At 43.4% G+C, this 230,686-nt stretch carries 206 protein-coding genes, 2 tRNA genes and 1 pseudogene (2 of these 209 cut by a window edge); 114 read left to right on the forward strand and 95 right to left on the reverse strand.

The features are described 5' to 3' along the window. A protein-coding gene (locus LKX84_RS06900) for a PQQ-binding-like beta-propeller repeat protein (RefSeq protein WP_228236401.1) crosses the window boundary here: on the forward strand, positions 1-937 show its 3' end. Its footprint begins 1,217 nt before the window's first position; only the last 937 of its 2,154 coding nucleotides appear in the window; the start codon falls outside the window, past its left edge; its stop codon occupies positions 935-937. A 2-nt stretch (positions 938-939) separates the two neighbouring features. On the opposite strand, the gene LKX84_RS06905 is transcribed toward LKX84_RS06900, so the two are convergent. Continuing rightward, the gene (locus tag LKX84_RS06905; protein ID WP_228236402.1) at positions 940-1,980 is read right to left on the reverse strand and encodes an NADP(H)-dependent aldo-keto reductase; all 1,041 of its coding nucleotides are present in this window, start codon (positions 1,978-1,980) and stop codon (positions 940-942) included. Positions 1,981-2,041: 61 nt separating this feature from the next. Then, the gene (locus LKX84_RS06910) at positions 2,042-2,806 is read right to left on the reverse strand and encodes an exodeoxyribonuclease III (RefSeq protein WP_228236403.1); all 765 of its coding nucleotides are present in this window, start codon (positions 2,804-2,806) and stop codon (positions 2,042-2,044) included. Between the two features lie 132 nt (positions 2,807-2,938). Between LKX84_RS06910 and LKX84_RS06915 the strand changes: the two genes are divergently transcribed. The 8 genes from LKX84_RS06915 (at position 2,939) to LKX84_RS06950 (ending at position 12,354) form a co-directional block, all read left to right on the forward strand. Beyond that, positions 2,939-3,493 (forward strand): cysteine hydrolase family protein, encoded by a 555-nt coding sequence (locus tag LKX84_RS06915; protein WP_228236404.1) that lies wholly within the window; start codon positions 2,939-2,941, stop codon positions 3,491-3,493. 37 nt (positions 3,494-3,530) lie between these two features. Further along, on the forward strand, positions 3,531-4,637 hold the full coding sequence (locus LKX84_RS06920; RefSeq protein ID WP_228236405.1) for a Gfo/Idh/MocA family protein: 1,107 nt from the start codon (positions 3,531-3,533) through the stop codon (positions 4,635-4,637). A 6-nt stretch (positions 4,638-4,643) separates the two neighbouring features. Continuing rightward, a complete protein-coding gene (locus tag LKX84_RS06925; protein WP_228236406.1) occupies positions 4,644-6,725 on the forward strand; it encodes a TonB-dependent receptor family protein in 2,082 nt (693 codons plus the stop codon). A gap of 48 nt (positions 6,726-6,773) precedes the next feature. After that, positions 6,774-7,124, forward strand: coding sequence for an iron chaperone (locus tag LKX84_RS06930; RefSeq protein ID WP_228236407.1), 351 nt, complete (start codon positions 6,774-6,776; stop codon positions 7,122-7,124). Positions 7,125-7,301: 177 nt separating this feature from the next. Next, the gene (locus tag LKX84_RS06935; protein WP_228236408.1) at positions 7,302-8,729 is read left to right on the forward strand and encodes an amidohydrolase; all 1,428 of its coding nucleotides are present in this window, start codon (positions 7,302-7,304) and stop codon (positions 8,727-8,729) included. 5 nt (positions 8,730-8,734) lie between these two features. After that, positions 8,735-9,715: a metallophosphoesterase family protein gene (locus tag LKX84_RS06940; protein ID WP_228236409.1), complete on the forward strand. Its 981-nt coding sequence runs from the start codon at positions 8,735-8,737 to the stop codon at positions 9,713-9,715. Positions 9,716-9,767: 52 nt separating this feature from the next. Further along, a complete protein-coding gene (locus LKX84_RS06945; RefSeq protein WP_228236410.1) occupies positions 9,768-11,240 on the forward strand; it encodes a M28 family peptidase in 1,473 nt (490 codons plus the stop codon). 118 nt (positions 11,241-11,358) lie between these two features. Next, positions 11,359-12,354, forward strand: coding sequence for a LamG-like jellyroll fold domain-containing protein (locus tag LKX84_RS06950; protein WP_228236411.1), 996 nt, complete (start codon positions 11,359-11,361; stop codon positions 12,352-12,354). Between the two features lie 4 nt (positions 12,355-12,358). Here the strand turns inward: LKX84_RS06950 and LKX84_RS06955 are convergent, their stop codons facing one another. After that, positions 12,359-12,547 carry a hypothetical protein gene (locus tag LKX84_RS06955; RefSeq protein WP_228236412.1) on the reverse strand — a complete coding sequence of 63 codons (189 nt, stop codon included), beginning with the start codon at positions 12,545-12,547 and terminating at the stop codon, positions 12,359-12,361. 99 nt (positions 12,548-12,646) lie between these two features. Here LKX84_RS06955 and LKX84_RS06960 point away from each other — a divergent pair, with 99 nt between their 5' ends. The 6 genes from LKX84_RS06960 to LKX84_RS06985 all read left to right on the forward strand — a co-directional run bounded on the left by LKX84_RS06960 (position 12,647) and on the right by LKX84_RS06985 (position 16,875). After that, positions 12,647-12,871: a helix-turn-helix domain-containing protein gene (locus tag LKX84_RS06960; protein ID WP_228236413.1), complete on the forward strand. Its 225-nt coding sequence runs from the start codon at positions 12,647-12,649 to the stop codon at positions 12,869-12,871. 317 nt (positions 12,872-13,188) lie between these two features. Continuing rightward, entirely contained in the window at positions 13,189-13,449 is a 261-nt protein-coding gene (locus tag LKX84_RS06965) for an autorepressor SdpR family transcription factor (RefSeq protein ID WP_228236414.1), read from the forward strand. Continuing rightward, positions 13,446-14,093 carry an SdpI family protein gene (locus tag LKX84_RS06970; RefSeq protein WP_228236415.1) on the forward strand — a complete coding sequence of 216 codons (648 nt, stop codon included), beginning with the start codon at positions 13,446-13,448 and terminating at the stop codon, positions 14,091-14,093. The genes LKX84_RS06965 and LKX84_RS06970 overlap by 4 nt, the downstream gene beginning before the upstream one ends. Before the next feature lie 51 nt (positions 14,094-14,144). Then, a complete protein-coding gene (locus LKX84_RS06975) occupies positions 14,145-14,537 on the forward strand; it encodes a hypothetical protein (RefSeq protein WP_228236416.1) in 393 nt (130 codons plus the stop codon). Between the two features lie 54 nt (positions 14,538-14,591). After that, a complete protein-coding gene (locus LKX84_RS06980; RefSeq protein WP_228236417.1) occupies positions 14,592-15,104 on the forward strand; it encodes a DUF3124 domain-containing protein in 513 nt (170 codons plus the stop codon). A 103-nt stretch (positions 15,105-15,207) separates the two neighbouring features. Next, the gene (locus LKX84_RS06985; RefSeq protein ID WP_228236418.1) at positions 15,208-16,875 is read left to right on the forward strand and encodes a formate--tetrahydrofolate ligase; all 1,668 of its coding nucleotides are present in this window, start codon (positions 15,208-15,210) and stop codon (positions 16,873-16,875) included. Between the two features lie 112 nt (positions 16,876-16,987). On the opposite strand, the gene LKX84_RS06990 is transcribed toward LKX84_RS06985, so the two are convergent. Further along, positions 16,988-18,529, reverse strand: a complete 1,542-nt coding sequence (locus tag LKX84_RS06990; protein WP_228236419.1) for a glycine--tRNA ligase — start codon at positions 18,527-18,529, stop codon at positions 16,988-16,990. A 36-nt stretch (positions 18,530-18,565) separates the two neighbouring features. Further along, on the reverse strand, positions 18,566-19,462 hold the full coding sequence (locus LKX84_RS06995; protein WP_228236420.1) for a hypothetical protein: 897 nt from the start codon (positions 19,460-19,462) through the stop codon (positions 18,566-18,568). Positions 19,463-19,510: 48 nt separating this feature from the next. On the opposite strand from LKX84_RS06995, the gene LKX84_RS07000 reads away from it, so the two are divergent. Together LKX84_RS07000 and LKX84_RS07005 are read left to right on the forward strand one after the other, a co-directional pair. Further along, positions 19,511-20,200: a ComF family protein gene (locus LKX84_RS07000; protein WP_228236421.1), complete on the forward strand. Its 690-nt coding sequence runs from the start codon at positions 19,511-19,513 to the stop codon at positions 20,198-20,200. Between the two features lie 90 nt (positions 20,201-20,290). Beyond that, entirely contained in the window at positions 20,291-21,892 is a 1,602-nt protein-coding gene (locus LKX84_RS07005) for an Ig-like domain-containing protein (RefSeq protein ID WP_228236422.1), read from the forward strand. Here the strand turns inward: LKX84_RS07005 and LKX84_RS07010 are convergent. The 4 genes from LKX84_RS07010 to katG all read right to left on the reverse strand — a co-directional run bounded on the left by LKX84_RS07010 (position 21,876) and on the right by katG (position 26,080). After that, positions 21,876-22,652, reverse strand: a complete 777-nt coding sequence (locus tag LKX84_RS07010; RefSeq protein ID WP_228236423.1) for a nitrilase family protein — start codon at positions 22,650-22,652, stop codon at positions 21,876-21,878. The genes LKX84_RS07005 and LKX84_RS07010 overlap by 17 nt on opposite strands. A 4-nt stretch (positions 22,653-22,656) precedes the next feature. After that, the gene (locus tag LKX84_RS07015) at positions 22,657-23,280 is read right to left on the reverse strand and encodes an NUDIX hydrolase (protein WP_228236424.1); all 624 of its coding nucleotides are present in this window, start codon (positions 23,278-23,280) and stop codon (positions 22,657-22,659) included. 6 nt (positions 23,281-23,286) lie between these two features. Further along, positions 23,287-23,763, reverse strand: a complete 477-nt coding sequence (locus LKX84_RS07020) for an ankyrin repeat domain-containing protein (RefSeq protein ID WP_228236425.1) — start codon at positions 23,761-23,763, stop codon at positions 23,287-23,289. Between the two features lie 97 nt (positions 23,764-23,860). Then, positions 23,861-26,080 carry a catalase/peroxidase HPI gene (gene katG / locus LKX84_RS07025; protein WP_410548872.1) on the reverse strand — a complete coding sequence of 740 codons (2,220 nt, stop codon included), beginning with the start codon at positions 26,078-26,080 and terminating at the stop codon, positions 23,861-23,863. 233 nt (positions 26,081-26,313) lie between these two features. Between katG and LKX84_RS07030 the strand changes: the two genes are divergently transcribed. Beyond that, entirely contained in the window at positions 26,314-26,844 is a 531-nt protein-coding gene (locus tag LKX84_RS07030) for a hypothetical protein (protein WP_228236426.1), read from the forward strand. A gap of 43 nt (positions 26,845-26,887) precedes the next feature. Here the strand turns inward: LKX84_RS07030 and LKX84_RS07035 are convergent, their stop codons facing one another. From LKX84_RS07035 to LKX84_RS07055, 5 genes are all read right to left on the reverse strand, one after another. Then, entirely contained in the window at positions 26,888-27,343 is a 456-nt protein-coding gene (locus LKX84_RS07035) for a hypothetical protein (protein WP_228236427.1), read from the reverse strand. 68 nt (positions 27,344-27,411) lie between these two features. Further along, positions 27,412-27,924 (reverse strand): hypothetical protein, encoded by a 513-nt coding sequence (locus LKX84_RS07040; protein ID WP_228236428.1) that lies wholly within the window; start codon positions 27,922-27,924, stop codon positions 27,412-27,414. After that, positions 27,878-29,554, reverse strand: a complete 1,677-nt coding sequence (locus LKX84_RS07045) for a hypothetical protein (RefSeq protein ID WP_228236429.1) — start codon at positions 29,552-29,554, stop codon at positions 27,878-27,880. Before LKX84_RS07045 ends, LKX84_RS07040 begins: the two co-directional genes overlap by 47 nt. A gap of 186 nt (positions 29,555-29,740) precedes the next feature. Continuing rightward, positions 29,741-31,102: a DUF5689 domain-containing protein gene (locus tag LKX84_RS07050; RefSeq protein WP_228236430.1), complete on the reverse strand. Its 1,362-nt coding sequence runs from the start codon at positions 31,100-31,102 to the stop codon at positions 29,741-29,743. Positions 31,103-31,113: 11 nt separating this feature from the next. After that, entirely contained in the window at positions 31,114-33,849 is a 2,736-nt protein-coding gene (locus LKX84_RS07055; protein ID WP_228236431.1) for a TonB-dependent receptor, read from the reverse strand. Between the two features lie 99 nt (positions 33,850-33,948). Between LKX84_RS07055 and LKX84_RS07060 the strand changes: the two genes are divergently transcribed. Continuing rightward, on the forward strand, positions 33,949-34,986 hold the full coding sequence (locus LKX84_RS07060; protein ID WP_228236432.1) for an endonuclease/exonuclease/phosphatase family protein: 1,038 nt from the start codon (positions 33,949-33,951) through the stop codon (positions 34,984-34,986). Positions 34,987-35,081: 95 nt separating this feature from the next. Here LKX84_RS07060 and LKX84_RS07065 read toward each other — a convergent pair whose 3' ends face one another. From LKX84_RS07065 to uvrC, 8 genes are all read right to left on the reverse strand, one after another. Beyond that, positions 35,082-35,519, reverse strand: coding sequence for a hypothetical protein (locus LKX84_RS07065; protein WP_228236433.1), 438 nt, complete (start codon positions 35,517-35,519; stop codon positions 35,082-35,084). A 91-nt stretch (positions 35,520-35,610) separates the two neighbouring features. Then, entirely contained in the window at positions 35,611-38,292 is a 2,682-nt protein-coding gene (locus tag LKX84_RS07070) for a TonB-dependent receptor (RefSeq protein WP_228236434.1), read from the reverse strand. A 171-nt stretch (positions 38,293-38,463) separates the two neighbouring features. After that, positions 38,464-40,101, reverse strand: a complete 1,638-nt coding sequence (gene pgi / locus LKX84_RS07075; RefSeq protein ID WP_228236435.1) for a glucose-6-phosphate isomerase — start codon at positions 40,099-40,101, stop codon at positions 38,464-38,466. Further along, positions 40,101-41,378, reverse strand: a complete 1,278-nt coding sequence (locus LKX84_RS07080; protein ID WP_228236436.1) for a M23 family metallopeptidase — start codon at positions 41,376-41,378, stop codon at positions 40,101-40,103. Before LKX84_RS07080 ends, pgi begins: the two co-directional genes overlap by 1 nt. 3 nt (positions 41,379-41,381) lie before the next feature. After that, positions 41,382-42,356: a tryptophan 2,3-dioxygenase family protein gene (locus LKX84_RS07085; RefSeq protein ID WP_228236437.1), complete on the reverse strand. Its 975-nt coding sequence runs from the start codon at positions 42,354-42,356 to the stop codon at positions 41,382-41,384. 15 nt (positions 42,357-42,371) lie between these two features. Further along, positions 42,372-43,151, reverse strand: coding sequence for a DUF3108 domain-containing protein (locus LKX84_RS07090; RefSeq protein ID WP_228236438.1), 780 nt, complete (start codon positions 43,149-43,151; stop codon positions 42,372-42,374). Between the two features lie 336 nt (positions 43,152-43,487). Beyond that, positions 43,488-45,695, reverse strand: a complete 2,208-nt coding sequence (locus LKX84_RS07095) for a patatin-like phospholipase family protein (protein ID WP_228236439.1) — start codon at positions 45,693-45,695, stop codon at positions 43,488-43,490. 62 nt (positions 45,696-45,757) lie between these two features. Next, on the reverse strand, positions 45,758-47,548 hold the full coding sequence (gene uvrC / locus LKX84_RS07100) for an excinuclease ABC subunit UvrC (protein WP_228236440.1): 1,791 nt from the start codon (positions 47,546-47,548) through the stop codon (positions 45,758-45,760). A gap of 478 nt (positions 47,549-48,026) precedes the next feature. Between uvrC and LKX84_RS07105 the strand changes: the two genes are divergently transcribed. Further along, entirely contained in the window at positions 48,027-48,590 is a 564-nt protein-coding gene (locus tag LKX84_RS07105) for a 5-formyltetrahydrofolate cyclo-ligase (RefSeq protein ID WP_228236441.1), read from the forward strand. Here LKX84_RS07105 and LKX84_RS07110 read toward each other — a convergent pair. The 4 genes from LKX84_RS07110 to ileS are packed head-to-tail and all read right to left on the reverse strand — an operon-like array spanning position 48,578 to position 53,702. Beyond that, on the reverse strand, positions 48,578-49,234 hold the full coding sequence (locus LKX84_RS07110) for a lipoprotein signal peptidase (protein ID WP_228236442.1): 657 nt from the start codon (positions 49,232-49,234) through the stop codon (positions 48,578-48,580). The two genes, LKX84_RS07105 and LKX84_RS07110, sit on opposite strands and share 13 nt — an antisense overlap. Positions 49,235-49,267: 33 nt before the next feature. Beyond that, positions 49,268-49,888: a hypothetical protein gene (locus LKX84_RS07115; RefSeq protein WP_228236443.1), complete on the reverse strand. Its 621-nt coding sequence runs from the start codon at positions 49,886-49,888 to the stop codon at positions 49,268-49,270. A 29-nt stretch (positions 49,889-49,917) separates the two neighbouring features. Further along, positions 49,918-50,298, reverse strand: a complete 381-nt coding sequence (locus LKX84_RS07120) for a TraR/DksA family transcriptional regulator (protein WP_228236444.1) — start codon at positions 50,296-50,298, stop codon at positions 49,918-49,920. Between the two features lie 2 nt (positions 50,299-50,300). Beyond that, the gene (gene ileS, locus LKX84_RS07125; RefSeq protein WP_228236445.1) at positions 50,301-53,702 is read right to left on the reverse strand and encodes an isoleucine--tRNA ligase; all 3,402 of its coding nucleotides are present in this window, start codon (positions 53,700-53,702) and stop codon (positions 50,301-50,303) included. 178 nt (positions 53,703-53,880) lie between these two features. On the opposite strand from ileS, the gene LKX84_RS07130 reads away from it, so the two are divergent. Further along, a complete protein-coding gene (locus tag LKX84_RS07130) occupies positions 53,881-54,168 on the forward strand; it encodes a hypothetical protein (RefSeq protein ID WP_228236446.1) in 288 nt (95 codons plus the stop codon). 54 nt (positions 54,169-54,222) lie between these two features. Here the strand turns inward: LKX84_RS07130 and LKX84_RS07135 are convergent, their stop codons facing one another. The 4 genes from LKX84_RS07135 to LKX84_RS07150 form a co-directional block, all read right to left on the reverse strand. Beyond that, positions 54,223-56,643, reverse strand: a complete 2,421-nt coding sequence (locus tag LKX84_RS07135; protein ID WP_228236447.1) for a TonB-dependent receptor domain-containing protein — start codon at positions 56,641-56,643, stop codon at positions 54,223-54,225. A 2-nt stretch (positions 56,644-56,645) separates the two neighbouring features. Beyond that, a complete protein-coding gene (gene recO, locus LKX84_RS07140; protein WP_228236448.1) occupies positions 56,646-57,365 on the reverse strand; it encodes a DNA repair protein RecO in 720 nt (239 codons plus the stop codon). Between the two features lie 89 nt (positions 57,366-57,454). Then, positions 57,455-58,798, reverse strand: coding sequence for an NADP-specific glutamate dehydrogenase (gene gdhA / locus LKX84_RS07145; RefSeq protein ID WP_228236449.1), 1,344 nt, complete (start codon positions 58,796-58,798; stop codon positions 57,455-57,457). A 129-nt stretch (positions 58,799-58,927) separates the two neighbouring features. After that, positions 58,928-60,082 carry a cystathionine gamma-synthase gene (locus LKX84_RS07150; RefSeq protein WP_228236450.1) on the reverse strand — a complete coding sequence of 385 codons (1,155 nt, stop codon included), beginning with the start codon at positions 60,080-60,082 and terminating at the stop codon, positions 58,928-58,930. Between the two features lie 86 nt (positions 60,083-60,168). Here LKX84_RS07150 and LKX84_RS07155 point away from each other — a divergent pair, with 86 nt between their 5' ends. Continuing rightward, on the forward strand, positions 60,169-60,912 hold the full coding sequence (locus LKX84_RS07155) for a DUF3298 and DUF4163 domain-containing protein (RefSeq protein ID WP_228236451.1): 744 nt from the start codon (positions 60,169-60,171) through the stop codon (positions 60,910-60,912). Here LKX84_RS07155 and LKX84_RS07160 read toward each other — a convergent pair. Then, complete coding sequence (locus LKX84_RS07160; protein WP_228236452.1) at positions 60,909-61,376, reverse strand: DinB family protein; 468 nt, start codon at positions 61,374-61,376, stop codon at positions 60,909-60,911. The two genes, LKX84_RS07155 and LKX84_RS07160, sit on opposite strands and share 4 nt — an antisense overlap. A gap of 182 nt (positions 61,377-61,558) precedes the next feature. On the opposite strand from LKX84_RS07160, the gene LKX84_RS07165 reads away from it, so the two are divergent. Next, entirely contained in the window at positions 61,559-61,912 is a 354-nt protein-coding gene (locus tag LKX84_RS07165; RefSeq protein WP_228236453.1) for an arsenate reductase family protein, read from the forward strand. Continuing rightward, positions 61,909-62,805 (forward strand): DMT family transporter, encoded by an 897-nt coding sequence (locus tag LKX84_RS07170; protein WP_228236454.1) that lies wholly within the window; start codon positions 61,909-61,911, stop codon positions 62,803-62,805. The genes LKX84_RS07165 and LKX84_RS07170 overlap by 4 nt, the downstream gene beginning before the upstream one ends. Before the next feature lie 23 nt (positions 62,806-62,828). On the opposite strand, the gene LKX84_RS07175 is transcribed toward LKX84_RS07170, so the two are convergent. Further along, on the reverse strand, positions 62,829-63,302 hold the full coding sequence (locus tag LKX84_RS07175) for an acyl-CoA thioesterase (RefSeq protein ID WP_228236455.1): 474 nt from the start codon (positions 63,300-63,302) through the stop codon (positions 62,829-62,831). A gap of 116 nt (positions 63,303-63,418) precedes the next feature. Here LKX84_RS07175 and LKX84_RS07180 point away from each other — a divergent pair, with 116 nt between their 5' ends. The 10 genes from LKX84_RS07180 (at position 63,419) to LKX84_RS07225 (ending at position 70,285) form a co-directional block, all read left to right on the forward strand. Then, positions 63,419-64,396, forward strand: coding sequence for an NAD(P)H-dependent flavin oxidoreductase (locus LKX84_RS07180; protein ID WP_228236456.1), 978 nt, complete (start codon positions 63,419-63,421; stop codon positions 64,394-64,396). Positions 64,397-64,404: 8 nt separating this feature from the next. After that, the gene (locus LKX84_RS07185) at positions 64,405-65,364 is read left to right on the forward strand and encodes a YheT family hydrolase (protein ID WP_228236457.1); all 960 of its coding nucleotides are present in this window, start codon (positions 64,405-64,407) and stop codon (positions 65,362-65,364) included. Positions 65,365-65,470: 106 nt separating this feature from the next. Continuing rightward, on the forward strand, positions 65,471-65,950 hold the full coding sequence (locus LKX84_RS07190; RefSeq protein WP_228236458.1) for a c-type cytochrome: 480 nt from the start codon (positions 65,471-65,473) through the stop codon (positions 65,948-65,950). An 82-nt stretch (positions 65,951-66,032) separates the two neighbouring features. Continuing rightward, positions 66,033-66,740, forward strand: coding sequence for a membrane or secreted protein (locus tag LKX84_RS07195; protein ID WP_228236459.1), 708 nt, complete (start codon positions 66,033-66,035; stop codon positions 66,738-66,740). Between the two features lie 95 nt (positions 66,741-66,835). Beyond that, positions 66,836-67,255: an META domain-containing protein gene (locus LKX84_RS07200; protein WP_228236460.1), complete on the forward strand. Its 420-nt coding sequence runs from the start codon at positions 66,836-66,838 to the stop codon at positions 67,253-67,255. Beyond that, on the forward strand, positions 67,252-68,058 hold the full coding sequence (locus tag LKX84_RS07205; RefSeq protein WP_228236461.1) for an META domain-containing protein: 807 nt from the start codon (positions 67,252-67,254) through the stop codon (positions 68,056-68,058). The genes LKX84_RS07200 and LKX84_RS07205 overlap by 4 nt, the downstream gene beginning before the upstream one ends. Positions 68,059-68,060: 2 nt before the next feature. Continuing rightward, positions 68,061-68,531 (forward strand): hypothetical protein, encoded by a 471-nt coding sequence (locus LKX84_RS07210; protein WP_228236462.1) that lies wholly within the window; start codon positions 68,061-68,063, stop codon positions 68,529-68,531. Positions 68,532-68,677: 146 nt separating this feature from the next. Beyond that, positions 68,678-69,259, forward strand: a complete 582-nt coding sequence (locus tag LKX84_RS07215) for a hypothetical protein (protein ID WP_228236463.1) — start codon at positions 68,678-68,680, stop codon at positions 69,257-69,259. Between the two features lie 82 nt (positions 69,260-69,341). After that, the gene (locus LKX84_RS07220) at positions 69,342-69,947 is read left to right on the forward strand and encodes a DinB family protein (protein WP_228236464.1); all 606 of its coding nucleotides are present in this window, start codon (positions 69,342-69,344) and stop codon (positions 69,945-69,947) included. Between the two features lie 59 nt (positions 69,948-70,006). Continuing rightward, a complete protein-coding gene (locus tag LKX84_RS07225) occupies positions 70,007-70,285 on the forward strand; it encodes a hypothetical protein (protein WP_228236465.1) in 279 nt (92 codons plus the stop codon). Positions 70,286-70,292: 7 nt separating this feature from the next. On the opposite strand, the gene LKX84_RS07230 is transcribed toward LKX84_RS07225, so the two are convergent. Both LKX84_RS07230 and LKX84_RS07235 read right to left on the reverse strand, forming a co-directional pair. Next, positions 70,293-71,825 (reverse strand): SulP family inorganic anion transporter, encoded by a 1,533-nt coding sequence (locus LKX84_RS07230; RefSeq protein WP_228236466.1) that lies wholly within the window; start codon positions 71,823-71,825, stop codon positions 70,293-70,295. Positions 71,826-71,907: 82 nt separating this feature from the next. Next, positions 71,908-72,882, reverse strand: coding sequence for a phytanoyl-CoA dioxygenase family protein (locus tag LKX84_RS07235; protein ID WP_228236467.1), 975 nt, complete (start codon positions 72,880-72,882; stop codon positions 71,908-71,910). A 138-nt stretch (positions 72,883-73,020) separates the two neighbouring features. Between LKX84_RS07235 and LKX84_RS07240 the strand changes: the two genes are divergently transcribed. Further along, a complete protein-coding gene (locus LKX84_RS07240) occupies positions 73,021-73,863 on the forward strand; it encodes a helix-turn-helix domain-containing protein (protein WP_228236468.1) in 843 nt (280 codons plus the stop codon). Positions 73,864-73,957: 94 nt separating this feature from the next. Here LKX84_RS07240 and LKX84_RS07245 read toward each other — a convergent pair whose 3' ends face one another. Continuing rightward, positions 73,958-74,875: a nicotinic acid mononucleotide adenyltransferase gene (locus LKX84_RS07245; RefSeq protein WP_228236818.1), complete on the reverse strand. Its 918-nt coding sequence runs from the start codon at positions 74,873-74,875 to the stop codon at positions 73,958-73,960. A 124-nt stretch (positions 74,876-74,999) separates the two neighbouring features. On the opposite strand from LKX84_RS07245, the gene LKX84_RS07250 reads away from it, so the two are divergent. Continuing rightward, positions 75,000-76,001 carry an NAD(P)H-dependent glycerol-3-phosphate dehydrogenase gene (locus LKX84_RS07250; protein ID WP_228236469.1) on the forward strand — a complete coding sequence of 334 codons (1,002 nt, stop codon included), beginning with the start codon at positions 75,000-75,002 and terminating at the stop codon, positions 75,999-76,001. On the opposite strand, the gene LKX84_RS07255 is transcribed toward LKX84_RS07250, so the two are convergent. The 3 genes from LKX84_RS07255 to LKX84_RS07265 are packed head-to-tail and all read right to left on the reverse strand — an operon-like array spanning position 75,998 to position 78,333. After that, a complete protein-coding gene (locus LKX84_RS07255) occupies positions 75,998-77,665 on the reverse strand; it encodes a glycerol-3-phosphate dehydrogenase/oxidase (RefSeq protein ID WP_228236470.1) in 1,668 nt (555 codons plus the stop codon). The two genes, LKX84_RS07250 and LKX84_RS07255, sit on opposite strands and share 4 nt — an antisense overlap. Positions 77,666-77,668: 3 nt before the next feature. Beyond that, the gene (locus LKX84_RS07260) at positions 77,669-77,977 is read right to left on the reverse strand and encodes an antibiotic biosynthesis monooxygenase family protein (RefSeq protein WP_228236471.1); all 309 of its coding nucleotides are present in this window, start codon (positions 77,975-77,977) and stop codon (positions 77,669-77,671) included. Beyond that, entirely contained in the window at positions 77,977-78,333 is a 357-nt protein-coding gene (locus tag LKX84_RS07265) for a hypothetical protein (RefSeq protein WP_119647569.1), read from the reverse strand. The genes LKX84_RS07260 and LKX84_RS07265 overlap by 1 nt, the downstream gene beginning before the upstream one ends. A 60-nt stretch (positions 78,334-78,393) precedes the next feature. Here LKX84_RS07265 and LKX84_RS07270 point away from each other — a divergent pair, with 60 nt between their 5' ends. The 6 genes from LKX84_RS07270 (at position 78,394) to LKX84_RS07295 (ending at position 83,182) form a co-directional block, all read left to right on the forward strand. Next, positions 78,394-78,927, forward strand: a complete 534-nt coding sequence (locus tag LKX84_RS07270) for a CvpA family protein (protein WP_228236472.1) — start codon at positions 78,394-78,396, stop codon at positions 78,925-78,927. A 183-nt stretch (positions 78,928-79,110) separates the two neighbouring features. Next, positions 79,111-79,620, forward strand: a complete 510-nt coding sequence (locus LKX84_RS07275) for a CAP domain-containing protein (protein WP_228236473.1) — start codon at positions 79,111-79,113, stop codon at positions 79,618-79,620. A 108-nt stretch (positions 79,621-79,728) separates the two neighbouring features. Further along, positions 79,729-80,271 (forward strand): 3-hydroxyanthranilate 3,4-dioxygenase, encoded by a 543-nt coding sequence (locus tag LKX84_RS07280; protein ID WP_228236474.1) that lies wholly within the window; start codon positions 79,729-79,731, stop codon positions 80,269-80,271. Further along, a complete protein-coding gene (locus LKX84_RS07285; RefSeq protein ID WP_228236819.1) occupies positions 80,271-80,642 on the forward strand; it encodes a DUF1304 domain-containing protein in 372 nt (123 codons plus the stop codon). Before LKX84_RS07280 ends, LKX84_RS07285 begins: the two co-directional genes overlap by 1 nt. Before the next feature lie 74 nt (positions 80,643-80,716). Continuing rightward, positions 80,717-82,270 (forward strand): aldehyde dehydrogenase family protein, encoded by a 1,554-nt coding sequence (locus LKX84_RS07290; RefSeq protein ID WP_228236475.1) that lies wholly within the window; start codon positions 80,717-80,719, stop codon positions 82,268-82,270. 354 nt (positions 82,271-82,624) lie between these two features. Next, positions 82,625-83,182: a hypothetical protein gene (locus LKX84_RS07295; RefSeq protein ID WP_228236476.1), complete on the forward strand. Its 558-nt coding sequence runs from the start codon at positions 82,625-82,627 to the stop codon at positions 83,180-83,182. 7 nt (positions 83,183-83,189) lie between these two features. Here LKX84_RS07295 and LKX84_RS07300 read toward each other — a convergent pair whose 3' ends face one another. Both LKX84_RS07300 and LKX84_RS07305 read right to left on the reverse strand, forming a co-directional pair. Beyond that, positions 83,190-84,185, reverse strand: a complete 996-nt coding sequence (locus LKX84_RS07300) for an acyl-ACP desaturase (protein WP_228236477.1) — start codon at positions 84,183-84,185, stop codon at positions 83,190-83,192. A 54-nt stretch (positions 84,186-84,239) separates the two neighbouring features. Further along, complete coding sequence (locus LKX84_RS07305) at positions 84,240-84,965, reverse strand: metallophosphoesterase (RefSeq protein ID WP_228236478.1); 726 nt, start codon at positions 84,963-84,965, stop codon at positions 84,240-84,242. 154 nt (positions 84,966-85,119) lie between these two features. Here LKX84_RS07305 and LKX84_RS07310 point away from each other — a divergent pair, with 154 nt between their 5' ends. Both LKX84_RS07310 and LKX84_RS07315 read left to right on the forward strand, forming a co-directional pair. After that, the gene (locus LKX84_RS07310; RefSeq protein ID WP_228236479.1) at positions 85,120-86,064 is read left to right on the forward strand and encodes a carbohydrate kinase family protein; all 945 of its coding nucleotides are present in this window, start codon (positions 85,120-85,122) and stop codon (positions 86,062-86,064) included. Then, positions 86,065-87,993: an alpha-amylase family protein gene (locus tag LKX84_RS07315; protein WP_228236480.1), complete on the forward strand. Its 1,929-nt coding sequence runs from the start codon at positions 86,065-86,067 to the stop codon at positions 87,991-87,993. On the opposite strand, the gene LKX84_RS07320 is transcribed toward LKX84_RS07315, so the two are convergent. From LKX84_RS07320 to LKX84_RS07335, 4 genes are read right to left on the reverse strand one after another with little or no spacing between them, the layout of a single operon-like run. Then, positions 87,990-89,126, reverse strand: a complete 1,137-nt coding sequence (locus LKX84_RS07320; protein WP_228236481.1) for an ATP-binding protein — start codon at positions 89,124-89,126, stop codon at positions 87,990-87,992. The genes LKX84_RS07315 and LKX84_RS07320 overlap by 4 nt on opposite strands. Before the next feature lie 45 nt (positions 89,127-89,171). Further along, complete coding sequence (locus LKX84_RS07325; protein WP_228236482.1) at positions 89,172-89,552, reverse strand: four helix bundle protein; 381 nt, start codon at positions 89,550-89,552, stop codon at positions 89,172-89,174. A 41-nt stretch (positions 89,553-89,593) separates the two neighbouring features. After that, the gene (locus LKX84_RS07330; RefSeq protein WP_228236483.1) at positions 89,594-90,349 is read right to left on the reverse strand and encodes an SDR family oxidoreductase; all 756 of its coding nucleotides are present in this window, start codon (positions 90,347-90,349) and stop codon (positions 89,594-89,596) included. Between the two features lie 11 nt (positions 90,350-90,360). Next, complete coding sequence (locus tag LKX84_RS07335) at positions 90,361-91,227, reverse strand: aldo/keto reductase family oxidoreductase (protein ID WP_228236484.1); 867 nt, start codon at positions 91,225-91,227, stop codon at positions 90,361-90,363. A gap of 165 nt (positions 91,228-91,392) precedes the next feature. On the opposite strand from LKX84_RS07335, the gene LKX84_RS07340 reads away from it, so the two are divergent. From LKX84_RS07340 to LKX84_RS07450, 23 genes are all read left to right on the forward strand, one after another. Further along, positions 91,393-92,394, forward strand: coding sequence for an AAA family ATPase (locus LKX84_RS07340; RefSeq protein ID WP_228236485.1), 1,002 nt, complete (start codon positions 91,393-91,395; stop codon positions 92,392-92,394). 68 nt (positions 92,395-92,462) lie between these two features. Continuing rightward, positions 92,463-93,329, forward strand: a complete 867-nt coding sequence (locus LKX84_RS07345) for a DUF58 domain-containing protein (protein WP_228236486.1) — start codon at positions 92,463-92,465, stop codon at positions 93,327-93,329. Between the two features lie 50 nt (positions 93,330-93,379). Next, complete coding sequence (locus LKX84_RS07350; RefSeq protein ID WP_410548874.1) at positions 93,380-94,987, forward strand: hypothetical protein; 1,608 nt, start codon at positions 93,380-93,382, stop codon at positions 94,985-94,987. Beyond that, entirely contained in the window at positions 94,988-95,986 is a 999-nt protein-coding gene (locus LKX84_RS07355; protein ID WP_228236488.1) for a vWA domain-containing protein, read from the forward strand. Between the two features lie 3 nt (positions 95,987-95,989). Continuing rightward, positions 95,990-97,036 (forward strand): vWA domain-containing protein, encoded by a 1,047-nt coding sequence (locus LKX84_RS07360; RefSeq protein WP_228236489.1) that lies wholly within the window; start codon positions 95,990-95,992, stop codon positions 97,034-97,036. After that, on the forward strand, positions 97,029-97,934 hold the full coding sequence (locus LKX84_RS07365; RefSeq protein ID WP_228236820.1) for a tetratricopeptide repeat protein: 906 nt from the start codon (positions 97,029-97,031) through the stop codon (positions 97,932-97,934). The genes LKX84_RS07360 and LKX84_RS07365 overlap by 8 nt, the downstream gene beginning before the upstream one ends. After that, on the forward strand, positions 97,934-99,718 hold the full coding sequence (locus LKX84_RS07370; protein WP_228236490.1) for a BatD family protein: 1,785 nt from the start codon (positions 97,934-97,936) through the stop codon (positions 99,716-99,718). Before LKX84_RS07365 ends, LKX84_RS07370 begins: the two co-directional genes overlap by 1 nt. A 2-nt stretch (positions 99,719-99,720) precedes the next feature. After that, positions 99,721-100,479, forward strand: a complete 759-nt coding sequence (locus LKX84_RS07375) for a tetratricopeptide repeat protein (protein ID WP_228236491.1) — start codon at positions 99,721-99,723, stop codon at positions 100,477-100,479. Positions 100,480-100,569: 90 nt separating this feature from the next. Continuing rightward, the gene (locus tag LKX84_RS07380; protein WP_228236492.1) at positions 100,570-100,848 is read left to right on the forward strand and encodes a hypothetical protein; all 279 of its coding nucleotides are present in this window, start codon (positions 100,570-100,572) and stop codon (positions 100,846-100,848) included. 75 nt (positions 100,849-100,923) lie between these two features. Beyond that, the gene (locus LKX84_RS07385; protein ID WP_228236493.1) at positions 100,924-102,513 is read left to right on the forward strand and encodes a SulP family inorganic anion transporter; all 1,590 of its coding nucleotides are present in this window, start codon (positions 100,924-100,926) and stop codon (positions 102,511-102,513) included. Continuing rightward, positions 102,510-103,136 (forward strand): carbonic anhydrase family protein, encoded by a 627-nt coding sequence (locus tag LKX84_RS07390; RefSeq protein ID WP_228236494.1) that lies wholly within the window; start codon positions 102,510-102,512, stop codon positions 103,134-103,136. The genes LKX84_RS07385 and LKX84_RS07390 overlap by 4 nt, the downstream gene beginning before the upstream one ends. 81 nt (positions 103,137-103,217) lie before the next feature. Continuing rightward, positions 103,218-103,919 (forward strand): ceramidase, encoded by a 702-nt coding sequence (locus tag LKX84_RS07395; RefSeq protein WP_228236495.1) that lies wholly within the window; start codon positions 103,218-103,220, stop codon positions 103,917-103,919. Then, the gene (pheS, locus tag LKX84_RS07400; RefSeq protein ID WP_228236496.1) at positions 103,903-104,919 is read left to right on the forward strand and encodes a phenylalanine--tRNA ligase subunit alpha; all 1,017 of its coding nucleotides are present in this window, start codon (positions 103,903-103,905) and stop codon (positions 104,917-104,919) included. Before LKX84_RS07395 ends, pheS begins: the two co-directional genes overlap by 17 nt. Positions 104,920-104,928: 9 nt before the next feature. Then, on the forward strand, positions 104,929-105,327 hold the full coding sequence (locus tag LKX84_RS07405) for a hypothetical protein (protein WP_228236497.1): 399 nt from the start codon (positions 104,929-104,931) through the stop codon (positions 105,325-105,327). Between the two features lie 96 nt (positions 105,328-105,423). After that, positions 105,424-105,909, forward strand: a complete 486-nt coding sequence (locus tag LKX84_RS07410) for a GbsR/MarR family transcriptional regulator (RefSeq protein ID WP_228236498.1) — start codon at positions 105,424-105,426, stop codon at positions 105,907-105,909. A gap of 49 nt (positions 105,910-105,958) precedes the next feature. After that, positions 105,959-107,029 (forward strand): efflux RND transporter periplasmic adaptor subunit, encoded by a 1,071-nt coding sequence (locus LKX84_RS07415; RefSeq protein WP_228236499.1) that lies wholly within the window; start codon positions 105,959-105,961, stop codon positions 107,027-107,029. Positions 107,030-107,062: 33 nt separating this feature from the next. Beyond that, positions 107,063-110,206 carry an efflux RND transporter permease subunit gene (locus LKX84_RS07420; RefSeq protein ID WP_228236500.1) on the forward strand — a complete coding sequence of 1,048 codons (3,144 nt, stop codon included), beginning with the start codon at positions 107,063-107,065 and terminating at the stop codon, positions 110,204-110,206. 18 nt (positions 110,207-110,224) lie between these two features. After that, entirely contained in the window at positions 110,225-111,625 is a 1,401-nt protein-coding gene (locus tag LKX84_RS07425; RefSeq protein WP_228236501.1) for an efflux transporter outer membrane subunit, read from the forward strand. Positions 111,626-111,633: 8 nt separating this feature from the next. Further along, a complete protein-coding gene (locus LKX84_RS07430) occupies positions 111,634-112,242 on the forward strand; it encodes a TetR/AcrR family transcriptional regulator (RefSeq protein WP_228236502.1) in 609 nt (202 codons plus the stop codon). Between the two features lie 153 nt (positions 112,243-112,395). Next, complete coding sequence (locus tag LKX84_RS07435) at positions 112,396-113,589, forward strand: pyridoxal phosphate-dependent aminotransferase (protein ID WP_228236503.1); 1,194 nt, start codon at positions 112,396-112,398, stop codon at positions 113,587-113,589. A gap of 125 nt (positions 113,590-113,714) precedes the next feature. Further along, positions 113,715-114,722, forward strand: coding sequence for a permease (locus tag LKX84_RS07440; protein ID WP_228236504.1), 1,008 nt, complete (start codon positions 113,715-113,717; stop codon positions 114,720-114,722). A 51-nt stretch (positions 114,723-114,773) separates the two neighbouring features. Continuing rightward, complete coding sequence (locus LKX84_RS07445) at positions 114,774-116,069, forward strand: Zn-dependent hydrolase (protein WP_228236505.1); 1,296 nt, start codon at positions 114,774-114,776, stop codon at positions 116,067-116,069. Between the two features lie 30 nt (positions 116,070-116,099). Continuing rightward, the gene (locus tag LKX84_RS07450; protein WP_228236506.1) at positions 116,100-116,546 is read left to right on the forward strand and encodes a PepSY-like domain-containing protein; all 447 of its coding nucleotides are present in this window, start codon (positions 116,100-116,102) and stop codon (positions 116,544-116,546) included. A gap of 27 nt (positions 116,547-116,573) precedes the next feature. Here LKX84_RS07450 and LKX84_RS07455 read toward each other — a convergent pair whose 3' ends face one another. The 4 genes from LKX84_RS07455 to LKX84_RS07470 all read right to left on the reverse strand — a co-directional run bounded on the left by LKX84_RS07455 (position 116,574) and on the right by LKX84_RS07470 (position 118,791). Further along, positions 116,574-117,032, reverse strand: coding sequence for a GNAT family N-acetyltransferase (locus tag LKX84_RS07455; RefSeq protein ID WP_228236507.1), 459 nt, complete (start codon positions 117,030-117,032; stop codon positions 116,574-116,576). Between the two features lie 84 nt (positions 117,033-117,116). Then, positions 117,117-117,620, reverse strand: a complete 504-nt coding sequence (locus tag LKX84_RS07460; RefSeq protein ID WP_228236508.1) for a hypothetical protein — start codon at positions 117,618-117,620, stop codon at positions 117,117-117,119. Between the two features lie 23 nt (positions 117,621-117,643). Continuing rightward, the gene (locus LKX84_RS07465) at positions 117,644-118,324 is read right to left on the reverse strand and encodes a lysoplasmalogenase (protein ID WP_228236509.1); all 681 of its coding nucleotides are present in this window, start codon (positions 118,322-118,324) and stop codon (positions 117,644-117,646) included. Next, positions 118,318-118,791, reverse strand: coding sequence for a CYTH domain-containing protein (locus LKX84_RS07470; protein WP_228236510.1), 474 nt, complete (start codon positions 118,789-118,791; stop codon positions 118,318-118,320). Before LKX84_RS07470 ends, LKX84_RS07465 begins: the two co-directional genes overlap by 7 nt. Positions 118,792-118,818: 27 nt before the next feature. Between LKX84_RS07470 and dinB the strand changes: the two genes are divergently transcribed. Continuing rightward, complete coding sequence (gene dinB, locus LKX84_RS07475) at positions 118,819-119,919, forward strand: DNA polymerase IV (protein ID WP_228236511.1); 1,101 nt, start codon at positions 118,819-118,821, stop codon at positions 119,917-119,919. A gap of 40 nt (positions 119,920-119,959) precedes the next feature. Here dinB and LKX84_RS07480 read toward each other — a convergent pair whose 3' ends face one another. Next, complete coding sequence (locus LKX84_RS07480; RefSeq protein WP_228236512.1) at positions 119,960-122,740, reverse strand: M16 family metallopeptidase; 2,781 nt, start codon at positions 122,738-122,740, stop codon at positions 119,960-119,962. A gap of 196 nt (positions 122,741-122,936) precedes the next feature. On the opposite strand from LKX84_RS07480, the gene LKX84_RS07485 reads away from it, so the two are divergent. After that, the gene (locus LKX84_RS07485; RefSeq protein ID WP_228236513.1) at positions 122,937-123,515 is read left to right on the forward strand and encodes a TetR/AcrR family transcriptional regulator; all 579 of its coding nucleotides are present in this window, start codon (positions 122,937-122,939) and stop codon (positions 123,513-123,515) included. 54 nt (positions 123,516-123,569) lie between these two features. Here the strand turns inward: LKX84_RS07485 and LKX84_RS07490 are convergent, their stop codons facing one another. The 8 genes from LKX84_RS07490 to LKX84_RS07525 form a co-directional block, all read right to left on the reverse strand. After that, a complete protein-coding gene (locus LKX84_RS07490) occupies positions 123,570-124,118 on the reverse strand; it encodes a carboxymuconolactone decarboxylase family protein (protein ID WP_228236514.1) in 549 nt (182 codons plus the stop codon). A gap of 27 nt (positions 124,119-124,145) precedes the next feature. Next, positions 124,146-124,301 (reverse strand): hypothetical protein, encoded by a 156-nt coding sequence (locus LKX84_RS07495; RefSeq protein WP_228236515.1) that lies wholly within the window; start codon positions 124,299-124,301, stop codon positions 124,146-124,148. A 92-nt stretch (positions 124,302-124,393) separates the two neighbouring features. Further along, entirely contained in the window at positions 124,394-125,305 is a 912-nt protein-coding gene (locus tag LKX84_RS07500) for a helix-turn-helix domain-containing protein (RefSeq protein ID WP_228236516.1), read from the reverse strand. Between the two features lie 87 nt (positions 125,306-125,392). Then, entirely contained in the window at positions 125,393-126,835 is a 1,443-nt protein-coding gene (pyk, locus tag LKX84_RS07505) for a pyruvate kinase (RefSeq protein WP_228236517.1), read from the reverse strand. Positions 126,836-126,837: 2 nt separating this feature from the next. Then, positions 126,838-127,302, reverse strand: coding sequence for an IPExxxVDY family protein (locus LKX84_RS07510; protein WP_228236518.1), 465 nt, complete (start codon positions 127,300-127,302; stop codon positions 126,838-126,840). A gap of 111 nt (positions 127,303-127,413) precedes the next feature. Beyond that, positions 127,414-128,151 carry a ribonuclease III gene (gene rnc, locus LKX84_RS07515; RefSeq protein ID WP_228236519.1) on the reverse strand — a complete coding sequence of 246 codons (738 nt, stop codon included), beginning with the start codon at positions 128,149-128,151 and terminating at the stop codon, positions 127,414-127,416. A gap of 9 nt (positions 128,152-128,160) precedes the next feature. Then, positions 128,161-129,411, reverse strand: coding sequence for a beta-ketoacyl-ACP synthase II (gene fabF, locus LKX84_RS07520; RefSeq protein ID WP_228236520.1), 1,251 nt, complete (start codon positions 129,409-129,411; stop codon positions 128,161-128,163). Positions 129,412-129,512: 101 nt separating this feature from the next. Continuing rightward, positions 129,513-129,746, reverse strand: a complete 234-nt coding sequence (locus LKX84_RS07525) for an acyl carrier protein (RefSeq protein ID WP_009778413.1) — start codon at positions 129,744-129,746, stop codon at positions 129,513-129,515. A 161-nt stretch (positions 129,747-129,907) separates the two neighbouring features. Between LKX84_RS07525 and purN the strand changes: the two genes are divergently transcribed. The 4 genes from purN to LKX84_RS07545 all read left to right on the forward strand — a co-directional run bounded on the left by purN (position 129,908) and on the right by LKX84_RS07545 (position 134,129). Beyond that, positions 129,908-130,477, forward strand: coding sequence for a phosphoribosylglycinamide formyltransferase (gene purN / locus LKX84_RS07530; RefSeq protein ID WP_228236521.1), 570 nt, complete (start codon positions 129,908-129,910; stop codon positions 130,475-130,477). Further along, complete coding sequence (locus tag LKX84_RS07535) at positions 130,470-131,108, forward strand: viroplasmin family protein (protein WP_228236522.1); 639 nt, start codon at positions 130,470-130,472, stop codon at positions 131,106-131,108. Before purN ends, LKX84_RS07535 begins: the two co-directional genes overlap by 8 nt. Positions 131,109-131,261: 153 nt before the next feature. After that, the gene (locus LKX84_RS07540; RefSeq protein ID WP_228236523.1) at positions 131,262-132,188 is read left to right on the forward strand and encodes a PfkB family carbohydrate kinase; all 927 of its coding nucleotides are present in this window, start codon (positions 131,262-131,264) and stop codon (positions 132,186-132,188) included. Positions 132,189-132,230: 42 nt separating this feature from the next. Beyond that, positions 132,231-134,129, forward strand: a complete 1,899-nt coding sequence (locus LKX84_RS07545; RefSeq protein WP_228236524.1) for an amidophosphoribosyltransferase — start codon at positions 132,231-132,233, stop codon at positions 134,127-134,129. A 659-nt stretch (positions 134,130-134,788) separates the two neighbouring features. Here LKX84_RS07545 and LKX84_RS07550 read toward each other — a convergent pair. Beyond that, complete coding sequence (locus LKX84_RS07550) at positions 134,789-135,397, reverse strand: superoxide dismutase (RefSeq protein WP_228236525.1); 609 nt, start codon at positions 135,395-135,397, stop codon at positions 134,789-134,791. A gap of 114 nt (positions 135,398-135,511) precedes the next feature. Here LKX84_RS07550 and LKX84_RS07555 point away from each other — a divergent pair, with 114 nt between their 5' ends. From LKX84_RS07555 to LKX84_RS07570, 4 genes are all read left to right on the forward strand, one after another. Next, positions 135,512-138,631 (forward strand): UvrD-helicase domain-containing protein, encoded by a 3,120-nt coding sequence (locus LKX84_RS07555; RefSeq protein ID WP_228236526.1) that lies wholly within the window; start codon positions 135,512-135,514, stop codon positions 138,629-138,631. A gap of 11 nt (positions 138,632-138,642) precedes the next feature. Next, entirely contained in the window at positions 138,643-139,836 is a 1,194-nt protein-coding gene (kbl, locus tag LKX84_RS07560) for a glycine C-acetyltransferase (protein ID WP_228236527.1), read from the forward strand. Between the two features lie 123 nt (positions 139,837-139,959). Then, positions 139,960-141,318, forward strand: coding sequence for an OmpA family protein (locus LKX84_RS07565; protein ID WP_228236528.1), 1,359 nt, complete (start codon positions 139,960-139,962; stop codon positions 141,316-141,318). 65 nt (positions 141,319-141,383) lie between these two features. Beyond that, positions 141,384-144,113 carry a PD-(D/E)XK nuclease family protein gene (locus LKX84_RS07570; protein ID WP_228236529.1) on the forward strand — a complete coding sequence of 910 codons (2,730 nt, stop codon included), beginning with the start codon at positions 141,384-141,386 and terminating at the stop codon, positions 144,111-144,113. On the opposite strand, the gene LKX84_RS07575 is transcribed toward LKX84_RS07570, so the two are convergent. After that, positions 144,114-144,821, reverse strand: a complete 708-nt coding sequence (locus LKX84_RS07575; protein ID WP_228236530.1) for an SDR family oxidoreductase — start codon at positions 144,819-144,821, stop codon at positions 144,114-144,116. It lies immediately after the preceding gene. Positions 144,822-145,110: 289 nt separating this feature from the next. On the opposite strand from LKX84_RS07575, the gene LKX84_RS07580 reads away from it, so the two are divergent. Then, entirely contained in the window at positions 145,111-145,965 is an 855-nt protein-coding gene (locus LKX84_RS07580; protein ID WP_228236531.1) for a CPBP family intramembrane glutamic endopeptidase, read from the forward strand. 311 nt (positions 145,966-146,276) lie between these two features. On the opposite strand, the gene LKX84_RS07585 is transcribed toward LKX84_RS07580, so the two are convergent. Both LKX84_RS07585 and LKX84_RS07590 read right to left on the reverse strand, forming a co-directional pair. Next, positions 146,277-146,350: transfer RNA gene (locus LKX84_RS07585), tRNA-Ala, on the reverse strand. 57 nt (positions 146,351-146,407) lie between these two features. After that, the gene (locus LKX84_RS07590) at positions 146,408-147,205 is read right to left on the reverse strand and encodes a universal stress protein (protein ID WP_228236532.1); all 798 of its coding nucleotides are present in this window, start codon (positions 147,203-147,205) and stop codon (positions 146,408-146,410) included. Positions 147,206-147,258: 53 nt separating this feature from the next. Between LKX84_RS07590 and LKX84_RS07595 the strand changes: the two genes are divergently transcribed. From LKX84_RS07595 to LKX84_RS07620, 6 genes are all read left to right on the forward strand, one after another. Beyond that, positions 147,259-147,756 (forward strand): GNAT family N-acetyltransferase, encoded by a 498-nt coding sequence (locus tag LKX84_RS07595; protein ID WP_228236533.1) that lies wholly within the window; start codon positions 147,259-147,261, stop codon positions 147,754-147,756. Between the two features lie 12 nt (positions 147,757-147,768). Beyond that, a complete protein-coding gene (locus LKX84_RS07600; protein ID WP_228236534.1) occupies positions 147,769-149,103 on the forward strand; it encodes an MATE family efflux transporter in 1,335 nt (444 codons plus the stop codon). Between the two features lie 123 nt (positions 149,104-149,226). Then, positions 149,227-149,994, forward strand: coding sequence for an enoyl-CoA hydratase/isomerase family protein (locus LKX84_RS07605; protein ID WP_228236535.1), 768 nt, complete (start codon positions 149,227-149,229; stop codon positions 149,992-149,994). A 173-nt stretch (positions 149,995-150,167) separates the two neighbouring features. Then, the gene (locus LKX84_RS07610; RefSeq protein WP_228236536.1) at positions 150,168-150,428 is read left to right on the forward strand and encodes a hypothetical protein; all 261 of its coding nucleotides are present in this window, start codon (positions 150,168-150,170) and stop codon (positions 150,426-150,428) included. Further along, a complete protein-coding gene (locus tag LKX84_RS07615) occupies positions 150,425-150,691 on the forward strand; it encodes a type II toxin-antitoxin system RelE family toxin (protein ID WP_228236537.1) in 267 nt (88 codons plus the stop codon). The genes LKX84_RS07610 and LKX84_RS07615 overlap by 4 nt, the downstream gene beginning before the upstream one ends. A gap of 5 nt (positions 150,692-150,696) precedes the next feature. Continuing rightward, complete coding sequence (locus tag LKX84_RS07620) at positions 150,697-151,464, forward strand: UDP-2,3-diacylglucosamine diphosphatase (RefSeq protein ID WP_228236538.1); 768 nt, start codon at positions 150,697-150,699, stop codon at positions 151,462-151,464. Here LKX84_RS07620 and LKX84_RS07625 read toward each other — a convergent pair. From LKX84_RS07625 to LKX84_RS07685, 13 genes are all read right to left on the reverse strand, one after another. Continuing rightward, the gene (locus LKX84_RS07625) at positions 151,461-152,717 is read right to left on the reverse strand and encodes an MFS transporter (RefSeq protein ID WP_228236539.1); all 1,257 of its coding nucleotides are present in this window, start codon (positions 152,715-152,717) and stop codon (positions 151,461-151,463) included. The genes LKX84_RS07620 and LKX84_RS07625 overlap by 4 nt on opposite strands. 6 nt (positions 152,718-152,723) lie before the next feature. Continuing rightward, entirely contained in the window at positions 152,724-154,412 is a 1,689-nt protein-coding gene (recJ, locus tag LKX84_RS07630) for a single-stranded-DNA-specific exonuclease RecJ (protein ID WP_228236540.1), read from the reverse strand. An 11-nt stretch (positions 154,413-154,423) separates the two neighbouring features. Further along, positions 154,424-155,104 (reverse strand): lysoplasmalogenase, encoded by a 681-nt coding sequence (locus tag LKX84_RS07635; RefSeq protein ID WP_228236541.1) that lies wholly within the window; start codon positions 155,102-155,104, stop codon positions 154,424-154,426. A gap of 67 nt (positions 155,105-155,171) precedes the next feature. Continuing rightward, positions 155,172-155,594 (reverse strand): OsmC family protein, encoded by a 423-nt coding sequence (locus tag LKX84_RS07640; protein WP_228236542.1) that lies wholly within the window; start codon positions 155,592-155,594, stop codon positions 155,172-155,174. Between the two features lie 82 nt (positions 155,595-155,676). Next, positions 155,677-156,252, reverse strand: a complete 576-nt coding sequence (locus tag LKX84_RS07645; protein ID WP_228236543.1) for a uracil-DNA glycosylase family protein — start codon at positions 156,250-156,252, stop codon at positions 155,677-155,679. Positions 156,253-156,335: 83 nt separating this feature from the next. After that, entirely contained in the window at positions 156,336-156,809 is a 474-nt protein-coding gene (locus tag LKX84_RS07650) for a YHS domain-containing (seleno)protein (RefSeq protein ID WP_228236544.1), read from the reverse strand. 30 nt (positions 156,810-156,839) lie between these two features. Continuing rightward, on the reverse strand, positions 156,840-157,193 hold the full coding sequence (locus LKX84_RS07655) for a hypothetical protein (protein WP_228236545.1): 354 nt from the start codon (positions 157,191-157,193) through the stop codon (positions 156,840-156,842). A gap of 9 nt (positions 157,194-157,202) precedes the next feature. Then, a complete protein-coding gene (locus LKX84_RS07660; protein ID WP_228236546.1) occupies positions 157,203-157,553 on the reverse strand; it encodes a SnoaL-like domain-containing protein in 351 nt (116 codons plus the stop codon). 75 nt (positions 157,554-157,628) lie between these two features. Continuing rightward, on the reverse strand, positions 157,629-158,696 hold the full coding sequence (locus LKX84_RS07665) for a helix-turn-helix domain-containing protein (protein WP_228236547.1): 1,068 nt from the start codon (positions 158,694-158,696) through the stop codon (positions 157,629-157,631). 75 nt (positions 158,697-158,771) lie between these two features. Then, entirely contained in the window at positions 158,772-159,899 is a 1,128-nt protein-coding gene (locus LKX84_RS07670; protein ID WP_228236548.1) for a DUF819 family protein, read from the reverse strand. Between the two features lie 4 nt (positions 159,900-159,903). Beyond that, entirely contained in the window at positions 159,904-160,935 is a 1,032-nt protein-coding gene (locus LKX84_RS07675) for a succinylglutamate desuccinylase/aspartoacylase family protein (protein ID WP_228236549.1), read from the reverse strand. Between the two features lie 30 nt (positions 160,936-160,965). Further along, positions 160,966-161,637, reverse strand: a complete 672-nt coding sequence (rsmI, locus tag LKX84_RS07680) for a 16S rRNA (cytidine(1402)-2'-O)-methyltransferase (protein ID WP_228236550.1) — start codon at positions 161,635-161,637, stop codon at positions 160,966-160,968. A gap of 49 nt (positions 161,638-161,686) precedes the next feature. Further along, positions 161,687-162,364, reverse strand: coding sequence for a hypothetical protein (locus LKX84_RS07685; protein WP_228236551.1), 678 nt, complete (start codon positions 162,362-162,364; stop codon positions 161,687-161,689). Between the two features lie 156 nt (positions 162,365-162,520). Between LKX84_RS07685 and LKX84_RS07690 the strand changes: the two genes are divergently transcribed. The 7 genes from LKX84_RS07690 (at position 162,521) to arfB (ending at position 169,679) form a co-directional block, all read left to right on the forward strand. Continuing rightward, entirely contained in the window at positions 162,521-163,165 is a 645-nt protein-coding gene (locus LKX84_RS07690) for a thymidine kinase (RefSeq protein ID WP_228236552.1), read from the forward strand. Next, entirely contained in the window at positions 163,158-164,267 is a 1,110-nt protein-coding gene (gene alr / locus LKX84_RS07695; RefSeq protein WP_228236553.1) for an alanine racemase, read from the forward strand. Before LKX84_RS07690 ends, alr begins: the two co-directional genes overlap by 8 nt. Positions 164,268-164,341: 74 nt before the next feature. Then, positions 164,342-164,749, forward strand: a complete 408-nt coding sequence (gene mscL, locus LKX84_RS07700) for a large-conductance mechanosensitive channel protein MscL (protein ID WP_228236554.1) — start codon at positions 164,342-164,344, stop codon at positions 164,747-164,749. A 190-nt stretch (positions 164,750-164,939) separates the two neighbouring features. Beyond that, complete coding sequence (locus LKX84_RS07705; RefSeq protein WP_228236555.1) at positions 164,940-165,953, forward strand: aspartate-semialdehyde dehydrogenase; 1,014 nt, start codon at positions 164,940-164,942, stop codon at positions 165,951-165,953. A 77-nt stretch (positions 165,954-166,030) separates the two neighbouring features. Continuing rightward, positions 166,031-168,184 (forward strand): prolyl oligopeptidase family serine peptidase, encoded by a 2,154-nt coding sequence (locus tag LKX84_RS07710; RefSeq protein ID WP_228236556.1) that lies wholly within the window; start codon positions 166,031-166,033, stop codon positions 168,182-168,184. A gap of 117 nt (positions 168,185-168,301) precedes the next feature. After that, positions 168,302-169,297, forward strand: a complete 996-nt coding sequence (locus LKX84_RS07715; protein WP_228236557.1) for a sulfate/molybdate ABC transporter ATP-binding protein — start codon at positions 168,302-168,304, stop codon at positions 169,295-169,297. Beyond that, entirely contained in the window at positions 169,275-169,679 is a 405-nt protein-coding gene (arfB, locus tag LKX84_RS07720; protein ID WP_228236558.1) for an alternative ribosome rescue aminoacyl-tRNA hydrolase ArfB, read from the forward strand. Before LKX84_RS07715 ends, arfB begins: the two co-directional genes overlap by 23 nt. A 3-nt stretch (positions 169,680-169,682) precedes the next feature. Here arfB and LKX84_RS07725 read toward each other — a convergent pair whose 3' ends face one another. Genes LKX84_RS07725 through LKX84_RS07735 form a run of 3 tightly spaced genes read right to left on the reverse strand, consistent with a single transcriptional unit; the run spans position 169,683 to position 172,854 of the window. Beyond that, positions 169,683-170,126, reverse strand: coding sequence for a GreA/GreB family elongation factor (locus tag LKX84_RS07725; RefSeq protein ID WP_228236559.1), 444 nt, complete (start codon positions 170,124-170,126; stop codon positions 169,683-169,685). An 11-nt stretch (positions 170,127-170,137) separates the two neighbouring features. Then, on the reverse strand, positions 170,138-171,490 hold the full coding sequence (locus LKX84_RS07730) for a sensor histidine kinase (protein WP_228236560.1): 1,353 nt from the start codon (positions 171,488-171,490) through the stop codon (positions 170,138-170,140). Further along, on the reverse strand, positions 171,490-172,854 hold the full coding sequence (locus LKX84_RS07735) for a sigma-54-dependent transcriptional regulator (RefSeq protein WP_228236561.1): 1,365 nt from the start codon (positions 172,852-172,854) through the stop codon (positions 171,490-171,492). Before LKX84_RS07735 ends, LKX84_RS07730 begins: the two co-directional genes overlap by 1 nt. A 203-nt stretch (positions 172,855-173,057) precedes the next feature. Here LKX84_RS07735 and LKX84_RS07740 point away from each other — a divergent pair, with 203 nt between their 5' ends. The 15 genes from LKX84_RS07740 (at position 173,058) to LKX84_RS07810 (ending at position 201,999) form a co-directional block, all read left to right on the forward strand. Continuing rightward, positions 173,058-173,414: a hypothetical protein gene (locus LKX84_RS07740; protein WP_228236562.1), complete on the forward strand. Its 357-nt coding sequence runs from the start codon at positions 173,058-173,060 to the stop codon at positions 173,412-173,414. A gap of 216 nt (positions 173,415-173,630) precedes the next feature. Beyond that, positions 173,631-174,974, forward strand: coding sequence for a TolC family protein (locus tag LKX84_RS07745; protein ID WP_228236563.1), 1,344 nt, complete (start codon positions 173,631-173,633; stop codon positions 174,972-174,974). An 8-nt stretch (positions 174,975-174,982) separates the two neighbouring features. Beyond that, positions 174,983-176,233: an efflux RND transporter periplasmic adaptor subunit gene (locus LKX84_RS07750; protein ID WP_228236564.1), complete on the forward strand. Its 1,251-nt coding sequence runs from the start codon at positions 174,983-174,985 to the stop codon at positions 176,231-176,233. A 71-nt stretch (positions 176,234-176,304) separates the two neighbouring features. Next, positions 176,305-177,000: an ABC transporter ATP-binding protein gene (locus LKX84_RS07755; RefSeq protein ID WP_163632388.1), complete on the forward strand. Its 696-nt coding sequence runs from the start codon at positions 176,305-176,307 to the stop codon at positions 176,998-177,000. A 30-nt stretch (positions 177,001-177,030) separates the two neighbouring features. Continuing rightward, positions 177,031-179,412, forward strand: a complete 2,382-nt coding sequence (locus LKX84_RS07760; RefSeq protein ID WP_228236565.1) for an ABC transporter permease — start codon at positions 177,031-177,033, stop codon at positions 179,410-179,412. Positions 179,413-179,453: 41 nt separating this feature from the next. Beyond that, positions 179,454-181,835, forward strand: coding sequence for an ABC transporter permease (locus tag LKX84_RS07765; RefSeq protein WP_228236566.1), 2,382 nt, complete (start codon positions 179,454-179,456; stop codon positions 181,833-181,835). 40 nt (positions 181,836-181,875) lie between these two features. Then, the gene (locus LKX84_RS07770; RefSeq protein ID WP_228236567.1) at positions 181,876-184,290 is read left to right on the forward strand and encodes an ABC transporter permease; all 2,415 of its coding nucleotides are present in this window, start codon (positions 181,876-181,878) and stop codon (positions 184,288-184,290) included. Positions 184,291-184,314: 24 nt separating this feature from the next. Further along, positions 184,315-186,714 carry an ABC transporter permease gene (locus LKX84_RS07775; protein WP_228236568.1) on the forward strand — a complete coding sequence of 800 codons (2,400 nt, stop codon included), beginning with the start codon at positions 184,315-184,317 and terminating at the stop codon, positions 186,712-186,714. 9 nt (positions 186,715-186,723) lie between these two features. After that, complete coding sequence (locus LKX84_RS07780; RefSeq protein WP_228236569.1) at positions 186,724-189,093, forward strand: ABC transporter permease; 2,370 nt, start codon at positions 186,724-186,726, stop codon at positions 189,091-189,093. 20 nt (positions 189,094-189,113) lie between these two features. Next, positions 189,114-191,501 (forward strand): ABC transporter permease, encoded by a 2,388-nt coding sequence (locus tag LKX84_RS07785; protein WP_228236570.1) that lies wholly within the window; start codon positions 189,114-189,116, stop codon positions 191,499-191,501. 30 nt (positions 191,502-191,531) lie between these two features. Beyond that, positions 191,532-193,964 carry an ABC transporter permease gene (locus tag LKX84_RS07790; RefSeq protein ID WP_228236571.1) on the forward strand — a complete coding sequence of 811 codons (2,433 nt, stop codon included), beginning with the start codon at positions 191,532-191,534 and terminating at the stop codon, positions 193,962-193,964. A gap of 10 nt (positions 193,965-193,974) precedes the next feature. Then, positions 193,975-196,425 (forward strand): ABC transporter permease, encoded by a 2,451-nt coding sequence (locus tag LKX84_RS07795; RefSeq protein ID WP_228236572.1) that lies wholly within the window; start codon positions 193,975-193,977, stop codon positions 196,423-196,425. A 39-nt stretch (positions 196,426-196,464) separates the two neighbouring features. Continuing rightward, a complete protein-coding gene (locus LKX84_RS07800) occupies positions 196,465-198,882 on the forward strand; it encodes an ABC transporter permease (RefSeq protein ID WP_228236573.1) in 2,418 nt (805 codons plus the stop codon). 27 nt (positions 198,883-198,909) lie between these two features. After that, a complete protein-coding gene (locus LKX84_RS07805) occupies positions 198,910-201,327 on the forward strand; it encodes an ABC transporter permease (protein WP_228236574.1) in 2,418 nt (805 codons plus the stop codon). A gap of 9 nt (positions 201,328-201,336) precedes the next feature. After that, a complete protein-coding gene (locus LKX84_RS07810) occupies positions 201,337-201,999 on the forward strand; it encodes an ABC transporter ATP-binding protein (protein WP_228236575.1) in 663 nt (220 codons plus the stop codon). A 72-nt stretch (positions 202,000-202,071) separates the two neighbouring features. Here LKX84_RS07810 and LKX84_RS07815 read toward each other — a convergent pair whose 3' ends face one another. The 7 genes from LKX84_RS07815 to pdxA form a co-directional block, all read right to left on the reverse strand. Then, positions 202,072-203,193 carry an NAD(P)/FAD-dependent oxidoreductase gene (locus LKX84_RS07815; protein ID WP_228236576.1) on the reverse strand — a complete coding sequence of 374 codons (1,122 nt, stop codon included), beginning with the start codon at positions 203,191-203,193 and terminating at the stop codon, positions 202,072-202,074. A gap of 35 nt (positions 203,194-203,228) precedes the next feature. Continuing rightward, positions 203,229-204,587, reverse strand: coding sequence for an acetyl-CoA carboxylase biotin carboxylase subunit (accC, locus tag LKX84_RS07820; protein ID WP_228236577.1), 1,359 nt, complete (start codon positions 204,585-204,587; stop codon positions 203,229-203,231). An 89-nt stretch (positions 204,588-204,676) separates the two neighbouring features. Further along, a complete protein-coding gene (gene accB, locus LKX84_RS07825; RefSeq protein WP_228236578.1) occupies positions 204,677-205,162 on the reverse strand; it encodes an acetyl-CoA carboxylase biotin carboxyl carrier protein in 486 nt (161 codons plus the stop codon). 26 nt (positions 205,163-205,188) lie between these two features. Continuing rightward, complete coding sequence (locus tag LKX84_RS07830) at positions 205,189-206,184, reverse strand: beta-ketoacyl-ACP synthase III (protein WP_228236579.1); 996 nt, start codon at positions 206,182-206,184, stop codon at positions 205,189-205,191. Between the two features lie 173 nt (positions 206,185-206,357). After that, on the reverse strand, positions 206,358-206,558 hold the full coding sequence (gene rpmF / locus LKX84_RS07835) for a 50S ribosomal protein L32 (protein WP_119640925.1): 201 nt from the start codon (positions 206,556-206,558) through the stop codon (positions 206,358-206,360). 7 nt (positions 206,559-206,565) lie between these two features. Beyond that, a complete protein-coding gene (locus LKX84_RS07840) occupies positions 206,566-207,099 on the reverse strand; it encodes a YceD family protein (protein WP_228236580.1) in 534 nt (177 codons plus the stop codon). Between the two features lie 110 nt (positions 207,100-207,209). Further along, entirely contained in the window at positions 207,210-208,262 is a 1,053-nt protein-coding gene (gene pdxA, locus LKX84_RS07845; protein WP_228236581.1) for a 4-hydroxythreonine-4-phosphate dehydrogenase PdxA, read from the reverse strand. 58 nt (positions 208,263-208,320) lie between these two features. Between pdxA and LKX84_RS07850 the strand changes: the two genes are divergently transcribed. Continuing rightward, complete coding sequence (locus LKX84_RS07850) at positions 208,321-208,911, forward strand: riboflavin synthase (RefSeq protein WP_228236582.1); 591 nt, start codon at positions 208,321-208,323, stop codon at positions 208,909-208,911. On the opposite strand, the gene LKX84_RS07855 is transcribed toward LKX84_RS07850, so the two are convergent. Then, entirely contained in the window at positions 208,908-210,716 is a 1,809-nt protein-coding gene (locus LKX84_RS07855) for a sodium:solute symporter family protein (RefSeq protein ID WP_228236583.1), read from the reverse strand. The two genes, LKX84_RS07850 and LKX84_RS07855, sit on opposite strands and share 4 nt — an antisense overlap. A 68-nt stretch (positions 210,717-210,784) precedes the next feature. Between LKX84_RS07855 and LKX84_RS07860 the strand changes: the two genes are divergently transcribed. After that, complete coding sequence (locus tag LKX84_RS07860; RefSeq protein WP_228236584.1) at positions 210,785-211,540, forward strand: sulfite exporter TauE/SafE family protein; 756 nt, start codon at positions 210,785-210,787, stop codon at positions 211,538-211,540. Positions 211,541-211,608: 68 nt separating this feature from the next. On the opposite strand, the gene LKX84_RS07865 is transcribed toward LKX84_RS07860, so the two are convergent. From LKX84_RS07865 to LKX84_RS07885, 5 genes are all read right to left on the reverse strand, one after another. Beyond that, positions 211,609-214,221 carry a M14 metallopeptidase family protein gene (locus LKX84_RS07865; protein WP_228236585.1) on the reverse strand — a complete coding sequence of 871 codons (2,613 nt, stop codon included), beginning with the start codon at positions 214,219-214,221 and terminating at the stop codon, positions 211,609-211,611. A 201-nt stretch (positions 214,222-214,422) separates the two neighbouring features. Then, complete coding sequence (locus LKX84_RS07870; protein WP_228236586.1) at positions 214,423-215,076, reverse strand: gluconate 2-dehydrogenase subunit 3 family protein; 654 nt, start codon at positions 215,074-215,076, stop codon at positions 214,423-214,425. Continuing rightward, positions 215,076-216,794: a GMC oxidoreductase gene (locus LKX84_RS07875; RefSeq protein ID WP_228236587.1), complete on the reverse strand. Its 1,719-nt coding sequence runs from the start codon at positions 216,792-216,794 to the stop codon at positions 215,076-215,078. Before LKX84_RS07875 ends, LKX84_RS07870 begins: the two co-directional genes overlap by 1 nt. A 305-nt stretch (positions 216,795-217,099) precedes the next feature. Continuing rightward, positions 217,100-217,822, reverse strand: a complete 723-nt coding sequence (locus tag LKX84_RS07880; RefSeq protein WP_228236588.1) for a LytR/AlgR family response regulator transcription factor — start codon at positions 217,820-217,822, stop codon at positions 217,100-217,102. After that, the gene (locus LKX84_RS07885) at positions 217,819-218,841 is read right to left on the reverse strand and encodes a sensor histidine kinase (RefSeq protein WP_228236589.1); all 1,023 of its coding nucleotides are present in this window, start codon (positions 218,839-218,841) and stop codon (positions 217,819-217,821) included. Before LKX84_RS07885 ends, LKX84_RS07880 begins: the two co-directional genes overlap by 4 nt. A gap of 255 nt (positions 218,842-219,096) precedes the next feature. Here LKX84_RS07885 and LKX84_RS07890 point away from each other — a divergent pair. From LKX84_RS07890 to LKX84_RS07900, 3 genes and pseudogenes are all read left to right on the forward strand, one after another. After that, positions 219,097-221,469 (forward strand): annotated as a pseudogene (locus LKX84_RS07890) (TonB-dependent receptor). A 33-nt stretch (positions 221,470-221,502) separates the two neighbouring features. After that, positions 221,503-222,327: a DUF4249 family protein gene (locus LKX84_RS07895; RefSeq protein WP_228236590.1), complete on the forward strand. Its 825-nt coding sequence runs from the start codon at positions 221,503-221,505 to the stop codon at positions 222,325-222,327. A gap of 342 nt (positions 222,328-222,669) precedes the next feature. Then, on the forward strand, positions 222,670-222,897 hold the full coding sequence (locus LKX84_RS07900; RefSeq protein WP_228236591.1) for a hypothetical protein: 228 nt from the start codon (positions 222,670-222,672) through the stop codon (positions 222,895-222,897). 69 nt (positions 222,898-222,966) lie between these two features. Here the strand turns inward: LKX84_RS07900 and LKX84_RS07905 are convergent. Continuing rightward, positions 222,967-223,040, reverse strand: a tRNA-Ile gene (locus LKX84_RS07905). A 59-nt stretch (positions 223,041-223,099) separates the two neighbouring features. Beyond that, complete coding sequence (gene mce / locus LKX84_RS07910; RefSeq protein WP_228236592.1) at positions 223,100-223,507, reverse strand: methylmalonyl-CoA epimerase; 408 nt, start codon at positions 223,505-223,507, stop codon at positions 223,100-223,102. A 104-nt stretch (positions 223,508-223,611) separates the two neighbouring features. Here mce and rbfA point away from each other — a divergent pair, with 104 nt between their 5' ends. Then, positions 223,612-224,007, forward strand: a complete 396-nt coding sequence (rbfA, locus tag LKX84_RS07915) for a 30S ribosome-binding factor RbfA (RefSeq protein ID WP_163632519.1) — start codon at positions 223,612-223,614, stop codon at positions 224,005-224,007. Positions 224,008-224,009: 2 nt separating this feature from the next. Beyond that, complete coding sequence (locus LKX84_RS07920; protein WP_228236593.1) at positions 224,010-225,215, forward strand: ABC transporter permease; 1,206 nt, start codon at positions 224,010-224,012, stop codon at positions 225,213-225,215. On the opposite strand, the gene dusB is transcribed toward LKX84_RS07920, so the two are convergent. Continuing rightward, a complete protein-coding gene (gene dusB, locus LKX84_RS07925) occupies positions 225,212-226,204 on the reverse strand; it encodes a tRNA dihydrouridine synthase DusB (protein WP_228236594.1) in 993 nt (330 codons plus the stop codon). The two genes, LKX84_RS07920 and dusB, sit on opposite strands and share 4 nt — an antisense overlap. A 51-nt stretch (positions 226,205-226,255) precedes the next feature. Further along, entirely contained in the window at positions 226,256-228,676 is a 2,421-nt protein-coding gene (locus LKX84_RS07930) for a TonB-dependent receptor domain-containing protein (RefSeq protein WP_228236595.1), read from the reverse strand. Between the two features lie 151 nt (positions 228,677-228,827). Between LKX84_RS07930 and lepA the strand changes: the two genes are divergently transcribed. Continuing rightward, on the forward strand, positions 228,828-230,624 hold the full coding sequence (gene lepA, locus LKX84_RS07935) for a translation elongation factor 4 (protein ID WP_228236596.1): 1,797 nt from the start codon (positions 228,828-228,830) through the stop codon (positions 230,622-230,624). On the opposite strand, the gene LKX84_RS07940 is transcribed toward lepA, so the two are convergent. Continuing rightward, a protein-coding gene (locus tag LKX84_RS07940) for a cation:proton antiporter (RefSeq protein ID WP_228236597.1) crosses the window boundary here: on the reverse strand, positions 230,621-230,686 show its 3' end. 1,776 nt of this gene lie beyond the right edge of the window; 66 of the gene's 1,842 nt are visible here — the last part of the coding sequence; its start codon lies beyond the right edge, outside the window; it ends in the stop codon at positions 230,621-230,623. The genes lepA and LKX84_RS07940 overlap by 4 nt on opposite strands.

Raw genomic sequence — 230,686 nt, forward strand, 5'->3', positions numbered from 1 at the left:
TTTTGTGGATGATTTAGTGAAGGGCAACAAAAGTGATGATACCCCAACCGTTTTGGAAAAATTCAAATCCATTACCTCCAATGGGCAATTTATACCGATGGACACTACAGGTGTGATTCTATTTCCCGGTGCCGATGGTGGTGCCGAATGGGGAGGTGCGGCCGTTGATCCCCGAAACGGAATCATGTATGTGAACGGTAATGAGATGGCTTGGATCATTAAAATGAAGGCTGTAGGTGGAGATGGCAATGCCAATATGGGACAATCGTTGGCCCAAATCCATTGTGCACGTTGCCATGGTGGAGAATTGGAAGGACTTGCGGGAATCCCTGAACTTCAAAATGTGAAATTGCGTTTGCAGCCGGATTCTATTAAAACCATCGTACAAAAAGGAAGGGGCGCCATGCCCGGCATGCCCAATCTTTCCGAAGAAGAAATTGATGCTTTGGCCGAATTTCTAACCGGTACGGAAGAAGCCAAGGACCATCGTGTGGAAAAAATCAAAATTGATGTGCCTTATTCCGTAGCCAGTTTTGCACGGTTCAAGGATGACAGGGGTTATCCTGTGGTAAAACCACCATGGGGTACCTTGAACGCCATCGACCTGAACACTGGTGAATATCTTTGGAAAATTCCATTGGGTCATGAGGAAAGCCTGAATGACCCCAATGTTCCCGTTTCTGGATTGGAAAATTACGGTGGACCGGTAATCACCAAAGGTGGAGTGTTATTTATCGCAGCAACCAAGGATGAAAAAATACGGGCCTTCAACATGAAAACCGGAGCTAAAATGTGGGAAGACCAATTACCTGCAGGCGGGTATGCCACACCCATCACCTATCAAGTTGATGGCAAACAATACATCGTCATTGCCTGCGGAGGTGGCAAAATGGGAACCGCCTCAGGGGATGAATACCGGGCCTATGCTTTAGATTGATTTTAAGGAGCAGGATTCGGAATGGCTCTGTGGATGGCTTCAATGCCTTCCAACACCTCATCCGAAAGGTCCACATCAATGCTTTCAATGTTTTCTTTGAGTTGTTCCATAGTGGTGGCTCCTATGATATTGCTCGTTAAAAAAGGTCTGGTGTTCACAAAAGCCAAGGCCATTTGCGCCATGCTCAATCCATGCTCCTTGGCCAATTGGGCATATTGCTCAGTAGCCTGGGTGGCCGTTTCACTGCTGTATCTGCTGTAATTGGGAAAAAGGGTTATCCTTGCCTTTCTGGGTGGAATTTCCGTTAAATATTTTCCGCTGAGCACTCCAAAAGCCATGGGTGAATACGCCAACAACCCAATTTTTTCCCGCAAGGAAATTTCGGATAGTCCTACTTCAAACAACCGGTTCAATAGGCTATACGGGTTTTGTATCGTCAACATTCTGGGAAGTGACTGGTGTACTTTGCTTTCTTCCAAATAGCGCATGGTTCCCCAAGGGGTTTCGTTGGAAATCCCCACATGTCTGATCTTTCCTTCGGCAATCAAATCGCGCAGGGTTTCTAAAACTTGGTGGATGTTATCCTCCCAAACATCAATGGCGTGGGCATTGTATCCTCTTTGTCCAAAAAAGTTGGTATTGCGTTCGGGCCAGTGTAATTGGTACAAATCAATATAATCGGTTTGAAGTCGCTGCAAACTACCTTCCACAGCCCCAACAATGGATTCCTTGCTAAATCCTGTGCTACGGATGTGCTTGCCCCCATGTCCGGGTCCCGCAATCTTGGTGGCCAAGGCCACTTTATCTCGGTTTCCATTTTTTTTAAACCAGTTTCCAATGAATTCCTCCGTCACGGCATACAATTCCTTTTTCGGTGGAATGGGATATAATTCCGCAGTATCGAAAAAATTCACCCCTTGATCCAAGGCATAATCCATTTGTTCGTGGGCCTCATCCTCGGTGTTTTGACGCCCCCAGGTCATGGTTCCCAAGCAAATTTTGCTGATTCGGATATCGGTATGTGGAATGCGGGTGTATTTCATTGTTCTAAAGTTTAGGACGGTTAAAGTTAAATAATCCTACTGTTTCAAGTTTATGCCAAGGTTATCTTTCCACCTCCAGCAAAATGGGGCAATGATCGCTGTGCCTGGCTTCAGATAGAATCACAGAACGCTTCAATCTATCTTTTAACGGCTCGGACACCATTCCGTAATCCAATCGCCAACCTTTGTTATTGGCCCTTGCGTTGGCTCGGTAGGTCCACCAGGTATATTGGTGCGGGCTTTTGTTGAAGTGACGAAAACTATCAATAAACCCACTATTAATGAAATTTCCGATCCATTCACGCTCCACGGGCAAAAAACCGGATACATTTTTGTTCCGGATCGGATCATGAATGTCAATGGGTTCATGACAGATATTGTAATCTCCACAAACGATTAAGTTGGGTCTTTCTTTCCGAAGGTCATTGGCATAATCGTGAAAATCTGCCATGTACATCAACTTATGATCCAAACGGTCCATATTGGTGCCGGAAGGCAGGTACATACTCATAATGGAGAGATCACCATAATCTGCGCGGATGTTTCTTCCCTCAAAATCCATATAATCGATGCCGGTACCATATTCCACATGATCGGGCTCTTCCTTACAAAGTAAAGCCACACCACTATAACCCTTTTTTTGAGCACTATACCAGTAATGGAACGGATACCCGGCTTCTTCCAAAACAGAGGTATCCACCTGTTCTTTCATGGCCTTGGTTTCTTGTAGGCAGACTACATCGGGATCCACGGCTTTCAACCAATCCACAAATCCTTTGTTGAGTGCCGCCCGAATTCCGTTCACGTTATAGGAAACAATCTTCATGTTTTAAATTTCATCTAAAATAGCCATTGTAACTGGGTCTCGAAAATTGAATTTACCAATAGTCCCATCAACCAAAAGAATAATGGATGGTGAACAGTTTTGGATTATTTTTATGGACAAATCCCTCTTGGTATGATGGCGCTTCTCTTGATCGATATTCAATCTGGTTTACAGGAAACCACTTATTACGGCACCGAACGCAATAATCCACAAGCAGAGGAAAACTGTGCAAAGATCTTGAATGCTTTCCGGGATAAAAAGCTTCCCATATTTCATGTGATGCACAATTCCACCAACCCCTTTTCTCCACTTTACCCTGGAAAAGATGGAAACAGCATTCATCCTTTGGTGCAACCTATTGATGGGGAACCTATCTTCCAAAAAAAGGTGAACAGTGCCTTTATCGGAACCGACCTGGAGATTGCCATGATTGCCCAAAATATCACTGATTTGGTGATTGTCGGCCTTACCATCGAGCATTGTATCTCCACATCGGTGCGCATGGCCGCCAATTTAGGTTTCCATGTCACCTTGATTTCCGATGCCACCGCCGCATTCGATAAAATCGGTTTTGATGGAAAACGCTATCCTGCGGAATTGATCTATCAAACCGAACTGGCCAGCCTGAAGGATGAATTTGCCAAAATCATGGATACCTTCACTTTCTTGGCAGAACTTGACAATTAGTTCCTATTTTTATGGGGCACATAAATCAACTAAACCAATGGTACGTTTCATCTTGGTCTGTCTGACCTTTGCCCTAATGCCAAGTTCAAGTCTATTTTCACAATCAGAACCTTTAAAAATTGGGGTCGCCGGTCTTACCCATTCCCACGTCCATTGGATTTTGGGAAGAGAAGCTATCGGAGATGTTGAAATAGTTGGCATAGCCGAACCCAATCGCGAATTGGCCCAACAGTATGCCGACCAACATGGTTTTTCCATGGATTTGGTATACAACAGTTTGGAAGAGATGATAGCGGCCACCAAACCCGAAGCAGTGACTGCCTTCGGTTCTATTTTTGAACATTTGGAAGTGGTGGAAACCTGTGCCCCCAAGGGCATTCATGTGATGGTGGAAAAACCATTGGCAGTGAGTATGGACCACGCCAAAAAAATGAAGGCACTTGCGGAAAAATATCAAATCCATCTGCTGACCAATTATGAAACCACCTGGTACCCTACCAACCATAAGGCCCAACAATTATTGGAAGATGGCAAAATTGGTTCCCTCAGAAAAGTAATCGTCCGTGATGGGCACAGAGGACCAGTAAAAATCGGGGTGAACAAAGAATTTTTGGATTGGCTGCAAGATCCTGTCCTTAATGGCGGAGGTGCCATTACCGATTTTGGCTGTTACGGTGCCAATTTGATGACCTGGTTAAAAAAAGGTCAAAAACCAATTTCGGTGACTGCCGTTACCCAACAATTGCAATTAGAAAACAATCCCAAGGTGGATGATGATGCCACCATATTGCTTACCTATGATGATTCCATGGCCATTTTGGAGCCTTCTTGGAACTGGCCTATCGGCAGAAAGGATATGGAAATCTATGGGCTGACCGGAGCTATCTTTGCCGATAACCGAAATACCCTTCGGGTTAGAATGGCCGAAGGATACGATGGTTTTCAGGAAGAAAAGATGGTTTTGGAAGAACGAACCAGCCCCTACAATGATCCCTTTTCGCTATTGGCCGCAGTGGTGCGGGGAAAAATCTCATTAGATCCTAGTGACCTCACAGCATTGGAAAATAATATGACGGTTGTTGAAATCTTGGAAGCAGCCAAAGAAAGTGCCCAAAAAGGCAAAACCATAACCCTAAAAAAATAACTGCCCTTGTCCCCCAGCAATCAATTTAAAACCAGCTTTTCGCTTTTTGTTTTCCTTGTTTTATCGAACGTTCTTTTTGCCCAGGAAACGCAAAAGGACACCATAACCCAATTGGATGAAATTATTTTGATGGACGATGCCGTTCCAAAAAAAGCAGTAGGGATAACTGCGTCCTCCACCATTGGTACCCAAACATTTGAACGGTTCAATCCCATCGATTTTCCGTCCGCCATCAATCAAATTTCAGGGGTTTATATGCTCTCCGGGGCTTTGAACACTAACCGTATCACCATTCGCGGGGTTGGGGCCAGAACTCCCTATGGCACGGATAAACTCCGCCTTTATTTCAATGGAATTCCGGTGACCAATGGTACTGGATTTTCTGCCATTGAGGCTTATGATTTTGAAAATTTGGGTTCAATAGAAGTCATTAAAGGGCCCAAAGGCACAACTTATGGATCTAATTTGGGCGGGGCCATTCTTTTGCAGACCAAAACTTCTCCCATTGAAGAAACCCGCTTGACCAATACCACCACTTTTGGGTCATATGCCATGCTGAAGGACAACCTTTCCTTTGTGCATTCCGAAGAAAATTTTGCTCTCACCTTTGCCTACAATCATTTGGAAACAGATGGATATAGACAGAATAGCCAATTTGAACGAAACGGTTATTTGTTGAACACCGATTTTAAAATCAATCAAAAAAGTAGTCTTTCTTTCTTAACGAATTATATTGATTACTCGGCCCATATTGCCAGTTCCATCAACCAGACCGATTTTGATGAAGACCCCACCAGAGCAGCAAGCAATTGGTTGGCGGCACAAGGTTACGAGGCCAACAAATATCTCCTTACCGGGTTGTCCCATTCCTATCAATTTTCTGAAAAACTGAAAAACACTACTAGCCTATTTTACACCTATTTGGATCACTACGAACCCAGACCTTTTGACATCTTGGACGAGTTTACCAACGGATTTGGTTTCCGAAGTGTTTTTGAGGGAAACCTAGCCAAGGCCCAATATGTGGTGGGTGGCGAACTGTACAAGGACGAATACCATTGGGGTACTTTTGAAAACCTGTACGCGGACAATAATGGCAATGGAAGTCTTCAGGGTAATCGCTTGAGCAAGAATACAGAGTTTAGGAGACAGTTCAATCTTTTTGGGTCGCTCACCTATCCGTTTTCTGAAGCCTTTTCGGCACAGTTGGGTCTCAACCTCAACAAGACCCATTATACTTTTAACGACCTGTTCAATACAGGGGATGCCAATACTTCCGCAGAGCGAAATTTTGATGCCATTTTGATGCCCAATTTCGGCCTTAGGTATTCCTTCAAACTAGGACAACTGTATGCCAATATCAGTCGCGGTTTTTCCAACCCAAGTTTGGAGGAAACCTTGACCCCAGATGGCGTTATCAATCCAGATATTGCACAGGAAACTGGCACCAATTATGAACTGGGCAGCCAGTTACTTTTGTACCAGAGTCGTTTATCTGCCAACATTACCCTATACCGAATGGACATCAAAAATCTTTTGGTGGCCCAACGCGTCGGAGAAGATCAATATGTTGGCCGAAATGCAGGTCAAACACGTCACCAAGGTTTGGAACTGGATCTACGCTACAGAACCAACTTATCCAACACTTTTACCGCAACACCCTATATCAGTTACACTTTTAGCAACCATAGTTTTGTAGATTTTGTGGATGGCGATAATGACTATTCTGGCAATCCGTTGACGGGTGTCCCTAAACATCGCCTTAGTTCGGGGTTGGACCTTCAACACACGAATGGACTACAGTTGAACCTGACCCATCAATTTGTGGACAACATTCCCCTTACCGATACCAACACAACAAGTTCGGATGCCTACAATGTCTTCAATGCAAAACTGGGCTATCGTACCCAATTGTCCAACCATATGACACTGGGATTGCATGCGGGTATCAACAATATTTTTGACGAGAACTACGCACAATCCGTCCTGATTAACGCAGTGGGTTTTGGTAGTGCTCAACCCCGTTATTTTTATCCAGGCAATGGCCGTAATTTTTATGGTGGTGTACGACTATCCTATATTTTTTGATGCCATAATTTTCCCTACATTTATGCAACCATCTAATTATCAGGTCGCATGAACGCAATTGATGAGTACATTTTCAACTTTCCCAAAGAGGCTCAGGAAATCATGCAAAACCTCAGAAGTATCATAAAAGATGCCGCTCCCGAAGCTGTGGAACAAATGGCCTATGGTATGCCAGGTTATAAAACACACGGTAAGCCCTTGGTTTATTTTGCAGGATACAAAAACCATATCGGTCTTTACGCTACTCCTTCAGGACATGAAAAATTTGCCGAAGAATTGTCAAAGTACAAACAGGGAAAAGGTTCAGTACAGTTTCCGTTGGACCAACCCATGCCATACGACCTTATAAAAAGAATTGTGGCATTCAGGGTTCAGGAAAATGTTTCCAAAGCCAAATAAACCTCAAATATTTAATTGAATTGGTAATGTTTCAATAGATTTTCCTCTTCTTTCCAATCCATTTCCTTCGGAAATGACCTCCCATCCACTGGTTTTAAATGTTATCTTTGGAAGAAGCGCGATTTAGCAACGCTCAACCAACTAAATAACCAAACCCAACTACTAACGCTTTTTAGAATGAAAAACCAACTTTTACTCGCTTCCGCATTTGTGCTGATTTCATCCATTTCCATGGCACAAAAGGACAAGAAAAAAATGATTGCCGACCTCGATGCCAAAAAGGACCATTATACCTCCATTGCCAAATCGCTTTGGGAAAATCCTGAACTTGGTTATTTGGAGGAAAAAAGCTCGGCACTCTTACAAGAAGAACTTAAAAAAGAAGGTTTTACCATTGAGGCCGGTGTTGCCGGAATTCCAACGGCATTCACGGCCACTTATGGTTCCGGTAGTCCTGTCATCGGAGTGTTAGGGGAATTTGATGCCCTGCCCGGGATGTCGCAGGATGCCGTTCCCTTCCGTCAGGCAAGGGTGGTTGGCGCACCCGGACAAGCGTGTGGTCACCATTTGTTCGGTACCGGTTCCCTTGCTGCCGCCATTGCCGCCAAGGATTACCTAATAGCATCAGGGAAATCGGGAACCATCCGTTTTTATGGAACTCCAGCAGAAGAAGGCGGTTCTGGAAAAGTATATATGGTCCGTGCAGGACTTTTCAATGATGTGGATGCCATTGTTTCTTGGCATGCCGGAGATAAGAACACAGCCAACCCAAGTACCAATCTCGCTACTATTTCAGGTAAGTTCAGATTTACCGGAAAATCATCACACGCAGCCATGGCCCCTGAGTTAGGTCGCTCTGCCCTTGATGGCGTGGAAGGCATGAACGATTTGGTGAATATGCTTCGTGAACATACCACAGAACCTACCCGAATCCATTATGTGATCACCAAAGGTGGTGATGCCCCCAACATTGTTCCAAAAGAAGCCGAAGTGTACTACGTGGTTCGCCACTCCAACCGTCTTGAAGTAAAAGCCGTTTGGGATCGAGTGGTAAAAGCCGCCCAAGGTGCAGCGTTAGGTACCGAAACTGAAATGACCTATGAAATCATCGGAGGTACTTACGAAAGATTGCCCAATGAAGCTTTGGAAACCTTGTTGCATGCCAACATGACCCTTGTGGGCGGTGTGGATTATACCCCTGAGGATGTTGCTTTCGCCAAAGAAATCCAAAAGACCTTGGGAACACCAGGGCCGATTGAAAGTGCGGGACAAGTACAACCAATGGAATTCACCCATGGCAAGGCCTCTGCCGATACCGGTGATGTAAGCTGGAACACCCCAACAGGAGCCGTCACCTCCGCCACATGGGTGCCTGGAACCCCAGCCCACAGCTGGCAGGCCGTTGCCGCCGGTGGCACAGATATCGGTTACAAGGGAATGATGGTGGCCGCCAAAACCATGGCGCTCACCGCTATGGACCTCATTAAAAATCCAAAACTTTTGGAGCAGGTCAAAGCCGAATTCAACGAGCGTAGAGGCGCCGATTTTAAATACGAGGCCTTATTGGGTGATAGGGAACCTGCTTTGGATTATCGAAAAAACTAAACCTCATGAAAAGCCATTCCGCACTTCTTGTTGCCCTTTTGTGTTTGATAGGTTGTAAGCAACAACCCGAGCCGGTTGCCCCGATTTTTAATCACGATATTTCCGAAGGGCCAAAACCATGGACGAGTGAAACGTTTGAGCCAACGGAGGAAGATTTCACCTTTGCCATCATCTCGGATTTGAATGGTGGGGAACGCGAAGGGGTATATGCCACGGCCGTTCAACAACTGAACCAACTGGACCCCACCTTTGTGCTCAGTGTGGGGGATCTTATTGATGGCGGTACCGAAGTAGATTCCATATTGACCAAGGAGTGGGACTCCTTTGACTACCGCACAGCCAAACTCAATATGCCCTTTTTTCATTTGGGAGGAAACCACGACCTCACCAACCCAAAAATGCGGGAGTTCTGGGAAAATCGTTTTGGTCCCCGTTATTATCATTTTGTGTATGATGATGTCCTTTTTCTGATGATGGATTCGGAGGATTATGAGGAAAAACGGATGATGGAAATCTATGAAGCTCGTGCCAAAGCACTCAAGATCATCGCTGGGGAAATTGAGGGGAAATATGAGGAATCAGAATACTACAGCATGCCCGAACGCAGCATTGGTGGGATGAGCAGTGCCCAGTTGGGTTATTTTACCGAAGTGTTGAAAAAATATCCCAATGTAAAATGGACATTCGTACTCATGCACAAACCCCTATGGATGCGGGAAGACGAAAAGGGGCTCGGCCCTTTGGAAGATGTGTTGGCAAATCGGGATTACACTGTGATCAACGGACATTTTCATTCGTTCTCCAACCGAATCCGAAAAGGACACAGTTACACCATGCTTGGCACCACTGGAGGAAGTCAAAATCCGCAGGACTCGATGGCTTTTGACCATGTGACCTTGGTGCGAATGGCCAAACAACCCGTAATCACCCACTTAAAAATGGCGGGCATCCTGAATGAACAAGGTACTATCCCTTCGGGCCAATAAGGTTTTTGGCTATATTTAAAACCAAATGCACACCAAACTAACTCAAATACTGATGAAAAACTCCCTCCCCTTTTGTTTAGCATTTTTGCTGGTCGGAATCCTTTCGGCCCAAACCGATGAAGAAAAAGCAGCTTCCACGGTCAACGTTAACACCATTAAAAGTCACATTTACTTTTTGGCGGACGACCTTTTGGAAGGTCGCGAAGCAGGAACACGGGGCAATAAGATTGCTGCCAGTTACTTGTCCAACGAATTGCGAAGAAATGGGGCCGTACCGGTTCCCGGGACCGATTCCTACTATCAAAAATTTGATTTGGTACAGACCGGAACTCCCAATCAATTGGAGCTTGACCTAAATGGTGTTGCCTATCCTTTGCTTGCTTCTTTTACCATGCCCGCTATCGAGCAATCTGGCGAGGCTATGTTTTTGGGTTATGGCACCGAAGCGGATTTTAAGGGAAAAGAGGTGAAGGACAAAATTGTAGTGGTTCTTGGCGGAAGTGCTGCCGGACAAGATCCTGGTCAAATGTTCCGAAGCAGTAGGAAAAAGATTGAAATGGCCAAAACCATGGGTGCCAAGGGTCTTGTGGAATTGGTTCAGTTTGAGGAAGACCTCTGGACCCGCATACAACATTATATGGGGAGCCGTACCGAAGTAAAAGATCCCAATGATACTTCTGAAAGTGTTGAAATACCCCATGTATGGGTCAACACCAAGACTTCCGCTCCAGGATTTGAAAGCGGCAAAAAGCTATCCTATAACCTAAAATCGGACGGACAGACCAAGACCACCTTGCACACGCAAAATGTTGTAGCTATCATTGAAGGGTCCGACCCACAACTCAAAAATGAATATGTGATCTACTCCGCCCATTATGATCATGTGGGTATTGGCCAACCCAATGCCGAAGGGGATTCCATCTACAATGGGGCACGGGATAATGCCATTGGCGTTACCGCCGTACTTTCCATGGCAGAGAACTTAGGCAAGTACCCTACCAAGCGGTCAGCTTTGTTTATTTTGTTCACTGGGGAGGAAAAAGGCTTGTTGGGCAGCGAATACTATGCGGAACATCCCATGATTCCCTTGGACCAAGTATCCTATTGCTTCAATACCGATGGCGGTGGTTATAACGATACCTCTTTGGCCACCATTATTGGACTGGAACGCACTTCTGCCCAATCCTTGATTGAAAAAGGTGCTTCCACTTTTGGCCTAAAGGCCATTGGCGATCCTGCACCCGAGCAGGGACTTTTTGACCGAAGCGACAATGTGAGTTTTGCCAAAAAAGGAATTCCAGCCCCAACCTATTCCACCGGGTTCAGCAGTTTTAACGACGAAATTTTTAAGTACTACCACCAAGCCAGTGATGAGGCCGACTCTTTGGACTACGGCTATCTGTTGAAGTTTTACCAAGGGTATGTGCTCTCCGGGCGATTGATTGCCAATACTCCTGACAAATTGTTCTGGAATGCAGGTGACAAATACGAGGAAGCAGGAAAGGCGTTGTATGGGATGAAGTGAAAATTATCCAAAGCCCTTTTATCCCTCAAAACAATGAACTTGTTTATTAATAAACGTGGAAATTGTAACATCATCGATTACGACCAGGTTATTCTTGTAAAAGGATTATTTTTGGTGTATGGAAAGAAAGAAACATTGGTATCTTAAATTTTTAAGTCTTTTTTTAATAATAGGTTGTTCAAGTGACAATGGAGAGGGGGAAAAAGAAATTATACCGATAAAGGCAAATTTCACCATTAATTCTTCTGAAATATTGGTTAATGAATCCGTCTCTTTTAGTGATTCCTCCTCTGGAAATCCAACGAGTTGGACATGGACTTTTAATGGGGGGATCCCCTCTACTTCCAATCAACAAAATCCAGTGGTAACCTATAATAATGCTGGAACATATTCCGTAAAACTGGTTGCGAGCAACATAGAAACTTCTGATGAAATTGTTAAAGAAGGCATTATAACTGTAAACCATGATTTGACCAATGGTCTAATCATTCAAGTTTTACTAGATGGCAATGCCCAAGATACGAGTAGTAACAACTACCCAAGCGAGATTATAGGTACTGTGAATCCAACAACAAATAGAAATGGTGATGCCAATAAAGCAATGGAGTTCAATGAAAATGACGGTTTCATTGCATTTTATAGTATTGATGAGTTGGAAATAGAATATAGTTCAACAATTACAGTATCCGTGTGGATAAATCCCAATGGCAATCAAAATGAATGGGACACAATTCTTAATCAATATTTTGGTGGGCCACCACCTTCTGCAGTTGGACGTTTTTATCTAGGATTAAATCCATCAAACCAAAGAGTAAGATGGAATGTATTTGAAAACCATTTGGAATCTTCAAATCCAATTCCTATAAATGAATGGACACATATTTTGGTCTCTTATAATGAAAGAAATGCAAAAATGTATATAAACGGAAATTTGGACGGTGAATTAAATTTAGGACCAGAAACTTATTTATTGGGTTCAGGTGCGCCCTTCAGAATTGGCAAGCAAAGCTTAACTCCAAGTACCACCTCCGGATTTAGCGGTATAATTGATGATATAAACATATTTAATCGTATACTGGATGAAGAGGAGATACTTCTACTTTTTAACCAATAATGGATTATGTAAATTGGTGCTTTACCCCCCTCAACACCGTCACCACATCTTGCAACTCTTGTTGTTCAAAAGCACCCTGCTCCACATAAAACAACATTTCCACGGCCAAATCTAAATATTCGGCCAATACTGCTGGCGTACCAAAGGTATCGGTAATCCATTCGTTCAATTCGGTGATTTGGGATTCGGTCATTTTCGGAGCATTTTCACTTATATCTAAAGATATAAAACTATTTTAAAAAGCTACTAATTAGTGGTAATTAATTGATGGCTTCATTGATTTCTTTACCTAATGGATAAATCAAAAGAAATCAAGAAACTGGCCAATCGTATCAAAACATTACGAATCCAAAAAGGGTACTCTAGTTATGAGAATTTTGCTTTTGAAAAGGATATTCCTCGTGCACAATATGGTAGATATGAAACTGGTACAGATATTCAATTCACAAGCTTGTTAAAAATTGCCCAAGCATTTGATATGACCTTGGAAGAATTTTTCAGCGAAGGATTTGATTAAGAATGATTGGTTGCTTCGTCACCCTGAATTCAGTTCAGGGTCACACACCCATATCCAAAGATGGGATGCTGAAACCAGTTCAGCATGACGACAAATAACAATCGATCACTACGTCACCCTGAATTTAGTTCAGGGTCACATCCCCATAACCAAAAGATGAGATGCTGAAACAATCCCGATAGTTAGCGGGACAGCATGACCTTTTCACCTTTCATCCTTAACCCTTTTACCTCACAAACCCTTCACCCAAACCTTTTACCCAACTTATTTTGAAATTTCAATTAATATTTAGATATTTATCTAAATAACTAATCAAAATGAATTCGCTGTTCAAGGCCCTTAATGATGAAACCCGCAGGCAAATTATAGAGCTGCTCAAGGAAAAGGACATGAACGCAGGGGAGATCGCTGAACGGTTCAACATTTCAAAACCCAGTATTTCGCACCATCTGGACATTCTGCGACAAGCAGATCTGGTCACCAGCGAAAAAAAGGGCCAGTTTGTGGAATACTCCCTCAACACCACCATTTTGGAAGATTTACTCAATTGGATACTAACCTTAAAAAATAAACCATGAAGCTAAAAAAAGAACTTCCGTTGATCGGCATTGTATTGCTGCCTTTTCTGTATTTGGCTTACGTTTGGAACCAGCTTCCGGAGCAGGTGCCGTTGCATTACAACCTAAAAGGCGAAGTGGACCGTTATGGCGACAAATCGGAACTGATCATGATTCCCATCCTGTTACCGCTCTTGATCTATGTCATCTTTTTGGCCGTGCCCTACATCGACCCAAAAAAGCAGATCCAAAAAATGGGGAGCAAATACGACAACTTAAAACTGATTCTCACCGCATTCATGTCGGGCTTGGCATTGTTCATCATCTATTCCACCAAAAACGGCAGCATGGGCAACCCGAACATCATTTTCCTGATCTGCGGTGTTCTGTTTGTGGTTTTGGGCAATTACTTCAAGACGATCAAGGCCAATTATTTTATTGGCATCCGCACCCCATGGACCTTGGAAAGTGAATCCATTTGGAAAGAAACCCACAAACTGGGGGGCAAGGTATGGTTTGTTGGTGGACTTTTGATCATCATCTGTAGCCTTGTACTGGCAAATGAGGTGAACTTTAAGGTGTTTATGGGTATCACCATCATCATTGCCCTAATACCGGTGGTGTATTCCTATTTATTATATCGAAAAGAACAAAAAGCAGCTTAAAAGCCACTTTATTGCCCTAATTTTAAGGGAGTAATTCCTTAAACGAGGACCATGGTTGTAAAGAACAGTTTTTTGATCTTTAAAAATGATTTTAAACACCGAACCTGGTTGGATTGGATTCAATCCCACATCATGTATGCGCCGCCGCCTTTCCGTTTTAAAGGCTCCGTAACTTTTGATGTCAATGGCATTTCCTTTGTGGGTTTTGATATTTTTCATGATACCGAAGTGCAGTTCAACATCCCCAAAGCCGAAATTGAACAATTGTACCACGGTTACGACGAAACGTTTAGTACGTTTCAAACAAGAGGTTCCGGGACCACCTGGGCTCCCATCCGTTTCAAGTTTGCCCATGAAAACCCCTTGTATCTTATTTCAGAATTCAATGGTATTTATTCGGCAAACGAGGAGCTTTTTGAAGAACTGAAAATGTGGCTGTCCTAAAGTAGCGTTTCCCGAGTTATCCGTATCTTAGTTACCGCACCGTACCGAATTTATATGAGGCTCATCATTCCATTTATTCTGATAGTTTTACTTTCCGCTTGTGAAGAAAAGGCTCCTAAAGAAGTGAGTTCTGTAGACCCTGTCAATTGGAACAACCGCAAAGCGGATTTTTCAAAGGTTGATTCGTTGGTGATGGGCACTTCTTACCTTTCGGTGTATTCGGAAATTTATAGTGAAACGGAACATCGCACGCATCATCTCACCAGCACGATCAGCATGCGGAACACCAATCTAAAGGATACCATTTACATCAATAAAGCCGAATATTTTAATACCCAAGGCACATCCATCCGTACGTATTTTGATATCCCCATCTACATTAAACCCATGGAAACGGTTGAAATCGTAATCGATGAAAAAGACCGATCCGGGGGAACGGGTGCCAACTTTTTATTTCAGTGGGCCACTAAACCCACCTCCCACGAACCTTATTTTGAAGGGGTGATGATTTCCACTTCAGGGCAACAAGGCCTATCCTTTACCACCCAAGGCAGAAGGGTAGAGTAAGGTAACCAAGAACATTTATCATGGGATTACTCCCCCGATTTGAGTATCTTGTAAGATAATTTTTGGAGCATTTTTATTGCTCCCAGCACATAAAAACTTCACTATGACGGATCAGCAGATCGCCAAGGATGTTTCTTTGAAACATATCTCCTCCATTGCCGAAAAATTTGGAATAGACCCACAGGAAATAGAAATGTACGGGAAATTCAAGGCCAAACTCCCCTTGAAAGCCATAGATAGAACCAAAGCGGAAAAAAGCAACCTCATCTTGGTGTCCGCCATTTCCCCAACCCCGGCTGGGGAAGGTAAGACCACCATGTCCATTGGGCTATCGGAGGGGTTGAACCGACTGGGCAAAAAAACCACTGTAGTGCTTCGGGAACCATCGCTTGGTCCCGTATTCGGAATAAAAGGTGGTGCTACCGGTGGTGGGTATTCGCAGGTGTTGCCTATGGAGGATATCAACCTGCATTTTACAGGAGATTTTGCCGCCATTGAAAAAGCACACAACCTTTTGGCCGCCATCATCGATAATAATATTCAGTCCAAGACCAATTCTTTGCTTTTGGATCCAAGGACCATAGGTTGGAAACGGGTGATGGATATGAACGACCGTTCGCTTCGTCATGTCATCGTGGGGCTGGGTGGAACTACATCTGGGGTGCCCCGCGAAACCGGTTTTGATATTACAGCTGCCTCGGAGATTATGGCCATTCTTTGTTTGGCCAAGAACTTGACCGATCTGAAGGAACGTTTAGGGAACATTTTTGTTGGCTATACTTATGACAAAAAACCCATCTATGCCAAAGATCTTAAGGCCGAAGGCGCCATGGCCGCCTTATTGAAGGATGCTATTAAACCCAACTTGGTGCAAACCATTGAAGGGAATCCGGCTATCATCCACGGGGGTCCTTTCGCCAACATTGCACAAGGGACCAATTCCGTGATTGCCACTTTAATGGGCATGACGCATTCCGATTATACCGTAACGGAAGCAGGTTTTGGATTTGATCTAGGGGCCGAAAAGTTTTTCGACATTAAATGCCAGAGTGCGGGATTGAAACCGAAGGCCGTTGTACTTACAGCTACCATTCGCGCCCTAAAATATCATGGGGGAGCCGATTTGAAATCCTTGACCGAACCCAATGTAGAAGCCTTGAAAAAAGGGTTGCCCAATCTGGAAAAACATTTGGAGAATATTGCCAAATTCGGAATGGTTCCCGTCATTTCCATCAACCGGTTTGTATCGGATACTGATGAGGAGATCCAAGTAGTGAAAGAACTTGCCGATTCCAAAGGCATTCGGATCGCAGTGGCCGAAGTTTGGGCCAAAGGTGGCGCAGGAGCTTTGGAATTGGCTCAACACGTTATCGATGTAGTGGAATCCCAAAAATCAAAGTTTAAACCCCTTTACAATTGGGAAATGGGTGTACAAGAAAAAATTGCCACCATTGCCACGGAAATCTACGGAGCAGAATACGTGGATTATACCGCAAAAGCAAAGGCCGATCTTAGAAAAATTTCAGATTTAGGGCTGGAAGCTTTACCTGTCTGCATTGCAAAAACGCAAAAATCGTTATCTGACAATCCCAACTTGTTGGGTAGACCCAAAGATTTTATCATCACGGTACGCGAAATTGAAATTGCCGTTGGGGCTGGATTTCTTATTCCCATCACTGGCGACATCATGCGAATGCCCGGTCTGCCGGCCCATCCCTCTTCCGAAGGTATCGACATTAACGATGACGGGGAAATTACAGGCTTGTTTTAGCAACCTAGATTCCTAAAAATGGCATCTCGAGGGAAGTCGAGAAATCAATTATCTAGGTATGAAAACAGGTCTCGACTGCGCTCGACCTGACACCATTTATATAATTTAAAACTTAAATCTTCTGTAACCAGTAGCGCATATCCACTTCCTTGGCGATGATATCCTTCACCTCGGAAAGTTTTACACGACTTTGCTCCATGGTATCCCTGTGGCGAATGGTCACGGTTTCGTCTTCCAACGTTTGATGATCTACCGTAACACAGAATGGTGTTCCTGCGGCATCTTGACGACGGTAACGACGACCTACGGCATCCTTCTCATCGTAATCCACGTTGAAGTCCCATTTGAGTTCATCCACCAGTTTTTGGGCCACTTCTGGTAGGTCATCACGCTTGAGCAACGGCAGAACAGCCACTTTGTTCGGGGCCAAAACTGCGGGGATTTTCAATACGGTACGGGTAGTGCCATTCTCAAGTTCTTCTTCCTGCAACGAATTGGAGAACACGGCCAAGAACATACGATCCAAACCAATAGAGGTTTCCAGCACGTAGGGCACGTAACTCTCGTTCAACTCTGGGTCGAAGTACTGTAATTTTTTTCCGGAATATTTTTCGTGGTTACCCAAATCGAAATCGGTACGGGAGTGGATTCCTTCCAACTCCTTGAACCCGAACGGGAACTTGAATTCGATATCGGCAGCGGCATCGGCGTAGTGCGCCAACTTTTCATGATTGTGGAAACGATAATTGTCCGCCCCCATTCCCAAGGAAAGGTGCCATTTCATCCGTTTTTCTTTCCAAGCCTCGTACCACTCCTTTTGGGTGCCGGGTTTAATGAAGAATTGCATTTCCATCTGTTCAAATTCCCGCATACGGAAAATGAACTGACGGGCCACGATCTCGTTACGGAAAGCTTTACCGGTTTGAGCAATCCCGAAAGGAATCTTCATCCTTCCGGATTTCTGTACGTTCAAAAAGTTGACAAAGATACCTTGAGCGGTTTCAGGTCTTAGGTACAGGTCCATGGCATTTTCGGCAGAAGCTCCCAATTTGGTACCGAACATCAGGTTGAACTGTTTTACATCCGTCCAGTTCTTGGAACCGGAAATAGGACAAACGATTTCCAACTCCTCAATCAAGGCTTTTACATCGGCCAGATCCTCTTTTTCCAAGGATCTTGCCATGCGTTTTAGGATACCGTCCGCTTGGGCCTGATATTCCATGACCCTAGGATTGGTGGTCAAGAATTGCTCTTTATCAAAACTATCACCAAAACGTTTTTCGGCCTTGGCTACTTCCTTTTCGATTTTGGCTTCGATCTTGGCCACATGGTCCTCGATCAAAACATCGGCACGGTATCTTTTTTTGGAATCCTTATTATCAATCAGTGGATCGTTGAAGGCATCCACGTGGCCAGAAGCCTTCCAGGTGGTGGGATGCATAAAAATAGCGGCGTCGATACCCACAATGTTCTCATTGAGCTGCACCATGGCCTTCCACCAATATTCGCGTATGTTCTTCTTCAACTCGGCACCGTTTTGACCGTAATCATAAACTGCACTTAGTCCATCATATATCTCACTGGATTGGAACACGTACCCGTATTCCTTAGCGTGGGAGATAACCTTCTTAAAAATGTCTTCCTGATTTGCCATTGGGCAAAAATAGAATTTTACCCAAAAAGAAATGTGCTATTTCAATTGAAATTCTGAGGTGGCCAGCAATCTTTCGTCCTCAAAAACATTGAGGGTATAAATTCCTTCGACCAAAGATCCCTCGGGAACGGTTATGGCATCGCAAATGCTGATTTCCTTTCCAGTATAAACAATCTCCACCTTTTTGCTGTAGATGTTCCCACTAACAGAGATAGTATTGGCATTATCCTCGATTACGGCCATATTGGGATCAAGGAACTGTAAGTACAAAACTTTAATGTCTCCTTTGGAGTTGGGATCGCTCAGCACCGTAACACATCCTCTTAATTTTTCAATGGTGGAGGCTTTATTGGTCTTGATGGGCCTTCCAACTTTTAAGCGGAATCCACTTCCTTCTGCATCCTGGAGTTTCAGATAACTTTTAATACGAAGCTCACGGGCAAGTTCCTGGGTGGTTTCCCGAAGCAATGACTCCGTTCGTTCCATATTTTTAGTCCTACCACGAAGTTCCTCAATCTGCTTAACGGTCTCGTCATACTTACTGGCCAGCAAACTGTTATTGTACCTGAGGAAGTTGTTCTTTAGTTTGAGACTATCAAAACGAAGTTCCAATTTACGGAGTTCTTTGCGGGTCTCTTTCAATTTTGTAATATTGAAGTTCAACCTTCCCACGGAATCCAACAATTGCTGAACCTTAAACCTCGAGGTCTGCAGTTCAATCTCATTGACTTCGTTGAGTCCGGAAAGTCGGTCTACTTCCGCTCTCATCAAGGTCAGGTCTTTGACCAAAAGTGATTTTTCCTGCTCCAAGAAAACCATTTGGTTCTTGGATTGGGCATAACTGTAGTAGAAAGCAATGAGAATACCCACAATCACCGCGACAAGCGCAGCAAAGATAATCTTGTAGTTGAAGGTGTTATCTTGGGGGTTCATGGGTTAACTGACTACTCTTAACGCGTATAAGATTTGATACCAAAAAGGTTGGCTAAGATAATAAACGAGATTAACAACATACTATTGCCAAGGGTATGTTTTGGATGTAATGCCCAATTATTTAGGGGAGAAAGCACCTTGTGTGCCGTTTGTCGACATGATGTGCCACTCACCGATCATAACTACCTCGAAGAAAATGCGGTAGACCGTATATTTTATGGCAGAATTCCCATAAAAAAGGCTGCTTCCTTCACTATTTTTTCAAAAAATGGGTTGATCAAAAATCTATTGCATTGGTTAAAATACAAAAATCAGGAACAAATCGGGGGCTTTTTAGGGGATTGGTGCGGCGCACATTTGAAGCATGACCCTGGTCTTGATAAAATAGATGCGGTGATCCCCGTTCCCCTTCATCCCAAAAAACTAAAAAAGAGAGGGTATAATCAAGTCGCTTTATTTGCCCAAAAGATTGCCGAACATATCAATGCCGAATATCGAGATGATGTACTGTTGAAAGTGATCAATACCAAAACCCAGACCAAAAAGGACCGCCAGTTGCGTTGGGAAAGTTCCAAGGAAGCGTTTATTGTGAATCCAGAAGCCCTGATAAATTTTAAGCGAGTGCTTTTGGTGGATGATGTGATCACAACTGGGGCTACCATTGAAATCTGTGCCCGGACCCTATTGGAACTGCATGACCTAGAAATATCGGTACTGAGCATGGCCATGGTGCCATAGGGTTAAATTTTATTAATGGTTTGTTCCATTTTTCAAATTAGTTGTTTCTTTGTCCCACATTGATTTTTGGGCATGGTGTACTTAAAAAAAATGTTGGGACTTCTTTTTATCTCCTTTATGGTGCTGGCCCTTTGGCAATGTGCCAAAAGAGGTTCACCTACCGGAGGTCCCAAAGATGTGACCCCGCCCAAACTCCTTCGCACCGAACCGGAAAATTTCACCATCAATTTCAAGGAAACCAAAATCCGCCTCTATTTTGATGAGTTGATCAAATTGCAGGATGTACAGAACCAATTGGTGGTTTCCCCTCCTTTTAAACATGCGGCAGAAATAACACCACAAGGTACTCCGAGCAAATATATTGAATTGGTCATCAAGGATACCCTTCGGGAAAATACCACGTATACCATCAATTTTGGACAGAGCATTCAGGACAATAACGAAGGTAACCCCAATAGTTTCCTTACTTATGTGTTCTCTACAGGGGATTATATCGATTCCCTTTCGGTTTCAGGTGCCGTAAAGGATGCCTATAACCGTAAGGCAGATGAATTTATCAGTGTGATGTTGTACGAAATGGACAGCACCTACAACGATTCCACCATTTATAAAAGTCCACCGCTATATATTACCAACACCGGGGACAGCCTTCCCTTTTTTGAGCTGAAAAATCTAAAAGCGGGTCAGTATGCCCTCTTTGCCCTGAAGGATGCCAACAAAAACAACATGTACAATCAAGGGCAGGACAAGATTGGTTTTATACAGGATACCGTAACCATTCCCACGGATTCCATTTATTTGTTAAACCTGTTCAAGGAAATGGCCAATTACAAGGCTTCCGTACCCAGTTTTGTGGCCAAGAACAAAATCATTTTTGGCTATCAAGGAGATTATAGGGACATGGAAATCGAAACCTTGACCACCTTACCAGATTCGGTGAAAACCAAGGTCCTAAAAGAACGAGACAAGGACACCTTGAATTTTTGGTTGTCCCCCACCGAAATGGACTCCATCATTTTTACCGTTTCCAATGAAAAGCTGGAGAAAATAGACACCTTTACAGTGAAAACCCGAAAGTTGCCATTGGATTCATTAAAGATTTCATCAACCGCAAGGGGCAAATTCAACCCAGAGGATACTTTTAGTGTTTTGGCCAGTACGCCAATACAGCAAATCGATACCAGCAAAATTGCCCTGAAAATCAGTGATTCCATTCCTTTAACATATACCTATAGTCTGGATTCATTGACGAATAAAATCAATTTTGATTTTGAAACGGAGCCCAACCAAAAGTATACGATCTCTTTATTGCCAGGTGCCATTACCGATTTCTTTGGAATACAGAACGATTCGATTGACTACAAACTTTCCACAACCAGTTTGGCCGAATATGGCATTTTGAGAATACGCCTCGGTGGAAACGTTACCTATCCTGTAATTGTTCAAGCAACAAATGAAAAGGGGGAAGTTCAACGAGAATTGATGGCTACCGAATCAAAACTGTTCGAATTCAATAACCTAGAACCGGGCAATTATGTGATCCGCGTTATTTTTGATGAGAATGGAAATGGAATATGGGACACGGGAAATTATCTAAAAAAGACCCAGCCCGAACGAATCAGTTATTATCCCGGTGTTATCGAGATACGGGCAAATTGGGAAAAGGAAGAAAACTTTATCCTCTCAAACTAAATTCATCCCGATCTTCTAAAAATTTAAGTTTTTGTCTTGTAGAAATGATATGCTCCTTGTCCAATGTGGCATACAGGATTTCTTCACCATTTGAAAAAGTCAGCTGCTTGCCCAAAACATCATAAACCGCACTATGGCCGGGATAATCGTAACCCAGATCATCTTGGCCAATCCGATTTACTCCAACGCAATAGGCCATATTTTCAATGGCTCTGGCTTTTAAAAGGGTATCCCAAGCCTCTATCCTTGGTTTTGGCCAATTGGCCACGTAAATCAACACATCATAATCTTCTGTATTTCTGGCCCAAACCGGAAACCGAAGATCATAACAGATCAAAGGGCAAATTTTGAAACCTTTATATTCCAAAACCAATTTTTCAGTCCCAGACTTGTATACTTTGTCCTCACCTGCTAGAGTAAAAGTGTGTTTCTTATTGTAAGTCTTGGTTTCTCCGTTGGGATATACAAAGAACAAACGGTTGTGATAACTCTCTTCTTCCCAATAAACAATACTCCCCACTATGGCACTTTCTTTTTTTTGGGCCATGGACTGCATCCACTTTACTGCTTGTCCTCCTTCTACTTTATCAAGGTTTTGTGGACTCATGGTAAAGCCTGACGTGAACATTTCCGGTAGCATGATGATATCCACTTCTTGAGAAATGGCATCCATCTTCTCCTCGAACATGAGCAAGTTCTCCCTTGGATTTTCCCAATGTAAAGGAGATTGGATCAGTGCTATTGTAATACGTTGGGACATAGAATCAATCAAAATGTGTTTTGGGTTCCACTGATGTGGCCATTTGGAACAAATCCTTTAATTGGCTCTCCAAAATGCGTTCTTCTGAAAGTTCGGGAAGTTTATCCAAAGAAAAGAAGTTTGCATCGAGAATGTCGAAACCCGATTTCATTTCTCCCCCGACAATCCTGCAGTGGAAGATGATCTTATAAACATAGTTCGGGGCCGGCGGATGTGGATGCATTCGTTTATCATAAACTCCTAATAACCTGACCACCTTTACCTTAATGCCCGTTTCTTCCTCTATTTCCTTGACCACAATTTCTGAAGGGGTACTGCCAATGTCGGCCCAACCTCCGGGAATGCTCCATTTGCCATCCAAGCTTTCCCTTGCCATTAAAATTTCTTCTTTTTCATTGAGAACAAATCCCCTGATATCCACCTTAGGGGTTGGATAGTCTTCCTGTGGCATGAAAAAATTTTCAAGAACCCCAATCGGTGTATCACTGATTCTTTCCAAAAGTTTGAAACTTATTTGTTTTAATTCTTCATATCGCTCCCGATCGTAGGGATCTTGGGCATAAATCAATCCTGTTTCAGAGATGGCCTTGATGCGTTTTATAATATTGAGCTGCTCTGCTGCGTCCATTCCAAATTATCTTTTTTGCAATAGCTCCACCATGGTTTGGGCTCCTTGTTCCTTGGCGTGGTCCAAAGCCGTTTTTCCCTTCGCGTCCTTTATTGCTACATCAGCACCATGATCCAAAAGCAAGGCGGCCATATCTTCCCGATTAAAGGTTACGGCATAGATCAAACAAGTGGCACCCATGGCATTTTTGTGGTTCACATTGGCCCCTGCATTGATCAATTGTGAGGCAATTTCCACATACCCTTTAAAGCAGACACCCATCAAAGCGGTGTTGCCCGATCCATCCTTTGCATCTACGTGTGCTCCTTTTTCCAATAAAAGGCTCACCATTTCCAAATGGCCATAATACGCTGCCAACAAAAGTGGTGTGGAACCTCGTTGATCTTTGGATTCCAAGAGTTTGGGATTTTCATCCAAAAGCATTTTCAGGGCTTTTAGATTGCCACTTCGTATGTAATTGAAGAAGTCTTCTGTGGTGTCCATATCGATATTGAAAGTTATAAAAAAACTGCCATAACCCTAAGGGTCATGGCAGCCATATTTCATTAAAATACTATTGTTCTAATTTGAACTGACTTGACTAGGCCAAATCGAAGCGATCTAGGTTCATCACCTTAGTCCAAGCGGCAACAAAATCCTTCACAAACTTTGCTTTGCCATCTTTGGAAGCATACACTTCGGCAAGGGAACGCAAGATGGAGTTAGAACCAAATACCAAATCCACACGGGTGCCGGTCCATTTAAAATCACCTGTATTACGGTCACGCCCTTCATATAGTGATTTTTCTGCGTTGGCTGCCTTCCACTCAGTAGACATATCTAGCAAGTTCACGAAGAAATCGTTGCTCAATACCCCGATATTATCGGTAAGTACTCCGTGTCTAGAACCTCCAAAGTTGGCTCCCAATACACGCAAACCACCTACCAAAGCAGTCATCTCAGGCGCGGTAAGGGTCAACAGTTGGGCCTTGTCCAGCAACAAATGCTCGGCATGAACCTTAACTCCTTCCGCCACATAGTTTCTAAAACCGTCATATGGTGTGTTCAAATAGTTCACGGATTCAATCTCGGTTTGCTCTTGGCGCGCATCGTTACGCCCAGGAGTAAAAGGCACTTCTGTTGCAACACCGGCATCTTTCGCAGCTTTTTCAACAGCGGCACTACCGGCCAAAACGATCATATCGGCCAAGGAGATTTTTTTGCCTCCAGTTGCTTTACTGTTGAATCCATTTTTGATGCCTTCAAGAACTTTGATGGTTTTATCGGTTCCTTTGTTCACTTCCCAACTCTTCATGGGTTCCAAGTTGATACGGGCACCGTTGGCACCTCCACGTTTGTCACCGCCACGGAAAGTTGAGGCAGATGACCAAGCAGTGTATACCAAATCAGAAACTGAAAGACCGGATTCCAAAACTTTGGCTTTCAATGCCTTTATATCGCCAGCATCAACCAAAGTATAATCCACAGCTGGAATAGGATCTTGCCAGATCAATTCTTCTTTTGGTACTTCTGGACCCAAGTAACGGGAAAGAGGTCCCATATCACGGTGTGTCAATTTAAACCAAGCACGTGCGTAAGCATCGGCAAAAGCTGCAGGATCTTCATAGAATTTACGGGAAATTTTTTCATAGGCAGGATCAAAACGCAAGGACAAATCGGTCGTCAACATGGTTGGCTTCCTGTTTGGCCCTCCAAATGGATCAGGGATGATAGCCCCGGCATTGGAAGCCACCCATTGGTGTGCTCCTGCAGGAGATTTGGTCAATTCCCATTCAAATTCGAACAGGAACTTAAAGAAATCGTTGCTCCACTTTACCGGTGTGGATGTCCAGATCACTTCCAATCCAGAAGTGAAGGCATCAGCTCCTTTTCCTGAACCATTTTTATTCTCCCATCCAAAGCCTTGTGATGCTAAATCCGCTGCTTCAGGATCTGCATCCATCATAACTTTAGCGCCATCTCCATTACCGTGCGTTTTTCCGATAGTGTGACCTCCAGCAATCAATGCTACGGTTTCTTCATCGTTCATGGCCATACGTGCAAACGTCTCACGAATATCGTGTGCTGCAGCTACCGGGTCGGGGTTGCCGTCCGGTCCTTCTGGGTTCACGTAGATCAATCCCATTTGCACTGCTGCCAACGGATTCTCCAAATCACGTTCTTCCTTATTATGAGAGTAACGGCTGTTTGGCGTATTACTCAATGCCAACCATTCAGTTTCGTTACCCCAGTAAACGTCTTGGTCCGGTTCCCAAACATCTTCACGACCTCCAGCAAAACCGAAGGTTTTGAAACCTGCTGATTCCAAGGCAACATTACCTGCCAAGATCATAAGGTCTGCCCAAGAAATTTTCTGACCGTATTTTTGTTTGATGGGCCATAACAAACGACGGGCTTTATCCAAGCTTACGTTGTCCGGCCATGAGTTAAGGGGGGCAAAACGTTGTTGACCACGTCCACCGCCACCACGGCCATCTTGAACACGATAGGTACCGGCACTGTGCCAGGCCATACGGATGAACAACCCGGCATAGCTGCCAAAATCGGCAGGCCACCAATCCTGTGAATCGGTCATTACATCCAAAAGATCTTTCTTAAGCGCTGCGTAATCCAGCTTTTTAAATTCTTCGGCATAGTTGAATTGCTCCCCTAGCGGATTAGATTTTTCTGAGTGTTGGCTCAAAAGTTCCAATTTCAATCGGTTTGGCCACCAATCTGCATTTTGTGTACCCCCTCCGGCAACTTCGTTCAAAAACGGACATTGACTTGCATCTGCCCCGTTTGCCATTTCTTTACTCATGATAGTATGTTGTTTATAGATTTTTTCTCCATCTAAAAATACAAAATTGACTTCCAACAACATAGATAATTCATATTAAAATACTATTAAAACATAAATGTTTTCTATGATTTAAATCATTGCCCATTTGAATTTTCAATGTTTGGGGATTCCTTAACATTTATTGGGAAAGTCTTGCCACAATGAGGGTCAAGCATTTTCTACCTTTGGATAAACACTAAAAACAGAATACCATGAAAAGGATTAAAACTATTGCAATAGTAGCCCTTTTGTTAGTGGCAACCACTGGCATGGCCCAGAATAACAAAGACAAAAAAATAATGGCCGATGCCGTTACTGCCAAGGCCAAATTGTTGGAAACCGATTCTGGATTGGAGCGGTTTTTTGACAAATCTGCTGGATATGTCATCTTCCCCAATGTGGGTAAAGGTGGTTTTATCATCGGTGGAGCAGCCGGAAATGGCGTGGTCTACGAGAATGGAAATGCCATTGGGATGGCCGACCTTAAAAAATTGAATATTGGTCTTCAAGCGGGTGGACAAGCCATTATTGAGGTCATCTTTTTTGAGACCGATACGGACCTGCAACGGTTTACCGAAGGGAAATTTGAGTTTGCCGCGGAGACCTCTGCCGTGGCCCTAAAATCCGGAATTGCCTTTAATGCCAAATACAAGGATGGCGTGGCCGTGTTTGCCCTGCCCAAAGCCGGACTGATGGCTGATGCCTCAGTAGGTGGACAAAAGTTTGGGTATAAGGCGTTTTAATACATTTTATCAAGAAGAAAGCCCCATAGTTTGGGGCTTTTTATTACTGTTGTGGCATTAACAGGTATTGTGCTTGCAGTTCCCTGATTATTTTGTTCCGTTTTTTCTTTCGTTTTATTGAAGAAATGAACAAAGGCAATGAAACTCCTACTTCAAAAGTTCCCAGAATCATAAGTCCTCCGCCAACAACTATAGCACCGAGATCTTCACATAATTCGTCATCCGTACAAGTAGTCCGATTAAAAATAAGATTCCCGCCCGTAAACATTAGTAGACCCAACCCTGCAAAACTTGACCCCATGATAAGATTGTTTTTTCGCTTTCGATCCATATCCAAAATTTCCCATAGTTTTTGTTCATTGGCTTCACTTTGTTGGATAAGGTAGTTGTAATCAAGCCCCAAATAATCCAGCCGCTGTTGTTGTTTGGGGGAAAAGTCTTGGGCATTAAGTTGTATTGAACATACTATCCCCAATGTTAAAAAAATAATATTTTTCATAATATATTTTTAAAGTTGCATGGAAACAGCCCCTTTTAGGGGCTGGCGGCCACAAACTACAAACTGAATCAATTGCCAATGTCCTCATTTGAAACAGTAAACACAATTGCTCCATACATGAAATAATCACCATCCCTTATGGGTTTATCATATTTTAAAATACTCCAAGAGTCATAATTATAAGGGCTGTTCAATTCATTTCCCAAATAGCTGGGAGGTCCTATCCATTCTTTTTTCAGTTCATCCCCCACAAACAGTTCAAACTTGCCATAATTATTAATATGGTCATAATAGATGCCCACATTTCTTTCAATTATCACTTTGGAATTGCCTTCTTTTACGCCATCAGAAGAAACGGAAGATGTAAAGTTGGCAGCCATTTTGGTGTTTGCTTTTAATCTAAGTGTATCTGATTTTTCATCTGTCGAATCCAAGCTATGGTAAACAATAGTTACATCAACATTGGCGGCGTTTTCAAATACTCTTTGATAGAAATCAATATAAAAGGATTCTTCAGGGTCACAGTTCAGCATACTAAGGCCAATCAGAATAGCTGTAAAATGCATTGTCAACTTTTTCATCGTATGTTGTTTTAGTTTTTAATTCGGCAATCAAATCGGTAAAAGTATCCGTGGTGGATTTTAAACACTCAAATATCTCTTTGGTCGTAACATCCGGCAGATTGTCCACATCTTGTAAAAATCCAGGATTGTACCAATCTTCATCCTTATCAAAATAATTGTTGCTACTTGGAAATGCTTTATCGGTCAAAACAGCACTGAAATAATTCCCCCACATTTCGCCTATGCCACAATTTCCTGAATTTATTCCATGTCCATCCCCATAGGCTCCATAGGTTATAATGTAATTGATATACTTGATCCAATACCCGCTGCCTACCTTTTTAAAATGTGAGGCATGGCCCAATTCGTGGAAGGTAGTGGAGAAGACCCCATCGGTACCCTTACTACTCCCTGATCTAATGAGAATGTCCGGGAGTATGTACTTGTACATTATCCATATTAAATTTGCCGCTACTGTTATGCCATTTGCCTTGGAAAAAAAAGTAGAGACCTTTGAACGGCTGGTAAATCCGGCATACCCCCATACCCGTCTTAACATGGGCGCAGATGAATAACCTGTACCTCCTAGCGCCACTATCCTTAAATTGTTGTGCGGCTGTCCAACACCCATTTGTGAAGAATAATTGAAATACTTTACCGTGGCATTGTTCACCATGGCCCACCGCCAGCCCACCGAATTGGTGTAAAAATCAAAATTATGGCCATTTCTACTTTTTTTACCTGCCCTGTACCTTGCCGATGAAATACTTACTAACGAAGGCCAAACAATAAATCCCTTGGTGTTTTTGAATACCACTGTATAATGAACATCCCTTCGGTAACCCCGATTTACTTTGTAGTGGCCTGTAGAGTTTGTCCACCCCTTGGCCCATTTGAACCAACGTCTAGTTTTTACTTTCACACCGATCACAGGATCAAGTTTGTTTGTCACCGTATTGTGCACCTTTACATATCCCTCGGGCGTCTTTTTGCTCTTCTCCACCATAGATTCGACCGGTTCTTCATAATTTCCGGTCAGCCGGAGTGCCTCGTCCTCCAAATCGAACAAAAATTGTTTGGAAATTCCCGTCCTGCCAGCAATGGCCGTAGTCTTGAAACCATTTTCCGTCTCCTCTCCTTCAACGTTTGAAGGCTCAATCAAAAACAAATCCTCGACTTTCTCAAAAGTTATATCTTTTGGAAATTCGTAATCTTTGACCACAGAGGCATAAAGCCATTGACCTTCCTGGATCTGGGCATCCCCATCCACATAATAATCACCTTCCTGTTCAATATCAACATCCAATGGAATCTCTGATAAATTGAGTGAATCTGCTAACAGCAATTGTTTTTGTTCGTCATTTTCCACCCAAAACTTCACATAATAATCCGTAGTGGTAATCTCAGAAGAGTCCTTGAGGATTTGGGAATCATAACCCTTTTGACCCTTTTCCAACTTCTTAATGAGATTGGCGTAGGCCCTCCTCATATTCACCACCGAATATGGATTCTCTAGCTTTTTGCCAAGCTTGATTTGCTTTAAAATGTCAGGTTCTTCCATTGCCAATGGAGGGGGAGAATGATTGATATGCGTTTCCTCCTTTTCACAAGAGAATATAACACAGGCCACAATTGTTATTCTTGCCATAGCCCAATACATTTTTCTTTGTTTCATATTAAAAAGATTTTAAATGTCTTGGGGTATGCTGCCGAATCTTAGATAAGGTAATGAATTACAATTTGCAAATCGAGGCCCTATTGACGGGTAATCCCTTTTGATTTGATGGATGCACGTTTTTAATTGATGAATGAAAATTCTTATTTTAATTGTAAGCTAATACTTTGCGCCTGGCGTAAAATCCTGTGGTGCGTTTTGGGGCAGTTTTATGGTACCCGCATCCCCGGTATCGTTTAATAGGGTCCATTCTGAAAAAGTGTAAACTGGGTTGCCTTCTATAATGTTTGGGTTTCGAACAGCACGCCCGTCCTCAAATTCATGGTTGGTATTGGAACCATCTTCGCCAACTACTCCAAACACATCAATAATAGTTCCGAATGCGTCTACCAGTTCGAAGTTGTCATCTCCATTGGAATCGGCCGGACTATTGGTAGAAACTCCCAGATCGGGTGCAAACCCATACACCAGATGAAATTCCTCCGCATTGGGTGAAATGACCAAAGTGCTCTCCGCGCCGATGATCAAGCCTGACAAATCGATTGTAGAACTTACTTCTGTTCCATCATTGGTATAGCGGCGAAGGGTCCATTTGTTAAGATCCAAAGGCTCGGAAGCGGAGTTATAGAGTTCCAAAAACCGTGCCCCTGAGTTGTTGTCAGGGTCGGCCAGTTCCGAGATAAAAATCTGGTTCGAAGTGAATTCTGTAATGATTTCCGGACAGCGTTCATTGATGAAATCAACATCTTCCAAACTTCGAATGATCAGTTGCGGATTTTTACCATCCCTGACCAAAATTCCAGTTATGGAACCATTGCCCTCCGGAAGGATTTCTGCCTGAAAATCTGCATACCCACTATTGAGCAAAACCGTTTGATTTTCCTCGCAATCCTGAAGATGTCGCTCGGTTTCTTCTGCGGCAACAGCAAAGGGTTCTCCTAGTTCTTCATCTACAACTTCCAAACCATCCAGTTGCACCAAAATATTTAGAGGGAGAGTGTCCAAAGCTGAAATTGTGATCAAAAGAGGTTCTACATTTACCTTACCATCACAGGCTACCAAAACATGCTCAAACACTTTTTGGTTGGGCAATCTGCCGATGGAAAGATTTCCAAACGAAGAAAAAGCACTCCCTAACCTGATATTCCCTTCCTTGTTGACCATATAAAGATCCTTCAACTTAAGCAAAACCTTGCTCCCTTCAGGATATATGAGATGGGATTGCCGCATATCTACTTCCAATTGCAGACCATAAGTAGGTTTGGATGGTTTGTCTTGAATGAAAAGGGTGCTGAAAAAATTTCCAGCCTTATCCGAAGATATCACATAGCCCTCCAAAATTAGGCTGTCCTTGATTTGCGATACCTCTTCCGTGGAAAGGGAATCCAATTCCACAAAATTGATGTTGGCCTTCAAGTCGGTATTGCAATTTTCCTTCGGAACGTCAAAATTGGAACTTTCCACACAGGAAAACATCAACAGTAACAATATACCTACTATGGCAAAAACTAAATTTTTCATGTTCTCAAGATTTAAAAGCTTATTGCTAGATTTAAAAAATAGGTGCGTCCGTAGCTGTACCAATATTTTGGTCCAAAAGAGGGAACCCCGCTCAGGTTATCTTTTTGCCATTGGCCAAAATTGCCATTTCGACTTTGTTCATAACCTCCCGTCCTAAAAACTGAATCGAACAAATTGCTGACGCTGGCAAAAGCACTGATGTATTTTTTGCCCCAAAGCCAAGATTTTCCACCCACCAAATTCAACAGATAGATATCCTCCATCTTTTTCTGTTGGAGGAGTTTAGCCACGTTTTCATCGGTGGCGTCAGGGAATTGCTCCCCTGTTTCTGGATCCAACAAAAAGCTTTGGGTACGGGCAATAGTGGAAAGGCTTATATAATTTTCGGTGAGGTAATTGGCGGTCGCTCCAAGCCACCAGTATTTGGGTGAGCGGTATTCCACCCCCCCTGCCAAGGCCGTTTGCGGACCTTGCGCCAATCGTAAATCTTTCAATTTGGCAATTCCCAGATCTACAGTTCCTTCGGTGGCGATAAGGTCTTCTTCGGAACCAGATGTATCAAAATTAATCTGTACCGAAGGGTCGCTCGCATACACATAACTCCCCAAATTCCCTGCAAGATTCACCTTCACACTAGATGATGCCTCGTACTGGAATCCAAACTCGATGCCCTTGTGTAGCTTGTCCAATCCTGTGATCACCTCTTGTACAAAATCGGAACCCAGCCCAGAATCCACAAATAAGAAATTGATATCCGTCGTATTCATAAACCGAGTATAGAAGGCGGTCACACGACCTGTGAGGGTAGGTAAGCGAACAAAATATCCAAGATCAACCGTCGTAATGGTTTCCTTCAGTATATCAGGGACCACCTCGTTGTGTTCTCTCGGATTGATGAAAATGTTCTGGACCACCGGGGGCCGTTCCAATTTGGCGGCACTCGCTGTTAACCAATGTCTGCCAGTCATGAAATAGGAAAATCCACCTTTCAACCCTAGTCCGGACAAGGCCACTTTTTCACTTGGCCCGAATGAATTTTCCAAATAACGTTCGTTGGTGAAAAGTCCGTTTCGCTGTGCATTGAAACTAGTGAAGGAAGCCGATGCATAACCGTTCAATTTATTAGCCGAGTAAGCCAACTGACCAAATCCTTCTAATTGTGCAGCATTAAATACATAATTGTAGTTGATGATCTCTCCTTCAACTTTCTGAAGATTTCCATCCATATCATTCACGGTATTGGAGAAGGTGTCCATATCCTCATAATATTCAGAACCCAACATATCCGTAATCTCGGCGTAGTTTTCCGATGTTAGTTTTCGGAAATTAACTCCCCCTCCAAACTGAAAACGCTCTCCAAGGCGATATTCAAAACTGGTGGCGGCAGTAATTGTTTTGTCTTCCACCACATCATCATAAAGGAGGTAGGCTGCATTACCATTGTTGTTGGCGTTTGCTTCATACAATTGGTTCCAAGACCATTGCGGATGTTCCAAAAATGCTTCGCGGGCCAAGCTGGCGTTATAAAAATCGGCACCCAACGAACTGTTGATGTGATAACTTGGCAAATAGCGATAATATGTGGGATCTGGATTTGGAGCATTGTAATACCCCAATCTACTTCTGGAATATTTGCCAGTTTGATAGGACGCACCAACCGTCCAGTTCAGTTTTTCAGTTTCCAGAGTATAGTTCAAAAGGAAAAGGGGCTCAAAAATATCCCGCTCCCGTGAATTCCTGATTTTACCATCCTGTTTGCCCCAATATGGGTTGTATTGATTTCCCATCAATCCAAAAACCTCTTCCGTCAACGCTGCGGAACGGCCTCTTCGGTTTCGGGCCAAAATTGCAGAGAAGGAGATACTGTTCTGTGGATTTGGCTGAAATTCCATAGCACCAAAAAAGGAATAGGCATCATATAAAGTGCCCTCGACATAGCCTTCTTTGGCCCATCTTCGTGAACCGGAAACCGTATAGGCCAAACCATTGTTTTGCAACCCCGAGTTGTAGGTGGCCATACCCCTTCCCCTGTAAGTTCGGTTAGACATGGAAGAAGAAACACGCAATCCTGGCCGCATTCCAGATGGTCGGGTATCGATATTGGTGTTCCCCAAAATACCACCAAAGGTGTATGGATTTTTTTCAAGCGCATTGGTGTATTCCTGATTGCGAATCACATCATTGAGACCGCCCCAGTTGTTCCATTGGGGTCGACCATCAATAAACTTGTTCATGGGAATGCCATTGATCAACACCACCCCATTTTGCGAGTCGTACCCCCGGACTTTGAAAAACGCCTGACCAAAATCGAAGGCGGCCCGGTTCAAAAAAATGTCCCGTGTGGACTGCAACAGTCCTGACACTCCAGAAATGGAAGTATCCTCATCTGAAAGTTCAACATCGGTAAGAGTGATAAGGTTGTCCGTTTTTTCCAAAACAATGTCCCTATCCAAGTAGACGGAACCTAAATCAATCGGATTCCCATCCAGAAATAAGGAATACTTTTTTGGAACAAAATCCTGGGCAGTAAACACCAAGACCTGTTCCCCAGAAACCAAGGTTTTCATCTCAAATTTTCCTTCGGAATTGGTTGTAAATGTTTTTGAAGTGCCTTCAAAGGCCAAGGAAATGTTGGGAATAGGCACATTGATACCCCGTTCCAGAACATTCCCCTTGATCACTGTTCCCTGTTGGCCAAACAACGTATTGGCACCACAGAGTACAGCCAAGAGCATAGCTGTTCTCATAAATTAAGTAGGTTAATTAAATAAAAAGGGGTTGTAATTGCTGTACAAACTGCGAAAAGCGAACAATCTTACTTATTTTTGTAGGAAATTCAAAATAGAATGCGATTATTAATATGCCTACTTGTATTAATATCGACCTCACTACATGGACAAGAGTCCAAAACGTTTACCCTAAGAACCATTGCGTTCTACAATTGTGAAAATCTGTTCGACACGGAGAACGATTCGCTCACCTTTGATGACGACCGCACTCCGGATGGTAGTTACCACTGGACCCAGGAACGGTATCTAAAAAAGGTGGAAAACCTCTCGAAGGTGCTGGCACAAATCGGTGAAGATACTTCCAAAACCTCACCGGACGTTATCGGATTGTGTGAAGTGGAGAACCGAAAAGTGGTGGAAGACTTGGTGCATCATCCCAATTTGTTGGATAAGGGGTATGAAATCATCCATTTTGATTCGCCGGACGAGCGGGGCATTGATGTGTCACTGTTGTACAAAACCTCCTCGTTTTTGCCCACTTCCTTTAAAAGCCATCGGCTCCTACTTTTTGATGATATGGGGGAAAGGGAATATACACGAGACCAGTTGGTGGTGGGTGGCATCATGGATGATGAAGAACTCTATTTTATTGTAAACCATTGGCCATCCCGAAGAGGTGGTCCTGCTAAAAGTCAGCCCTTCCGGGTACGGGCCGCTTTGTTGAACAAACGCATCATCGACTCGGTCCGAACATTGAATCCGGATGCCAAAATTATTGCCATGGGAGACCTGAACGACGACCCCATTGATGACAGTCTTAAAAAAGTTTTGAAAACCAAGGCAAAAGCGAGTCAGCTAGATAGTATAAGTCTGTTCAATCCGATGGAAAGTTTATTCCGAAAAGGCATCGGCTCCTTAGCCTATGGCGACAAATGGAACCTTTTTGACCAAATTTTTATGACCCCGAACTTGGTGACCGAAAATAGGGAAGGATTATCTTTTTGGAAAGCAGGGATTTTTTCCGCTCCTTTCCTTAAAACAGAAAAGGGGAGGTATAAAGGTTATCCTTTGCGAACGTATTCGGGTGGTACGTATACCGCAGGGTATAGCGACCACTTTCCTGCTTATGTGTTTTTGATCAAGGAGATTGAATGAGATTCGGAATGTAGAAATTGTCGCATCGAGCGGAGTCGAGATGTTTTGTCTACCTTTCGACTGCGCTCAAGATGACAAAGGGATTACCCAAAGGTCTATCCCAACCACTGTCCCCAAGGAATACGGCTCAAGATCAACAAAAGGCCCAATCCGTAAAAAATGGAAATGGTCTTGAACTTTTTGTCGCTCTCCATAAACTTTTTATGTCTGGACCAACCAATGGTAATCAAGGCCAAAGCGATGATATTGATAAAAGGGTGTTCTACGGCCAAAAGTCGGGCAGGGGCATTTAAACCACTCATTCCCAATGCCTGGATGGCCTTTAGACCATTGGCAGAGACAAGATAGAGCACCAAACCTATCAACAACTGAATATGGCTCAATATCAACGCAAAAAGGCTGATGCGAAGATCTTTGTGCATGGTGAAGTCTTTTTTGCCCATCCAGCCCAAAAAAGCATTGATTACGGCAATTACCAAAACAGCCAAAACAATATAGGCCAAATAAGAGTGTAGGTTCCTGATGATTTCCATGTGGTATAGTTTGTGGTTTTAAAAGTACGGATTTTAAGCAATAAAAAACCCTGCCGATCGGCAGGGTTTTCATTATTTGTTCAAGTTCGGATTAGAAATCGTAACGCAAGGTAACGTTCCAAGTTCTGCCCAATCCAAAATATCCTTGGTTGGAAACATTGATTCCCTTGTAAGTCTCATCACCAGCCTCAACAAAGTTTGCAGTGGTAAGCTCAGAGATATAGATATGGTTCAGAACGTTGTTCATGTTTGCTCTGATCTTCAATTGTTTTGATTTATCGATACCCAATGGCACAGTAAAAGTTGCTCCAGCATCCAATAAAGAGAAAGAAGGTAATTCCAAGTTCTCTTTTATTGCTCCCACATCTGAATATAAATCGGTGTAGTATCTCCAATCTGAATCTACAGAGAAATTCTTATTGATTCTATAGGCAATACCCAACCCACCAGAAGTCTGAGCAGCTCCACCAACCTTTCCACCATCATAATCGATAGTTTCAGTGCTAATCACGTTTCTGTTCTCATCGGTAATTTGAGTTACAGCGTTCCCTTTATAAACCCAGTCTCCAACAGAAGCAAAACCATTGATGGACAATCCACTAACAGGTCTAAATTTGAAATCCAACTCAACACCTTGGTGCAATTGCTCGGTACCGAAGTTAGAGGTGTATGTAATCACATCGCTCTGAACAGTGGAACTTGAGGCTACCCTGTCTTTCCATGAGGTTCTGTACAAGTTCACATTTGCAGAGAACATAGCACTTGAGAATCCATAACCTGCTTCCAAACCAAAAATTTTCTCGTTTTCAGTCAATGGGTTCACTTGGTTAGTGAAGTTCAAGTAAATATTATCGTGGTATGGTTGACGGTTATAATAACCTACGTTTCCATAAAAACTATGCTGCGAAGTTGGGTTATAGCTGAAACCACCTTTTGCGTTGTATCCAAAATTGTTTACTTTTTCAGAATCAACACCAGGTTCAATACCTGCTGGCAATGGCTCCCCTGTCCATTGAGGAGAGGTTCCATCAATCAGAGATTGATCAGCATATTGGTAATGATCGAATCTTTGGTGATACTGATTTGACACAGATCCTTGGAAGAACGTAGAGAATGTATCGGTAGAATACTCCAATTGGGTGAACAAACCACCATAAGAAATACGCTCGTCATTGCTATATCCAATTTTTTGATCTTCAGGATAAGAGTTGAATGCGGCTTCCCAAGCAGATGGCTTAAAAGTTTCAGTAGCCGTTACAAACTTATAGGTACCAAATGTTCCATAGGTTTGATGGTTATCGTTCTGATCTCTTAGACGAATATTATCTGTCCAAGAATTCAAACCGTGGAAATCAGAAACTACCCTAAAGTGTTTACCATAATAGGTTCTTAAATCGAAACCAACATTCCAAGTCAAATTATCTCCAAGTTGTTTCTCAAGGTTAGAAATCAACCCGTACCAGTTATGAAGGTTCATGGATGAACGGGTAATGTAAGAAGGCTCAGAACCAAAGTTTACGGCATCACCATCTGTAACAGCGGCATTCTGGGCATAAATGGCATCATAATCAATACGTCCTTCAGCCGTTCTGATTCGGTTACCCAAGTTACCGGTTCCACCACCATTACCCCAAGAGGCATAAAGTACTGTGGATAAATTTGTGGTTTCGTTAACTTTCCAGTCCCAGTTCAAGTTGGCAACTGGCTTGTGATAAAAGTTCCTTCTTTCTGTCATGTATTGACCTTCGTAGGTACCCCAGTTATTGTTGTACCTTCTTCCATATTCCAAATATGAAGAAATGGATTTGGTGAAGTTTTGATCGTGGAACTGTGGTGCACCAGTAATCAAAAAGTTGAATCCATGGTTGTCATTTGGTCTGTAACCAACAGAGATAAAGTAAGTTTGTCCTTCACCGAAGTTACCTTCATTGTAACCATCACCTTGCCAGTGGGAAAGCATAACGCTCATACCCCATCCCTTGTCAGAGATACCAGTGTTGTAACCAGCAGATGTTTTGATGTAATTGTTGTTGGCCACAGTAGCATATCCGAATCCTCCTTCGTTCATTTCAGTGGCTTTGGTAACAAAGTTTACGGTACCACCCACAGAAGAGATGGCCAATTTGGAAGAACCAAGACCCCTTTGGATCTGGATACCAGATGCAATGTCATTGATTCCCGACCAGTTGGACCAGTACATTAAACCGTCTTCCATTCCGTTGATGGGCTGACCGTTCAATAGGAAAGCAGTGTTATCCTGCTCAAAACCCCTAACCCTCATATTGGTATCACCAAAACCACCTGCTTGTCCAGAAACATAAACAGAAGGTGTATTTACCAAGGTCATGGTAACGTCTTGGGTACCTATTTTTTCCTGAATGATTTTAACAGGAACCGAAGATACGGCTATCGGGGTCTTTCTGTCTGTAGCAAGGTCAATAATCCCTGTACCTACTACTACAACCTCACCCAATTCTTCCGCATCGGGCATTAAAGAAATGCTTCCCAAGTTCCCGGTAGTAGTGAACGGAATGCTTTTGGATATAAACCCAATGTAAGAAATAATCAAAGTTCCTGAACTTTGGCTAACTTCCAAAGTGAAATTCCCATCAAAATCAGTTGATGTACCTGTACTGGTTCCCTTAACCATTACAGTTGCTCCTGGTAGTGGGCCGCCTAGTTCCCCGTCCACGACCGTACCAGAAATGGTCCCTTGTGAAAATGCCATTACGGACATAAAAAGAGCCGCAAAAGCCAAGTAAATTCTTTTCATTTAATTCAGTGTTTAAGTGTTTAATTAGCGCTGCAAATGTGATCCATTTTTGACACACTGCGATTAAGCCAAAGTTAAATAAGGCTAAGATACTTAACACAAAATTAACAAACAATGTTACCTGACAAACAATTGTTTAGGGTTTTTGAGTATTAATAAAAACCCATCAAATTACTTTTTAAAATTTTGCAATAGATGCAACGTTGAAGTGTCGTGTTTGCCGATTTCTGAATTTTCGATATCAGCAAGAATATTTTTTGCCAATTGCTTCCCTAATTCTACACCCCATTGGTCATAGCTGAAAATGTTCCAAACAATGCCCTGAACAAAAATCTTATGCTCGTAAAGGGCAATCAAAGCACCCAAACTCTTTGGGGTCAGTTTTTGGATCAATAAAGTGTTGGTGGGTTTATTTCCCTCAAACACCTTAAATGGAAGCAAGGTTTCTATTTCGGAGGCTGAAAGTTTTTGTCCTTCCAATTCTAGTTTGACTTCCTCTGGAGTTTTTCCGTTCATCAATGCCTCGGTCTGGGCAAAGAAATTGGCCATTAATTTATTGTGATGGTCCACATCTCCATGAAGGGATTCCTTGTAACCGATAAAGTCGGTCGGGATGAGTTTGGTTCCTTGATGGATCAACTGAAAGAAAGCATGTTGGGAATTGGTTCCGGGTTCACCCCAAATGATGGTCCCGGTTTGATGGCCCACACGGTTACCTGCCCTGTCCACGCTTTTACCATTACTTTCCATGATACCCTGCTGCAAATAGGCAGAGAAACGGCTCAGATATTGGGTGTAGGGAATAATGGCCTCCGTTTCGGCACCATAAAAATTGTTGTACCACACACTGATCAAGGCCAGGATTACCGGAATGTTCTTATCAAACGGAGTTTCCTTGAAATGCATGTCCATTTCATGGGCACCTTCCAACAATTCCTCAAAATGTTGATGGCCAACGGCTATGGCTATGGTCAAGCCGACTGCACTCCAAAGTGAAAAACGACCGCCCACCCAATCCCACATGGGGAATACATTTTCATCGGCAATGCCAAATTCACTAATCTTTTCAAGGTTGGTGGAAACCGCTGCAAAATGATGGGCAATATCTTTTTCAGAAGCAGACTTTAAAAACCATTTTTTAATGGTTAGCGCGTTGCTCAAGGTTTCTTGGGTAGTGAAGGTTTTGGAAACAATTACAAAAAGTGTGGTTTCCGGATTGAGTTCCTTCAATACTTCATACACATGATCCCCATCCACGTTGCTTACAAAATGGGTCTTCAAGTGATTTTTGTAAAACTTCAAGGCCTCTACGACCATAACGGGGCCCAAATCTGACCCACCTATTCCAATGTTCACTACATCGGTAAAGGGTTTCCCTGTGTATCCTTTCTTTTCACCAGAAATGATGGCCTGCGAAAAAGTTTTGATCTTTTCCCTTACGGCATATACTTCGTCCACAATATTTTCCCCATCCACAAAGATTTTTTCATCCTTGGTAGCCCGCAAAGCGGTATGCAAAACGGCCCTGCCTTCGGTCTGGTTGATCGGTTCCCCTTCAAAATAGCTTTTAATGGAACTTTTTAGTCCAACTTCTTCTGCCAGTTCCAGCAAAAGGGAAAGGGTCTTGTCGGTTATTCTATTCTTTGAATAGTCCACCAAAAAATCCTTCCAAACCAATGAAAACTTCTCACCACGGTTTGCATCGGTTTCGAAAAGCTCCCTTAAATGTTTGTCCTTTGTTTCTTGATAATGCGCCTGAAGTTTTTTCCAAGCATTTGTGGTGGTAGGGTTGATTGTGGGTAGTGCCATTACTGGTTGTAAGTGATTAAGGTTTCTTCGGGTTCGGGGGTTGGATCCACATACTCTATACAGTCCAATTGCCATTTGAGCGGTTCAATATGGGTCATATAATCCGTTTTCAAGGAATCCGCAATGGGCTCTGCCGTTGGGAGTTTTTCTTGAAGGGGATCCACTTGCCTACCGTTTTTCCAAAAACGGTAGCATACGTGGGGACCACCCGTATTTCCGGTCATGCCAACCCATCCGATTACATCTCCTTGCCTGACAAAATCGCCCTTTTTCACATTTTGGGCCTTCATGTGTAGGTACTGGGTGCTATAGATGCTGTTATGTTTGATCTTTACAAATTTACCGTTACCGCCTCTTCGGGTAGACTCCTCAACGGTTCCATCTGCGGTAGCAATAATAGGGGTGCCAATGTCTGCGGCATAGTCAGTGCCTTTATGCGGTCTTACCTTATAGCCGTAATAGGCAATCCTGCGTTTTAGGTTATAACGTGACGAGAGCCTGTACCCAAATTTGATAGGGGCCCTTAAAAAAGTGCTCCTGAGGTTGTTGGCATCTTGATCAAAATAGTCCATAATATTGTTGATCGAATCCGCCATATAAGGAAAGGCGTATATTGGTCTTCCCTTATGCTCAAAGTAGGCTGCCTTAATGCGCCCACGACCTGCATAAATACTGTCGTTAATATAGCGCTCATCAAAGATGACCTTGAACTTGTCGCCTTTTTCCAGCTTAAAAAAGTCGATACTCCAGGCATATATTTCTGAAAGGCCAATGGTAACACTATAATCCACCCCTAAATCGTCCATGGTCACAGAAAGGCTGTTGTTGATAATTCCACCCACTTCCCTTTCCACAAGTTTTACCTTGCGCTTGCTCTTGTAGGCCACCACACTGTCACGTAAATCAAAAACGGTATAATTGATCTTGTCGTTCTGGTAGATAAATACTTTGGCAACTTCGGAGGTGTCCTTGGATTTTAGGATGATATAGGGTCTTCCCACATTGATCTTGCGCACATCAAAAGTATCCTTGAAATTTTCGGATATGGCAGCAATTTTGGGGTAGTCCACTTTATTTTTGAGCATCAGTTCCCCAAAACTGTCCCCATTTCTTACGGTGTCGTGCACTACGTTGTATTCATCCAGGTTGAACCCATAATGAAGAACTGGAGGTTTCTCAATGACCTCCACATTAGCTACATCTTCAACCGGTTCTTTAGTTTGATTGCATGACACCAATACGATCAGTGCCAAGATTGCCCCAATAAATTTTTGCATTTTTTATTCCTTGTATTCCTTGTTCTCGGGATTAAAAATATGATCTACCCATTCCTTTCCCCACGTATCCAGTTCATATTCTGAGTACAAAGTTGGGAAAAATATTATTTTCTGAAAACTCGGCGGCAAATACTGTTTCCAATTTGTGCCTCCGGTCGCCTCTACATCCTTGCCCTCCTTGGCCAAATATCTGTATGCGGAGCCCATATGCATCAACGGCCAATTTACGTTGGCATTCATATCCAATGTCTTTAACGCACTGATCAGTTCCTCATTATTTTTGGATTCATCGGGCAGTTGCAAATATTTTTGATATACGGTGCTGTCCTTCACCTGGTTGGCTATTCTCAACAGCCTTGGAGTGTACCTGATCTCGAACTGTTTCAAGGTCAACGTTTTTTCCCCGGTTTTTAGGTCGGTGGCACCTTTCTTCCAATACACGTGTTCAAAAAGTCCCTCGATCGTCTTCTCACCTGAAAAATTGCCGCGATCGGTATGGTGCAACATGTTTTCCAGTGGGGTTGCGTAGATTTCGATCATCCGATATTGGGCCGACTGAAATCCACTTGCCGGTAAAAGGGCCATCCGGTAACGGAGAAACTGTTCCCTTTCCATCCCATTGATCATTATGCTGAAGGAAGAGATCAACGCTTTAAAATAACTGTTGATCCTTCTTACCTTTTCAATGAAAAAAGTAAGATCTTGGGAGCGGTCCTCAACGATCTGCTTCTGTTCATGCAAGATGAGCTTAAAGTAAAGCTCGGTAATCTGATGGTACATGATGAAGATTTCCTCATCCGGAAAATGGGTCCTGGGCACTTGAAGGCTTAAAAGGGTGTCCAAGTGAATGTAATCCCAATAGGTGAGGTAGCGTTGGTAAAGCAGCCCGTCAAGATACGAACTCAGGTCTTGGCCGGAGTTTTTGTACTTTTCTTCAAGTTTGTTGATTTGGGACTGAATTTTGGAATCCTGCTTCATCAATGCCAATCTGCGCTAGTTCATGATAATTTTGAATTGGTTCCTTAATCCATTATAGGCCTCGAGGTCTGCTTTTAGGGATCCCACCGCTAAATCTGCCTTTACGCGGATGGGAATCTTGTTCAGATCGTTGGACACCCAAAGGGTCAAACTTTCCTTTTCCTTAAAAACACGGCCCGACTGAACCAACGGTCTAAATTTAAGACATTCCACTTTGCCAAACTTGGTCTTTAAGATTTCTTTTCCCAAATATTTCAACTGGAACTTGAACATACCGTCGTCATCAAAAAGCATATCCAAATCAATGGATTGGCCTTCCACAAATTCATCATGTTTGTAATTGCTCCTTAAAAAATAGGAAGCCGAAATAAGGTCCTGTACTCCGTTGTGGATCTGAAAATCTTGCTGGGTACCATTTTTATGATCTTTGAGCACGGCATTGCGGGTATCGTAATCAAAATTGATTTCCATATCCTTGGTATAGCCTCCTTCGTCTATTTTGCGGACAAACTTGTAGGGCCTTCCATTTCTGCGACCAAAATAGCTCTCGTAAGTGTCGTCCACTTTAAAAAAAATGCTGGCAAAACCCGTAGTCTTGCCCGTGCCCACCACGTGGTAAACCGGAACACTATCCAAGGTCTCGGAAGTAAGGTGCATGGTAGCATAGCTGGCATTTAAGATTCCATAATGGATCCTGAACTTGAGCCATTCCCCATTCTTGAATGCCGGTGTGGAATTTTGCCCCAAAAGGGGAATCACCGAAAGCACAAACAATATGGACAGTAGTTTTTTCATAGTCAATTTTATGCGTATAAAATTAGCAAAAACGATGTTGGGGCCATCTGGTTTACATATACTTAAACAAATCTTATTCCAAAATAGTATAAATAAAAAAAGCCCAGTCTTAAAACTGGGCTTTTCCTAAATAACCAACCAAACTTTAAATTATGAAAAACCAATACTTAAAGTTATAAGGGAACCACCCCTTATCTGAGACAAATATACGCCAGCACTTTGTAGGAAATTCAGTTTTTAACGGACTTTAACTTAACCCCCTAGAAATTGATGCTTTTTAAATACTTTTTTGGCAAATTATTAAGAAATCCGAGGGATTTGATACATCCTCCATAATCAAAACCAGAACCCTACACTAAAGAAAATACTGTCATTTTTTATCTCAGGCGACCAAGAATAGTAAATCTGTATCGGGCCGATAAATGATTCAAATCCGTACCCTACCCCATAACCCGAATAACTGGGTTCCGCAAACCAATCACCAGTTCGGAAGAGGTCATCGGCCACATTGGCGAAATTGGTGGTAAACATCAGGTGGTGTTTGGGTGCCAACCGATAATCCATACGGCCATATGCTTTGACAAAACTGTTCCCTGGAATGCTGAGAAAATCATATCCGAAGAAGGGTACAAAATTGTTCACAAAGTCATTACCAAACCCCCCCAGTACAAAATCAAAAGAGGTCACATCCGACGTCCCCAACTTTACTCCTCCTTCGGCCTCTAAATTAAAACTCAAATTGTGCAAAATGGGTATGGCTGTTCCCAGCCTAGCCTTGGCAATGGAAAACTCCCTAAAGTTTTTGTTGTAATCCGAAGAGAAAAGATAAACATGGAAATCGCTATCGAACAAAAGCCCCTTGGTCGGAAAATATTTGTCATCATAGGTGTCCAGTGTTATTTTGGAGAAGGCATTGAAATAATTGGATCTTTCAAAAGTGGTCCTTCCATCATCATCGGTCAATGTTGCCTCGGCTTCGGTCCCTTGACCCAATGTTCTGGTACTGTACCGTAAAAATTTATGCTCCGCGCCAATGGTAAAGGCAAATTCCTCCTGCAGCACCGTTTGGAGATAAATTTGGTTGGTGAGATCGGTCACATCCAAATTGATCCTTCTGATATTGGGATCGTTGGGGACGTTGAAATTGCCCTCGATCAATGAAAAATCGATTTCCGAATTAAAATCCGTGAACTTGGAATTGATCCCAAAGCTCCAGTAATACCCTTTATCCAGATAGTATTGCATGTTGTATCGGATATGATCGCCCAAAATAAAATCGAAAGAGGCCACATCGTCCTTCATCAAAAAATTCTTCTTGGTCAAGTTGAACAGGGCCGCACTCTTATAAAGGTCATCGTAATGGGCAGATACCTTGATGAACATTTTATTGGGGTTTTCCTTGATCTTCAAAATAAGGTCGGTTCCCAATCCATTGGAAACCAAATCATACCGAATAGCCTTGAAGTTTCCGGTGGCGGAAAGGTTATTGATCCCTTGTTTCAGGTCTTCAAATGCAATTTTTTCAGCAAGGTTGAACCTCAATTTACCTTTAATATATCCCCTGGTATAGCGATCATTACCTTCTATGAGCATTCGATTGATCGTTAAACTATCCATGACCGGAATCTGCTTTTTAGGCTTGGGGACATAGTTTTGGCTCGCTGCAATCTTTTCCAATTCACCTAACTTGGTTCTGGCCGCTTTTTCTCCACTCTCTACAATGGACTTGCCGCGATTAAAATCGATAACCGAAAACTCATCTATGTCAGGCCGAATGTAGACATCGGTCTGGGCCGACTTTTTCTTCATGTCGTTCACCGTACGATAATTGTTGATCTGCAACAAAATCTCCGTGGCCGAGGACAGGGATTCCCTTGTGGATAGATCGTGTTGCACATCGACCCCGATGACAATATCGGCCCCCATGGCCCTTACTTGATCTATCGGGTAATTGTTGACCACCCCGCCATCGATCAATACATTCCCATCAATTTCCGAAGGCTCAAAAAGGGATGGAAATGTGCCACTCGCCACAATGGCCTCGGGCAAATAGCCATGGTCCAACAATACCTGTTCGCCTGTCTCCACATTGGTGGCCACACATAAAAAAGGAATGGGCAATTTGGCAAAGTCCTGAACATCCTTTACGTGGAAAAGCAATTGCACCAACATATTGTAGATGTTCTGCCCTCCTGAGATGGCCTGGGGAAAACTCACTTTAAAATCGGTAAAGGGCAAGGTAAGGGCATAACGTTCAGAATCTTCCTTTTCATAAAAATTCTTGGCACTCCTGGGCACATGATCCTGAATGAGGTTGGTAAAGTTGGTACTCCTAAATATGGAATCCAGCTCTTTTGCCGAGTAACCAGAAGCATATAACGCCCCTACAATGGCTCCCATGCTGGTGCCACCAATGTAATCCACTTTGATCCCGGCCTCTTCGATCACCTTCAATGCACCAATATGTGCCAATCCTTTTGCCCCACCACCACTAAGTACCAATCCCACTTTTGGTGGGCGTTCCTGGGTTGTGGACTGGGCCATTCCAAATACTCCGACAATAGAGCATATGATCGTAAAAATGGTTTTCCTAATGCACATAGTCACTAATGAAATGATTTATAGATTTTCTTCGCTTTGGCCATACCCACAGATTCTGCGAGGCTTTCCAACGAAGCTTCCTTGATTCGTTTTACGGATTTAAAGTTCTTCAACAATTGCTCCGCGGTTTTTTCCCCAACGCCTTCAATCCCCTCCAATTCGGAATTTATGGCTCCCTTGCTCCGTTTGTTCCTATGATGGGTGATCCCAAAACGGTGGGCTTCGTTCCTTAACTGTTGAATGATCTTTAAGGTTTCCGATCTTTTATCCAGATAGAGGGGAACGGGATCTTCCGGGAAATAGATTTCTTCCAATCTTTTGGCAATTCCGATAATGGCAATTTTACCCCTTAACCCCAATAGTTCCAAACTTTTCAATGCAGAGGATAATTGTCCCTTTCCCCCATCGATCACAATCAGTTTCGGCAGGGATTCATCTTCTGCCAACAGTCTTTTGTATCTTCTATGGACCACTTCCTCCATGCTGGCAAAATCATCTGGTCCTTCTACGGTTTTTATGTTGAAATGCCTATAATCCTTTTTGGAGGGTTTGCCATCCTTGAAGACCACGCAGGCCGAAACAGGATTGCTCCCCTGTATGTTGGAGTTGTCAAAACATTCAATATGTATGGGTTCCACCGATAGTCGAAGGTCCGCTTTCATTTGCGACATGATTCGCTTGGTGTGGCGATCGGGATCGGTAATCTTGATCTGTTTCAATTTGTCCTGCCGATAGAACCTTGCATTTCTTTCGGAGAGTTCCAAAATTTTATGCTTATCACCCAATTTGGGCAGGGTCACCTTCACATTATCCTCCACGGTTACGGGCATCTGCAAATAAATTTCCTTGGATTTGGAATGGAATCGTTGCCTGATTTCCGTGATGGCCAACTGCAACAGGTCCTCATCCGTTTCTTCCAATTTCTTTTTGATCTCCAACGTGTGCGATCGTACTATGGAACCGTGGGAAAGTTGCAAGAAGTTGACATAGGCATGGGTCTCGTCCGAAATGATAGTGAACACATCCACATTGTTGATCTTGGGGTTTACCACGGTTGACTTGGCCTGGTAATTTTCCAAAATATCGATCTTATCCTTTACGCGTTGTGCCTTTTCAAACTCCATTTTATCGGCAAGCTCTTTCATCTGTTGTTTGAAAGATTGCAGCGAATCCTTCAGGTTTCCTTTGATGATTTGCCGGATATCCTCAATCTGGGCATGGTATTCCTGCTCGGATTGAAAACCTTCGCACGGCCCCAAGCAATTCCCCAGATGATATTCCAAACATACCTTGTATTTGCCTGCATCAATTTTTTCTTCGGAAAGATCGTAATTGCAGGTACGGAGGGGATAAAGGCTTTTAACGAGTTCCAAAAGCGTCCTGACCGTTTTCATACTCGTATAGGGGCCAAAATATTCCGATCCGTCCTTGATCAACTTTCGGGTAGGGAAAACTCTCGGGAACCTTTCTCTTTTAATGCAGATCCACGGATAGGACTTGTCATCCTTCAACATTACGTTATACCGAGGCTGCAGTTTTTTGATCAGATTGTTTTCCAACAGCAGGGCGTCCGACTCGGTAGGTACCACAATATGGTTGATGGTCTGGATTTTTTTGACCAAGACCCTTGTTTTACCATACTCCTGGGTTTTGTTGAAATAGGATGAAACTCGCTTTTTTAGGTTTTTGGCCTTGCCTACATATAAGATCTTACCATCCTTGTCATAAAACTGGTAAACCCCAGGGTTATCCGGAAGGGCACTAAGCTGTACAGGAATGGATGTAGGGTGGGACATATAGCCTTTTGAAAATGGTCCAAATCGATTTTACACAAAGTTATGGTTTAAAACTAGTGTTTCCTGTTAAACTTGATCTATTGGCTTTTTGTATTGATAAGTATCAAGTTTGGGCAAAAGTAATTTGGAATGTGCACTAGGTCAGATTTTTATACAATTACCTTAAACTGTGGCGAATTATGGTTTTCCCTCAAAAAAACTATGGAAAATCCCCAGTTGAACAACTAAGATTTAGTCTAAATTGTTAAACTCTTGCAAAAAATGATGTATTTCATCGATAAAATGTGCATTTCATAGTGAACATTTCAATTGTTTTACTTAGATTTAACGATATAAATACAATCCTATGGAAAACTATGTAATCGTTTTGGGAATGTACTTGATTTTGATGCTTTTCTTCAAAATCTTTTTCTCCGTGGCAACAAAAGGAGAATAAAAAAGTGTTTCCCCAAACCAACCCCTAAATCTTCAACAGTTAATGTTGAAACATGACCTAAGAAAAAAATATAAAGATCTGAGAGCGGAAATTACTCCTCCTAAAGCCTCGGATTTAAGTTTGATTTTAGCCAATCATGTACTCCAAATCCCAATATGGGATTTTTTTTATTTCCATACCTTTTTGAGCATTGAGGACAAAAACGAAGTGAATACCCTACCCTTGATCACTTTGCTACAGGGAAAGGACAAAAACGTCATTGTCCCTAAAATTTCCGGTAACTCGGCTATGGAGCATTATCTCCTTACCGATAGTACATCCCTGAAAATAAATAGCTGGGGCATTCCTGAGCCTGTTGATGGCTTCTTGGTACCCGAGGATAAAATCGATGTGGTTTTTGTGCCTTTATTGGCTTTTGACATCCAAGGAAACCGTGTAGGGTATGGAAAAGGTTTTTATGATACCTTCTTGGGCAAATGCAGAAAAGAGACCCTAAAAATTGGTCTTTCCTTTTTTCAGGCCGAAGAGGACCTGATCACAGATGTGCATGAAAACGATATAAAACTGGATTACTGCGTTACCCCGAACAAGGTCTACGCATTCTGATCAACAACTTCCTGCTGTCCTTTTTCCTCGGCATGCTTCGGAAATGCCTTTTTGTTGAAAACGATCAAAATACCTACCCCGGTACTGATGGCCGTATCCGCAATATTGAACACGGGTTCAAAAAACCGGAACCTTTGGCCTCCCAATGAGGGAACCCAATCGGGCCAAGTGGTATCGATCAAAGGAAAATAAAGCATGTCCACTACCTTACCATGAAACAGACTTCCGTAAGGCTCGCTGGAAAACAAAGTAGCCACCTGCCCGTTGCTATGATCAAAGATCAAACCGTAGAACACAGAGTCGATGATATTGCCCATGGCACCTGCAAAAATAAGCGATACCGCCAATATCAAGGTTCGGGTAGACTGTTTTTTGATGATATCCCACAACCAATACCCAATACCGAAAACGGCAAAAATCCTGAAAATGGTCAGGATCAATTTCCCTACAGGTTCTGAGATGGGCAAAAGATCGCTCAACTTGGTCCCCCAAGCAGCACCTTCATTTTCAATGAACAGGATCTTGAACCATCCGAACACATCATGGGATTCCCCCAAAATAAAATGGGTCTTGATGTAGATCTTGCTCAATTGGTCCACCAAAAGAAGCAAAACAATGATTAACAGGGATTTTTTTAAACTCATCTTGTTAGTAAAGCGGTTGCAAAAATATAGATATTATTTTGTTTTCCTGAGATGGATATTACCCTCAACGGTCTTTAACACAAATTGGTCGTTCCCAAAGGGAATGGTTTCCTGTTCCACGTGCCCATAGGAGCTTTCGGCCAAAATGTCACCACTGGGTGCCGTTAGCCAAATATCTCCCTTTTGGGTCACCACCTCCACGGTTTCCGTAACGTTCTCCAAGGTACATCTACCATCCGACAGGGTAACATTAAGATTTTCATAATTGCCCGAAACCTTAACATCGCAATTGGTACCGTAAACCGCAACACTTTTATATTGTGGCACAGTAATTTCCAAGGCTATGGAAACTACCTTATGGGCACTCAGTTTGTCGTTCGGATCAATGAACAGGGGTTGAAAGCCGGCGCTGATCAGGGCAGTGGTACCCGTTTCTTCTATGGAAATGAGCAAATCCTTGGCATACTCCCCTTCCATACTGGCCGATACTTGTACCTCATCGGTCTTTGAAGTCTTCAAATCGATGTGGTAGCAATATTCCGAATCTATCTGTATGAAATCGATATTGGGGTCTATAAATGCCTTCTTCACCAGTTTTTGCCCGTTCAAGGACAGCATGGCGAACATGAGCAATATGGTTATCGATTCCTTCATAAATAAAAAAACGCCCGAAGGCGTTTTAGTTATTGCATGTTTTTCGCCTCAATGCTCAGAGTGGCATGTGGAACCAATTTTAAACGCTCCTTGTTGATGAGCTTTCCGGTTACACGACAAATACCATACGTCTTGTTCTCGATGCGCATCAAGGCATTCTTGAGGTCCCTGATGAATTTTTCTTGACGGATGGCCAACTGTGTATTGGCTTCCTTGCTCATGGTCTCTGAACCTTCCTCAAAGGCTTTGAAGGTTGGGGAGGTGTCATCGGTTCCATTGTTCCCATCGTTCATATAGGAACTCTTCAAAAGTTCCAGATGACTCTTTGCCTTCTCCATTTTTTCTTCGATCAAGACCCTGAATTCCTCCAACTCTTTATCTGAGTATCTTACTTTTAGTTCTTCTTCCATGGTTAATGTTTTTGGATAAACAATTTTGTATTCACTTCATCAAAGGCGATGGCTACGCCTTCCTCTAATATTTCTTCGAAGTTGAGCTCTGCGGTCAAGGTTTCATTTTTGATGTATTCCTCGTTGCTCGTTATGGCACTTTCCACAAAGCCGTCCTTCAATATTTTGATATCGATTTTATCGGTCACTTCAAATCCGGATTCCTTGCGAAGGTTCTGGATCCTGTTCACAAGCTCCCTTGCAATCCCTTCGTTTTTCAGGGTCTCATCAATGGTCACATCCAAAGCAACCGTTAACGGACCGGAGCTTGCAACCAACCAACCTTCAATATCCTGGGAACTGATTTCTACATCGGCTAACTGTAAATTAACGGTTTTATTTTCCAATTGAAGTGTTAATTCTCCGTTACGCTCCATTTTTTGGATATCCTCCTGACCCATCTGGGAAACCACGGCGGCAATGGCCTTCATATCCTTACCAAATTTCGGGCCCAAGACCTTAAAATTGGGTTTTATTTGTTTCACCAATATTCCCGAAGCATCATCCAACAACTGGATTTCCTTCACGTTCACTTCGGATTTGATCAAATTGGAAACCGCTTGAATGTCCGATTTCTGATCTGCATCCAACACCGGAATCATGATCTTTTGCAAGGGCTGGCGCACCTTGATCTTTTCCTTCTGACGGATGGAAAGCACCAAGGAGGAAATCTTCTGTGCCAATTGCATCTTGCGTTCCAATTTTTGGTTGACCATGGCAGGGTCGTAAACTGGAAACTCTGCCAAGTGTACACTTTCAAAACCTTCCTTACCGGTCACGGCATCCAAATCTTTGTACAATCGATCCATAAAGAAAGGGGCAACGGGTGCCGATAGTTTGGCCACAGTCACCAAGCAAGTATAGAGGGTTTGATAGGCAGAGATCTTATCCAACTCATAATCTCCCTTCCAGAAACGCCTCCTACTCAATCGTACATACCAGTTGCTCAAGTTCTCCTGCACATAATCCGAAATCATTCTAGATGCCCTAGTGGCCTCATAATCGGCATAGGCCTCATCCACATTCTTGATCAATGTGTGGAGTTCGGACAAGATCCACTGGTCTATCTCCGGCCTTTCCTGCAATGGAATTTCAGCCTCGGAATAGTTGAACTCGTCAATATTGGCATATAGTGACATAAAGGAATAGGTATTGTAAAGGGTTCCGAAGAACTTACGCTTTACCTCAACAATTCCATCTATATCAAATTTGAGGTTGTCCCAAGGGTTGGCATTTGAAATCATGTACCAACGGGTAGCATCCGGACCATGTTCGGGCAATACCTCGAAAGGATCCACGGCGTTACCCAAACGTTTGGACATTTTCTTCCCTTCCTTATCGAGTACCAAACCGTTGGAAACCACATTTCGGTAGGCAATACTATCGAACACCATAGTGGCGATGGCATGCAGGGTATAAAACCAACCACGGGTCTGGTCCACTCCTTCGGCAATAAAATTGGCCGGGAAGGCAACACCATCATCAATCAATTCTTTGTTTTCAAAAGGATAGTGCCATTGCGCATAGGGCATGGAGCCACTGTCGAACCAAACATCGATAAGGTCCGATTCCCTTTTCATAGGCTGACCACTTGGCGAAACCAAGGTAATGCCATCCACTATATTTTTGTGCAGGTCAATTTTGTCGTAATTATCCTCACTCATATCGCCCACCGTAAAATCGGCGAACACATCCTTGTCCAAAACTCCAGCTTCAACAGCCTTGGCCATTTCGGTCTTCAACTCTTCCACAGAACCGATGATCATTTCCTCTTTGCCATCCTCCGTTCTCCAAATAGGCAATGGAATACCCCAATACCTAGACCGGGAAAGGTTCCAGTCGTTGGCATTGGCCAACCAGTTGCCAAATCGACCTTCTCCCGTTGCCTTTGGCTTCCAGTTGATGGTTTGGTTGAGTTCGAACATACGATCCTTTACATCGGTTACCTTGATGAACCATGAGTTCAACGGATAGTACAAAATGGGTTTATCAGTTCGCCAGCAGTTGGGATAACTGTGCACGTATTTCTCTACCTTGAAGGCTTTGTTCTCTTCCTTTAGTTTTATGGCAATCTCAACATCCACTGATTTTTCAGGAGCTTCACCATCTTCGTAATATTCGTTCTTTACGTACTTGCCGGCGTACTCCCGCAACTCCGGACGGAACTTTCCTTGAAGGTCTACCAACGGAACTGGGTTTCCATTCTCGTCCAAGACCAACATGGGAGGCACTTCAGGTTCTGCCTGTTTGGCGGCCATGGCATCATCCGCACCAAAGGTGGGTGCCGTGTGTACAATACCGGTACCATCTTCTGTGGTCACGAAATCCCCGGCAATGACCCTAAAGGCATTTTCGGGATTTTGATACGGCTGTACGTAGTCTATTAATTGTTCGTATCGGATTCCGACCAAATCCTTACCCAAAAAGCTTTCACCTACCAAAAATGGAATCTTTTTATCACTTTCTTTAAAACTGGCCAGTTCCTCTTCGGTTTCAACCTTTGTGAACTTTCCAGAGAAATTATAATTCACCAAGTTTTTCGCCAAAACAACCGTGATTGGCTCGAAAGTATATTGGTTATGGGACTTTACCAGAACGTATTCAATTTTAGGCCCAACCGTTAAAGCTGTGTTGGAAGGAAGGGTCCAAGGAGTGGTCGTCCATGCCAAAAAGAAGATATCACCTTCCACATGCTTCAAGAAATCGGGAAGGGAATCCTTTTTAGCTTTGAACTGCGCCGTAACCGTGGTGTCCGTTACATCTTGGTAGGTGCCGGGTTGGTTCAATTCGTGCGAGCTCAATCCCGTACCCGCCTTTGGCGAATACGGCTGGATGGTATATCCCTTGTATAAAAGTCCTTTGTCGTAAATCTGTTTCAGCAACCACCATACCGACTCCATGTACTTGGGTTTGTAGGTGATATACGGATCGTCCATATCTACCCAGTACCCAATTTTCTCTGTCATGTCGTTCCAGACATCAGTATAGCGCATGACCGCTTTTTTACAGGCGGCATTGTATTCTTCAACAGAAATCTTTTTGCCGATATCCTCCTTGGTGATACCGAGTTCCTTCTCCACACCAATCTCGATAGGAAGTCCGTGGGTATCCCATCCGGCCTTACGTTTTACCTGAAAACCTTTCATGGTCTTGTACCTTGGAAAGATATCTTTTATGGTACGGGCCATTACGTGGTGAATACCGGGCATACCATTTGCGGAAGGGGGGCCTTCATAAAACACATAACTTTCCTTGCCCTCCCTGGTGGAAACACTCTTTTCAAATATTTGTTTGTCCTTCCAAAAGTCCAGAACTTCTTCCGATACTTTAGGCAAATCCAATCCTTTATATTCCGCAAACTTCATAACCTGCTATTCCTTCTCAATTTCAAGTTTGCAAAATTATAAATTTAGATGGAATTATGGGCTACGCAATTGCCTAAGAATCCACATAACAGCCTTAACCTAAATATGATACCCTTTCTGGGGTGAAATAGGCCATAATTCTGTACCTTCATCCTCCTAAACACTAAACCATTTTGTAATGAAAAGAGTAATCATCGGGGCTCTTGCCCTAACGATGTCCCTATCGGTCCTGACTTCGTGTAAGGACGCCGCGGACAAGGCAAAAGAAGCCTCCGAGGAAGCGAGTGAAGCTTTGGAAGAAACAGGAAAAGACCTAAAAGAAGCCGCCAATGATGCAGCCGATGCGCTGAAAGAAGCTGGTGAAGATGCCAAGGAATTGGGTGAGCAAGCCATTGACAGTCTTAAAAAGGCAGGCAAAGAGGTGAAAGAAGAGGCCAAAAAGGTGATAGATAGCATCAAAATCTAAACACGAAAACAGGATAAAAGAAAAGGCTCGGAAGTTTCCGAGCCTTTATTTTTTCTAAAACACATACCCTACACCCAAAATTAAATTGGTGCCCGGGGCCACAATGCCCGAGGAATACATTCGGTACCGCTGGTTGGTGATGTTTTCCAAGCCCACACTTGCCTTTAGCGCATTGGTGATCTGGTATTGCGATTTGAAGTTCAATGTATACCATGATGGGGAATACGGATTGCCATTGGCATCACTGGCATAAATGTAATCCTTGCTCTGTTCGGAGAGTGTTAAATCCTCATTGCTCACTTCCCCATTAAAATTCAGGAATACATCAGCTTTTAACTTTTGGTCTTGCCAAACCAAATGGGCATCGCCAAAAAGTGGTGGGGCATGCCTAGCCGGACTGTCTGTACCATCATCATCTTCTTCGGTTCCTTCGGTGATGGTGAGGTTGGATGCCAATGAAAGATTCTTGTTAAAATACGTTTCGAGACCAAGTTCAAACCCATACACATAGGTTCTGGCTGCATTCTGTATGGCCTGAACATTGCTCAATTCGCCATTGTATTCAATTTCATTTTGCCCGTTGAAGGTGAAGTCCCTTCTCACCAAGGCATCTACCAAATAAGTGTAGTATGCTGCCCCTTTCAGTACCAAAACATCATTGAAGTTTTTCCTCAAACCCAGTTCGCCATTGTAGGCATATTCAGGTTCCAGATCAGGATTAGGCACTACAACCGACCCAGGTTCAGAATCGAAGATTTTGCCAATATCATCAATATTGGGTGCCCTAAAACCAGTGGAACCGTTCAAGGTTACCTGAAAATCGGACCATGGAAACCAACTGAATCCCAAACTACCGGTCAAAGCCCCGGTTACGATATCGGCTTCATCAAAAGGGAAGGGGTAAAAGGTGTTCTCAAATTTTGCATCTACCCAAACTTGACTATATCGAATACCGGACAAGAGACTGAAATTGGGTTTTATCTGATACTCACTGTTCACGTATCCTGCCAAGGTCTGCCAAGTGGCCCCATCAGGATAACGGGAAGCAGTGGGTTGCACTTCATCGGTTTCGATATCCTTTACACTGCCCGATGAATGTACCTTGTTGAACACATATTCGGCTCCGTAGTACAAGCGGAAATTGCCCATTTTTTTATTCTCAAAATCGAGGTTGACTGAAACCGCATCCACCTTTTCTTTTGTGGAATACAATTCCACATCCTGAAAACCCCTGTCGTGACGGCTTTCCTCAAAAAATTGATAGGCCGTGGTGAGTTTTACCCCATCATAAAATTTGTTCTTTCCTTTCTGTGTAATCTGAAAATTACCCATGAACCATTTCTGTGGACCATAGTACCATTCGGCGGAACGCAGGCCCAATCCGTTACTGGTGGGACGAATCAACCGATCGTATCGTGAATAATCCGAAGTCTCCGAATAATAGAGTCCCAAATCGTATTTCCAGGTGCTGCTTGGCCTGTAGGAAAACTTTTGAAGAAAATTCAATTGGTCATAACCCGTAACTACCTGTTTCCTTGGATCATCATTGGTTACAAGCACATCGGTCCCGTTCTCGGTGATGACGTAATTGTTTCTCAAATACGAATCCGGACCGTGTTTGCCCATTTTCAGATCATCAAAATTGTTGTAGGTGAAGCTGGTATACGATGCCCATTTTTTCTGCCCAAAATTAAAATCGATGTGGGCCGTATTCTCATTGTTGGCCGTGGAAAACCTATAATCGGCATTCCCAGTGATGGTCAGGCTATCGGTATAGGAAAAATGGGGTTGTTTCGTGTAGAAACTCATCACCCCTCCAATGGCATCGCTGCCATAGATAACAGAACCAGGACCGAAGGTAATCTCGGTCTTTTTAACGGTGAAGGGATCAATGGAAATCACGTTTTGAAGGTTACCTCCCCTAAAAATAGCGTTGTTCATCCGAACACCATCCACCGAAAGGAGCAACCGATTGGTGGAAAATCCCCTGATCATGGGGCTGCCTCCACCCAATTGACTTTTTTGAACGAATACCTTTCCACTGTTCTGTAAAAGATCGGCAGAAGTCTGAGGGGTGGTAAAAGCGATGCTTCGATCGTCAAGGGTTTCTACTTTTTGTGGAATCTGCTTTTTTTGCTGCTCCCATTTGGAAACGGACATGACCACTTCTTGAAGCTGTTCCGTTTTTTGATGAAGGTACACTCGGTTACCTCTTTTGGCAAGCTGCGATTTAGTGGTTACAAAGGTTTCATAACTGATGTGCTTGAACGTAATTTTTTCATCGTTTGAAAAAACATCCAAGTTGATTTTACCATTGGCATCCGAAACGGTGGACTTAGACTGATCCTTGTTGAAAACGGCAATATTGTCAATAGGAACTCCGGTATCGGCATCCAATACGGTGGTTTCTTGAGCAAAAAGGGCAATGGAAAAAAATAAAAGAATTAAGGTTGAGGTTGGTTTTAGGTTACGCATTATTAATTGAACACTGCATTTAATACGGCGAGGGACTTCGGTTCCCTGAATCCGTGCACATGCAATCGGTAGAACAGTATCACCATTTTTAAGAGTTCCCGCCTGTTAGACTTAGTTAGTTGTATCGCATTTAATGCATCAAAATTCGTGCCTAAAAATTTCTTAAAATCCAACAATATTTCGCTATGCATCAATGGGTTAAGTGATGGTGATGGGCAAAATTCCCCTTCCTGAAGATCAAAAAAAGGCAAATCTTGAAGAGATGTATCCGGATAGAACCCCAAATACTTGCTCAGGTTGAGCAAAAACAGGATATGGTAATCGGGCGGCAGGGGATGCGCATCCAGCCATTGCAAGCTATACTCCAAATAATTGAAAAGACTTTGATCCTGCTCTTGTTCATGGATGCTGTTGCCCAACATTTCGGCCAAAAAAAGCACCACGCTATTCTTTACAATATCGGTGTGGAGCGTTTTGTAGGGAACGGCCACCTTCACCTCACGGATACTTTCCAGAGTACCCTTGTTCTTATGGTAGGCTTCAATTTCCAATTGCATCAATGGAAGGAAATAGGCGGATTTCAACTTCCCTTTTTTGGAGGCCAAGACCCCCTTCAACAAATAGGACTTTAACCCATCCGATTCGGTAAAGGCGCGAACGATCAAACTGGTATCCCCATATTTCAGGGAGGAGAGAACAATGGCCTTGGTTGTTACTTGCATGGGCTAAAAAAAGAAGCAGTTACCGGAAGTGTAAAAATAAACACAACTTCCGGCAACTGCCAACCAAAAACCATTCTAGATGGTCTAAACTATATGACCCCTTGGGCCAACATGGCGTCTGCAACCTTTACGAAACCAGCAATATTGGCTCCTTTAACATAGTTGCAATAACCCCCTTCTTCTTGACCGTATTGGATACAGGCATCGTGGATTCCAGACATAATGCCTTTTAAACGTTCATCAACTTCCTCACGGGTCCAGCTGATACGAAGCGAGTTTTGGGACATTTCCAAACCTGAAGTGGCCACACCACCTGCGTTGGATGCTTTACCAGGAGCAAACAAGATCTTGGCATTATGGAATGCATGTACCGCTTCCGGGGTAGAAGGCATATTGGCTCCTTCCGCCACGGCAATACATCCATTTTTGATCAAGATGGCGGCATCATCACCGTTCAACTCGTTTTGTGTAGCACAAGGAAGTGCAATGTCACAACTTACTTTCCATGGGGTTTCACCCTTGTGAAAGGAAGCTGAAGCATATTTATCCGCATATTCGGAAATACGACCACGCTTGTTGTTCTTCAAGTCCATGACGAAGGCCAACTTGTCCGCATCAATACCATCCTTATCTAAAATATAACCGCTGGAATCGGACAACGTCAACACCTTTCCTCCCATTTGAAGTACTTTTTCGGCAGCATACTGGGCCACGTTTCCTGATCCGGAAATGACCACTTTCTTGCCTTTGAAAGATTCCCCTTTGGTTTTAAGCATACTATCGGCAAAGTAAACGGTTCCATAACCGGTAGCTTCCGGACGGATCAATGATCCACCCCAAGAAAGACCTTTTCCGGTCAATACACCTGTAAACTCATTTCGGATTTTCTTGTACATCCCAAAAAGGAACCCGATCTCACGGGCACCTACCCCAATATCCCCTGCAGGAACGTCGGTATTCGGACCTATATGACGGCAAAGCTCGGTCATGAAAGCATGGCAAAAACGCATGATCTCATCATCCGATTTTCCTTTTGGATCAAAATCGGAACCCCCTTTACCTCCACCCATTGGAAGGGTGGTCAAACTATTTTTGAAGACTTGCTCAAACGCCAAGAACTTCAATACGCTGGCATTCACGGTTGGGTGAAAACGAAGTCCCCCTTTGTATGGGCCGATTGCGGAGTTCATTTGGATACGGTATCCACGGTTTACATGGATCTCCCCTGCATCATCAACCCACGCCACTCGGAACGAAATCAATCGCTCTGGCTCCACCATGCGCAAAAGGATATTCTTCCCATGATAAATGTCGTGCTGAACAATGTACGGAATCACAGTTTCCGCTACTTCCTGCACGGCTTGAATGAATTCAGGTTCATGACCGTTTCTGGCCTTCACCTCATCCATAAATGCTTTGATTTTTTCTTCCATATTCGGATTAAAATTAGTTGTCCCCTCGCACTGGCTCTGGGGTGATTTTTAGTGAATTATGAATTTGACGGCAAAATTATATTATTTCCATAATTTGAACATTTATTTTTTATAAATTTTTCAAAATGTTTAGGTGAGGGCTTGCTCCAAATCGTCCATTAAATCCTCTACATCCTCAATGCCCACACTCAACCGGATCAAGGCATCTACCACTCCGCTTTTTTCCCGTTCTTCTTTTGGAATGCTCGCATGCGTCATACTGGCTGGGTGGCCGGCCAAACTTTCCACACCACCTAACGACTCAGCAAGGGTAAATATTTTCAGTTTCTCCACAATTTTTATGGCATCTTGATAGCTTCCGCCTTTGGGTATGAAGGAAATCATCCCACCAAATCCACTCATTTGATTCTTGGCCACTTTGTGATTGGGATGGTTCTCAAAACCAGGCCAATACACCTTTTCTATTTTTGGATGGTTGTTGAGAAAGTGAGCAATGGCCTCCCCATTTTCACAGTGCCGCTGCATTCGAACGTGCAGCGTTTTGATTCCGCGGAGGGTCAAAAAACTATCCATTGGGCCACAAACGGCTCCACTGGCATTCTGGATAAAATACAATCGGTCTGCCAATTCCTTGTCGCTAACCACCAAGGCTCCCACGACCACATCACTGTGCCCGCCCAAATATTTGGTGGCCGAATGCATTACAATATCGACACCAAGATCCAACGGTCTTTGTAGATACGGAGTGGCAAAGGTGTTGTCCACCGCCAGCAACAAACCGTGCTTTTTGGTGATTTCGGAAACAGCTTTTAGGTCGATAATATTCATCATCGGGTTGGTTGGCGTTTCTACCCAAACCAACTTGGTCTTCTCATTGATTTGTGACGAAATGTTGTTCACATCGCTCATATCCACAAACCGAAAAGTGATCCCAAATTTTTCATAGACCCTTTTAAAGAGTCGGTAACTGCCTCCATAAAGGTCACTTGTTGAAATGACCTCATCACCCGGTGACAGCAATTTTATGACCGCATCAATAGCCGCCAATCCACTACCGAAGGCCATACCGTATTCTCCATTTTCAATACTGGCCAATGCCTTTTCCAAAGCCGTTCGGGTGGGGTTGGCGCTTCTGGAATATTCATAACCCAAATGCCCTCCCGGAGTGGATTGGGCATAAGTAGAGGTTTGATAAATTGGAGGCATCACGGCGCCATAGGCTTTATCCGGATGTTGCCCACCGTGTATAGTCTTACTGTTGAATTTTAACTCTTTTTTGCTCATATGGGTCCTTTCTACCTACAAATGTATCGTTATCTTTCGGCGTTTTCAATGAAGTCTTATTTTTGAAAGCTTTAAAACCCCAGTCCATGAAAAAATGCCTTGGCGTAATCTTGATACTTTCTTTTGTTTTTGGTTGTGAAACGGAAAGCAAACTTACTTTTGACACCCTTCAACTTGCAGGTGAAAACTGCAAAAATTGCCCAAAAATTGACATTACCATCCCCAATGCCATGGAGGAATCTTCCGTGGCCACGGCCATCAACAGATCTTTGAGCGAGGAAATTATTTCGCTCCTTTCATTCACTGCGGATGGAGACATTGATAGCATTGACAAGGCCATTGCTTCCTTTAGTGATAGTTATAAAGAAATAAAGGAAAAATTTCCAGAGGAACCGGCTTGGGAAGCCCAAATCGATGGAGAAGTGGTGTATGAGGATGCGAACATTGTAACCATCAAATTGAACTCTTATTCTTTTACCGGGGGTGCCCATGGATATGCCTCCACCTCTTTTTTGAATTTTGATAAAGTGGAAGGAACGGAGTTGGAAAACTACGATCTATTTGAAGATTATGAGGGGTTTGCCCAATTCGCCGAAGCCCAATTTCGGAACCAGGAAAAAATTCCACAGGACAAAAACATCAATGCCACTGGATTTATGTTCGAAGGCGATGCGTTCCATTTAGCTCAAAATTTGGGCTACACCCCAAAAGGAATACAAATGGTGTACAACCAGTACGAAGTGGCTTCCTACGCAGATGGACCCATTGTATTGACACTTTCTTTTAAGGACATCAACAAATTCTTGAAATTCAAGACCATTAAACCCTAACAATCCCTTTCCAAAGCGTGCTTTAAGGCCAATATGGCACCGAGGTGCAAGCCTTCATGGAAAACATTGAAAGCTAGGGCATCTTCCGCACTGCTCAATCCAATTTTAACCGAGGTCATGTATTCTTGAAAGTTGTTGAACCTGCCGTGTTCGTAATCCAGTTGAATGTGTTTGATCGTGCTGAACAAGTAGGCATCTATTTTCTCCATTTCTGCTTTGGAAGGCTCACCGTTTGGGAAAGTTCCCTTTCGGTATTTATCAATCAATTCCTTTTCAATGGTAAAATCACGACCGCTTAACCCGTACATCAGTAATTGTGGAGTTACCACTACATGGGCAATGTTCCACCAAATGTTATTGTTGAATCCTTCGGGAATCCTGAAAAGGTCCTCATGTGGGGTATTATGCAGAAAATCATGAAGTATCTTTCTGTTTTTCAGCAAGATGTCGAATAATTTTTCCATGACATGGTTTTATTTGGTTCGATAAAACTAGTCTTAAAATTCGAAAAGCACCTATGACAAATCAACAAAAATGAACATTTCAAAGAAATAAAACACCTTGGTCAAAACCTGTTGAATTTACCTTTTCTTCATATGAAATGGAGTAAATTTGCCTTCCTTTGGCAATTCATCACCAAAATATCATGAAAAAAATTTACCACTTGGGCAGTTGCTCAACCTGTCAGCGCATTCTTAAAGATTTGGAACCTTTGGACGGGGTGCTACTTCAAGAAATCAAATCGGAACCCATGACAGCCGCACAAGTTGATGAAATGAAGGAATTAGCAGGAAGTTACGAAGCCCTCTTTAGCAAAAGGGCCATGCTGTTTCGGCAAAAAGGTCTTCATGAGAAAGCACTTTCCGAACAGGATTACAGGGAATTGATCTTGGAGCACTATACCTTTCTGAAAAGACCTGTCATTCTAGTTGATGGGAAGATTTTTGTGGGTAACGCCAAGAATACGGTCCAAGCGGCCAAGGAAGCGTTGCATCCATGAGTAAAAGAACCCTGGCCATATTGGCTGCCATTGGGGCCACAACCATCTATGGCATTAACCATACTGTGGCCAAAGGGGTTATGCCCACCTATGTTCAGCCCTTTGGCTTTATTTTATTGAGGGTCACCGGCGCCGCCATCCTTTTTTGGATCATCTCCATTTTTGGCCCCAAGGAAAAAATTGAACGTAAAGATTGGGGTCGGATTTTGGCATGCTCCGCCTTGGGCATGGTAATAAATATGCTTTCCTTTTTTAAAGGGCTACAACTTTCCACACCCATCAATAGTGCGGTGTTGGTAACCATCACTCCTATTATTGTTGTGATTTTGTCCGCTTTGTTTTTGAGTGAAAGAATCACTTTAAACAAGGGTCTTGGGGTATTCCTTGGTTTTGTAGGCGCACTAGGGCTTATTCTTTTTGGGGTCGAAATTAGACAGGATGCACCCAATATTCCATTCGGTAATTTTCTGTTGATCGTGAATGCCTCCTCTTATGGTGCCTACCTGATCGTTGTAAAAAAACTGATTGAAAAATATCACCCCTTCACCTTGATGAAATGGTTGTTCACCATTGCCATCGTCATTAATCTGCCCATTACCTTGCCTGAAGTTATGCAAATGGATTGGGCCAACATCCCATTGTGGGCCTATGGTTCCATTGCCTTTGTGGTCATCGGCACCACTTTTACCACTTACCTGTTCAATGTTTTTGCCCTGACCCAACTCAAGGCCTCTACCGTTGGGGCTTTTGTTTACCTTCAACCTTTGGTCGGAATCATATTTGCCCTAATCGCGGGAAAGGACCACCTCACTTTAATAAAAGTGGCCGCCACAGCACTAGTTTTTATAGGTGTGTATTTGGCCAGTAAAAAGCCAAAACCTAATCTGGGGTAGTTGTACAGTTTTCTTCCAGATAGCTATAGATCCTGAGGGACTTGTACAAACTTTCGGGTGTCCTCCTTGGTCAAAACCTTAAAATCATTAGATTGTTCCATGGCCTGGAACGCTTCCAAAAATTCTACGGGAAGACCTTTCAACTTTCGCTCCTTCAAATCGATCCAAGCACCCATCATCTCACAACGGGCAAAATTTTTGCCTTTGAAATCGTAAAAGTTGTGCCGGAACTCAAAGAACATTCCATCCTCGCTCATCCCTACAAATTCCAAGGAAACTTTTACCGGTCTGCCAGGGAAGGCCTCCTTAAAATAATAGACGTGTTCATAGAAAACCACAGGCCCAATATTGTGGATGGCCATGCTCACCTGGTTGAAGCCCAACTGGCCCAAATACGCCATACGGGTATGGCTCATAAAGTTGATATAGGCCGAATTGGCCATATGGCGATTGGCATCCAAATCGCTCCAACGAATCTCAAATTCTTTAAAAAACATAGCAGGTTATTTTGTTATGCATGCATAATAATTGTAAAAATAGCATAGTTTTGAAGAACTGTTCCCATACAGTTGTGGAATAGTTTTTATTTTTAATCATAGTTTAACATCACGCCATGAGCCAAAAAGCCGATTTCATCCAGAACCTTTCCTTACCCGTTGTTGCCGCCCCCATGTTTTTGATCTCGGGGCCTAAATTGGTGATCGAATGTTGCAAGAATGGTATCGTCGGTACTTTTCCGGCATTGAACCAACGCACCAGTGAAGGTTTTGAGGAATGGCTCATCGAAATCAAATCCGAACTCCAAAAATTTGAGGAACAAACGGGCAAAAAAGCGGCTCCCTTCGGGGTAAACTTGGTGGTGCATCCCACCAATCCACGGTTGGAGGCCGATGTTCGACTCTGTATGAAACACAAAGTGCCCTTGGTCATCACCTCCCTGGGTGCCGTAAGCATGGTGGTGGATGCCATTCACAGTTATGGTGGCTTGGTCTTTCATGACATCATCAAAAAAAGACATGCCGAAAAAGCGGCCGAAGCTGGTGTGGATGGATTGATCCTCGTATCAGCAGGTGCGGGTGGACATGGAGGCACCTTAAATCCCATGAGTTTAATCACCGAAGTGAAAAAATTCTTCCATAAGACCATTTTGCTTTCGGGATGCATCAGCACTGGACGGGACATTGCCTCTGCTATGCAAATGGGGGCCGATCTGGCCTATATGGGTACTCGTTTTATCAATACGGAAGAAAGTCAGGCTACGCCAGAATACCGACAAATGATCATTGACGCAGGAGCAAGTGACATTGTCTATACCGCTTCCATTTCCGGGGTGCATGCCAACTTTTTGGCCGCCAGCCTTAAGGCAGCAGGCATTACTGAAGAGGATTTGAAGAAAGATACCAAAATCGACTTTGGCAAGGAACTCAACACCGAGGCCAAAGCTTGGAAGACCATTTGGTCCGCTGGACAAGGAGCTACGGCTATTGATGATGTACTTCCTGTTTCCAAACTCGTTCAAAAGTTGAAGGGCGAGTTCAAATTGGCCATAGAAGAGCAGACCAAACTTCTTGAAACCTACGCCAAAGATTAAACAGCCCCATGCCACAAATCGCCTCCAATTATAAACCACCCTTGTTTTTCCGAAATGGTCATTTGGCCACCATTTATTCGGGAATCATCCGATCCGTGAACGGAGTGGTGCAAAAAAGGGAGCGGTTGATCCTTTCCGATGAGGATTTTTTAGATCTGGACTGGAGCGAGGCAACTCAACCAACAGAAAAATTGGTCATCCTGCTACACGGATTGGAAGGTGACGGACAACGGCCTTACATTACCGGAAGTGCCAAAATCCTGAATGAGAATGGTTACGATGCCTGTGCCGTGAATTACAGGGGCTGCAGTGGGGAAACCAACCGTTTGTATCGCTCCTATCACAGTGGTGCTACGGAAGATTTGATTGAAGTCATCGACCACATTCTCAACACAAGAAACTACAGTGAAATTTATTTAAAAGGCTTCAGTTTGGGTGGCAACCTTTTACTGAAATATTTGGGAGAGGGCAACCCAGTACCCAAAGAAATGAAGGGTGCCGTAGCGGTTTCCGTGCCCTGTAGCCTGCACAATTCCTGCACACAATTACTCAGCCCAAAAAATGTGTTGTATGCCAAGAGGTTCAAAAGGAATTTATTGGATAAGCTGAGGCAAAAGCAACAATTGTTCCCGGAGCGCATCACCAATGCCGACATTAGAATGATTAAGACGCTAAAGGATTTTGATGACATCTACACCAGTCGCGCCCATCAATTTAAGGATGCACTGGATTATTATGAGCAATGTAGTTCGCTTCAATTTTTACCCAATATCGCTGTACCAAGTTTGATCATCAACGCCAAGGACGATTCTTTCCTTGGTCCCGAATGCTATCCATTTAAAGAAGTAGAAAACAATGCCAATCTTTATTTAGAGACCCCAACTTATGGTGGTCACGTCGGTTTCTGGGGCAAAAACAATATTACCTACACGGAAAAACGGGCCTTGGATTTTTTCGATTCCCTTTGAATTGATCGCCCTGTGAGATTCAAAACAAAAAACTGCCCGATTATTACGGCCTAATGCCTATCTTAGTAGCTACATTTTACACAAACAAACATCAATTGAGCAAATAATGAAAAAAGTAGTTCTATTCTTGGCCTTGGGTGCCATGATTGCAAGTTGCGGCGGAAAAAAGGAAGAGAAGAAAGATGGTTTTGAAGTAAGTAGAACCAAAACCGAGGATGCCAAGGCTCCAACCAGTCAGGAAGTTCCAGTAGACTTGAGCAATAAGGGCGTTGGCCCCATCAAGAGCGTGGAATTTGGCGCTGAAATTGACCAAGCCATGGCCGATAGGGGTAAAGGGAAATTCGAGTCTATCTGCGTGGCTTGCCACATGATCGACCAAAGAATGATCGGTCCTGCCCTTAAAGGTGTTTATGACAGAAGAAGCCCAGAGTGGGTCATGAACATGATCTTGAACCCTGATGGTATGTTGAAAGAAGATCCTATCGCCAAAGCATTGCTAAAAGAATACAACAATGCCATCATGTTGAACCAAAATCTTTCCGAAGAGGATGCACGTGATGTAGCGGAGTACTTGAGGACGCTATAATAACCGACCTAAATTTTTTAAAATGCTGTTGTTTAATTGGTTAAGCAACAGCATTTTTTTATTTTAGGGTAAATCAAAAGCCATGAAAAAAATCCTTTTTACCCTAGTCTGCTCTCTTTCGCTACTTTTTGCACATGCCCAGGATATTCAAGGGGCATGGACCACTACCGAATCGGATGGCAAAGGAAGTGAAATGGAACACGTGCTCATTTTTGCCAACAATTATTTCTCCGAAGGGATTTTTGAAAAACAATCAGGGAAGTTTTTGGGAACCAAAGGGGGCAGTTTCCAACTTAGTGAAGGGGTATTGCAACTCCTTTTTGAATTCTCTACCATTGATTCTGCGATGGTTGGAAAAACCGATGCGGTTACCTTCAAAATAAACGGTGAAGAACTTGAACTTGGAAAATGGACGTGGAAGCGATTGGACAACGGAACCCCGGGAGATCTTCACGGCGCTTGGTTGATTTCTGGCAGAAAACAAGATGGCCAAATCGTGAAACGCGATACTTCAGGACCCAGAAAAACTATGAAAATCCTGTCCGGCACCCGATTTCAATGGATTGCCTACAACACCGAAACCAAACAATTTATGGGAACAGGTGGCGGAACCTACACCACCGTAGATGGAAAATATACCGAAAACATAGGTTTCTTCTCTAGGGACGACTCACGTGTGGGGGCTAGCCTTCAATTTGATTACGAACTAAAGGATGGGGATTGGCACCATTCCGGACTGAGCAGCAAAGGCGATCCCATTTACGAAGTGTGGAGCCTCAGAAATCCTTAATCACCAATCTTATCCATTTATTAACAGAGGAGAGTAAGGGTTGAAAATCAATTTTTTAGTATTTTTCTGAAACATTAACCATTAATTTCCGTACAATGAAAATCGCTGTTATCATTGCCTTTATGGCCATGGTACTGGCAGACTCCTGCAATAGGGCTGCATCCAGTGCCGATGGACTTTATGGCACTACTTGGGAACTGGAATACATTACTGGTCCCCGTATTGCCTTTGAAGGGCTCTTCCCAGAAAAAAAACCTCAGATTACCTTTGACCAAGAAACCCAAAAAGTTTCCGGCACCGATAGTTGCAATGGCTATTCTGCTGATTATGTGATCGAAGAGAACACTATTTCTTTTGGGGAACCTGGCCCTACCACCATGATGTTCTGTGGGGGCAGTGAGCGCCAATTCCTTCAAATGATGGAAAAAATAGATGGGTTTTCCTTTGAGGATGACAAGCTCAATCTTCTGATGGGAGATATTCCCATGATGCGTTTCAAAAAAGTGGCGCCATGAAAAAAATCCTTTTTGCAATCGTAGCATTGGTGTGCTTTTCCAGTTGTGTGGAAAAGAAAAAGGAAGTACCTGAAATGGAACCCGCCGAAGAACAACCGGATTCCACACCAGTGCGAAAAATAGAACCCATCGCCATGGAAATAGACGGCAGTTATTTTAAGGCCACGGGCACTGAACCTTTTTGGGGCCTAAAGATCTATGACAACAAGGTGGAACTCAAAACTATGGAAGACACCATCGTTACACCACCTTCCCCTCCCATTTTGGCACAGGATGCCAACATTAAAATGTTCCGTATCCAGACCGAGGCCACTAAAATGGATATCATCATCGCCCACAAGGAATGCACCAATGCCATGTCGGGCGAGGTGTCTCCCTACACAGTGACCATCTCCTATAAATCTACAGGATCGGATGAAAGTCAAGCGTTGGAAGGCTGCGGCACCTATGTTACCGATTATAGGCTGCACGATATTTGGGTATTGGAAGAAATGAAGGGGGCCAAGGTGTCCAAAGCTGATTTTAATGGACAAGATGTACCCAACATGGAAATCAACATAAACAACAACCGATTTTCTGGATTTTCAGGATGCAACCGCATGACCGGAAGCCTTTTTTATGAAAAGGACCTGCTGCGCTTTTCCCAAGTGGCCTCCACCCGAATGGCCTGCCCCAACATGGAGAAGGAGTCTGAATTTTTGACCGCCCTGCAAGCCAGTACCCAATTTAAAGTGGAAAACAACAGACTATATCTTTCCAATGGTTCCGAAACCCATTTGCTCACCTTCAAAAAAATAGACTGATCATGAAAAAAATAGTTTTTACATCCCTTGTCCTGCTTTTGGTATTTGCTTGCAAGTCCAAGGAAACCAAAGAAGTGGACAGCGAAGCACCGGAAACCGTGGCTCCTCCCCAACCAGTTCCCACTTTGGAAGAAGGTTGTTACACCTATGAAGGCAATGGCAACAAGGTGGTTTTGGAAATTACCCATATTAATGAAACAGTGCTGGGCAACCTCAGTTATGCCCTTTCTGAAAAAGATGCCAATGCCGGGACGTTTGCGGGTGAGCTGCTGGACAGCGTGCTTATTGGCAAATACACCTTTATGTCCGAAGGGACCCAAGGCAATACTCGAGAGGTGGCCTTTTTGTTTAAGGATGGGCAATTGATCGAGGGGTATGGCGAACTGGACGAGACCGGAACAGCTTTTAAGGACAAAAACGCGCTGAGTTTTAGTTCTTCCATGCCATTATCCAAAATGGATTGTGAACCTTGATCGAATTGTATTATAGGTTAGAAGAAGATCAAATACATTGATTGTATACCATATTGGGCGTATAGAGATGTATTTTACGTCTATATAAACAAGTTGTAACCAATTTGAAGAAAGTCATATTCTGAAAAATTTAAGTCTAATTTTTAATGATAAATAAGAGAAAAACAGATATAACTTTTAAGTTTTTGATTCAAGCACTTTATGGTCAAAACGATTATTATAAATTAAAACATTCTCAAACAGTTGCGAAAACAAAACGTTATTATTTGAAAATTCTTGAAACATTTTCAATAGCAATAAATGAAACGATTGTTATTTCTGACAAAACTCATATGGAATTGTTGAATTCTATAATTCTGGAAGGAAAGGAAAGATTGAAAACTTTAAGCACATTTGATTCAGTTGACAATTCTTTTATAACTACCCAAACTGAATTGATATTTCAATTAATTGGAAATAATCCAACAAGAAATTTCGAAAAAAATGTACCAAATCGAAAAAATAAATGGAAACTAAATGGACATAGACAAATTCAATACACTCAAACAAATGAGCAAAAACTGAATCAGATTTATAGCTTAGTTCAATCTAAATATCGTGATAGATTCCCAAACTTTATTGATGATTTCTTTCATAAAATTTATATGGATGAATGTCAAAGTGACTTTCGGAATTTAATGAATTGGATAAAAATGAATCATTCAGATATTTATTCTGAAATTATATAAAAACCGGTTACAACAATGGCTATAAGTAATTGCTTGTTCTCACCCACCTCTGAAAATCCTTTTTACAATACCTTTACTCGATATGAAAAAATCCCAATTCAATACCATTCGCCTAATTTTCCTATTGCTAATCATTTCGTCCATCAAAGCACAAAACATGGAACTTCCCTATAAAGAAATCCCTACCCCTCCTGCAACCTATGAACCTGGTAATTTGGTGGCCAGAATGATAGACGGCCTTGGCTATCGGTTTTATTGGGCCACGGAAGGATTAACGGAACAGGATCTGGCCTACAAACCCTCTACGGATGGCAGGACCATTTTGGAAACCATGGAACATATCTATACCATGTCCAACAACATTTTGCTGGCCCCAGATGCCCAACCTTTTGAAAAAGCCTTGTTTCCCACCAACCTTCCGTATGAAGAACTTAGGGCCAAAACCTTGCAAAACCTACAGGCTGCAAGTGGCAAAGTATTGGGAAAAAGTGCAGAGGATCTGGGAAAATTCAAGGTGATCTTTAAAAGAGGGGAGCAAGAATCGGAGTTTGCCTTTTGGAACCTCATCAACGGCATGATCTCCGATTGTATCTACCACACCGGACAAATTACGTTAATGCGAAGGGCCAGCGGCAACCCACAAAACCCCAAAGTAAACCCGTTTTTAGGACAGACCAAAGGCGATTAAGCCCCCTTCTTTGTAACATTTCTTGAAAATCCGTCACCAATAATAAAACGTTTTGGTCTATGGGTTCTGCAAGTCAACCAATGTTAGTGGTCAAGGCCAACCGCGCTTTATTGCGTAAACGGCGTAGTTTCAAAGAAATTCGAGAAGCTTACGAAGGCTATGTGAACGACACCGAACTGAAGTTCAGAGAACTAACCCCGTTTGAGCAAAAGAAAATACGGGACAAGATCATTCAACAGGCCAAAAGAGATCGATGGCTTGAAATTCAAAACTACTTTTTTGCCCTGCTGATTTTGGTCGCCCTTGGGTTCTTTTTTTATTTGCTGTTCATCGAGTAGGCAACAATCAGTCGATTTTATCGACCACAACCTTATAGGTTGGATCTTCCAAAACGTTTACCTCGATAATGTCATCGGCATTGGCCAAAAGGCGTTGACAGTCCTTACTCAAATGTTTCAGGTGGAGTTTTTTGCCCACTTTCCGGTAGCGCTCCGTAATCTTGTTTACGGCTTCAATAGCAGACATGTCCACCAAACGACTTTCCGCAAAATCGATGATGACCTCGTCGGGATCGTTCAGCACATCAAACTTTTCAGCAAAAAGGGTGGTGCTCCCAAAGAAGAGCGGCCCATAGATCTCGTAATGTTTGATGCCTTTTTCATCCACATACTTTCTCGCCCTGATCCGTTTTGCATTGTCCCAAGCGAACACCAAGGCAGAAATAATCACCCCCACCAACACGGCCAAGGCCAAATTGTGCAGGAACACGGTCACCAAGGTAACCAGTACCATCACCAATACATCCGATTTGGGCATACGGCGGAAGGTTTTTAAACTGGCCCACTCAAAGGTGCCCAATGCCACCATGATCATCAACCCGGTCAGGGCTGCCATGGGTACTTTTTCAATCAAACTGGAACCGAACATGATGAATACCAAGAGCATCAACGCTGCAAAAATTCCTGAAAGCCTGGCCCTAGCCCCGTTGGAAGTATTGATCAAACTTTGCCCGATCATGGCACAACCGCCCATCCCCGAGAAAAATCCGGATAAGATATTGGCCGTTCCCTGGGCCACAGCTTCCTTGTTGCCCCTGCCTCGGGTTTCGGTAATTTCATCCACAATGTTAAGCGTCAACAAACTCTCGATCAAGCCAACCCCAGCCACAATCGCCGCAAAGGGAAAAATGATTTTCAAGGTCTCCCAAGTAAAAGGAAGATCGGGAATATGAAATGGAGGAAACGTTCCCTGAATGGAGGCGATATCACCAATGGTACGGGTGTCCAATCCCAAGAAAAACACAATCCCGAACACCACCAAAATAGCGGCCAAGGATGCAGGAACCACTTTCGTTAATTTGGGCAATCCCCAAATAATCAACATCGTCAACAACACCAATCCCAAGAAAATGAAAAGCGTGCTACCTGTTAACCAATCTCCTTCCGGGGTTTTGAACTGAGCCATCTGCGACATAAAAATGATGATGGCAAGGCCGTTCACAAATCCGAAAATTACCGGATGGGGCACCAAACGCATCAACTTGCCCAACCGAAGGAATCCGGCCAAAAGCTGTAAAATTCCTGCAAGCACCACCGTGGCAAACACATATTCCACCCCATATTGCTGGGCCAAGGTTACGATTACCACCGCAACAGCACCTGTGGCCCCAGAGATCATTCCCGGTCTACCTCCCAAAATAGAGGTGACCAATCCCATCACAAAGGCGGCGTACAATCCGGTCAATGGGGACAGACCTGCAATGAAGGCAAATGCAATGGCTTCCGGCACGAGTGCCAAGGCCACGGTAAGGCCCGATAAGATCTCTGTTCGGTAGTTTACCTTTTGGGAAAAATCAAAAAGGTTGAGGTACTTTTTCATGGCTTCTTTCTTGAAGCCGGCAAAAATAGGGTTATTAAAGGGAAGACCCTAATGGCCTCCCCATTTTTAAGGATTTGACAATCTACCAGTTAGTCAAACCCAATAACTTTTCGCCAAGCGCACTTAATTTTGCGTTATCGTACCTCGTTTGCTCCCATTTTCTGGGATCCCCTGGAAAGGCGTAGCCCTCTGGAGCAATTCGGTTCTTCCAAGAATTGATGCGCCATTGCCGCATCTCGTCGTTATCCTCCTCGGCAGGCATCATGGAAATGTATTGGGCAATGCGCACTTTGTCCCCTGATTTATTCGGACGGATGCCGTGGGGTTGGGTACTGTTGAATATCATGAGGTCACCTGCTTCCAATTTCACTTTTACGATTTTATCCTCCAGTCCAGTGACATCTGGTTGAAAGTGATCTCGATCTTCGGGCTGGGTCAGTTTCCAGGTATCGTAATTTCGGTACAACCAGGGAATGCATTGAAAACCTCCCATATTTTCATCCGTTTGGTCGGCCAAGGCCAAAACTCCCTGAACGTTTTGGGGTCGGGTCTCTGGATCGTAATCCCAATGGATGAACCCTTTTCTATTTTCCCCAGGTCGCTGTGGAATGTTCAAATTGGCCCGATCGATGGTCACCCACAGTTTTTCGGTGCCCCAGATGTCCACAAAGGCATCGTACACCTTTTGGGTCTGACGGTTGTTCCACAAATGTTGATGGTTATAGACCTCTACCATCCCGGTTCCCGTCAATTCCTTCATCTTCATTTCGGCACGGGCAGGGGCGTACCAGGTTTCTGGGTCGTTGGGGTCTTTTTCATCGAACTCCCAAATAAAATCGGCCGTTGCCTGGGCCTGTTCCCGAGGCACCGCATTCTTGATCACAATGTATCCGTTCTCTATCCAAAAAGCCCAATCTTCTTCCGATAAAACCCTTAAGGGTTTTCCGTTGGATCGGTCGTTCAATCTGATCTTGCTACTGGTAGCGGTAGAAGGGTTGCCTGGAATATTTTCGTGGGCCTTGTTGGCCATTTCCACCTTCATTTGTTGTTGCATCATATCGTTTCTGTTTTTTAGGTTCAAAATTGAATTATTCAAAACTAGGGGGATGGTTTAAGGGTTTCCACCGTGACATTGACCAAATTTTGAACTTTATTGACTTTTATTTCCTAAATTGAAATTATAAAAGACAATAAATTGAAAATTCAACTCGAAAACATACAACCGAACGACAAGAGTTCCTTTCATTTATTGCACAATCCGAAGCTGAACGATCTGTTCTTCTGGCATTTTCATCCGGAGTTTGAACTGGTTTATATTGAAGGGGTCAACGGGAAACGGCATGTGGGCCATCATTTGTCCAACTTTACCGGAAGTGACCTAGTCCTGATCGGTTCCAACATTCCCCATTTGAATTTTGATCATGGCATCCGGACGGAATACCACAAGGAGGTGTTGCACATCAGTGCTTCCTTTAAAGAAAAGGTGTTCAGTGAAATCGAGGAACTGGAAGATGTTTATGAGCTTTTGGAAAAATCGCAACACGGCATTGCCTTTTATGGGGAGACGAAAAAAACCGTGGGACAGATTATGAAACAATTACAGCCCATGACCCGGTTTGGACAGTTTTTGGAGATTTTGAAACTGCTAAAAATCTTGGCGAAAAGCAATGAGTTTGAACTGTTGCATACCAACCCCATCATCAACGATAAGGCGAACAAACAGCAACAACGGTTGCAGCAAGTGTATTCCTATATTGATGAAAATTATTCCCAAAAAATTGAATTGGACGATATGGCCCAGCAAGTAAATTTGGGCAAGGAGGCTTTCTGCAGATATTTTAAGCAGAACACGGGCAGTACGTTCACCCAATTTTTGAACCAATACCGTATCACCCAGGCCAAGCGCCTTTTATTGGCCGGAAGAAACATCACCGAAACCTGCTACGAATGTGGTTTTGAGAGTCTTTCCTATTTTAATAGGACGTTTAAAAAAATCAGTGGGGAAAACCCATCGACCTACAAACAGAAACAGTCCTAAAAAGAACCGCCCCAAGTATTGCTACTTGGGGCGGCACTTAACTAAATAACCAACCAAAAAAACTATTAGTATAGTCGAACATTTCTGTTCTTCCTTACATATCTCGTTGTCGGGTTACGTTCATGGTCGGGTTAGTGATCTTAGAACGTTTTTTACCCGCATCTCCTGATTTCAAAAACTGCATGTATCCTCTTCCTGTAAACTCATAGACCGTTCCGCTGGACACATGGTACAACTCTATTGTACTGTCATTAATAACGTACAACTCAAAATAATCATTGCCCAGGAAGTCATAATCCAGTGTTAAAGTTTTCAGGGTGGCATCGTTGGCCACATCATACACTTCATAATCGCCTTCATAGTCCCATTGAATGTTGGAAATCGGGATTCCATTTCCATCAATGGAAGACCTGAAATACCCACCGCCATCGGAGAAGAACTGAAGGTAATTTTCCTCGTCAAAATCGTTCAAGGCGCCAACTTCACTGGTATAGGTTTTCTCCCAAACCTGATATTCCTGCAAAAAGTAATGGATGTTATCGTAGAACACTTGATCGTAATCAAAGTTGCTTCTTTGAAACCCACGAAGAATATAGGAGGTATTGCTACTGGCATCGTACAATTCTAAGGTGTTGCTGTTCACTGCATATACATCTAGGAGCCAAAGTCCATCCACATCGTGATCCACCTCCACTTGTCCAACAAAAGTTCCATAGGTCCCCACATCAATGCCTAATCCATTTCCGGTTTTGCCTATTCCCACCAAATTGTTATTGGCATAAACGACACCTCTGTCAAATGAAATGGTAAATGCGCGTTGCAAGAAAGGAACTTCGCCATTTCCCTTGGTGGCGTTGATATCGATATACCACAGGTCATAGTTTTCCAAAACCAAGGCGGTATTGATGGGCGATTCTTCAATAAATCCATCGTCCACAACGACCTCGGTGTAACAAGAACCGGCCAAAAGGCCTATCATTAAAATTCCTAAGAGTAGTTTTCCATTTTTCATAATCGAGGCTTTAAAGTTCAACCTGTATAGACCAATCACCGTGCCAAAATTTTTAACTATTTGATAATCAATTGATAATGAAGCCATGATTTTATTTTTTAGCTTTACAGCCTAATTTGGTTGCATGCAAGACAAACTACGATTCGGTGTTTTTGGCGGAGGGAGCTGGGGAACAGCCATTGTAAAAATGTTGACGGAAAACGGGGACCGTGTTGGGTGGTATATGCGGAGTGATTCGGCTATCCGACATATTGTAAAGGAAGGGCACAACCCCAACTATTTGAGTTCGGTGGAATTTGAAGTGGATCAACTTCATTTGAGCCACAACATCAATGAAATTGTGGAAGCCAGTGATGTATTGATCTTTGCCATCCCTTCTGCATTTTTGGAGGGCGAACTTCAAAAATTGACGGCTTCTTTAAAAGATAAGATCATTTTTTCGGCCATCAAAGGGATTGTTCCCGAAAGTGGTTTAATCGTGGGAGAACATTTTCATGAAAAATATAATATTCCCTTTGAAAATATCGGGGTGCTCACAGGACCCTGTCATGCCGAAGAAGTAGCACTGGAACGGCTATCGTATTTGACCATTGCCTGCGCCGATGCCAAGAAGGCCAAGATGGTAGCCGAACATTTAAAAAGCGAATACATCCGCACCAAAATTTCCGACGATATTATTGGCACTGAGTATGCCGCTATGCTAAAGAACATTTATGCGATTGCCGCAGGGATTGCCCACGGTTTAGGTTATGGCGACAATTTTCAAAGTGTGCTTATGAGCAATGCAATTCGGGAGATGAAACGTTTTATAGACAAAGTCTACAAAATGAAACGCAACATCAATGCCTCAGCCTACTTGGGCGACCTTTTGGTAACCGGGTATTCCGTTTTTAGTAGAAATCGCATGTTCGGGAATATGATCGGCAAGGGTTATACCGTAAAAAGCGCCATGATGGAGATGAATATGGTGGCCGAAGGGTATTATGCCACTAAAAGTGCCCATTTGTTGATGGAAAAATTGGAGAAGAAATCCAAGACACCCATCATCAATGCGGTGTACCAAATCCTGTACAAAAACAAGGATCCCAAAAAGGTTTTTGAGAAGCTTACGGAGAAGTTGGATTAGGCCCTATCCAACGAAAAATTGGAATGGCTTTCCAGTTCTGATTCCAGTTCCGTTTTGAACGCGTCCATTTCTTCAGACGAGTAACCATACGCCTTTTGGAATTCATCAAAAATGGGTTTCATAAAATTCCGGACACTGTCGATATCAAAATAAAGCCTTCCCGTTCTTCGAATAAAAAAGTCTAGAGGATTCAAGGCCATCTCATGTGCAATAGTGAATTGGGCTTCGGCACGGATCATTCTTTCCTGTAGATTTTCCACCTTTAATTGGGCGTACAGCTCCAAAATGGTCTCGGTCTGTTTGCCATAGGTGGTCACCAAATACCAGGCATCGTATTCCGTAAAGCCATTGTCATGCAATCGGTCAAAAACCGTGGCAATGTATTTTTTTACGTGTTTGTACTTTTTAAAATCACTTCCACAAAGTGGAATTTTATCTGTGGTGCAAGGCTCCAATTTTCGGTCATGGTTCTCTTCCATATGTTTGGCAATGCGGTTTACCGTGCGCTCCGCCATTTTTCGGTAGCCTGTCAGTTTTCCACCGGCAATACTGATCAAACCGGTATCCGAAGTGAAGATTTCGTCCTTACGTGAAAGTTCCGAAGCGGATTTGCCTTCTTCATGGATCAACGGGCGCAATCCGGCCCAAGAGGAAACAATATCGTCCAACTCCAAATGGATGTCGGGAAACATATGATTCACAGCAGTAATCAAGTAAATAGCGTCGGCAATATCGGTGGTTACATGGTCCTTATCGGCATTGTAATTGGTATCGGTTGTGCCAATGTAGGTGACCTTGCCACGGGGAATGGCGAACATCATCCGCCCATCGGGAATGTCAAAATAAACCGATTGCTGCACGGGTAGCTTTTCCTTTGGAAACACCAAATGCACCCCTTTGGTCAAATGCAATCGCTTTCCCTTTTTGGAATGGTTCACGCTTCGGAGTTCATCTACCCACGGCCCGGCGGCATTGATGACATAAGTGGAAGAAACGCTGTATTCCTCCCCAAAAACCTCATCCTTGAAGGTTACACCGGCAACCTGCTCATCTTTATAAACAAAATCGGTGACCTTGGTATAGTTAAGGGCCTGAGCACCAAATTGAAGACTTGTCTTGACGTTCTCCAACGTTAGCCTAGCATCATCAGTGCGATATTCGGCATAGTAGCCGGCACCGTTCAATATCTTTTTGGGCAAAAGAGGTTCCAGTTTCATGGCCTCCTTTTTTTCCAACATCTGTCTTTTATCATCCCCAGTAACTTGGGCTAAAATGTCGTACACCTTCAACCCGATGGAGGTAAGCCATTTGCCATAGGAACCCCCTTCGATCAAAGGGAGCAACATTTTTTCAGGAATGACCAAATGGGGAGCCAGTTTGTGTACAATCGCCCTTTCGGAACCGACTTCCTTCACCAACCAAAAATCGAATTGTTTCAAATACCGAAGTCCACCGTGGATCAACTTGGTAGATTTGCTACTGGTACCTGATGCAAAATCGTTCTTTTCCAACAAGAGGACTTTCAACCCTCGTGAAGAGGCGTCCAAAGCTATTCCCGCACCGGTTATTCCGCCTCCCACCACAATAAGATCATAGGTGTCGGCGGTTATTTTTTGAAGTTTTTCTTTTCGGCCAATGTTGGAAAAAGCAATGTCCTGGCTCATAGATTATGTATTGAATTCGTATTCCCGTTCCACAAGGCAAATTCTCACCTTGTACCAAGAATACCATTTTTTGATTCCATTTTTTTGGGCCTGCCTGTGGTCCATGTTCGCCTTCCAATTGGCTATGGCTTCCAAACTTTCCCAATAACTTACAGTGATTCCAAGTCCGTCACGAGCACTTTCAACATCCAAAAAACCGGGTTGTTGTCGGGCCAGTTCCTCCATTTCGGCACCCATTTGGGCGTAGCCTTGGTCTCCCTCGGTTCGTAAGCTAGTAAAAATTACGGCGTAATAGGGTTTTTGCAGTTCCATTATATGATGTATTCTTTTTCAAGGAAATAGTTGACAAGCGCCTCTTTCATTAGTACAGTCTGTTCCCCGGCCTTTAAAGGTGGCAATTGCTCCTTTACTTTGTAATGGGGCCAACCTTCGTCATCAAAAAATTCGAAATCATAGTAACCATAAGGTTCCAACAACCTACAAATGGCAATATGCATCAGGTTTACCTTTTCATCTTTTTTGAAACTGCGATGGTAATTTCCCAGTTCCTGCACACCCACTAGATAGATGATCCCGTCCAATTCTAAGGGATCCCCATCGGAAAACTGAGCGGACAGTTTTACCACTAAATCATCCCAGCGTTCCCTTAATTTTTCGTCTCTGGACATAAGTTTTTGTAAGAAATCCAAAGGTACAAATCAATATTCTATATTTGTTAAAACCTGCCTATGAGCTTTTTTGATATCGTCATCGGAATTTTGTTGGTCTGGGGCCTTTACAAGGGCCTTAAGAACGGACTTTTTGTGGAAGTGGCTTCCTTGGCGGCCCTTATTGCAGGGATTTATGGTGCTATTCATTTTTCGCACATCACTGGAACATATTTGGCCGAACGCTTTGATTGGAGCGAGCAATACCTGAAACTGGCCGCTTTTCTCATCACTTTTTTTGCCATAATCATTGTGGTGAACCTCGCCGGAAAATTCTTGACCAAGATTGCCGATTTTGCCATGTTGGGCCTATTGAACAAGGTTGCCGGTGGTCTTTTTGGCATGCTGAAAGTGGCTGTTATTTTAGGTGCGCTGCTTATTTTTCTGGAAAAACTTTCCGGTCCCATGAATATGATCAAGGAAGAAACCAGGGAGAATTCAATTTTCTATCAACCTGTCCGGGATATTGGCGCCTTTGTATTTTCATTGGTTTTGGATGATGATGAAGATTCCGATGAGGAGGAGAAAATTGAGGCAAGCCAAGAAGTCATCTAGCAATCAATCCCAAAAGACAAAAAGCAAGATTTTTCGACAACTTGCAAGGGTAGAATTCAGTTGGTGCACTTCAACGTGAGAAATTGCCTTTCTGCGGATATTTTATGGTAATGCCCACACAGTCCATTAGATTAGCAACCAGAACACTAGGGAGTTTAGAACACCCCCGAAAACACCCCGAAAATGAAAAAAGTATATGGCACACTATTGGTCATAGTGCTCTTGTTTACCCTAAGCAAATGTAGCACAACATCTACTCAAGAAGAGGAACAATACACCGAGGCAACCCTTGGCAATGACAAAGTAACCATTGATCCCGTGGCCATGGAAGCGGATTTGTTGGCTTTGGTGAACCAACATCGTTCTGCTGTGGGATTGAATCCGTTGGAAAACAGTTCCGTTTCTTACAAATATGCAGAGGAGCACAACGACTATATGATTTCCAAAAACTCTTTGAGTCACGATAATTTTGAAGCTAGGGCGACCAAAATCGCAGAGGAGACCAATGCGGTGAGCATTTCAGAAAATGTGGCGCGCTATTACACCACTGCCGAAAAAACTTTGGAGGGTTGGCTGAACAGTTCATCGCACAAAGCGGCCATGGAAGGTGATTTTACCCACACCACCCTTAGCATTGAACTGGACAAAAATGGAAGACCTTATTTTACACAGATCTTCATGAAAGTGGAATAATCAAATCAAAATATTTATATGGAAAAGGCCTGCCATGTTGCAGGTCTTTTTTTATGCTATGTTATGCTGTCACCTAGGTTTTTTTTACCTTTCGTAAAATCTTCAATTATGGCGATACAGGCTCCATTCAACCTGAACAAATGGATAGAGGAAAACCGGGACACCCTAAAACCTCCCGTGGGCAATAGAAATCTTTACAAAGAATCTGATGATTATATCGTGATGATCGTTGCAGGACCTAATGCACGAAAGGATTACCATTATAACGAAACCGAGGAGCTCTTTTATCAATTGGAAGGAACCATAGAAGTACATGTTCAGGATAACGGGCAAAAGAAAACCATGAAACTGGGGCCCGGTGATATGTACCTGCATCCTGCCAAGGTACCCCATTCACCTGTTCGGCATGAAGGTTCCATCGGATTGGTGGTGGAAAGAAAAAGGGTAGAACTCGATGCCAAAGATGGGTTGCTTTGGTTCTGCGATAACTGCAATCACAAATTGTACGAAGTTTATTTTCCCCTGAACGATATCGAAAAGGACTTTTTGGGTCATTTTAAACATTTTTACGGGTCGGAAGAACTCCGCACCTGCGACAATTGCGGCACTGTTATGCCTATGGATGAACGTTTTGTAGCCAAAGAGGAATGATACTGATTTTAGCCAAGATCATCGTAGCTATTGTGGCTTTGCTCCATCTGTATTTTTTATGGCTGGAGATGTTCGCATGGACCACCAAGGCAAAAAAGGTCTTTCGCCAGTTTCCCGAAGATTTGTTTGAACCCACCAAAACCTTGGCGGCCAACCAAGGACTTTACAATGGTTTTTTATCGGCTGGATTGATTTGGTCTTTACTAATCAATGACCCTACGTGGCAGATGTATGTGGCCCTTTTCTTTTTGGGCTGTGTGGCCGTAGCTGGAATTTATGGCGCCTTGACTGCATCGAAGAAAATATTTACCGTGCAAGCACTTCCAGCACTCTTGGGAATAGCCTTGTTTTTACTGCACAAAATGCTTTGAAAATCTTCCTTTTCCTGTGAAGTATTATTTGTATTTTTGTGAAAATATAACAATTCACCTTTAAAAAGTTATAAATGTCAATAGTTGCCACAGATTTTGGAATGGATAAAGCCCTAAAACAACTTGGGATTCAAGAGATAAACAACGGAACATCCACCGGCTCGGAAAACTTTGGATCCGGTGAAGTGATTTCATCCATATCACCTGTTGATGGAACCCTTATCGGCAAGGTGAAAACTACCTCCCCAGAAGACTATGAAAGAGTAATGCAAACAGCAACGGCTGCCTTCAAACAATGGCGATTGGTTCCTGCTCCGCAAAGAGGGGAAATCGTTAGGCAGTTCGGCGAAAGGTTGCGCGAGCTTAAAGAACCCCTAGGAAAGTTGGTGTCCTATGAAATGGGCAAATCGTACCAAGAAGGGTTGGGCGAGGTCCAAGAAATGATCGATATCTGCGATTTTGCTGTTGGCCTATCCCGACAATTACACGGATTGACCATGCATTCCGAAAGATCGGGGCACCGGATGTACGAACAATATCATCCGCTGGGAGTGGTCGGCATCATTTCGGCCTTCAACTTTCCAGTCGCCGTTTGGGCTTGGAACACCGCCCTGGCCTGGATCTGTGGTGATGTTTGTGTTTGGAAACCATCGGAAAAAGTTCCGCTTTGTGGCGTTGCCTGCCAAAATATCATCGCTGAGGTCTTGAAAAAAAATAACCTTCCTGAAGGCATTTCGTGTCTCATCAATGGCGATTATAAGGTCGGTGAATTGATGACCAATGACAAAAGAGTCCCTTTAATTTCTGCAACAGGGTCCATCCGAATGGGCAAGATTGTGGCCCAAGCCGTGGCATCCCGTTTGGGTAAATCCCTTTTGGAGCTTGGTGGTAACAATGCCATCATCGTAACCCCGGATGCCGATATTAAAATGACCGTGATAGGAGCCGTTTTTGGTGCAGTAGGAACTGCTGGTCAACGGTGTACCTCTACCCGAAGATTGATCATCCACGAATCCATTTATGACCAAGTGAAAGATGCCCTGACCGCGGCCTACAAACAGATCAAGATCGGAAATCCCTTAGATCAATCCAACCACGTAGGCCCATTGATCGATACTGATGCGGTTAAGATGTATCTCAAAGCCTTGGAAGAGGCCAAAAAAGAAGGTGGAAATATTTTGGTTGAAGGTGGTGTTTTGCAAGGAGAAGGATACGAAACGGGTTGCTATGTAAAACCTGCCATTGTAGAGGCCAATAATTCATTTAGAATTGTACAGGAAGAAACCTTTGCCCCAATCCTCTATCTTTTGAAATATTCTGGTGGCATCGAAAATGCCATTGAACAACAGAACGGTGTGGTACAAGGACTTTCTTCTGCCATCATGACGAACAATCTAAGGGAAGCTGAGCGCTTTCTTTCGGCTGCAGGAAGTGATTGTGGAATAGCGAATGTGAACATCGGCACCTCAGGAGCTGAAATCGGGGGTGCGTTTGGTGGTGAAAAAGAAACCGGGGGTGGCCGCGAAAGTGGTTCCGATGCCTGGAAAGTGTACATGCGCAGACAGACAAACACCATCAATTACACTACGGAACTACCTTTGGCACAAGGCATTAAGTTTGACCTATAAAAAAGCCGCCCAACTAGGATGAACACTAGATGGGCAGTCTTTAAAACCAACTTAACTAACTCAAACTTAACTTAAACCCTACTCCAATGCCGAACATTGTCGGGAGAAATAGGGTTGTTTGTCTTTTATAGCATGCAATTTCATCAATATTGTTCGGGAAATGAGGAAGTATCTTACAAGTGGTCTTAAATAGTGTATGGTTGGTTCCTTTTGTTTCTTTTTTAGTTTATGAAATGGTCCTCATTGCTTAAAATTGAATGTAAACTGCTCAAATTCTCTTACTTAAATTCAAAATTTTAAGATTTTTTTAATATTTTGGATAAGCAGTTATACTGTCTCAAAACCTCGCACATTATGGAATTGGAAGGCGCTAACATTTGGTATTGGATCATACTCGCCTTTGTGGGTATCATCGCGGCCGTACTGGGCTATTTTTTTGGTAAATCGGACGCTCCTTCTATTCCGGACCTTTCGGAACAGTTCAGTATTTTAGAAATTGAAAATGCCAAACTGAAATCCGATTTGGATACTTGTAAAAAACGGCTTTCCGCTACCAAACCTCCCAAGATTTCGGAAGAACCATCCATCTCCAATGCTACAAAACATTATCCTGTTTTTGCTGCCGAGGAGGCCAAACTCGCGTTCGGTGCAAAAGTAAAAGAGGACGATCTTAAAATTGTGGAGGGCATCGGTCCGAAAATAGAAGGCCTGTTCCATAGTTTCAATATCAAAACATGGAAGGAACTATCGGAAACTTCTGCCGACAAATGCCAAGAAGTTCTGGATTCCGGTGGCAAACGTTACCGTATCCATGATCCGGCGTCATGGCCCATGCAAGCGAAAATGGCTCACGAAGGCCATTGGAAACAATTGGCCGACTGGCAAGAAAAACACCGCGCCGGTAAATTCTGATCTTTTCTTAAAGTGAGCCGTTGGCCTCAACCCATTTAAAAGTCTGTTGGGTTTGGGGAAACTTCATACGTTCGGCAATACGCTCCAAACGTTCTGGAAGTTTCATCAAATAGTCCCTGGCCTTTTCGCCTTGTTCAGAAAGGGAGCTAAGATTCCCTATTTCCCAATAGCCGTTCAGTTTCTTCAAAATGTCCACGTAGTCTTGGGCGGTGTATACTCCCAACTTCTGTGCACAATTGGAAAAGTGCTCAAACGCAGCTCCAATACTTCCGCCGGATTCCCTTAAAAAATGGGCGGGCATCACAATTTTCCTTTTCATCATATCGGCAAATGCCTGTACCATACCATCTGGATCCTGACCCATGATGGTCTTTACAAATTCTCTGTAGGCCAAGTGGTGCCTCATTTCATCCCCAGCGATAATTGTACACATTTTAGCCAATAGTCCATTACTCTTTTGTTTGGCCATTTTGCCCACTCTTTTGTGTGAAATATTAGTGGCCAATTCTTGGAAAGACGTGTAAACAAAATTTTTGTAGGGATCCCTATCGGTGCCGATATCAAATCCATCTGAAATCAAATGTTGGGTAGTGATTTCTACTTCACGCATGTTCACCCTTCCAGATAGATAAAGGTATTTGTTCAACACATCGCCATGTCGGTTTTCTTCGGCGGTCCATGCTCGCACCCATTTGCTCCAGCCATTTTCCTTGCCATTGTGCTGGTCTATCCCTTCCACATCCATCAACCAAGATTCATAGGTAGGCAATGCCTCTTCGGTGATCGTATCCGCCACCAGGGTCACCCAAAAATCATAACCGAGTTCTTTGGCTTCTTCCCTAATTTGCACCACTTCATCAAAAAAACTTTCGGATTGGGAATCTGGTAAAAAATCGGTGGGTTGCCATATATTCTCAGTTGGTATCAGAAACTCCTCCATAAAACCCTTAACCTGGGGTTCAATAGCCTGCATCACCTCCAACCGTACATTCTTAATCGACATAAACTTGTTTTTTACAAAGGTCTCGATTAAAATTTATTCCGGGGCGATTTTAACCTAATTTCTACCGCGTTCCCCAGGATAAAATGTGTGTACGGGATCGCTTTGCCAAAATTCCTTGGTTTCTACGTCCAAGATGGTGAGTCCGCCCTTGAAAGCAGCTCCGGTATCCACATTCCAAACGTTAGCCGCGTTTTTAGGATCAACAACGTCCGTCTTAGACAATGGGGTGTGCCCTATGAATACTTCTTTGTAATGGGTAAGTCTTTGAGGATATTTCGGGTGATTTGGCTCCAATGCGGGATTAAGTGCCGTGGCCAGTTCCCATAAAGTCCGATCCCAATAATAGGATTGCACAAAATACTCGTAATCAATCCCTTTGAGGTTGGTATACCCAGCATGAAGATACAGCCTATTATCGCTGGCTAGATAGAAATTTTCTAGCTCTGCATAAAATTGAAGGTGTACTTCCCACTTGTCACGACCGGCATTCAAATACGATTGTCTGGTAGCAGTTCCACCATGGGCCAACCATTGGGGATTTTCTTTTTGGGTTATCAACCAATCCCTGCAAAGTTCGTCATGGTTCCCCCTAATGAATGTACAGTTATAAGCATCTTTCAAATAGATCAGAAAATCCACCGTTTCCACAGCGGTACTCCAAGCATCTACATAATCTCCCAAGAAAATAATATGGTCATCGGAAGTTACTTTGGCCTTGTCCATAACCTGTTCCAAAGCCCTTATCCCGGAATGTATGTCGCCCACTACCAGTGTTCGCATAGAGAAGTTTTTGGCAATATTACAACCAAATGCCGGGGATGATAAATTATTGGCGCAAAGTTTATCAACGGATTATACCACCCCATGTAAAAAGCGTTCCCTATTTTTGGCCGCGGTACAAAATTCTATGTACCTTAGGATAATTGCATAAAAAATGAAGAAGGTATTCTGTATTGGGGAAGCATTGATCGATTTTGTGGCGGAACGGCAGGGAAGTGATCTTTCCAAAGCTGTACAATTCACCAAAAAAGCAGGGGGTGCCCCGGCAAATGTGGCCTGTGCCATCTCCAAACTTGGTGGCAAGGGCGTTTTTATAGGATGCGTGGGCGACGATCCTTTTGGAAAATTTCTGCTCGATGTACTTAAACACGAAGGCGTTGATATTTCCCTCGTGCAATTGTCCAGAACCTTCACCACCTTGGCATTTGTTTCGTTGGCCGATGATGGGGAACGGGATTTTGTGTTCAGCAGAGGGGCCGATAAGGAACTGGAATATGACCATGACCTTAGAAAAACTTTAAAAGGAAACATTTTGCATTTGGGTGCCGCTACGGCACTCTTGGGCGGTTCCTTGGAAAAGGCCTATGGCAAATATCTGTTCGATGGGCTCACCAAGGAAATGTTCATCAGTTTTGATCCCAATTATAGGGAAGACCTTTGGAAGGATGAACAAGATGTCTTCATCAAAAAATGCATGCCTTTCATTGAAAAATCCCATTTGTGCAAATTCAGTAAAGAGGAAGCCCAACTGCTTTCCGGAAAGTTGGATATTTACGAGGCCTGCAATGTACTCCACGAAGTAGGGACACAGGTCATAACGGTGACCTTGGGTAGCGAAGGAACTCTTTTAAGTGCTCGGGGGAAGAAAAAAATCATTCCAAGTATCCCGGTAAAACCTGTGGATACGACCGGTGCCGGGGATGCATTTATCGGTTGTCTATTGAATCAGATTTCGAATCTTGGAAACTTTGATCCCGTTTTTGAAGACTTTGCCCTGCTTGAAAAAATGGTTGCTCTGGCCAACAAGGCGGGCGCCATTACCACTACCAATTTTGGGGCCATTGTGGCTTTGCCCACCAAAGAACAGCTCGAAGCATAAATGAACCAGGCCAGCATACATAGATTAGTTGCCGCGCAACTCAAACAAAAGGATGCCGATGTACTTTTCGACCTTCGGTTGGCGGCCAATCTGCCGTTGATCCAAAATTTGTTTTCCTCCCTTTATCCTGATGATAACCACCAAGGTCACTTTACCAAATTGATGGACCTGCTCTCTAAATTATATGCATCTAGGCCATCCGAATTAAAAAAACAAGATTTGAAAAGGTTGGACTCCGGCAATTGGTACCAGTCCGAAAAAATCATGGGCATGCAGCTCTATGTGGAGCACTTCAACAAAGACCTCAACGGTTTAAAGGAAAAGCTGCCCTACTTTAAGGATCTGGGGGTGAATTTTTTGCATTTGATGCCGATCACCACCCGCCCCAGTGGAGAAAATGATGGGGGTTATGCCGTGAACAGCTACTTGCAGGTTGATAAAAGGTACGGTACCAAGGAAGATCTGTTGGCCTTGACCTCCGAGTTCAGAAAAGAGGGCATTTACCTGATGTTGGATTTTGTGGTGAACCATACTTCCAACGAATTTTCATGGGCCAAAAAAGCCATAAAGGGCGATAAAAAATACCAAGGGTACTATTACACTTTTGAGGATTACACCATTCCCGCAGAATTTGAAAAAACCCTTCCAGAGGTATTCCCTGAAACCTCCCCGGGCAGCTTTACCTATGTCCCCGAAATGGATCGGTGGGTCATGACCGTTTTCAACAGTTACCAATGGGACCTGAACTATACCAACCCCGAAGTGTTCTTGGAAATGCTCACCAATCTGGTAAAATTGACCGATCTTGGGGTAGATGTGGTCCGTTTTGATGCACTGGCTTTCCTTTGGAAAAAAATGGGGACTATCTCCCAAAACCTTCCTGAGGCCCATAATCTGGTTGCCTTGTTCCGAATGTGCCTTCAGGTTGTTGCACCGGGGGTAATCCTTTTGGCAGAGGCTATTGTGGCTCCAACCGATATCATCAAATATTTTGGCGAGGACCAAAAAATGGGCAATGAATGTGAGGTGGCCTATAACGCCTCGCTGATGGCCCTACTCTGGAATTCCATAGCCACCAAAAGAACATCATTGCTTTACAAAAGTTGGGACCATGTGCCACCCAAACCAGTAGATTGTACATGGATCAACTACATCCGTTGTCACGATGATATTGGGCTTGGCTACGAAAATCAATTGATCCAGGAATTGGGCTGGAACCCGGATATGCACCGCAAATTTTTGTTGGATTATTATTGCCAACATTTGGATTGGTCACCCGCCAAAGGGCTCATGTTCATGTACAATCCCAAAACTGGGGACGGGCGAATCACCGGAAGTGCAGCCTCTCTATTGGGACTGGAAAAAGCACTGGAATTAAAGGATGATGTGCTGATCCACCATGCCATGAACAAAATCATCATGCTGCACGGCATTATCCTCGCTTTTGGGGGGATCCCCCTAATCTATGCTGGGGATGAGATAGCCACACTCAACGATTATTCTTTCCGAAATGATGATTCCAAAAAGGAGGATAGCCGATGGGTAAACCGACCTCTACAGAATTGGGAAACCATATCCAATTTGGACGACAAAGATCTTCCACAATCCAAGGTCTACCATACCCTTCAAAAATTGATCAGCATTCGAAAGAGTGACCCTGTATTTGCTGACAATAATAGCCTTTCACTTTGCCATACAGGCAACGATCATATCCTGGTTTTTGAAAAAAGGGGCAACCAACAAGATGGTCTGTTGGTCCTCTGCAATTTTGATGAAAACGCCCAAGTAATTGAAACAGGCTGGATCAAAAGGCTGGGCTATTTTGCCAAAGGTGATCCCATTAATTTGGTTACGGGTGAAAAATTAGTCATGAAAAGTGCACTTCTTGAAATTGCTCCCTACCAACTCATCTGGTTAAAAAGGGATTAACTATACTTCACTTTTCTTAGGATGCGCTGTGATTCTTTCAGGGAGAGATACACATTCCTGTCGTACTCTTTCAATATTTCACGTGATTTGTCCATTTGATCTTTGGCCTCTTCGAATCCGTTCAGGTAACAGATCAAATAGGTTGCCGGAAGATGGGTCACATCAACATGTTCCGAAGCGGTTAAAGGAATATTGCTCTCCAGTTTTTTTAAAAGGGAATTATTGGCATTATACACGTGGAACAACGTCCGCTTGTCAAATAGGGGCGGTTCAAAAATCAATTTGCTGTTAATGGTGTACTTTCCATTTTCGGAAAAGGTGATCGTCATTTCTTCCAACGGATAATATTTTTGTTGGGTGCCCAATCCAAGCTGCACATATTCCACGGTACTGAAGGTATCCTCGTTGTATTCGATGGTAATCTCATCCAAAGCGGAATAGAATAATTTTACCTGTTCGTTGATCAATTCAATATCTACCCGTGAATAATAAATTTTGTTCTTTACCTTCTTCTTGTTCCCTGCCCAGCACACCACAAACTGTTCCTTGAACACCTTATAATCGCTGGTTAGGTCAGGATGTCGGGTGTTCATGAAATTGATGACGGCATCAAGGGTAAGTTCAATATTATTTCGGGCATGTTGCTCGATCATGGCCACTTCCCCGGAATTGATGTCTTTTAGTTCCACCCCATACGCTTTGGGCAAGCTTATACTTCCTTCCCTGAAGAAAACCGAACCCCCGTAATATTTCCAAATGTTCTTGCGCAGGGAGCAGACTTTTCCATTAGAACGGATCGTGACCAAACCCACTACCTTTCCTTCGGGTAAATGGGGAAATGGGATATTTTCATAAGAAATGATGGGTGGATTCTCCAAATAGGCATTCACCAGGTTTTGGATCTTGCTGTCATCGAAAAAATCGACCCCCACAATATCATTATCGGCGTCTTCCACACCGATTACAATAAACGAGTTGTTCTTGGGATTACTGTTCGCCAAGGCACAGACGTGCTTCAGGAACTTGGCCTTGCCTTCTTTTTCCCCTATGGATATAAAACGCTTTTTATCGTAAAAACTATTCTCGTCGTTATGAGCCAATAAGTTTTTTACGAGTAGGCGTTTGTTAATCATAGTATAAAGTTTCGGGTTTCAAGTTGCGAGTTGAAGCCTTTTATTTTAATCATATTTGGCTCCTTTTCTTTCAGAATTTTTAAGATACACTATAAAAGCACCTATCTTTTTTCCTTCCTTTATTGTTTTTGAAAAAATCTCGTCAAACTGTTCTTTAGAAATATGCTTCCTATCCAAACATCGATAAAGCTGAGATCTCAACTCGCCACATGAAGCTTTTGCAATACTTAAAAATTGAATGAATTCCCTATTTCCATTTCTTTCAAATCCTTCTGCAATATTGTCCATTATGGAACCGGATGAAGCATTCATTTGATTTTTCAAACTGTAATCATTACCCAATGAGGTGTTCTCAATCAGTCCCCATACCTCGTTACAAATTTCTCGCGCCAACTTCCATACATCCAATTCTTCAAAACCATTCATAATAGCTCTTTTAAACCTTCAACCCAAAACACGCAATACATTTAGATGCTTTTCTTGACGATGGTGCTACTGGCCTGAGCCGTGGGCATGACGATCAGGTCCGCTATATTGACGTGATACGGTCTTGTAACCACAAAATGAATGATGTCCGCAATATCCTGAGGTTTAAGAGGTTGAAACCCTTTGTATACATTGGAAGCTCTTTCTTTATCTCCCTTGAACCGAACATCGCTGAATTCCGTTTCCACCAAACCTGGGTTCACTGCTCCAACACGGATACCATAGGCATTCAGATCCATACGCATTCCTTGGTTGATGGCATCCACGGCATGTTTGCTGGCGCAGTACACATTCCCGTTCGGATAAACTTCTTTTCCTGCGGTTGATCCTATGTTGATGACATGGCCAGACTTGCGTTCCACCATTTGAGGTAGTACTGCTTTTGATACATATAACAGACCTTTTACGTTGATGTCCAACATGGCTTCCCAATCATCAGGGTTGCCTTTATCAATAGGGTCCAAACCATGTGCATTGCCCGCATTATTAATCAAAATATCAATGCTTGAAAATTCATCCGGTAGATTTTCAATTGCCGAAAAGACCGCCTCCCGATCCCGAACATCAAAAGTTAAGGTGTGGATTTCTGTTTTGTTACCTAGTTCTTTTTTAAGTTCATCCAACCGTTCCTGTCTTCGTCCACAAAGAATCAATCTAAATCCTTCTTTGGCAAAAAGTTCTGCCGTAGCCTTTCCTATGCCACTAGTGGCACCCGTAATCAAAGCTGTTTTACTCATTTCCTTTCTTCTTATGGCACATCATGGCCTTGGCTTGCCACCAAAAGGGAAAACCAATCCTGAAGTTCCAGATCTATCTCCGCAGCTTTGGCGGATTCTTCAATTCTTTTCTTGTCGGTCGTGCCAATAACGGGGTAAATTTTGGCGGGATGTTTCAAGATCCAGGCCAACAACAACTGGCTTTCATTGGCGGAATATTTGTCTTCCAAAGGTTCCATGGCCTTTTTAATCCTTTTCGTCTGCTTGTCACTGTCCCTAAAATAACTCCCCAACGGACTCCATGCCATGGCCAATCGATTATTGGCGATACAATCATCAAAAGTTCCGTCGTACATGGGTTCGTCATGGGTCAGGGAGAACTCTACTTGGTTACCTGAAACGGGAATGGCCTTTTCTAACATGGCCACCTGTGTTGGGGTAAAATTGGAAACACCAACTTGTTTTACCTTGCCGCTATCAAGCAAATGTTGAAGGGCCTCGGCCATTTCATAAGGTTCCATCAATGGGCTAGGACGGTGCATCAAGAGCAGATCCAAATACTCTGTGTTCAGTTTTTTCAAACTTTGCTCGGCCGACCAAATGATGTATTCCCTGTCGTATTGATAGTGGTTGATCTTATTATCCCTTCCTCGGGTCAATTGGATCCCACATTTGGAAATCAACTGGATATCTTCCCTTTTGATACCACTTTCGGCATAGGCCTTACCAAAATCGGATTCGGTGGAATAGCTGCCGTAAATATCGGCATGGTCAAAGGTTGTCAACCCACATTCGATGCAATGGTGCATCAGTTCGATCATTTCTTTTTTGGAAAGTTTCTTCCCCCAACTTCCCCACGTCATGGTTCCAGAGATAATTCTGGAAAATTTATTGTTCATTTGCATATAGGATGAAAGTATAAAATTAAACCCTTAAATCCTTCATAAAACTAGGGGTTTAGCGTTTTTTTTAACCATTAATTAACAGGCGGGTTTTAAATAAATCTACATTTTGCACACCCTAGTAAAATCACTGACAGTAATACCAAACAACAGGAGCTTATAATGGAAGAAAACACTACTATCGATATTAGTGCTGTGAATGAGAAAATTGCCCAAGAAAGTGCCTTTATCGATCTTCTTACCACTGAAATGAACAAGGCCATCGTTGGCCAGAACCATATGGTCGAACGATTATTGATCGGTCTCTTGGGAAAAGGGCATATTCTTTTGGAAGGCGTTCCCGGACTGGCGAAGACATTGGCCATCAATACCTTGGCAAAAGCGGTTAAAGGAAGTTTTAGCCGGATCCAGTTTACCCCCGATCTTTTACCTGCCGACGTGATCGGTACCTTGATCTACAACATCAAGGAGAACGATTTCTCCATCAAAAAAGGACCCATTTTTGCCAATTTCGTTTTGGCGGATGAGATCAACAGGGCCCCTGCCAAAGTACAATCGGCCCTTTTGGAGGCCATGCAGGAAAAACAGGTGACCATTGGTGACGAAACCTTTAAGTTAGATGCACCGTTCTTGGTAATGGCCACCCAAAACCCAGTGGAGCAAGAGGGAACCTACCCGTTGCCTGAGGCACAGGTAGACCGTTTTATGCTCAAGACCGTTATTGACTATCCCAAGCTCAATGAGGAACAACTCATTATCAGGCAAAACCTGAAAGGCGAAACGGAACCCATTAAGGCCGTAGTTTCCGTTGAGCAGATCCTTAGAGCCCAAAATACTGTACGTGAGGTGTACATGGATGAGAAAATCGAAAAGTATATCCTCGACCTGATCTTTGCCACACGTTACCCAGAAAAATACAATTTGGAAAACTTGAAGCCCCTGATCAGTTTTGGTGCTTCCCCAAGGGGTAGTATCAACCTGGCCAATGCTTCCAAGTGTTATGCCTTCGTCAAACGTAGGGGCTATGTGGTTCCCGAGGATGTTAGAGCCGTAGTGCACGATGTACTGCGACACAGGATCGGCATTACCTATGAAGCGGAGGCGGAAAACATTACTTCGGAAGAAATCATCAACAAGATCGTAAACGAAGTAGAAGTGCCTTAGCGGTTCAATGTTTCTCGGTGTAAGTAGCCATACTTTAAGCCAACCCGAAAACCTATTTCTTGAACCAGATGGATACAAAGGAACTACTAAAAAAAGTACGTAAGATTGAAATAAAGACCCGGCGTCTGTCCGACCATATTTTTGGTGGGGAGTACCATTCTACGTTCAAAGGTAGGGGTATGACCTTCAGTGAGGTGAGGCAGTACCAGTTCGGGGACGATGTAAGGAGCATTGATTGGAACGTGACCGCCCGCTACAATGAACCTTTCGTAAAGGTTTTTGAGGAGGAACGCGAATTGACCATGATGCTGATGGTTGATGTCAGTGGATCCGAATTGTTCGGAACTTCTAATCAGTTCAAAAAGGAAATCGTTACGGAGATTTCGGCCACACTTGCTTTCTCTGCCCTACAGAATAATGATAAAGTGGGGTTGATCCTCTTTTCGGATGTAGTGGAACTTTTCATCCCACCGAAAAAAGGAAAGAGCCATGTGCTGCGCATCATCAGGGAGTTGTTGGAATTCACCCCAAAAAGCAGCAAAACGAACATTGCGGAGGCACTGAAGTTCCTGACCAATGTGATGAAGAAAAAAGCCATCGTATTCGTACTGTCCGATTTTATAGCCGACGATTACCAGAACACACTGCGTATTGTGGGCAATAAACACGATGTGACGGGCATACGGGTGTTCGATGAAAGGGAGGAGTCCATCCCGAATTTGGGCATGGTACAGATGCAAGATGCGGAAACCGGGGAATACCAATTGGTGAACACCCAATCCAAACGCGTTCGATACGCTTACGGACAATATTATAAAGACAAAGTAGCCTATTACACCGATTCGTTCACCAAGTCTGGTTGCGGGGTGATCAATTGCCGTACCGATGAAAGTTACGTGCGAAAACTATTGGGGTACTTTAAACGAAGGGCATAATGCAGAGTGAATTTTTACATAGCAGAAAACAAAGAATCCAAGGACATTTTATGTCCGCCATTTTGGGTGTTCTTTTACTGGTGCCTTTTTCTGGAATTTCTCAAACCGACCCCAAAGTTGAAACCAAGGTGGACACCCTTGCCATCAAGATTGGGGAACAAATCCATTACACCATCACTGTGGATGCGGATTCCACTGCAGTGGTGAATTTTCCCGAAGGACAGACTTTTTCTCCATTGGAAACCGTGAATGCCATCATTGGCGATACTATAAGAAACAAGGATCGGATTACCCTTCAACGAATCTATGCGCTCACCCAGTTTGATAGCGGTGCCTATACCATTCCTCCACAGATTGTCACCATAAACGAACGCCAAATCTTTACCGATTCCTTCCGAGTAAAAGTGGCCGATGTTGCCGTGGATACCACCAAACAAAAAATGTACGACATCAAACCTTTGATAGAGGTTGAAAGAAGTACAGCTGATATGTGGATAACCGCCCTGATCATCCTGTTGGCACTGATTGTTATAGGCGGATTGGTCTATTGGTTCTTCATCAGAAAAAAACCGTTGACCGAAGAAGAAAAAGTGGCTTTGTTGCCCCCTTATGATCGGGCGTTGTTGGAACTCAAAAAATTGGAAAATTCCAAATACCTGATCCATGACGAATACAAACAATATTATTCCGAGTTGACCAATATTGTTCGGATGTACCTTGAGGAAGACGTTCATCTTTCTGCCATGGAAAGCACCACTTCGGAACTTATTACCAAGTTGGAAATGCTTAAGGATTCCGGTGAGTTGAAATTAGGGGAAGACACGATACATCAATTCCAAAAAATATTGCAAACCGCTGATTTGGTGAAATTTGCAAAATCAAAACCCGCCACTTCCGTTGCAGAACAGGATCGAAAATTGGTGGAAGAAATTGTAGTAAAGACGCACGAGGCACTTCCAGAACCCACGGAAGAAGACCTTTTGCTCAATGAAGAATATTTGGCAGAACTTGCCAAGAAAAAACAACGGAAGAGAATCTATTGGGCCGCTGCCATTTTTGCTGGGATCATTTTTTTAGGGGGAGCCTTTTCAGTAGCCTACTTCGGGATCAAACAGGTGAAAGATACCGTTTTTGGCTACCCCACAAAAGATCTTTTGGAGGGAGAATGGGTTTCCAGTTCGTACGGATTCCCGCCTATTCAATTGGAAACACCGGATGTTTTGGTCCGTCAGGAGGTTCAACTCCCAAAAGAAGCAGAAGAGCTCATCAAACAGCTTCAGGCTTTTTCATACGGCAGTTATGTGGGTATCTTTTCGGTGAGTACCAGTTCCGTTACTTACAAGGAAGAATCGGAGCCAAATTTTGAGGCCGCCATTAGTACCATCCTGTCCAATTTTGAGCAGCTGGGACTTAAGAACATCATCACCAAACAGGAAGAATTTACCACCCAGTCCGGGGTGAAGGGTATCAAAACCTTCGGAACAGGAACTTTGGAGACCCCTGCGCAAAAAGGCAAAAAGGCCAAGTACAATATTCTGTCCTTTGGTGGAAAAGGGTTTATGCAACAAGTGGTGATCACTTGGGAAGATGGCGATGCGTATGCGGAACAGATCGTAGAGCGAATATTGAACAGTTTAGACGTAAAAACACAGGCATAGATGTTTGAAAATATAGAATTTGCAAATCCTGAGTTCTTTTGGCTGCTTTTGTTGCTGCCACTGGCTTTGCTATGGTATTTTTTCAAGCGGAAGAATGAAATGGCATCCCTTCGCATTTCGAGCATCAAGGGATTTACGGTGAGCAATTGGGCCTCCAAAGCCAAACCGGTTTTGTTCATCATGCGCTTGTTGGCATTGGCAGCCATCGTCACTGCATTGGCCCGCCCCCAAACCGAAGATATTTCCACCCGAACCAAAACCACAAAGGGTATCGATATCGTAATGGCCATCGACGTTTCATCCAGTATGTTGGCCCGTGATTTAAAACCCAACAGGCTTTCTGCCTTGAAGGAGGTCGCTGCCAATTTTATCAAGGAACGCCCCAACGATCGTATCGGTATTGTGGGCTATGCCGGGGAAAGTTATACCAAGACCCCGATTACCAGCGACAAGACCATTGTGCTAAATGCCCTTAACGATGTCACCTATGGTGAGTTGGAAGACGGTACGGCTATTGGCATGGGATTGGCAACAGCGGTAAACCGATTGAAGGAAAGTAAGGCCGTGAGCAAAGTGATCATCCTATTGACCGATGGGGTGAACAATTCCGGTTTCATTGAACCTAAAACTGCAGCTGACCTTGCCGTGGAATTCGGGATCAAAACCTATACGATTGGGCTCGGAACCAATGGGAATGCACTTTCGCCCATCAGCTACAACCGTGATGGCACATATCGCTATGGGATGAGGGAAGTACAGATCGATGAAGAACTACTAAAGGAAATTGCCAGTGTTACCGGGGGAAAATACTTCCGTGCCACGGACAACGAATCCTTGGAGGAGATCTATGACGAAATCAACAAATTGGAAAAAACGGAAATAGAGGAATTCAAATATTACAAGTACGAGGAAAAATTCCGCCCCTTCATTTTTTTGGCGGGCATTTTTCTACTGTTGGAATGGGGATTGCGCAACTCTATTTTTAAAAGTTTTATTTAGGGAATGATTCAGTTCGACGAAAAAATATACTTCTACCTTTTGGCCATTATCCCGGTAATGGTCCTGGCCTTCTTTTTTCTTCAAATCTGGAAAAAAAGAACCCAAAAACGATTTGCCAAGACCAAACTGCTCAAGCGTTTGGCCCCTAACCGATCTAGTTTTAAATCGGCGGTTAAGTTGGCCTTTTTGTTGGCCGGACTTTCCTTTTTGATAATTGCATTGGTCAATCCCAAGATCGGCACCAAATTGGAGACCGTAAAACGGGAAGGGGTCGATATTGTTTTCGCGATAGACGTATCTAAAAGTATGTTGGCCGAGGACATCGCCCCCAACCGATTGGAAAAAGCAAAACGCATTGTTTCGGAAATCATCAACCAACTGGCCAGTGACCGCATAGGAATCATTGCATATGCCGGGCAAGCCTATCCACAGCTTCCGATCACCACGGATTATGGAGCAGCCAAAATGTTCTTGCAGAGCATGAACACCGATATGCTTTCCTCCCAAGGTACCGCCATTGATGCCGCCATTGATTTGGCCAGCACATATTATGATGATTCCCAACAGACCAACAGGGTGCTTTTTATCGTTTCCGATGGAGAAGATCATTCTGAAAGTTCTACCACGGCTGCTGTGGAAAATGCTACCCAAAACGGGATCAGGATCTTTACCATTGGGGTTGGAAAAGAAAAAGGCGCGCCCATTCCCATCAAAAGAAACGGGATTGTGGAAAGTCTGAAAAAGGACAATCAAGGTGAGGTGGTCATCACCAAATTGAACGAAGCCATTCTCGCCGACATAGCCGATCGCGGAAACGGAGAATATATTGATGGTTCCAACACGGATGACGCTGTGGAATACATAAAGGAACAACTGAACCGGATGGACAAAACCGAATTTGAGGCCAAGCAGTTTGCCGAATTCAAGGATCAATTCCAATGGTTCCTTGCTGCTGGATTTTTATTTTTATTTTTGGACATCTTCGTTCTGGACAGAAAAACCCAATGGTTGAAAAAACTAAATCTTTTTAACGAGCATGATGATGACTAAGATAAGATTGGTGTTTGGACTATTGCTTTGCTTTGGATGGGTCCAAGCACAGGACGATGCCGCATTGGAGGCACAAAAAGAAGCAGAAAAAGCCCTGAAGGCTTCCACAAATATTACGTACGATGCCAACAAGGAGCTTACATCCAATGATTTTGTAGGCGCCGAATCCAAATACAGAAGGGCTATTTCCAAAAGCGATAAAAATGTCGCGGCCCCATTCAATTTGGGCAATGCCTACTACAACAGGGAAAGTTACGGTGAGGCGTTTGGTCGCTACAAGCAAGCTGGTGACGCAGCTGAAGACAAGGCCGAAAAACACAAAGCATTCCACAACATGGGCAACGTATTCATGAAGAACAAAGAATACGAAAAAGCTGTTGAGGCATACAAAGAGGCATTGCGAAACAATCCTACCGACGAAGAAACCCGATACAATCTTGCACTTGCCAAGAAAATGTTGGAAAAGCAACAGGACGAGCAGAAGAACGACCAAGACCAAAACCAGGACAATAAGGATAATCAGGACCAGAAAGATCAAGAAAAAGATCAAAACAAGGACCAGAATAACGAAGGCGGGGACAACGACAAGCAAGACGAAGGAAAACAGGACGAAAACGACAACAAGGATAAAGGCGACGAAGGGGAAAACGGGGAGAACAAACCCGAAGAAAACCAAAAAGGGGATGGTGACGAAAAGAAAGAACAGGAGAAAAAGCCCAATGAAGGGGACCAACCTCAAGATCAACAGCAACAACAGCAACCCAGACCCAACCAATTGTCCAAACAGCAGATTCAAAACCTGTTAGAAGCCATGCAGAACGAAGAGAAAAAAGTTCAGGAAAAAATGGAGGCCCTAAAGATGCGTGGACAAAAAGTTAAAAACGAGAAAGACTGGTAATGAGAGTACAACGGGGCAACATATTACTTTTTTTGGCGATGGTGTTCCTATCGGGTACCATGATCCATGCCCAGGAAGATGAGGTTACGTTTACCATGAACCTGAGCAAGGAAACGCTCGGGATCAATGAACGTCTTCGTGTTGATTTTACCATGAACAAGGATGGTGACAATTTTACCCCACCGGCTTTTGAAAATTTCAAGGTGGTCATGGGTCCATCTCAATCCATAAGTTCGTCATGGATCAATGGCAAACGTAGTTTTTCCAAAACGTACACCTATATCCTGCTGCCAACAGCAAGAGGAAATTTCACCATTCAACAGGCCACTATTGAAATAGCTGGGGAAACGTATAAAACCACTCCAAAAACTGTGGAAGTGACTGCAGCTGTGGACAGGCCCAATGGTGAAAAGACAGCGGATGATGTTGCTGATGAAAGCCTTCATCTAGTTGCTGAAGTATCCAAGGAAAACCCATACCTGAACGAAGCGGTTACCGTAGTCTACAAACTGTACGTTAGTCCGGATATCAGCGTTACGAATTATCGCCCGTTGGACAATCCTACCTACAACAATTTTTGGAGCCAAGATATTCCCGTTACCAAGCACACGGCCCAAAATGGAACTTATGAGGGCAAACCCTTCCGGTACGTAGTATTGAAACGTGTGGTGCTTTATCCACAAAAATCTGGACAACTGGACATTGAACCTCTTTCGTTGGAAATTTTTGTAGACGTTCCGACCAACCGAAGAGACTTTTTTGGAGGAAGGATCTATACGCAAACAAGCAAAACAGTATCGGCCGGTAATAGGACCATTAATGTAAAAGCTTTACCCGAAGATGGCAAGCCAGCAGATTTTAATGGAGCAGTCGGAGAATTTGAATTCAATGTCACCACGAGCAAAGACCAGTTGAACGCCTCAGAATCACTTCAGGCAAAAGTTGAGATTTCAGGAAAGGGAAATTTAAAATTGTTCCAATTGCCCAAACCGGAATTGCCCAGTTCTTTGGAGGTTTACGATCCAGAACATGAAGAGGACATCAACACCGGCAGCACAGGTATGGAAGGAAAAGTGACGGACAACTATACTATTGTTCCTTCTTTCAGAGGTAAATATCCTATTCCTAGTATTCCGTTCAGTTATTTCAATCCTGCGACTGGTAAATATGTGACCCTTGAATCCGACGAGATCAATATTGAGGTGTTGGAAGGTCCGGTGGCCTCCTCGGAAAATACTGCGGTTGGATCTGCTGTAAACCAACAGGCTGTTGTGCCCACAGGAAAACAATTCCATTTTCTAAAATTAGACCCCAATCTTGGCCCAACAAAAGCATCTTGTTTCTTCGGTTCAAAATCTTTTTTCATGTGGTTGTTTCTACCTTTGTTGTTGATTCCATTGGCCATTTTTACCTCCAAGAAAAGAGAGGCCATGGCCGGTGATGTAGTCGGGAACAAGATCAAGCAAGCCAACCGATTGGCCAAAAAATATCTTTCCGCCGCAAAAAGGGATTTAGGTAACAAAGAAGCTTTTTATGTGGCTTTGGAAAAAGGGCTCCACAACTACTTGAAAGCCAAATTGAATATTGAAACATCTGAATTCAGCAAGGAAAAGATCACAAGCATATTGGCAAGCAAAAAGGTGGATCAAGAAGATATTCAAGGATTCATAAGCTTGCTTACCAGTTGTGAAATGGCTCGATATAGTCCATTTTCCAACGTGCAGATGCAAAATGATTATGACAGGGCAAGTGAAGTAATCTCTAAATTGGACAAGCAATTATGAGCATGAAGACATTTTTCATATGGATCTCTCTTTTCACCTTGTCCTTTGGATTTGCCCAAAACGAGACATTGTTCTCCCAGGCCACGGAATATTACAATACAGGGGAGTACAATAAGGCAATCGACAACTACAAGGCAATTCTGGAAAGTGGACAACATTCCGCATCCTTGTACTTTAACTTGGGCAATTGCTATTACAAACTGAACAGCATTGGTCCGAGTATCTACTATTACGAAAAAGCCCTTTTGCTAGATCCGAACGACAGTGAAATCCAGAACAATTTGGCCTATGCCCAAAACATGCGATTGGATGCCATCCAAGCCATGCCCAAAACGGAAATTGCCAAAATTTACAATAGCACCATCAATCTTTTTGCCTGTAATCAATGGGCTTATCTTGCCGTGGCATTTGTGTTGTTGTTCGTTTTATTGTACCTGACCTACTTTTTCCTGTCATCGGCCAATAAAAAGCGTATTTCCTTTATTGCAAGTATCTTTTCCATAACCCTAGGAGTACTTTGTGTACTTATGGCATATTTACAGCAACAACAAGAAAAGAAGGACGATCCCGCGATTGTGTTCAGTAAAGAAGTAAAGGTTTCTTCCGAGCCCAATCAAAACAGCGATGTGATCTTTACCCTTCATGAAGGCACCAAAGTGAATGTTCTGGAAGAATTGGATGGATGGCAAAAAATATGGATTGCCGACGGACAGACCGGTTGGCTTTTGAGCAATTCCATTAAGAAAATCAAGGACTTTTAACCAAAATAGTCCCTTGGTGTGCATATTTCGTTATTTTTATAAAAAAAAGGTCCTGTGCTAAAAACATTGGTTTTTTCTATTTTACCCATAATGCTGATAGGTTGCCTGTTGGTGTCTCCCGTTGTTCCCTTCTTGGACAAGGAGTTGGGAAAAACCTTGGTGTTAGGATCTGCTGAAGAAGAAAAGGGCAGTAAAAAAGAAGAGGCCGAAAAGAACTTTGATGAACTGGATCTTTATTTGAAAAATTTTTACGAACTATCTTTTTATCAAACTACACAAAAATTCAATATTTGCTCTGCAGGTTATATATTCCCTGCCACAGAGTTTCATTTGGAGATTTTGGATCCCCCTCCCAAGAAATTGAGTTAAGTCCCTTCCATTTTCAATTCAATTTCTAACCATCTCCATCGGGCACTGCTCAAGGAGAACCTAACTTATTTATCCATGTTCAAGTATATTAAAAACGACCTGCCTGCCAGTATAGTGGTCTTCTTTGTGGCCCTGCCCCTCTGTTTGGGAATTGCCCTTGCCAGTGGGGCACCTTTGTTTTCTGGACTTATTGCAGGAATCATTGGAGGTATCGTCGTAGGAGCCTTAAGTGGCTCACAAATTGGGGTAAGCGGTCCAGCTGCTGGGTTGGCCGCCATTGTGCTCACTGCCATCGGAACTCTGGGTGGCTATGAAAACTTTTTGGTTGCCGTAGTCATCGGTGGCGTTATCCAAATGCTTTTCGGGGTTTTACGTGCCGGGATCATAGCCTATTATTTTCCCTCCTCTGTCATCAAAGGAATGCTTACGGGAATTGGTATCATTATCATCTTAAAACAGATTCCCCATTTTTTTGGTTATGATGCCGACCCAGAAGGGGACTGGGCCTTTTTTCAGGTAGACGGTGAAAACACTTTTAGTGAAATCGCCAATACCGTTAATTCCATTAGCCCTGGGGCATCGCTTATTGCCATTGTAGCGCTCGCCATTTTGATTTTATGGAACCAGGTTTTAAGCAAAAAATCAAAAATATTTGAATTGGTCCAAGGGCCTTTGGTCGCCGTGGTTTTGGGCATTGTGTATTTTGCGTTCACCAAAGGTGATGCCATTTGGGGCATATCGGATGAACACTTGGTTAAAGTACCCGTACCAGATGGATTCGATTCATTTATCGGATTGTTCAGTTTTCCCAACTTTTCGGCCATAGGGAATACTGAAATTTGGATTACCGCCTTTACCATGGCTTTGGTGGCCAGTTTGGAAACCTTATTATGTGTTGAGGCCACGGATAAGCTGGATCCCTTAAAACGAGTAACGCCCGCCAACAGGGAACTTTTGGCCCAAGGTGTTGGGAACAGCATTTCAGGATTGATAGGTGGTTTGCCCATAACCCAGGTAATTGTTCGTAGTTCGGCCAATATTCAATCCGGAGGGAGAACAAAGCTTTCTGCCATTCTGCATGGTTTTTTGCTTCTTGCCTCTGTATTGATCATTCCAAGGTTACTGAACATGATTCCACTCTCCGTTTTGGCGGCCATTCTTTTTATTGTTGGATACAAATTAGCAAAACCCAGTTTGTTCAAAACGATGTACAAAGCAGGTTGGAAACAATTTGTTCCCTTTATTGTGACCGTGGTCGGAATCGTGTTTGCAGACCTTTTGGTAGGTATTACCCTTGGTTTGGGTGTTGGTATCGTTGTTATTTTGATAAAGAGCTATCAAAACTCACATTTTCTTCATATCCAAGAAAAAGGGAATGATGGACATCGCATAAAAATGACCTTGGCCGAAGAAGTGACCTTTTTTAACAAAGGGGCCATCCTAAAGGAATTGGATCAGATTCCCCAAAATTCCTATCTTGAATTGGACGTGGTCAACACCAAGTATTTGGACAATGACATTATTGAAATTTTACATGATTTTGGCAGCAAGGCCAAAAACCGGAATATTCACATTAAATTAATCTCAGAAAGAGGAATTGTGGAAAATCCAGACGATTATATCGAATTTTTTAAGAAACCAAAAAATCAGCTTAATAAAAAATGAAAGCACATACCAAAGAAACGCAGTCTACCATGTCGCCAGCAAAGGCCCTTCAATTTTTGAAGGAAGGGAACGCGCGTTTTCAGAACAACCTCAAAGCCAACCGAAACCTTTTACAACAGGTGAACGAAACCAAGGATGGGCAATTTCCATTTGCCACCATCCTTAGTTGTATAGATTCAAGGGTGTCTGCCGAATTGGTTTTTGACCAAGGCTTGGGAGATATTTTTAGTATCAGGATCGCTGGAAATTTTGTGAATCAGGATATATTGGGAAGTATGGAATTTGCCTGTAAATTGGCGGGTACCAAATTGGTGGTCGTACTAGGGCATACCAGTTGCGGTGCGATAAAAGGTGCCTGTGACCATGCAAGAATGGGCAATCTCACCTCTCTGATCAATAAGATTGAACCAGCAGTCTTTGCCACCAAAGAACCCAAAGACGAGGATTTGCGCAATTCTAAAAATCTGGAATTCGTGGATTCCGTTGCCGTAAAGAACGTGGAGATGGCTCTTGAAAACATACGCAACCAAAGCGTCATCCTTAAAGAAATGGAAGAAAAAAAGGAAATCGCCATTGTAGGGGCCATGTATGACCTCTCGGATGGCAAAGTGACCTTTTTATAATCTTTTAAATATTGGAAAGACCGATGGAGAAGTTCATCGGTCTTTTTATTTTAACACCTGATATCTTTTAAAAGGTACTTCATGTTTTTGTCAAAAATTCCAAATGACTCCGGTCCCGTTTACCTTGAAACCATCCCAGGTCGTTTTCCCGTTGAACCTTACAATACTTTGAGTAATCTGGTATTCTTGGCCTTGATCATTTACTGGGGAATCAAAGTTTACAAAAACCCAAAACAGCATGCATTTCTTGCATGGATGATCCCCATCATCGGTATAAGTTATATCGGAGGAACGGTATACCATGCCACACGTAGCCATGAATTTTGGTTACGTATGGATTGGATGCCCATTCTATTTCTATGTTTGGCACTAGTGGTATACTTTATTTTTAAGCTGGTCAAAACTTGGTGGAAACGAGTTTTGTTGATTTTCCTTTTTTTTGGCATTTCTTATATGATGCGGATTCTACCGATGCCTGCCGGACTCCGAATTTCACTTGGCTACGTGATCAGTGCCGTTACCATTTTATTGCCGATTGTGTGGTACCTGTTCCAAACCCATGGAAAAAATGGGTATTTGGTGTTGTTGGCATTCGGGATTTTTGCCCTTGCCCTCACCTTTCGGATCTTGGATAAATCGCAGACCATGTTCCCGATGGGCACCCATTGGTTGTGGCATTTTTTCGGTGGAATCGCGGTACATTTCCTTATGGCCTATATATTCAAGGACAATTTGCTAAATTTGTCGGCCAATAGTGCCGTTGAACATGATCCAGACCATTAAGGAACACCTTGTAGAAGTAGAAAAGTTCGCTTCAACCTCTAAAGAAGAAATTGAAGCTTTCCGAATCAAGTATTTGGGGAAAAAAGGACTTTTGAACACCTTTTTTGCCGAGTTCAAGAATGTACCCAATGACCAGAAGAAAGAATTTGGCCAGGTCATCAATGAGCTGAAGAATGCCGCCACAGAAAAGGTCAATTCCTTAAAAGAGGCCTTGGAGAGCCAAACCGAAGTGGGCAAATACGGCGATCTTACCCGTCCGGGTGAACCTATGGAAATTGGGGCCAGACACCCCATCTCCATCGTCAAGAACCGCATCATCGATATTTTTTCAAGGATAGGCTTCAATGTTTCCGAAGGACCGGAGATCGAGGACGACTGGCATAACTTTACGGCCTTGAACCTACCGGAATACCACCCGGCAAGGGACATGCAGGATACCTTTTTCATTCAGACAAATCCTGATATCCTATTGCGTACCCACACCTCATCGGTACAGGTACGTTATATGGAAAGCCACAAACCGCCTATCCGTACCATTTCTCCAGGAAGGGTATACAGAAACGAGGCTATTTCGGCACGATCTCATTGTTTCTTCCACCAGGTGGAAGGATTGTACGTGGACAAGAACGTTTCCTTTGCCGATTTGAAACAGACCTTACAATACTTCACTTCAGAAATGTTTGGAAAATCGAAGATCAGGTTGCGCCCCTCTTATTTCCCGTTTACGGAACCCAGTGCCGAAGTTGACGTGTATTGGGGACTTGAGACAGAAACCGATTACCGTATGACTAAGGGTACCGGTTGGCTGGAAATTATGGGTTGTGGAATGGTCGACCCCAACGTACTTAGAAATTGTGGTATCGACCCTGAAGTGTACTCGGGCTTTGCCTTCGGAATGGGTATAGACCGAATTGCCCTGCTTCTTCATCAAATTTCGGATATACGTTTGCTCAGCGAAAATGATGTCCGCTTTTTGGAACAGTTCAAGAGCGCCTTGTAGACCAACTTTATGAAAAAGGATATTGAGATTCCCATTGCCAAGGACATTCAAATTGCAGTAATTCGGGAGTGGAACAATGAATTTCTATCCAAAGATTGGAACGCCTACCTAATCAATAACAGTAATGACTCCATTGAAATGGTCATTGTGGTTTCCAAAGGTTTTGATGGGGATGTAAAAACCTCCACCATGAGGCACGGCATTGGCACAATGGAACCAAAGTCTTATCGAAAAGTCGAATTGCTTCAAGAAGATGTTTTGGCATTGAACAATGAGTTCTTCGTTACCTTTTTCTTAGAAAACAAATTGTTCGAAAAAAGATTTCTATTTCAAAAGCATACCATAACTGAGGAAAGTCTTACCCACATCCCAATTCTAAATCAACAAGGGATTCTTTCCGAAAACTGATTTCATCCGACAATAATTTATTTAACACAAATTTAAGTTCGTTTGGTTTTGTTTGTTCCGAACCAACATTAATTTTGCTCCTTCAAAAATCCAGTTATGGAAAAAACGAAGGAAGAAATCATTGAAACCCTTGGCCTTCATTTAGAGGCAGAACAAAACTTGCCTCCCCTAGCGGCCCGGATCTATGCCATTTTGGTCTTGACAAATGAGGATGGGCTTACGTTTGAAGACTGCTTGGAAAGACGTGGGGCCAGTAAAAGTTCCACTTCCACATCCCTGAACCTGCTGCTCAAGATGGATATCATCACCTATTTTACCAAACCTGGGGACCGAAGACGATATTTCACCTTGGCCAAAAAGAAGACCTTTTTCCTCACCAAACTTCAGGAATACCTAAAACGCCTGGAGTCCGAAAAATCCGTCATCACCTTGGTCATGGACTATCATAAGAAAAATTCGCCCAAGAAATTTGAGGAAGGCAAGGAAAGAACTGGCATCTATCTGGACTATATGACCGGAAGCGAGAAACTCCTTCAGGAGGCTATCTTAAAATATGAAGCCATAGCGCAACAAGAAAATTGATCACCCAACAATAAAACCCAACAACAACCCTAACAACGTTAGACCATACATGAAAACAATCAAGTCAATTGTAGTATTAGCAGCCATCACAGTGCTCATGTCCTGTGGTAACAAGACCCAACAGCAAGCCGCTGCCCCAGCTCCCTCGTTAAAAGTGACGCAGCTGAAAAAAGAAGACTTTACCATATTCAATACCTACTCCACATCCATCCAAGGACAACAAAATGTAGAGATTTGGCCTAAAGTTTCTGGATTTGTACAAAACATTTATGTGGAAGAAGGACAACAAGTTAAGAAAGGGCAATTGTTGTTCAAACTGGAAACACAGACTCTTTCCCAAGATGCCAAGGCCGCCCAAGCTTCTGTTAATGTGGCCCAGGTTGAAATGGACAAATTGGTTCCATTGGTTGAAAAGGGCATCATCAGCCAAGTTCAATTGGAAACGGCAAAAGCCCAACTGGAACAGGCAAAAAGCAACTACAATAGCATTGCTGCCAATATCGGTTATTCCAATATTGTGAGCCCTGTAAGCGGCTATATTGGGGAGCTTCCATACAAAGTAGGTGCCTTGGTGAGCAGCTCCATGGGGCAACCCTTGACCGTGGTATCCGATATCAGCAGTGTGCGCGCATATTTTTCCATGAACGAGCGGGAGTTGCTCCAAATGAAAAAACAAATGGCCTCAACCGGAACCGGAATCTCAAAGGACGCTTCTACTGAAGTGGAACTGGTCATGATCAATGGTGAAACCTACCCACAAAAAGGTAAAATTGCTATGGTAAACAACCTCATCAATTCCACTACTGGAAGTGTGACCTTGAGGGCCGATTTTGACAATCCCGATCTATTGTTGAGTTCCGGCAGTACCGGTACCATCAAGATTCCATCGCAGTTTAAGGGCGTGTGGGTGATTCCCCAATTCGCCACCGTGGACCGCCAAGGAACCAAAATGGTGTATGTGTTGAACGGGGACAATACGGTAACAAGCAAACCGCTTTCCATAGTGGCCCAAACCGATTCCCAATTCATCGTATCTGAAGGATTTGAGGATGGAACCACTCTTGTAACCGAAGGAGTCTCCAAATTGAAGGACGGACAGACCATCAGCCCAGTTAACTAACTATTCCAACAATCTCAATAGAACAATTGTAATATGTTCCAAAAATTTATAGACCGTCCCGTACTGTCCACAGTAATATCCGTGATTATTTTGATCTTGGGTATTTTGGGGCTCAGTGTTCTCCCCGTAGAACAATATCCGGAAATTGCTCCCCCCACCGTTCAGGTAACCGCCAACTATACCGGTGCCAATGCGGAAACCGTATTAAAAAGTGTGGTAGTTCCTTTGGAAGAACAGATCAATGGTGTGGAGGGAATGACGTACATGACCTCATCGGCCAGTAACGATGGAGCCGCCAATATCAGTGTGTTTTTTGCATTGGGTGTAGATCCCGACATTGCTGCCGTGAACGTTCAAAACCGTGTGGCTAGGGCCAATAGCTTGTTGCCACAGGAGGTGATCAACACAGGGGTAACCACCCAAAAGGCACAGAACAGTGCCTTGTTGTTCTTCTCCATTTTCTCCAAGAACGAGGATTATGACGCCACTTTTGTGGAAAACTATGCAAAGATCAACTTGGTACCCAAACTACAAAGGATCAAAGGTGTAGGTAATGTGAACGTGTTTGGTGCCAAGGATTACTCCATGCGTATTTGGATTTCCCCTGATAAAATGGCCGCCTATAATTTGGTTCCTTCGGATATCCAAGCGGCTTTGAGCGAGCAGAACCGTGAAGCCGCAACAGGTAAAATCGGGGAAAATGCCGATGGTATCTTCGAATATGTGATGAAATACAAAGGGCGTCTTTCCGAAGTGGAAGAATATGAGAACATCATTCTAAAAACAACGGATGATGGTGGTTTTCTTCGCTTGAAAGATGTGGCCGATATTGAACTGGGTGCCTTCAGCTATGTCAGGAAAAATACTGGTATGGGTAATCCCGGGGTTGCCGTGGGTGTATATCAGACCGCAGGTTCCAATTCCAAAGAGATCATCGATCAAATTGAAACCATTTTAACAGAGGCCAAAGGGGATTTCCCTAAAGGATTTGATTATGTCATCCCATTCAATTCCAAGGATTTCTTGGATGCATCCATTGACCATGTGGTGCAGACCTTGATCGAAGCCTTCATTTTAGTGTTCATCGTGGTATTCCTGTTCCTTCAAGATTTCAGGTCTACCCTTATTCCGGCCATTGCGGTACCCGTTGCCATCATCGGAACCTTTTTCTTCCTTCAAATATTTGGGTACTCCATCAACATGTTGACACTTTTCGCCATGATCCTGGCCATTGGTATTGTGGTGGATGACGCCATTGTGGTGGTCGAGGCGGTTCATGCCAAGTTGGAAGAAGGAGGAAAATCGGCCAAAAGTGCCACCAAAAAAGCTATGGGTGAAATATCCGGTGCCATTATCTCCATTACCTTGGTGATGTCGGCAGTATTTATTCCTGTATCCTTTATACAAGGTTCATCAGGGGTATTCTACCAACAATTCGGTATCACTTTGGCAGTGGCCATCTTGATTTCAGCCGTAAACGCCTTAACGTTGAGTCCAGCTTTGGCTGCCCTCTTCCTAAAACCACACGATCCGGAAAAAGGACATAAATCCAATTTTACGACCCGATTCTTCAAGGCCTTCAATATTGGATTTACGGCTATCACCAATAAATATACCAACGCCGTGGGGCGTTTGGTGAAACGAAAATGGATTACCGCTGTTTTGTTATTGGCCTTTACCGGGCTAGCCATTTATCTTTTCAAAACAACCCCATCAGGATTTGTGCCTGACGAGGACAGGGGAATGATCTTTGCCAACGTGAGCATGCCTCCGGGAACCACTATTGAAAAGACCGAGGAGACCATCATGAAACTGGATTCCATTTATGAGTCCATGGATGTAATCGATGCGCGGATGAGTGTGGCCGGATTCAGTTTGCTGAACAGGGTAAGTGCAGGCTCTTACGCTTTCTCCATCATGAAATTGAAGGATTGGAGCGAACGGAAGGAAGATTCACTTTCCGTGAACGCCACCATGCAGAAGTTGAATGCCATTTCTGCAAACTTTAAAGATGCCCAAATCATCTACTTTACCCCGCCCAGTATCCAAGGTTTTGGAACCAACTCTGGTTTTGAAGTGCAATTGCAGAGCAAGGGTGGTGAAGATTGGTTGGCCATCAACGATGTGAAAAATCAGTTTTTAGGTGCCCTGAATGCACGCCCAGAAATCCAGTACGCCATTTCTCAATTTGATCCAGGGTTCCCTCAATACAACCTTGACATCGATATAGAAAAAGTGAAAATGGCCGGGTTCTCGGCAACCGATATTTTCAACGCACTCCAAGGATATTACGGTGGAATCTATGCCACCGACTTTAATAAGTTTGGGAAGCAATACCGTGTTATGATCCAGGCAAAGCCTGAAGATCGTGCCAATGAGAATTCCCTCAACCATATTTTTGTAAGGAACGCCAATAGTGAATCGGTAGCGGTAAGCCAGTTTGTGACCCTTGAAAAAATCTATGGCCCAGAGGTGGTAGAACGATTTAACCTGTTGAGTTCTGTAAGAATTTCAGGGGTTCCGAATGCGGGATACAGTACCGGTGATGCTATCAACGCCATTGAGGAAGTGGCCGCCCAAGTACTGCCTACCTCCTACACTTATGACTATTCCGGACTTACCCGTGAAGAAAGCAATGCAGGATCCCAGACCATTCTCATCTTTATTTTGAGTTTGGTGTTCGTGTACTTCTTGTTGAGTGCCCAATATGAAAGTTATATTTTGCCACTTGCTATTCTGCTTTCGCTTCCCGTAGGAATTGCCGGTGCCATCCTTTTCATCAACTTGGGTGGTTTGCAGAACAACATCTATTTCCAGATTGCGATCATCATGTTGATTGGTCTGTTGGCCAAGAACGCCATCTTGATCGTGGAGTTCGCCCTTCAAAGACGGCGGGCTGGACTATCCCTTTTTGATGCCGCAGCTGATGGCGCAAGGGCTAGGTTAAGACCTATTTTGATGACTTCCTTTGCCTTCATCTTCGGTCTGTTGCCCTTGGCACTTTCATCAGGAATCGGGGCCATAGGGAACCAATCCATCGGTTTGAGTGCTGTAGGAGGAATGCTAGTGGGAACCATTTTGGGAGTATTTGTCGTTCCTGTCCTTTTTGTGGTATTCCAAGCCCTTCAGGAGCGTATTTCTGGAAAACCGGAACCAACCGAAGAAACCATTGCTTAACAACAACGCCAAAGAATCATGAAAATACAATCCACATATAAACTGATCTTGTTGCTAACGGCTCCCCTGTTATTGCAATCCTGCTTTGTGGCCAAGAACTATTCGAGACCAGAACTGGAAACGGAGAGCTTGTACAGAACGGACCAATTGCCACAAGACAGTATTTCCATTGCCGATGTGTCATGGAAAGACCTTTTTAACGATGAACAACTGAAGTCCTATATTACCCAAGGGTTGGAGAACAATTTGGACATCCGAATCGCCCTTCAAAATGTAGTGGCTGCCGAAGCTTATTTAAAGCAAGGAAAAGCTGGATACTTCCCCACGCTTTCTGGAACCGCTAGTTTTACCCGAACCAAAAACTCGGGCAATAGCCAGTTCGGGAGCTTTTTTACCAGTGCTTTGGAACAATATGAACTTTCTGGATCTTTATCTTGGGAAGCCGATGTTTGGGGTAAAATCCGAAGCAACAAAAAGGCCTATGGCGCCTCTTACCTGCAAAGTGTTTCTGCCCATCAAGCGGTTAAGACTGATTTGGTATCAGGAATAGCCAATACCTATTATCAATTGATGGCTTTGGACAAGCAAAGTGAAATTGCCGAGAAGACCCTTGATGCCAGAAAAAGCAGTTTGGAAACTACCCAAGCCTTGAAAGATGCCGGACTAGTGACCGAAGTAGCGGTTAAACAGACCGAAGCCCAGGTGCACGCCACGGAAATTATTCTGATCAATTTGAAGAACAACATCAAACTTCTGGAAAATGCTTTCTGTATTTTATTGGGGGAACCTGCCCATGAGGTTTTGCGAGGCAAGTTGGATGATCAGTCTATCGATACCGAGTTGAAGATCGGGGTGCCTTATTTGTTGCTGACCAATAGACCTGATGTTATGCAGGCCGAATACGGACTTATCAACGCCTTTGAGTTGACCAATGTGGCCAAAAGCAGTATGTACCCGTCATTAAGTCTAACTGCCAATGGAGGCTTCCAAAGTCTGGAATTTGAAAATTGGTTGGACGCCAGTTCCTTGTTTTCCCAATTGATTGGCTCTTTGACAGAACCTATTTTTAATGGAAGAAGACTTCGCACACAAATGGAAGTGGCCAAGACACAACAGGAACAAGCTTTGCTTTCATACAAAAAAACCCTTTTGACCGCCGGCCGCGAAGTTTCGGACGCGTTGTACACCTATGACGCTGAGACCGAAAAATTGATGGCCCGTTCCAAGGAACTGGAAGCCTATTCCACTGCCGAGGATTATTCCGAAGAACTGTTGAATAACGGTTTGGCCAATTATTTGGAAGTGCTAACGGCAAGACAAAATGCCCTAAGCTCTGAACTTAGTTATGTAGACTCCCAATACGGTCAATTGAGTGCCATTGTGGAACTCTATCGGGCCCTTGGAGGCGGTTGGAAATAATAGCCTGGATGCTCGAGGATAAAAAGGACATATTGGCCTATGCCATTGAGAACTTTACCAAGTTTGGAAGCAAACGGTTCTCCATGGACGAATTGGCCCAAAACCTTGGTATTTCCAAAAAAACACTGTACCGTTATTTTGGGAGTAAGGAAGAATTGGTGTCTGAAAGTCTTTGCTTTCTTTTGAACCAATTAAGAGCCAAGGTAGATGACTATATGGTCCAAAATCCGAATGAAAATGAGCCTCTAACTACCATAATATTTATTTATAAACAAGGGTTGATGACTTTACAGGAAATCAACCCTTCCTTTTTATATGGCCTATCCAAGTATTACCCCGATGCCTATAAACGATATTCCGAATTCAAGAAGGATATAATTTGGGATTTGGTATGTCCCCTTTTAAAGAAAGCACAAAACTTGGGACAGGTTAGAAAAGAGGTCAAAGTAGAGCTTGTCTGTATGCTCATTTTGGGCAGAATGGAAGAAATGGTTTACTCGACTCCCACCCTTTTTGAAGAATACAGCATCCAAGAATTATTGGAACACATCATTATCAATAACTTAAGAGGGATTCTTACATTGGAGTACCTTTCTACATCGCCCTTGGAAAAATAATCATCATTTTGGTCAAAACGATGTCAATTTCGAAATTTGACCAAGATTATTTTACTATAATTCCATTTTAAAGTATTGATTTTTATCTTTTTAGCATTGCAATTGGCATTTTGATCGCCTAATTTTAATTTCTTGCTAAAAACTCAAAAATCAATGGGAACAACCAACATCAACCGCAGAGACTGGATCAGAAAAAGTATGCTCACCGCAGGTGGAGCAATGGCCCTTCCATATTTTGGAATCGCTGAAACCCCAATGGCTCCCCTAACATTGGACGCCAAGGGAAATGCAGTATATAGTCAATTTTTCAAGGAATTTTTACCGGACATTCCAGTACCATTGGCGCCCATTACCGCCAAACTGAATGCCAACGAAAACCCTTATGGTCCATCGCCTATGGCTGTGGAGGCTTTTAAAAATACCGCTGCAGGTGGTAACAGATATGCTTGGAAAGAGTTGTTCCAATTGGTGGACAAGATCGCCAAGTTTGAAGGTGTGGAAAGTAAAAATATTATGATGGGCCCAGGGTCTTCCGACCTTTTGGAAAAGACCGCCATGGTCTTTTTCATGAATGGAGGAAACGTGGTTTCTGCCGATCCTGCTTATATGTCCCTTATCCAAGTAGCCGAATCCGTTGGTGCCAAGTGGAAACCGGTTCCACTAAAAGCGGACTGGTCGCACGATCTTAAGGCCATGGAAGAGGCCATTGATGCTGATACCAAATTGGTGTATATCTGTAACCCTAACAACCCAACCGGAACCATGACCGACCATCAGGAATTGGTTGATTTCTGCTCTAGGGTTTCCGAAAAAGTGCCTGTTTTTGTTGATGAGGCCTATTTGTGGTTCTTGGACGAAGGAGCCAAAAAGAGCATGGTTTCCTTGGTAAACGAAGGTAAGGATGTAATCATCGCCAGAACGTTCTCCAAAATTCATGGTATGGCTGGCCTAAGGGTAGGTTATATTGTGGCTTTGGAAGAAACTTTGAACCGTTTGCAAAATATTACCCGAGGTGGAATGGGCATTACCCTTCCTTCCGTACATGCTGCCATGGCCGCTATGGACGATGCCGAATTCATTGAAAAATCCAGGATGTTGAATGCCGAATGTAGGGATTACGTGGCCAAGAGCTTGGAAGAAAAAGGATTCGAATATGTTCCTTCCCATACCAGTTTCATGATTTTCCCCATTGAGATGGAAGGAAAAGAATTCTTGAATAAAATGACCGAATTGAATGTTGGTGTCCGTGCCTTCCAGTTTATGGGTAAAAATTGGTGTAGGGTAAGTATGGGAACCATGGAAGAAATGAAAATGTTTACCGCTGCCATCAATAAAGTACTGGTATAGTGGACACTGGATTTCAAAAGACTATTGTATTCCTGTTTTTCATCTTCATTGGAATCTTGCTAAAGGCAAAATTTAAGAACAAGGAGGAGATAACGGGAATCAAAAAAATAATTCTAAACCTTGCTTTGCCCGCAACGATATTCATAGCGTTGTTGGGCATTAAGGTGGAATTACATCTTTTAATATTGCCTGTTTTGGCCCTTGGGCTTAACTTACTTTTGTTCCTGGCCGTACCCTTTATTTTGCCTCTTGTGGGTATCGGCAAGGGAACACCCGAATTTCGTACCGCCAAATTGTTGATCCCCTCATTGGCCCCCGGATTATCTTCTTTTCCCTTTATTCTTGAGTTTTTAGGCGAAGATTATTTGGCAAAAGCGGCCATGTCCGATTTGGGAAACAAAGTCTTTGTGCTATTTTTTCTGTACCTCGTTGCCATGAACTGGCATTATGGGCTACAGTTCGATAAACCTAAAAACGGCGGAACCAAACTTAGACCCCTCATCAAGGCCATGGTTTCCGAACCTGTGAATATTTTTATCGCAGCTGCCCTTGTTCTTTTAGGTTTCGGTTTTACCATGCATTCCCTGCCCTTCTTTTTAAGCGAAACGCTTGAAAAATTGAGCATGATCATGACTCCCTTGGTTTTGCTCTTTATCGGGTTGGCCGTGAAAATCAAGAGAAAACAGTTTTTTCAGATTTTTTCACTCCTTTGCACCCGTGCAGGTTTGGTGCTTTTAATTTCAGGAATCTTTGTTTCCATTGCTGGAATAAATGCCCAAAACGAGATTTTACTTATCCTAGCTTTTGGATTGAGTGCCTGTAGCTTCTGGCCCTATGCCCACCTTGCGGCCGTGGATGGTATGGAAGCGGATATTTCAGAAAAGAAAAAAACCTTTAGCAGTGATTACGGCGTAGCCATTTTGGCGCTTTCCTTCCCCTTATCAACCATCTTGATTTTAGGCGTATTGAACAGTGGTTCCTTCTTTGTACACAGCTACAACATCTTTGTAATCTCTGTTTTGTTCCTAGCTGTCGGATTTGCAATTCCCTTATTTGGCGGTTTGAACAAAAAGTGGTCAGGATTGAAAGGCTTGGGGTTTAAACTGAAATCCCCTGCTACCGAGAACGCTTGATCACAGTAAGTTCCCTGTAAATTGTTACCTTTCTAAAAATATTAGGTAATCATGTCTGTTCGCTTCATCCTCCTGCTCTCCTTTTTTACCATCGGAATGCTATCGGCACAAAAAAAGAACCCGAAAGTGGATCAGGCCCGATTGGAAAAACGCATCTTCGACTTGGCCAAATTCGGACTTCAAGAAAACGGCGAAACGGAACGCGTGGCTTTTAGCGATGCGGATATTGAAGCCAGGAACTGGGTAGTGGAAACCCTTAAGGGTTTTGGCATGACCGTAACCATAGATGCCGCGGGCAACATCATTGGAAAAAAACCTGGAAAGGACTCCTCTAAAAAACCCATAGCTTTTGGATCACACATTGACCGGGTGCCCCATGGTGGTAATTATGATGGCTGTGTGGGCTCCATGGCCGCTTTAGAGGTTATCGAGACCTTGATAGAAAACGACATCAAGACCAAGCATCCTTTGGAAGTCATCATTTTCCCCAATGAAGAAGGTGGGGTTATGGGCAGTCGTGCCATGGCCGGAAATTTGACCAAAGCCGCTTTTCCTGTCGTCAATGCCACTGGGTATTCCATGAGCGAGGGCATCATGAGAATTGGTGGCGATACCACAAAAATTAAAGACGCTATCCGTGAACCTGGCAACTTGGCCGCCTTTTTGGAACTCCATATTGAGCAGGGCGGGAAACTTGAAAAAGCGAATCTGGACATCGGTGTTGTGGAAGGCATTGTGGGTCTCAAATGGTGGGATGTGGTCTTTACGGGCTTTGCCAACCATGCCGGTACCACGCCCATGAACGCCAGACAAGATGCCCTGTTGGCAGCCGCCAAATTCATTGTGGCGGTGAACGAGATCACCAATAGTTTTGAGGGCACCCAAGTAGGTACGGTAGGCCGAATAAGGGTAGAACCGGGAGCGCCCAATGTGATTCCCGGAAAGGTGGTGGCCAGTTTGGAAATACGGGATCTTTCCGCAGAAGTGATTGAAAAAGTCTATCAGGCCATCAAGAAAAAAACTGAAGAAATTGCCGAGGCCTCCCATGTATCTGTGGAGTTTTTGCCTTTGGATACCACATCGGAACCAGCATTGACTGACCCTTCCATCCAAAAAGAAATAGAGAATTCTACCAAAACCCTTGGGTTGACCTATCAATATATGCCAAGTGGGGCGGGGCATGATTCCCAAGATATTTCCAGATTCGCACCCGTTGGGATGATCTTTGTGCCCAGCAAAGGGGGTATTAGCCATTCCCCAAAAGAATTCACTTCGGCGGAGGATATGGCGAACGGTGCCAATGTACTTTTGAACACTATTTTGGCCCTGGACAAAAAACTGGATTAAAATCAGACCAAGAAATAAAAATCATCAGAAATGAACACTAAAAAGTATTTCATCGGAGCCGCAGCCGTCATTATTATTGGAGTGGGCCTATATGTGTATTACATCTATACCAATGCACCTGAAGGAGCCAGAAATGGATTTGCCCAAAAATTCCCTGATATGGCCAGTGCCGGTTGGATGAAGGAATCCGCAACCGAATGGGAGGCCGAATTTGAAATGAACGGAGCGGATTATGCCGCAGTTTTTACGGAGGATGGTACCTGGGTGAGAACGGAACATGAAATAGAGGAAAAAGACCTGCCGGAAAAAGTTTGGAACCTATTGAATGAAAAATTCAAGGATTACCGCATTGATGAAATTGAATATGTGGAAAATGCCGATAGCAGTACTGGCTATAACATTGAACTTGAAAAAGATGAAGAGTTACAAATCTTTATCAGCAGCGAAGGGGAATTGATTTCTTTGAGGGAGGAGTAGCACACCAGTCAATTATTTGTTCAATCTCTATTTGAACATAGGATTATCCCAAGAATAATAGTTGTGTTCCGTATCCAAGGAAAATCCAACTTTTGGATAAAGTTGATTTCCCACAGTATTCGTTTTTGCCGTCTCCAATACCAATCCACAAGAATTGGTTTCAGCACAAAGTTCTTTTGCAATTTCAATTAGCTGCTTGGAAATCCCTTTGCCCCGAAACCCCGGTTCCACATACAAATCATTTAAAAGCCAAAGACGTTGCATTCTTGTAGAGGAAAAAAGAGGATATAACTGTACAAATCCGGCTAACTTTTTGCTTTCGGATTCGGCGACAAAAATTTGGGAGTCATTTTGTAACAGCCTTTCTGAAACGAATTTTTCTGCCTTTACCTTATCCGATTTCTTTTCGTAGAACACCCTGTATTTGTCAAACAAATCAACAACGCCATTTATATCCGAAACTATTGCTTTCCTAATTTTTGCCATTTTGTCGCTGTGATTTTGATATTACTATGGTGTTCAGTTTGTCTTTCTAGCTATTATTTCTTGTAACATACTGGCAAGTTTGCTTTATTTCTCATTTTTCTCAAATATCTTATCCGTTCCAAAATAGATTTCAGCTTCGTGATAATAAAATAATCCCCATTCAAGGGAGCTATCAAAAATGACCAAGTCATCTATGAAAAATATTCCTTCCCAATATTTAATTACCATTTTCCAAGTCAACATTACAGATTGTCCACTTCGGTCACTATCAATAAACACATATTTTGAAAATGGAATCTCCTTGCTATGTAACCATTTCTTAATTTCATTTTGGCCGTTTTCTGTTAACCTAAATTCGTCTACATTTTTGAAATAGTTTTTGAAAGGTTCAAAAGGAAATCCTTGAGTCATTTTGGAACTGTCCAAAAATTCATTTATTAGGTTAGTCCCCTTTTCATTCAAAAAATGAATTTGGTCTTTATGCTCCGTCGGAATTTTACGAGCATTTTCAGGTGACCACAAAAATGACCAAACTTCAGGAAATTCATCAGTCCAATATTGGATAATACCTTTTTCGAAGTCGTTCATTTTCTTTTTATCAAAAATCTATTTTAAACCTCCTCTCCTTCCCCTTTGGTAATGCTATACGTTGCATTCGCAATCAACGCGATACTCAACCAATACGTAGCCAAGATCAATAGGCCAGAGAGGTAAAACGGGGTCTTGAATTTGGCAATTGCCAATAATGTGTCCGACAACATAAAACACAATACGGCCATGGCCATTAAAGCATGGGCATTGCTCCTTTCTCGCAAGTATAGCCCCACGCCTTGCCATGCCATAAAGGTGATGATCAACACATAAATGGCAACAGGCAAAAGCAGATCGCCCAAACCGGGTTTCAACCAAAAAAACAATACCCCGGCAATGTCAAACAAGATCAAAAAGGAAATCCAGTTTTTGTAAAATCCCTTGTATTGGATAAAGGCCACGGAGAACAAAACATGGGCAATCAGGAATGCCACCAGTCCAAACAAAAAGTAGGATTCAAAAAGCAACAGAATATCGCCTAGCAAACAAAACACCAAGGCAATGGTGACCGTATTGCCCAATCGAACATAACGTTTTCTTGAGGCAAATAACAGCAATGCAATCACCAAGATGGTGGTCAACGGCTTGAGGAACATAAAAGCGGTTTTGTCATCATACTGCCCATAGTAAATGGCCAAACATGCGGACACCAATATTAAAATATTGATAATCTTCCTTTTTGTGTCAGATTGGGCTACCATGTGGAATAGGGATTTTTGCTCAATTGGGAGTTGTAGTATTGTTTCTGACCGGTGACCTCCTCACCCAGCCATTCGGGTTTTTCAAATTTTTCATCTTCGTGATTGAGCTCCACTTCCGCCACAACCAACCCTTTGTTTTCACCTAAAAATTCATCCACCTCAAAAAGGTGGTTGCCATAGGGAACTTCATACCGATGTTTTTCCAAAATCCCGGTGTTACAGAGGTCGATCAAATTGGTAGCCTCGGCTGTCCCGATCTCAATTTCCCATTCAAACCGGGTGGTGCCTGAATCGTTGGGGCCTCCTTTTATGGTCAAAAAACCTTTGTCGCCCATAATTCGTACCCGAACGGTCCGGTCGGGATCGGTGTTCAAATAGCCTTGTGCAATTCGGGTTTGGGAAGTGGCCTCTTGCCGATAGGCACCCGAGGTGACCAAGAATTTTCGTTCTATTTCCAAATGTTCCATCAAACTAAATATACCCTAAATTTGAGTATGGACTTCGATTTCCCCTTAAGAAAAATCATTCACGTGGACATGGATGCCTTTTATGCCTCCGTGGAGCAGCACGACAATCCCGAACTAAAAGGGAAGCCGATCGCCGTGGGTGGGGGATCAAAGCGCGGAGTAGTTTCCGCCGCCAGTTATGAGGCCCGAAAATTTGGGGTACGCAGTGCCATGTCTGGGATGCAGGCCCAACGGAATTGCCCGCAACTCATCTTTGTAAAACCCCGTTTTGATCGGTATAAAGAAATCTCCCTCCAAATCCGAAGCATATTTTATGAATACACGGATTTGGTGGAACCCCTTTCGTTGGATGAAGCCTATTTGGACGTAACGGAGAACAAAAAAGGAAATCCGTCCGCCACCTTAATCGCCAAGGAAATCCGTCAGAAAATTTTGGACAAAACAGGACTGACGGCTTCTGCAGGTATTTCCATCAACAAGTTCATTGCCAAAGTGGCCAGTGATTACAACAAACCCAACGGACAAAAAACGGTAAACCCGGAAGAGGTGATCCAATTCTTGGAAGATTTGGACATCCGCAAATTTTACGGGGTGGGAAAAGTGACCGCGGACAAAATGTATCGATTGGGAATTTTTACAGGCAAGGACCTAAAACAGAAATCTCTGGAATTTCTGGACGAACATTTTGGCAAGAGTGGCAAGTATTATTACCATGTGGTTCGAGGCATCCATTTGAGTGCCGTGAAACCGCATCGTATCCCAAAATCGGTTGGGGCCGAACGGACCTTTTTTGAAAACCTGAGCAGTGAAATCTTTATGTTGGAAAAATTGGACCACATTGCCGAGGAACTGGAACGGCGGTTGAAGAAATCCAAAATTGCGGGCAAGACCATCACCCTAAAAATCAAATACAGCGATTTTACCTTGCAGACGCGAAGTAAAACCCTGCCTTATTATATTTCAAGCAAGGACCTCATCTTGGAAACCGCCAAGGAACTACTCTACCAATCTCCCTTGGAAGAATCGGTGCGGTTATTGGGCATTTCATTGGCGAACCTCAACACCGAAAAAGAAGACGAACCACCCAAAAAGGAATCCGTATTGGTGCAATTGAAGTTCGATTTCTAATCCCAAAAAAAGAAAAACCTCCCAAAGGGAGGTTCATCTATTAGTTTTTGATGTCCGATTTTATGGGCTCTACCGTAGGTTTCAGCATATTGCCATCGGCATCGATTTCTATGATGCTATCGAAACCTAGTTCATCCAGTTTTGAAATGATCTCGGCCCTATCGCCTACCATGAACCAGTTCATTTTTTCTGGTTTCACCACTTGGTTGCTCACTTTTCTGATGTCATCCACAGAAAGCGTCCTAACATTCTGGTCGTATTTTTGATAGTAATCGTCTGGCAGATTATATCTGATCAAATTCCTTACCGAGCTGTTCACGGAACTGTTGGTTTCCCATTGCCCTGGAAGTTTCAACACCTGGTTGGTCTTTACTTTTTCCAACTCTTCCTTAGTGGCTGGTCGGGTAGAAGTGAACTCGGAAATTTCCTTGCGTATCTCGGTAACGGATTCAGCCGTTTTATCGGTCTGTACCGGAGCATATACAATGAACGGACGCACTTCTTTGGAACCCATTACAAAACCACCCGCGCCGTAGGACCAGTGCTTGTCTTCCCTCAAATTCATGTTGATACGGGAAGTGAAATCGCCCCCAAGGATATTGACCATTTGCTCCAAGGCTACCTCGGAAACATCACCATACTTTTCGGTCAAATGTCCGGCCAAGATGACGGATTGCTGGGATTCAGGCCTGTTCATCAAATACAGCGTATTCTTGGTGCTGGTCTGTGGCTGGTTGAAAACGATTTTAGGCACATCTCCTTTCTTCCATTTGCCCAAGGTTTTTTCCAGTTTGGATTTCAATTCGCTCATTTCCACATCACCTGTTACGATGATGGTTGAGTTGTTGGGTTTGAACCAGGTATTGTAAAAATCCACTACATCGTTACGTGTCAATTTGGCCACCCCATCCTCATAACCGGTTCCGGTGTAAGGGCTGCTGTAAGGGTGATCATCGCCATACATGTATTTGTTCATGGCACGCAAGGCCATGGTGATGGGTTGCGACTTTTCCTTTTTTATGTCATTGATCTGTTCGCTTTGCAAACGTTCAAATTCCTTTTCAGGGAAAACAGGATTGAGCACCACATCTAAGAACAAATCCAAACTAGCGTCCAAACTGGGTTTTAAAGTAGTCATATAGACATTGGATTCATCTTGACTGGAGAATGTGCTCAAGGAAGCACCCAACAATTGGAGCTGCGCATTGATTTCCAGTGAAGTTTTATCCTTGGTCCCTTCGTCCATCAGGTTCATGGCCAATTTTGCAGTACCAGGGGTGGACAGATAATCGGTTTTGTAACCTGCATCGGTCACCAGGTTGATGACCACCGTGGGAACTCCTTTGCGCTGGGCCAAAACCACATTCAATCCGTTGGACAATTGAGTACGCTGCAAATCAGGAAATTTGGAACTCTTCTGTTCCGCAAGGGCCGGCAACTTGCTTCGATCTATGGTAGAAGGTTCAACCGCATACTCTGGGAACGGATTACAGATCAATATATGTTTGCCCTTCGTCAACCATTTGGCCGCTGTTTTCTTAAGGTCTTCGGCCGTGGCTTGCTCAATATATTTCAATTGGGTTTTGTAATACGATGCATCTCCATGATACGTTTCATTGGACGCCAAGATATCAGATACACCTCCGAAACCGCCTATCCGTTCCAATCCTTTGATGAAGTTGGCAAAATAACTGGCTTTCACTCTTTTTAATTCTTCTTCGGTCGGGCCTTCCTTGATGAACTTATCAATTTCCTCCCAAAGTTCCTGTTCCAATTTAGAGGCATCTTGCCCTGGTTTTACGTTCAACCACGTAATGAATTCACTGGCAATTTCACTGGAAGATTGAAAGGACACTGCTGCGCTGGCCGATTGGTCCTTGTAAATAAACTTTTGGTACAACCTTGAATTTTTGCCACTGGTCAAAATAGAAGAGATCAAATCGAAATAAAGATCCTCCTTAGATCCAAATTCGGGAGAGTTCCACGCGAACAAAACCCTTGTCTCGGGAACCCTGTCTTCATATACCTGGCGCGAATCGTACACTTTATTGGGAATGTTCACCTCTTGTCTTTCCAAGGTAGGACCAGAGGGAATATCGCCAAAGTAAGCGGTCACTTTTTGAAGAATTTCCTCCGCATTCACATCACCCGCCACGGCAACTACGGCATTGGCAGGTCCGTAATACGTTTTGAACCAATCCTGCACGTCTTCCAAGGAAGCGGCGTTCAAATCTTCCATTTCCCCGATTACGGTCCAGGAATACGGGTGACCCTTAGGATACATGGCTTTGGTCAGATAATCCCACTGTTTTCCATAGGGTTGATTTTCGCCCTGTCTTTTTTCATTTTGAACCACTCCCCGTTGCTCGTCCAATCTGGCTTGGTCAATGGCACCCAACAAGTGTCCCATACGGTCTGATTCCAAGAACAATACTTGGTCCAATGCAGAGACCGGAACATTTTGAAAATAGTTGGTGCGGTCACTATTGGTAGTTCCGTTCAAATCGGTTCCCCCAATACTTTCCAAGGCCTGAAAGTAATCCGTGTTGTAGTTTTCACTTCCGTTGAACATTAAATGCTCGAACAAATGGGCAAAACCACTTTTACCCGGTTTTTCATTTTTGGATCCCACATGGTACCATACGTTCACCGCAGCAATGGGTGCCTTATGGTCTTCATAGACCAACAAGGTTAGGCCGTTCTTCAAAGTGTATTTTTTGTATTGGATGTCGATGTCATCCGCTGTGAATTGAAATCCTTGCCCATAGTTCATGGATAAGCAAAGAAGGCCCAAAATAAAGGCTGAGAGTAGTTTTTTCATTTGATTGTATTTTAATTATTTGATTGATAAATTGCTCTTGACAAGATAAGAAAATGTTTACAATTATCACTATATTAACCACTTAGGGAACGTGGTAAAAATTGAGTATTTTCCATGGCGACAATTGCTTACCAACTTTTATGGTTGTGCTAAGGTTTTGTTGTCCGACCCGTAATTTCTTGTTTAATTTGTAGTTATGCAACGCCCTGAATTGCACCAACATATCATCACCACTGCAGGTAACCTGTTCTATGCCCAAGGGTACAACTCTACGGGGATCAATGAAATTATCGATAACTGTGGTATTGCAAAAGCTACCCTATATGGGCATTTTAAATCCAAAGAGGATATTTGTGTGGCCTATCTTGCACAACGACATGTTGCCTTCATGGATTCCTTAAAAACATATGTGGAACGAAGCAAGGCAGGAAAATATCAGCTGCTGGCCATCTTTGACCTTTTGCAGGACATGTACCGCGATAAAAACTTTCAAGGGTGTTGGGCACTCAAGACCTTGGGGGAGCTTTCTCCCAATCAGAAGAAGATTTTGGAAGTCATCCAAAAACAGAAAAAAGAACTGCTCCTATATTTAGGCGAAGTCGTTGGCCGAAATATTTCCAATCTGTCCAAGGCCCAAACCGAAAAAATGTCCGGAGGGCTTTACCTTCTCTACGAAAGTGCAATAACCGAAAGCCATTTGTTCAAAAACGATTGGCCCATCTACATGGCCAAAAGTATTGCCCCGACTTTTTTTTCCGAATTGGAACTGGAATAAAAAACCCTTCCATGGCAATGAAAGGGTTTTGTTAATTTTAAAATTGTGTAACACTTAGACTTCAACAGCTTCCAAAGGTTGAACTTCTGGAAAATCAATGGGTGTGCCCACCGTATTGTTGATGTAGTTGGAGATCGTCTTATCGCCCACCAAAACAATGGTATCGATCAAATTTTCCTTGGTCCACCCTGCGTTAAAGAAATTTTCCAAAACGCTGGCATCTGCTTTCCCTTGGTTTTCGGTAATGTTCTTGGCCAATTTTGCCAAGGCATCCAATTTGTTGTCAAAAGAGGCTTTACCGGCCCTCAATTCCAAAATCTGACCTTCGGTATACCCGTTCATTTTACCAATGGCGGTATGGGCGGCCAAACAATATTCACAGTTGTTCACCTGGCTCACGGCCAAGTTCACCACTTCTTTTTCTTTGGCTTTCAAAGAGGTTTTGGCATTGGCAAAGGTCAGGTAATTGCCCAACGCATTTTCTGAATGGGCAAAGGTGGCATACAGGTTGGGAACAAAGCCCAACGCTTTTTGCAAGTTGTCAAAAATGGCCTGATTGGCGGCGCTTACTTCTTCTCTTTTAGGTACATTGATTGTGCTCATGATGTATGAATTTAATGTTATAATGGATTAATAATTCTGAATGAAGGGTTTCTCGGCATCACAATAAAAATCATGATGGAACTTTTGCTCACAATGCTCCACTGCGACCAACGGTTGTTGTTGCTTGGGTGAGCTTCTAAAAATTTCGATAAGGTTGAAAATGGGTTTATCGATTGCTTTCATCTTTTACCTGTTTTTAAATTACAAGGCAAAGATGCGGCGATAAGGGAGGTAAGGGTTAGGAGGGATTTCCCGTTGACTTGTTCAACTTTCCCTTAGGCAACAAAAACAAGGCTTTCCCTATATTCCGAGGGCGTCATTTGGGTCATCTTCTTGAAAAATCTGCTGAAATGGGCAGCATCATTGAACCCAAGGTCGAAAGCGATTTCCTGGTTTTGTTTGTCGGTATAATTTATGAGCCGCTTGGATTCCAAGGCAATCCGGTCCAAAATAATCTGTTGGGGCGATCTTTGGTTGTAGATGGAAAATAGGTTGGAAAGTGTTTTGGGGGATTTGAAGAGCATTTCGGCATAATCACTTACCCTTCTCTTGGTCTTGTAATGCAGGTCTACCAAATAATTGAACTTTCTGATGATGTCGATTTGGTCGTTATCCAGCGTTTTAACGATCAATTGTTCCTTGGCCAATCGGGTGCTCAGGATGATCATTCGCTTTAGCAACATTTGGAGCATGTCCCCTTGGATGTTGTCCGGGGTGGAAAACTCTTCCACAAACATGTCGTACAATAAATTGTACTTGTTCAATTGATCTTCTGAAATGGTAACGATGGGAAGGTCTTGGGTGCCAAAGAACAAAATACCGTTGCAAGACACTTCGCTATCATGGTCGAATATGCAGTAAAACTCCCTATTGAAAAGAATGGCCGCCAATGGCAGTTCAGCATTTTCAAGGGATACGTGCTGCAAATTGGTAACGGTCATCAACTGATTGGGCAAGAGTTTCACCGTCATGCCATCAACTAACAGTGCAACGGGGTCGCAATTTCTATTCCATAAAAATTTGATGGTATTGGACGTATCCGAAAATCGATATTCGTCTCTTTTGAAGTCACTTGTCAGACCCAACAGTGCTCCCAATCTAGGGTCATTGTATTCGTATTTCATGAATTTCAGGTTGATTTCCGTGTAGCTATATGCCAACTTAAAATCAGTCTTTTCCGACCACAAAAACTTACAGTTTTTAAATAGAATCCAAAAAGAAACCCCTTGTTACCAAGTGCAACAAGGGGTCCATCATATCTTGAAGAGCTTATTTTAGAAACTACAGCTCTCTATTTCGGTTACACGTAGCGTGTTCACCATACCTTTATCCTTGATCGGCATGGCGGCAAGGCTGACCAGCATATCCCCAACATCCAAAAACCCTTGTTGGCAGGCAATTTTGTTCACGTCCTCTATGGTTTGGTCGGTAGATACAAACTTGTCATAATAGAAAGCCTTTACCCCCCACAAAAGGTTCAATTGGGTCAAGATCCTACGGTTGGATGTAAACACCAAAATATGGGCACTCGGTCTCCATGCAGAAATCTGGAAGGCGGTGTATCCACTGTTGGTAAGGGTAGAAATGGCCTTGGCTTCAATATCGTTGGCCATCAGAGCGGCATGGTAACACACCGACTTGGTAATGTACCTTTTGGTTCTGATGCTTGGTGGAGTCTGTGGCACTTTGATCAGGCTGGATCCTTCCACGTTCATACAGATGCTTGCCATTTTTTCAATTACCTGAACTGGATAGTTCCCTACAGATGTTTCACCGGAAAGCATCACGGCATCGGCACCGTCCATTACAGAGTTGGCCACGTCGTTCACCTCGGCCCGGGTCGGGGTCAAACTGGTAATCATGGTCTCCATCATTTGGGTGGCAATTATTACGGGAATCCTTGCCTTTTTGGCACGTAGCACCAGTTTCTTTTGAATCAATGGTACCTCATGTGCGGGCACCTCAACACCCAAATCTCCACGGGCCACCATCAAACCGTCACAATAAGTTACGATTTGATCGATATTTTCAACTGCCTCTGGCTTTTCAATCTTGGCAACGATCGGAATTTTATGATCGGAATGTTCCTTGATCAATTCCTGAAGGTCTATAAGATCTTGGCTGTGGCGTACAAAGGAAAGGGCCATCCAATCCACTTTTTGACCGCATGCAAAAATGGCATCCTTGATGTCTTTTTTGGTCAATGCTGGAAGGGAAATATTGGTATTGGGAAGGTTTACCCCTTTTTTTGATTTTAGCGGACCGCCTTGGATCACAGTAGTTTTTACTTCGTCTTCCCCATTGGTGGACTTTACCTCGAATATCAGTTTACCATCATCCAAAAGGATGCGTTCCCCTGGCTTTACATCCTTGGGAAAGTTCTGATAGTTCATGTAAACACGTTGGGCAGTACCTTCAAAAGGCTCCCCGGTTACAAAGGTCACTTCATCACCAGGTTCTACAATGGCTTCACCCCCCATGACCCCAACTCGGAGTTTAGGACCTTGCAAATCGGCAAGGATAGCCGTATTTACACCCAACTCCTCATTTAATTCCCTTATCATTTTTATGCGTTCGGCAACATCTTCGTAAGCGGCATGGGAAAAGTTGATCCTGAATACATCGACTCCAGCCTCGATCATCGCCTTCAAGGTTTCTTTCTTACTGGTAGCCGGTCCCAATGTTGCTACAATTTTTGTCTTCTTTCTAGTTGGCATTGTTAAAAGATTAAATTTCTTTTTGATTTTAAGGTTTCCGTGTCCAAAGCATATGCTGTTATGACCTTCGATATCTTGTTGATAGCTTTGATTTTTTGTGCCAGTACATCTTCTTCGGCCGCATCCACCTTTAAAAAATAGTCCACTTCCTTGTGTTCTTTGATCAGGTGATCCGTTCTTGTTGAAACATCGTTCCCGAACAATCCTTCCGAAGGAATGATTGCCTCCACCTCACATTTGTTAGAGATCAGGGTCCAATACATATGGTTGAGCTCATCGTCCCAATCGAACACGGAATAGGATTGGCTCTGTTCCAAATGAAGGTCGTTCTTCATCCTTTTCAAATACAATCCGCAATTGGAATTTATGGCATAGGTAATGGCATAATCTTCCAAATTACTGTGTATGGCGATGAGCTGAAAGCTGTCATCGAAAAAGTCGGCCGATATCTTGTGTGTTGTCAACATGCCTTAACACGAGCTGTAAATATACTCTTAATCCGATTCAATGCCTAGTTATTACAAAACAATACACTTGTAAAACCAACGAAAACGATTGAATTTGATAATGATTTCAAGTTAGGAATTTTCCATCTTGTTCTGCAATGCAAAATAGGCGCGCTTGGATGCCTTTTCCTCTGCCTTCTTTTTTGAGGTTGCCCTGGCTTTGGCCATAATACGGTCTCCAATGGTAAGTTTTACGGCAAAATGTTTGAGTTCATCATTGCCGGTATCCTCATAAACAAGATAGTTGAAGGGCTTTTTCTGCTTTTGGCACCATTCGATTACCAAGCTCTTGTAGCTGATGACCTTACCTTCCAGTTGTTCAATGTCCACATAGGGTTCAATGACACGGTCATGGATAAATTTTTCGCAGTATTTGTACCCGCGATCAAGATAGATGGCGCCGATCAACGCCTCAAAGACATTACCATGGATGTTTTCCCCAAAATGGGACTTTGGAATCCTGCTTTCCACATATTTGAGCAGCCCCAGGTCTTTCCCAAGTTCGTTCAGGTGTTTACGGCTCACCACTTTGGAGCGCATTTTGGTAAGATAGCCCTCATCCCCTTCCGGAACCTCGTTGTAGAGGTGCCTGGATATGATGGTCCCCAACATGGAATCGCCCAAGAATTCCAATCGCTCATAGTTCATAGGGTTTCCGCTGGAATCCTTTTGGTTCATGGAGCGATGTAGAAAGGCTTTCTTGTAGATGTCTATACTCTTCGGCTTAAAGCCCAGAATCCTTTTCATTCCCAAAAAAAAATCCCCATCCGAGTTGGGATGGGAATTGAATATTTTGGAGGTGAGTTTCATGTTACAAAACTACCCTAATTTTTTAAACAATACACAAGCATTGTGCCCTCCGAAACCAAAAGTATTGCTCATGGCCACTTTCACTTCCCTTGGCTGTGCCTTGTTCAAGGTAAGGTTCAAGGAAGAATCGATTTCCTCATCCACTACACTATGGTTAATGGTCGGTGGTACCAAGCTGTGTTCCATGGCCAAAATGGAGGCAATGGCCTCAATGGCCCCGGCAGCTCCCAATAAATGCCCGGTCATGGACTTGGTAGAGTTGATGTTGATTTTAGATGCATGAGAACCAAACACCTTGGAAATAGCCTTAAGCTCCGCAACATCCCCTAGTGGTGTAGAAGTACCGTGTGTATTGATGGCGTCCACGTCCTCTGGTTTCAGACCTGCGTCCCTCAAGCAATTTTCCATTACCCGAACCACTCCGATTCCCTCAGGATGTGGAGCCGTCATGTGATAGGCATCGCTTGACATGCCTCCTCCGGCTACCTCTGCATAGATTTTGGCTCCTCTTGCCTTGGCGTACTCGTATTCTTCCAACACCAGCGCCCCGGCACCTTCACCAAGAACAAATCCATCCCTTGTTGCATCAAAAGGTCTGGAAGCCGTTTCAGGACTTTCATTCCTTGTGGACAAGGCATGCATGGCGTTAAAACCGCCCATACCTGCAATGGTCACAGCGGCTTCGCTACCTCCGGTAACGATAACATCACAATGGCCCAAACGGATATAATTGAGTGCATCGATCATGGCGTTGGCCGAAGAGGCACAAGCGGAAACCGTAGTATAGTTTGGCCCCATGAACCCATGCTTAATGGAAATGTTCCCGGGAGCGATATCAGCAATCATTTTTGGAATGAAGAACGGATTAAAACGGGGAGTACCATCGCCTTCTGCGTAGCCGATGACCTCGTTTTGGAAAGTTTCCAATCCACCTATTCCCGCGCCCCAAATAACACCTACCCTAAATTTGTCCACATTGTCCAAATCGATTCCCGAATCAGCAATAGCTTCATCGGAAGATACCAGTGCATATTGCGCGAACCTGTCAAGTTTACGGACCTCTTTTCTATCAAAGTAGTCGTTGGGATCAAACTCCTTTAACTCGCAGGCAAATTTTGTTTTGAACTTTTCGGTGTCAAAATACGTAATGGGCGCAGAACCGCTCTTGCCGGTCCTTAGTCCTTCCCAATAAGCTTTCAGATTGTTGCCAATTGGGGTAAGCGCCCCCATTCCGGTAACTACAACTCGCTTTAACTGCATTGAACTATTTTTTTACCCTTTAGACCTAAATTATAAAAAAAATTATCCATGCGATCATCACCACATGGATAATTTAAAATCTTTAGTAATATATCATAAAATTACTTCGCTTCCTCTATGTAGCTGATGGCTTGACCTACAGTGGCGATGTTTTCTGCCTGGTCATCAGGTATTTGGATATCAAATTCCTTCTCAAACTCCATGATAAGTTCAACAGTGTCCAAGGAATCCGCCCCTAAATCGTTGGTAAAGCTAGCTTCTGCTACAACTTCATTTTCATCAACACCTAGTTTATCAACAATGATAGCCTTTACTCTTGATGCAATGTCTGACATAATTATTGTGGTTTTAAAAATTTTATCGTTGGCAAAAATATAAAATATTGGATTAATTACATCATTTGTCGATAAAATGTGTTCCAAATTAAACTTCTTAAGACTCAGTATCTTACTTTAGCCGCCTGAAGTTAGTCCAAAATCATATCAAATCCTAACAGATGAAGCAAATTGTCATCTTGGCCTCTGGCAGTGGCTCCAACGCGGAAAATATCATCACCCATTTTCAAAATCACCCCGAAATTCAAGTGGCCGCGGTGCTTACCAATAAGAAGGAGGCAAAGGTTTTGGAAAGATGCGACAGGCTGCAGGTACCGGCGTTTTATTTCAACCGCACTTCATTCAGGGATTCTGATTCAGTGGTAAAGCTGCTACAAGGCTTATCTACCGATTTGGTCGTTTTGGCCGGTTTCCTTTGGAAAATTCCAGAAAATATGATTGCCGTCTATCCGAACCAGATCATTAACATTCACCCGGCATTGCTGCCGAAATACGGTGGCAAGGGCATGTATGGCGAAAGGGTTCATGAAGCGGTGAAGGAAAACCAAGAAACTGAAACCGGCATCACCATTCATTATGTAAATGAACAATATGATGAAGGTGCCATCATCTTTCAGGCCAAGACCCAGGTTACACCCAATGATGATGCCAACAGCATTGCCGAAAAGGTACACCAATTGGAATATGAACATTTCCCACAGGTCATTGAAAAACTACTTTGTAATGGCTAAGAAAAAAAACAAATTTTATGTAGTTTGGGAAGGATTCAACCCCGGCATTTATAAAACATGGAATGAATGTCAACTTCAAACAAAGGGTTATCCGAATGCTAAATACAAAGGCTTCCCTACTTATGACATAGCAAAGAAGGCCTTAACCGAAGGATATGAAAACTATTGGGGGAAAGATATATTTTTTTCTTTACTAAGTGAAGAAGAACTAAAATTGATTGGTGAGCCAATTAAAAATTCCATGACAGTTGATGCAGCTTGCCAAGGTGTCCCTGGGACTATGGAATATCAAGGTGTAGATTTTTCTACTGGTAAGATTGTATTTCACAAGGGTCCTTTTTTAGATTCTACAAATAACATAGGAGAATATTTGGCGTTAGTTCATGCTCTTGCTCTTATGAAAAAAACAAATGACAATAGGCCAATATACTCTGATAGCAAGATTGCAATTGGTTGGGTTAAGGAGAAAAAACATAGGACTAATCATGAACTGTCCAAACTAAACAAAGATTCTTTTGAATTGTTAGAAAGAGCAGATAAATGGTTACAAGAAAACAGTTATAATAATAAAATATTAAAATGGGAAACCAAGGCATGGGGTGAAATACCTGCCGATTTCGGAAGAAAATAGAGGCCACTTAAAAGATGTTTGAAGTGGAAATCATCAATTTTTTCATTTTAACATTGCACTTGAACTTGTATTTGCTCCTACGCTCTTCTTTATTCCTTTACTTATGATTCTAATTGGAATTTCAAAACGTATATTTGCACCAAAATTCAGGGAATGGGCAAATTGCTGATCGTGGGATCTATGGCCTTTGATGCTATTGAAACCCCTTTTGGAAAGACAGGCAAAATCTTGGGCGGTGCCGGAACCTTCATCGGTCTTGCCGCCTCACAGTTTAAAGTGGATGCCGCCATCGTCTCCGTAGTGGGTGACGACTTTCCCCAGTCCTACATGGATATCCTGAAAAACAAGAACATTGACCTTACCGGTGTGGAAGTGGTGAAAGGTGGAAAAACCTTTTTCTGGGAAGGAAAATACCATAACGACCTGAATTCCCGCGATACCTTGGTCACCGAGCTGAACACTTTGGCCGATTTCAGCCCGATCGTTCCCGACAATTTTACCGATGCCGATGTGGTCATGTTGGGCAACCTGCATCCCAATATCCAAATGAGTGTAATTCATCAAATGGAAAAACGACCAAAGTTGATCATACTGGATACGATGAACTTTTGGATAGACAGTACTTGGGACGAATTGATGGCCGTCATCAAAAAGATTGACGTGATCACCATCAACGATGCCGAAGCAAGGCAGATGACAGGAGAATATTCCTTGGTGAAAGCTGCGGCCAAAATTCAGGAAATGGGCCCAAAATATGTAGTCATCAAAAAAGGGGAACACGGAGCCCTGTTGTTCCATAAAGAGAACATTTTCTTTGCCCCGGCCCTTCCTCTGGAAGAAGTTTTTGATCCCACAGGAGCCGGTGATACCTTCGCAGGTGGATTTGCCGGATATTTGACCGAAACAGGAAATATTTCATTTGAAAGCATGAAGAATGCCATCATCCATGGATCCAACCTGGCCTCCTTTTGTGTGGAACGGTTCGGTACCGATCGGATGGTGAACCTGCAAAAACATGAAGTGGACAGTCGGTTGATGCAGTTTAGGGATTTGACACAGTTCAATATAGAATTAACATAAATACCTGCCCTGAAAATTCGGGGCATTTTTATTTGGTTTGTTATGAGTGATGCCATTAAGCACGAATGCGGAATATCATTGATCCGATTGCTTAAACCCCTGGAGTATTACCAGGAAAAATACGGTACGGCCTTTTACGGGGTGAACAAAATGTACCTGATGATGGAAAAGCAGCATAACCGCGGACAGGATGGTGCTGGTTTTGCAAGCATCAAATTGGACATGAACCCCGGGGAGCGCTATATGAGCAGGGTACGATCTGCCCAACAGCAACCCATTCAAGATATTTTTGCCCAGATCAATCAGCGGATCAATACTACCCTTGCCGAAAACCCCGGACGTGATAAGGACGTGGCCTGGCAAAAAAAGAACATTCCTTATATCGGCGAATTGTTGATGGGACACGTTCGGTATGGCACATTTGGAAAAAACAGCATTGAAAGCGTTCACCCGTTTTTACGCCAAAACAACTGGATGCACCGTAACTTGATCGTTGCCGGAAACTTCAACATGACCAATGTGGATGAGCTTTTTGGCAACTTGGTAGCATTGGGCCAGCACCCTAAGGAATTGGCGGATACGGTGACCGTAATGGAAAAAATAGGTCACTTTTTGGATGATGCGGTGGCCAAACTGTACAAACAGATCAAAAAAGAAGGATTCAACAAAAGGGAAGCTTCCCCTTTGATCGCGGAACGGTTGAACGTGGCCAAGATCTTGAAAAAAGCTTCCAAGAACTGGGACGGTGGCTATACCATGGGCGGTTTGTTGGGCCATGGAGATGCCTTTGTGATGCGTGATCCTGCCGGCATCAGGCCAGCCTATTATTACAAGGATGATGAAGTGGTGGTGGTTGCTTCGGAACGACCCGTTATACAAACCGTTTTCAATGTAAAGTTTGAAGAGGTAAAGGAATTGGACCCCGGACATGCGGTCATTGTAAAGAAAAATGGAAGTGTTTCCCTGAAAGAAATCTTGGAACCCACCGAGCGCAAAGCATGCTCGTTTGAGCGCATCTATTTTTCCCGTGGAAGCGATAAAGAAATCTATCAGGAACGGAAAAAATTGGGCAAATTGGTATTTCCCCAAATTCTGGAATCCATTAACCACGATTTAAAGAACACGGTATTTTCCTATATCCCGAACACTGCCGAAACCTCATTCTTTGGTATGGTGAAAGAAGCCCAGAATTACCTCAACCTGAAAAAAGAGGAACAGATCTTGGCACTTGGTTCCGATATCACCCATGAAAAACTACATAAAATACTTTCGGTACGACCGCGTATCGAGAAAGTGGCCATCAAAGATGCCAAACTAAGAACCTTTATTACGCAGGATAGTAGTCGGGACGATTTGGTAGCCCACGTTTATGACATTTCCTATGGCTCTGTGAAGGAAAACGATAACCTGGTCATTATTGATGATAGTATTGTTCGCGGTACCACACTGAAACGAAGTATCCTGAAAATCCTCGACAGGTTATCACCTAAGAAAATCATCGTGGTTTCCTCCGCCCCACAGATCCGCTACCCGGATTGTTATGGTATTGATATGGCTAAACTGGAAGACTTTGTGGCCTTCAAAGCTGCCCAAGCGCTTCATGAGGAACATGGCACCACCCATATCATCAAAGAGATTTACGAAAAGTGTTTGGCGCAGACTACATCCAAGGACAAGGATGTGGTCAACTACGTAAAAGAATTTTATGCTCCTTTCACCCCTGAACAGGTATCCAAAAAAATTGCAGAAATCTTGAGTCCGGAAGGTATCAATGCCGAAGTGGACATTATTTACCAAACGGTGGAGAGCCTTCATGAGGCTTGTCCAAAAAATTTGGGCGACTGGTATTTTACAGGAGACTACCCCACACCAGGGGGTAATCGTGTAGTGAACAGGGCGTTTATCAACTTCTACGAAGGGAAGAACGAAAGGGCATATTAAGAAATATTTGAATGGGATGCCATTACGTGCATTTCATCGATGAAACTAGCAGATTGGCGGGTTTTTATACACTGGCCACAACACCATCCTACTTTAGTATTGCCATAGCATAAGTAGGTTAAGTTCATGGTAAGATTTGGGGCAAAAAAGGTGGAAGCTATTCCACCTTTTTTATTTTCCCTACTTCCCTAACCATAAAAAAATTCCTCCCTTTCTTGATATTTATCAATAAATCACCCCAAATGAACACTTCAACCAAATAAAGGGAGTTTCATCTAAAAGCTTGTTGGGCAAAATGCCTCTTGCCGTACATTTGGAGGACCATAGCATAAGTAGGTTAAGTTCATGGTAAGATTTGGGGAAAGAAGGCGGAGAACACTCCGCCTTCTTTATGTTTGACTACCAACGATTTATCCATTTTATCGACGAACTGCACGTTTTATTTTTCCCCAGAAATTCAAAAATTTATCCCAAAACCTTTGTTATTTTACACAATACCAGTATTTTAGTCTCGCCATAGCATAAGTAGGTTAAGTTTATGGTAAGATTTGGGACGAAAAGGGCGGGGGCTTCCTCGCCCTTTTCTATTGTAAAAACTTTGGCCAATAAAAAAGCCGTACACAAGGTGCACGGCTCTTCATATTTTAACAAAGGATTCCTTATTTGGCAGCTTTGTAATACTCGGCTACTTTATCCCAATTGATCACATTGTAAAAAGAAGAAATGTAATCAGGTCTCCTGTTCTGATAGTTCAAATAGTAGGCATGTTCCCAAACATCCAAGCCCAAAATGGGTTGACCTCCACAGCCGATACCTGGCATAATGGGATTGTCTTGGTTGGCAGTGGAACAGATGTCCACTTTACCTCCTGGGTGCACACACAACCAAGCCCAACCGGAACCAAAACGGGTTGCAGCTGCAGCTGAAAATTTCTCCTTGAACGCATCAAAGGAACCAAAAGCAGCATCAATGGCGCTGGCCAATTCTCCCGTTGGGGCACCTCCTCCATTTGGGGACATGATTTCCCAGAAAAGGGAGTGGTTGTAAAATCCTCCACCGTTGTTTCTAACGGCCATGTTGGTCATGTCCAGATTGGTTAGGATGTCCTCGATGGATTTACCTTCCAAAGCGGTATCCTTAATGGCATTGTTCAAATTGGTCGTGTAGCCGTTGTGGTGCTTGGTGTGGTGGATTTCCATGGTCCTAGCATCTATATTCGGTTCCAATGCATCGTATGCATACGGTAATTTAGGTAATTCAAAAGCCATAATAATTCTGTTTTTTGTGTTATTACTAATTATGGTAAAAATACGGGTTTTAACAAACATATTCCGCTAAAACCATGTTAACTTGAGGTCGCTAATCCTTATTTTGCGGGAAAAATGGCTTTGGAAGGTTCCAACTTTAAAATATACAGTGCTTCTGCGGGTTCGGGCAAGACCTATGCCCTTACCAAGGAATACCTGAAACTGCTGTTGGCCCACGATTATCCGTTAAAGTTCAGGCAGATTTTGGCCATTACCTTTACCAATAAGGCCGTGAACGAAATGAAAACCCGGATCTTGGACAATCTTCAGGGGTTTGGATTGGAAAAAGTGCCCAAAAAACAGGAGTCACTGTTCCAAGAGCTATGCCAAGAATTGGCACTGAGCGCGGAACAATTAAGAACCCGGTCCAAGCTCATCCTTAAAAGGATCTTGCATAACTATTCCTTTTTTGAAATATCCACCATAGATAAGTTCAACCATAAAATCATCAAGACGTTTGCGCGGGACTTGCATCTTTCGCAAAATTTTGAAGTGGAACTGGACCTTGACCTCCTTTTGGAAGAAGCGGTAGGCAGACTTTTGGAACGCGCCGGAAGTGACGAAGAACTAACGGAAGTGCTGATCGCTTTTTCCCTAGAAAAAATTGATGATGACAAAAGTTGGGACATTACCCGGGATCTCATCGAAATGGGAAAACTGCTATTTCAGGAAAACCATGCCGAACATGTGGAGCCTTTAAAATCGAAATCCATCGGAGATTTTCAGGATATCCAAAAGAATATTGCTTTGAAAATGGAGAAAATTGGTTCCTCCATTAAAATGGATGCCGAGAAAGCCCTCCAAGAAATGGAAAACCAAGGTTTTGATTTTGCCGATTTTCCTCGACAAACCCTACCTAACCATTTCATCAAACTAAAGGAAGGAGAAGTACAGCCCGATAAATTGTACACCAACAAGCTGGAACAAAACCTTACCGAAGGCAATATTCTGAAAGCCAGTGACAAACGGGACATATCCTCATTGGCTGGCACTTTGCTTCAATTGTATTTGAAAATCAAGCAATTGGTCTATCAACATGCCTATTTGAAGAACATTTACGGCAATATTGTTCCCATGACGGTGCTAAACGAAATCGCCAAAGAAATCAAGAACATAGAACTGGACAAGGATCTTATTCCTATTTCATCCCTGAACGCCATCCTTTCCAAAGAAATTAAAGACCAACCTGTTCCATTTATTTATGAGCGGATGGGCGAAAAATACCGCCACTATTTTATTGATGAGTTTCAGGATACCTCTAAAATGCAATGGGACAATTTGGTTCCCTTAATCGGCAATGCCCTGGAGAGCGAAAATGAACGGAATGAGCAAGGTTCCCTGTTTTTGGTGGGCGATGTGAAGCAGGCCATTTACCGGTGGCGGGGTGGCAAGGCAGAACAATTTCTGGATTTGATGAACGGAAAATCACATCCTTTTGTGGTGGAACCCAACATCCATTCTTTGGGGACCAACTGGCGAAGTCGGGATGAGATCGTGGGCTTCAACAATACCTTCTTTACTACCGTTGCCCCAGTGCTTCAAAATGAAGACTACCAAAACCTATTTTTAAAGGATTCCCATCAGAAGCCCAACAACAACCCAGGAGGTTATGTGCAATTAACTTTTTTGGACAAGGACACCGAAGAAAAGGAGCAAGCGTATTGCGGTTTGGTATTGGAAACCATCCAACAAATACTTTCTGAAAAGTATGCGTATGCCGATATCTGCATTTTGGTCCGCGATAATAAAAATGGCATGCTCTTGGCCGATTTCCTTGCTAAAAACAACATTCCCATTATTTCTTCGGATGCACTGCTGTTGGCCCATAACGACAAGGTCGCGTTTTTGGTCGCCATCCTCAGGATATGTGAAAACACGAATGATCGCGAAGCCGCTTTTCAAATTTTGATGTATCTGTCGCAAGGCGAAAAGGACATTCACGGTTTCATTTCGGAACATATAGGCGAAATGGAGCGGTTCCTAGCACTTGAATACGGATTCGCTATTTCCAAATGGAGGGGACAATCGGTTTTCACCTTGTTGGAAAAAGCCATTGCGCAGTTCAACCTGACCGAAGGTTCCATTGCGCATATTACCTTTTTAATGGACGAAGTGCTGGATGTTGAAAAACGGGAAGGGCCAAGTGTACATGCTTTCCTTAACTATTGGGAAGTTAAAAAATCGACCCTTTCCATTGCGGCACCGGATGATGTGAATGCTGTTCGGATCATGACGGTACATAAAGCAAAAGGATTGGAATTCCCTTTTGTGATTTTTCCCTTTGCCACCTCGTCTTTGAAGAAACCTAGTTCCAAGCTTTGGGTGTCCGCCACCGAAAAAGAAAAAGCCTTGGGACTTGATGCTTTTTTGGTCAACACCAAAAAGGACATGCTCGAATACAACCCTATTGCCGCCGCCATATATTCTGATGAAGAACAGAAATCGGTGTTGGATGCCATGAACGTGCTTTATGTGGCACTGACCAGACCCGTTAATGGGCTTTTCATTTTTACGGAAAAAGGGAAAGATGTTATTATGGTTGAGGAGGCTCAGACCTATTCCGACCTGTTTCAAGAATATCTAAAAAGTAAAGGGCTCTATCAGGAAGAACTGCATACCTACAGCTTTGGTTCATTTCCCAAAAATTTGGATAATCAGCATCAACCTGAAGCAGATGAAAATCACATCACCTACGTAACCCGACCCAAAGGGGATACTGGGTTTACCATTTCAACCAAATCAGGTAGATTATGGGACGATGAACGCATTGAGGCCATTGAAATGGGGAACGTTATTCATTTTGCCTTAAGCCAAATCAAATATGCGGATGAAGTTCCCCAAGTAATCGAAAATCTTCAGCTAGATGGATATTTCTCCAAAGACGCTGCAAAGGACATGGAGGATAAACTTTTGGAAGTGGTCCACCATCCTCAATTGAAGGACTTTTTCCAAGAAAATCTACAAGTACTGAACGAACAGGAAATCCTTACCTCCACGGGTATTTCGTTACGGCCGGATAGGATCGTGATCTCGGGAAAAGAAGCCATCATCTTGGATTACAAGACTGGAAAGCCATCACCCTCACACAAGGAACAGATCATGCAATACGCCGATGTGCTAAAAGAAATGGATTATGAAATCAAACATGCCATTATTGTTTATATTGACCAAAAAATAGAACCTGTTTTCGTTTAACTCATACAACCATGTACGGAAAAATAAAAGAACACTTGGCCAATGAGCTGGAAGCCATTAAAGAAGCCGGCCTTTATAAAAAAGAACGTATCATTACTTCTCCCCAAGGGGCCGTGATCAAAATCTCTACGGGGCAAGAGGTCATCAATTTTTGTGCAAACAATTATCTGGGGCTTTCCTCTCATCCCGAAGTCATCCAAGCAGCAAAGGATGTAATGGATACCCATGGTTTTGGGATGTCGTCGGTCCGGTTCATCTGCGGTACCCAAGACATCCATAAGGAATTGGAGCAAAAGATCGCCGATTTTTACGGCACCGAGGATACCATATTATATGCTGCGGCATTCGATGCCAATGGTGGCGTGTTTGAACCTTTATTGAATGAGGAAGACGCCATTATCTCGGATTCCCTGAATCATGCCTCGATCATTGATGGGGTGCGGCTCTGCAAGGCGAAGCGTTATCGCTACGCCAACAGCGATATGGCCGATTTGGAGGCGCAATTAAAACAAAGCACAAAAGATGGTGCCCGTTTTAAGATCATTGTAACAGATGGGGTGTTCTCTATGGATGGATTGGTAGCGCCATTGGACAAAATCTGTGACTTGGCGGATAAATACGATGCCATGGTCATGATCGATGAATGTCATGCCGCTGGTTTCATCGGGGAAACTGGTCGTGGAACTTTGGAAGAAAAAGGCGTAATGGGCCGTATCGATATCATCACCGGAACCTTAGGTAAAGCTTTAGGTGGTGCCATGGGAGGTTACACCACCGGAAAAAAGGAAATCATTGAAATCCTTCGTCAGCGTTCTCGCCCATATTTGTTTTCCAATTCGTTGGCCCCGGCCATTGTGGGTGCCTCCATCAAGGTTTTTGAAATGTTGGACAAGGATACTACCCTCCGAGACAAGCTGCAAAGCAACACGGAATACTTCAAAAAAGGAATGAAAGCCGCAGGTTTTGATATTATCGATGGCGATTCTGCCATTGTTCCTGTAATGCTATACGATGCCAAACTGGCCCAAAAAATGGCCGATATGCTCTTGGAAGAAGGCATTTATGTGATCGGATTCTTCTATCCTGTGGTACCGAAAGACAAAGCGCGCATCAGGGTTCAATTGTCCGCAGCGCATGAAAAGGAACATTTGGACCATGCAATAAATGCCTTCATCAAGGTAGGAAAATCGTTAAAAATCGTCTAAAATCGTTGAAATGCAGCAAAACTGCTAGCAAATGAGTTGAAAAAAAAGAAATTTAGATTTTGTTAATAAGTCTTAACAACTTACATTTGCTGCTGATAAACACTTAAACTTAAAATTTTGAGCATGAAACATCTTAGCAAATTATTGGTTGTTGCCCTAGTGTTTGTAGGGGTTAACAGCATACAAGCGCAAGACGAGAATAATCCATGGCAGGTGAGCATTGGAGTGAATGCTATTGACGCATATCCAACCAATGATGAGAATAACCCATTCTCCAGTACTACATTGTTCGATGAGTACTTCAACGTATCCGACCACTGGAATATCTTGCCTTCAGTTTCTTATGTTGCCGTTTCTAAGTATATCGGCGATGGTTTCTCTGTTGGAGCAAGAGGTTCTTTGAACAGAATCGAGAAAATCGGAGATATGTCCGTGGACGATCTTTCGCACTATGCTATCGATGGTACCATTAAATACAATATCCTAAAAAACACTACTATCGATCCTTTCGTAGAAATTGGCGGTGGTTATACTTGGATTGATGAAATCGGTGCTGGTACTGTGAACGGTGGAGTTGGTATCAACTTCTGGTTCTCAGAAAACGTAGGTTTGACTGTTCAGACCCAATACAAGCACGCTTTCGAAGATTACTTGATCAAGCATTTCCAACACTTGGCTGGTATCAGCATCAAGTTTGGTGGTACTGACACCGATGGTGACGGTATCTACGACAAAGACGACGCTTGTCCAGAAGTAGCTGGTTTGGCTGCTTTCAACGGATGTCCTGATTCTGACGGTGACGGTATCGAAGATTCTAAAGATAGCTGCCCTAACGCTGCTGGTCCAAAAGAATTGAATGGTTGTCCTGATTCTGACGGTGACGGTGTAGCTGACAAAGATGACGCTTGTCCAAGCACTCCAGGTCTTGCTGCTCTAGCTGGTTGTCCTGATGCTGATGGTGACGGTGTAGCTGATAAAGATGACGCTTGTCCAAACGAAGCTGGTCCTGCTGCCAACAAAGGTTGCCCATGGCCTGATACTGACGGTGACGGTGTTCTTGACAAAGACGATCAGTGTCCAGAAGTAGCTGGTACTGTTGCTAACAACGGTTGTCCTGAAGTAACTGAAGAAGTTCAAAAACAATTGAACGATTACGCTAGAACTATCTTGTTCGATACTGGTAAATCTTCTATCAAAGCAGAATCTACTTCTGTAATGGTTGACATCATCCAAATCTTGAACGAGTATCCTAACGCTAAGTTCACTGTTGAAGGTCACACTGACAGTGTAGGTAGTGAAGCTACCAACCAAAAACTTTCTGAGTCAAGAGCTAACTCTGTAAGAGACTTCTTGATCGACAAAGGTATCTCTGCTGGTAGATTGACTGCTATCGGTTACGGTGAGGCTAAGCCAATCGCTACAAACAATACCGCTGCTGGTAGAAAGCAAAACAGACGAGTTGAAATCAACTTGGTAAAATAATTAGGAAACAAAAGTTTTCTTTAGAAAAGGCCCTGCAAATGCAGGGCCTTTTTTATTTTTAATGCATGCACAACACCTTCCTAGAACATGTACTGGACGACTTGGAAAAAAAGCAATTTCACTTTGCTTCCTGCACCTTTGTTTTGCCCAGTAAACGCTCAGGAACCTTTTTAAAAAGACACATCTCCGAAAGATTGGAGCAAAACATATTTTGTCCTCCTATCTTATCCATCCAGGATTTTATCGGGAACATTTCAGGATTGCAGCAAGCCGCAAACGTAGATTTACTTCTCACCCTTTTTGAGGTTTACAAGGATTCAGGAATCAAGCAACATGATGATTTTTCGGCTTTCATCAAATGGGGTCAAACCTTGCTAATGGATTTTAACGACATTGATGGGTATTTGATTCCGGCAAATGATATACTGAATTACCTATCGGCCATCAAGGAACTCAACCATTGGTCCCTTAGCAAGGAAAAAACGGAAATCATTGAAAACTATTTGCAACTATGGGGAAATTTGGAACCCATCTACCAAAAGTTCACCTCCATTCTATTGGAACAAAAACGGGCCTACCAAGGTTTGGTTCAGCGAGTTGCCGTTGAAAATTTGAACAAGGCACATGTGGCAACTCCAGAAAATCCGGTTGTGTTCGTTGGTTTCAATGCCCTAAACAATGCAGAAGCCAAAATTATCCAACATTATTTGGAGCATGGCAATACCTATGTTTATTGGGATATTGATACTTACTTCTTGAATGACCCTGTACACGATGCCGGTTTGTTCATCAGGAAGTATCAAAGGGAATGGCCCTATTACATCCATAAAGGTAAAATTGAACCACAAAACAGCTTTCTCAATGCTAAATGGATTGAGATAACCGGGGTCCCGAAAAGTATGTCCCAGACCAAATTTGTGGGACAACTTTTGCAGCAAATGGCTCAGGAAAAAGGTGTCGATTTACAAAATACCGCAGTTGTCCTAGCCGATGAAACCCTGCTTGAACCCGTGTTGAAAGCGGTTCCTTCGGAAATTGGTCGCGTAAACATCACCATGGGACTTCCCCTGAACAAAACCGTACTCCACTCTTTCTTTCTGTCCTTTTTGGAATTGAATATCGGGGTTTCAGAGCGGGGATGGTTCTATAAACATGTGCTGGAATTTTTGGCCAATCCTTACTTGCTTACCATTTCATCCAATGAAAACATTGATTTTGCCCCACTACTGTCCAAGGATATCAAAGAAGGGAATTGGTTGTATGTTACGGAACGAATGCTTTCAAAATATACAGGAGCCGATGAAACCCTCTCTGTAATTTTCCCTTCAAAAAAAGTAAACGCTAAGGAGTGGATCCAAAATTGCTTGAAACTTATTCAACGTTTGAAGGATATCTTTCAGGGACAACAAAATGCCCTTGAACTGGAATACTTATACCGATTCTATTCCCTGTTCAATCAACTGGATCAATATTTAGAGGGTGTGGAATTTATGTCAGAATTGAAATCCATAAAAAACCTTTTTAAGCAATTATCCTCCATGGAGACCTTGGATTTCATTGGGGAACCTTTGTCCGGACTACAGATCATGGGAATGCTCGAAAGCCGGAACCTGGATTTTGAAACAGTCATCATCACCTCGGTGAACGAGGGCATCCTGCCATCCGGAAAGTCCAACAATTCCTTTATCCCTTTTGATGTAAAGCGGGATTACGGACTCCCCACCTACAAGGAAAAGGACGCCATTTATACCTACCACTTTTACCGACTCTTGCAGCGGGCAAAAAATGTACATATTATCTACAACACCGAACCTGATGTGCTGGAAGGAGGCGAAAAAAGCAGGCTCATTTCACAATTGCTCACCGATGAAAACCTGAAGCCTTATATCTCCCACAACATTGTGTCGCCACAGGTAAAAATCGATTCTAAACCCCCTTTGGAATTGATTAAACAAGGTGCTTTATTGGAAGACATCAAATCGTTTGCACAAAATGGCTTTTCACCTACGTCACTGACCAATTACATCAAAAACCCAATTGATTTTTACACTCGGAATATTTTAAAAATCAATGATTTGGAAGAAGTAGAGGAGAACATTGCCGCGAATACCTTCGGCACTATTGTACATGATAGTTTGGAAGAATTATACACTCCATTGATCGGCAGTTTCTTGGCAAAGGATAATGTTTCAGCTTTGAAACCGAAGGTTCCATCCATTGTTGAAGGGCATTTCCGAAAGAACCTAACGGGTGTGGACATTAAAAAAGGGAAGTATCTGCTAGTGTACAATGTGATTGTAAAGTATCTGAAAAACTTTATCGATTTGGAGTTGGAACAGGTACAGAACCACCAGATCAAGCTCTTGGCCTTGGAACAAAAATATGTGGAAGAGCTATCCATTCCGTCCGTACCGTTTCCTGTTATTTTAAAAGGCACCTTAGATCGTGTGGATGAAGTTGATGGAACCCTTCGCATCATCGATTACAAAACCGGAAAGGTAGAACCTAAAAACGTGAAGGTTACGGATTGGGAAGAATTGATTACCAATTATGATAAGAGCAAAGCCTTCCAATTGCTCTGTTATGCCTATCTCTATTCCAAAAAACATTCGGTTCATCAGATGAAGGCAGGTATTTATTCCTTTAAAAATTTAAGCAAGGGATTGTTCTCCTTCACGGAGGACAAAAATGACATTATCGACGGTCAAACCCTTTCTACCTTTGAAAGTTATTTGTATCGACTTATCCTTGAAATCTGTTCTCTGGAAATTCCCCTTACCGAAAAAACGGATTGATTATTTCAAATCTGGACGCGTGGGACGCACTTCAATTTTACTGGGCAAGGTACGGGGATGCATCCTCAACAAGTCCACTACCAATTGTCCGATGTCCTCTGGTTGTATTTTCCAAGCATCTTGATCCGAGGGTACATGATCGTTAAAATGGGTAGCGACGGAACCTGGCATAATGGTGGTTACCTTGATGTTGTACTTTCTAAGGTCCAACATGGCGGCTTGGGTAAAGCCCACGACCCCAAACTTGGTAGCATTGTATCCGGCGGCGGTTGCAAAAAAGTTGGTTCCGGCCAAACTGGCCAAGGTCATATAATACCCTTCAGATTCTTTGAGCGCCTCCACTGACGCTTTCAAGGTGTGGAAGACCCCATTTAAGTTGGTATCGATCATTTGATGCCAATCGCCTTCGGTTATTTGATCTATTGGGGCAAAATGCCCAACTCCTGCATTGGCCATAACCACATCCAATCGGCCCCATTTCTTTAAAATAGCTTCAACGGCTTTTACCTCATCTTCCAACTTGGAAACATCGGAAACCAAGCCCAAAACAGCATCATTATTGAAGCTTTTTAAAGCCTCCTCCACACTTTTGGGACTCCTTCCGCTAATAGCGACCTTCATGCCCTGTTCCAAAAGGCTTTCCGCAATTCCGTATCCTATTCCTTTGGTGCCCCCAGTGATGTAGGCCACTTTTCCAAGTAAACTCATGATCTTTTATTTTGAAGTAAAGTTCAATAAAGAGAAGGGCAAAAACAAAAAAACCATCCTAAAGGATGGTTAATGTTTATTGGCAACAAACCGCGGGATTCATCTTGATTTAAGATGGGTCTATCCGATGATTTTTTTAATATCATTATTCTTACTAGTGGAATAGCAACATTCAAGGTGAGAATCGTAATCATTGAATTCCGTAGTCAGAATAGAATCCGAGAAAGAGTTCATTAGTAACAAAACCTTACCCTGCTCGTCGAATTATTACAATCAATCAAAAAATAAAATGTCAAAATCAACAGCGCAAAAGAAAGAAACATGGAATACTTTAGGTGTCTTTTTCATTCTGCTCATCTCTTTTAGTTCAATTGCATACTACGCAATTTTAAAATTAAATCCCACAAGCATTTATGTAGGTTTATTGATGATTTCCCCAGCTTTGGCCGCTTTTCTAACTTTAAAAATCAAGAAAAGGCCCATTTCAAGTTTACCTTGGAGTTTGAAGGACCTGAAATACTTAAAACTTTCGTTCTTCACCCCAATTCTTTATGTCTCCATAGCATATGCTTTACTATGGGTCTTTGGTTTTGGAAGTTTTGTGAATACAGAAACCATTACCGAATGGAGTAATGAATTGGGTATTGGAGGATACAATCAAACGCTTGTCATACTTGCAATGGTATTTTTATTGCTGACGGTTGGAGTAATTAAAAACTTGGGCTCCACCTTGGGAGAAGAAATCGGTTGGCGAGGTTTTCTCATATTCGAATTGCGAAAGGTCATGTCTTTTAAAGCACTTGTCATTTTCAGCGGTATTGTTTGGGCTGTTTGGCACTATCCTATAATCTATCTTATTTACGGAAGAGGGGACAGTCTTCTAATGCATATGGGTGCTTTTACCATAATGATAATGGGCATATGCGTGATTTTGGCCTATTTCACTTTTAAGTCCAAAAGCTTATGGCCGGCTGCCATTTACCATTCCGTTCACAATATTTATATCCAGAAAATATGTTCCCCTTTGACCTCGTCAAATGAAAACACGGCATTTTGGATAGATGAATACGGATTCATGATTCCCATTGTTACTACTGTTTTTGCGATTTACTTTTTAGTAAAGGCAAGGAAGGAAAAGTTATAGCATAAAAAAAGCACCTTGTTCAGGTGCTTTCAACTTTAGTGGAGAATACCGTCCCGATAGCTATCGGGAGAACCGGTGGCCTTTCAAACTGATCTGGATTAATGGTGGCCATGCACCCAAACCCCGCAACAATATTCCATAAAAAAGCACCTTGTACAGGTGCTTTCAATTTTAGTGGAGAATACCGTCCCGATAGCTATCGGGAGAACCGGTGGCCTTTCAAACTGATCTGGATTAATGGTGGCCATACACCAAACCCCGCAACAATATTCCATAAAAAAAGCACCTTGTACAGGTGCTTTCAATTTTAGTGGAGAATACCGGATTCGAACCGGTGGCCTCTTGCATGCCATGCAAGCGCTCTAGCCAACTGAGCTAATCCCCCAAAGAGAGCGCAAAGGAAATACTTTTTTCCGAAAGTATCAAAATTTACATCCTTTCCTTAGTCTTTTTTAACGCTCAACACCAATACGGGCACCGGCACATGAAACTCCGATTTTAATATGGTGTTCTTCTCCCAAAGCTTTTTAAAGAAACCTCTTTTCCTTCGGAACACACACAACATATCCGGATGCTCTTCATGGTAAAATTCCATCACTCCCAAATAAGTAGTGGCATTCTCTGTGATGGTCAGTTTTTTGCTTAAGTCCAAAAGTGCCGTATTCACCTTTAGATCGTCTTCGGAATATCCTGGTCTTTTTACCAACAACAAGCTTACTTCCGATTTAAACTTATTCTTGATGGTCGCCAATGGGGTAAGGATACTGCTCCTTTTCAGGATACCCGATCCAAAAGCGGTCATTATCTTTTTTATCGGCTTGAAAGTAGTGCCTTTGGGCACGATCAAGGTCGGTATATCAGTCTGTTTAATGATTCTTCCCGATGTATTCCCCAAATACAGTTCTTCTTTTATATCGTTACTTTTTGGAGCGATGATGATCAAATCAATACCCAATTCTTTGTTGATGTCGTTCAAACCATCAATAATGTCGCCTGTGTAAGTGGCAATTTTAATTTCAATGTTTTTGGTATCCACCTCATCGATCACCTCCTTCAAATGTTCCTTGTTACTTTTGGCCACCTTCTCTTCCACATTGGCCAAACTACCCATGGCCGTAGCGACCGAGATTACATCCATCACAAAAATCTTGGCACCGAAATTTGTGGCAAAATCTACAGCATATTGCAATGTTTTTGAAGAATCTGGGGAAGTCCCGATCGGAACGAGAATGTTGTTCATGGTTTGGTGATTATGATTAAACCTTAAATTTACAATTAAATTGAAACGAATCAATGATACGACGCGCAAAGATATCTGAAATACCCGATATCTTATCCATTACCCGATTATGTGCCCTTAAAATGGAGCAAAACGGCATTTTTCAATGGAACGAACATTATCCTTCCGAAGCGGCTTTCCTAAAAGATATAGCACGAGATGAACTCTATGTCATTGAAGAAGGTTCCATATTGGGCACCATTGTGGTTTCCACCTTTATGGACGAGGAGTACATTCCCATTCAGTGGCTCACTACAAGCGGCAACAGCACCTACATTCACCGACTTTCCGTGCATCCTGAACATCAAGGAAAGGGATTGGCACAAAAGCTCATGGATTTTGCTGAAGCGTATTCCAAGGAAAATCAATTTGTCTCCGTACGTTTGGATACCTTTTCCCAAAACCATCGAAATCAAAGGTTTTACGAGCAACGTGGCTACCAAAAGTTAGGCGACATCTTTTTCCCAAAACAAAGTGAACACCCTTTTCACTGTTACGAATTGGTACTGTAACTTACCAACGATTTGAGCACACAGGTAAATTTTAGGACCATCAACCAATTGGCAATTCCCGCCACCATTTCGGGCATTGCGGAGCCCATTCTTTCCATTACGGACACAGCCATTGTGGGCAATATTCCAACGGATAGTTTGGAGTCGTTAGCGGCGGCCGGCATTGTGGGTTCCTTTTTATCGATGTTGATTTGGGTCTTGGGACAGACGCGTAGTTCCATTTCGGCCATAATTTCACAGTATTTGGGAGCCGGACGATTGGAAGAAGTAAAACATCTTCCTGCCCAGGCCATTTTCTTCAATATTTTGTTGAGTGTCGTCGTGTTGGTGTCCACAGTTTTTGTGATCGAGGAGATCTTTACACTGTTCAACGCTACCGGAAAAATCTTGCACTACTGCGTTTCCTATTATTCCATTCGGGTTTGGGGATTTCCGTTAACGCTTTTCACATTTGCCATTTTTGGTATTTTTCGAGGGCTACAGAACACCTTTTACCCCATGGTCATTGCCATAATCGGGGCGGTGTTGAACATTGGCCTCGACTTTCTTTTGGTCTATGGTGTGGAAGGATGGATTCCCGCCATGTATCTGGAAGGGGCCGCTTGGGCCAGTCTTATTTCCCAGGCCATCATGGCCCTCTTGGCCTTTATCCTATTGCTGAAAAAGACCGAAATCAGTATGAAGTTGGTCTTTCCGCTCAACAAAGAACTGAAACGGGTCGTTTTTATGAGCCTCAATCTTTTTGTCCGTGCCATTGCTCTTAACGTAGCTTTAATCCTGGCTGTTCGCGAAGCCACTGCCCTGGGTGATCGTTTCATCGGGGCACATACCATTGCCATCAACCTATGGTTGTTCGCGGCGTTTTTTATTGATGGATTCGCGGCAGCAGGAAACAGCATGGGCGGAAAACTTTTGGGAGCTGGTGATTATAATGGCCTTTGGACATTGGCGAAAAAAATAGTGTTGTACGGCATGGTGGTCAGTTGCATTTTGATGTTGTGCGGATTCGTCTTTTACCATCCGATAGGACAGCTTTTTTCCAACGACATCTTGGTGTTGGATACGTTTTACGGCATATTCTATATTGTGATTCTGGGATTGCCCATGAATACTTTGGCTTTTGTGTTTGATGGACTTTTCAAGGGATTGGGCGAAATGAAATATTTACGCAATGTGTTGCTCACTGCAACGTTTTTAGGGTTTGTGCCCATGCTCTATCTCGGTAAGCTGTTGGGATGGGGTTTCTATGCCATTTGGGTGGCCTTCGTCATCTGGATGTTGATCCGCGGATTTGCCCTACTTTGGAAATTTGATAGAAAATTCAGGCCCTTGGTCCAAAACCCGTAATTTAGCAACGCCAGAAGTCAGATAATTGATAATTGATAATTGATAATTGATAATTGATAATTGATAATTGATAATTGATAATTGATAATTGCTTATTGTTCATTGTAAATTGTTCATTGAAACATGTCCACAGATAGAGTCAACGGAAGTTTATATACCAAAATAGAAAACGGGATAGCCACTATTGAGTTTGGTCATCCTGCCAGTAATTCCTTTGTTTCCGAATTGTTGGACCGATTGACCAAGGAGTTTGCAAAATTGGCCGTAAACGATGAAGTATCCATTGTGGTCATTAAATCTGAAGGTGATCGTGCCTTTTGTGCCGGGGCTTCTTTTGATGAACTGGTGTCCATTTCCAATCTTGAGGAAGGAAAGCAATTTTTTAGTGGATTTGCCAATGTCATCAATGCCATGCGTAACTGTCCCAAACCCATCATCGGGCGGGTACAGGGCAAAACTGTTGGCGGCGGTGTTGGTCTTGCCGCGGCTTGCGATTATGTGCACGCCACTGTGGATGCCGCCATCAAACTATCGGAGATTTCAATTGGGATCGGTCCTTTTGTGATTGCCCCTGCCGTGGAACGCAAAATGGGCAAGGCTGCCTTGGCCGAGCTCTCTTTGTATCCCACGGAATGGAAAAACGCCTATTGGGCCAAAGAAAAAGGATTGTTTGCCAAAGTTTATGATTCCATTTCAGAGATGGACAAGGAGTTGGACATCCACCTTCAAAAACTGGCCACCTACAATCACGAGGCGTTGTCACAAATGAAAAAGGTACTTTGGGAAGGAACCGAGCATTGGGACAAACTGCTATTGGAACGTGCCGAAGCTTCCGGGAAACTGGCACTTTCCCCAAATACCAAAGAAGCACTGGAAAAGTTTAAAAAATAAGTTTTTATAAATGAGAAATATATTCCCCCTTTTGGCCCTGGTTGTAGTTGCAATTTATGTGGTCAACAGAATACGAAGCAACAGGAAGTTTAAAAGGTAATATTTTATATATAATATATGCAATATAATATTGCATATATTTGTTGATATAGAATTTGTAAATCATACCTTTAATGGAACATGTAAAAAAACTTGTTGAAGTCGATAAATCACTCGTGGTAAAGCTAAAGGTGTTGTCCGCCTTTGAAAATCTGAGTGTTAAGGCTTTGATGGAAAAAGCCATCATTGAGTATGTCAAGAAAAAAGAACTGGAACGCTTTGAAAAACTATCAGAAGAAGAGAAAGAAGACCTTGGGCTTCTACTTTTGATGCAACAGGCAGACAAAGAAGACTTTGTAAGCGAAGATGATGTCTTTAAAATGTTGGATGAATGAAAATCAAATATCTTAAATCCCTCGAAAAAGATTTAAGAAAGATCTCGGACACAAAAACAAAACAGAAACTAAGGCTCATCATTGAAGAAATAAAAGAAGCTAAAGTTTTGGATGAGATTAAATCCATAAAAAAACTGGCAGGACACCCCACTGCTTTTAGAATAAGGGTGGGCCAATATCGACTTGGATTTTATTTCGAAAACAATACCGTAATATTGTGCCGTTTCGTTAAACGAAATGATATCTATAAACTTTTTCCTTAGATAAATTGAAGAACATTACCCTGCCCAAAGGCAAAAAAGTCTATTTCGCTAGCGATAACCACCTTGGGGCTCCCACCCGAAAGGACAGCCTACCACGTGAAAAAACATTCGTGGCCTGGCTGGATTCCATTAAGCACGATGCACATGCCATTTTCTTGATGGGCGATCTATTCGACTTTTGGTTCGAATACAAGACCGTGGTGCCCAAAGGATTCACACGCACCTTGGGGAAACTGGCGGAACTATCGGATATGGGTATCCAGATCACCTATTTTGTGGGCAATCATGATCTTTGGATGAACGGGTATTTTGAAGAAGAACTCAATATCCCCGTATACCACAAACCCCAACAGTTTTTGATCAATAATACTTCATTCTTTATCGGGCATGGAGATGGTCTAGGCCCGCATGACAAAGGTTTTAAACGGATGAAAAAGGTCTTTACCAATCCCGTAGCCAAATGGTTTTTCAGGTGGTTGCACCCTGATTGGGGGGTTCGTTTGGGGCAACACCTATCCGTGAACAACAAAATCATTTCCGGGGAGGCCGATGCTACTTTCTTGGGAGAAGATAAGGAATGGCTCATCCTGTATGCCAAACGAAAACTGGAACAACAACATTACGACCATTTTATCTTCGGACACAGGCATCTTCCGTTGGAGATTCAACTCAATGAAAAATCTACCTATACCAACTTAGGGGATTGGATTTCCTATTTTACCTATGCCGTTTTTGATGGAGAAAAATTGACCTTGCAGAAATTGGATGCTTAATCTTTTTCGTGTTCGTCAATATCTTTTTGAAGGTCTAACCTTCTAAATGATGGCGAAATGATAGCGGTAGTACCCACCGTTAAAATGGTCATACAGCCTCCAAAGACCACTGCGGTCACAGTTCCGAACAACTTCGCTGCAAGGCCACTTTCAAAAGCCCCCAACTCATTGGATGAGCCCACGAACATGGAATTTACCGAAGCGACCCTACCTCTCATATTATCAGGTGTCTTCAATTGTAGGATAGTCTGCCGGATGATCATGGAAACCCCATCCACTGCTCCACTAAGGAATAATGCCACAACGGAAAGCCAGAACAACTCGGAAATCCCGAAAACGATGATACAGATTCCAAAGGCAAATACGGCCAGCAACAATTTTTTACCGGCATTTCTGTGCAAGGGAAAACGTGTGGAACCCAACATGGTGAGCGATGCTCCAATGGCTGGGGCCGCCCTTAAAATGCCAAATCCTTCGGAGCCAACGTGTAAAATATCCTGGGCATAAACAGGCAATAATGCCACGGCTCCACCAAAAAGTACGGCAATCATATCCAAGGTAAGTGCCCCGAAAATAGCCTTGCTGCCAAATACGAATTTGAGTCCGTCCTTCAAACTTTGGAAAACAGGTTCCCCGATCTTGGGGTTCAAAATGGGTTTTTTTGGAATTTGGAATAAGAAAAGGAGTGCCATCAATGAGAACCCGAAAATGACACACATGCTCCAATGCACCCCGATCCAACTGATGGAAAAACCCGCCAATGCAGGACCCAAAACAGAAGCCAACTGCCAAGTGGAACTGCTCCACGTAGCCGCGTTTGGATATATTTTTTTGGGAACGATCAACGCAATCAGGGAGAAAATTGTGGGACCTAAAAACGAACGGACCAAACCACCTAAAAACACCAAGGCATAAATAGAATACAAGATTTTTTTCGGAGCCCAAGACTCCTGTAATCCTGGCCAACTCAACACAAATAATCCCAGACTTATCAAGGAAAAACCCGCAATACAAATCACCAAAAGGTTGCGCTTTTCCCGTTGATCCACAATATGTCCTGCGAACAGGGCCATGCCCACGGCTGGAATTACCTCCATAAGTCCAATGATTCCCAAAGAAAGAGGGTCTTTGGTCAAGGAATACACCTGCCACTCAATTACAATGAACTGCATGGACCAAGCAAAAACCATGGCAAAACGAACCAATAAAAAAATATTGAACTCCCTATAGCGGAGCGCGGCGTATGGATCCATAAATGTCTAGCGAATGTCTCTTAGTTTCAGTTGAAGGCTCACCGTTCCGTTCCATTCATTTTCATCAAGCGAAAATACGGCATCGAAAGGTTTTACACTCTTCACTAGACCCATTTTATTTCCAAGATTGAACCCAATGGCACCGATGGGCGTTGACCCATTCTGATAGAGGGCACATTTCAAATGTTTTTCGTCTTCCCCAACTCCCCGTGCATAACCAGAGTCCTTGAGCCCTTCGGCCATAAAAACCGGGGTCATGTTCCCAGGACCGAATGGTGCGAACTGTTTTAGGATACGCATCAATTTAGGTGAAATTTGGTCCATCTCGATCTTGGCATCGATACTGATTTCGGGTTGCAACAATTGTGGGTCGATGGAGTCTGCCACCACTTTTTCAAACTGTTGCTTGAAGGTTTCGTACTGCTCTTCCACCAAGGTAAGCCCGGCAGCATACATATGTCCCCCGAACTGTTCCAAACAATCAGAGCATTCTTCCAAAGCGTTGTAAATATCGAACCCTTTTACGGATCGCGCAGAGGCGGCCAGTTTATCACCACTTTTAGTAAAGACCAAAGTAGGTCGATAATAGGTTTCGGTGAGTCGCGATGCTACAATTCCGATTACCCCTTTATGCCAGTTTTCGTTATAGACAACGGATGTAAAGCGCTCTTCTTCCTGGTTATTTTGAATTTGCAATAGGGCTTCTTCCGTAATTTCCTTGTCCAAACTTTTGCGCTCCGCATTGAACGACTCAATTTCTTGGGCATATTTTTGCGCAGTGGCCAAATCGGTTTCTTTCAATAAGTTCACAGCATGTTGACCGTGTTTCATCCTTCCTGCGGCATTGATCCTTGGTGCCAATATGAAAACCACATCGGTAATGGTCAGTTCTTTTTTATTCACCTGATCCAAGATGGCCGTAAAACCAATCCTTGGTGATGCGTTGATAACCTGCAATCCAAAGTAGGCCAGTACTCGGTTTTCACCCGTTATGGGAACAATATCCGCAGCAATGGCCGTGGCCACCAAATCCAGATAAGGTGTCAGTTGTTCTATGGTGATTCCTTTGGATGCTCCCAAGGCCTGTATCAATTTAAACCCGACTCCGCAACCGCAAAGCTCCTTGTACGGATAGGAACATGCCTCCTGTTTGGGGTCCAAAATGGCAACGGCATCGGGCAAAACGTCCCCTGGTCTATGGTGGTCGCAAATGATGACATCGATACCTTTTTCCTTGGCATATTGTACTTTTTCCACCGCCTTTACGCCACAGTCCAAGGCAATGATCAGGGAAATGTCGTTATCCTCGGCAAAATCGATTCCTTGGAATGAAATGCCATAGCCTTCAGCGTAACGATCGGGAATATAGGTGGCCACATTGGGATAAAACTCCATCAAAAAAGAAGACATCAGAGCAACCGAAGTAGTTCCATCCACATCATAATCCCCATAGACCAAAATGTTCTCCTCATTTTCTATGGCCTGTTCAATGCGAACCACGGCCTTGTCCATATCCTTCATCAAAAAAGGATCGTGCAAATCAGAAAGCTCGGGCCGAAAAAAGGTTTTGGCTTCTTCATAATTGGATATACCTCTTTGCAACAGCAATTGGGCAACGAGCTTTTCTACTTTGAGCTCGGCAGAAAGCTTGTCAATATCCTCTTGGGTAGGTTTAGGTTTTAGGGTCCAACGCATGTTTTACTTTGTTAGTTTACGACAGATTTGGGTGTTTCTTGGCTTTCAAATCTTTTGATTACCGAAAAAGTGATACAAGTATGGGCGAGGTAGTAGGTTGGCGTGATCAAAAAATCAAAAGTATGGTAATCCATAAATTCCTTGAAGGATATGATGGTATCCGAGAATAAAATCAAAATGATTCCAAACACATAGCTCCACTTAACCACTCCGTTTGCTTTCATCCCAACGGATGCCCCTAGGGAAAAACAGGAAATCAACAAATAGATTAAAGAGGCTACCATCAAAACCATATCGGTAAAAGTCGGGTACAACATCACAAAAAAGAAAGCCAAAAACCCTATCAGCACCATTGCAGTTAGGGTCCATTTGATCTTTCCGTTCATCAGCGCATAGGCCAAATACCCCACGTGGGCCAAAAAGAACAAGGCAATCCCCTTAACGAACATCATGCCTTCTCCGTTCATGTTGGAAAGGAACCAATCCCCGATGATGGAAAACAGGAAAGCGGCTACCAGCATCCAAATATCCTTGGACATTTTAGCTTGATGCAACTGGAACATTAATAAAATTATAATGCCCATTCCTGCAGTTCCAGATTTAAAGACAAAGTTGGACGTTGCCACTCCCAGTACTGCAAGCAAAATGGAAATCAACAACAACCCATAAACCCAATTTTTTCTAAGCCACATTTTACAATTCAATTAAATGTTGATGAATAAGAAAGGAACCTGGGGTTATTGTCCTTAAAATAAATACCTACTTGTTGTGGTACAAAATCTTGATGTCCAATTTGGCAAATTTTCGGAACATTTCCATCACGCCGCAGTATTTTTCCACGGAAAGGTCCACTGCTTTTTTCAGTTTGTCCTCCTTAAGGTCTGTACCATAAAAATGGTATTCGATTACTACGGAATCATAATATTTAGGATGCTCCTCAGTGAGGTTTGCAATGGTATCAATTTTGAAATCGTCCACATCCAATTTCATTTTTTGGATCAGGGAGGCCACATCCAAACCGGAACAGCCGGCCAATGCGGACAACATAAGGGCCTTGGGCCGCAATCCATTTCCTTCTCCACCACTATCTGGTCCTGCATCGATTTTAACTGTATGTCCTGATGGGTTTGTGCTTTCAAACGCCATTCCTCCTAACCAAGTGGTTGTGATATGATTTGTCATGAAATCAAATTTTTATTTCTAGTATAGTCCAAAAATACGATTAAAAAACCTCTTTCTATTATGGGTCCAGCCAAGTATGGTATTATGTGCCCAAGCTTTTCAATACCCTTGCCCGCAACTCTGACAACACTTTTTCTTCAAACCATGGGTTTTTGCTCAACCAAAATCGATTTCTGGGTGATGGATGGGGCAAAACAAAATATTGGGGCAGATACGTTCTGTAGTTTTTAACGGTCTCCGTTAAATTCTTCTGCATTTGATTCCCCAAGTAATAATGCTGCGAATGTTGCCCGATAAGTAGCGTTAATTTCAAATTGGGCATTTTCTCCAATAGAAGGGAATGCCATTGGGGTGCACATTCTGGCCGTGGTGGAAGGTCCCCGGATCTTCCCTTTCCGGGATAACAGAATCCCATGGGCATTTGTGCAATTTTAGTCTCATCATAAAACTCCTTATCCGTAACCCCCATCCATCTGCGCAGTTGTTTTCCACTTTGATCATCCCAGGGAACACCGGTTTGGTGGACTTTGGTGCCCGGAGCATGCCCGATGATGAGAATCCGTGCTTCAGGGTTTGCGGCCACGATCGGCCTTGGTCCTAAGGGTAGGTGTTCCTTACAAAGCGAACAATTTCTGATCTGTTGAAGTAGCTCGTTCATTATCTCATGTTCTTGTGGTATAAAACTATAAAAACGCCCCAACCTTACGGTCGGGACGCTTTCACACCCTATCACCAAAATAATTAATTATATGTGCCTTTCAAATTGCTCCAATTTTCATTGGCCTTTCCTACCAACTTCGCGTGGTTATTCTCTGCCAACCATAATTGTTGGGCATCCAACTCAAGATTATACAGATACAGGAAATATTTACCATCCTTTACAATGAATTTGTTCGGATCAGGTCTGAACTTTGCCCCAGCATATACCCCAAAGGCACAGTAACCACCATATTGGGGCAAATACTTGCTTGGGTTTTTGTCAAATTTCTTCTTCTGATCTTCATCGGTGAAATAATAGACAACCTTCTCGTGCTCCGATTTGAATTGTTTCAACCCTTTTTGAGCAATTCCTAGATCCAAATAGGAAACCGGGCTATAACCTTCCAAGGCTATATTACTGTTATCAATATTGTATGCTTTTTTGTCTTGGGCAACGGCCAGATTAATGCTAAAGGCCACTACCGCTAAAATTGTAATGTTTCGAAATGTTTTCATTGTTTGTGAAATTTTTAATTGTTGTTGTTTTTAATTGTCATTGGCACTTAGGGCCACTACCAAGAATACTACCGTTGCATTGAACCAGTAGTAAATGGCATCGATTCCTTCAAAACCGAAGGCAAAGGGGGCAATCATAAAGGTTACCGCAACCAAGAGGTCGATGGCCAAATGCCCATCAAAGGGAATCACCTTAAAAATGCTCAGTTTGTAATCGGTGAGCAAGCTTGCCGCAAATACAGTCAACCCTGTGGCCACGGAAAACCAGATTGCCGTGGCAGACGATTCTCCCAATCCCAATAAAAAGGGAGCGACCAACAGGCTCAATCCGGCCGTGTAATCGGCCACACCATGAAGCGTAGGTGTTATAAACCTTAATTTCATGATAGTGGATCAGGCATTAAAGTATTCCTCGTGGACCACTTTACCCTCCTCGTTCCAAACCCGTCGGATGATCTCGTGCCAATACACCCTACTGTTGTCCTTCATCAAAAAATCGAAGGTAAACTCAGAGGCCGATACGTTTCCATCCACGATGGTATGGTGCAGTTGTATGCCATTTACCCGAGCAATGGCACTTGCAAATCCGGTCATTTTTTCCACCATTTGTTCCTTTCCGGTCGTGGTCACCTGGTTGTAGTCCGAAGTATTCGCATCTTCGGCAAAATACTTCTCGACAGCTTCAACGATTGCCCCTTGTGCAACTATGCTGTCCATGGCTGTAGCTAGATTTTTAATATCCATTTGCTATGTTTTACTGATTAAACAATTTGTGTTGTAATTACATGGCAAATGTCTTGTAGCATGGGTGGGAAAGACCTACAAAAAAGGAGCTATCCCTTGTACTTTTTTGTTTTTGTACTGGGACGGGGTCTCCCCTGTGTTATTTTTGAAGAATGCAGAGAAATGATTGGGTTCCTCAAACCCCAATTGAATGGAAATATCTTTAATTGTCAATTCTTGTTGCAACATTTTTTTCGAAGTGCCGATCAATTCGTTTCTAATCAGACTTCCCAAGGTCTCTTGTGTTTTATCCCTGGTTTTTTTAGCCAGGGCCTTTACAGAAATATTCAATTTGTCAGCATAGAATTCCATTTGGTGTTCTTTCCTATGATGAGTACGGATAAGCTCAATCAAATTTTCCACAAACGTGTCCTGGTGTTCATAAGCAAAATTGTTTCTGAATTCAATCGGTGTATATCCCGTTCTTTTTTTGAATACCCGGTTAAAATAGGCCGGATCCTTAAAACCGACATCAAAGCAAACTTCCTGAACACTACAATCCGTAAAAACCACTTTCTTTTTGCCCTCCACCATTCGCTTTTCCTCCAACATGGAACGAGCTGTCACCCCAAGCTTTTCCTTTATGAGGCGGGAAGCATCCATTCCATTTCCATTGGCCAAATCATGTAGTTCCAAAGAAGTGAGATGTGTAGAAAACAATTGGTCGATGGATTCCTTTACGTCAAAAATGGATTCATATTCCGATTTGCTGGCATTAAAAGGGTTTTGATGGAACCATTGTTTCAAAGAGTGGTCTATAATTTCCATAGAATTGGTTTGGGATGCTTTTCCCGAAAGGTATTTTTCCAATGGCGATCCTTCCAGGGCATCAATATATCCCAAGGAAATCAGATGCTTAAACAAGACACGTACCTCCCTGTTCTCAAAAACCGTTTTACTGTGAAACTCCATTTTCTGGACGTGAAAATCATCCGATAAAAACTTGATGTATTGCCCTTTTTCCAAATAGATGACCTTGTCTTCCCAATCAAAGTAGTTTTTAAAATCCACCTGAATACCGCCCGATCCAGAAAGGATGTGCAACAACGTATATTGATTGATGAAATACACCTTATTCAGTTCCGGATTAAACAATTGGACCATCTTCCCATGCGTTTTTATACTTTGTCGTATTGGGATGTACTAGCTATCAAGATGAGCCAGAAGGTTTATGTCCTTCTAAAGAATGAGTTGCAGTAGATAAATGGTAAGCATACCCCAAAAAGTACCTGTGGCCATACTCAAAATGGCAAGGATGATGGCATGGGGCATCCAACTGAGTTTATACGCCGAGGTTACCGCCGGTGCAGTGGCAATCCCTCCCACGTTTGCCATACTGGCAATGGGCACCCAGGCCATGTTCACATTCAACATTTTGGCAATCATCACCATAAAGACAAAATGGCCCAATAGCCAAATCAGCAAGAAACCAAAAAAGGATAGATCAAAACCGAATAGGGCAAACTGGAGTTTCAATCCTAAAATCGACATGACCAACAATATCAAGATACTGCCCAACTTAAGAGTGAACCGAAAATTCCAGCGGGGCATAAAATTGCCCAGGGCCAAACCTAAAAAGGACAATATCACCACTTTGGCGACGAACAGTTCCAATAGAAAATTTATGGCAAAAACGACCAATAGCAATATGCCCACACACCACCAAGGCGACAAAAGCAAGCCTTTTTGTTCGTTGATCCTTTCGGGAATCTCGGTATCCGTTATCCTAAAAAGCTTGTTCAGTTCATTGCTTTTTTTGATGGTCTGGAACATCAAAACAGTCCACACATTGACCAAAATATTGTCCATGACCAACACGGAAAGAAAAACATCCTCTGGACAATTGACAAGTTCCTTAAGCACCAATTGGCTGGTACTGCCTCCTATCCAACTCCCCACAATGGGCGGCATGCCCTTCCAATACCCCTGTGCCGACAGGGTGTTGGCGACCAGTTCGGTTTCTTCAAAAAGGAAAACAAACAATACAGGGAAAAGGGATATGAACAATGATCCTGCCACAAAGACCACAATGGGTTTGTACCCGATGGACTTTAATTGGGACAAAGACAAACTGGCCATTACGGCAACGATTGCCAAGGGTATGAAAAAATTCTTGCTAAGGCCATGGATGCTGGATTGGGAAAAATCCCATCCAAATACATGACTGATAATGGCCGGAATGATATAGGAAAGCAAAATGGCAGGCACCCAATCGAAAATGGACTTGACCCATTTGTGTTCCCAACGGTCCAAAAAATAAATGCTGACCACTGTAAACACCGTTATGCCCCAAGGAATCCAATCCATGCCCTTATTCCAAAATACCCAAATGGATGATCCTACCCCCTGAAATATTGACCGGGTTGCTGCTTTTACCGATGACAACACCATCTTCAGGGGCGTTGACTTCTTCCACCACTGCACCAAATGGATCCTTTAGTATACCGATGTGGTCTCCCTTCTTTACCTTTTGACCCAAATCCACCAATACATCCAAATACCCACCTTTTTGGGTAAAGATCCAATACGATTTGGAACACACGTTTCTGGCAGGTGGAACGGTCACGGTTCCCTGGGTAAATCCAAGCCATTTTAAAAGATCGGTCACCCCTTTGGTGCCCCGTTCGATCATGTCTGCTTGGTACACTTGTGGATTTCCATATTCCAAGGTGATACTCTTTACGCCTTTGGAGATGGCATACGCCCGCATGGTCAATCCGCTGGCTTCGCCAAAACTGGCAACCCCTTTGTTGGAAACAATAATGTCAGGGTCCAATATTCTGAGCATGGTGGACAAGGTATCATCCTTCATATCACCACGCCCATACAAACTGTTTACCCGTCCGAAACTGGCCGTGTGCAAATCCACATGATAGTTCAACAAGGGAATAATCTTTTGGGCAATTTGATAGGCCATTTGTTGAGAACGATTGCCGTCTTTCTTCCCTGGGAACAAACGGTTCAGATCTTGTAGGTCGATGAATTCCCGTTGATTATTGGCAATGGCCAAGGGATTCAAGCCAGGAATGGCCACCACGGTCCCTTTCATTTTAGTAGCATCTAAAGAGGCTATCACGTTTTGAATGATGGGAATCCCGTTCAGTTCATTCCCATGGATGGAGGCGGTTAGTCCGATTACTTCTCCTTCACTGGATCCTTTTGCAATGATCACAGGAATCAGAATGGGATTGGAAAACCCATCATCCCCCAATTGAAGCCAAATTTTGTTTACGGAACCAGCCTTATAATCGGTTAGGTTGATTTGGTCCACAACAGGATATTTGTTTTGGGCGAAAATCGAACCACATATCAACAAAAAACAGACAAAGAGCTTGGTTTTCATAAGGTTGGTATTTAGAAATAAATATACTCTTTATTTCTTGCCACCGACCACAACCACAAATTCTCCTTTGGGAGGTTTTTCGGTAAAATGTTGAAGGACCTCTTCCATGGTGCCCCTCACGGTTTCTTCGTACAGTTTGGTCAATTCCCTAGAAACGGAAACAGGCCTGTCTCCTCCAAAATATTCCACAAATTGGGCAAGGGTTTTAAGCAGTTTATGGGGCGATTCGTAAAACACCATCGTACGGGATTCCTCTGCCAATTGTTGCAAACGGGTCTGGCGACCTTTTTTTATGGGCAAAAATCCTTCAAAGACAAAACGGTCGTTCGGGAGTCCACTGTTCACCAAGGCGGGCACAAAAGCCGTGGCACCGGGCAAACACTCTACCTCAATATTATGTTCCACACAAGCGCGGGTCAATAAAAATCCAGGGTCTGAAATGGCGGGAGTTCCCGCATCAGAAATTAGGGCGAAGGTGGCTCCTGCCTTAAGTTTTTGCACCACAGCTTCCACCTGCTTGTGCTCGTTGTGCATGTGATGGCTTTGCAGCGGCGTGCCGATATCGAAATGCTTGAGCAGTTTGCCACTGGTTCGGGTATCTTCCGCCAACACTACATCAACTTCCTTCAGCACCTTAATGGCCCGAAGGGTCATATCTTCAAGATTTCCTATCGGTGTTGGAACCAGATACAATTTTCCCATACACCAAAGGTACTAGCTTCTTGTTAAAATGAAATCGGAAAAATGGAAATTAGGCGAACCTTCTTTCAATCAATGAAAAGAATCGGGCCTCATATTCTTCCTTGCCCTCCCAGTTGTTGTACTCCGGTTTTACCATATTGTTGATAAAGGAAATGGAACGCTCCTCGGTATCGATGGTATTGAGTTGCGACAACACTCGGGTATAATCTTCCATGCTATTGTTGAACAGGTGCTTTACAAAAGCGAGCCTATCGTTCAACCCAACTTGAAGGTCCTTTCCCAATTTATCGTTCAAGGATTTTGAAGGATTGGAGGAAGCAACATTTTTAGGGGTCACAATATCCCTGTCATTTTTAACGTATTCCGGTTTTGCCACAAACTCAGCAAACACTTGTTCCAAAGCGGTTTCCGAAGGCATTTCCGAGACCATATCGCGGATGGTATCCATTCCAGGGGTAATAATGTCCTCTTCATGTGGATTGCTCTCCGGTACGGCAATGTTTCCGCTCAACACCGCATTCGCCATTTTCTCGAAACGGGTAGCAATCACATTTTTGGAAACATCGACCTGTACATCGGCCAATTTTTCGTCAATAAATTTGAGAACGGCCAACTTTTCATAAATCTCCTTGGACTTTTCATATAGTTGGGTAAGGTCGGAATCTTCCCTTGCCGTGATGATCTCTGTAGATAGTTTTATCAATTCTTCCCGCAATTTCCTGATCATAGCTAATTTGTTTCCTATAAAAATAAAATCATTTTGCCAATCCCCCTATGAACAAAAGGTTAAAATTCAATTGAAAGAGAGGGGTACATTTTTTTACTAGCTTTGTGCTTGTCCCAATATAACGGGAAAACACACAATTTCTTTCAAAAATACAGTATGTTTCTCGAAAACACGGTCAACCCTAAAGAACAGTTTGGATGGATAGAAGTAATCTGCGGCTCCATGTTTTCTGGAAAGACGGAAGAGTTGATCCGACGGTTGAAGCGAGCACAGTTTGCCAAGCAAAAAGTGGAGATTTTCAAACCCATTGTGGACACCCGTTACCATGAAGAAATGGTGGTATCACATGATGCCAATGAAATCCGTTCTACCCCGGTTCCTGCCGCTGCCAACATTCGCCTTTTGGCAGATGATTGTGATGTTGTGGGTATTGATGAAGCTCAATTCTTTGATAATGAGATAGTTACCGTTTGCAACGATTTGGCCAACCGAGGCGTTCGCGTAGTGGTTGCCGGATTGGACATGGACTTTAAGGGCAACCCTTTTGGACCCATGCCGGCCCTTATGGCTACTGCCGAATATGTGACCAAGGTACATGCCGTATGTACACGTACCGGAAACTTGGCCAACTACAGTTTTAGAAAATCCAGAAACGACAAATTAGTCCTTTTGGGCGAAACCGAAGAATATGAACCTTTGAGCCGTGCTGCTTTTTACAAGGCCATGTTAAGGGAAAAAATAAGTCAGATGGATGTGGATTCCGAAGAAGTGGATCCCAAAAAAGATGGCTCCAATGGATAAGGTCGGCGAAACCACTTTGATCCTGGACCTTTCCGCCCTGGAACACAATTTCCGTTATTTACGATCCAAAATAGCCCCGACCACCAAATTCATGGCTGTTGTAAAGGCGTTTGCCTATGGCAGCGACATGGTGGCCATTGCCAAAAAGTTGGAAAGCTTGGGTGTGGATTATTTTGCCGTGGCCTATGTTGGGGAAGGTTCTTTGCTGCGCGATGCTGGTATCAAGACTCCCATTTTAGTGCTCCATCCGTTGGCAGCCAATTTTGACGAGATGATAGATCGTTGTCTGGAGCCGAACATCTATTCACACAAAATCCTGGAACAATTTATAGCCGCTGACAAGGCCAAAAACCAAGAAAATTATCCCGTGCATATCAAGTTCAATACCGGGCTGAACCGTTTGGGTTTCAAAAAAACGGATATCGATTTATTGGTCTCCCAATTGAAGGCCAACAAAGCGTTGAAGGTGGTCTCTACTTTTTCGCATTTGGCCGCATCTGAAGATCCAAATGAAAAGACTTTCAGTACCAACCAGATCAATTCATTTTTGGCATTGAGTGATGAACTTTCCCAAAAGTTGAATTCATCTCCAATGCGCCATATGTTGAACACCTCGGGCATCATCAATTATCCCGAAGCCCAATTTGAGATGGTCCGTAGCGGTATCGGTCTGTATGGTTATGGTAATGAAGCTGCTGTAGATGCCAAACTGAAACCCATAGCCACCTTGAAGACCATCATTTCACAGATACATGAGATTCCGGCCAACGAATCGGTAGGGTATAACCGGGCCTTTACATCCAATGCCCCCCGAAAAACCGCTACCCTTCCCATAGGGCATGCTGATGGTATAAACAGACAATATGGTAAGGGAAAAGCATCCGTTCTGATCCATGGGAAAAAAGCACCCCTCATCGGAAATGTTTGCATGGATATGATCATGGTTGATGTTACGGATATTGACTGTGCCGAAGGGGACGAGGTCATTGTTTTTGGTCCAGAAAGTTCAGCGGAACAGTTTGCCGCATCGGCCCAGACCATTTCCTATGAAATTTTAACGGCCATTTCCCAACGAGTGAAACGCCTCGTTTTAGACCGTTGATTTTCCCCAATTTTTGAAGCACAAATCACTTTTTTCCTTAATTTGGTTTTGATTAACCAATACTTGACTATAAAATGGGATTTTTAAAAGAGTTTAAGGACTTTGCAATGAAAGGAAACCTGGTGGATATCGCCGTAGGTTTCGTTATGGGTGCTGCTTTTAACAAGGTGGTTTCCTCTTTTACCGGTGGAATTGTTTCGCCGTTGATTGGCCTGTTGTTCAAATCAGATTTCAACGATTTGAAGTATGTGATCACTCCTGGTACCGTGAACGATGCAGGTGAAACAGTAGGTGAAATTGCCGTGCTGTACGGATCGTTCCTGACCAACGTGATCGACTTCTTGATCGTGGCCTTCGTAATGTTCATGATCGTTAAGGGCGTGAACAAGATGAAGAAAAAAGAAGAACCTGCTCCAGAAGCTCCAAAAGGGCCAACCCAAGAGGAATTGTTGGCAGAGATTCGCGACTTGTTGAAGAAATAAAAATCGAACGTATCGATAGAATCGGTACGACCGCTATACCACAATAATCATTTAAAACCATCAATGTGTTTCGCAGACATGTTGATGGTTGTTTTATTTATAACATTTTGTTATTTTTTGATTATTCATTGTGAAAAGACTTGTTTAACTCGCTGACTGGACTACCTTTGCACCAAGAAATTAAAAAACAATGAAAGTAGCAGTTGTTGGAGCCACCGGAATGGTAGGCGAAGTCATGTTGAAAGTATTGGAAGAACGCAACTTCCCCATCACCGAATTGTTGTTGGTTGCCTCGGAACGTTCCGTAGGCAAAAAACTATCCTATAAAAATGAAGAATACACCGTAATTGGACTGGCCGATGCCGTTGCTGCGCAACCTGACATCGCCATATTCTCTGCAGGTGGGGACACTTCTTTGGAGTGGGCACCAAAATTTGCTGAAGTCGGCACTACCGTAATCGATAATTCATCTGCTTGGAGGATGGATCCTACCAAAAAATTGGTAGTTCCAGAAATCAATGCTGATACGTTGACCCCCGAAGACAAGATCATTGCAAATCCCAACTGTTCTACCATTCAGATGGTAATGGTTTTGGATCCCTTGCACAAAAAATATCAAATGAAACGGGTGGTGGTCTCTACCTATCAATCCGTTTCCGGAACCGGAGTAAAAGCCGTTCAACAAATGGAAAACGAGGCTGCGGGCATTGAAGGTGAAATGGCTTATCCATATCCCATCAACAGAAATGCTTTACCCCATTGTGATGTGTTCCTGGAAAATGGTTATACCAAAGAAGAAATGAAATTGGCCCGTGAGCCACAAAAAATATTGGACGACCGGACCTTTTCAGTTACGGCTACCGCAGTTCGTATCCCAACGGCTGGAGGGCATTCCGAATCCGTGAACGTGGAGTTCCACAATGATTTTGACCTTGCCGAAGTACGTAAAATATTGAGCGAAATGCCGGGAGTGGTAGTTCAGGACAATACAGCTACCAACACCTACCCAATGCCCATGTTCGCCAATGGAAAGGATGAAGTTTTTGTGGGCCGTATCCGAAGGGACGAAACCCAACCCAATACGTTGAACATGTGGATCGTGGCAGATAACCTTAGAAAAGGTGCCGCTACCAACGCTGTTCAGATTGCCGAACACTTGGTTGAAAACAACTTGGTTTCCAATACTACAGAAGCCATTTCTTAAATTTCGTTAAAGCTTTTCAAGCAGCCGATAGATTTGGTCGTTTTATGGTATTTTTATCAGAATCAATCTGAATGAAAATGAAAAACGCAAGTCTATTGGCTGTTATCGTTTTATTGACGGCCTGCCAAAAAACCACTAAAAGAGAACCTATTACCGTGAACTATCCCACTACTAAAAAGGTCGACACGGTCGACACCTATTTCGGAAACGAGGTTCAAGATCCCTATCGTTGGCTCGAAGATGACCGAAGTGCCGAAACCGAGGCATGGGTTAAACAACAAAATGCAGCCACTTTTGGGTATTTAGATAAAATTCCTTTTCGCGAAGACCTAAAAAAGCGTCTGGAAAAACTCTGGAACTATGAAAAAATTGGTTCCCCGTTCAAAGAAGGAGATTATACGTATTATTACAAGAACAATGGCCTTCAGAACCAATATGTGGTCTATTGTAAAAAAGGCGATGGTAAAGAAGAAGTGTTCTTGGATCCCAATACGTTTTCCGAAGATGGCACCACTTCTTTAATGGGCCTTAACTTTACCAAAGATGGTTCCAAAGCCGCTTATTTGATTTCCGAAGGAGGAAGTGATTGGAGAAAGGGTATCATCATTGATGCCGAAACCAAGGAAATTGTTGAGGATACTTTGGTCGACATTAAGTTCAGCGGTATTTCGTGGAAAGGCAATGAAGGTTTTTTCTATTCTAGCTACGACAAGCCAAAAGGAAGCGAGCTTTCGGCCAAGACCGATCAACATAAACTATATTATCATCAATTGGGTACACCACAATCCGAGGATAAAATTATTTTCGGTGGTACTCCAGAAGAAAAGCACCGTTACGTAGGTGGCTATGTTTCCGAAGATCAAAAATATCTGTATATCACCGCTTCCATTTCAACATCAGGAAACAAATTGTTCTTGATGGATCTTACCGATCCCAATGCAAAGTTGGTCACTGTTTTGGATACCGCGGATTCCGATACTTATGTCATTGATAATGAAGGTTCCAAGCTTTACTTGGTTACGGATCGGGAAGCCCCTAACAAAAAAGTGGTTGTGGTAGATGCCTCCAACCCTATTCCAGAAAATTGGGTGGATTTGATCCCTGAAACTGAAAACGTTTTGACCGCTGGTACTGGAGGCGGCTATTTCTTTGCTGAATATATGGTGGATGCCATTTCAAAAGTACTTCAGTATGATTACGATGGAAAATTGGTCCGCGAGATCAAATTACCTGGTGTAGGAAGTGCAGGAGGTTTTGGTGGCAAAAAAGAGGACAAGGATTTTTACTTCTCCTTCACCAATTACAATACCCCGGGATCTTTGTACAAGTACAATGTGGAAACTGGGGAATATGAACTGTATTGGAAACCCCAAATCGATTTTAATCCAGATGATTACGAATCCAAACAAGTGTTCTACACCTCCAAAGACGGCACCAAGGTTCCTATGATCATTACCTACAAAAAAGGATTGGAACTTACTGGTAAAAATCCGACCATTCTTTATGGCTATGGTGGTTTCAACGTTAGCCTGACCCCCTCTTTTAGCATTGTAAATGCCGTTTGGATGGAACAAGGAGGCGTTTATGCCGTTCCCAACTTAAGAGGTGGTGGCGAGTATGGTAAAAAATGGCACATTGCTGGTACACAAATGCAAAAGCAAAATGTGTTCGATGATTTTATTGCCGCAGCAGAATACCTTATCGCTGAAAAGTACACTTCCAAAGAATATTTGGCCGTCCGCGGTGGATCCAATGGTGGTTTGCTTGTAGGCGCAACCATGACACAACGCCCTGATCTCATGCAGGTTGCCCTGCCTGCCGTTGGTGTGATGGACATGTTACGTTACCATACCTTTACTGCTGGTGCAGGATGGGCCTACGATTATGGAACATCTGAGGATAGCGAGGAAATGTTCCAATACATAAAAGGCTATTCTCCCGTACACAATGTGAAGGAAGGGGTTTCTTATCCTGCCACCTTGGTGACCACTGGCGACCATGACGACAGGGTGGTTCCAGCACATAGCTTTAAGTTTGCGGCAGAACTGCAGGAAAAGCAAGCAGGAGCAGCACCAACCTTGATCCGTATTGAGACCAATGCAGGTCACGGAGCGGGTACCCCTGTAAGCAAGACCATTGAACAATATGCCGATATTTTTGGGTTTACCTTTTTCAACATGGGATATGATGAACTCCCCAACCAAGCCGTGTTGAAAGAATTTAAGGATTAAGAAGTCAACAAACTTCTTGTCAGTTCGAGCGCAGTCGAGAGCTTCATGATTAATTTTGTGATGGTATATTTCGACTGCGCTCAGCCTGACAAATACAATCTCACATAATTAGAGATAATGCTAAAAGTCCACATTGATTCCTTTGGATATAAGGACCAGATCATTCTGGAAGACATTTCATTTGAAGTTGCCAAAGGCGAACATTTGGCCCTTATGGGCGAAAGTGGGTCGGGAAAAAGTACCTTGTTGAAAATCATCTACGGCTTGCTCCATGTGGAAAACGGCTCTGTTTTTTGGGGCGACACAGAAGCTTTGGGTCCCAATTTCAATTTGGTTCCTGGTGAACCGTACATGAAATACCTAGCCCAGGATTTTGACCTGATGCCCTACATCACAGTGGAAGAAAACATTGGACAGTTCCTATCCGTATTTGAACGGGAGACCCATCAACAACGGATTGATGAACTGTTGCAATTAATTGAAATGAAGGACTTTGCGAAAACCAAAGTTCAATTTCTGAGTGGCGGGCAACAACAACGGGTGGCCTTGGCAAGGGTTTTGGCACAGGAGCCAGAAGTGTTGTTGTTGGATGAGCCTTTCGGACATATCGATAACTTTAAACGGAACTCCCTACGCAGAAACCTGTTCCTCTATCTGAAAGAAAAGAACATTACCGTGCTCACTGCGAGCCATGATCCAAATGATGTTTTGCCGTTTGCCAAGCGAACCGTGGTTTTAGAAAAAGGCAAGTTAATTGCCGACCAAAAGACCAAAAAACTGTACAATACTCCACCCAATTACTATACGGCCTCTTTGTTCGGGGAAGTCAACCAGGTACCCATCAAACTGCTAAAATCCTATGCTGAAATAGACAAGACGGTATTGGTCTATCCGCATGAATTCCAAATTTCGAAATCATCGGGGCTAAAGATTGAGGTACAACATTCCTTTTTTAAGGGTAGTCATTATTTGAACGAAGGCAAAACCGAAGAAGGCAATGTACTCTTCTTCAACTCTTATGAAAAACAAATCCTTGGTAAGAGCGTCTACCTTAACGTATCTTTGAAGACCATTAACAGGCGTCTTCGGATTGGACAAACAGCAAATACATAGGGAACTCAACTTTAAGGCCGTGCGGAGCAGCGGCGCCGGAGGGCAACATGTGAACAAGGTTTCGTCCAAGGTGGAACTATCCTTCAATCTCCCCGAATCCGAAGGGTTATCCGATGTGGAAAAGGAGCGACTTCAATCCAAATTATCATCAAGGTTGACCAATGAAGGGATATTGATGCTACAATGCGATGAGGCCCGAAGCCAACACAAAAACAAGGAGTTGGTCATAAAGCGCCTTTTTGAAATCTTGACGAAATCCTTGGAGGTTCCAAAGAAGCGAAAGCCTACCAAACCGACCAAATCAGGTGTAGAGAAACGGCTTAAGTTAAAAAAAATCTCAGCAGAGCGGAAAGCTTCTCGAAAAAGACCAAATTTGGATTAAACCTTATACCACCTCCAAAATGGTATGGGTATTCCCATTGAACACGAAGCTGTCACCTTTCTTCTTGTCCACCAACAATTGCGCAATGGGCGCATTAATGGAAATACAATAGACCATTTCCGTTTCATGTTTGTAGGCCCCTGCAGAAATGGCAATGAAATAATTTGCAAAACTGGTTTTAACCCAACTGCCTTCACCAATAGTCTCTGATTTTCTATCAATATTCACCTTTTTGAGGGCGTCGCGGGTATTATCCAATTCCTGAACTTGTTGGGCCAGTTTTTCCTGTTCCAACTGTACCATGGCCCTACCTGTTTCGTGCTTGTCGCCCGTGGAGTTCTTATCTTCAGAATCTAAGGATTCCTGTAGGTCATCATTGCTCTTCTTCAGACGAAGGGCACGCTCGTTCACGTAGTCCCAGCAAAATTTCAAAAGCTCTCGCTTCATCAATATAAATTTTAGGCAAAGGTAAGACGGAAATGGGTTTCTTTATAAGGAAAAGATCGTACTTGTATGCCCCCTCCATGCAATTGCATCACCCGCTTGGAAAGACTGAGGCCAATTCCAGTTCCTTCGCTTTTGGTGGTAAAAAAAGGCACAAAAATCTCATCCATCACTTCTGGTGGAATTCCGGGGCCATTGTCCAGTACATCAATATATTTCATGCCGTTACTATCCATTCCGGCAACCATTCTAACCTTCCCGTTCTCAATTTCACCTACAGATTGAAGGGCATTCTTGGCCAGATTGATCAATACTTGGGCTATTTGCTTTTCATCAATGAACAATTCCAAATTCTCAGGTTCGCACTGTACCTTAAAATCTGTTTCTCCTTCTTGGGGCCGTGCCGACATGAGGACGTGGATTTTTTCCAAAAGTTCTTTGGCTTTTACAATGGTTTTATTCGGCTCGGGAACATGCAAAAGACTACGATACGATTGCACAAAATCCATGAGATTGCCCCCTTGCTCCTTGATAACCTCCAAACCTTTTAAGGTGTTCTTGATCTGGCTTTCCTCCAATTCTTCCAAAGGAGTGATCTTCCCATTGTGTCTATAATACTTAATAATGGAGTCCGAAATGGAAGCAATCGGGGTTATGGTGTTCATGATCTCATGCGTCAATACCCGGATGAGTCGAACCCAAGAATCGGTTTCTTTTTCATCCAACTCCTTGTGGATGTCCTGCACCACCACCAGCAGAACCGATTGGCCATCCATGGTCATGGGAGTCGACTTCAGGGCCAATTGCGTCTGCTCCCGCTCATTGGACAATTGCACCAGTTTGCGGTCGAAGGGTTTAAAGGATTTAAAAATATTGTACAGGCTTTCATCAACCTGGCTTAATTGTTTGATGTGGTTGAGCGGGGTATAATCCAATAAACGCTCCAAGGTGGGGTTGGCGAACATGATGTGCCCTTTTTCATTATAGGTCATGATGCCGATACTTGCCTGTTTAATGATTTCCTGATAGTACTGTTCCCGTATCTGTAATTGAAGATGCACTTCTTGAATGAGCCCATTAACCCGGTTCAAACTTTGATTGAGTTCCTTAAAGGATTTTATGGTGACCCGTTCCGGGAACCTCAATGTAAAATCTTCATTCCGGATGGCGTCAAAAAAATAGGCAATCTTTCTATTTGTGCTGTTGATAAAGGAAATGAGGGAATACACCTGACCTACCATTAATAGCAAACACATTCCAAAGGAAAAATACCACTGTTCGGATAAGGAGAAGGCTAACAAAATAGCGGTCAAGGTCAGTAGTGCCACCCTGATAATCAGCTGGATGTAAAAGTTTCTACTGGCCATCAGTCTCCTTTTTTCTTCAATTTGTTATAAAGTGTCTGTCTGGAAATACCCAACTGCTCGGCGGCGGCACTATAGTTACCATCATGCTGTTCCAAAGCCTTAAAAATCATCTGTTGCTCCATTTCGTTGAGTGTCAATGGTTGAAGATCCAATGACAAGTTTGATTTTGTATTCAACAGAAAATCAGAAGGTTTCAATACATTCCCATCGGAAAGGATCACAGCGCGTTCCATGGTATGTTGCAGTTCGCGAATATTACCCGGCCATGAATATTCCATTAGTTTTTCCTGGGCCAAATTGTTGATTTTCAGTCCGGGTTTGTCATACTTTTGGGCAAACTTCTTTAGAAAAAATTCAGCCAAGACCACTATGTCATCCTCCCGTTCGCGCAACGGCGGTACTTCTATATGAATGGTATTGATACGGTAGAGCAAATCTTCCCTGAAAAGTCCATCGGAAACCATTTTTTCCAAATTGCAGTTGGTGGCACAGACCAATCGGATATCCACGTTGATGGGTTTGTTGGACCCCACACGAACCACAGATTTATTCTGGATACAAGAGAGCAGTTTGGCCTGCATCTGTAGGGAAAGGTTCCCAATCTCATCCAAGAAAAGGGTGCCTTGATGGGCGGCTTCAAACTTGCCGGCGCGGTCTTCCTTGGCATCGGTAAAAGATCCCTTGGTATGCCCAAAAAGTTCACTTTCAAAAAGATTTTCCGCAATAGAGCCCATATCCACATTGATGAATACTTCATCCTTTCGGGAAGACAATCGGTGCAGTTCTCTGGCAATCACTTCTTTTCCGGTGCCATTTTCGCCGGTGATGAGTACATTAACATCTGTTTTGGCCACCTTACCCACAAGGTTCAACACTTCATTAAGGGCTTTGGACTGCCCAACAATCAGATTTTTATCGGCATTGATGACCTGCTTCAGGTTGCTTTCCTTTTGCTTGAGGCTGTGAATCTCTCTTTTGGATTTTCTGAGCTCATAAGCCGTCCTAACAGTTGCCATCAAACGTTCATTGTTCCATGGCTTTAGGATGAAATCCGCAGCGCCTTCCTTTAGCGCCCTTACCGCCAGATCCACCGCGCCATAAGCTGTCATCATGATCACCGAGGTATGAGGTGCCCTTTTCAAGATCTCCCGGAGCCAAAACAATCCTTCGTTTCCAGTGTTCACGCCTGCGGAAAAGTTCATATCAAGGAGTACAATGTCAAAACTTTGAAGGTCAGGGTAAGAAGAGATTTGGTTCGGATTGGAAATGGAGGTGACCTCCTTGTATTCGAATTGCAGTAAGATCTCAAGCGCACTCAAGATACTTTTATTGTCATCGACCAATAAGATTTTTCCGTTGACCATTTCCACCCATTTTGAATTGCCAAATCGGCAACAAAAATCAATCCATATATTCAAAAAACCAAGATAGTGTTTTTTGAAATCCCAATGTACAGGTGTCAACTTCTCCAAAAAACTAGTGTTGGTATATGGAATAATGGCCTTTGTCGATTTCGCATTCCAAGCCTAGGATAAGATTGTAGTTTAGACCTTAAATAATTTGAATTATGAAAAATTTCATTCTGATTTTGACGCTTGTTTTAGGCTTGAACGCGTTTGCCCAAAACAAGGATAGGGGCCCAGGAGGCAACCCTCCCGATCGTGCCGAAATGGCCAAGAAACTTGCAGAATCCCTTGATTTGGATGAGGATACGAAGGCCAGCTTTTTGGAAATCTCCGAAAAATATGACAACAAGGCCAAGGAATTGATGGAGGAAGACCGCAAATCTGGCTTTGAAAAAATGAAGGCCTTGGAAGAAGAAAAAGAGGAAGAACTTAAGACCCTTCTTACCAAGGAGCAGTTTGAAAAATACCAGACCGCTCTTGCCGAAATGAGACCCCCGAAACCGCCCAAAAGGAACTGATCCTGTTCCTGAATCATTTTTTTATCTGGCCCGGAAAAATCCGGGCTTTTTTATTTCCACACAATTCTTGTCTGTATAAATATTTGACATTACGTTGTAAATATTTTTTACAGTTGTGACATTAAATTTTACACAAATTTTTATATCTTATTGATTTATAACACTTTATACTTTTTGGCATAAGATTGGACTATAGGTTGGCACAGCAAATTGCATATGAACCTTAAAACATACATTTCAAGTTTATTCTTCCTAACCACCGTGTTGGGGTTCAGTCAGGAATCCTGGACGTTGGACGAGTGTGTGGCCTATGCCATAGAACACAACTTGCAGGTGAAGAATACCAACTACAACAACGATTCCAGTAAAGAAACGTATCGGCAATCCATTCGGAACCTATTACCTTCCGTAAATGGGTCCACGGGTTATACCATCAACATTGGTAGAACGGCCGACCCAAACACCAACGATTACGTAAACACGGAATTCTTCAGCAACAATTATTCGGTGGGTGCCAGTTTGGATATTTTCAACGGCTTTCAAAAATTGAACACCATCCGTGCATCCAAATTTATTTATAAGGCCACGCAAGAGGATGTGCTCCAACAAAAATTCCTATTGGCCTTTAGGGTGATGAGTGCTTATTATGACATCAAATTTTATGAAGGTTTGGTCGCTAATTCTTTAGAGCAACAGGAAATATCCCAATCCAATTATGATTTGGTGAAAAAACAAGTGGAACTGGGCATGATGGCCGGCGCCGATCTTTATGAAGCGGAATCCAATTTATTGGGTGATAAGTTGTTGGTAACCCAGAACAAAAACCTTTTGGGAAATGCCAAGTTGAACCTGCTCCAAGAAATGAACCTCAACCAACAAACCGATATTGTTTTACAGGAAACTTTGGAAGAGGCTTCTTCAGAATTAGAAGAAAGCATCGCTTTGGATTCGCTCTACGAAAGTGCGAGAGGATTTGTGCCCTTGGTAAAATCACAGGAGTTTCGAGTTAATGCCGCTAAAAAACAATTGCAGGCCACCCGAGGAAACCTAATGCCTTCCCTTTCGTTGGTAGCTGGGTATTCTACCGGATATTTTGAGACCCAAGTTGATGATGCTACTGGAAAAATCATCCCCTTCAAAACCCAGTTTAATGACAACGCCTCCAAATATGTAGCGGCACAATTGAGCATTCCCATCAGTAACGGTTGGTCTGCCCATTCTAGGGTGAAACAACAAAAAATTGCCTATCTGCAGGCCAAGAACAATCTGGAGATACAGGAACAGGAATTATTCAAATTATTACAGCAACTGGTTCAGGACAACCAATCCTTTATTGCCGAATACGAACAGAGCAACCAAAAAGTGAAGGCCCAACAATTGGCCTTTGAAATTGCCCAAAAGAGATATGAAAAAGGACTCATCAATGCACTGGATCTTTTTCAGGCCAAAAACCTTTACGGGGTTGCACAAAATGAAAACCTACAGGTAGGACTCAAACTAAAGGTCAACCAAAGCACCATTGACTTTTACAGCGGACTGCCCATATTTAACATCAACTAAAAACGACCATGGATATACAATTAGAAAAAAAGAAAGGACTTAAACCCAAACATTACGGCTACATCGCCCTCGGTGTATTGTTGCTTTTCGTGGGCTGGAAATTGATCTTCACCAGTTCCATGTCCACATTCAGGACCGAAAAGGAGCGCCTTTCCATAGCCGAAGTTACAGCAGGCAAGTTCGATGATTATATTACCATAAATGGTAACGTTGCTCCGATTGCCACCATTTATATGGATGCGTATGAAGGAGGAAGGGTTTCCGAAAAACTTATCGAGGAAGGTTCCATGGTGAAGGAAGGGGACATCATCCTGAAACTGGAGAACATGAACCTGTACGAGCAGATCTTGGCCAGCGAAAGTAACTTGGCCCTTAAGCAGAACGACCTACGTTCTACCAAGCTCACTTTTGATTCCAGACAGGTGGAAGGCAAAAAATCCTTGGCTACGGCCCAGTATGATCTTCAACGTTTGAAAAGGAGCTTTGAACAAAACCAAGAATTATACGATGGTGAACTCATATCCAAAGAAGTCTATTTAAAGGCCAAGGAGGATTATGAACTGGCACAAAAACAATTTGAAATTGTAAAACTTCAGACCGAACAAGATGATCAATTGAGGGAAACTTCCTTAAAAGGTCTGGATACCGATTTGGAGCGTATGCGCAAGACACTTTCCATGGTTTACGAAAGGTTAGACCACCTCAACGTTCGCGCTCCCGCGGATGGTCAGTTGGGATTCTTGGATGCGGAGATCGGACAAAACATTGCCCAAGGGCAACGTATTGGGCAGATCAACGTATTGACCGATTTTAAAATTGAAGCCGACATTGACGAACACTATATCGATAGGGTAAAACGTGACCTATCCGCAACCTTGGAGCGCAATGGCAACGAATACGGACTTCGCTTGCGTAAGGTTTATCCTGAAGTGCGCAACGGCAGGTTTAAAGTGGATCTTGTGTTCACAGGTGAAAAACCGGAAACCATAAGGGCGGGACAAAGCTATAACATCAGATTGCAGCTGGGCGAATCCAACGACGCTATGTTGCTGCCAAAAGGAGGATTCTTCCAAAGCACAGGCGGACAATGGGTATTTGTTGTGGAACCGAATGGAAACGAAGCCGTAAAACGCAATGTGAGGTTGGGTAAACAGAATTCAAGATATTATGAGGTCCTTGAAGGACTTCAACCAGGAGATCAGGTCATTACCAGCAACTACGACAGTTTTGGTGATGCGGAACGGATTGTCTTAAAATAATCCGATAAGTGTAACATCAATCAATTGAACAAAGTCTTTAAGTAAACTACAGAAAAACAACCATCAAAGAAATGATACAAATCCAAAATCTAAAGAAAAGCTTCCGAACGGAAGAAGTGGAAACCTTAGCACTTAACGGGGTAAACCTAAAAGTGGCAAAAGGTGAGTTTGTGGCCATTATGGGTCCATCCGGATGCGGTAAATCAACCTTGTTGAACATTATTGGCATGTTGGACAACCCTACCAGCGGAAGTTACAATTTTGCAGGCCATGAAGTGGGCGGCCTGAAGGAAAGCCAGCGTACCCAATTGAGAAAAGGGAACCTAGGTTTTGTTTTCCAAAGCTTTAACCTTATTGACGAGCTTACCGTTTTTGAAAATGTGGAGCTTCCATTGATCTACCTTAAAATGAGCAAGGCGGAACGCAAGGAGAAAGTACAAAAGGTATTGGAGCGCATGAAGATCGCCCACAGGGAAAAACACTTTCCGCAACAATTGTCCGGAGGTCAGCAACAAAGGGTAGCCATAGCCCGTGCGGTAGTGACCAACCCCAAACTGATCTTGGCGGATGAGCCTACGGGTAACCTGGATTCCAAGAACGGGATTGAGGTAATGAACTTGCTTACAGAACTAAACCAAGAGGGGACCACCATCGTCATGGTAACACACTCCGATCGCGATTCGCACTATGCCCACAGGGTCATCAACTTGTTCGACGGTCAAATTGTGACCGAAAGCCAGAACAAGCCTATGGGTGCCATGGTGTAGGAGTTTAATCATCAATCAACAAATGCCATTATGTTCAAAAACAATCTAAAAGTAGCTTGGCGAAACCTGAAATCGAACAAACTATTTTCAGGAATCAACATTGTTGGACTTTCCATGGGGCTGACCATCGTCATGCTCCTTTTTCTGTTTATTTCCCACGAAAGGAGCTTCGACTCCATGTTCCCGAAAAAGGACAGAATACAACGGGTACTCTTGAAAACCGATAGTGATTTCGGTTTTGAGACTTGGGCTACTGTACCCCCGGTAACTGCTTTGGCCATAAAGGAAGAAGTGACCAACGTGGAAACTGCGGCGAGGTTGTTAAAACATAATTTTGGTAGGCCCGCTGCCCTCAGGATCAACGATCAAAACTTCACGGAAGATATGTTTTATTGGGTGGACAAGGAGTTGTTGACCATGTTCGACATTCCAATGATCGAGGGAAATGCAACAACCGTTTTGGATAGACCCAATACTGTTATCCTTTCCGAAACTGCGGCCAAAACCTATTTTAACCATGAAAATCCAATCGGGAAAACCATAACCATTGACAATTCCCGTGAATTGGAGGTTACCGGAATCTATCAGGATTTTCCTGAAAACAGCACCCTTGATGCTGACATCATGGCGTCAAGCAACGGATACTGGTTCCATAAGAATGATTCTTGGTCCAATGCCAGTTTTGAAACCTATTGTCTCTTGAAAGACAACGTTTCTGTAGACGCCACCCAAACTCAAATTGACCAAATGCTAGAGGCAAATCTCCCAAAAGAAGAGCAGTGGTATTCCTTCGGTTTGCAGCCTTTGAGCCAAGTTCACCTGTATTCCGCTTCCTACGGAAATTCGTATGCGTCCCGTATTGGCGATATTAATGAAGTGCGCAACCTAACCTATTTGGCCATTTTAATTCTTCTGATTGCCTGTATCAACTACATGAACCTGACCACTGCACGTTCCCAAAAACGTTCCAAGGAGGTGGGCATCAGCAAAACCCTAGGGGCCTCTTCGGAGTCTTTGGTGGGTAGGTTTTATGTGGAGACCGGACTGATCACAGCCATTTCCATTGTACTGGGAGTGGTGTTGACCATGCTGTTGTTGCCCAGTTTCAATAGTGTTACCAACCAAAACCTAACCATTGATCTATTGCTCAACCCAACCTTTTTCATGGCTGCCTTGGGCGTTTGGTTGTTGACCACTCTGTTCTCGGGATTGTATCCTTCCATGTACCTATCAAGGTTTTTACCGAAAGAAATCCTTTCCCCATCCTTAAAAAGAGGTAAAGGCAATGTGGTCATTCGCAAAGGATTGGTAGTCATGCAATTTGCTGCTTCCGCCGCTTTGATTGTTGGGGTAATGGTCATCTATCAACAAACACAATACATCCAAAACAAAAATCTGGGCTTTGCCGCGGATAATGTTATGGCCATTTCCATTGGCGGAATGCGCGATAACGAAAACCGTAATGCCTTGGAGCAAGAGTTCAAAAACCTATCGGAAGTGACTGCAGTATCCATGGCCCAAGGATATCCCGGCATGGATGTAAGTGGAAGAACCCTTCGAAAAAATGACACGGAAGAACAAGGTCTGAACATTCAGACCAATGTGACCGATGCAGGTATTGTGGACGCCCTTAAGCTACATCTTTTGGCCGGCAGTAGTTTGCCTAAGTTCAAAAGTGAAAAGGACACCTTGATAGAAGTGGTGTTGAACAAAAAAGCTATCGATTATTTGGGATTCTCTCCAGAAGAGGCCATCGGCAAGGAGGTATATATCGGAATTCCCAATACCATTGTCGGTGTAGTGGATGATTTCAATTATGAATCATTGCACCAGCCCATTGGGGCGTATGCATTCAATAATAACACAAGCGAGGGCAAGTCCTTTATGCTGGTGCGTTTTAAGTCCAACAATTTGGCCAATACGGTTGCAGACCTTAAAAATACGTTCAACAGGATTGTTCCCAATCTAGATTTCAACTATTCCTTTTTAGATCAAAACATTGCAAAAATGTATGCTCGTGAAAAGCGGGCAGGGCAGATCAGTATCGTGTTCTGTATACTGGCCATTTTTGTGGCAGCACTTGGCCTTTTTGGTTTGGCAGCCTATACTGCGGAACAACGTAGAAAGGAAATCGGTATCCGTAAAGTTTTGGGTGCATCGGTAAGTAACATCAGCCAAATGCTTTCCATGGATTTTGCCAAGTTGGTGCTTATTGCTTTGCTCATAGGATTCCCGTTGGCTTATTTTTCCATGGACAATTGGTTACAAGGGTTTGCGTACCGAATAGATATGCAATGGTGGATGTTCGTATTGTCTGGCGCCATTGCATTGGGCATTGCGCTTTTGACCGTAAGTTTTCAATCTATCAGGGCGGCCCTGACCAACCCTACTAAAAGTTTACGCGCAGAATGACATAACCAAACGACCTCATCATCATCAAAAAAAGAACCATCATGATCAAAACACATCTTAAAATAGCTTGGAGAAACCTTAGGAGAAATCCTTTGTTTTCATTGATAAACATTCTAGGTCTTTCCACAGGATTGGCCAGTGCTTTTTTGATCTTTTTCTGGGTAACGGATGAAATGACGGTCGATACGTTTCATGAAAATGACCCTCGCCTATATCAGATCCTGATGAGGAGCGAAGAAAATGGAGTGATCAAAATTCATGAAGGCACACAAGGGCCCCTTGCAGAAGCTTTGGAAAAAGATCTGCCCGAAGTTGAAGACGCCGTGAGCGTTATGAACCTCGAGAGGGAGGGAATGGCAATCACTTTCTCCGATGAGGAGAATACTTTCAAAACAGAAGGCCTTTTTGCGAATAAAAACTTTTTCAATGTGTTTTCCTTTCCCCTGATACGAGGATCCATAGACCAGGTGCTTCAAGACAAGGATGCCATTGTTGTATCCGAAAACTTTGCCTTAAAATTGTTCGGTTCTGTTGACGAAGCCCTAAACCGCCAAATAAAATATAGCTTCTTTGGCAAAGAACAGAGCGGCAAGATTACAGGTGTTTTTGAGGATGTTCCTTCCAATTCGACCATGAAATTTAGTTTCGTAGGAACCAAAAAGAAATTGCTGGAAGACCTATGGACAAACGGAAAAGAATGGTACAATACTGGCCCACAAACATACCTTGTCCTCAAACCCGGCGCGGACATAGCTACCTTTAATAAAAAAATCGACAGGTTCGTAGACAAGTATCTTGACGGCAACATGTTCAGTCTTTTCACAAGAAAATATTCAGATGCTTACCTAAAGGGCAATTATGTGGATGGCATTCAAAGTGGAGGCAGAATTACCTATGTTAGGCTTTTTTCGTTCATTGCCATTTTGGTCTTGCTCATTGCCTGTATCAATTTCATGAATCTTTCCACGGCCCGAGTTAGTAGGAGATTTAAGGAAATCGGCATAAAAAAAACGGTTGGGGGAACTAAAAGAACATTGGTGGTTCAGTTTCTAACAGAATCGATTTTCCTAACATGCCTTTCCTTGATATTGGCCCTTTTATTGGTCTTTTTATTGATTCCTGCGTTCAACTATGTTTCGGGCAAGGAACTGGATCTTCAACTTATTTTCCAAAATGCCCCTTTATTGATTTTGGCCACATTGCTTACCGGATTGATTTCCGGAAGTTATCCAGCATTTTATTTGTCCGGCTTTAGTCCATTGGCAACACTTAAAGGTGCCTTTAAGACCCATGGCGGTGAACTTTTTACACGAAAAGGCCTAGTGGTTTTTCAGTTTATGGCATCCCTGGTCCTGATCATATCGGTATTGATCATAAACAACCAGCTCAACTTTGCGCTCACAAAACCCATTGGCTACCAAAAAGATAACATAGTCCAAATAGACCTTGAAGGCAAGGCCTATGACAACATTCCATTTTTCTTCGATGAGATTGAAAAAATAGAGGGTGTGGAACGTGTCGGTGGACTTAGCCAAAGTATTGTGCGGGAGGACGGCGGATCTTCCACCTATGGCATTGACTGGGCCGGCAAGCCAGCGGATCTTGAGGTAGATTTCATTGTTCGTAATGTGGATAAAACCCTGACACAGACCCTCAATATAGAAATGGTGGAGGGGGAACCTTTTAACGAAAAACTCGGTTCTCCCGAGTCTTACGTATTGTTTAATGAGGAAGCCATACGGATAATGGGGCTGGAGAATCCTGTTGGGCAAAAAATCAACCTTTGGGGAGAGGACAAGACCATTCTTGGGGTCATGAAGGATTTTCATACCGCCTCGGTCATGCAACCCATTTCACCTGTTGTTTTTAAGTATTCCCCTAACAATTTGGCCTTGGCAATGGTGCGGATCCATTCTGGATCGGAAATGAAGACCATTGAAAACCTAAAGCGATTGTATACAGATTACAATCCTGGTTACAATTTTAATTTCACCTTTCAGGATCAAATGTTCAATGCCCAGTATTCTTCAGAACAGCGAATCTTATCGCTTTCCAAGTACTTTGCCATTCTTGCCGTTTTCATTTCGTGTCTTGGTTTGTTCGGATTGGCAGCTTTCAACAATGAAATGCGGGTGAAAGAAATAGGTGTGCGAAAGGTGTTGGGCTCCTCCACTTATGCAATTCTGCAATTGCTTTTCCTCGATTTTCTAAAACTTGTTTTAATTGCCATATTGATTGCCACTCCTGTTGCATGGTACCTTATGAGTGGCTGGCTCCAACAATTTGCCTATAGAACAAACATCGGATGGGCCGTATTCGCCATAGCAAGTATCTTGACCATTCTCATTGCATTGGCAACCGTAAGTTTTCAAGCCATCAAAGCAGCAAGTGCCAACCCTGTAAAAAGTTTGCGTACCGAATGACATAACCAGACAACCTCATCATCATCAAAAAAGAACTATCATGTTTAAAAACCATTTACGGATCGCTTGGCGAAACATCAGAAAGGACAAGCTCTTTACCACCATTAAAATTGGTGGTTTTGCCGTTGGAATAGCGGCCTGCCTTTTAATAGCCCTTTTCATCAAAAATGAACTGAGCTACGACAACCATTATAAGAACAAGGACCGCATGTACCGAGTGGTCATGCAAGGACGGATGAATGGCGAGGTGATGAAAAGTGTGCATTTTCAGCTACCCTTGGCCGAAACCTTGCAATCTACTTTTCCTGAAATTCTGGAAGCCGGCAAGATCAATACCAGTGAACTATTTGGAGCGGGGAGAAGACCTTTGCGCCCTGTGGGTACCATGCAAAACAATTTTGAAGACGGTTTCATTTATGCGGATCAAGGGGTTTTTGATATCATGGAGTTCGAATTGTTGGAAGGAAACCCCAAGCAAGTGCTCACCAGTCCACAAAGCGTAGTACTAACTGCCTCCAAGGCGTCCAAATATTTTCCCGAGGGAAATGCGGTCGGCAAGACCATTTTTCTTGACGATAACGCCAATAGGCCTTATACGGTTACCGGGGTCATCAAGGAAAATCCTTCGGAAAAATCACACTTGGATTTCAATTTCTTATTGGCCATTGAGGATACCAATATGAGTTGGTCAAACAACAATTACTTTACCTATCTCTTGGTTGATGATAAAACGGACATTGCTTCTTTGGAGAAGAAAATGGGCGCCATTTTAAGGGAATATGTGATTCCCGCTTACATGAAAAGGATGCGTAGCGCTGAATTTATGGAGGTTTATAAAACCATGGAGTACAAACTTCAGCCTGTAAGCGATATTCACCTAAAGTCCGACATTAAAATGGGTGATGGGTTACGGCACGGAGATATCCGTTTTGTTTGGCTCTTTGCTGCCATTGCCATATTTGTGTTGTTGTTGGCCGTAATCAATTTCATCAATCTATCTACTGCAAAATCTGCCAATAGGGCCAAGGAAGTGGGCCTCAAAAAAACAGTGGGAGCCTTCCGGGGCAATTTGGTAAGCCAATTTTTAACCGAGTCTGTCATCTACAGTTTTCTATCCTTTGCCATTGGTGTATTGTTGGCATGGGCCTTATTGCCCACCTTTAATTCCATTGCAGCCAAACATATAATAATGCCCTGGGCAGATTGGTGGTTTTTGCCCGTGATTCTTATTGCTGCATTGTTCGTTGGGGTCTTGGCAGGGCTATATCCCGCCTTCTATCTCTCCGCATTCAAACCCGTGAACGTGCTAAAAGGGTCGTTGAGTACCGGCAGCAAGAGTGGTAAGCTGAGAAGTGGTTTGGTCGTGTTTCAATTTACCACTTCGGTAGTGTTGATCATAGGCACCTTGATCATCTACAAACAGATGAACTACATCATGGATAAAAAGTTGGGTTTCAACAAAGATCAAGTATTGGTCATCAAAGGAACCAATTTATTAAAGGACAATGTAGAATCTTTTAAGGAAAGACTTTTAGGCTTGACAGATGTAAAATCCGTGACCATTAGTGATTATCTCCCTGTGGAAGGTTCCAAACGAAACGGGAACACCTTTGGTATGATCAATGAGGGCAGCCAAGAAATTTCCGTGCCCGCCCAAATTTGGCGTGTAGATTATGATTACGTGAATACGCTTGGTCTTCATATCCAAAAAGGAAGAGCGTTTTCGAAAGATTTTGCTAGCGATTCCACGGCTATAGTGATCAATACTACCATGGCCAAGGAATTGGGACTGCAAAACCCAATTGGGACACGCATCAACAACGGACAGGATTGGACCATCATCGGGGTGGTGGAAGATTTTCACTTTAAAAACCTGAAAGAGGACATTGCCTCCTTAGCGTTGGTCATAGGGGAAAGTCCAAGTATGATCTCCGTAAAATTGAACGAAGGTGAAACGGCGCAGGCCATTGCTTCTGTTGCTTCCATTTGGCAAGAATATGTCCCTCAACAATCGTTTGAATATACCTTTTTGGACCAAGAGTTTGCCCACATGCACGATGATGTGCAACGGATGGGTAAAATCTTCAACAGTTTTGCGCTGTTTGCCATCCTTGTAGCTTGTTTGGGCCTTTTTGCCCTATCGGCCTTTTTAGTGGAACAACGAAAAAAGGAAATCAGCATCCGCTTGGTTTTGGGTGCCCCTTTCAAAAGTATCTATCAATTGCTGACCATGGATTTCATGAAATTGATCTTCATCGCCATTCTCATAGCCACACCTATCGGATGGTACATGATGAGTAGGTGGCTGGAAGACTTTGCATACCGAATAGACATCAAATGGTGGGTTTTTGCCCTAGCGGGAGGTATTTCGCTTGGCATTGCATTGCTTACCGTCAGTTATCAATCCATACGGGCAGGCTTGGTGAATCCGGCCAAAAGCTTAAGGTCAGAATAAATCATCAATCAAAATCGAAAAATCATGTTTAAGAACTATTTAAAAATTGCCTGGAGGAACCTTACCAAACATAAGGCCTACACGATCATCAACGTAGGTGGACTTGCCCTGGGCATGGCCGTTGCCCTGATCATTGGGTTGTGGGTAAAGGATGAACTCGGTCACGACGATTACTTTACGAACAAGGACCAGATCGCCCAAATTTTCCAGTCCCAAACCTTCAATGGGGAAACAGGAACGGGTCCTGCCATACCAAGACCTTTGGAAAAAGCTTTCAGGGATGGGTATATGGACAACTTTAAGTACTTGGTGATGTCTTCCTGGAACAATCCACAGTATTTAAAATACAAGGAAACCAGTATTTCTCGCGATGGTAATTTTATGCAGCGTGATGCTCCCCATTTACTCGACCTCAACATTTTGAAAGGCGAAAAGGATGGCCTGCGAGAAATCAATTCCATAATGTTGAACGAATCCACCGCAAAGGCCCTCTTTGGTGACGAGGATCCCATTGGCAAAACCGTTGAGGTGAACAGTCAATATGACATGATGGTGACCGCTGTATATGAGGACATTCCTTTCAATGCCTCCTTTGTTGACACCAAATTTCTTATGCCTTGGGACAAATATGTATCCGTGAACGAATGGATCAAAAACGCCGAGGATCAATGGGGGAACAACTCCTTCCAGATGTTTGTTCAAATTGCGGACAATACCACAATGGATAGGGTCACCGCAACCGTAAAAGATGTAAAAAAGACCCTAAACCAAAACACGGAGGAATTCAACCCACAACTGTTCCTTTTCCCCATGGAAGATTGGCACCTCCGATCCAATTTTGAAAACGGGAAACAGACCGGGGGAAGAATCAAGTACGTTTGGTTGTTCGCCATTATCGGTGTGTTTGTGCTCCTTTTGGCCTGTATCAATTTCATGAACCTGAGCACCGCTCGGTCCGAAAAAAGGGCCAAGGAAGTGGGTATCCGCAAATCCATCGGGTCACAACGTAACCAGTTGATCAACCAATTTTTGGGAGAATCCTTCTTGGTCGTACTTTTTGCTTTCGTCATTGCCGTGTTGATCGTGGTGCTTTCTTTGAGCGGATTTAACGAACTTGCAAGAAAGGAAATGGCTTTTCCGTGGGGTTCAATGGAATTTTGGGGCGCTTCGCTTCTCTTCATTTTGTTCACAGCTCTTTTGGCAGGAAGTTATCCCGCCTTATACCTATCTTCTTTTAAACCGGTGGATGTTCTCAAGGGCACCTTCAAGGCCGGCAAACACTCCGGATTGCCACGAAAAATATTGGTGGTACTCCAATTTACCGTCTCGGTTGCCTTCATTATCGGTACCGTAATTGTAATGCAACAGATCAATTATGCCAAGAACAGGCCCATAGGTTATGATAAGGAGGGATTGGTTCAGATCCCGACCATGAGCCAAGATTTTACAGGTAAGTTTGAATTGATGCGCGATGAATTTATCAAATCGGGAGCCGTTATGGAAATGTCCACCTCCAGTGCCCCGACCACAAATATTTGGTCCAACAGAAGTGGATTTGTTTGGGAAGGAAAACCGGAAGGTTTCCAAGAAGATCTTGCCTGGACCGAAGTATCCCCTGAATATGCCAAGAGTCTCAACCTGAAGATCGTGGAAGGAAGGGATTTTTCAAGGGAATTCCCCTCCGATTCCAATGCGGTGCTGTTAAACGAGACAGCTGTGAAATACATGGGATTGAAAAATCCTATAGGACAATTTATCAAAGATGACGATGAGGAAGATCCCAGTCCACCTTTGAAAATCATTGGTGTGGTGCAGGACATGATTGCCCAATCTCCCTACGAACCGGTAAAACAAGGTATGTATGTGTTCGATAAGTACGGCAATGGTTCCTACTACAACCTTAGGTTGAACCCCAACCAAAGTGCCAGCCAGAACATTGCTATTGTAGAGCGGGTTTTCAAGGAGCATTTCCCCAAAATTCCGTTTCAATATGATTTTGTGGATGAGGAATATGGGGAAAAATTTGCCGCTGAAGAGCGCATCGGAACCCTATCCGGAATCTTTACGGGATTGGCCATCTTGATCAGTTGTTTGGGGCTTTTTGGCCTAACCTCTTTTGTGGCCGAGCAACGTACCAAGGAAATTGGGGTCAGAAAAGTATTGGGGGCCTCCGTTTTCAACGTTTGGAACATGTTGTCCAAAGATTTCTTGAAACTGGTCATCATCAGCTGCTTTATTGCCGTTCCCATTGCTTATTATATCATGAACGGCTGGTTGCAGGAATATCCCTATCGCGTGATCCTCAAGTGGTGGATTTTTGCCTTGGCCATGATCGGCGCCTTGTTGGTTACCGTGGTCACGGTCAGTTTTCAGGCGATTAAAGCGGCCCGATCCAACCCAACTAAAAGTTTACGAACCGAATAAATATTAATCATGATAAAGAACTATCTGAAAATAGCGTGGCGAAACTTGATAAGAAACAAGATTTATTCATCGATAAACATTATTGGTCTATCGTTGGGACTTGCTGCATGCATGCTGATAGTTATATACCTAGGTCATGAATACAGTTATGACAAGTTTCATGAAAATGCAGATAATATTTATCTGGGCGAGACTGAAATAACATTTGGCAAAGATCCCATATACATGCCCTATATGGGCTATTCTGAAGGCCCTAAAAGCAAACAGGAAATTCCTTCCATAGAAGATTATCTTCGGTATAAAAAGAATTTTGAGAACGTTACCATCCAGAATCCTGAATATCCCGAATTAAAATTTTCCGAGGATAATTTCTTGTTTGCCGATCCCAATTTTTTCAGCTTTTTCAGCTTTCCTTTGCTGCAGGGAGACCGTGATGAGGTATTAAAAAGCCCCTTTTCCGCAGTTATTTCACAAAATATTGCAGAAAGATACTTTGGCGGGCAAAATCCAATTGGAAAGACATTTTTATATAACGACCAATATATTTTTACGGTAAGGGGAGTCGCCAAAATTACACCTTCAAATTCAAATATTGCCTTTGATTTTGTGGCGTCCATTTCCAGTATGGCATCCATGGAGGAATACCAGGAATCATTAAAGGAGGATTATTCCGATTTCACCACTTATTTCTCTTTGGCTAAATCATCAGATCCAGCTATTGTGGAGGCCGCGTTACTCAATATCAGTGGTCAAAAAGAAGATGACGTAAACAAAAAATATCTTCTCAGACCATTAACAAGTTTACATTTTGGGAGTGATTTTGCCAATAGTAGGTATATAAAAATATTCCCATTGGTGGCCATCCTTATTTTACTTCTTGCACTTGTAAATTATGCTAGTCTCTCCACGGCACGATCCACAACTCGATCCAAAGAGGTTGGTGTCAGAAAAGTGTTGGGTGCCCACAGAAAGGCCATTGCACTACAATTCTTTTTTGAATCTGCATTGTATACGGTCATTTCATTTGTGTTGGGATATTTTCTCTGTTTAACGGTACAACCATTCTTTTTCGGCCTTTTGGACATTCAAATGGACAATTCATTTTTATATGCCCCGCAGATGCTTGTTTCCCTTGTGGGATTACTGGTCCTGACCATATTGCTTGCGGCCATTTATCCCGCAATACTATTGTCCGCTTATAGACCAATGGTTGTTTTACATGGAAAATTAAGTGCACAGAGCAGCGGTGCTAGCGTTAGGAAGTTTTTTGCCATTTTTCAATTTGGCATTTCTACTATACTAATTATTTGTGCAATCGTAATCGATAGGCAAATGTATTTTTTCAGACACATAGATACTGGTATAGATAGGGAAAATATTGTGATGTTACCTTTTTCAGCTGATGCTGGAACGCATGTCTACCCTTTTAAACAGGAAATACAAGCTATTCCTGAAGTCCTGCAATCCAGTATCGCAATTCTTCCACTATATAAAGGGCATAATATGATGGGGGTAAAAAGCAATAATGATGATGCAATGATCTTTTTGCCAACCCTTACTGTTGATGAAAAATTTATCTCGATGTTGAATCTGAAGTGGGAAACTCCCCCTATCGATTCTCTGTTATTAAATGGCCAAAAAACTGTTGCCATTATTAATAAAATGGCCATTGAAAAATTAAACCTTGAAGGAAATCCGATCACCCAAAAAATAAACGGGCAATATGTAATTAATGGGGTTTTAAAAGATTTTGTCTATACCTCTCTTCACCATAAAATAGATGCTCTGTGTTTACTGATAAATAAAACTGAAGATGAAACTGCCCCATGGGCAAAGTACGGCGGGGTCGTCTATGCCAAGATCGCACCTAACTCCAACATCCCCTCTACCTTACAACAAATGAAAGCGGTTTATGAGAAATACGATGCTGAAAAACCTTTTGAATACCATTTCCTAAATGAGACTTTTAACGCGCAATACAAGGCAGAGGATCGTCTGGCCCTAATTTTTAGTGCCTTCACAGGTCTTGCCATATTGATTGCGGTAATGGGTCTATTTGGATTGGCGACTTTTATCGCCTTACAGCGAAGAAAAGAAATAGGTATTCGCAAAGTTTTAGGAGCTTCAATAGGCAATGTGACCACGCTTTTGTCTTTAGATTTTCTGAAGCTTGTGGTACTCGCTATCATAATCGCATCTCCCACGGCATATTGGTTAATGAACCAATGGCTACAAAATTTTGCCTATAGGATATCCATTAGTTGGTGGATGTTCATCATGGCTGCGATTGGAACACTTCTTCTTGCTTTGTTTACAATAAGCTTTCAGGCGATCAAGTCTGCAACAGCAAATCCAGTAAAAAGTTTACGAACCGAATAAAAACCAAAAAAAGAACCGTCATGTTTAAGAACAACCTAAAAATAGCTTGGAGAAACCTTGTAAAAAGAAAGGGGTTCTCATTCATCAATATTCTAGGCCTTTCCATGGGGTTTGGGTGCAGTATTTTGATATTCCTTTTTGTTCAATATCACCTGCAGTTCGATAATTTCCATCAAAATGCAGACCGCATCTATCGGTTCAATACGGAAGAGCACCGTGACCTTATTGACTATGAGGCCGCCGTGCCCCCTGGTTTTGCCAATGCATTTAAACAGGATTATGACTATGCAGAAATCGTTGCCAAAAGTGCAGATCGGGGAAATTGGCTCATCACCTTGGATGAAAACGGAGCCAAAAAGCAGTTAAAGGCAGACATTGCCTTCACTGAAACCGGCTTCTTTAAAATTTTTAATTATCCCTTGGTGGATGGTTCCAACGCAGCCCCAATTTCGGAGCCCAATACTGCACTGATCACAGAGCAGATGGCCCAAAAGATGTTCGGGGGTGCGGACCCCATCAACAAAACCTTTGTGCTGGAAAACGATCAAACCATAAAGGTGACCGGGGTGCTAAAAGACTTTCCAAAGACCACATTGACGCAGGCCCAGGTTTTTCTTTCTTTCGATACCCTAAAAAGTTATGATGGTTTTATGTCGTCAGAAAGTTGGGGCGGCATCAATTCTTCGCTTCACTGTTATGCCCTCATGCGTCCTAACCAAGATATCCCCCAAATTGAGGAGCAACTGAAAGGGTACGTGCAAAAGTTCAGGCCCAATTCCAAAAACGTACACCACTACAAGCTTCAGGCATTGAAGGACATTCATTTTGATGCACGCTACAGTGGTGGAATCGATGTTAAATCACTCTGGATATTTTCCCTGATCGGACTTTTCATATTGGTGGTGGCCAGTATCAACTTCATCAACATTTCAACGGCACAGTCCATTAACCGATCCAAAGAAGTTGGGGTACGCAAGGTTTTGGGCAGCTACAAGCGGGAGCTGTTCTGGCAATTTATGGCAGAAACCCTCATTGTTAGTGTGTTGGCCTTGGTGTTGGGAGCTGCCCTGTGTTTGCTGGTATTGCCCTCATTCAACACCGTTTTTGGGTTGGAGCTATCCTTTAAGGAATTGTTGGATATAAAGTTTTTAGGTTTTATAGTGCTGTTGTTGGGATTAGTCACCTTGCTGGCAGGGAGCTACCCTGGCGTACTTTTGGCCAGGATTGCACCCGTGTTGGCCCTCAAAAGAAAACTTTCCCATAACGATACAGGTGGCTACCTAACACGTAAGACACTCGTGGTGACCCAATTTGTCATTTCCATTGTACTGATCATCGGTTCCATTGTGGTCGGCAAACAATTAAAGTATGCCATCAAATCAGACTTGGGTTTTGCAAAAGATGGTATAGTAATGGTTGAAATTCCCGAACAAATAGAAACGCCACAACTTCAAGGCTTGAAAGAGCGAATCCTTCAAAACTCAGGAGTTGAAAACCTTACGGCCTGTTTTGCTTCCCCTGGTGCCGGGGACAATAACTGGGGGACCAATGTCAATTTCGATAACCGCCCTGAACCTGAAGAGTTCAACATTCAAGTGAAGGGAGCTGATAAAGATTATCTGGATGCCTTTGCCCTTGAACTGGTAGCCGGTCGTAATTTTTTTGAAAAGGACACGGTGGACGAAATGATCGTCAATGAGGAATTCATGAGAAAAGTTGGCGTTAACGATCCCAATGAACTGCTTGGCAAAGAGATAAATGTAAGCAATGGTTTTGCAGTAGGTAAAATTGTTGGAGTAATTGCAGACTTTCATGATGGGGATTTCCATCAAAAGATCAACCCCATTTTCATTGCACCTGTAACCCAGATCTATTCTGAACTTGCCATACAAATCAATATGGCCTCTGCTAAAAACGCATTACAACATATTGAAAATGAATGGTCTACCGCGTTTCCGGAATACGTTTTTGAATATGCCTTTTTGGATGATCGCGTAGCGGAACTGTACCAGACTGAGCAACGTTTCCTATCGTTAATCGGCATCTTTTCTGGACTGGCCATTTTCATCGGATGTCTAGGCATCTACGGTCTCATCCTCTTCTTTGTGGTACAAAAAACCAAGGAAATCGGGATTAGAAAAGTATTGGGTGCCGGACTCTCCAGTCTCGTAGGATTGGTCATGCAGGATTTCCTGAAACTCATCCTTATTGCCGGGGTCATTGCCACACCGATCGCCTGGTACTTTATGAGCCAATGGCTCGAAAATTTCGAGTATAGAACGCCCTTAAACTGGTGGATATTTGTGCTGGCGGTGGTCATCATCATGGCCATTACCTTGCTTACCATCAGTTACCAAGCCATTAAAGCGGCCATTGCCAACCCCGTTAAAAGCTTGCGCATAGAATAACACATCAAAAAACGACAAACTAAAAAGATCATGTTCAAAAACAACCTAAAAATCGCCTGGAGAAGCCTAAAAAAACAGCCGTTCTTCACCTTCCTAAATACATTTGGATTAGCTATAGGAATGGCTGGTGGGCTTTTGCTGGGACTTTACATTTATGACGAACTCAGCCACGATACCATGTTCGCAGATGCAGACCGCATCTACAGGCTGAATGCCGATATGAAATTTGGGGGCAAAGAAGAAAAACTAGCAGAAGTTTCGGCCCCTATGGCACAAGCCATTATGAACGACATACCCGATGTGGAACTCGTTACCCGTTTTAGGGGGGTGGGCAGTGTTTTCATCCGTCAGCAAGAAGCCAGAAGCAATGTTCGGGAAGCCTCGGTTACCTATGCCGATTCTACCGTCTTTAAAATGCTTGGTATCGAACTACTTCATGGGGATGCCAGAACAGCCCTAACCGAACCCAACACTTTGGTGATGACCAAAACGGCCGCAGAAAAACACTTCCCGATTGATCAGGCATTGGGCAAAACCGTGGTCTTGAACGATCAGGAAACGTACACCGTCTCTGGAATCATTGAAGATTTGCCTGAAAATTCCTTTTTAAAGGATCGGGGCATTTTCCTTTCCATGGCCGGCTATGAAGACGCTCAACTGGCCGAATGGGGCAACCACAATTACTATACTTTGATCAAATTGATTCCCGGTGCCAAGGTGGAGAACATTCAAGAAGGGCTGCAGAGTATGGTTGGAAAATATTTGATTCCCTATGCGCAGAGGTTCTTCCCGGGTATTACGGAGCAACAGTTCATTGACTCTGGCAACTATATGTATTATTCCACCATTGCACTAACCGATGTTCATTTACATTCTAAACGGAGTCCGGAATTCAGTGCGGTAAGCGATATCAAGAACGTGTATATCCTTGGGGCAATTGCCTTGATATTATTGGTTTTGGCAAGTGTCAACTTTATGAACCTGTCCACCGCGCATTCACTAAAAAGGGCCAAAGAGGTCGGTATTCGAAAAACGTTAGGCTCGCAGCGAAGCAGCTTGATCGGACAATTCTTGACCGAATCCGGATTGATTGCCTTGGGTTCTTTGGTGTTTGCCATTATAATTGCCGCAGTGGCCATGCCCTTTTACAACGAACTTAGTGGCAAGGACCTATCCATACCATTCGCTAGTCCGTTTTTTTGGTTGACCTTGCTATTGGCTGCATTGGCCCTCGGGGTTTTATCGGGAAGCTATCCTGCTCTATTCATGTCTCGTTTTGTAGCAGCTAAAGTGCTTAAGGGACAAGGGGATAATGCCATCGGGGGAGGGCGCGTTCGCAATGCGCTCGTAATCCTTCAATTTTCCATCTCGGTATTCCTGATCATGGGTACTTTGACCGTTTTCCAGCAATTGCAATATATCCAAGGAAAAGACCTTGGTTACGCCAAGGATGAGGTATTGATCATACAGGGTGTTAATGCCTTGGAAGGTAAAAAGACCGCCTTCAAGGATGCCGTTTTAAGGTTAAGTCAAGTGAATACCGCTTCTCTGAGCAGTTACCTTCCCACCCCTTCGTCCCGAAGCAGTGGTACTTTTTTACGTGCCGAAGACCAAAGCATGGAGAAGGCCCTGAATATGCAACAATGGCAGGTAGATGAGGACTATCTTTCTACCATTGGCATTTCCATGGTGGCAGGAAGAAATTTTGATACAGATCATTTTGCAAGCGATTCCTCTGCCATTCTTTTAAATGAAAAAGCTGTGGCCATTTTGGGTAAAACTCCCGAAGAGGTGATTGGCTCGCAATTCGTCAATGATTTTCAGGATGGCTCCATCATAACCGTGGTTGGCGTAATTAAAGATTTTCATTTTGAATCCCTTCGGGATGAAGTATCTGCCCTTGGGTTATTTTACGGTGCCGATTATGCCAGTAATCTGGCCATAAAATTGCATGGTGGCGATGTTGCCCGAACGATTTCCGAGATTGAAACCATTTGGCGTGACCTTGCCCCGTCACAGCCCTTTGAACATTATTTTATGGACGATTCCTTCAACACCAGCTACGAAGCTGAACAGCGATTGGGACAAATCTTCATGATCTTTACCGTGCTTTCCATCATGATTGCCTGTTTAGGCTTACTTGGCTTGGCCGCCTTCAATGCACAAAAACGCGTGAAGGAAATTGGGGTGCGTAAGGTGTTGGGCGCCGGGGTCGGACAAATTGTATATCGCCTTTCCATGGATTTCCTAAAACTTGTAGGCCTCTCCGTGGTCATCGCCCTTCCTTTGGGATGGTATGCCATGGACCGATGGTTACAGGATTTCTCGTACCATATCAACATCCCTTGGTGGATTTTTGCCCTATCAGCATTGATGGCCGTAGGGGTTGCCCTTTTAACGGTAAGCTATCAAAGTATAAAGGCGGCTATCGTAAATCCAGTAAAAAGTCTCAGATCGGAATAAACCACTAACCATGATATTGAACAATTTAAAAATAGCCTGGAGAAGTATTTTAAAGAACAAACTCTTTTCCTTCATCAATGTAATAGGGCTTTCTATTGGCCTTTGTGCAGCTATGGTCATCGGGGCCATTGTGTACTATGATTTCTCTTTTGATAAGTTTCATACAGACGGAGACCGCATTTATCGCATAGTATCCGTGTTCAAATCCAAGGAAGGGGAATTCTCCAACCGGGGTGTGGCGGTCCCTTTGATGCGGACTTTTCAGGAAGGGGTTGCGGGTGTGGAAGTAACCGCTCCTTTCATGAACACTACTTTTTACAAGGTGCAGAACAGGGAGGCCAATCTGGATTTCAAGGATATTGAAAACTCCATTATGGCCGATGATGCTTACTTTGAGTTGTTCCAATATGAATGGTTGGCCGGTGATAAGGCAACTGCACTTTCCGGCCCTGGACAGGTAGTACTCTCGCAAAAAAAAGCTGAAATCTATTTTCCACATACCCAAATGGCCAACGTGGTGGGGAGGACCCTTGTGTACAACGATTCCATTCCCGTTAAGGTAACCGGTGTAGTGGCCGACTTTAAGGAAAAGAGCGATTTGAACTTTACCGAGTTCATGTCCATGGCATCGGCGAAAATTTTCGATGAGCAGGACATCACCACAAGCGACCAATGGAACAGCACCAGTTCAGGGGACCAACTGTTCATCAAAGTAGCGGATTTGTCTCGATTGAACGAAATACAGTCCCGATTGGATGCCTTGGCCTTGGAACATAAAAACATGGAACCTTGGGCCGTTGATGATGATCGTTTGTTTGTTTTACAGCCCCTTTCGGAAATCCATTTTGGAGGTAAATACGGGGATTTTCCCTTCAATAATTCAGAGCATGTTGCCAGCATGTCGGTACTTAAAAGTCTAGCTTTTGTTGCCCTTTTCCTATTGCTTTTGGGCTGTGCCAACTTCATCAATTTAAATTCTGCCCAAGCGTTGACCAGGGCAAAGGAAATAGGGATCCGTAAAACCTTGGGCAGCTCTAAAAAACAAGTGGTGCGTCAGTTTTTGGGCGAAACGTTGATCTTGACCTCCTTGGCTGCAGTAGTTTCCTTGTTCTTGGCCCCATTGCTTTTACAGCAGTTTATGGATTTTCTTCCTTCCGGAATCAATCTTGGGGTTCTCTTTAGCCCACAGGGAATTTTAGGAATTGTTCTGTTGATTTTAGTGGTGAGCATCCTTTCCGGTTTTTATCCCGCCTTTGTATTATCTAGGTTCAAACCAGTATCTGTGCTAAAGGGCCAATTTGTCAAAGGTGACAAGGGAGTTCGTTTAAGAAAGACCCTGACTGTATTCCAATTTGTTGTGGCCCAGGTTTTTGTGATATCTACCATGTTGGTTGGCAAGCAGTTGTACTACGTCATGAACAAGGACATGGGGATTAAAACAGATGCCATTGCCTACGTGAACCTTCCGTGGAACAACAACACCGAACAGAAAAAGGAACGCCTTTTGGAAAGAATCAAAGAGATCAAAGGGCTTTCCAATGTTAGTTGGGCCAACAATCCGCCAGCTTCCAATAGCGTGTCGTCTACCATGTTGACCTATTTTCAAGATGGAGCGGAAATGCACCAGGAAACCGAAATTCTCTGGGGCGATATCAACTATTTAAAAACCTATAACATTCCCATACTTTCCGGTAGGGAACGATTGAACGATAGTATTCAAGAGTATGTGGTAAACGAGGCATTTGCCAAGGCGTTGGGATTCCAAGAGCCTTCGGAAGTAGTGGGAACCATGTTAAAATTGGATACCATGAACATCCCAGTAGTAGGGTTGATGAAGGATTTCAACCAACGATCCCTTAAATCGGACATTCGGCCCCTTGCCCTGACCGGCAATTGGAAAAACCGAAGCTTTTCTATGATCAATTCCATTCATTTTGATTTGGGCAACAATTCCGAACAATGGTCGGAATCCATCGAACAAGTAGAGAATGCCTGGGCTGCTGTATATCCTGATGAAGAAGTAAAAGTGAAGTTCATGGATGAGATCGTACAAGGCTTTTACAGAAAGGAGAAGAGTACCGTTCAATTGTTGAAATGGGCCACGGGATTGGCCATATTGATCAGCTGTATGGGACTTTTGGGGCTCGTGGTCTATACCACGGAACGACGCATCAAGGAAATTGGGGTCCGTAAAGTTTTGGGCGCCAATTTGGCCCAATTGAATATGTTGCTGTGCAAGGAATTTCTTCTTTTGGTAGGTATCGCTTTTGTCCTTTCCGTGCCCATTGCCTGGTACCTGATTGAAGAATGGATCCAAGGCTTCGCTTATAAAACTACCCTTAGTTGGTGGGTGTTCATGTCCAGTGGTGTTGGAATGGTCTTGGTGGCTTTGGCGGTCATCGGAACTAGAACCTATAGAACGGCGAACATTAATCCGGTGGAAAGTTTGAGGTCGGAATGATTTTCTTCCGCCCTTCATAAACAAACAAAAACTTAAAGCATGTATAAACTCTATCTAAAAATAGCGAGTCGATACCTCTTCAAGAACAAATTGTATTCTTTCATCAACATCTTTGGGTTGACTGTTGGGATTGCTTCCTTCATACTCATCATGTTGTATGTGAACCATGAGCACAGTTATGACAAATTTGAAGGCTCCGACCGCGTGTATCGCGTATACATGGACTACCTTGAAGGTGGAAAATATGTCCCTGGAGATGCCAATGCCTACATTTTAAGTGGCCCCGCGCTCCAAGAGCAGTTTCCCGAGATTGAGGAATTTGCAAGGCTGAGGCGATTGGGTGAAGTGGTGCTGTTGCACGATGACGGGATTTTTGACCATAATACCGCTTCCTTGGCAGACCCTACATATTTTGATGTCTTTGATCGCTCTTTGGAAAAAGGGGATATTGCCAATGCCTTGAGTGAGCCCTATTCCATTGTACTGAGCACCGCTTTGTCAAAAAAAATCTTTGGTGATGCAGACCCCCTAGGAAAGACCTTGAAAATTGCAGGATCGGGTGACTTGTTGTTTACCGTAACGGGGACAATGGACAACAAAGGGTACAATACCCATTTAAAAAACGATTTTCTGGTTTCCTTCAAAACCTTTTATACCTGGGAAAGATTTAAACAGGATTGGGATTATACGTGGAACCAAAATGCATATTTCACCTATATAAAGGTTGACAAAAATGCCGATATTGCCCAGTTGGGACAAAAAATCATGGACTATGTCCCAGAGGGGCTGAAAAACGAAAGACACCATATTGAACCCATTGAGGATATACACCTGAATTCCAACAAACCCTATGAGGCAGAAACCAACGGTAACGGCAACAATGTTAGGTTTTTGGCCATTATCGCCTTTATTACTTTACTGCTCTGTTGGATGAATTACATGAACCTTTCCAGTAGTAAATCGTTGGAAAGGGCCAAGGAAGTAGGCATCAGAAAAGTGGTTGGGGCCAAAAAACCTCAACTGGCCCTTCAGTTTCTTTTGGAGTCGGCCCTTTTGAATTTTGTCGCCATTATTCTTGCCATGTTGAGTGTTTATATTCTGCTCCCAAGTTTTAATGACCTGGTGGAACAAGATTTAGGGTTGGATAAGGCACAATTGATGTCCCTTTTGCCCTATTTGGCCATTATGTTGGTCGGTGCTTCATTGGCCGCTTTTTATCCCGCATTTGTACTCACCCGGTTCAACCCCACCAAGGCCCTCAAAGGAAAGGCACAGACCTCTTCAGGGGGAGCATTCTTTATCAAATCCCTGGTCGTGTGTCAGTTCGTGGCCACTATCGCCTTGTTGATCGGCACCTTTGTGGCCAATAAGCAGATCCATTTTCTCAAAAACCGCCCCATTGGGGCCAATTTGGAACCTGTCATCGCCTTAAAGGGGCAGGTGCTCAACAAAACATCCGACTCATTGTTCAATATGAGTTTTGATGCCTTTGAGGATGAGCTCAGGAAAATCCCCTACATCGCAGAGGTCACAGGAGCTGGAACCTACCCAGGAGATTCTTTTGACAATTTAAATTCCAATATGGGGATTACGTTCCCTAATGGGAAAACAGATGAAAAGCATATCTGGTACAACTATAGTGTCGGGGCCGAATATTTTGATGTAATGGGAATGGAATTTGTTGCCGGAGGACCATTCATACAAACCAGTCAAAAATCGAGCAACAATGTCGTGATCAATGAAAAGATGGTGCATTTCATGGAGGTCACCGATGTGGAAAGTATTGTTGGAAAAACCATTAACTATTGGGGAGCAGATTGGACCGTGGCCGGGGTAATCAAAGATTACAACCATTCTGGAATGAAGTCCCCTGTGGTGCCAATGGTCATACGACATACAAGAAATTCCCAGAACGTTTTGGTGAAATTGGACAGGAAGGCCATGACCATGGGAAATACCGAAAAGGCTTTGGATGACATGAACAGGATATGGCATCAGATTTTTCCGGTAAGCACCTACAACTACACCTTTTTGGATCAGAAATATGAGGCACTCTTTAAAGATGAACAGAAGTTTGCCAAGGCCTTTCAGCTTTTTACCGTGCTTGCCATTCTAATTGCCTCCTTGGGATTGTTCGGGCTAACATCATATACCTGCTTACAACGTACAAAGGAAATTGGGATCAGAAAGGTAAACGGAGCGACCATTACCCAAATTCTTTCCCTATTGAACAAGGATTTTGTGAAGTGGGTCGGGCTGGCCTTTGTCATTGCTGTTCCCGTTGCATGGTATGCCATGGACAAATGGCTCAGTGTTTTTGCCTATAAAACCCCTTTGAGTTGGTGGGTCTTTGCATTGGCAGGAATATTGGCCTTAATGATTGCGCTCCTTACCGTAAGCTGGCAAAGTCTTAAGGCGGCCATGACCAACCCAGTGGAATCCCTTAGATCCGAATAAAAAACATCAAATCAAAAAACCAAAATCATGCTCAAAAATTATTTTAAGATTGCTTGGCGAAATTTATTGAAGAACAAAATCTTCACCCTGGCCAATATTGTGGGGCTTACCTGTGCCTTTGCTGTGGCCATTCTCCTGACCATGACCGCCCTTTTTGAACTCTCCTTTGACAATTTCCATGAGAACAAGGATTCGGCCTATCAACTTTATCTTGCCCATCAAACCCCCAGAGGCCCGGAAATCAGTTTATCAAACCCAGTGCCCTTGGCCCCGACCTTGGAAGAAGAAGTGCCGGGCATCAAACATATTTCAAGGGCAGTGAGCGAAGATGTTCTGATTACTTACGATTCCAAAGAATTGAACCTCGATGCCGAATATGTAGACCCTTCCTTTTTTGAGATTTTCACCTATCCCGCCATTTTGGGGAATTCCACAAACCCCCTGCCCGAAAAAAACAGTGTGGGAATAACCGAAAAAGCGGCCGAAAAAATATTTGGAACCACAGATAATGTGGTTGGGAAGACTATTTCCCTAAAAATAGGACGGGAAGAACAACCTTATACCATTGCTTCCGTGCTGGCGGATACCCCAAGTAATAGTAGTGTTGACTTTGAAATTGTGGTGCCGTTTGAGAACCACCCGGAATACCTTTCCAACAAAGATGTTTGGGACTCACAGTTCCATCCAATCTATCTTCAATTGGAAAAAGGGGTGTCCGTGGCCCAGTTCGAAAAAAACACAATTCCATTCACAGAACTTCACTACAAGGGCGGGATTGAAAGTGATATCCGTGACGGTGCCGTTCCCAATGCAGATGGGAGATATAAACAATTCCATCTGATGCCCATCGCCGATAGACATTTTGCATCCTACACAACTGGTACGGCCAAAGTAGACCGGGTTTTTCCTTTCATGATCTTGGGCATAGCCTTCGTGATCATTTTTATAGTGAGTGCCAATTTTATCAACATGAGCATCGCACTTAGTGAAAAACGATTGAAGGAAATAGGAATGCGTAAGACTTTGGGGGCCATTAAAAAGCAACTGTTCTTTCAGTTTTGGATGGAAAGCCTTTTGGTCTTTGTTGTTTCTGTTTTGTTGGGATTGGTGGCAAGCAATCTACTCTTGAATCCGTTCAAGACCCTTTTTCGTACCAAAGCTTCATTTGCCGATGTCACCCAACCCAGTGTACTTATACTTTTTGCTCTTGCCATCTTCATTATTACCCTTATTGCAGGAGGGTATCCTGCCTTGCTGATGAGCAAATTGGGTACGCTTAGGGCCCTAAAAGGAAAAATGGAAATGGGCAAGAACCGTTTGCGTAATAGTTTGATCGTGCTACAATTTGCCATCGCCATTTTGTTGATCACAGGCACCCTTGTGTTGCACGGACAAATCGAATTTATGCGAAACAAAGACTTGGGTTTTAATAAGGAACAAGTAATATCAATCCCATTAAATGGAAAAAAGAACGGCTACAGTGTGGTAGAACTACTTCGTGATGAGCTTAAAAACAATACGGATATCATGGGTGTTTCAGGTGCCGACAATAATCTGGGTAGGGGGTTGGACGGAAGCCAATCCAGTAGCATGATGGGTTTTGATTACAAGGGTCGAGGAGTGGTCACCAATGCCTTGACGGTTGACTTTGATTATGCCAAAACGTTGGACCTTCAATTGGTTGCCGGGCGCATGTTCAATAGGGAGTTTGCCACGGACAGCCTTAGTTTGGTCATCAACGAAACCATGGCCAAACAGCTGGGTGAAGAAGACCCACTTTCCATAACCATTCCCATGGACGAGGGTAATGTAACCTATTCGGTTATTGGAGTGGTCAAAGATTTTAATTTTCAAGATATCAGCAGAGACATACAGCCTTTGACCTTGTTCATGAACAAAGATTGGGACCTTTATTATGCCTATGTGAAAGTTGCTCCACAAAATATTGCCAACTCTTTCGATGACATCAAATCGGCTTGGGAAAAAATTGAGCCGCAAGCAGAGTTTTTGGGGTCCTTTTTGGATGAGAATGTAGACCGTACCTTCAGGCGTGAAAAAACCATGGCGACTATCATTACCAGTGGAAGTATCCTTGGAATTTTATTGAGCTGTATCGGGCTTTTTGCCATTTCCATGTTGGTGGTGGCACAGCGCACCAAGGAAATTGGGGTACGCAAAGTGGTTGGGGCCAGTGTCTCTTCAGTAGCGTTACTCCTCACCAAGGATTTCTTGAAATTGGTTGGCATCGCCTTTGTTATCGCCACTCCCGTAGCCTGGTACTTTTTGAATGAATGGTTGCAGAACTATGCCTTTCATGTACCTTTAAGTCCACTGTTCTTTTTGGGAGCCGGACTGCTAGCTACTCTCATTGCCTTTGTTACCGTGGGAACAAGAACCGTCAAGGCCGCATCGGCAAACCCAGTAAAAAGTTTAAGAACCGAATAAAAATATATCATGCTATTACAACTTAACAACATCTTCAAATGGGTCAACTCCGGGGGCCAACGTATTTTTTTGTTGAAGGACATCAATCTCGAAGTAGAGGAAGGGGAATTCATTTCCATTATGGGGCCTTCGGGATCGGGAAAATCCACTTTGCTCAACGTTATCGGAATGCTGGACACCTTTGATGAAGGGGAATACAATTTTTTGGAGGAATCGGTTCATGATTTGAAAGAAAAACACAGGGCCAACCTGTATAAGGAATACATCGGTTTCGTATTTCAATCCTATCACCTTTTAGACGAGTTGACCGTACAGGAAAACCTAGAAATGCCCTTGATCTATAAAAAATTCAAGGGATCTGAACGCAAAGCCATGGTGGCCGATATGTTGGACCGTTTCAGTATTGTGGGTAAAAAAGACCTCTTTCCTGCGCAGTTGAGTGGTGGTCAACAGCAATTGGTGGGCATTGCACGAGCCTTGATTTCCAATCCAAAATTGATTTTGGCCGATGAACCTACAGGAAATCTGAACTCCAAACAGGGTGAAGAAATCATGGAGCTTTTCAAACAATTGAATGATGAAGGTGTTACCATCATTCAAGTAACGCACTCCGAAAAAAATGCGGAATACGGTTCACGGATCATCAACCTGTTGGATGGTAGGATGATTTGAATTCCAAGTTAAAGTATCAAAATTCAAATACAAGTTCAAAAAAGCTACATGTGGTTGAACTTGAGCTGATACTTATTCGTCGGCCAATTCCGCCAGTTCCTTGCCAACAAGGCTGCCCAAGGCCACGCCCATACCACCTAGGCGGACGCCACAACATATGGAATTGGAAATACGCTTAACTATCGGGGTCTTTTGACCCCCCACTCCCATGATGCCACTCCATCTTCGGTCAATTTTTACCTGTTGATGGGGCAGTATCATCTCCTTTAATAATTCCTCCAATTGGTCTTGAATGATTGGGGTCTGACCAAATTCAGTGGTTTCTTCAGTCTTGAAATCGAGGTTGCGGCCACCTCCAAAAAGAATACGGTCATCAATATTCCTGAAATAATAATAGCCTTCATCAAAATGAAAAGTTCCCTTGATTTTCAGGTTTTTTATGGGTTCGGTGACCAAAACCTGTGCACGTGCCGGTTGAATGGTTTCAGCAGGCAAAAGTTTGGATGCAAAACCATTGGTGGCTACAAAGACTTTCTTGGTAGAAAACTCAAAATCCTTAGTGATAATGGTTGCACTTTTACCATTTTCGTGAACGGTATCCACTTCCACCCCATTCAATATAGGAATGCCCAAGGAGAGGCATTTTTGGATGAGCCCCTGCATCATCATCCCCGTATCCAATTGTCCTTCCAACTCATGGGTGATATAGTTTTCTTTAATTTTCCCAAAACCAAAGCTATTTGGGTGTGTTACAAAAGGATTTTGGCCAAAAACAGGTTGAAGCATTTTGTTCAACCGTTCCATTTCATCCAGGCATTTTTCGTACAATTCGGTGTTGTGTTCTACAAAAAGTTCGTGGCCACCATGTTGTTCAAAACCGATGGCTTCGTCACCTAAAAGGCTTCTAAGGTTTTGAATGCCCTCCCAGCGCTTCTGCACCAATTGCACCACTTCTTCTTCGGAATGGGACTTTAGATCAGACAAAATCTCGGAAATACTTCCAAAACAGGCAAAACCGGCATTTTTGGTGCTTGCCCCTTGGGGAAGACTCCCTCTTTCCAGCACCAAAACTGAACTGTTGGGGTGTTTTTGTTTGAGATGAATGGCACAGTTCAACCCAACAATCCCACTGCCAATGATAGTGAAATCCACTTGGGAGAACCACGTTTTATATTCCCAATAGCTCAGTTGCATAAAATAAAAACCCCGACTTGCATCGGGGTCTAAAATTAATGTTCGTCTTGATATTTTGGGTCCATCTTGAAACCTTCCATGAACTTGGTAGTATAGTTACCTGCCAAATAATCTGGATGGTCCATCAATTGTCGATGGAACGGAATGGTCGTTTTAATACCCTCGATCACAAACTCGTCCAATGCCCTACGCATTTTATTGATGGCCTCTTCCCTGGTTTGTGCAGTGGTAATCAACTTGGCGATCATGGAATCGTAGTTTGGTGGAATCGCATAACCGCTGTACACGTGGGTGTCCAAACGAACGCCATGACCTCCTGGTGTGTGAAGGGTCGTAATCCTTCCCGGAGATGGTCTAAAGTCGTTGTAAGGATCTTCGGCATTGATCCTACACTCGATGGAATGCAATTTTGGATAGTAGTTCTTCCCTGAAATCGGCACACCGCCAGCAACCAAAATCTGCTCACGGATCAAATCGTAATCCACCACCTGTTCGGTAATGGGGTGCTCTACCTGAATACGGGTGTTCATCTCCATAAAGTAGAAGTTCCGGTGTTTATCCACCAAAAACTCTATGGTTCCGGCACCTTCATATTTGATATATTCCGCAGCTTTTACAGCGGCTTTACCCATTTCATCACGAAGGGAATCCGTCATAAAAGGCGACGGGGTCTCCTCGGTCAACTTTTGGTGACGACGCTGAACGGAACAGTCCCTTTCGGAAAGGTGACACGCTTTTCCATATTGATCGCCCACCACTTGAATTTCAATGTGACGGGGTTCTTCAATAAGCTTTTCCATGTACATTCCACCATTGCCAAAGGCGGCAGTAGCTTCCTTTACAGCGCTTTCAAAGCTCTTTTCTATTTCATCTTCGGACCAAATGGCGCGCATACCCTTACCTCCACCACCAGCGGTGGCCTTTATCATTACAGGATAGCCCATTTTCTTGGCTTCCTTTTTGGCGTGCTCCACATCTTTCAAGAGTCCTTCGGAACCTGGAACAGTTGGTACGCCGGCTTTTCTCATGGTTTCCTTGGCCGTGGCCTTGTCCCCCATTTTATCTATCTGGTCACCGGATGCACCAATAAATTTGATATCGTGCTCGGCACAGATCCTGGAAAATTTAGCGTTTTCAGAAAGGAACCCATATCCTGGGTGAATGGCATCCGCATTGGTAATTTCCGCTGCGGCTATAATGTTTGGAATCTTCAAATACGATTCGCTACTTGGTGCAGGGCCAATGCAAACGGCCTCGTCCGCAAACCGCACGTGTAGGCTTTCTTCATCCGCTTTGGAATATACCGCAACGGTCTTAATGCCCATTTCCTTACAGGTACGTATGATGCGCAAGGCAATCTCGCCCCTATTTGCAATCAATATTTTTTTAAACATAGAATACAATTTTAAATTCTGGATTCTAAATTTTAAATGGTTTTAAATAACTAACGCTTAGTCACTTAAAATTTAGCACTTAAAATTATCTATGATGGGTCTACCAAGAACAAAGGTTGGTCAAATTCCACAGGAGAGGAATCATCCACCAAAATCTTAACGATCTTTCCGGAAACTTCAGACTCGATGTCGTTGAAAAGTTTCATGGCCTCAATCACACAAAGCACATCGCCTTTGCTGATGTTGCTACCCACTTCCACAAAAGAAGGTTTATCAGGAGATGGTTTTCTGTAGAATGTTCCTATGATCGGGGATTTTATGGTAATGTATTTGGAATCTTCGGCTTTTGGAGCTTGGGCTACTGGAGCCGCGGCTTCTTGGGCCACAGGAGCGTGGGCCGCTGGTGCAGATGGCGCATGGGCCATTGGAATCTGTTGTACGATAGTTGTTTCGGGATAGCTTGCTTCGGCTCCGGTACGGATAGTGATCTTAAAATCCTCCATTTCGAGCTTTACCTCACTGGCACCCGACTTGGCCACAAACTTGATTAAATTCTGAATTTCCTTAATGTCCATCGAATACGTTTTTGTTAGTTGCGTGATTAAGAATTATAGGCCCATTTCAAATAGATGGATCCCCAAGTGAATCCTCCCCCGAAAGCGGCAAAAATTAAATTATCGCCTTTTTTCAATTGCTTCTCGTAGTCGAACAACAACAAGGGCAATGTGGCGGAGGTTGTATTTCCATAACGGTCTATATTGACCATTACTTTAGCTGGCTCAACACCCATTCGGTTGGCCGTGGCATCAATGATCCTTCTATTAGCCTGGTGTGGCACCAACCATTGAACATCTTCATGGGTAAGGTTGTTCCTTTCCATGATCAAGGCTGACACATCGGCCATATTGGAAACGGCAAACTTGAAAACGGATTTGCCATCTTGATATACATAATGTTGTTTGTTCTTAACGGTTTCTTCGGATGCGGGTAAAATGGAACCCCCTGCATCGATTTTGAGAAACTGTCTTCCAATACCATCGGAACGAAGATATTCATCCTGCACGCCTAATCCTTCTTCATTGGGTTCAAAAAGTACGGCTCCTGCGCCATCACCAAAAATGATACAAGTGGTCCTATCGGTGTAATCCAAGATAGAGGACATCTTATCCGCCCCGATCAACAATATCTTTTTGTACTTGCCAGATTCAATATAACTCGCAGCGGTGGACATGCCATACAAAAAACTGGAACAGGCCGCCTGCAAATCATAGGCAAAGGCGTTGACCGCACCAATTTCGGAAGCCACATAGGCCGCTGTTGCCGCAACCGGTAGATCCGGTGTAGCCGTGGCCACCAATACAAAATCAATTTCGGAAGGGTCTACCCCGCTTTTTTGTATCAAATCTTCTGCAGCCTTAATGGCCATAAAAGATGTTCCGGCATTTTCTTCCTTAAGTATTCTTCTTTCTTTGATTCCAGTTCGTGTGGTTATCCATTCATCATTGGTATCTACCATGGTTTCCAATATTTTATTGGAAAGAATGAACTCTGGAACATATCCTCCTACAGCTGTAATGGCTGCCGTTGTTTTCTTCATTTTAGCCTCTCTTTATTGTCAAAAACATTCAAATTTGACCCAAAAGCGGTGAAAATTAGTCATTTTATATGACTTTCCCGTCAAAAATAGCCCGTTTTTGTATTTAACCATGGTCCATAAAAAAACTCCCGCTGTTACGCAACGGGAGTTGGTCTATTTTAAAAGGAATGCAATTAAGCTGCAGTCTCTTCCTCTGCTTTGTCGATCAAAACTTGGCCACGGTAGTACAATTTACCTTCATGCCAGTGAGCTCTGTGGTACAAGTGCATCTCACCTGTCACGCTATCTTTTGCGATGGTTGGCGCAACTGCTTTGTAGTGGGTTCTTCTCTTGTCCCTTCTGGTTTTTGATGTCTTTCTTTTAGGATGTGCCATTATAAACCTATTTATCCGTTAGTAACTTTTTTAAATCATCCCATCTGGGATCTGTTTTTTCCGATGGTTCTTTTTGCTCTTTTGGCTGGAGTTCTTCCAGCTTGTCCAAGATGTCCGATTTTAGGGTGCCGTCCTCAACTCCAGGATGTACCCGTTTCTGTGGAACGGCCAGCACCAACATTTCATAGATATACTGTGCAATGTTGATCTGGAACTCACCGTGGGGAATGATCAAGATCTCATCATCCTCATCATTGTACTCTTCACCAAATTTGATGACGAGATACAGGTCCGATTCGATGGGTTGATCAAAAGGTTCCCCTGTTAGATCGCAATCCACGTTTACGGTGCCTTCTGCCTCAATTCGCAGTTCCATCATTGTGCTCATCTTGTCCAAGATGGCCTTGGTATGGATTGAAGCCCCGTTAAACTCTTGGTATTCAAAAGATTCAAAGAACGCATTGTCAATCTCGTACACAAATTCATGTTTTCCCAACTTCAGACCTGAAAAAGGGATATTAAACTCTTTCAGCTTCATCATTTCTACACTTAAGGTTTGTGTACCAGCCTCTAAAGGCGGGTGCAAAGATACTACTTATTTATAAAACTGCAATTCCAACACTAACAAATATCTATAAATCGTGCAACTTTTTAGGCTCCACGTTTGATCTTTTGCTTTTGAAGGGGGTTTTTGGTCAATTCCATATACTCCATTCGGTTCCTAAACACCTGAATGGCAGTGAAAACCGCTTCCTTGAACGAACTCTCGTCCGCCTTGCCTTTTCCCGCAATTTCATAGGCAGTTCCGTGATCGGGAGAGGTGCGTACTTTGTCCAATCCGGCAGTGTAGTTCACACCTTTTCCAAAGGAAAGGGTCTTGAACGGTATCAGGCCTTGATCGTGATAGGCCGCCAATATGGCATCAAAATTTTGATGGGTATTGGAACCAAAAAAGCTATCGGCCGAATATGGACCGTACACCAAGGTCCCTTTATTGAACAGTTCTTGGATCACCGGTTTCAATATCTTATCATCCTCTTCACCAATCGTTCCATTGTCACCACTATGAGGATTGATGCCCAACAAGGCGATTTTCGGTCTGCGGATCCCAAAATCCATTTGAAGGGATTTTTCCATGACAGCCACTTTGTTGCGAATCAATTTTGGTGTAATGGCCTGTGCCACATCCTTCACCGCAATATGGTCGGTGAGCAAACCCACTCGCAGGGAATCCGCCACCATGAACATCAGGCTTTCCCCTTTCAGTTCCTTGGCCAAATAATCGGTATGGCCTGGGAATTTAAAATCCTCTGCCTGTATGTTGTTCTTGTTGATGGGCGCGGTGACCAGCACATCGATCTCACCATCTTTTAAAGCTTTAACCGCCGCCTTTAGGGATTGAATGGCCAGTGCCCCGGCTTCTTTGGTGGCCTGTCCATATTCAATTTGGGGAGCTTCTTTCCAAACGTTCACAATATTGATCTTGCCATCCACGGCTTGGGAAGTATCCTTTGCCCCGTTAAAGGTTATATCAATGCCCAAATCGGTCTTTTGTTGGGTAATGGTCTTGTTCGATGCAAATAGGATGGGGGTGCAAAAATCCAACATTCTTGCATCCTCAAAGGTTTTGAGTGCCACTTCGCACCCAATGCCGTTGATGTCCCCAATGGAAATCCCCAGCTTTATTTTTTGCGTTTCCTCCATATAATCAATGCCGTTATGGCTACTTTTGCAATACAAAACTAGTCAATTAATAATACACATGTTCACAGGGATCATAGAGACTTTGGGGAAAGTTGAAAAGCTTGAAAAAGAAGGGGGTAATCTGCACATCACCATTTCTTCGGATATTACATCGGAACTTAAAATTGACCAAAGCGTTGCCCATAACGGCGTGTGTTTAACGGTGGTTTCCTTGAGAGATGACCAATATACCGTTACGGCCATTGAAGAGACCCTAAGCAAGACAAACCTTGATGAACTTACCTTGGAAAACGAGGTGAACCTGGAGCGTGCCATGGTGCTAGGCGCCCGTTTGGATGGCCATATCGTTCAAGGTCACGTGGACCAAACCGCGGTTTGCGCCTCCGTTGAAGAAAAGGATGGTAGCTGGGTATTCACTTTTACCTATGATTCCGGTCTTAACAATGTGACCATTGAAAAAGGATCCATTACTGTTGATGGGGTAAGCCTAACCGTTGTGGATTCCCAAAAAGACCGATTCAGTGTGGCCATTATTCCTTATACCTATGAGCACACCCGTTTTCATACCTACAAAGTAGGCACAACGGTTAACCTAGAGTTTGATGTTGTTGGAAAATATGTAGCCCGGTTGTTGTCGCTTCGGGATTAAAAAACGTTTTTCATTCCTTTCCATACCCTTAGCAATACGAAGGCAGAAACTACAACCAGTGCGGTAAGTCCCATCGCCAATTTGTACTCTCCATAGATCCAATACCCTGTGGCGAACATGATCGAGTAGATCAATACCACACCAGATAGCATAGCTTTAATTCCGGAAGGTACGCTCCATTTTTCATTGGTCTTAACGATTTCGACGTTGTCCTCTTTGGCTTCATCCACAATCTTTGACCAACCTGGACCTCCAGGTTGAATTTTGAGGTAAAAGCTTCGAAGCACTTCTTTGCTTTCAGGTTGCGTTACGAAAGTCGCCGTTAACCATATAATAGAGGTCACTACCATAATAAAGGGTAAATCGGCCCATTCTGGAAAAACTCCTGTTTCAGGGGCAAAAAGAAACTCTCTTAAGGATGTGGTTTCTAAAAGAACCGCTAAAATTCCCGAAGCAAACATGGCCGTTATTTCACTCCATGCGTTGATACGCCACCAGAACCAACGTAAAATAAAGATCAGTCCAGTACCCGCACCAAAGGAAAGCAACAGGTTGAAAACTCCCATGGCATCTTGAAGGGCCAAGGCCAAAAAGGCGCTTAACACCATCAATATTACCGTGGATATCCTTCCCACATTTACCATTTGCTTTTCTGAAGCATTGGGATTTATCTGTTGTTTGTAAAAATCATATACAATGTAGGATGACCCCCAGTTCAATTGGGTAGAAATAGTAGACATGTATGCCGCCACCAAAGAGGCCAGAACAATTCCCAAAAGACCTGTTGGCAATTTGGTCATCATAGCAGAATAGGCCAAATCATGTCCCAATTTATCTTCGGTTACATTGGGGAATGCTTCATGGATGCTGGCAATGTCCGGATAAACCACCAATGAGGCCAAAGCCACTAAAATCCATGGCCAAGGACGCAAAGCATAGTGCATAATGTTGAAAAAGAAAGTCGCCCCGATAGCGTGGTTTTCATTTTTGGCTGCCAACATACGCTGTGCGATATAGCCTCCACCGCCTGGCTCCCCACCTGGGTACCAAGAGCTCCACCATTGTACCGCCAAAGGAATGATCAAAGCCGTAATCAAGGCTTTTTTATCGTTGAAATCGGGAAGGATACTCAATTTCCCTTTTACATTCTCATTTTCAAGGATGGCCTGCAATCCACCTACTTCTGGAAGATTAACAAGATAAATGGCGGCCCCGATGGCTCCTGCCATGGCCACAAAAAAGAGGAAGAAATCACTGTAAACTACTCCTTTGAATCCACCCAAGGCACTAAAAATTACCGTGATAAGACCTGCACTCACTACTGTAACCCATGGATCAAGGCCCAACATGACCCCCCCGATCTTAATAGCCGCCAAAGTAACGGAGGCCATGGTAATCACATTAAAAAGGACACCGAGATAAATCGCTCTAAATTTTCTTAGAAAACTAGCGGGCTTGCCTCCATATCGAATGGCGTAAAACTCCAGATCCGTATTCACGTTGGATTTTCTCCAAAGCTTTGCGTACACAAAAACGGTCAACATCCCCGTCAACAAAAAGCACCACCAGCCCCAGTTTCCGGAAACCCCGTTGGAACGCACCAAATTGGTCACCAAATTAGGCGTGTCCGTAGAAAATGTGGTGGCCACCATGGACAACCCCAAGAGCCACCATGGCATACTGCGCCCGGACAAAAAGTACTCGGCTGAATCTTTTCCTGATTTTTTGGATACGTAGACCCCGATAAAAAGAACAAGGGCAAAAAACCCAAAAATGATAATGTAATCAATAAGCTTAAGTTCCATACGTTTGGTTTGGCAAGAGATAAAGATAGCCTTTTTGGGTTACTTTTGTACATGACCAATACTTCTTCATGCTACTTTCTTCCCTTTCTGATATTTCGATAACCGCTTGGACCATGGCAGCCACTGCTGTTTTCCTGATGGGAATCTCAAAGGCGGGGCTCAAGGGCATGTCCATTTTTAACGTTACGCTGATGGCGCTTGCCTTCGGTTCCCGCACTTCTACCGGGATTTTTATTCCTTTATTATTGGTGGGAGATGTGTTTGCGGTGGTCTATTACAACCGTCATGCCCAGTGGAAATACATCTATCGATTTATGCCCTGGATGGTCATTGGAATATTAATCGGGGTCGTAATCGGTAAAGACCTTCCCGAAAAGGAATTCAAATGGGGCATGGCAATCGTTATTTTCCTGAGCTTGGGCATGTTGGTTTGGTGGGACCGAAGAAAATCGGAAAATGTGCCCACCCATTGGTTGTTTGCTGGTACTATGGGAATTTTGGCCGGCATTTGCACTATGATCGGCAATTTGGCGGGAGCGTTCACCAACATTTTCTTTTTGGCGATGCGTTTGCCGAAAAATGAATTTGTAGGCACGGCAGCTTGGTTATTCTTGATTACCAATCTTTTTAAACTGCCTTTTCATATTTGGGTATGGAATACTATTACCGAAGAAAGTTTGGCCATTAATCTTAGGTTGCTGCCCGCTATTTTAGCGGGGTTAGTCCTGGGAGTATTTTTGGTGAAGCAAATCAACGAGAAAAACTATAAGCGTTTTATTTTGGTGGTGACTGCCATCGGGGCGCTTGCTATTCTTTTTAAGTAAAAATGAATATTCAAAAAATAAAAAGCCCCATCCATTGATGGGGCTTTTCTATTTAAAAAAAAGTCTTCCTATTCCGAAGCGCCTTCGTATATCGCATTGAAAATCAGCTTGTATGTTCCTCTGGGTTGCCCACGGAACTGTGGCCTAAAGGCAAACAAAATACAGGAACCTTTTCCGTAATTGGCCTGTACCAATGCGGGTTTTTTGGCAATGTAGCGTTCCTCGCCCATGGCCCAACCACTCATCAACAAGTTCTTGGCGGCATAGGTGGCGATCACTTTTACATCAGGAGTCGGGGCATCTTTAATATCCTCTTTACCGCCCTCTCCGGTTTTGTTCTGCTTGTCGATTACGAAAGCACGGCTTCTGTTAAAGGAAACCGCAACGGTATCCTTCATACCAAACGCCAAAGGATTGGTAGTGTCTATTCCTGTTCTGATCAATGATCCCGGAATGAAGAAATCCTTGCTGTCCGCGCCTTCCACGGCATCACGTAATGGAAGACCGAATTGCTCAATAACGAAATCACTCGCTTCATCAAAGGCAATCAAGGTTCCTCCTTCTTTAACATAATTGCTCAACGCCAAAGAACCATCCAACCCAATTCCGCCAGTAAATTGCTCTGGCATATCTAACACGTTGTGCCCATGCAAAATGGAATTTGGTCTTTGAGATGGGATGATAATGGCGTCATACTTGGAAAGATCTTTCATCTTAATGTCCTTGTCATGAAGGGTGTCCACATCAAAGGCATATTCATCCATAACAAAACGGGTCCATCCTTCATCCATATTGGAAACCCAAGATTTGTAAAGGCCAACTTTCGGCGAATGGATTTTTTTCAACTGCACTTCTGGTTTTGCCATCAATCCAGTGAATTCCAAACCATATTCCTTGCTCAAGGATTCAATCAATGCATTGTCTCCAGATACAATATAGGAACCGGCAGGAAAAGTCACTTTTCCAGACTTGAATTCAGTCATAGCTTTATATGCAGTTCCACCTGCCTTCAATACTTTATTGGTCACTGCTACGGAAGCATTGGTGTTCACGCTCAACGCATACCCAAATGAGGCGCTTTTTGACACGCTTCCTTCATAATAATCTACCAATCCGGTAACTTTTTCGGTAGGCGCCTTGAAAGATTCCTTGATCTTGTCCACATCTACACCCATCTGCAAAGGCAAAGTCCATCCTGCCAAATCATAGGGGGTATCCGGAGGTCCGCCTGGATATTGAAAACGGGTGGGGTAGTTTTGTTTCTCCATCAAATCAGTCAAATATGGTCTAAAGGCCTGACCGGAATAGATCACATAGGTTCCCTTTTCGTATTTTTTATCATTTAGGGTAAAATCCTTGGTTGCCCTTTCTATTTCAACACCGCCGCGTAGCAACACGTTTACGAGGTTTACGGCTTCAAAGGAATCCCATTGGTTTTTATCGATGATGTAGGCAAAGGGTCCTTCCTTGTTACCCTTATCCATCGCAGATTTACCCATTTTGTAGATGTTGTACAGGTAATTTTCCTTGCGGTCAGCTGCTAAGTCCAAAGTGGCCCAAGTAGCGGTCAACATATAATCCACGGCATCCCTAAAATGCGATTCTCCGCCTTTCCACGGATCGGGATACATGATGTCTGTACCATCCGTTGGAGCACCAGCTACCGTTTTTGGAAGTTTCTCAGGGTCGTAAAACCTAGGAGTTGGAGTGGTATGTCCGGTTTCGGTCAAAATACCGATCATGTTGTGGTAGTAAGGAACCGTACGGCCACCTCCGTTCCAGAACATGGTATAAAAGTTATCCGCAATTGCCCCCGGCATATTTTCCAATGAAAATCTTTTGGACATGGCAGAACCTACCTCACTTACTGCGGCAGTTATAGCTGGATGGATGTTTGGGTTAACGGGATCTGCATAAGGTGGAATAGAAATTTTGGACCATGCTGGGGAAGATTGATGGTGGTTGTACACAATCTGTGGGTACCATTCGTTATAAAGGATCTTGGTCACATTATAGGTTTCCGGCATATTGTTCATAAACCAGTCCCTGTTATTGTCGTGGCCCATATAGTAATGGTAAAGAACCGGTGGGTGCGAGGTTTCGTAGGCAGTACCCAGATTTTTACGGTACCAATCCACTACAATGTCCAACCCATCAGGATTCATAACGGGCATTAACAAGGTAATCACGTTTTCCCTGATTTTTTTCATTTCCGCCGTTTCAGAAGTAGCCATGGTATAGGCCAATTCAGAAGTCATTTGTCCGTGGGCCAGCTCCGTGGAGTGCATTCCACCGTCTATCCAAACAATTGCTTTGCCTTCTTCGGAAAGCTTGGTGGCCTCGTCATCACTGATGCGGGCACGGGCCAATTTGGTACTGATATCCTTCCACTTGTCCAGTTGGGCCAAGTTTTCTTCTGTGGAAATAAAAAGAAGGTACATTTTACGGCCTAAAACGGTTTCCCCGATTTCAATTTTCTTGACACGGTTGGATGCATTATCCAATTTGGTCAGATAATCTTCTATTTGGGCATAATCTGCCAATTTGTAGTCGTCTCCCACCCGAAAGCCATAAACGTCTTTGGGGGATGGCACATTTTGCGCAACAATGGATGAAGCACATGCCAAAGACATCGTTGCTGAGAACAGCAATGCCTTAAGGTTTGCAATTTTAAAAGTCATTTTTTTGAATTAGTTAGAATTGGACTGAAAATTAAGTATTTGTGTGGAGGAAAATAAATGGATAGCTGTTGAATTTCCTTTAGCTTTCCTTTTTTGGGGGTTTGGTGATCAAGGGGGATAAAAATCATCAAATTGATAGGTTTCCCTTTATTTGAAAGGGCCTCCCAGTTTGGGAGGCCCTTTTATTGTGTGTTGTGTTTCCTATTCGGACCAGGCCTTTCCGCCGGTAAGTTCCTGTAGGTCGCCACAGGGGATATACTCCCCAGGGATCGGTAGGTAGGCAAGCACCTCCTCGCCGACCTTCTCCGAGGACTTGTAGGCCCATGTGGCCAGGTCCCTGAGCTCGTTGGCGAAGGTGTAGCGCGCCACTTCCTCGTCCAGGGTGGCCTCGCCGCCCTGCATCACGGCCTGCATGTAGCCCATAACGGCCTCGAAGTGCGCCTTTTCCTCCTCGTCGGTGCGCTTTCTCAGGTAGGTGGCCAGCACTGGCTCTATGTCCGCCGCCTCCAGTTCCGCGAGCTCCGTCTTGCCGGAGCCCTCCAGTGCCTTGTCGTAGAACTTGCCCATCTTCATCATGGTGAACTCCCGCTGGTCAAGGGGCATCACCTGGTCAAGGTAGGCGTCTATGAAGCCGTGCACGTTCACCTCGGTGGCCGAGGGGGTATCGGTCTTGGGAAGGATCACGTCCAGGGTGGTGGCCAGGGCCTGTCCCTGTCCCTTGTCCAGATAGGCGGGGACCCACTCCGCGTAGGCGGGCTTGTCCTTGCAGCTCTGGAGCAGGCTTAACAGTGTAGGGGTCGCCACGGCGTAGCCGAAGGCCATCCCCATGTTTTTGAGTGCTGATCTTCTTTCCATTATATGTTTCCTTTTTTGAGTTCCTGGGCGGCATGGTTGGCGGCCCTTGCGGTGAATGCCATGTAGGTGAGCGAGGGGTTCACGCAGTTGGCCGAAGTCATGAACGCACCATCGGTCACGTACACGTTCTTACAGGTGTGCACCTGGTTGTACCCATTGACCACGGAGGTCTTGGGGTCAAGGCCCATACGGGCGGTGCCCATCTCGTGGATACCCAAGCCTAAAGCACCTGGGTTATCATAAGGTTTAACATCCCTTAATCCTGCTTTGGTGAGCATTTCAACGGCCTGTTCTTTCATATCTTCCCTCATTTTCCATTCGTTGTCCTTGAATTCAGCATCAAAAGTAACGGTAGGAAGACCCCATTGGTCTTTTTTATCATAGTCAAGGGTCATACGGTTATCTTCATAAGGAAGTACTTCACCGAACCCGCCCATACCAAAGGTCCAACCTCCAGCATTCAACATGGCGTCCTTATACTCTTTTCCATAGGAAAGCTCGGCAACGGTCTGTTCCCAGCTACCTCTTCCAGCTCCTCCTTGGTATCCGTATCCACGGATGAACTTGTCGGTATTGGAACTACCGCCTAAATTCCTGAACCTAGGGATATAGATGCCGTTCGGCTTTCTTCCTTTGTAAAATTTATCTTCGAATCCATCGAACTTGCCACTGGCGCCAACGCCCAAATGGTGGTCCATGACATTTCTTCCCAATTGGTCGGAATCATTTCCGAGTCCGTTAGGGAACCTATCGGATTTTGACTGCATCAAAATGGAAGTGGAAGCGATCGCGGAGGCGCAAAGGAAAATCACTTTCGCCTTGAACACGAACTCCTCTTTGGTCTCCCTGTCGATCACCTTGACACCCGTTGCCTTTTGGGTATTGGGGTCGTAAATGACCTCGTGAACGATACTATCCGGTCTTAGGGTAAGGTTTCCTGTCTTCTCGGCTGCGGGCAGCGTTGATGACAAGCTGCTGAAGTAGGCCCCGAAAGGACAGCCACGGATACAACGGTTTCTATATTGGCAACGCACACGGCCATCGCCCTCGAATTTTTTGTCACTGTTGATGTGGGCGGTCCGACCGGCAGTCACCACGCGGCCATCAAAATTTTCGGCCACTTTTTCACGGAAATGCTGCTCTACACAATTCAATTCCATCATGGGCTCGAAGATTCCATCAGGTAATTGTTCCAATCCCAAATTTTCACCGGAAACACCGATATAACTTTCCACTTTATCGTACCAAGGGGCAATGTCCTTGTAACGAACGGGCCAGTCCACAGCGATACCATCATTTTTGTTGGCACCGAAGTCGATATCGCTCCAGCGATAACTTTGGCGACCCCACATGATGGAACGTCCGCCCACGTGGTAACCACGCATCCAATCGAAACGCTTGGTTTCATTGTACGGATGGTCAATATCATCCACGAACCAATGATTGGAAGCGGAATTGGTAGTATAACCCGTCCTGGATTGCTTTTCTTGTCGGGCTTTTTGTTCCCTTGTCAACTGCCCGCGATTAGGAAGGTCCCAGGCATCCAAATTGGCCGTTGGGTAATCTTCGCGGTGTTTTTTCATCGGGCCACGCTCCAAGACCAGGGTCTTGAGACCGTTCTCGCACAGTTCCTTGGCAGCCCAACCGCCGCTGATGCCTGTGCCCACCACAATGGCATCATAGGATTCCTGTTCATCGTTGAAATAAAATTTGCTCATTTAGTATAATCTTAGTTGGCTCAATTTACCAATAATTACCTTACGGTTCAAAGATGTTTCGCTGAATAGCAAACCTTTACCCGTAAAAATGGAAATGCAACAGGTGAACGGGATTTAGGAGAACCCTTCCAGAAGTGGTGATTAGCAGGGATATAAGTGTTAAAACAACGCTTTTGCTGTTTTATGTTAAAATTAAAAAACCTTCCAAAATAGTCTCTTGAAAGGGTTTTAAGTGGTCCGTCCCTTGGGCTAAACCAGCTACCCCCTGAGCGATAAGGACCCTCAATTTGCCGAGACCTAGCTCTTTATCGACTCAAAATTCTTTTGGTCACAAATTCACTGAAGAAAAAGTCCCGATAGGTATTTCCAATGGGAATTTCATTTTCACCAATATACACAGTGTTGTTATCTACCGATTCAATATGTTTGGAATTGATCACGTAGGATTTGCTGACCCTCACGAAACTGTTTTTGGGAAGCTGGTCGTAAATTGTTTTGATGTTCATGGCGGTAATCAGCTTTTGGTTTTGGGTATGCACTACCACATAATCCTTTAGGCCTTCAATAAACAGAATGTCATCAAAATATATCTTGAAAATCTTCCGGTCCGCCTTGATGAAAAAATAATCCTCGGCAACACCTTCAATATTGTTGTTCGTATAATCCACCTTGAGCAATTTGGAATAGGTGCGTGCCTTGTCCACCGCTTTTTGGAACCGTTCCAATTTTACCGGTTTAATAAGGTAATCGATGGCATCCACTTCATAGCTGTCGGTGGCGAACTCGGAAAATGCAGTGGTAAATATTACGAAACTTTCCTTTGGAATGTTCCTGGCAAAATCAATACCATTTATCCCCGGCATTTGTATATCAAGAAAAATCAGGTCAACGTTGTGGCTAGCCAAAAATTTGCCGACCAGCCCCGTACCGTTGAACGACCCAATGAGATGCAATCCATTGGTCTGGTCGATCAACATTTGTATGGCCTCCCGGGCCAAGGGTTCGTCGTCCACAATGATACAGTTCATAAAACCATGGTTAGGGTTACACAATAGGAATCTTGGGTATCCTCTATCTTTAAAACATGTGATGAAGGGAACAATAGTTCCAATCGGCGTTTCACATTAGTCAGCCCTAGCCCTCCAGAGGTGCTGTTAATGGCTTTTACCGCGGGCTTGGAATTGATGCACTTGAAGTAAAGTTCGTCATTTATCACCACAAAAAACAAATTCACAAAAGAAGATTTGGCCGAATCGTTGTTGTGCTTTACTGCATTTTCCACAAAAGAGATGAACAACAGGGGTGGCACTTGGACCCCGCTCAAATCCCCCTCCTTCGATATTACAAAATCAAAATTGTCCCGGCGCACCTTTTCCAGGTTCAAAAAATCCTCTAAAAAATGAATGTCCGAGGTCAATAACACCTTGTCACGGGCACTATCGTATAACTGATATCGTAATAGGTCGCTCAATTTTACCAAGACCTGTGAGGCTTTTTCGGGGTCCTTCTTGGTCAATACGTTGGCGTTGTTGAGCATATTGAACAAAAAGTGCGGGTTGATCTGGTTCTTCAGCTGTTCCAGTTCAGACAACGTTTTGGAGTTTTGCAGTTCAAAAATGACCTCTTTGTCCAAGATCCATTTCTGGAAGAGTTTTATGGATGAAGAAGCCGCAATAAGCACAAATATAAGGGTGCAAAAGAGTGGAATGTTCACCCCCTCCAAATTCAAACTTCCCATGATTATGTAATACCCCGCCATATAAATGGCAGTGGACAAAATGACGGTCGCCACAACCGAAATCAAATAAGCCACATATTGGTTTTTGAACAATAGTTTGGGCACCAAAAGGTTCATATTAGTATAGAACAATGAACAGAATAGAAGCAGGTTCAAAGTGGGTTCACCCAATTCCGGGCCACTACTGTAGAGCACCAAACTTATGGGCAACAATAACAAGAGATGACGATACAATCGATACTTGGGAAAGACCAAAAACTGTAACGCACAATTCCTATCGATGGGTGTTTCGGGTAAAGATTTCTTCATATGAATGAATTTAAGGCAAAATTAAAGCTTGGATACACTGGCCTGTCGGTTATTTATACGAAAGCCCCTGTTTTTTATACCAAAAATGGGGCAACTGGCCAAAGCGCTTGAATTGGCTTCCCAAATACCACATCCACCAGTTTTTAATGCCGCTATTTCCATTTGCTATAATAAATACCGCATTTGGTATAAATCGAAAAATGGCAGTTGCCTAAAAGGATAGTTTCGCCCCAGATCTTAATTCAAACCATTGAAATGAAACACAAAATCCTATATGTCCTGCCATTGATATTAGTTTCAATCATGACCTATTCGCAGGACAAAGTAACCCTGAGCGGAACCATAACCGACGGGGAAAGCAATGAAACCTTGATTGGGGTGAACGTCTATTTTCCCGATGCCATGGCCGGGACCACCACCAATGAATATGGGTTCTTTTCCATCACGCTCCCAAAGGGAGATTATACCCTAAATGTGAGTTATTTGGGATACACCACGATCCAAGAGCGGATATCCTTGGTGCAGAACATCCGAAAGGACTATGTCCTTGCACCGGAAAGCAATGCCTTGGACGAGGTGGTGGTCACCTCTGACCAGCCCCAGACCAATATCCGAAAACCAGAAATGAGCGTAAGCAAGCTTTCCATAAACACCATTAAAAAGATGCCCGCGATGATGGGCGAGGTGGATGTGCTCAAATCGCTCCTGCAAGTACCCGGTGTGACCAACGCCCAGGAAGGGGCCTCGGGTTTTAATGTGAGGGGAGGATCGGTTGACGGAAACCTTGTGCTCTTGGATGAAGCGGTGGTTTATAATACTTCGCACTTATTCGGGTTCTTTTCCGTATTCAATTCCGATGTCATCAAGGACATGAAACTGTACAAAGGTGGCATTCCCGCCAATTTTGGGGGACGTATCTCCTCGGTCCTCGATATCTATCAAAAAGAAGGCAACAATAAGGAGTTCCATATGAGCGGGGGCATCGGTTTGATTGCCAGTAGGTTGTTGGTCGAAGGGCCCATCCAAAAGGATCGCAGTTCCTTCGTAGTTGCGGGTCGCAGTTCCTATATCCACTTACTGCTACAATTGGCAGATGAGCCAAATTCCCTGTACTTCTATGACCTCAACGCCAAGCTGAACTATAAGCTCAATGACAACAACAACATTTTTCTTTCCGGGTATTTCGGCAAGGATTACATGGATTTCAACAAAAGTCTGATCAATACCTATGGCAACTCCCTGTTCAACCTTCGGTGGAACCACATCTTTTCGGACAAGCTTTTTTCCAATGCTTCGGCCATATACAGCGTTTATGACTATGGTATTAAGGTCAAGTTTGCCGGCGTTGATTGGACTTCCCAGATCAATAACTATAACTTCAAGTACGATTTCAAACACTATCTCTCCAGTAAGTTCGTCCTCGATTATGGGGTCAACTCCATTTACTACCAATTCAATCCGGGAACCCTCAAACCTTTTGGGGAAAATTCCAGCGTAAACCCAGACCAACTGGCCAAAAAATATGCCTTTGAGAATGCATTATACATCAGTGCCGACCATAGATTGTCCGAAAAATTTGCATTGACTTATGGCCTCAGGTACAGCAATTTTATGCGTTTGGGTGAAGAAGAAGTGTTTACCTATGCCAATAACCGACCGCTGCTCTTCAATCAAGAGTTCCAAGTTTATGAGGAAGCCTCATCGAATGGCAGCCTTTACTATGGGAAGAACAAAAAGATAGCGGGTTTCAACAATTTCGAACCCCGGCTTTCCATGGCCTATTCGTTGGATGACAACCAATCCATTAAGGCCAGTTACAACCGGATGAGCCAGTATATCCATCTGATATCGAATACGGCTTCTGCAACACCTCTCGACGTTTGGGCGCCTAGTGACCAATACCTGAAGCCGGAGATACTGGACCAAGTGGCCCTCGGCTATTTTCGGAATTTAAAGCAAGGCGATTACTCCTTGGAAATGGAGGCTTTCTACAAGACGGTAAAGAACAAGGCGGATTATATCGACGGGGCCGACCTGATTGCCAAGGAATCCATCGAACGGGTATTGTTGAACGGGGAGGCACGCTCCTATGGCCTAGAACTGATGGCCCGAAAGAACACCGGAAAACTGACAGGCTGGCTTTCCTATACCTTATCAAAGGCCGAACAACGAACCCCGGGAAGGGATGCCAATGAGCCGGGCATCAACAATGGGGACTGGTACCGCGCCAATTATGACAAACTCCACAATCTGTCCCTTACCGCTTCCTATGAGTTGACACCAAAATGGTCGTTCGGAGGGATTTTTACCTATCAAAGTGGAAAGGCGGCCACATTCCCCAACGGCAAATACCAATATAATGGCATTACCGTACCCAGCTATGGTACCCGAAATGGAAGTTCCCTTTCGGCCTATCACCATTTAGATTTATCGGCGACCTATACCCCAAAACCAGAAAAGACCAAAGGATGGCGGGGAGAATAGGTGTTCAGTGTCTATAATGCCTATGGACGAAGCAATGCCGCAGGGTATACCTTCGGACAAAACGAGGACACAGGGCTCAGTGAAGTGAGGCGATTGTCCATATTCGGCATCGTGCCCAGCGTTACTTATAACTTTAAATTTTAAGAACTGATGGATCTAAAACATAAAATGAACAACATGAAACCAGTGATACAATTTTTGATCTTGGCCTTTGGATTTTACTTGACCTCCTGTGAGGATGTCATCGTGGTAGATGATTTGGAAACAGCACCGCCCAGATTGGTCGTGGATGCGTCCATCAATTGGCTCAAGGGCACTTCTGGAAACGAGCAAAGGATTATTTTGACCACTACAACAGGCTATTATGAGGAGACTTTTCCAGTGGTTTCAGGGGCATCCGTTTCCGTTACCAATGCTTCGGGTACTGTATTCGACTTCTTTGAGATTTCTGATACAGGGGAATATGTGTGCACTGATTTTGAACCACTTCTCGGAGAGACATACACCTTGACCATGTTGGTGGATGGTGAAACCTATACGGCTACCGAGACGATGATGGCCACCCCAGATATTGAGGATACCATTGAACAGAACAATGAAGGAGGAATGGCCGGGGACGAAGTTGAGATTACCTATTATTATCAGGATGACAGTACCCAGGACAATTATTATCTGATCGGGGTAACCTCAAACCGCGTTGCATTTCCGCAATATGAGGTTGAGGATGACGAGAACAGCCAGGGCAATTTGATGCCGGAATATTATTCCCATGAAGACCTGGAGGCGGGGGATCTCCTAAACTTGGAACTCTATGGAATATCCAGAAGATACCATGACTATTTGAAAAAAGTGCTGGTGGCATCGGGTGCCGATGGCAGCCCTTGGCCGACCATACCCAGTGCTGCCCGGGGCAATATCATCAACCAGACCGATAGTGAAAACTATGTTTTTGGTTATTTCAGGCTATGCCAGGTCAGCACGAGGGACTATACGGTACAGTAATCGTTTAATGTTCAGTTTTTTGAGTGAGTAGACGAGAAATGCTGGGTGTTATTATAACGTCCCGGCATTTCTTCAATTTTAATTATACTGCCTATGCCCATTTTTACCTAACACATTAGATTCAGGTATGAACAATTATCAATGTAAGACCAACATCAAGTCCATCCATCAAATATGTTGGGTAACCTATGAAGTCTTAAGCATATGCCCCGAAGCACAGGTCAATTTTCATGTTGGGGAGCCCAATAGCCCTCTTACCATCGTCAACTCTAACTTATCGGATTCGCAGATAGAGTCGATACTCATTGACCACCATATCGATTTTGAAAAGACCCATAGTACATGAACGAGAACAGTGAGGATAAAATTGAAGTGTTCAAGACCAATATCCAGAAGAAGGCCCAAAGCAAACAAATAAAATCAGAAATCTTAAAAAAGTATCCAGATTTGTTGGTCAGTTTTGATTTAGAGGATGTTGATAGGGTTCTTCGCGTGGAGGGTTTATTTAATACTGTTGAAATAATCAAGATATTGGTGTCCAAACAATACAAATGCGAATTAATGCATTGAACCGCTTGGGGTTTTCCGCCGTTGAAAACTTCAAATAAAAAAACCCTTCTTTGACTGGAAGGGTTTAAGTGGTCCCACCTGGGCTCGAACCAGGGACCACCTGATTATGAGTCAGGTGCTCTAACCAACTGAGCTATAGGACCCGCATTTTGCGGATGCAATATTAGTGTTTATTTTTCTACACCGCAAGGTTTTAACCGACCTAGCCTTCTTTTATTTCTTGGCAAAGTTCCACCAAAACCCCATTGGTGCCCTTCGGATGCAAAAAGGCCACCAACTTGTTGTCCGCTCCCTTTTTCGGGGTTTCGTTTAAAATTTGAAACCCTTCCTGTTTCAATCTGGCAATTTCCGAAACAATGTCATCCACAGCAAAGGCCACGTGATGGATCCCCTCCCCTTTCTTTTCCAAAAACTTGGCAATGGGGCTATCGGGATTTGTGGCTTCCAACAACTCAATTTTATTGGGACCCGACATAAAAAAGGAGGTTTTTACCCCCTCTGTAGCCACTTCTTCCATTTTATAGTGTGATACGCCCAACAGTTGGGCGAATAATTGGTTGGAGGCTTCCAAATTTTTTACCGCTATGCCGATATGTTCTATTTTTTCCATTTTAACCCTTGGTTTGGTTCACAAAATAGCTGCTTTTCCCAAAATTACGGACTGTAATCCATTCCTTTTGTGAGGTTAGTCAGGAAATCCTTTATTTTTGCACTATGGAGGAAACACAAAGACAGAAGAAAATTGCAGGGGTCATTCAAAAAGATTTGGCCGACATCCTACAGCGGGCCACTACCGATAGCGGCCTGAAGGGAACCTTGATCTCTGTTTCCAAGGTTTCCGTTACCGTAGATCTTTCCTTGGCCAAGGTGTATGTGAGCATTTTCCCTAACAAGGATGGCAAAGCTCTGCTTGAAGGCATCAAGGCCGGTCAGGTGGGCATCCGTCATGAATTGGCCCAACGTACCAAACACCAATTGAGAAGGGTTCCGGAACTTAATTTTTATCTGGATGATTCCTTGGAATATATCGACAATATCGAGAAATCGCTCAAGGGCGAAGAAAATCCAATCGAAAACCGGGACTTGCTCGATAAACGTAAGAAAGCCTAATCTTGAACTTTCCGCTTTACATCGCTAAACGCTACCTGAAATCCAAGAGCAGCCAAAATGCGGTGAACATCATCAATTTTATCATGTTTTTGGTCATCGTCATCGGGTCGGCGGCCTTGTTCATTGTGCTTTCGGCCTTTGCAGGGCTCAAAACGTTTAGCCTTTCCTTTTCCAATACTTTCGACCCAGATTTAAAAGCCTTTCCAACCACAGGTAAAGTGTTTTCGCTTTCAGAAATGGAACAAAATAAGCTGAAAGATATTCCAGGATTGGCCAATTACGCCAAAGAACTGGAGGAGCGGGCCTATCTCACCTATAAGGATAAAAGTACTATTGCCTATATTAAAGGTGTGGACGAAAATTACCGAACCGTAACCGGGGTGGATAGTACTTTGTATTGGGGCGATTGGGGCAATTCGGAATTTGAGGGCGTTATTGGTATCGGCATCTACAACTTATTGGGCGTTCCTACGAACAATCGCCAACCGTTGGAAGTATTGGTCCCCAAACCGGGCAAGGGCTCCCTTTCACAGCAGGGGTTCAATTCCAAGCCTTATGATGATCTTCCCATTACAGTAAGTGGTGTATATGCCATAGAAGAAAATCTGGATAAAAAGTATGTGTTCACTCAGCTTCCCCTAGTACAAAATTTATTGCGAAAGGATAGCACGGAAGTTTCGGGAATCAATTTTAAATTAGAGGAAAAAGCCGATGTGGAAGTCGTTAGGAAAGCCGTTAAAATGGTATTGGGCGATAAGGTTATTGTACTTTCCCGAAGGGAACAGAACAATTCGCTTTACCGCATGTTGAACACGGAAAATTTGGCTACTTATCTCATTTTTACCCTGGTTTTGATCATTGCCTTGTTCAATGTGGTGGGGGCCATCATCATGATGATCTTGGACAAACAACAAAACTCCAAAACGCTGTTCAGTTTGGGTACTACCATCAAAGAATTGCGCCGGATCTATTTTATCCAGGGTTTGCTGGTCACTTCTTTTGGGGGACTTATTGGGGTATTGATCGGGTCGTTGCTGATTATTTCCCAATTGCTGTTCGGATGGCTGAAAATTACGCCGTCCCTAGCCTATCCAGTTGAATATAGTGTGATGAACCTATTCATCGTGATGGGAACCATTGTAGTTTTGGGCTTTATCTCCGCAAAGATTGCCAGTAGTAGAATCTCTAAAAAATTGATTTCGATTTAGGCGAACTGGAAGTCCCCGAATTTTTCGAGCACCTCATCAAACGCGGCAAAAACGTCCACCGCATCGTCACTGGTCACCATTTTAGCTCGGTATTCCTTAAAGTGTGGAATGCCCTTAAAATAATTGGTATAATGCCTTCGGGTCTCAAATACGCCCAATTTTTCACCTTTCCAATCAATGGCCATTTGAAGATGTCTTCGGGCGGCATCTACACGTTCCGGCATAGTTGGCGGTTCCAAATGCTTGCCGGTTTCAAAAAAGTGTTTCACCTCTTTGAAGAACCATGGATAACCGATGCTGGCCCTACCGATCATGGCACCGTCCAAACCAAATTCATTGCGCATTTTTAAGGCCGATTCCGGCGTGTCCACATCCCCATTTCCGAAAACGGGAATCTGCATGCGTTGGTTGTTCTTCACTTCGGCGATGGGTCTCCAATCCGCTTCTCCCTTGTACATCTGCACACGGGTACGTCCATGGATGGAGATTGCCTTAATGCCCACATCCTGTAACCGTTCCGCCACCTCCACTATTTTGATGGAATTGGCATCCCAACCCAAACGGGTCTTGACTGTTACTGGTAGTTTGGTACGCTTTACAATTTCTTCGGTTAGTTTTACCATGAGCGGAATATCCCGAAGAATTCCGGCACCGGCATTTTTACAAACCACTTTTTTAACGGGACACCCAAAATTAATATCGATGATATCGGGATTGGATTGCTCCACAATATCCACTGCCTGTAACATGGAATCGAGCTCCGCCCCGAATATTTGGATGCCCACTGGGCGTTCCTTTTCATAAATGTCCAACTTGAGGACACTTTTGGCCGCATCACGGATCAATCCTTCGGAAGAAATGAACTCCGTATACACCACATCGGCCCCTTGTTCCTTGCACAACGCACGGAAAGGGGGGTCGCTCACATCTTCCATCGGAGCGAGAAGAAGTGGGAAATCCGGAAGTTCTATGTTACCTATTTTGGGCAAATCCTTCTTTTTTTGGACTGCAAAAATACAAAATAACCCAAAATCAGCACATTACTGCTGCGATTGTAATCGGTCGCGCTCCTTTTTGTCTATTCCGCGTTGGTTGTCTTCCAATCGGAAGTTTCCAAAATTGTAGGTAAACCCGAAGCGGATGAACTGGGTTTCGGGCCTTCTTCGGTAAAAATTGTCTTGGTTCAAATATTGGGAACGATAAGTGGGCACGTATTTTTCCAAAATATCCTCGGCGGCCAAGGAAAGAATGATTTTGTTTTTGAACAGTGTTTTGCGCAATCCCAAGGTCAGGTTGAGCTGCTCGTCGGACACATACGATCCGAACAGGAACTTTGAAATATAGGTGGCAGCGACCTCGCCTGTAAAAGTTCCGTCTTTTGACAAAGTTAAATAGTTGCCCAAATAGGCATATACCCCGTTCACTTCATTGGTAAATTCCACATTACCGCTTTGGGCGGCCAAAAAGGTCTCTTCTTCATGAAAAAGGGAAGTGTAGGCATATACAAACCATGACGACATGAGGGATTTGCTCAAGGTAAAATCCAACCCGTACGATTTGCTGTCCAACACATTTTGCTTCAGCTCCACCAAGGTTTGATTGTCATTGTCCTGAAAGACCAAATAGGCAATATTGCTTCCATTGTCTCGGTAATACACATCGAAGAAATATTCGCTGTTAAGGGTGTAGTTAAAATTGAAATTATTGCTGAAACTTGGGGTCAACCGTGGGTTGCCTTGTTCATAATCGTTTTCGTTGAAGAAAAACCGGAAGGGATTCAAATCGTTGTATTTGGGACGGTTCACATTTCGTCCATAATCAAAAGAAAAACTGTGCTTATCCGAAGGAGAGTAAAGCAAGTAGACCGACGGAAACGGTTCAAAAAAGTCTTGGGTATTCACTTGGTTCAAGGTCAGCGACGTGCCTTCGGCTTCTGTCAATTCTCCACGGACACCCAACTTCATCGACCATTTTTCCCAATTCTTTACAAAACTCAGGTACGCAGCATACACATTTTCGTCATATGTATATCGGTCGGATAAGGATGCATCCACCGTATTGCTGGAACCCGTGAAATTGAAAAAATCCACATTGCTTTCAGAGTTGATGGAAGAAATCTTCGCACCGGTCTCGAATGAGGCATTGCCAATTGGTGTGGAATAATCCAACTGCCCTGTGAAAATCTGGATGTCCTGCTCCGAATCGGAATCAAAACCGAATTCCCGTAAAAAAACGCCATTGGCATCAAAGTAATCAGAGCCCAAGTTTTGGAAAGACTTCCCATTGAAGTAAGTGTAATGTCCGTTTGCGCTCAATCGGGCACCGGGCTTTTTCAATTTGTGCACATAACTCAAATCAAAAGCCAAATTGGTATTGTCCAAATTGGCCATGTTTTGGGTGGTGAAGGTTGAATCCAACTGGCCCGAGCCATTTCGCATCTCGTTGTTGAGATTTGTGTTCTGGTCCTGGTCCAGATTGAACAACAGATTGGAAGTAAAATTCAAACTGTTGCGCTCATCAAAATCATAATCCAAAATAAAGCTGCCATTTTGGGATTGGGATTTGTTGATTTGATTGTAATTCGTATCCCATTCGGAAAAAACGGTGTTGGTATCGTCCATAAAATGAATGCCCTTGGTCGTTTTTCGCAATTCCTTTTGTGGGTTAATCGTATAATTTGCGAATAGGTTCAGTTTGTCCGTTTTGTAATAATGGCTGGTTCCCATACTGAATTTGGGGAAGACGGCCTGCGTATAAGTACCGTTTATGCTTCCCTTGTAACCCGGAATGATATTTTTACTGGTGACGATGTTCAAAATAGGACCGCCTTCGGCATCATAACTTGCCGGTGGGTTGGCGATCACCTCCACCGATTTGATGTTGGCGCCCGATAGTCCCTGTAGCAAATCCTGTACTTCTTGCCCTGAAAGTTGCACCTTTCTATCGTTCAGGTAAACTGTTGCGTTTTGCCCGCGAATCAAGAGTTCGTCCTGGTTAACGATCACTCCCGGAGTACTTTTTAGGATGTCCCACGACGTTCCCTGCGAAACCACGGTATTTTCAACCGAAAAGACCAGTCTGTCTGGCAATCTTTGCAGTTTTGGACGCTGGGCGGTGACCACTACCTCATCCAGTTCGTTGGTTTCAAGCGGAATGATCAAGGCGCCTAGGGAAACATCGTTCTTAATGTCCAAGGCACGTGGTTCGGAACCTCTGCCTACATAACTGGCCTGGAGCAGGTACAGATTTGGTTCCACATCCGTCAACGCAAAAAACCCATTGTCATCTGCAGAAGTGCCTTTTACAAATGTGGTATCTGCGGCTTTTAAAAGAAGGATGTTGGCAAAGGGAATTATCTGGTTCTGCTCATCAACAACCTTTCCTGAAATCTTAAAGGTTTGTCCGCTCAATGCGTTTGCCGTCAAAATCACCAATAAAAGAATGTAGGTGGTTTGCTTCATGAAAGGTTGGGGTTGAACCTCAAATCTAAGAAATTATTTTTGAGCGATATAACCCCTTCGTTTTCTTATTTTCAAAAAACCCGCTGTGGGCAGTTAAAACAACTATATTTGCAGTTGCTTATCCGCCTTTTTAGGATAGGTTTTTTGTTTTATGGAAAAGATCAGGAATTTTTGCATCATTGCGCATATAGACCACGGTAAGAGTACCTTGGCCGACCGTTTGTTGGATTTTACGGGCTCTGTTACCGAACGCGAAAAACAGGACCAATTGTTGGACAATATGGACTTGGAACGCGAACGCGGTATCACTATAAAAAGCCATGCTATTCAGATGGAATATGTGTACGAAGGTGAAACCTATATCCTGAACCTGATCGACACTCCCGGACACGTGGATTTTTCCTATGAAGTATCACGTTCCATCGCTGCTTGTGAAGGTGCCCTTTTGGTAGTGGATGCGGCGCAAAGTATTCAGGCTCAGACCATTTCCAACTTATACTTGGCTCTGGAAAACGACTTGGAAATCATTCCGGTTCTAAACAAAGTAGACTTGCCAAGTGCCAACCCTGAAGAAGTAACGGACGACATCGTTGATCTTTTAGGCTGTAAAGCTTCAGAAGTTATCCCTGCCAGTGCCAAAACAGGTATTGGTATTGAAGAAATCCTACGGGCCATTATTGAACGAATTCCTGCCCCTAAAGGTTCCGTCAATGAACCGTTGCAGGCGTTGGTTTTCGATTCCGTTTACAATCCCTTTAGAGGTGTTGAAACCTATTTTAGGGTCATCAACGGGGAAATCCGCAAAGGACAAAAAATCAAATTTGTGGCAACGGGTAGGGCATATGAGGCCGATGAAATCGGAACTTTAAAACTTTCCCAGGTGCCCAAAAACAAAATATCCGCTGGTGATGTAGGCTACCTGATCACCGGTATCAAGGATGCGCGCGAAGTGAAAGTTGGGGATACCATTACGGATGCGGCCAACCCTACCAAAAATGCCATTGAAGGTTTTGAAGATGTAAAGCCCATGGTATTTGCCGGTATTTATCCTGTTGATACAGAGGATTTTGAAGAGCTTCGTTCCTCCATGGAAAAACTGCAGCTGAACGATGCTTCCTTGGTATTTACCCCGGAAAGTAGTGCCGCTTTGGGATTTGGTTTCCGTTGCGGTTTCTTGGGCATGTTGCACATGGAGATCATCCAGGAACGTTTGGAACGTGAGTTCGACATGACGGTGATCACCACCGTACCCAACGTTAGTTATCACGCTTATTCCACCAAGGACAAGGAAACTCCCATTATTGTGAACAATCCTTCGGACCTTCCCGATCCTTCATCTTTGGACCGTGTTGAAGAACCTTATATTAAGGCAACGATCATCACCAAATCCGATTTTGTGGGGAACGTGATGTCGCTTTGTATTGATAAAAGGGGACAGATCACCAATCAAACCTATTTGACCACCGAGCGTGTGGAGTTGAACTTCGACATGCCGTTGGCGGAGATTGTTTTCGATTTTTATGACCGTTTGAAAACCGTTTCCAAAGGATATGCTTCTTTTGATTATTCCCCGATTGGGATGCGTGTTTCCAAATTGGTAAGGGTTGATATTTTATTGAATGCCCAACCCGTGGATGCCCTTTCCGCTTTGGTCCATTTTGACAATGCCCACAACATCGGCAAAAAGATGTGCGAGAAGTTGAAGGAACTCATCCCAAGGCAACAATTCGATATTCCGATCCAGGCTGCCATTGGGGCCAAAATCATTTCCCGTGAAACCATAAAAGCGTTGAGAAAAGACGTTACCGCCAAGTGTTACGGTGGGGATATTTCCCGTAAGCGTAAACTTTTGGAAAAGCAGAAAAAGGGTAAAAAACGTATGCGTCAGGTAGGTAACGTGGAAATTCCGCAACAGGCATTTATGGCCGTTCTTAAGCTTAACGATTAATCTTGGTCATCATCATCTAAGTCGATCATTTTGCCCAGATACACCAATTTGTACCCCTCTCC

It is taken from the genome of Allomuricauda sp. M10 (genome assembly GCF_020782875.1).
In the GTDB taxonomy this organism is placed as follows: Bacteria; Bacteroidota; Bacteroidia; order Flavobacteriales; family Flavobacteriaceae; genus Flagellimonas.

Bases quoted from the DNA above. Each gene is read 5' to 3' on its own strand.
- LKX84_RS07255 (WP_228236470.1), bottom strand. From the start codon at position 77,665: ATGAGCCAGGACATTGCTTTTTCCAACATTGGCCGAAAAGAAAAACTT.
- LKX84_RS07900 (WP_228236591.1), top strand. From the start codon at position 222,670: ATGAACGAGAACAGTGAGGATAAAATTGAAGTGTTCAAGACCAATATC.
- LKX84_RS07610 (WP_228236536.1), top strand. From the start codon at position 150,168: ATGGAACATGTAAAAAAACTTGTTGAAGTCGATAAATCACTCGTGGTA.
- LKX84_RS06985 (WP_228236418.1), top strand. From the start codon at position 15,208: ATGACGGATCAGCAGATCGCCAAGGATGTTTCTTTGAAACATATCTCC.
- LKX84_RS07390 (WP_228236494.1), top strand. From the start codon at position 102,510: ATGAAAGCACATACCAAAGAAACGCAGTCTACCATGTCGCCAGCAAAG.
- ileS (WP_228236445.1), bottom strand. From the start codon at position 53,702: ATGAAGTTTGCGGAATATAAAGGATTGGATTTGCCTAAAGTATCGGAA.
- LKX84_RS07715 (WP_228236557.1), top strand. From the start codon at position 168,302: ATGCTAAAAGTCCACATTGATTCCTTTGGATATAAGGACCAGATCATT.
- LKX84_RS07860 (WP_228236584.1), top strand. From the start codon at position 210,785: ATGCTACTTTCTTCCCTTTCTGATATTTCGATAACCGCTTGGACCATG.
- LKX84_RS07180 (WP_228236456.1), top strand. From the start codon at position 63,419: ATGAGCCAAAAAGCCGATTTCATCCAGAACCTTTCCTTACCCGTTGTT.
- LKX84_RS07040 (WP_228236428.1), bottom strand. From the start codon at position 27,924: ATGAAAAAGTTGACAATGCATTTTACAGCTATTCTGATTGGCCTTAGT.
- LKX84_RS07770 (WP_228236567.1), top strand. From the start codon at position 181,876: ATGTTTAAAAACCATTTACGGATCGCTTGGCGAAACATCAGAAAGGAC.
- LKX84_RS07480 (WP_228236512.1), bottom strand. From the start codon at position 122,740: ATGAAAAAACTACTCTCAGCCTTTATTTTGGGCCTTCTTTGCTTATCC.
- LKX84_RS06940 (WP_228236409.1), top strand. From the start codon at position 8,735: ATGAAAAGCCATTCCGCACTTCTTGTTGCCCTTTTGTGTTTGATAGGT.
- LKX84_RS07050 (WP_228236430.1), bottom strand. From the start codon at position 31,102: ATGAAAAATTTAGTTTTTGCCATAGTAGGTATATTGTTACTGTTGATG.
- LKX84_RS07685 (WP_228236551.1), bottom strand. From the start codon at position 162,364: ATGATCAGGAAATTGCGGGAAGAATTGATAAAACTATCTACAGAGATC.
- LKX84_RS07360 (WP_228236489.1), top strand. From the start codon at position 95,990: ATGATTCAGTTCGACGAAAAAATATACTTCTACCTTTTGGCCATTATC.
- LKX84_RS07830 (WP_228236579.1), bottom strand. From the start codon at position 206,184: ATGAAGAAAACAACGGCAGCCATTACAGCTGTAGGAGGATATGTTCCA.
- LKX84_RS07065 (WP_228236433.1), bottom strand. From the start codon at position 35,519: ATGGAAATCATCAGGAACCTACACTCTTATTTGGCCTATATTGTTTTG.
- LKX84_RS07250 (WP_228236469.1), top strand. From the start codon at position 75,000: ATGCAAGACAAACTACGATTCGGTGTTTTTGGCGGAGGGAGCTGGGGA.
- LKX84_RS07760 (WP_228236565.1), top strand. From the start codon at position 177,031: ATGTTCAAAAACAATCTAAAAGTAGCTTGGCGAAACCTGAAATCGAAC.
- LKX84_RS07535 (WP_228236522.1), top strand. From the start codon at position 130,470: ATGGCTAAGAAAAAAAACAAATTTTATGTAGTTTGGGAAGGATTCAAC.
- LKX84_RS07460 (WP_228236508.1), bottom strand. From the start codon at position 117,620: ATGAACGACTTCGAAAAAGGTATTATCCAATATTGGACTGATGAATTT.
- LKX84_RS06945 (WP_228236410.1), top strand. From the start codon at position 9,768: ATGAAAAACTCCCTCCCCTTTTGTTTAGCATTTTTGCTGGTCGGAATC.
- LKX84_RS07595 (WP_228236533.1), top strand. From the start codon at position 147,259: ATGATACGACGCGCAAAGATATCTGAAATACCCGATATCTTATCCATT.
- LKX84_RS07870 (WP_228236586.1), bottom strand. From the start codon at position 215,076: ATGGAAAGAAGATCAGCACTCAAAAACATGGGGATGGCCTTCGGCTAC.
- LKX84_RS07420 (WP_228236500.1), top strand. From the start codon at position 107,063: ATGTTCCAAAAATTTATAGACCGTCCCGTACTGTCCACAGTAATATCC.
- LKX84_RS07805 (WP_228236574.1), top strand. From the start codon at position 198,910: ATGCTCAAAAATTATTTTAAGATTGCTTGGCGAAATTTATTGAAGAAC.
- recJ (WP_228236540.1), bottom strand. From the start codon at position 154,412: ATGCGTTGGACCCTAAAACCTAAACCTACCCAAGAGGATATTGACAAG.
- LKX84_RS07555 (WP_228236526.1), top strand. From the start codon at position 135,512: ATGGCTTTGGAAGGTTCCAACTTTAAAATATACAGTGCTTCTGCGGGT.
- LKX84_RS07410 (WP_228236498.1), top strand. From the start codon at position 105,424: ATGGAAAAAACGAAGGAAGAAATCATTGAAACCCTTGGCCTTCATTTA.
- LKX84_RS07750 (WP_228236564.1), top strand. From the start codon at position 174,983: ATGGATATACAATTAGAAAAAAAGAAAGGACTTAAACCCAAACATTAC.
- LKX84_RS07090 (WP_228236438.1), bottom strand. From the start codon at position 43,151: ATGAAAAAACTACTGTCCATATTGTTTGTGCTTTCGGTGATTCCCCTT.
- LKX84_RS07335 (WP_228236484.1), bottom strand. From the start codon at position 91,227: ATGAACAATAAATTTTCCAGAATTATCTCTGGAACCATGACGTGGGGA.
- LKX84_RS07355 (WP_228236488.1), top strand. From the start codon at position 94,988: ATGTTTGAAAATATAGAATTTGCAAATCCTGAGTTCTTTTGGCTGCTT.
- LKX84_RS07305 (WP_228236478.1), bottom strand. From the start codon at position 84,965: ATGCGAACACTGGTAGTGGGCGACATACATTCCGGGATAAGGGCTTTG.
- LKX84_RS07865 (WP_228236585.1), bottom strand. From the start codon at position 214,221: ATGACTTTTAAAATTGCAAACCTTAAGGCATTGCTGTTCTCAGCAACG.
- LKX84_RS07780 (WP_228236569.1), top strand. From the start codon at position 186,724: ATGATAAAGAACTATCTGAAAATAGCGTGGCGAAACTTGATAAGAAAC.
- LKX84_RS07185 (WP_228236457.1), top strand. From the start codon at position 64,405: ATGCCACAAATCGCCTCCAATTATAAACCACCCTTGTTTTTCCGAAAT.
- kbl (WP_228236527.1), top strand. From the start codon at position 138,643: ATGTACGGAAAAATAAAAGAACACTTGGCCAATGAGCTGGAAGCCATT.
- LKX84_RS07195 (WP_228236459.1), top strand. From the start codon at position 66,033: ATGAAAAAAATCCTTTTTACCCTAGTCTGCTCTCTTTCGCTACTTTTT.
- LKX84_RS07225 (WP_228236465.1), top strand. From the start codon at position 70,007: ATGGGTTCTGCAAGTCAACCAATGTTAGTGGTCAAGGCCAACCGCGCT.
- pdxA (WP_228236581.1), bottom strand. From the start codon at position 208,262: ATGGAGGAAACGCAAAAAATAAAGCTGGGGATTTCCATTGGGGACATC.
- purN (WP_228236521.1), top strand. From the start codon at position 129,908: ATGAAGCAAATTGTCATCTTGGCCTCTGGCAGTGGCTCCAACGCGGAA.
- LKX84_RS07260 (WP_228236471.1), bottom strand. From the start codon at position 77,977: ATGGAACTGCAAAAACCCTATTACGCCGTAATTTTTACTAGCTTACGA.
- rbfA (WP_163632519.1), top strand. From the start codon at position 223,612: ATGGAGGAAACACAAAGACAGAAGAAAATTGCAGGGGTCATTCAAAAA.
- LKX84_RS07775 (WP_228236568.1), top strand. From the start codon at position 184,315: ATGTTTAAGAACTATTTAAAAATTGCCTGGAGGAACCTTACCAAACAT.
- LKX84_RS07395 (WP_228236495.1), top strand. From the start codon at position 103,218: ATGTTTTTGTCAAAAATTCCAAATGACTCCGGTCCCGTTTACCTTGAA.
- LKX84_RS07445 (WP_228236505.1), top strand. From the start codon at position 114,774: ATGTCTGTTCGCTTCATCCTCCTGCTCTCCTTTTTTACCATCGGAATG.
- LKX84_RS07295 (WP_228236476.1), top strand. From the start codon at position 82,625: ATGGAATTGGAAGGCGCTAACATTTGGTATTGGATCATACTCGCCTTT.
- pgi (WP_228236435.1), bottom strand. From the start codon at position 40,101: ATGGCACTACCCACAATCAACCCTACCACCACAAATGCTTGGAAAAAA.
- LKX84_RS07315 (WP_228236480.1), top strand. From the start codon at position 86,065: ATGAACCAGGCCAGCATACATAGATTAGTTGCCGCGCAACTCAAACAA.
- LKX84_RS07280 (WP_228236474.1), top strand. From the start codon at position 79,729: ATGGCGATACAGGCTCCATTCAACCTGAACAAATGGATAGAGGAAAAC.
- uvrC (WP_228236440.1), bottom strand. From the start codon at position 47,548: ATGTCCCACCCTACATCCATTCCTGTACAGCTTAGTGCCCTTCCGGAT.
- LKX84_RS06950 (WP_228236411.1), top strand. From the start codon at position 11,359: ATGGAAAGAAAGAAACATTGGTATCTTAAATTTTTAAGTCTTTTTTTA.
- LKX84_RS07705 (WP_228236555.1), top strand. From the start codon at position 164,940: ATGAAAGTAGCAGTTGTTGGAGCCACCGGAATGGTAGGCGAAGTCATG.
- LKX84_RS07575 (WP_228236530.1), bottom strand. From the start codon at position 144,821: ATGAGTTTACTTGGAAAAGTGGCCTACATCACTGGGGGCACCAAAGGA.
- LKX84_RS06960 (WP_228236413.1), top strand. From the start codon at position 12,647: ATGGATAAATCAAAAGAAATCAAGAAACTGGCCAATCGTATCAAAACA.
- LKX84_RS07205 (WP_228236461.1), top strand. From the start codon at position 67,252: ATGAAAAAAATCCTTTTTGCAATCGTAGCATTGGTGTGCTTTTCCAGT.
- LKX84_RS07455 (WP_228236507.1), bottom strand. From the start codon at position 117,032: ATGGCAAAAATTAGGAAAGCAATAGTTTCGGATATAAATGGCGTTGTT.
- LKX84_RS07290 (WP_228236475.1), top strand. From the start codon at position 80,717: ATGTCAATAGTTGCCACAGATTTTGGAATGGATAAAGCCCTAAAACAA.
- LKX84_RS07790 (WP_228236571.1), top strand. From the start codon at position 191,532: ATGTTCAAAAACAACCTAAAAATCGCCTGGAGAAGCCTAAAAAAACAG.
- LKX84_RS07690 (WP_228236552.1), top strand. From the start codon at position 162,521: ATGTTTCTCGAAAACACGGTCAACCCTAAAGAACAGTTTGGATGGATA.
- LKX84_RS07380 (WP_228236492.1), top strand. From the start codon at position 100,570: ATGCTGATAGGTTGCCTGTTGGTGTCTCCCGTTGTTCCCTTCTTGGAC.
- LKX84_RS06915 (WP_228236404.1), top strand. From the start codon at position 2,939: ATGATGGCGCTTCTCTTGATCGATATTCAATCTGGTTTACAGGAAACC.
- LKX84_RS07665 (WP_228236547.1), bottom strand. From the start codon at position 158,696: ATGGTCCAATTGTTTAATCCGGAACTGAATAAGGTGTATTTCATCAAT.
- LKX84_RS07635 (WP_228236541.1), bottom strand. From the start codon at position 155,104: ATGTGGCTTAGAAAAAATTGGGTTTATGGGTTGTTGTTGATTTCCATT.
- LKX84_RS07210 (WP_228236462.1), top strand. From the start codon at position 68,061: ATGAAAAAAATAGTTTTTACATCCCTTGTCCTGCTTTTGGTATTTGCT.
- LKX84_RS06975 (WP_228236416.1), top strand. From the start codon at position 14,145: ATGGTTGTAAAGAACAGTTTTTTGATCTTTAAAAATGATTTTAAACAC.
- LKX84_RS07070 (WP_228236434.1), bottom strand. From the start codon at position 38,292: ATGAAAAGAATTTACTTGGCTTTTGCGGCTCTTTTTATGTCCGTAATG.
- LKX84_RS07885 (WP_228236589.1), bottom strand. From the start codon at position 218,841: ATGAAGAAATCTTTACCCGAAACACCCATCGATAGGAATTGTGCGTTA.
- LKX84_RS07495 (WP_228236515.1), bottom strand. From the start codon at position 124,301: ATGAAAGCAATCGATAAACCCATTTTCAACCTTATCGAAATTTTTAGA.
- LKX84_RS07060 (WP_228236432.1), top strand. From the start codon at position 33,949: ATGCGATTATTAATATGCCTACTTGTATTAATATCGACCTCACTACAT.
- LKX84_RS07670 (WP_228236548.1), bottom strand. From the start codon at position 159,899: ATGGATTGGATTCCTTGGGGCATAACGGTGTTTACAGTGGTCAGCATT.
- LKX84_RS07310 (WP_228236479.1), top strand. From the start codon at position 85,120: ATGAAGAAGGTATTCTGTATTGGGGAAGCATTGATCGATTTTGTGGCG.
- LKX84_RS07485 (WP_228236513.1), top strand. From the start codon at position 122,937: ATGCAACGCCCTGAATTGCACCAACATATCATCACCACTGCAGGTAAC.
- LKX84_RS06920 (WP_228236405.1), top strand. From the start codon at position 3,531: ATGGTACGTTTCATCTTGGTCTGTCTGACCTTTGCCCTAATGCCAAGT.
- dinB (WP_228236511.1), top strand. From the start codon at position 118,819: ATGGACTTCGATTTCCCCTTAAGAAAAATCATTCACGTGGACATGGAT.
- alr (WP_228236553.1), top strand. From the start codon at position 163,158: ATGGATAAGGTCGGCGAAACCACTTTGATCCTGGACCTTTCCGCCCTG.
- LKX84_RS06990 (WP_228236419.1), bottom strand. From the start codon at position 18,529: ATGGCAAATCAGGAAGACATTTTTAAGAAGGTTATCTCCCACGCTAAG.
- LKX84_RS07660 (WP_228236546.1), bottom strand. From the start codon at position 157,553: ATGGATATTAAAAATCTAGCTACAGCCATGGACAGCATAGTTGCACAA.
- LKX84_RS07675 (WP_228236549.1), bottom strand. From the start codon at position 160,935: ATGAAAACCAAGCTCTTTGTCTGTTTTTTGTTGATATGTGGTTCGATT.
- LKX84_RS07215 (WP_228236463.1), top strand. From the start codon at position 68,678: ATGATAAATAAGAGAAAAACAGATATAACTTTTAAGTTTTTGATTCAA.
- LKX84_RS07605 (WP_228236535.1), top strand. From the start codon at position 149,227: ATGTCCACAGATAGAGTCAACGGAAGTTTATATACCAAAATAGAAAAC.
- LKX84_RS07800 (WP_228236573.1), top strand. From the start codon at position 196,465: ATGTATAAACTCTATCTAAAAATAGCGAGTCGATACCTCTTCAAGAAC.
- fabF (WP_228236520.1), bottom strand. From the start codon at position 129,411: ATGCAGTTAAAGCGAGTTGTAGTTACCGGAATGGGGGCGCTTACCCCA.
- LKX84_RS07270 (WP_228236472.1), top strand. From the start codon at position 78,394: ATGAGCTTTTTTGATATCGTCATCGGAATTTTGTTGGTCTGGGGCCTT.
- LKX84_RS07425 (WP_228236501.1), top strand. From the start codon at position 110,225: ATGAAAATACAATCCACATATAAACTGATCTTGTTGCTAACGGCTCCC.
- LKX84_RS07345 (WP_228236486.1), top strand. From the start codon at position 92,463: ATGGATACAAAGGAACTACTAAAAAAAGTACGTAAGATTGAAATAAAG.
- LKX84_RS07510 (WP_228236518.1), bottom strand. From the start codon at position 127,302: ATGTTGACAACACACAAGATATCGGCCGACTTTTTCGATGACAGCTTT.
- katG (WP_410548872.1), bottom strand. From the start codon at position 26,080: ATGAGTAAAGAAATGGCAAACGGGGCAGATGCAAGTCAATGTCCGTTT.
- LKX84_RS07155 (WP_228236451.1), top strand. From the start codon at position 60,169: ATGAAAAAATGCCTTGGCGTAATCTTGATACTTTCTTTTGTTTTTGGT.
- gdhA (WP_228236449.1), bottom strand. From the start codon at position 58,798: ATGGAAGAAAAAATCAAAGCATTTATGGATGAGGTGAAGGCCAGAAAC.
- LKX84_RS07880 (WP_228236588.1), bottom strand. From the start codon at position 217,822: ATGAACTGTATCATTGTGGACGACGAACCCTTGGCCCGGGAGGCCATA.
- LKX84_RS07150 (WP_228236450.1), bottom strand. From the start codon at position 60,082: ATGAGCAAAAAAGAGTTAAAATTCAACAGTAAGACTATACACGGTGGG.
- LKX84_RS07245 (WP_228236818.1), bottom strand. From the start codon at position 74,875: ATGAAAAATGGAAAACTACTCTTAGGAATTTTAATGATAGGCCTTTTG.
- LKX84_RS07725 (WP_228236559.1), bottom strand. From the start codon at position 170,126: ATGAAGCGAGAGCTTTTGAAATTTTGCTGGGACTACGTGAACGAGCGT.
- pheS (WP_228236496.1), top strand. From the start codon at position 103,903: ATGATCCAGACCATTAAGGAACACCTTGTAGAAGTAGAAAAGTTCGCT.
- LKX84_RS07545 (WP_228236524.1), top strand. From the start codon at position 132,231: ATGAGTGATGCCATTAAGCACGAATGCGGAATATCATTGATCCGATTG.
- LKX84_RS06930 (WP_228236407.1), top strand. From the start codon at position 6,774: ATGAACGCAATTGATGAGTACATTTTCAACTTTCCCAAAGAGGCTCAG.
- LKX84_RS06995 (WP_228236420.1), bottom strand. From the start codon at position 19,462: ATGAACCCCCAAGATAACACCTTCAACTACAAGATTATCTTTGCTGCG.
- LKX84_RS07020 (WP_228236425.1), bottom strand. From the start codon at position 23,763: ATGGACACCACAGAAGACTTCTTCAATTACATACGAAGTGGCAATCTA.
- rpmF (WP_119640925.1), bottom strand. From the start codon at position 206,558: ATGGCACATCCTAAAAGAAAGACATCAAAAACCAGAAGGGACAAGAGA.
- LKX84_RS07375 (WP_228236491.1), top strand. From the start codon at position 99,721: ATGAAGACATTTTTCATATGGATCTCTCTTTTCACCTTGTCCTTTGGA.
- LKX84_RS07655 (WP_228236545.1), bottom strand. From the start codon at position 157,193: ATGAAATTAAGGTTTATAACACCTACGCTTCATGGTGTGGCCGATTAC.
- LKX84_RS07645 (WP_228236543.1), bottom strand. From the start codon at position 156,252: ATGAACGAGCTACTTCAACAGATCAGAAATTGTTCGCTTTGTAAGGAA.
- LKX84_RS07755 (WP_163632388.1), top strand. From the start codon at position 176,305: ATGATACAAATCCAAAATCTAAAGAAAAGCTTCCGAACGGAAGAAGTG.
- LKX84_RS07265 (WP_119647569.1), bottom strand. From the start codon at position 78,333: ATGTCCAGAGACGAAAAATTAAGGGAACGCTGGGATGATTTAGTGGTA.
- LKX84_RS07325 (WP_228236482.1), bottom strand. From the start codon at position 89,552: ATGAATGGTTTTGAAGAATTGGATGTATGGAAGTTGGCGCGAGAAATT.
- LKX84_RS07570 (WP_228236529.1), top strand. From the start codon at position 141,384: ATGCACAACACCTTCCTAGAACATGTACTGGACGACTTGGAAAAAAAG.
- LKX84_RS06980 (WP_228236417.1), top strand. From the start codon at position 14,592: ATGAGGCTCATCATTCCATTTATTCTGATAGTTTTACTTTCCGCTTGT.
- LKX84_RS07615 (WP_228236537.1), top strand. From the start codon at position 150,425: ATGAAAATCAAATATCTTAAATCCCTCGAAAAAGATTTAAGAAAGATC.
- LKX84_RS07855 (WP_228236583.1), bottom strand. From the start codon at position 210,716: ATGGAACTTAAGCTTATTGATTACATTATCATTTTTGGGTTTTTTGCC.
- LKX84_RS07130 (WP_228236446.1), top strand. From the start codon at position 53,881: ATGAAAAGAGTAATCATCGGGGCTCTTGCCCTAACGATGTCCCTATCG.
- accC (WP_228236577.1), bottom strand. From the start codon at position 204,587: ATGTTTAAAAAAATATTGATTGCAAATAGGGGCGAGATTGCCTTGCGC.
- LKX84_RS07110 (WP_228236442.1), bottom strand. From the start codon at position 49,234: ATGAGTTTAAAAAAATCCCTGTTAATCATTGTTTTGCTTCTTTTGGTG.
- LKX84_RS07930 (WP_228236595.1), bottom strand. From the start codon at position 228,676: ATGAAGCAAACCACCTACATTCTTTTATTGGTGATTTTGACGGCAAAC.
- recO (WP_228236448.1), bottom strand. From the start codon at position 57,365: ATGCAAGTAACAACCAAGGCCATTGTTCTCTCCTCCCTGAAATATGGG.
- LKX84_RS07580 (WP_228236531.1), top strand. From the start codon at position 145,111: ATGTCAAAATCAACAGCGCAAAAGAAAGAAACATGGAATACTTTAGGT.
- LKX84_RS07795 (WP_228236572.1), top strand. From the start codon at position 193,975: ATGATATTGAACAATTTAAAAATAGCCTGGAGAAGTATTTTAAAGAAC.
- LKX84_RS07055 (WP_228236431.1), bottom strand. From the start codon at position 33,849: ATGAGAACAGCTATGCTCTTGGCTGTACTCTGTGGTGCCAATACGTTG.
- LKX84_RS07735 (WP_228236561.1), bottom strand. From the start codon at position 172,854: ATGGTCAACGGAAAAATCTTATTGGTCGATGACAATAAAAGTATCTTG.
- LKX84_RS07365 (WP_228236820.1), top strand. From the start codon at position 97,029: ATGACTAAGATAAGATTGGTGTTTGGACTATTGCTTTGCTTTGGATGG.
- LKX84_RS07785 (WP_228236570.1), top strand. From the start codon at position 189,114: ATGTTTAAGAACAACCTAAAAATAGCTTGGAGAAACCTTGTAAAAAGA.
- LKX84_RS07875 (WP_228236587.1), bottom strand. From the start codon at position 216,794: ATGAGCAAATTTTATTTCAACGATGAACAGGAATCCTATGATGCCATT.
- LKX84_RS07895 (WP_228236590.1), top strand. From the start codon at position 221,503: ATGAAACCAGTGATACAATTTTTGATCTTGGCCTTTGGATTTTACTTG.
- LKX84_RS07230 (WP_228236466.1), bottom strand. From the start codon at position 71,825: ATGAAAAAGTACCTCAACCTTTTTGATTTTTCCCAAAAGGTAAACTAC.
- LKX84_RS07710 (WP_228236556.1), top strand. From the start codon at position 166,031: ATGAAAAACGCAAGTCTATTGGCTGTTATCGTTTTATTGACGGCCTGC.
- LKX84_RS07430 (WP_228236502.1), top strand. From the start codon at position 111,634: ATGCTCGAGGATAAAAAGGACATATTGGCCTATGCCATTGAGAACTTT.
- LKX84_RS07320 (WP_228236481.1), bottom strand. From the start codon at position 89,126: ATGATTAACAAACGCCTACTCGTAAAAAACTTATTGGCTCATAACGAC.
- LKX84_RS07030 (WP_228236426.1), top strand. From the start codon at position 26,314: ATGAAAAGGATTAAAACTATTGCAATAGTAGCCCTTTTGTTAGTGGCA.
- LKX84_RS07650 (WP_228236544.1), bottom strand. From the start codon at position 156,809: ATGAAAACATTTCGAAACATTACAATTTTAGCGGTAGTGGCCTTTAGC.
- rsmI (WP_228236550.1), bottom strand. From the start codon at position 161,637: ATGGGAAAATTGTATCTGGTTCCAACACCGATAGGAAATCTTGAAGAT.
- LKX84_RS07730 (WP_228236560.1), bottom strand. From the start codon at position 171,490: ATGGCCAGTAGAAACTTTTACATCCAGCTGATTATCAGGGTGGCACTA.
- lepA (WP_228236596.1), top strand. From the start codon at position 228,828: ATGGAAAAGATCAGGAATTTTTGCATCATTGCGCATATAGACCACGGT.
- LKX84_RS07490 (WP_228236514.1), bottom strand. From the start codon at position 124,118: ATGAGCACAATCAATGTACCTAAAAGAGAAGAAGTAAGCGCCGCCAAT.
- pyk (WP_228236517.1), bottom strand. From the start codon at position 126,835: ATGCCAACTAGAAAGAAGACAAAAATTGTAGCAACATTGGGACCGGCT.
- LKX84_RS07330 (WP_228236483.1), bottom strand. From the start codon at position 90,349: ATGAGTAAAACAGCTTTGATTACGGGTGCCACTAGTGGCATAGGAAAG.
- LKX84_RS07120 (WP_228236444.1), bottom strand. From the start codon at position 50,298: ATGGAAGAAGAACTAAAAGTAAGATACTCAGATAAAGAGTTGGAGGAA.
- LKX84_RS07415 (WP_228236499.1), top strand. From the start codon at position 105,959: ATGAAAACAATCAAGTCAATTGTAGTATTAGCAGCCATCACAGTGCTC.
- LKX84_RS06965 (WP_228236414.1), top strand. From the start codon at position 13,189: ATGAATTCGCTGTTCAAGGCCCTTAATGATGAAACCCGCAGGCAAATT.
- LKX84_RS07045 (WP_228236429.1), bottom strand. From the start codon at position 29,554: ATGGCAAGAATAACAATTGTGGCCTGTGTTATATTCTCTTGTGAAAAG.
- LKX84_RS07815 (WP_228236576.1), bottom strand. From the start codon at position 203,193: ATGCAACTGAGCTATTGGGAATATAAAACGTGGTTCTCCCAAGTGGAT.
- LKX84_RS07525 (WP_009778413.1), bottom strand. From the start codon at position 129,746: ATGTCAGACATTGCATCAAGAGTAAAGGCTATCATTGTTGATAAACTA.
- LKX84_RS07160 (WP_228236452.1), bottom strand. From the start codon at position 61,376: ATGGAAAAATTATTCGACATCTTGCTGAAAAACAGAAAGATACTTCAT.
- LKX84_RS07135 (WP_228236447.1), bottom strand. From the start codon at position 56,643: ATGCGTAACCTAAAACCAACCTCAACCTTAATTCTTTTATTTTTTTCC.
- LKX84_RS07470 (WP_228236510.1), bottom strand. From the start codon at position 118,791: ATGGAACATTTGGAAATAGAACGAAAATTCTTGGTCACCTCGGGTGCC.
- LKX84_RS06970 (WP_228236415.1), top strand. From the start codon at position 13,446: ATGAAGCTAAAAAAAGAACTTCCGTTGATCGGCATTGTATTGCTGCCT.
- LKX84_RS07810 (WP_228236575.1), top strand. From the start codon at position 201,337: ATGCTATTACAACTTAACAACATCTTCAAATGGGTCAACTCCGGGGGC.
- LKX84_RS07035 (WP_228236427.1), bottom strand. From the start codon at position 27,343: ATGAAAAATATTATTTTTTTAACATTGGGGATAGTATGTTCAATACAA.
- LKX84_RS07540 (WP_228236523.1), top strand. From the start codon at position 131,262: ATGGGCAAATTGCTGATCGTGGGATCTATGGCCTTTGATGCTATTGAA.
- LKX84_RS07105 (WP_228236441.1), top strand. From the start codon at position 48,027: ATGTTGAAACATGACCTAAGAAAAAAATATAAAGATCTGAGAGCGGAA.
- LKX84_RS07850 (WP_228236582.1), top strand. From the start codon at position 208,321: ATGTTCACAGGGATCATAGAGACTTTGGGGAAAGTTGAAAAGCTTGAA.
- LKX84_RS06955 (WP_228236412.1), bottom strand. From the start codon at position 12,547: ATGACCGAATCCCAAATCACCGAATTGAACGAATGGATTACCGATACC.
- LKX84_RS07385 (WP_228236493.1), top strand. From the start codon at position 100,924: ATGTTCAAGTATATTAAAAACGACCTGCCTGCCAGTATAGTGGTCTTC.
- LKX84_RS07740 (WP_228236562.1), top strand. From the start codon at position 173,058: ATGAAAAATTTCATTCTGATTTTGACGCTTGTTTTAGGCTTGAACGCG.
- LKX84_RS07170 (WP_228236454.1), top strand. From the start codon at position 61,909: ATGAGTAAAAGAACCCTGGCCATATTGGCTGCCATTGGGGCCACAACC.
- LKX84_RS07085 (WP_228236437.1), bottom strand. From the start codon at position 42,356: ATGAAGCAGGATTCCAAAATTCAGTCCCAAATCAACAAACTTGAAGAA.
- accB (WP_228236578.1), bottom strand. From the start codon at position 205,162: ATGGACATTAAGGAAATTCAGAATTTAATCAAGTTTGTGGCCAAGTCG.
- rnc (WP_228236519.1), bottom strand. From the start codon at position 128,151: ATGAAACTCACCTCCAAAATATTCAATTCCCATCCCAACTCGGATGGG.
- LKX84_RS07565 (WP_228236528.1), top strand. From the start codon at position 139,960: ATGAAACATCTTAGCAAATTATTGGTTGTTGCCCTAGTGTTTGTAGGG.
- LKX84_RS07640 (WP_228236542.1), bottom strand. From the start codon at position 155,594: ATGACAAATCATATCACAACCACTTGGTTAGGAGGAATGGCGTTTGAA.
- LKX84_RS06910 (WP_228236403.1), bottom strand. From the start codon at position 2,806: ATGAAGATTGTTTCCTATAACGTGAACGGAATTCGGGCGGCACTCAAC.
- LKX84_RS07165 (WP_228236453.1), top strand. From the start codon at position 61,559: ATGAAAAAAATTTACCACTTGGGCAGTTGCTCAACCTGTCAGCGCATT.
- LKX84_RS07405 (WP_228236497.1), top strand. From the start codon at position 104,929: ATGAAAAAGGATATTGAGATTCCCATTGCCAAGGACATTCAAATTGCA.
- LKX84_RS07435 (WP_228236503.1), top strand. From the start codon at position 112,396: ATGGGAACAACCAACATCAACCGCAGAGACTGGATCAGAAAAAGTATG.
- LKX84_RS07550 (WP_228236525.1), bottom strand. From the start codon at position 135,397: ATGGCTTTTGAATTACCTAAATTACCGTATGCATACGATGCATTGGAA.
- mscL (WP_228236554.1), top strand. From the start codon at position 164,342: ATGGGATTTTTAAAAGAGTTTAAGGACTTTGCAATGAAAGGAAACCTG.
- LKX84_RS06935 (WP_228236408.1), top strand. From the start codon at position 7,302: ATGAAAAACCAACTTTTACTCGCTTCCGCATTTGTGCTGATTTCATCC.
- LKX84_RS07340 (WP_228236485.1), top strand. From the start codon at position 91,393: ATGGAAGAAAACACTACTATCGATATTAGTGCTGTGAATGAGAAAATT.
- LKX84_RS07200 (WP_228236460.1), top strand. From the start codon at position 66,836: ATGAAAATCGCTGTTATCATTGCCTTTATGGCCATGGTACTGGCAGAC.
- LKX84_RS07765 (WP_228236566.1), top strand. From the start codon at position 179,454: ATGATCAAAACACATCTTAAAATAGCTTGGAGAAACCTTAGGAGAAAT.
- LKX84_RS07080 (WP_228236436.1), bottom strand. From the start codon at position 41,378: ATGCAAAAATTTATTGGGGCAATCTTGGCACTGATCGTATTGGTGTCA.
- LKX84_RS07235 (WP_228236467.1), bottom strand. From the start codon at position 72,882: ATGATGCAACAACAAATGAAGGTGGAAATGGCCAACAAGGCCCACGAA.
- LKX84_RS06905 (WP_228236402.1), bottom strand. From the start codon at position 1,980: ATGAAATACACCCGCATTCCACATACCGATATCCGAATCAGCAAAATT.
- LKX84_RS07275 (WP_228236473.1), top strand. From the start codon at position 79,111: ATGAAAAAAGTATATGGCACACTATTGGTCATAGTGCTCTTGTTTACC.
- LKX84_RS07350 (WP_410548874.1), top strand. From the start codon at position 93,380: ATGTCCGCCATTTTGGGTGTTCTTTTACTGGTGCCTTTTTCTGGAATT.
- LKX84_RS07220 (WP_228236464.1), top strand. From the start codon at position 69,342: ATGAAAAAATCCCAATTCAATACCATTCGCCTAATTTTCCTATTGCTA.
- LKX84_RS07010 (WP_228236423.1), bottom strand. From the start codon at position 22,652: ATGTCCCAACGTATTACAATAGCACTGATCCAATCTCCTTTACATTGG.
- LKX84_RS07465 (WP_228236509.1), bottom strand. From the start codon at position 118,324: ATGGTAGCCCAATCTGACACAAAAAGGAAGATTATCAATATTTTAATA.
- LKX84_RS07005 (WP_228236422.1), top strand. From the start codon at position 20,291: ATGTTGGGACTTCTTTTTATCTCCTTTATGGTGCTGGCCCTTTGGCAA.
- LKX84_RS07015 (WP_228236424.1), bottom strand. From the start codon at position 23,280: ATGGACGCAGCAGAGCAGCTCAATATTATAAAACGCATCAAGGCCATC.
- LKX84_RS07095 (WP_228236439.1), bottom strand. From the start codon at position 45,695: ATGGCCCAGTCCACAACCCAGGAACGCCCACCAAAAGTGGGATTGGTA.
- LKX84_RS07450 (WP_228236506.1), top strand. From the start codon at position 116,100: ATGAACACTAAAAAGTATTTCATCGGAGCCGCAGCCGTCATTATTATT.
- mce (WP_228236592.1), bottom strand. From the start codon at position 223,507: ATGGAAAAAATAGAACATATCGGCATAGCGGTAAAAAATTTGGAAGCC.
- LKX84_RS07625 (WP_228236539.1), bottom strand. From the start codon at position 152,717: ATGGATCCATACGCCGCGCTCCGCTATAGGGAGTTCAATATTTTTTTA.
- LKX84_RS07590 (WP_228236532.1), bottom strand. From the start codon at position 147,205: ATGAACAACATTCTCGTTCCGATCGGGACTTCCCCAGATTCTTCAAAA.
- LKX84_RS07175 (WP_228236455.1), bottom strand. From the start codon at position 63,302: ATGTTTTTTAAAGAATTTGAGATTCGTTGGAGCGATTTGGATGCCAAT.
- LKX84_RS07840 (WP_228236580.1), bottom strand. From the start codon at position 207,099: ATGATGAAGCTGAAAGAGTTTAATATCCCTTTTTCAGGTCTGAAGTTG.
- LKX84_RS07370 (WP_228236490.1), top strand. From the start codon at position 97,934: ATGAGAGTACAACGGGGCAACATATTACTTTTTTTGGCGATGGTGTTC.
- LKX84_RS07190 (WP_228236458.1), top strand. From the start codon at position 65,471: ATGAAAAAAGTAGTTCTATTCTTGGCCTTGGGTGCCATGATTGCAAGT.
- LKX84_RS07115 (WP_228236443.1), bottom strand. From the start codon at position 49,888: ATGAAGGAATCGATAACCATATTGCTCATGTTCGCCATGCTGTCCTTG.
- LKX84_RS07300 (WP_228236477.1), bottom strand. From the start codon at position 84,185: ATGTCGATTAAGAATGTACGGTTGGAGGTGATGCAGGCTATTGAACCC.
- LKX84_RS07745 (WP_228236563.1), top strand. From the start codon at position 173,631: ATGAACCTTAAAACATACATTTCAAGTTTATTCTTCCTAACCACCGTG.